Source organism: Planctomyces sp. SH-PL14 (genome assembly GCF_001610835.1).
Taxonomy (GTDB): domain Bacteria; phylum Planctomycetota; class Planctomycetia; order Planctomycetales; family Planctomycetaceae; genus Planctomyces_A.
In genome coordinates, this window is the sequence record NZ_CP011270.1 from 4,645,218 (window position 1) to 4,875,903 (window position 230,686).

Consider the following 230,686-nt stretch of genomic DNA (forward strand, 5'->3'; position numbering starts at 1 on the left):
TAAAGTGTTCTGTGCGACATTCCGATCGGGGCCAGGAAGCGGAGGGGAGCATGGCTGAGGCGAATCGGCGCGGATTCCTGCAGGTCACGGGAGCGGCCCTCGCCGCCGGAGCCTGGGCCGCTCCGGCAACAGCGAACGCGGCGGAAGACGGGCCGATCCCTATCGGGTTCATCGGGCCCGGCGGCATGGGGATGAACCACGTCCGGCTTCTGGCCCAGAACAAGGAAGTCCGGATCGCCTGGGTCTGCGACGTCGACGCCAACCGTCTCAAGGCCGCCGCCGATCACGTCGAGCAGGCCGCGGGAACCCGGCCGCAGACGACCGGCGACCTGCGCCGCATCCTCGATGACCGCGCCGTTCAGGCGGTCTGGATCGCCACCCCCGATCACTGGCACGCGCCGGCCACGATCCTGGCGTGCCAGGCCGGAAAGCATGTCTATGTCGAAAAACCCTGCTCGCACAACCTGCGGGAGGGGCGGCTCATGATCGAGGCGGGGAAACAGCACGGTCGGGTCATCCAGGTCGGGACCCAGAGCCGGAGCACGGAGGGGATCCGCAAGGGGATCGCCCGGCTCCGCGAAGGGGTGATCGGCGAGGTGCTGGTCGCGAAGGCCTGGAACAGCCAGCGCCGCGGGACGATCGGAAAACAGCAGCCGTCGTCCCCTCCAGAGTTCCTCGACTTCGACACCTGGCTCGGCCCCGCTCCAGCGGTTCCGTACCGCTCGAACCTGTTGCCGGGTGTGTGGCGGTGGTGGCACGAATTTGGTGCGGGGGACATGGGGAATGATGGCGTTCATGACATCGACATCGCCCGCTGGGGGCTGGGGGTCGAGGTCCATCCGACTCGGATCGCGGCGATGGGTGGGAAGTACGTCTTTGACGATGACCAGCAGTTCCCGGATACGCAGACGGTTCTGTTCGAGTACCAGAACCTGCCCGGTCCGCACTCGCGAAAGCAGCTCATCTTTGAGCAGCGGATCTGGTCGCCGTATGTGCAGGAAGGGTTTGAGAACGGGTGTGCGTTTTATGGGACGGACGGGCTGATGCTGCTGGGGAAGACGGGGCGGTATCAGATCTTTGGGCGCCGGAACAAGCTGATTGAGGAGGCGACTTGGGGCGGGCCGGATCTGGCTGCGCATCACCGGAACTTCCTCGGCGGGATTCGGACGGGCGAAGTGCAGAACGCGGATGTCTCGATCAATCATGTTTCGACGGCTCTGTGCCATCTCGGGAATATCGCGACGCGGGTGGGGCGTGCGTTGGAGTTTGATCCGGCGAAGGAGATGTTTGTCGGGGATGACGAGGCGGGCCGGATGTTGAAGCGGACGTACCGTGAGCATTGGGGCGCGCCGCGAGAAAGTGTTTGAAGCCCAATCACCGGGTCCAGGGGCACCCTGGTCAGGGGGTGCAGGGGGCAGAATGCCTCTTGCCCGCCGGAGGCCTGGCCGTCGAGAGATGTCTGAAGGAGGGCGTGTCCAAACGCGGACACCGTGCCGGATGCCCCCTCACCAACCCGCGGGGATTGCAAAGCGAGTGGTGTAGGTTGAAGGAGTCCTCAACGCTGGCACCACAAAGGGGACGTCCGTTGTGTACCACGGTTCCTCATGGAAGTGCCTCCGGCGGCAAGGGGTGACCCCCTTGACCCCGGCTGCCGTAGCACGTTGGGTTTGAGCTATATTGAGTCGTGCCGGCGAGGACGCGATTCAAGCACTCAACTTGGCTTGTACGGCTCGAACCGCAGCGGCGCATCCGAACGCGGATCGGCCACCCGCAACGTCAGCTTCCCATCCAGCACGTCCGAAAGCAGCGTCCCGCACACTTCGCCACGCCAACCCTGAAGCAGCTTCGGCAGATGCTTGGCCGACTGCCGGTGATGGATGTGCCAGTGGACCAGGTTCTCCACATCCGCCGCATTCCCGACGAGCGACATCGAGACACTCATCTCCGCACAGCGGTTGGAGAGCGCCAGACTCAACAGCCGCGACAGAGCATCGTCGGAAGCGGGATACGCCTTCGCCCGGTCCGGCTTCGGCAGATCCTCCTCCGGAAGATCGAGCGCCGCCTGAACCGAGTCCAGAAGGTCCGTTCCGAACCGCTGGTAATCCTTCCGCTGCATGCCGCGGGTCATATTGAGCTCATGCAGCGTCGCCGGCTGCCGCTTGGCGACCTCCATCAGCATGTCGTCGCGGAAGACGGTCCGCGGAGGCTTGTCGAGCTTCTGCGCCGTGTTGATCCGCCAGTGGTACAGCGCCCGGGCGACCGCCTGATCGCGCGGCCGCAGCCCCTGCACGCCGGGGAGCTTCCGCCATCCCTCGCGGTCCTGCTCGCGGGAGACATCCGCCACCATCCGGTCGAACTCCGCCTCCGCCCACGCCATCCGCCCCTGCTTCTTGAGGGACTTCTGCTGCCGGTTCCAGATCTCAAGGAGGAACGAGACGTCCTCGACCGCGTAGTCGACCTGTCGCTGCGTCAGCGGCCGGTGCTCCCAGTTCGTCCGGGTCTCGGAACTGTGCACCTTGACGTTCATCACCTTGGCGACCAGGTTCTTGTACGAGACCGGGAAACCACGGCTCAGCAGCCCCTCGGCCACCTGCACGTCGACGAACTTCCCCGGAGGCGCCCCGGCGTACCGCAGGCAGAACCGCAGTTCCTCCCGCCCGCCGTGGCAGACGATCGTCGTCGTCTGGTCGGCCATGATCGACCACCAGGCCGAGAGATCCTCGACCTCGAACGGGTCGACGAGGTGCGACTCGTCCGGCAGCGCGAACTGCAGCAGGCAGAGCTTGGGCTGGAAATAGAACTCGGAGACGAACTCCGTATCAAATCCGACGATGCCCGCTTCGCGGATGCGGGCGCAGAAGTCGTCGAATTCGTTTTGCTCGGTAATGAGCCGCGAGGGCATTTTCGGTCAGGTCCAGATGCGTTCGGAGAACTCCGCAACCGCTTCCGGGACTGTATCGGGCAGGGGGCGCTCCGCTCAAGCGGGTGTCTCACAAGGTTTTTGCCGGGACCGTCCGCCCCTCCGCGACCTCGCGGATGTGTTCCAGGACCCGCCGGTGAATGGCGTGGATCAAGGCGTCGGACCAGACGGTCCAGTAGGGAAGGGGCCGCATGTCGAGCGTGTACCACGTCCGGCCGATCAGCCGCGTGCCGGGACCACGCTCCCCGTCCGCGGGGAGGGGTTCCAGCCGGAACTCCCCGCGAGTGCTGCGGAAGGAGCTTTTCAGGTGCGGCGGATGGATGTGGCGGTACGGAGTCAGCTCGAACATCGGTTCCGGCTGCTCGGTGACGTCGAACGCCAGCCGCCGCGGGGGATCCCAGACGGTGATCGGCTCCACGAACGCGCCGGTCGTGAACTCGCAGTGCCGGATCGCGCCGATCCCCGTCCCCTCGATCCGGGCCCGCTCGGGACAGGCAATCCCCAGCCGGAAGAACCACGCCGGCTCCCGCGTGATCGGCGGAAAGCCGATGACCGTCTCCCAGACCCGCTCGGGGGGCGCGGCGATTTCGATGGCGGATTCCACCGTAAAGACAGGATTCGGCGCGACCGCCCCTTCGATTCCGGCGAGGAGCGGCAGCACCGCCAGCGAACAGAGGAGGCCCTGACGTTCGCGCTGCGGGCGACGGGTTTCGCGGGCGATCGTCCAGCCGACCAGTCCCCCCAGCCAGGCGACCGGGACCATGATCGGGAGGGCCATCAGGACGCAGATCATCCCCTCGAGCGCCAGGAGCAGGAGGGCCAGACAGCAGAACAGGACCATCAGGGAGGTATTGCCGAGCGTCGCCAGCAGGGACCGGGGACGCGGGCGGTTGAAGAGAAAGGCCCCGACGGCGCCCGAGACGAACGGGGTTCCGAAGAAGAGCGCCGAGCCGTAGTTGTCGAAGAGGTAGACAGAGCTGACGATCAGAAACAGGGCATACAGGACACCGGCAGCGATCCCGCTCAGAGCCGCGCGGACCGCCCCGGACGGCGGCTCCCGTTGGCCGGATGGCAACGGGGCGGGGAGTTCGCCCGGCTCCTGAGAGTCCTCCGCCAGGATCGCCGGCTCGGACGAGAGGACCGCCAGGCGGATCATCTCGATGAAGTTCACGATCGGGACGAAGATCCACTGGACCTCCCAGGGCGAAACCCCGGCATCCCGGCAGCGGCGGATGCTCATCGCGACCGCGATCCAGACGAACGGGATCGTCCAGAGGGTCAACGCCAGCCCCAGCCACTCGTTCCCCAGCCGGGAGAACCGCATTCGCCCGCTGAGTGTCGGGTTGAAGAAATCGAGCGGCGTATAGACCTCACCCGTCGCCACTCCGATCACGGCCGCTTCCACGGCGTACTTCAGCAGCATCAGCCCCACACCCCAAGCGAGATACCGCCCCCGGTCCAGGGTCCCTTGGGTGCCGAACAGAAACAGGATTGGATTGAACCGAGCAGACGCCATCAAACCAGCCCTCTCCCCTAACGTCCTGAATAGAAATTTGACGGCCGCGGCGACAAGCCCATGCCCACCTCGAACCGGCAATTGTGGTTGCCGTTAACCCGGTCGCAGAGTATTTCAACGAGTTGTCATAGGCGCACCTCGCCGTCACGTCTCTTCCGCCAGCCAACTCAAACCCATCACTCTCGGGGGCGACTCGATGCGATTTGGAGAGTTATGGCTGCTCGAAGCCATCATCGAGGCGAAGCCACCCGTACATGGCTGGATTCCGATCGCCCTATTGCCGGATAGCGATCCGAACGAGGAGAGCTGGGGGCGTGGCGAGGCCAGCAACCATCTCATCATGGACCTCCACCCGCACCATTTGACGGATGCGGCAGTCCGCCGGGAACTCCGGGAACTCCGGGAACTCTTCGACGGGGGGGATATCGTCGCGGCGGAATGGGGACCAGGATACAGCAAACCCGGGCCACTCTTTGTCCCTTCCGACGGCGAGATCCAAGCGGGGTTTCGCAACGATCCCAGGTGTCTGTGCTATACGTTCACCGACCGCGGGCTGGCCCGCTGGGAGGAGTATGCGAAACCCCATTGGGCCGTGTTTCAGCAGTTCTGCAGGCAAGGCCGGGATGACTCAGGGCAATCCGTGATCAGCATCGAGGCGGCGACACAGGAGGTCGGCGAGCAGTGGATTCGAGCGATGTGTGAGCTGAAGGTGTTTCGTGGTCAACTTCAGCTTGACCACATCCATGTCCGCGACGTTCGGCCGTGGCAGGTTTATCCCTTCAAGACTCTTACGGAGGGCGTCTGTGTCACGGTCCCCCTGCGGGAGTTGCCCCCGACCACGGCGGTTGACGGTGAGGAAGACGAAGAAGACTGGGACGAGAAACGAAGCCGACTCCTGGCCGGCCTCGATCCGTGGTATCAGAACAGTGTGTCGAACTGGACTGCCCCTGCGGATGACGCGACGGACGGATCGCAATCGACGCCGAATTCCTAGAGAATCCACGGCTGACAGAATGTCTCTGCTCTTGCGATAGCGAGGTTCGGAACATGGCTGGCGAACCGCTCTCTTCCGAACTCCTCGGCCGATTGTCGGATGCGATCTTCCAGGGCCGGAAGATCGACGCGATCAAGATTCACCGGGAGGCGACCGGGATGGGGCTCCGGGAGTCCAAAGAGGAGGTCGAGGCGATCGCGGTTCGCCTCCGGCAGTCGCATCCCGAGAAGTTCGCGCTCTCCCGCCCCGATGGCGGATCCGGATGCCTGGGTGCGGTCGTCCTGTTCATCAGCGCGGCTGCATGCGTCACCGTGACCGTGCACCTGCTGGCCGGATGAGAGAGGACGTCGAGGCGGGCGGATGGGGAGAAAAGGGGGCCTCGTGGTCCCCGCTCGTCCGCCGCCGTTGGGCCCCGCCATCTCTCCGGGCATGGGCCGGCAGAAGAATCAAGAGACTCGACGGATCCGCTCAAGTCCCACCAGCTTGTGCAAATTGACCGTGGGAGATCGTCGCGATACCTTCTCCCCACGCGCACGGTTGCGCCTGCGAACTGCCGGTCCGCAACTTCGTGGCAATGAGGCCGCCGAAGAGTCGTAAAGAGATTCATGGCCGAAATCACTGTCGCTTCCGCCGCCGCTCCCGTTCTCCGAAACGTGGTCGCGGAGGTTCACCAGCCTCTCTCCACTGATGCCGCGCCGGCGCGATACTTTCCGGCGCGACACGAGATGACGCGCGACTGGCTCCAGCGGGCCGAGGATCTCGTCTTCCGGTTCGGCGAGGCGTACGACTCCTACCTCATTCTCGAGCGCGACCGCGAGTTCTACTTCGGCTCCGAGGGCCGGGGGGTCGTCAGCTTCGAGCGGTGGCGGAACAACATCTACGTCGTCGGCGGGCTCGTGGCGGCCCCCGAGGAGCGGCGGGGACTCCTGGAGGAGTTCATCCAGTTCAGCCGCGAGCGGAAATGGAACATCCATTTCCTGAACATCATGGCGGGAGACGTCCCGCTGTTCCGCGAGTTCGGATTTGAAGTCAGCAAGACAGGCGAGGAGCCGCTCGTCGACCTGCGGACCGCCACCTGGGCGGGAAAAGACTTTGCCTGGGTCCGGCAGCAGGAGAATTCCTGCCTCCGCAGCGGCGTGACGTACCGGGAAGTCTGCGTCGATCTCCTGACACCGGATCAGCACGCCGGCATCGAGCGGGAACTGGCGGAGATTTCGACGGAACACCTGAACGACACCGTCTACGGCCGCGAGCTGGGGCTGATGGTCGGCAAGCTCGACCTGCGGGAGATGTTCCGCAAACGGCTGTTCATCGCCGAAAAGGAAGGCCGGATCGAGGGTTTCGTCGTCTCGACCCCCTCGCACAACGGCCGCGTCTGGAGCGTCGAGACCTACCGCCGCCGGAAGGACTCCGCCCGCGGCGTCGTGACGTTCCTGATCGTCCAGATGTCGCGTCAGATGCGGGCCGAGGGAGTCCAGTACCTCTCGCTCTGCCAGTGTCCGGCCCTGCGGTGCGGTGGGGAATCGGCCTCGGAGAGCGCCCTCGTCCGCAACAGCATGAACATCTGGTGGACGACCGCCAACTGGTTCTACGACTCCCGCCGGCTGTACCACTTCAAGAGCCGTTTCCGCCCGATGTACCGGGAGTGCTTCATCGCCGCCCTGCCGGGCTGCCGCTTCATCCCGATGTTCATGTTCGGGCTCAAGTGGGGAGTCATTCTGCCCGACTTCCTCCGCCTGCCGCGGCACATGTTCCGCCGCGGCCTCAAGTGGTTCCACCCCGAGAAGCTGGCCGATCCGAACACCGAGAAGTACGTCCGGATCGAATCGCTCTCGCTGACGGAAGCGGACGACGAGACGGAAATGACGTCTCGGCCTCATCGGCCCAAGTAGGCCTCTGGACTCGCTCGGCAGCAGTTCTGAGGAACGAGGGAGACTGACGCCGGGCGTCTTCGTCCCGTTCGTTCGGAGGGTCTCCGTCAATTCCGGATGAAGCCTTGGCTTTCCCGTTTGCAGCGAGGCGATCTCCTACCGAGACTCGTCACTTCTTCTGGACCGGCCATCTCTCCTCCAAAGGGTCTCGCGATGTCGCGCATCATCGGATTGGTCGTGTGGATTCTCTTGCTGGGGGCAGTTCCTGGCCGGACCGGCCGGGCGGATGAGCCAGCCGCCTACACGGACGCTCAGTCACTCCGGCAACTTTTTGAACCGGTGCAGGTCGGAACCGACGAGCGGTTCGACCTGTTCAAGAAGAACGCCGGCCTCCGCGCAGAGGTCGAGGTGCCGAATGATTTCCGGTCGATCCTCGTCAGTGCACCGATCCCGTTTCAGTCGTTGGTCCTGGCTCTGGAGCAGGACGGCAAGGAGGTGACCGCGCTGTGGACCGCTCAAGCGCCCTATGACGGTGAGCTGGCCGATGCCCGCAAGTGGATTGCGGAGTCCATCGAGCAACTTGGGTTCAAGTCCGTCCCGGGGGGTCAGCTGCCGTCGTCGGTTCTCCGGGAGGCTCCGTTGCTGGAACAGCGATCTCGCGAGATCCTTCACTATCAGCGAACCTCCGGAGAATTGCGGGAGGTGCTGATCGTCCCGCTCGTCGACAAGAACGCCAGACCTGGATCGACCGTCGAGGTCGGCCTGATGTGGTACGTCCATGCCCCGCTGCCCAAATCTCCCCTGACTTTGAACGGCGTTCTTGAGGCCTTTCCGGCGATGAAACCGCAGCACATCGATGAGCAGCTTCTCAAGGTGCTGAGCGCCGGAACGTTTGAACGGCTGGAAACACTGCAGCTCCCGACCGATTCGGCCGTCCCGCCACGCCGGCTGGTGCCGCTGACCCTCAATACCGGTTGGAACTATCGGACATCTTCCGATCTTCGAACCCAGGTTAAGGAGGTTCTCGAGAGCACAGGCTATGTGGTGTCGACCGAAGGACGGATGAAGGACATTGCCACGGAGAACGAAGCGTGGAGCCGGGACGACTTCCGAGACGTTGTCCAACTCTCCTTCTTCAGCCCACCGCCGCGACGCGGACGGAGCCCAAGAACGTCTTTCCGGGTCTCCGGCCGCTATCTAGCTACGGCCCCCGTGAAACGCTCGGAATAAATCCTCCGGCAAGGCCGACGACCGTGCCGCCGCGGGCTGTGTTCTGCGATCAGCCGGAAATGCGAACGAGCCGCGTCACCTTGGTGACGCGGCTCGCGTGTTTCCTGAACGGATGCGGTGCAGTGGACTACCGCAGGCTGTCCAGCCGGGCCTTCACCTGAGCCTGCGCCTTCTCCAGGACTTCTTTCACCGAGACCGGCTTGCCCCCCTGGCGCTTGCTCTCGTCGGCCGCTTCCATGAAGGCGTAGAGCTCGATCGTCTCCTCCGGGGCGACCGGCGGCTCGCCGGTGCGGAAGAACTTCACGATTTCGACGATCAGCGGCTCGTAGCCTTTGAAGTTCCCCAGCGGCACGGCCTGCTTCTCGCCGAACACCGTTCCGCCGTAGCCCCCCTTGCCACCGCGAATCCCCCGGAAGGTCCCGATCCGGCCTTCCTTCCAGACGCCGGTCACGAAGTCCGCGTCCTTGGTCGAGGCCCGCGTGACGGTCTCGCAGCCGGGGCCCATCACGGTGTAGAGGATCTCGCAGCCGTGGATGCCGTACCAGAAGAGGTCCGGGTGGGTCGCTTCGAGCGAGCAGGGGCTGAAGGCGTCGCAGCCGAAGACCTTTCCAAATTCGCCGGCCCGGGCCTTGAGCGATTCGGGGATGAACCGCAGCGACGAGGAGGAGAACATCGGGACGTTGTATTCCTTGGCCGCCTGGTAGATGGCGAGGCAGTCGACGAGCGAGCCCGCGACCGGCTTGTCGATGAACACCGGCTTTCCGGCCTTGAAGACCTTGAGGGCCTGCTCCAGGTGCGGACGGCCGTCGTTCGTTTCGAGGAGGACGCAGTCGACCATCGGCAGCAGATCGTCGATCGAGTCGACCACCTTGACCCCCAGTTCCTCCACCTTCTTGGTGTACTCGGGGATCCGGCTCTTCGACGACTCGATGTCGCGGCTTCCCCAGGGATAGGCGGCGACGATCCGGCATCCTTCAAAGCCGGGCTTCGTCTTTGCCGAGTTCAGGACCGTTGTGAAGGCGACGGAGTGAGACGTATCGAGGCCGATGAGTCCGATCTTGATCGGCTTCACCGGCTTGGGGGGCTCGGCCTTCTCTTCCGTTTCGGGCTTCTCCTGCGTTGCCGGCTTCGCCGCCTTGTCCTCCTGGGCCGCCGCGAAGGGGGAGACCGCGGCGTGAGCTAAGGAGCGGGGGAGTGTTTCAGCCGGTACGACCACCACGCCGCCGGAGCCGCTCTGTCCGCCATTTCTACCTTCGGCCTTCGGCCTGACGTCGTCCGCCTCGACCTCGTAGACGATCGCCTGCTTCGTATCGAGCGCGACCGCCAGCCGCTTGCCGTCGGCCGAGAGGGCCAGGTCGGTCACCTTGCCGGTCTCGAAGTCGACCCCGTCGACCACTTCCCCTTCGTCGCGGGTCCAGACCCGGATCCCCGCCCCCCCCTGGAACCGGCCGCCGCAGCCGCTGACGAGCCGCTGGCTGTCCGGGAAGAAGGCGACGCAGGTCGAGGGCCGCTGGTGCCCGCCGAAGAAGCCGAGCGCCTTGCCGGTTTCGACGTCGTAGACGTTGACCCGCTCGTCGAACGAGGTCGTCGCCAGGAATTTGCCGTCCGGGGAGAAGGTGACTTCCGTGGGGGGCTTCTGGTGCGGCGTGAGCGTCTGGACCGCTTCGCCGGTGGCGAGTTTCCAGACCTTGATCTCGCCGGGACGGGTCAGCCGGGTTTCATCGCCGGAGGTCGTCGCCACGAGCGTTCCATCGGGCGAGACGGCGACGCCGGTGACGGGATCGGTGAACTTGCCGAGCTTTGACCGCTCGGTGCCGTCGGCGACGTTCCAGACGCGGACCGTCATGTCTTCCGCACAGGAGACGAGCGACTGGCCGTCGGGCGTCAGGGCGAGGTCGGTGACGTAGCCGCGGTGGCCTTTCCACTTCGGCGAAATCGTGCCGTCGGCGACGGTGACCGGCGTGATCCCCTGGTAGCCGCCGACATAGAGGTGCGTACCGTCGTTCGAGTAGGTGAGGCTGCGGACGAAGCCGGATTTCGTCGGGACCTTGGCGATCCGCTTCTTTTCGGAGAGGTTCCAGAGCTCGACGACGTCGTAGCTGCCGACCGCCACGGTCTTGCCGGTCGGGTCGAGGGCCACGCTCGTGGCGGCGTCCGGAAGGTTCTTGACGGCGAACGCGGGGTGGATCCCTTTGCCTTCCGGGATCTCTTCGGCTTCCTCGGCCCGGGCGGCCGGACCCATGCCGAGGAGAACGAGCAGGAGCAACATCACGGCCAGCGGGCCGCGACGAAGAGGAGACATCGACAACAAGGCCATCCGCATACCACCCTCACAGGAAATGTGTCCGGTCGCGGCGAATCGGGTCGGGGCGCTCGATGTCAGAAATCACTCGACCGGTCCGGCGAGGATAGCACCCGGGGTCGGGCTGGAGAATGAACCTCGCGGGGGAACCGCCTGTCCTGGCGGATGCTCGCGGTCCGGGGGATTGACGGGACCGGTCCGCGCCGTTGTGATGCGGGTTGGTATCGCGGTATCCGAAGAGGGGCGACGACGTCCGGCATGATTCAGATTATCGATTACGGCATGGGGAACCTTCGCAGCGTGCAGAAGGCATTTGAGAAACTGGGCTTCCCGGCCGAGATCTGCAGCGACCCGCGGCATGTCGCGACGGCGGACCGGCTGGTCCTTCCGGGGGTGGGGGCTTTTCGGGATGCGATTCACGAGCTGAACCGGCTTGGGTTTCCGGATCCGATCCGTGAGTACGTGGCCTCCGGGCGTCCGTTTCTCGGCATCTGCCTGGGGCTGCAGTTGCTGTTCGACGTCAGCTTTGAGGATGGTGAATACGCGGGGCTGGGGATTGTGCCGGGGCAGGTGGTGCGGTTTGAGTCACAGCCGGGGTTGAAGATTCCGCACATGGGGTGGAACTCGTTGCGGATTGTTCAGCCGGCGCCGCTGCTGGCGAATCTTCCGCAGGATCCGCAGGTGTATTTCGTCCACAGTTATCACGTGGTTCCGAAGGACCCGTCGTTCATCGCTGCGACGTCGGATCATGGTGGTGAGTTTGTGGCGGCGATTCAGCGGGGGAATCTGTATGCCACGCAGTTCCATCCGGAGAAGAGCCAGCAGGTGGGTCTGCAGTTGTTGAGGAACTTCGCTACGGCCTGAGCAGCAGCCGGCCTCGTGAGAACCGGGTCCAGGGGCACCCTGGTGGGGAGTGCAGAGGGGCCTGTGTTGTTTTCTTGGCCCTTTGCCCGCCGGAGGCTTGGCCGTCGAGAGATGTCTGAAGGAACGCGTGTTCAAGTGCGGACACCGTGGCGGATGCCGCCTCACCAACCCGCTGCGAGTGCGGAGCGAGCGGTGAATCCTCAACGCCGGTCCCACAAAGGGGACGTCAGTCGTGTCCCACGGTTCCTCAACGAAAATGCCTCCGGCGGCAAGGGGGCGAGGCCCCCTTGACCCCAGTGGCCGTGGCACGTTGGGTTTGAGCGGGCATAGCTGCGTCGGCAACAACGTGAGTTTGAGCTTTCGAACTGACCTTGCTCAGATGGGTTCGGAAAACGAAACAGACTCTGTTTGTGTTTTTCGTTTTTCGAAAGCGGTTGGCCGAATTGCTGTTGACTTGCGAAACAAGTCCAGACATCCTGTTCCCGGAATCAAAACGCATGTCCGCCCCCCGCACCCCCGTCACCAACGAGTGTCCCTACTGCTCGGAGCCCATGGCGACCCGACGGATGGAATGCACCCGCTGCCGGATCGGCGTCGAGGCGGCCTTCCCCGAATCGCGGCTCGGAAACCTCCCGACCGAGCATCAACGGTTCATTGAGATGTTCGTCCTCGCCGGAGGCAACCTCAAGGAAATCGCCGAGCAGACCGGGGTCTCCTATCCCACGATCCGGTCGCGGCTGCTGAAAATCATCGATGTCCTGCGGGCGGAGATCGGCAAGACCTCCGTCACCCGCGGGTCCCTGCTGGATGCCGTCGACGACGAGCCGTCGGCGGCCGAGCTCATCAAGAGTATCTAGTCCGGAGTGCCCGCTTGGGGCTTCCGGTGCGCTGTCTCTCTTTCCGGTCCACCCCCGTTCGGGCCGACGTACGGCCCGGCTGCGCTTGCGAGGTCAACCCATGTCCCGTTCCGACCGTCGAGATGAAGGAGCCTGGCTCGACTCCGCGCTCCACGACCCCCTGCTGCTGAACTCCCTTCGCAGCGAAGACGCCCGCCGCAGCATCCGCCGGCGCCGGGCCGTCCTCCTCGGAGGCCTGTTGATCGCCATGCTGGTAGGCGGCTTCGCCATCCGGGCCACGATGGCCGGAAAGGCGGATTCGCTCGCCACCGAAGGCTGGTCGCTCTGGAAGGCCCAGAGCTACACCGAAGCGGAGGAGAAGTTCACCGAAGCGACCAAGGAAGACCCGAAGTCGGAGAACGCCTGGAGCGGCCTCGGCTGGTCCAGGTTCGGACAGGGGAAGTACCCGCAGGCGGTCGAGGCCTTCCGGAAGTGCCTCGAACTCGCCCCCAAGCATCCTGCCGCGCTGAACGGCGTCGGGCAGTGCCTCCTGGCCCAGCGAAAGTACGACGAAGCCGAGAAGGCGCTCCTGGAAGCGGCCCCCACGGCGGAGGCGGCGTGGCACGGTCTGGGGACCGTCTACCTGCTCAAGGGGGACTTCAAGAAGGCGGAGACCTGGTGGCAGAAGATCGCCAACCAGCAACCGAGGAACGACCTCGCCGCGCGGCTGCTGGCGGCATCCAAAGCGGGATCGCTCAGCGACGAACTGCGGGCCATGATCGAACCTCCCGGCCTGCCCGAACCGGGGGCGACCAACGGCTGGGCCCTGCTGAATCAGGGGAAGATGAAAGAGGCTCGCGAAGCCTTCGAAGCGGCTCTCAAGAAGTCGCCGGATGACCTGGGGGCGGCCAATGGTCTCGGCTTTACCCTTCTGAACCTGGGTGAGTGGGACAAGGCGAAGCCCTACTTCGAGCAGTGCCTGAAGGCAAACAAGAGCCACGCTGGTGCGATGAACGGTTTGGCGCGGTGTCTTCACGCTGAGGGGAAGACTGACGAAGCGATTGCCCTCTGGGAGAAGCTTGACCGGGATTTTCCGGGTCCGAACGCCGGCACGACGTTCCTGGCGCAGACGTGGGTCGAGCGGGGCGAGCATGCCAAGGCGATCCCCTACATCGAGAAGCTCCTTGCGGAAGAGCCTTCGAACGAGACGTATAAGGAGTGGCTCGACAACGCCAAGGCCGGAGTGGCGAAGAAGGATCAGTAGGAAAGGCGATGGAAGAACCGGGGTCCAGGGGTTCCCCCTGGTGGGGAGTGCAGAGGGGCAACGCCCCTTTGCCCGCCGGAGGCCTGGCCGTCGAGAGGTGTCTGAAGGAGTGAGTGTCCAAGCGCGGACACCGTGTCGTATGCCCTCTCACCAACCCGCGGGGATTGCAAGGCCAGCGGTCTGGTGTGAAGGAGTGCTCATGGCGGGTACCACAAAGGGGATATCCGTTGCTTACCACGGTTCCTCATGGAAGTGCCTCCGGCGGCAAGGGGGCACAGTGTTGTTTTTTGGCCCCTTGACCCCAGGCTGCCGTCGCACGTTGGGTCTGAGGGAGCACAGCCTTGCCGGCAAGGACGCGGTTTGAGTCCCGTCCGTTTCAGGGAACCGGCCGGGACTGTGGAGGGACGGCGAGGAGCCGGTGAATTTCCCGCGAAGGGGCGGCGGACGAATTCGATCCGCCGGAACCGGCTCCGTACGATCTTCCCCATGAGTGGATCGCTTCCTCGCCGGACTCTTCTCTGGGCCACCCTGCGACCGGCGGTTCCCCTGCTGCTTTGGCCGCTGTGGGGAACCGGCTGCCAGTCGCAGGCGAACTCCCCCGCCGCCGGTCCGCCGTCAGCTTCGTCCAGCATGGTCTTAACGGATGATGGGGCGGGAACGGCTGCACCCGATGTCGCAACGACCGCTGCCGACCGTTCCGAGCAAGCCTCGGTTTCCCCCCCCTCGAAGTCGCGTCCGGGCGACTGGGCTCAGCTCTTTGGCGCGAACTGCGACAGCCGATCGCCCGATCACAGCCTCGACTGGAGCTGGGAGCCGCAGGGCCCACCCGTCGTCTGGCGGAAGCCGATCGGCATCGGCTACAGCGCTCCGGTGCTCCGCGAAGGGCGGCTCATCCTCCAGGACCGCGTCGAAGCGGACGAGCGGCTGGTCTGCTTCGATGCCGAGACCGGGAAGGAGCGGTGGATCACCCGCTTTCCGAGCGACTATCAGTGCAAGTACGCCTACAGCAGCGGCTCCTACGCGACACCGACGCTCACCCCCGAAGCGATCTACGCCGTCACGGCCGACGGCGACGTCGCGGCGGTGACATTCGATTCCGGCGCGCCGATCTGGGAGCGGCCGCTCCTCAAGGAGACGAACGCCAAGATCGGAGCCTTCGGCGTCGGCATCAGCCCGCGGCTCTGGCAGGACCGGCTGATTCTCAACATCGGCGGCAAGGACGGGCAGGGGATCGTCGCTCTCTCGGCCGCAACGGGGGAAACGCTCTGGTCGGCAATCGACTACGGCCGCGGCTACGCAACGGCGATCGTCGCCCGGCAGCACGGACGGGATTTCGCCTACGTGCTGACAGAACAGGGGCTGGTGTCGCTCGATCCAAACGACGGTAAAGTCCACTGGATGTACCCCTTCGGGATCCAGGCCTCGGCGGAACGGGTCAACGCCGTCTCGCCGATCGTCGTCGGCAACCTCGTCATCATCTCCTCCGGCCCGGGCCCGGGGACCGCGGTCCTCGACATCCAGCCCGACGGATCGCACAAGCTCGTGTGGAAGAACCAGCGGGTCGTCGACGGACAGTACACGAACCTTCTTGAGCTGGACGGCTGTCTCTACGGCGTGACCGCCCGGCGGCTGGCGATGCTGCGATGCGCGGACCTGAAAACGGGCAAGCTCCTGTGGGAACACGAGTCCGACCTCTGCCGGGCGAACACGCTCTTCGTCGACGGCCACGTCCTCGTCCTCGGTGAGCACGGCCATCTGGGCGCGTTCGTCCCGGGGCGCGAGAAGCCCGCTCTCTTCCAGATGACCGCGGAACCGGTCCTCAGCACCCCCTGCTATTCAACGATGGCGCTGTGGGCCGGCCGGCTCTTCGTGCGGAACGAGAAGGAAGTGGTGTGCCTGGACCTGCGGACGTCGAGCCATCCGACGGTCGACGGGGAAACGTTGACGCGGAACGAACGGGACGCAGAGAGTCGGGCGGGCTCCGTGCGCGCCGCGGCCCAAGCCCGGAACTGAACCGGCGGATTTTCTATCCTCACTCGACCGCCGCCTCCGGCCGACGGTCTCCAGGCTCGCGACGCTGCGGGAGATCGGCCGCCCCGCCGTTAGGAGGTCAGCGGCCGGCGCTCACGATTCCGGTCCTGATGGCGTATCTTGGAAGGGGTATGACAGCGTGCCGGAGTTCTTCCGACTAAGGGCCGATCGATGCTCAGCCCCGTTTGGCAAGTGATGCTTTTGGATGCCGCGATCGGCCTCGGCCTGATCTCGCTGGCCTACTGGCCGCGGTTCCGCTGGGGCGTGCTCTGGGTGGCGATGCTGGCCTTCCCCGTGCTGATCTGCACGAAGGTCACGACCGGTCTCGTCATGTTCTCTCTCCTGGTCGGGATGTGGGCGACCGTGTGGCGGAGGGTGCCCGGTTGGGTTGCGGTCGGTCTCAATCTGCTGCTGCTCGCATTCGTGCTTCCGTGCAACTTTTCGGTTCTCGAATCGGGGGCTGTGCGGATGGAAGAGTGGCGAGCCCAACATCCGCGGATGTCGCTGGAGTCCCGGTTGGCCTACGAGGAGCCGCATCGGCCGGTCGAATCACAGGGCATTGAGGCCAGCCCACGGACCGACGAGCCCGAGATGACAATGGTCCTCAACCGCAGCAATCGGGCTAGGATTCTGAAGGAGCTGCATGCGGGGACCTATGACCACTTCGTGACCTCGCCGGGCTTCGGGGTCGAGCGAATGCGGCACGCCGTGCTTACGATGTCCGCGATACCGCTCCTCGACACGACCAAACTTCCGGAACCGCGTCCCGAACCCCCGGCCTATCCACAGGATCACGAGCCAGGAGGGGTGCCTCTCGCGCCGCGTTCCGAGTCGGCTCCGCGGTTCGAGCCGCCGCAGCTCCCGCCACCGGAGAACACCCTCGGCGATTCTCGGGGGATGCTGGACTTTCATCGGCAGGCCAAGTCGTCCTTCCTGGATCCGGAAGGCTGGGGTTACGTCCGCAATCAGCGTGAGGTCATTGGATTTGCGCCGCACGCCATGCGGCAGCACTCCAATTTTTCACTAGAGATGCATTCCGACGTCGACGGGGTGTGGCGGCTGTCGCGACTGGAGCTCATGAGTCTCCTCCGCCATGAGCGGCCGCGGGTCTACGTCTCGCGGAAGCTCCCGAACATGGAGCAACGGGAGGACGTTCCGACGCGGGAGCTGGACCGGTTCGAAGCGGCCGCGCTCCCGCGGTTGGAGGGGGGAGAACCGATCGTCATCCATTCCGACGTGAACACGACGCGGATGCTGGGGGCCATCGTGGCGGGGAAGGCCTGCTTGCAGTGCCACACCGTCCCGGAGGGCTTCCTGCTGGGCGCCTTCAGCTACCAGCTCGACCGCCGCGTCCCTCTTCCGGAACGTCCTCCGGAAGGACTGCCTGTGCAGTAGGAGCGCGACGGGTCGCCCGGATGGGAGCCTCGCTTCATCGGCCAGGCTCTTCCCGACGGATGGGAGCGATTCCGATCAGCCACTCCGATTTGCTGGTGGCTGATCGCGAGGGTAGCCTGCGGTGGAGTCGGTCTCTCTCCAGCCCCAGAGAATGAGCATGTCCCCGCTCCGCCGGCTTGCCATCGTCCTTGCCCTGACCGCATTCGGTCCGCGCGCCGGGCATGCGGAGCTGTTGTTTGAAGACCGCTTCGACAAGGAGCTGTCCGACCGCTGGGAGATTGTCGGACTGACCAAAGAGGACTACCGCCTCCGCAACGGCGGCCTGGAGGTCCGGATCCAGCCGCAGCAGGGGGGCGACAAGACCCCCATGCTGAAGATCATGCTCCCCTTCACGATCGAGGACACCGCCATCGCCTCCGTCGAGGTCACGGTCCTCGACGAGTTCACCCGCGAAGGGGAAGGGGCGGCCCTCTGCCTGCTCGACGAGACGGGAGTCGACTTCACCGTTCAGAAGCAGCGGATCGAGGGAGGGCTGTTCTTCGCTCCCGGTGAATACCGCTTTGCCGGGAAGGATGGCGAGGAAGGGAATCCCGCCAAGTATCACGTGCACTACACCCCGGCGACGAATGCCGCCGGTCCCCTGCGGATCGTGACCCGCGGCGACCACGCCTACTTCATGGTCGGCCCGTCCGAGGAAGGGAAATACCAGACGTTCTTTCACAGCGCCGTGAATCCCAAACCCAAGCGCCGCGGCTTCGCACTCCGGGCCGGCGGGGGCAAGCCGGGGGACAACCACTGGGTCCGCTACGACAACTTCCGCGTCACGAAGTAGTTCTTCGTTCGTTGCCGCTGTGCGTTCCCAAGGCGGCTCCGATCACGCGAGGCACGAGAGTTCGTTAAACCGGTCGCGCGACCGGACGCCGGCGCGATCCGCCTGTCCGGTCCCTGCCCGCTTGGCGGACCAACGAAAACACCCCGAAGCCGCGAGGCGTTCGGGGTGTCCGTGATTCCGTCGGTTTCGGAAAGGGCCGGCTGGGTTCAAGCCGGGGTCGCTTCCATCTCCCGCTCTTCCGTCACATTGAGGGCCTTGTAGCCACCCTGCGTCTGGAAGTAGACGATCAGCAGGAGGTACAGCACCGCCATCGTGGCGGGAACGTAAGCGGTGTACTTAAGAGCCATTCGGCCCCCATAGACACCGGCGTCCTGGACCGGCTTCTTGTCTTCGGCCACATGCGGCTTGGCGGATTCCCACCACGTCGCCAGGGCCGTGTAGTTGGCGTCGGACCGGCTTTCCTTGGCGAGGAGCTCGCCCGTCCGATCCAGTTCCGCTCCGTTGTCTTCGAGCACCGCCACCTTGGAGCCGTCGAGCCCCACGGTCTTGATGCCGAAGAAGCTGCTCTCGTTGCCCGCCTTGTACCGATCGTACGACTCAGGAGAGGTCGCCTTGAGGTTGCTCGAAGCGTTGTAGTCCTGCTTGAACCCGATCGCTGGTCCGCCGAGGAGGCCAGCGGAGAGCATCCCGACACCACCCAGCATCCCGATCGCGACCGCTCCCCCCTTCGGGAACCGCTCGGAGGCGACGGCCAGCATCGTCGGCCACAGGAAGGTCTTGCCCATCGCGTACACGGTCGCCGCGACAACGCAGGCCGTGACCGTCGCGGCATTCCCCAGCAGGGTCAGGCCGGTGGCGCCGAGCACGCCGCTGGCGAACAGGAGGCCCAGCGGCGAAGTCTTATGGACGATCGGGCCGGCCATGAACCGCAGCACAAACATCAGGGTCGAGGTGTAGACGAACAGGATCAGCCCCTTGGACGGGCTGGCCATGATCGATCCCGTGATCTTGGCGATCCACGAGTCCGTTCCGAGTTCGACGTAGCCGACCATCGCGTGAATGATCAGCAGGACCAGCATCAGCGGAGCGAACAGCGTCGCGAACATTTCGCCGAAGGTGACCCCGGCGGAGGCGGCCTCGGACTTCGGGAACCGCTGACCGAGGATCATCAGGCCGTACAGGACGACCGGAACGAGGAAGAGCGACATCTGGATCTTCCAGTCCACCGCCTTCGTCAGGACCTCACCCGCATCGCTGACGGTTCCCGCCATGAAGAACGAAGCCAGGCCTCCCAGGACAAGCCCGGCCGGCCAGCCGGCGTGCAGGATGTTGAGGTAGTGCGTCTTGTTCTTGGGGAACAGCGTGGCAGTCAGCGGATTGACGACCGCCTCGCACAGGCCGTTGCCGATCGCGAAGAGGAACATCCCCCAGAACAGGCAGTCATAGGCTGCGCTCTTTCCGCCGGAAGCGAAGGCGGCCGGGGCCGCGAGCGTCAGGACGGCCGACGTGAAATGGAGCACGAAGGCGAGGGCCATCAGCTTGCCGTAGCCGACTTTGTCGGCGATGAACGACGTCAGGATGATGATGATCCCGAAGCCCGTCAGTCCGCCGCCGGTGATTCCCCCCAGTTCGGTCATCGTGAAGCCGAACTGATCGGCCCACTGCTTGAGGATCCCTGAGCGGACCGAAAAACCGACCCCGGCGGCGAGGATCGCCATAAATCCGGCCCACAGCAGCCGGTGCGCATTGGGCGCAATCCCATTTGTCGTTTCTGCCTGGCTCATTGAACTGACTACCGTCTTGGTGAAGGGAGAGGTGCTGTCTTTCGTCGAGACGGCTGCGGGCGCGCAGACCTGCGCGCCGGATCCGGATGGGAAAGACTCAAGCCGGCCCGCAGTGCGACCTGGCGACCAGGCGGCTTGAATGGCCTCGCGATGCTACCCGCCCCCGCGTCCCTTTTCCACGATGAATCGGAATCGTTCCATGCGTGTCAAGTCCGGACGGTGACGATCATTCGGGCTCCGGGTTTCCTTACGGGCGCGGTCCGGGTAACGTCCCCGGGCGTCTGCTTGCCAAGGTCTGTCGCTTTCGGAGGTCCTACGGGACGGATTGCCGATGCGAAACGGCGGATCGAGTCGCTTGCGATCCCCATTTTGACCGGGTCCCCGCGCGCCGGGACTTGCGTCTTTCCCCGTTTGCGTTCTCTGGGATATAACCCGTCCCGTCGGGCTCAGGAACGCCAGGGAGGCAATGCATGCTGTTTCATGGAAGAACCGCCCGCGCGGCGGTCGTTGGATTGTGCTGCTCCGTTGTCATGGTCGGACCGCTGCTGGCGGATCCGGTGTCCCCCGCCGCCCCGGCGGCGCCGGGAGAACAGGCGCCCGGAGACCAGAATCCCGACGAGATCTTCGAACGGGCCGAGCGCCTCGAAGGCCAGTCGCACGAGCATCTCACGCAGGGCGAATTGCCGAAGGCGATCGCCGCCCTCAAGGCCGCCAACGCGTGCCGGATGCCGCTCCTGGGAGCCGACCACTGGGGCGTCCGGACGGCCGCCCTCCAGGTGAAGGCGCTGGAGGAGCTGCAGGCCCTCCCGGCTGCCAAGCGTGAAGCTGCGGTCTCCGCCCTGGCGAAGTGGGAGTCGGCCGCACGGGAGTTCGACCCGTCGCAGGGAATGGTCGGGCTGACCGATCTCGGCAAGTGCTGCGACGTCCTCTGCCGGACGCTGGGGGACGACTCGGTCCTGACCGCCCGGGCGCGGATCCACCTGGCGGAACTTCAGACCGGCGCCCGCCGCTCGGCCGAAGCCCGCCTGACCGCGGGGGCCGTCAACGCCCAGACCGTGAAGCTGCTGGGGAAGAACCATCCCTGGTACGCCTTCTCGCTCTCCCTGATGGCGACCGCGGATGGTCAGCTCGGACAGTGGGACGCGGCCAGGAAGGAAGCGGCGCTCGCGCTTCGGGCCAATGAGCATCTTTGGGGCGAAGACACCCCTCCCTGCGGGATGAACTACCTCACGCTGGCGTGGGTCGACATCAACCGGCGGGACTTCGACGCGGCCCGTCGCCACTCGGAAAACGCCCTCTACGCTCTGGCGGAATCGAAGGAGCAGGATCCGGCCAATTACGCGCTGGCCAAGGCCCATCTGGCCCACGCGCTGAGCGAACTCGGCAAGACCGAGGACGCCAAGAAAGAGTACATCTCGCTCGTCAGCTACTGCGATGAGCAGGAGGGCGTCCCGGGCGAGCTCGAGCGGGATATCTGCCGTCGCTACGTCGACCTGCTGAACCAGCTCGGAAACGAGCAGGACCGCAAGGCGATCGAGGAGCGGCTGGCCCGACTGCCGATGAGCGACGAAACCGTGGTTCGCTGAGTTGAGTCGGCGCGCAAAAAAATGCTGGCTGGGTGTGAATGATCACAACCCAGCCAGCATCCCCCTTCAGTGCTTCCATAACGGTGGAAGGTTGAGGCCGACGGAACTACCTCCCGCCGGTCCCAATCTCCACCGATCGTTTACTCCCACGCGAAGACGCCTCCCCGGCGATAGTGGAACGCGTGCAGGTGATTGCGACAGCACGCTCGCACGGCGTGTGCCATCGTTCGCAATTCATTCTCGCTCGCCCATTCGAGGGCGGCGCGGTTCTGATCCCGGAACATCACGCGGGACAACTGGATCATGTGCAGGAGGTCTTCCCGCGACATCAGCGTCAGGTCGCGATCGGACATCCGCGAAATGGATTCCCGGAGGGGGCCGGGATAGTTCTGCGCATCCTCGACTTCCAGGCAGGAGCCGCCATTCACCTTCGCTTCCATTCGGGCTGCGTGCGCATTCGAAACCATTAAAAACATCCTCACTCGTACTGACGCGGGGGGGGGAACCCGAGCCGGCCAGGTGAACAAGCACCTGACCATGCCCGGGCAAATCACTTTTAAAACGCGTGCGGCTCCGCCGGGAGCCGCACGCTGTGGCCACGGACGTCACTTGGGCACGTCCGTGGTTTTCTCCTTGGTGACTTCCTGTTCGGCGCGGGTCACCTCATCCCGTTGTTTGATGAGGTCCTTTTCCGCTGCCGCCAGTTCGTCCTGAGCGACCTTCAATTCCGCCTGGGCGTCATTGCGGGCCGTTGTTTCATCCGGCTTCAGGCCATCAAGGCGAGTCTGCGCCTGGGCCATTTTTGCCTTCGCCGCGTCGACTCTCTGCTGAGCCGCCGTGACGTCCTGCTTTTCCTTTGTCACGTTGGCCTGGGCATCGGAGATCCGGACCTGACGGTCGCGGGACTTCTCCGCTGCCTCTTCCGCGGCCTTCCGATCCGCCTCGCGGACCTCCTGCTCGGCCGCTTCGACCTTTTGCCCAGCCTTCCGCTGAGCGTCTTGCAGATTACGATCCGCTTCCCGAACGTCGTCGGTCACCTTGGCGGCTTCATGGCGGATCGCCGCGTCTCGGTCACGTCGAGCTTCGGCGACATCTTCTTTCGCTTCCTGTCGCGTCCGCTCCAAGTCTTTCCGGGCTTCCTGGGCCTGCCGCTCGGCTGAACATCCGGTCATCCCGGCAACCGCCGCCAGAACCCAAATCCCCGTTATTCTGCGAATCATGGTGTCCTCCTAAGTCCACACTGACAGGGAGGTTGTCTTTGTCATGCGTTTCCGACAGAGACAGAAAGCAACCGTTGTACCGCGTCCCAAGATGTTCCCCCGGACCGCGAGGGAGCTTCCCGAACTCCAGTCGATCTCCACCCCGAACGCCGATTCGGGCCGATCCGCGCGGGTCGTCGGGACCGCCATTCGAGGGAAGAGGTGGTCGCAGGGGTACCAGAGTGCGCGACTGGCGGTCGGTCGACTGTCAGCGACCCCTCAAGGCCCGATCCGCGTCCACGATAAGAGGTGACGTTTCGATCAGTGCTGACGTCTGCGCTGCGGCGATGGAATGGGTGAGAGCGACCGCTCAGTAGCGAGGTCAGGGCCAGCAGCGATGACGTTGTGCTGCGGCGACACCACACCACACCGGGCCGGGCGATCTCCCGAGACTGATAGAACAGGACGTCGGCAGAGAGTCAGCGGGGCTCGGCTTCCGGAAGGGATTGCCCCAGCTCCACCAATACGTCCCGCCCGTCCCGCGTCAGGACGACCTGGTCGCTCCCGATCCGGCTGACGACCAGTGTTTGTCCCTCATGCGTGAGGGACTCGCCCGCCTGGAAGGTCCGCAGCGTCTCGCCGTCCGGTTCCATAAACCAGGCGAGGGGCCGCGCGTCCTTGCTGCCGCAGGCGATCAGGAGATAGCCGCGGTCGACTCTGGCCGTCAGGGGAGCGGGCTGTTCGTCGGCCGCGTCGGTCGCGGGAGCGGTCCGGGCGACCGCTTCGGTCCGCGTGGGACGGCCGAACAGTGCCGGGCCGGCGGCGAGCTGCTTGAGCCGTTGCCGCTCTCCGCGGCCCTCGAGCGCCTTCAGCGGACTCAGGACGCTGGCCGCTCCTCCATCGCGGAGGGCGATGACTTCGAGCATGACCGAGATCGTCAGCTCGTCCCCCTTTGCTTCGGTTCCCCCCGCCGCCGCGACTTCGATGTGCGACAGCCGCATCAGACCAGGGAAACCCTGGGTCCGCTCCAGGAGTTGGACTAGGGAGAGAAACCGGCCGGTGGCGGAGAGCGTGAACGGGATCCGGTGGCCGACCCCCTCTTCGACGAGGGGCCGGCCGGGAACGATATGGACCGCCTGGAGCTGGGCCCGGCGGGCGGTGTCGAGGAGCCAGTTCTGGCAGTCGAGGGTCGCCGTCACCGGATCGGCCGCGAGCCCGGACTCCGCCTGCGCGGCGACATGACTCTGCGCGCGGCGGACGAGGGCCGACTGGAAGTCGAGGTCCTGAAGCTGCCGCTCCAGCCCCGAGAGCTCGAGCCTTCGCGCCGCGAGCGGAGCGAAGACGAACGCCTCGGCGAACTGGGCGAGGACGAACAGCGTCACGGTTCCGCCCAGCACGAGGGCGATTGTCCGCTCGCGAGCGGTTCGTAAGAGCGTCATGGGGCACCTCCAGCGGCGCGGTCGGGCGAAGGCTCTTCGGTGGCGGCAGCGGCAGGGGGGCGGACGGTCAGGTCGGTCTGGAACCGGACTTCGTACTCCGGATCGAGCGGGTTCGGTTCGATGGCGCGGGGCTGGAGTTCGTACCGGCTGTGGTCGCGGACGAGCCGCGTGTTCAGTCCCGCGATCTCGTCGGCGGAGCGGGCGAGTCCGGAGACCTGGATCGAGGGGGACTCCCCTTCGCGCTGTTCGAGCTGGAGCCGCGTGAGATAGCCGGTCTCGCCGCGGGGGAGCAGCGGAAGGAGCGTGCCGAGCTCCTGCCCCCAGTCGGGCCGCGCCGCTTCCCAATCGTCGACGAAGGTCGAGGCGGCGACGAGGTCCTGTCCCCGCTCGACGTACTGCCGCCGGTCGCGGACCTCTTCCCGCAGCCGGGCGAGGCGGGAATCGAGATCGGCTTGTTCCATTCCGAACCAGACTCCGAGCGGGGCCAGGCTGGCGGCGGCCCACAGGGCGCCGCGGCGGATCCGCTGCCGCCGGACCACGGCGGGATCGGCCGCCTGCCGGGGATGGAGGAAGTCGAGCAGGAGCGGGGCGGACCGCATTGACGTCAGGTAGGCGATGCTCCGGAGGTCGTTCTCGTGCGCCGTGGGGATCACGCTCACGCCGATCGTCGCGGTCGTCCGGAGACGTTCGGCCGCCTCGGCTCCTCGTGGGCCCCAGATGCGGACTTCGTCGATCGCCGCGGAAGCCATGCTCGCCGGAAGCGCCTGCCGTATCCGTTCCGCGGTCGCGAGCCAGGTCGGGGCGTCCCGCTCCAGGTTTTCGGACGAGAGGGACTGCGAGGCGAGCGGATAGCCGCGGCGGCTCAGGGTCAGTTCGACCTTGGCGGTGTTGGCCAGGATGTCGAGGACGAGACGCTCGTCGTTGTCCGCCAGGCAGGGCAGGGCCAGCTCGCCGATCCCCATCGCGAGCGGCGTGATCCCGGCCCCTTCGAGGACCGACCGGATCTGCTGGACGATGACGTTCGACAGGACAACCGCCAGGACCGGCCGCAGCGGGTTTTCGTCCACGGCCGTGGTGGCGGCGGTGGCGGAACCGTGGGCCGGCGGGGGCGGGAGGGGGAGGGGGAGGAAGTCGATCCGGACCGAGCCGACCTCGGCGCCGGACCGATGCTCGGCCTGACTGCGGACGAGGTCGGCGAGGAGTTCCGGAGCGGCGGGCGGAATTTCGAGGAGCTTGAGGAGCCCGCGGCGGCGCGGGGCGCAGACGACGGCGGGCAGGAGCGGCAACCCGTGGCGGCGGAGCTCGGTCTTGAGCCACGTCCCGGCTTGGGCGGCGTGCAGCGGCAACTTGAGTTCTTCCGGCCACGGCAGATGCAGCCGCGCGCCGAACTCCATCGGGCCGGCGGTCGACAGGACGTGCAGGAGCGAGACGGAGGTTTCGTTCCAGTCGATCGCCAGCAGCGGACCGGCCGGAAGCCGCGTCGGCGAGGGGAACGTGGCGGCCGCCGCGGCGGGAGCGGCGGGTGGGAAGAAGGGGAGCTTCATCGCGTCGGTCCTCCGGCGGGGGTGCTCCAGGCGGAGGAGAAGGGGATCATCGGGAGGTCGGTCTGCTGCAGGAGGTCGGTCGTCGGGCCGCGGCGGGCGACGACGAAGGCGGTCGGGGCGGCGGCGGTCCGGCCTTCGCGGAGGCCGAGCGCGACGCCGCTCCAGACGCTCCCCCGGACCGTGATGTAGGGGGCGAGGCGGCGAAGCTCTGCCGGTGTGACGAGCGATTCGCGGGCGAGCCAGGCGATCGTCTGTTGATCGCGGCTCTGCGGCCGGCGGCGGGCCAGGATGGCCCGAGCCAGGGACTCGCTCATCCCGGGGATCGTCCGCAACACCGGCAGCGGCGCGAACTGGATGTTGATCCGCCCTTCGTGCCGGTTCCCCGGTCCCGAGACCGCGGTGGCGATCGGTTCGAGCTGCGTCAGCAGCCGTTCGATCCCGCCCGCGTCGGCGGCCCACGGACTGCGGAGCAGGCGGTCTTCATCGGCGATCCGGATCTGGATCTTTCCTCCGGCGAGGCTGAGCAGCGATTCGAGACGGAACGGAGGATCGATCGGCAGTGGGAGACCGTCGCGAACGAGATCCCGCGCATTGACCTGCGCGGCCTCATCGTCCGTCGCCGGCCCGAGCTGCCGCCGGAGCCGCTCTGCCGCCGAATCGAGACGGGCCAGCCGCTCCGAATCGGCGTCGACCGGGCGAGGGGCCGCTTCGTTGTCGTAGTCCAGCGGGGCGCAGCGGCTCGCGACGACGAACAGGGCGATCTCCCGCGGCATCCGGGCCCGGAGCGTGTCGTAGAGCCCCGCCAGATCGCGGCGATTGAGGTCGATCTTCGCCTCGCCGGTCGGCGCGATCGTGCTCTCCCAGGCCGTGACGGTCATCAGCTCGGAGAGTCCGCGGTCAAGGCGCCCGTCGCGGCTCTCCAGCTCATCGGGGTCGCGAAGGCCATTGGCGTTGCGGTCCGCGCCGTACAGAAGGGCCGGCGTCAGGCCGGAGACTTCCAGGAGTTCATCGAGACGCCGGAACCGTCGCCGCGGCGGCTCGTCCGGATCGACGGTGGTCGCGGGGTTCGTCTTTGTGAGTTCGTCAGGCCGGGACATCCAGCCCAGGAGTCCGGAGGCGATGTCGGGAGTCAGGCCGGGGAGGGCGAGGAGCCGTTCCCGCGACTCCCGGAGCCGCGACGGCTTGAGCGAGAGCGCGTTCGGGTTGAAGCGGGCCGACTCGTCGAACAGCGCGGGAGCGTCCTTGTCGGCCGCCGCCTCCAGCGAGGCGACGATCGCGTACGAGACCGACTCTCCCGGCTCGCGGACGACGACGCCGGAGCGGGGGGGCATCGTGAGGTCGTCCGCCGCGAGGCGTGTCCGGACCGCCGCGATCCCCGAAGCGGCCGCCGCCCGGAGCTGGACCTGGTCGACCGAGCTTCGCATCGCCTCGTAGTCGTTGAGGGTCGTTTCGGAGAAGGAGAAGACGGAGAACGAGAGGGCCGCGATGATCGCCAGGACGAGCACGAGCACGTTCCCTCGCCGTCCGGCCCGCGGGATCGGGGCGGTTCGACGGAGTCCACGACGCGCGGCGGTCGAAGCGAAGGACCTCATTCGGTCAGCGGTCGAGGCTGGCGTGGCGCGTTCCAGGGCGCGCGGTTTCCCCGCCGGCAACGGACCGGCCCTGTGGCAAATGTACGACACACCGCAGGGGGAGCCCGTCCCCTTCCATCAACGTCAGGGTCACCTCGACCGCCCGCGGGAGCGCGCCGTCGTCACAACTGTTCCAGCCGGTACGCCACGCGGAACCGTCGAAATAGCGAAAACCGATGGAACGCACCGACGACTCCACCGGAATCGTCCCTCCTCCGTCGCCGGAGCCGATCCGAACTCCCGGCCGTGTCTCCGATGTCCCCACCGGCCACTCAGTCCGCAGAAGGCCGCTCGCGGGGGAGGTCATCGGCGGAGCGGGCGAGCGCATCCGCTTCTGCGTGCCGCTCATCGCGTAGGGAAGCCGCGGGGCGCCGGCCGCTCCGAACCACCACACGACCTGCTGGACGGGGGTTGAACGGGAGGCGGCCGGGAACCGCGGGCTGGGCGTTCCGCGGAGCACGAGGAGACTGGTCGGCGTGCCGACGAAATGGATCGGACGGAGCGGGATGTCGTCGGCAATCGTGAGCTGCTGTTCCGAGAAGTCGGCTCGCGACCAGCCGGCTGAGCGAGCGGGTCTCACGGCCCGGTCCAGCCCCTCTGCGTCAGGGGCGAGGGCCGCGCGAAGGTCAAAGGCCAGGTCCTCGACGAGACCGAGCCGCAACCGGCTCTCCAGTCGCGTCGCCTCGCCGGCGGTGCGGTACGTCCAGTTGAGGTGCACCGCCTCGAAGCTCGCCGCCACCAGGACCGCGCAGAGCGCCGCGGCCAGCAGAACTTCCAGCAGCGTGAAGCCGCTCCGGGTTCCGTGGCGGCGAAGCGAGAGGCGACGGCGGGGGAGAGGACGGGACAGCATCGGGTACGTGGGAGTGTCGGAGAGAGTCGGGAGGAGAGGGAGCGGGGACGCCGATGGTCAGCGGCCGGGGAGGTCCTCGGGGCGGACGAGTTGGGCCAGGGTCAGAGTCGGCACCCGCGGCGGGGCCGCTGGTTCGCGGACATGCACGCGGAGCGTCACGAGACCGGCGGTCTCCGACGGAGCGGTCTCGGACCACCACAACCATTCGCTCGTGTCGGACCAGCGGGTCTCGGTCGCGGCGGGACGGAGCGTGTGGGCCAGCAGGCCATCGAGCGCCGAACGGGCGATCAGGACCGCCTCCGCCTGCTGGCGGGACTTCTCCGCCGCCCGGATGGCGACAAACCCCCGCCGTCCGAGGGCCGTCAGCGCGATCGCCATGATGGCGGTCGCGAGCAGGACTTCGAGGAGCGTCATCCCCCGTCGTCGCGATTGGAACGCGGCTTGTGGCGGACGAGACCGCTCGAGGTGTCGATGTCGGAACATGGTGCTCTGCGGACGGGATCGGGAACGGAGGTCTCGGAAGGACTGCGTGTCGGGACGACCGTCAGGGATCGCTCTCAACCGTGACGGTGCCGGTCAGACGCCGGACTCGAAGGCGTGCGCGGCGCCGGTCTGCATCGACGAGCGGGATCTCGGTGTCGGCCGCGATGCCGTCGGCCGAGTACAGGATCGAGGTCGGCGTTCCCGAACGGGACGGGGTGTTTCCGAACAGGACTCCGGTGGGAAGCGTCCCCTCCTCGCGTGTCCAGCCGCCGGACGTTCCCTGGGCTCCGCTCGACTGCCGGATGAGGCGGTAGGCGGGGCTGCCCGGTGTCCATTCGAGGCCGGTGGAGCGGCCGGTCGAGACCGCCTGAGTGCGGAGGCGGATCAGGGTGTTCTGGAGATCGGTCGCCCCTTGCCGCAGTGCGGCGTCCGCCTGCCAGCGTCCGACCGCCGGGAGGACGACGCTCGACAGGGCGAGGACGAGTCCGAGGACAAGAAGAACTTCAAACAGCGTGAACCCCTGCCGCGTGGAGGCGCGGTTCGTCCGAACGGGGATGGGAGTTCGCAGTCGCATGAATATCGAAACGATGTCTGGAACCGCGTCCTTGCCGGCTGCGTCTCTTAGCTCAAACCCAACTTTCGACGGCCACTGGGGTCAAGGGGGTCTCACCCCCTTGCCGCCGGAGGCGCTTCGGTGAGGAACCGTGGGACACAACGGATGTCCCCTTTGTGTCACCCGCGTTGAGAACTCCCTCACACCTGATCGCTGGCTTTGCAATCGCCGCCGGTTGGTGAGGGGGCATACGACACGTTGTCCGCGTTCGGACAAGTGCTCCTTCAGAAACCTCTCGACGGCCAAAGCCTCCGGCGGGCAAGGGGGTGTGACCCCCTTGCATCCCTCACCAGGGTCCCCCTGGACCCGACTTGGTCGGCGGCTCATTCGATCTTGTGAGTGTCCGAACAGAACCTAGGCCCCTTCCGCCCAGTTGCCGATATCGTCCGGCGTGTTGAACTGCCGGTCGGGACCCGCCGACAAAATGTCGGGCGAGCCGGGAGTCTTGCTCCCGGGGAACGTGTACTGAAGCGGCTGGCCCCAGGCGTCGAGCGCTTCCCGCTCCAGATACGGACCCCGCCACCGCGTATCCTGTCCCTCCTTGGCGACGAGGACCTTCAGCCCCTGCTGCGTCGTCGGGTACTTCCCGGTGTGGTCCAGCGAGTAGAGCTTGATCGCCTGCTCGACCCCGCGGATGCTGATCCGGGTGGCGTCGATGTTGGCGTACTGCTGCCGTCCGACGAGCTTGGGGACGACCATCGACATGATGACCCCCATGATCGCCAGGACGAGAAGCACTTCCATCAGGGTAAATGCAGACCGGCGCTGGCCGGCTCGGGCCAGGCGTCGGGTTCGAGAGAGTCGAGTGCGGGTCATGGGGTTCTCCATTTTGGAATGTGTGCGAGGGTCGGAGGCTCAGCAGCCTCGAGAGGAGGGCTCGGTCAGCCGAGGCCGCCTCCGCCGGTGAAGACCGGCATCAACAGGGCAATGACAAGGAATCCGATCACGACCGCCATGACGAGCATCATGGCCGGTTCGAGGAGTTTGACGGCGAGGTCGAGCCGGGCCTGGGTCTTCTGCTCCAGCCGGTCGGCGATCGTCAGCAGGACCGATTCGAGGCGGTTCGAGGTCTCGGCGACCCGGACCATCTCGATCACCTCCGACGGGAACTGGCCGCTCGCGGCCAGCGGAGCCGACAGCGTCCGGCCCGACGAGACGTTCTCGGAGGCGCGGGCGATCGCCTCGCTCAGGACCGTGTTGCCGGTCGCGCCGCGGGCGATCTCCAGCGAGCGGAGCATCGGAACGCCGTTCGTCAGGAGCGTCCCCAGGACGCGGCAGAAACGGGAGATCGCCAGCCCGCGGAGGATGGTCCCCGCGGCGGGAATCTTCAGCAGCAGTCCGTCCCGAAGACTCTTGAGGTCGCTCGACCGCAGCGAGTTGCGGAGGGCGACCCCGAGCACCGCGGCCCCCAGAACGATCCACAGGCCGTAGCGCCCCAGAAGGGCGCTCGTTTCCAGCAGGGCCGACGTGACCCACGGCAGTTCCCCCTGGTCCCGCATCCGGGCAAACAGCGGTTCGAACCGCGGGACGAAGAACACGATCATTCCGGTCACGACGATCGCCCCGACGCCGGTCAGGAACGCCGGATAGGCGAGCGCTCCCATGACCCGGCCCTTCAGTTCCTCCTGCCGCTGGGTAAAGGTCGCCACCCGCTGGAGAGACTCTTCGAGGAAGCCCCCTTCTTCGCCCGCGCGGACCATGCTGACCGCGAGGTCGGAGAAGATCGCGGGAAACGTCCGGAGCGCGGCCGCGAGGGCCCGTCCGTCGGAGACCTGATGCCGGACTTCGGCGAGGACCGTCTTGAGGGCGGGATGCGTGGTCTGTTCGACGAGGACTTCCAGGGCCCGCAGCAGCGGCACCCCGGAGTCGAGCAGGTCGGCGAGCGACGAGAAGGCGGCGGTCAGGGGGGCGGCAGGAACGCGTCCCCCGGACCGGCGGGCTTCGCCGCTTTCTTCCACGCTCACGGGGAAGAGCCGTTCCCCCTGCAGCATGTCGAACGCCGCCTGGCGCGAGTCGGCGGTCAGCAGACCCGACTGGGGCTGACCGGTGGCGAGGACGGCGGTGTAGCGGAACTGAGGCACTGCGGGAGACGGAGGTGTTAGGTGTTAGGTTCCGTTTGGAGACTGCCACTAGCCCGAAGCGCCAGCGAGGGACTGGGTGCGAATTCCCTCGCAGGCGCTTCGGGCTGGTGTGTTGGGTCAGTCGTCGCCGGTGGAGCAGACGCGGAGGACTTCATCGAGACTGGTCTGGCCTTCCTGGACGCGGGCCAGGCCCGACTGTCGAAGGGTCTGCATGCCGGCGGATTCGGCGTGGGCCTTGAGTTCGTCGGTGCTCGCCTTCCGCGTGCAGAGCTGGCGGATCGTGCGGTCGGTCTGGAGCAGTTCGAAGATCGCGACCCGCCCCAGGTAGCCGGCGCCGAAGCAGTCCCGGCAGCCGACGGCGCGGTAAATCGTCCGGCCGCGGAGGACCTGCTGGTCCCCCGGCAGATCGTCGCTGTCGGGGATGTAGGGCTCGCGGCACTTGAGGCACAGCCGGCGGACGAGCCGCTGCGCCAGCACCCCTTCGACCGTGCTGGCGACGAGGTACGGCTCGACCCCCAGATCGACGAGCCGGCTGAGAGCGCTCACCGAGTCGTTCGTGTGGAGCGTGCTGAAGACGAGGTGCCCGGTCATCGAGGCCTGGATGGCGCTCGCCGCCGTCTCGCCGTCGCGGATTTCTCCGATCAGCACGACGTCCGGGTCGTGGCGGAGGATGCTGCGGAGCCCGGCCGCGAAGGTCAGGTCGATTTTCGACTGGACCTGGATCTGGTTGATCCCGGGGAGGTTGTATTCGACCGGGTCCTCGACGGTGATGATCTTCGTCGCGGGATTGCGGATCGACGTCAGGGAGCTGTAGAGGGTGGTCGTCTTACCGCTGCCGGTGGGGCCGGTCACCAGCAGGAGGCCGTGCGAGCGGCGGATGAGCTTGTTCCACCGTTCGCCGATCGCCGGAGAGAACTCGATCCGCGACAGGTCGACGAGGCTGCGGGACTTGTCGAGGAGCCGCATCACGATCCCCTCGCCGTCGAGCATCGGGATCACGGAGACGCGGACGTCGATCTCGCGGCCCTGGAGAACCAGCTTGATCCGGCCGTCCTGCGGGAGCCGCTTCTCGGCAATGTTGAGCCGGGCCATGATCTTGAGCCGGCTGACGATCGAGGCCCGGAAGCGGTGGATCTCGGCCGGGACGTTCTGCGGCCGGAGCAGGCCGTCGACGCGGAACCGGACCGAGAGCTGGTCCCCTTCCGGTTCGAGGTGGATGTCGCTCGCCCGCTGGTCCACGGCGTCGCCGAGGAGTTCGTTCACGAGCCGGATGACCGCCGAGGCCCCGGAGGCGTCGTCGCCGCTCCCCAGGTCGTCGAAGGTGTCGAGGCCGTCGGCCGATTGGGCCAGGAGATCGCCGACCGTTCCGCCGCCGACCCCCAGGACCGCGCGGAGGTGCCGCTGGATCTGCGGCTGAGGAGCGAGGACGACGTCGATGTAGTCGCCGGTGAGGGCGGTGAGCTGGTCGGGTGTTTCGAGGTCGTAGGGATCGCTGATCGCGAGCGTCACGCGATCGGCGGTCCGGGTGAGCGGGAGGACGTTCCGTTCAAAAAGGATCCGGCCGGGAAACCGCTCGATGAGGGTCCGGTCGACCGCGAAGCCTTCGAGGTCGCGATACGGAAGGGCGAACCGCCGGGCGAGGGCCGCGACCGCGGCGATCTCGTCGCTGGGGCTCGTCAGGAGCGCCGGCCCGGTCGGAGCGGCCGCGCCGTGGAGGGGAGCCGTGGCGGGCCGAACGGGGGCGTCAGAAGGCTGGACGGAGGACATAGTTTCCGCGGAAAGCGAAGGGATTCTGCTGGGAGGAGAAACGCGGACGGGCCGGCTGAAGAGGATCTCTCCAGCCGGCCGCCGCAAAGGTCTCGACCGGTCCGTCCGGGGGGCCGGACGGAGCCGGCGGCATCACTTGACGCGTTCTTCGAACGACTTGAAGGCCGCTCCCCCCGAGGCACCGACGGCGGGGAGCACGAAGTCGTCGTCGATGGCGACGCCTCCGGAGACACCCGTGTGGCCGTTCGGCAGGATCAGTTCGGGATGGTCGAACGGAGCCTTCTGGAACTTGACCCGGTCGTCCGTCAGGGCCTTCAGGAAGGCGACGAGGGCGTCGATCTTCTTGTTGTCACCGCGGATCTCGGGGATGCCGTCGACATCCGGATCGAGGTCCTTGATGTTCTCCTGGAAGAAGTCGCCGCGGCGGGCGTAGAACATCACGACTTCCTTCAGCGTCCGCTGTCCGCCGTTGTGGAAGTACGGGCCGGTCAGTTCGATGTTTCGCAGCGTTGGAGTTTTGAAGGCCCCGTCGACGGCGATGCGATCGTTCCGTCCGATGTTCGGCTTGTTGATCCCCTTGGGGCTCTGACCCTGCTGGACGCGGCGGCTGAGAGCCAGGGGTCCGAAGTCAGGGTTGATCGCCCCGACGCCGAGGTCCTCCGCCGTCGGCCGGACGCCGATGTTGTAGTATCCGTTGTCATAGAAGGCTTCGCCGACCTGCATCGGCATGAACTCGATCTCGTCGCCGCGGACTTCGCTGACCGTTCCGCCGGCGAACTCGGCTCCTCCGTGGCAGTTGATGCACTTCCCTTCGTTCAGGAAGATCGCCAGTCCTTCGAGTTCCGTCTTGTCGAGGGCCTTCTTGTCCCCCTTGGCGTACTTGTCGAACGGCGTCTGGTCGGAGACCAGGGTCGCTTCGTACTGCTGGATCGCCAGGCCGAAGAACAGCGTGAAGTTGGCTTCCATCACGGTGTAGCCATCCGGCGTCAGCTTGGAGCTGTTCCACCACTCGTCCCGGAACGCCGCCTTGATCAGGTCAGCGTAGGCGGACTTGATCCCCTTGCCGGAGGTGTGCCGGTCGGTGCCGAGGACGCTGTCCTTGGCATGGACCTGCTGCAGAGCCAGCGGTCGGAGCGAGAGCATCTTGCGGCCGACTTCCGGGAACGAGCGGCCGAGCCAGCTCATCTCCACGGAGTTCAGCGGCGGGCCGACCGCCTGGGACGCCAGCGAGGAATTGTCGATCAGGATCGACACCTGGCTGATCGTCTCGGTCGTGGTCGGCTTCTTGCCGAGCAGGAGGCCGAGGATCGAGGTGATGAGGCCGGGGCTCGTCGTGGAGGCCTTCCAGACGCGGGCGGTCGGGTCCATGTCGCCGGCGATGTTCACGCCGTTGAAGAACCGGTTGGCCCGGCCGTCCCAGAAGTTCCGGTCGTTGAAGACCGCGTTGATGTTGGTCGGGCTGTTGCGGCCTGTCGCCTGGCGGATGTTGGTCCCGCTCAGGTTGAAGATGTCGTCGGGAATGTTCTGCCCCTTGTCGACGGGGGACTTCTCGACAATGCTCGTGAACTGCTTCTTGACCACGCCCTGCGAGCCGGCGATCTCGCTCGTGTCGAACACGACGGGGTTCTTGTCGGAACGCGGCTCGTGCGGGTTCTTCAGGCGGTGGTACGGAAAGTCCTTCGCCTTGAACTCATAGTTCCGGCCAAAGAACCGCTGCTCCGCCCCGAACTCGTCGACACCGGGATTGATCTGATTGACCGTCCGCAGGTCGGCCCCGGCGTGCCAGTGGCACGTCGCGCAGGCGGTCTTGCCGTCGCTTCCCAGCTGCATGTCCCAGAACAGCGCCTTCCCGAGCCGGATGGCCGCGGCGTTGTCCTTGACGTACTTGTCGAGGTCGGGCGGCGTCGGGACCTTCACGTCTTCGAGAGGACCGGGAGCCACGTTCTCGACCTCGGGTCCTTCCGGAGCCGGGGCCCCCGGCTGGCCCAACAGGAGGCCCAACAGGCCTTTCTTCGCTGGAGCGGTCGCGGAGGCAACCGAAGCTCCCAGCGCGCTGCAGGCGAGGCCCATCAGGAGGGCCCGTCGCAGCCTGGAATAGTAAAGCCATTTCGTCATTCGCGATCTTCCTTTGCACTGAAGTCAGAACATCTCGGCGGGAACTCCCGGCTCCGGAGAACAAAGCGGCTTGCGGCGAGCGGGGAACCGGCGGGCGCGACGGTTCCGGACGTTGTCGAAGGGGCGCTTCGAATGCGGGGCAGGGAGCTCCCGCCGCGGGAACGCCGGCTCGGCGCCCACCCGCGGGAGGAGTCAAAGGGGGACGAGGCTGTCCGTCGGCCTGAGGACGACGGACGGGAACGCAGGGCGTTCAGCGGGACGAGAGCTGCTCGGGAGCGAGCAGGGTCCGCAGGTCATCCGGCCGCGGCAGACGGACCCGCAGGGCCGTGCCGTCGGTCGAGAGTTCGGTGTTGTTCAGCAGCCGCCGTCCGGTGTGGAGGGCCGGTGTGGCCCCCGTGCCCGAGGCGAGGTCGTCCAGGAGGGCGAGTGTCTGGGTCTTGAGGCTGTTGACCGCCTTTTCGATCCGCGTCGATTCCGCGGCGTCGGCGAAGCCAATCCGGGCATCGACCAGCGCCGGAGAGTCGAGTCCGGCCGCGATCGAGACCGAGCTGGCATTCTTCAGGAGGATCAGGACCGGCTGCAGGGCGAGGGCCGAGCGGTCTCCGCCGGTGCGGGCCAGGAGTGTCAGGATCGACGCTTCCCCGTCGGCGGTCACGAAACCGCAGGCCGCCTTCGGATCGAGAGCCGCGAGGCGCTCGGCCACCGCCGAAGGAGCGGGGGTGTCGAGGACCTCAGGCAGCCGCCGCTCCGGAACGATGAGGTAAGTCTGCGGATCGTGCTCGATGACCGCCATCGCTTCGTGTTCGAGAGTCGATTCGACCTCCCGGTAGTTCCCCTGATCGTCGGCCCGCTCGATGAGAACCGTCTCGGCGGCGGGCGCGACCCGGACGCCACTCCATTCGCCATGGACGAGATCGGTCAGCTCGCGGCCGGCGAACCGGTCGGCCGCAACGTCGATGGCGGTCGTCGGCTCGACGTGCTTCACGACGAAGGTCAGATTCTGCGTCAGCTCCAGTTCCTGCTCGGTCCGGCGGCCGTAGGCGACGATCCATTCGGTCCGCTCGGCGACATCCCGCGGCAGGAGTTCGCCGACGAGGCTCTCCAGGACTGTGAATCGCTCGGAGGCAGCGGTCGCCCGCGGCTGGAAGACAACGGCATAGGCGTCTCCGGCCGTCGCGTAGGGAGCCGCCGACCAGTGAACGGCGGAACGGACCACGGCGGGACGGGCGGGGGCCGTTGAGGCCGAGTGCGGGGACAGTCCCGTGGCCGGTGCGGTGTTGGAACTCGCGGCGCGGCCCGGGACCGACTCGCTCACCGGGGCGGTCCTGGCGACGAGGTTGGGCTCCGAACCGGGGAGGAGAACGCCAATGGCGGTCGCGGCCAGGGCGATGCCGCCCAGCGTCCAGAGGAGATCACGCTTCATGAGTGTGGATCAATCGGTGCGCAGACCGGCAGCGAACGACACGCGTCGCGTGCTGCCGAGGCCCTGCAGTCATGGGAAGGGAGATTGGACTCGTCCGCTCGTTGCGAGTCCGTTTTGCTTAACTGCACGGTAGTTTTCGAAAGCCAATCGCGTCGGCCAGAATTTGCCAGGTTGTCCCAAGTCCCCGATCTCCGACGAAGCATCGTGGCGATTCTACAGCCATGTTGCCGGTCGACTGCCGAGCACCCGGGCGGGTTACGCCGAAGGAAGGGGCTGGAGTTCGCTGAGGCGGCCGGGCTCAGGGCGAAAACCCCGCAAAATCGGCCGGTCCGTGTCCCCATTTGGAAACACGTTCCACCGCCAGGTGGTGGAAAATGCGGCAATCTTCATGAGGCGGGAGGTTCGTCGGCCTCAGCCGGTTGAGGTACCGAGCATCCCTCTTGACCAGTTTTGGCGGACCGGCGGATAACGGCGGTTCGAGTGGGCCCGATTCATGAGGAAGCGGGCTGCCGCTCCGCGAGGACCTCATGCCGTTTGCCGCCCCATCGATCGTCGTTCGCGCCGCATTGCGGCTCGGGATGACGCTCGGCGCGGCGGTGACCGTGGCGATCGGATTCGGCCTGCTGTCGGCGACGGTCGTTTCGGCCCAGGGGCATTCGATCGGCAACGGCGCTCCCTCTCGCCCCCGCTATGAATATTCGGGGAAGATCCAGCAGGCCCAGTACGAACAATGGGCCCAGCTTCCCACCCCGGTCCCCCCCCAGCCCGACCCCGCGGTCCCCTGGCCGGGACACTCGTACCCCGGGGGGCCGCCTCCCTCGGCTCCCCCCCGGCTTCTCCCCCCGGGACCGGCGACCGGTGGCGCCCCGCCTTATCCACCCCTGACTCCCGCCCCGCCGACACGCTCGGTTCCGAGCGACGCCACCAGCTGGACTCCCGTCCCCCAGGCCGATCCGCGGAATGGCTCCGTGCCGAACGGCTTTCCATCGGGGGGCCAGCGATACCCGGGGTACGTCGCTCCCCCGCCGCCGGCCTCCGTCGATTCCTCTCCCGCCGCACAGTCGTTCTCCGGCGTTCCGCCAGGCGGACCCGCGAATGTGGAAGTCACTCCGTTTCCCGGTACGGCCGTTCTCCCCGACACGTCGCCGCGGTACTCCTTCCGCTTCCAGAACGCCCCCTGGACCGTCGTCCTGCGGCAGTTCGCCCGCGACTTCGGCATGTCGCTCGACATGCGGCAGGCCCCTCCCGGGGAACTGAACTACTACGACGAGAACGCCTACTCCGAGTCGCAGGTGATCGACATCCTCAACGATCACCTGCTGCGGAGCGGCTTCGTCCTGACCCGCAACGGCCGCAAGCTCTCGCTCTTCTCATCCGCCGACCCGATCGACGACGGCGCCATCCCGTTCATCACCCTTCCCCAGCTCGACGGATTGGGACGGAACGAAGTCGCGAGTGTCGCCTTCCCCTACGAACTCCTCTCGGAGGGGACGATCACGGAGATGCGGCAGGTCATGAGTCCGCTCGGCCGCGTCCGGACCCTCACGAACTCCCGCCGCGTCATCCTCACCGACACGGGCGACTACCTCCGGCGCATCCGCGACCTCCTCTCCGGCACCGGCGTCGGCGCGGCGGACATCCACACCGTCGCCTTCCGTCTCCGGAACGCTCCCGCCGAGGAAGCCGCGGTGGCGATCAACAACGTCCTCCTGTCCGGGATGGCGGGACCGGTCGGTCCGGCCATCGTACAGGCGGGCGGCGCCCCTCCGCCCGCCATGGCTGGTCCGCAGATCGTGGTGCCGGAGAAAGTCACCAACCGGCTCTTCGCCCGCGGGACTTCGGAAGAGCTGGGGGTCATCCAGCGGCTCATCTGCGAGATCGACGCGCCGCCGCCGCAGGTGTTCATCCAGGCGCTGCTCGTCGAAGTCCAGCTCGGCAACACGGACGAGTTCGGCGTCGAGGTCGGTCTGCAGGATTCGGTCCTGTTCCAGCGAAGCGTGATCGACAACATCCTGACGGTCACCGAGACCGTCACCAGCCCCAACGGCACGCAGACGTCCAACCAGCGGATCGTTTCGCAGACGGCCAATCCCGGTTTCAATTTCAACAACCAGCCGCTCGGCAACAACATCACCGCCAGTCCCTCGACCGTCGGCACCCAGGGGCTGTCGAACCTGGGCGTCGGGCGGATCAACGGAGACCTCGGTTTCGGCGGCCTCGTCCTCTCGGCCGGTTCGGAGTCGATCAGCGTCCTGCTCCGCGCCCTCTCCGCAAAGCACCACATCGACGTCCTGAGCCGACCGCAGATCCGGACCCTCGACAACCACGAAGCAGTGATCCAGATCGGTCAGCAGGTCCCTGTCGTCGACGGTGTGGCGATCACGGGCGTCGGAAGCGCCAACCCGGTCATCCGCCAGGACCAGGCGGGAATCATCCTGCGAGTCATGCCCCGCATCGGTCCCGACGGTCTGGTCCTGATGGACGTCAATGCGGAGAAGAGCGCGTTCCAGCTCGCCCCCGGGACCGGCGTCCCGATCTTCACCGACGCGACGAACGGCAACGTCATCGAAGCCCCCGTGAAGGACGTCACGAGCGCCCAGACCGCGGTCGGGGCCCGGACCGGTCAGACGATCGTCCTCGGCGGAATGATCACCCGCGACAACGCAACGGTGGAGAACAAGGTCCCCTACCTCGGCGACATTCCGATCCTCGGCCACCTGTTCCGGTACGACCGCAAGCAGTCGGTCCGCAAGGAGCTCCTGATCTTCCTGACGCCGCACATTCTCGAAGGCCCGGATCACGAGGCGAAGCTCAAGCTGGATGAATCGAACAAGATCGCCATGCCCTGGCACGACGTGACCGAGATCCACGGTCCCATCTTCGACGACCCGCCGCTGTTCCCCGAGACCTCCGACGCCACCTCAATCCTGGGGCCGCGCGACCAGCAGGCCACGAGCCCGGACGTGACCCCCGCCGCCTCCGCCGATCGCAACGCCGCGGACGCGGCGGTCTCGCGACGCATGCAAAGACAGGGCCCCCCGGTGTCACCGACGGGAGTGGTGCAGGCCTCTCATACGCAGGACCCGGCCGCGACATCCGCATCAGGTCAGGGGACCACACCCGGAGCCAACACGGTGACTCCCCCCGCGACAGTGGTCGGCCCGAAGCAGAAGCCATGGTCAACCTGGGGACGCTGGCAGTCGACAAAGAAGACTCGCGCTCCTTGACGTCCCCCTGAGGCTTGTGGAAGGGGTTCGCATCAGCGCGACCTCGAAACCGCATGTACGTTTCGCCTAACGGCCTGTCACCGAGACGGAACCATCGCTCTCATCCGGCGGAACCTCAGAGCTGGAGAACGAGTGGCCACGGAGAGGTGCGGTGCGCGCAATCCCACCGGTGTCCTGTGGGTGGGTGACGTTCCTCACTGACGAGCAGTCAGTGACAAGTAGCTTTCAGCGTACCGGGCGTCGACGCAATATAAGTCATTGCCATGTATAGACACCCCGGTGGGCTCGAACCACTAACCTTCGGTTCCCTAGGCGACTTTTTTTTACCCGGTTTTGAATCGCGAACTGTCGAGATGCGAGCAGGCTACGATGACCCGCCGTGATCGCAAACTGTCGCAATGATGCTCAGGGAGTCGCGGTGTTCGGCACCCTCAAGGCGGTACTTACGGGTGCCGTAGTCCATCCGTCTTGGTGTTCATAGAGATCTGACGACCCGTCGTCTCATTACCCAGTAATTGGATCGTGTGCGACGGATGGCGATACCTCCCAGGCGGATCTTTGCATGCCTCCGTGGCGAGCACGGTGACCAGGGGAAGTTGGCGGCCGTTCGCAATTGCCGGATTGAGAACACCGGAGGAACGGCGACTCTGGTCGGTTCACCGGGTCGCGGAAAGGTCTTGAATGACGCGTCGCACGCGTTTCCGGAGTCTTCTGTAACTCTCCTGTTGCTCCGACTGACCGCTCCATGGATTCGCCGCCTGTGGCTTTCGGTCGATTTCTTCGAGTCGCTGGACTCCCCGAAGTGCGCGGCGTTCGATGTCGATGAGCAGCACGCGACAAACGTGGTGCAGCACCGGCACTTTGAATCGCATCGGCGGTTCCCCTTTCATCGTTTGCGACTGGGGGAGCTCGTAAACCACCTCGTCAAGGCTTGTGCTGTCGAAGGAAATGGCGATCAGGGTTTTCAGTTCACTCGGGGACAACGCAGCAGCATCGCCGAGCGCGTCGTTCAACTCCGCATCGAAATACAGTGAATCTTCCTGCGCATCGGTCTGTTCGAACTGAGGCCGTTTGGTGGTGACCACGAGAAAGGAGGGGAGAGCATCCCCGGAGGGGAGCGGCTGTTCCGGATGGTCATCGGAGGCGATTGACGTCAGAAGTTCGCGAAGATCGGGGAAGCGAGATTTGAACTCCGCTAGACGGCCGGCCAGGCGTGCGAAGTGCGGACGCGCGGTGATCGAATCTCGCAACTGTTCCGCCTCGCGTCGGACCGCTTCTTCGTCCGTTACCCGGAGCGTGTCATCCAACAGAGACTGCGCGTGGGAAAGCGAGACACTTGGAAGTTGATCGGCGAATACTCCGGCGCTCCACATCCGAACAATACTTCGCGCGTGACGAACGTGCTCGGGCGCCTGCTGGCGGGCTTGCAAAAGGGCGTGCCGCTCGGCGCGATAAGCCGAGAATCGCCTCAGGCCCCACCAGGCTCCGCCGACGAGAAGCAGGAGGACCGCGACACGGCGGATCGCCCGAAACAGCGACCAGTCTGATACGGGGCGATCCGCCTGTTCAGGATCGAGGATGCGACGCATGGCGTCGACGGCTGCCTCTCGAATGCGAGGATCATGCGTCTCGGAGGCCACTTGCGAAATTTCGGACACAGCTGCTCGGGCCATCGGGCCGAAAGTCGCCAGAGTCGCTAGTGAAGCGGCACGGGCTTGCGGATCTCCGGCTCGTAGCGTTTCGCAGAGAGTCGGAATCGTCTGGGGGCCGATCGAGAACAGGAGATGGGTCACGGCAAACACGGTGTGAGGATTGCGACTGCTGAGGAGTGGAGCCACGAGCGGGACCACCGTGTCACCGACTCCGAACAGCAGGAACGCGGCGGCTCTGGCGACCGGTTCATTCTTCGCTGATCGCAGCCGGGCGATCAGCGCCGGTAGCCGGTCGATCAAGATGGGACGGAGGGCGAAACAGTCACGAGCCGTGGACGAACTGATGTGGTTCATCGCGTCTTCCGAAGGGTCGTCGCGAGCGCCGAGGAAACGTTCGACCGCGGCGACGAGTTCCTCATTCCGCGGCGGTGATACCGGCGGTTCAGCCAAGAACACCTCCTTCTCGCCGTCATCTCTCAGTTCCCAGTCCAGCGTCCATTGAGTCACCGAGCCAAATTCGCCGACGAACAGAGACTCGCCGTTGGGACTGAACTGCACGGACCAGGGTTCCTGGTCCGTGTGCATCGACTGCTGACACTCTCCGGTTGCCAGGTCCCAGACGCGGATCTGCCGATCGACACCGACGGTGACGGCGAAGCGCGCATCCGCAGTCAGGTCCGCGGCGAGGACCAGCCCTGGATGGGCATCTATGGAACGGACCCGACAACTGCGACGAACGTTCCAAAGCTCCAATCGCGGGCCGATAGCCCGCAGGGCAAATTCGCCGGTGCGGTCGACGCAAATGGCCAGGACCCGTTGTGCGGCGAGACGGACCGGCCGGTGCATGTAATCCGCACGAGTTTTGAGGAGAGCAGCCACGCCCGCAGCGGACGGGGGCTCGGGCGCCGCCAATCGCATTTCGCGAGAGACTCGAGCCGGGACGAGCGGTCCACTCTCCTCATCGCCGAACGTCGAGAGGCACGCGCCATCGAGCAGGTTCCAGACCCGGATCGTCTGGTCTTCTCCCGCCGTCACCAAGCACAGATCGTCGGGTGTGACGGCCAGCGTCGTGACAGCGTCGGAGTGCCCCGACAGAAGGTGCAGGCGTTCGCCTGTTTCAAGCTTGTAGACCGAGACGGTTCCGTCCGCGCTTCCGGTAACGACGCGGCGGGCATCGCGCGTCATCCGCACCGCGCTCACCAGCGCCTCGCCGACGACGATCGTGCGCAAGAGCTTGCCGGTTGAGACGTCCCACAGCGAGATGTCGCCATCGCCGCCAGCCGCCACCAGTCGTCCGTCGGCCGACAGATCGGCCGACCACGTCATGAAGGCTTTCATCCGGTCCTTCCGGCTCGCGCTGCCAGGCGGTCTCGAAGCGTCCTGCGCTCCGCGATCAAGGGTGGGGGAGACCTCCAGCGTCTGCAGGGAGGCCCCGGTCACCAGATCCTGGATGATGAGCAGACCGTCCCGCCCCGCGGAGAGAACCCGGTCCCCCTGATCATTCGACCGGACCGACTGAACGTACGTCCGTTGCCCCTCCAGTCGGCGGGTTTGCCAAGCCCCGCCGAGCGATCGCTTCTCCAGCCGGCCGTACAGCTTCAACCACGCGGCGAGCAGCCGCGGGTGCCGGCGGCAACCGGGCTGGTCTCTCGCGCGGCGTATCGCTTCCTTGGCCGCGGTGAACTCGCCGGCCGCGAGTCCCTCGGCGGTTTGCCTTTCCGCCGCGCGGACGGTTTGGGCGATCTCCCGCATGCGGTCCGAGTCCAGCGGACGACTCAGCAGGTAGGGAGCGGTCCAGGACGATTCCGGCCACTTCCAGGCCAGCGCCAGGCCCGATTCGGTTCCGGCGAGGATTCGACCACCGTCCGCGCTGATCGCCAGAGCGGTGACATGCTCGGCTCCCATGTGGATCGTCCGCAGGCATCGCCCGGTCTGGACATCCCAGTGACGGACGGTCGCATCGCTTCCTGCTGAAACGAAGTGGTCGAGCTTGGGTGGGCTCGACAAGTGAAGTACGGCATCCTTGTGGCCGCGGAACGTCCGGACTACGCGCGCCATCGGGACGTCCATGAGGGCGATGTCGACATTGTCACACGGCGCCACGAAAAACTGACCGTCGTGATCGAACTCGATCGGACGCCGGGGAAGGAGGCATAACGGAACTCGGGCGACCACAGGGAACGGCTCACCGTCCGACGGCCGCCAAAAACGCATCGCGTCCGATTCGGTCGCCACGACCATATCGTGCTCGCCCAGAAAGCGGAATGTGTTGAACATGTGTTCTACAGGCCCCTTGAGCGTCGCCAGACGCTGCCCAGTTTCGACGCTCCGCAGGGAGCAGGGGGTGTTCTCCAGGAATGGGCCGCCTGCCAAACACATCTGTCCGCTTCTGCTGATCGAGACGAAGCCGATCATTCGGAAACCGGTCCCGACGGACCACCGGCGGATTCCGGATGCCAGATCCCAGCACTGGAGGTGTCCTTCGACATCGATCGAGACGGCGGCCGACCAGTCGGCAGTCACGTCCAGGCCATTGATCGGGGCGGCGTGCTCGCCGAGCGGCGCCGACGGGGCTCCCGTGTCGAGGTCCCACGATCGCAGAGTCCGATCGCTTGAGCCGGTGATCGCGCGGGTCCCGTCGCGGTTCAGACGGACAACATCGACCGAAGCAAGGTGCCCCTCCAGTCGCCGGTTGGATTGGCCGGCGGCCGTAGCCTGTTCCTGAGCTCGACTGCGAACCAGGTCGAACGCTTCCTGGCTGATGGCCTCCAGTTCATCGCAAGCCTTCACTTCCTCCCAGGCCGACGGTCCATCCCCGCACTCGAGGTGCACAAGCGCCTTGAGGTACTGGATGAGAGCGGGGTCAGGATGAGAGGCCGCGATGTCATCGAGCCGCTCCAGCAGGTCGGCATCGGTCAACTCGCCGCGGCGCCAGGCACGGACGCCGGTGTTGAAGACGATCGCCGCGTCGAGCGGATTCGCCTGCTGTCCCTGTTCCCACAGCCGCGTCGCCTCTTCATCCAACCCGAGGTCAAGCATGGACAACGCGTGATTGTTCAGCGAGTCCGCGAGCAGCTCCTGGGCCTCCGGAATCAGCGGCGGATCGTCGCGTCCCGTCACGGCTCGGAAGTGGGCTGACAGTTCCGACACCACGTCCGATATGGATGGCCGGGCGGCCGGATCCTTCGCGAGCAACCGCAGGCAGTATTGGCTGAGATCGACCGGGATGTCACTGCGGAGTTGGTGCGGCTCGGGAGGCGATTCGTACTGGTGAGCCCGCATCAATTCCAGGAGCGCGTGGCGGCCCTCCGGCATCAGTTGCGTGGGATCGCCCGGCCAGGTCCTGGTCCGCAGAGGATCATCCGATGGCGGGGCCTCGCTCGGGGCGGGCTCGGACGGGACGACGTCGGGAATCGGGGCAAACCGTCCACCGGCCCCCAGCGCGAACGGTCGGCGGCCGGTCAACATCTCGAAGAGCATGATCCCGAAGGAATACACGTCCGCCGCCGGTCCGACGGAATCGGAACGGACCCACACCTCGGGGGCTAGATAGGCGGGCGTGCCGGCCATGCTCCCCGTCGCGTTCGCCAGTCCGAAATCCGCCAGCTTGGCCGTCCCCCCGGCGGTCAGCAGCACGTTCGCTGGCTTGATATCGCGGTGAACGAAGCCCGGTCGCTTCTGGGCGGCGTAGTCCAACGCGCGGGCGACCTGAATGGCCACATCCAGTACGGAGTCGATCGCCTTCACGCGGCCCGCTGCCAGGGCCTCTTTCAGACTTCCCCCATCGACTTTCTCCATGACGATGACGGGCACGCCTCCGATCCGCCGGACGTAGTAGGCCGAGACGATATTGGGGTGCAGGCCGAGATCGACCCAGGTACTGGCCTCCGCCGTCAGACGGTCCCAGGCATTGGCTTGAGCGAAGACATCGGGCCGAGGAACCTTCAGCGCGAGCTCCAAATTCCATTTCTCATGCCATGCAAAGTACACGATCGACATGGCTCCGCCGGTGTTCATTGATCGAACGCGGTACGTTCGCTCAATCAGGTCCCCTGCCTGCCAGACCGGAGGCGCCGGCCCGCCGCCTCCGGTCGATTGGGCAGTGGCCAGTTCGAGCCGGGCCACTTCGTGCTCGACACAGGCAGCATTGAGTTCGACGCACTGTTCCAAGGCCGGCCGCGCAGCTTCGAATCCGGCGGCCGTCCGCTTCAGCGCCGCTGCATAGTACAACGACCGGCAGCGCTCCTTGTCGGTCTCGGCCATCTGGAGCACTTCGTCGAGCGACGACTCTCCCAAGATCAGGCTCAGCAGGGCTCGGTCGATCCGGAGCTCGTGAGTGTCCGGAAGCGATGCCAGCAGACGACGTCCCAGATCCGCAGCGGTCTGCGATTGGCCCAGCCTCTGCAGGACGACCAGTCGAATCCGCGCGACCTCCAGGATCACGTGCGTGCCGATGAATTCTTCTGTCTCACGAAGAGCTCCGGCGTAGTCGCCGGCCACATAGGCTTGGATCAATTCGCCAAACGGGAGGGAGTCGGTCGGTGTCGAGCTGGGCATATCGCATCTCCAACTGACGCCTTGGCACAGGCGCCGTGAGGTATCCTGTCGACATCCTCCGGACGACTCGCTGCCGCGAGCTCAATGGCGCCGCGTCTCTGGCTTGAGCTGGAAAATGGCGAGGGGGTGGTAAGACCCCTCAGCCCGGAATGGCTGGTTTTGGTGCCCAGACTCGCGGCACGTCGCGTCGCAAGACGCAGGAGCTTACCAGAAGACTCGGCGCAACGTGGACCATTCCACAACGGCTCGGATTCCGGACGCTTCTGCCCAACCGTTCTTCTTCGTTCCTGTGAGCATGGCCGCGCTCGGGGAGAGTGCGACCTGATGAACACCCGGCCAAGCCGGCGAGGGGAGCGACCGCGACAGTAGCCAAGGTGCGCCCACCAGCCGTTTTCGTCAGCTCAGTTTGGCGGAGGCACTACAGGAGGCGGACTCCATCACAGTTTGCGATCAGCCCATCGGCATCGTCGATCACGACGAGGTTCCCACTGTCGCGGTTGTTTCGAAGGTCGAGATCCGACTGAAAAGGGGTGACGGGCCCCTCGATCCAACGAGAGTGAGCGGAAAGACGTTTCCTTGAGTTTCCACGTGTGCTCGGTGTCGCGCCAAAACGCAGTGCAGGTTGCAGTGGCTGAGCCGGGCGAAGACGCTCGGGAACCCTGCGGTACCGTAGGCGGCTCTATTCGCCCTGCTTCGAAACGAGAAACGTCGAGCATGAATCAGGTTACGTCGGTCTGACAAAACCGCGAGTGATCGCGAACCGTCACAATGGATTGGAGGGAATCGCAGTGTTCCGAACTTCAATCCGGTAGTGGGTGGCTCGAATAAGACGTTTGCTGGCTTCGACGCCAACCAGTTGTGGTCGCGGCAGAGGGTGACGCGGCCGCGAATTCCTGGATTCTCAGGAACTTTCTCAAAACCGTCCGGAAAAACCTACTGATTCCGAGGGGACGTGACATCAACAGGGTAACGCCACCTTTCAATCATCACGCGAGTCAATTCGAAGAAGGTCCACCATGGGCTTGTTCCAGCGGATTTCCGACATCCTGAGCGCCAATTTCAATGAGATGATGGATCGATTTGAAGACCCGGAGAAGATGCTCCGACAGGCGATTCGGGAGATGGAGCAATCGATCGGCGAAGCGACGACGGAAACCGCCAAAGTCCTGGCCAGCGAAAAACTCCTGGCGCGACAGCTCGCGAAGAACCTGGAGGGGGTTCAGGAGTGGCAGCGGCGGGCAGAACTGGCCGTGTCGTCTGGTGACGATGACCTCGCACGCAAGGCGCTGGGACGGAAGCAGGAGCATCAGAAACTGGTCGCCGCCCTCGAGGAACAGCAGGCGTCGTCGGAACAGACCACGCGGACCCTTCGGTGCCAGCTCGAAGCGATGCAGGCCAAGCTGGCGGAAGCCAAGCGCAGCCTCGCCACGCTGGCCGCTCGAAAGCGGGCTGCCGACTTCAAAAAGAAAGTCGAGTCCTCCCACCGCGTGCTGAAAGGGGCGGAGACCTCCGCGGACGCATTCGCCAAGTTCGACCGTTTGAGGGAAAAGGTCGAGCAGGCGGAGGCCGAGGCGGACGCCCTGGCAGACCTGCGGCGCGAGCTGGAGGGGGACTGCGCGGAGCCAATGCGAAACCTCGGCGACCTCGAAATCGACGCCGAGCTGGCGAACCTCAAGAAGCAGGTCCAGGGAGAATGACGGACGGTAGAGGGACGCCGACGAGTGCCGCTCCCGGCGGCGCGGGCCAGCGTCGGCGACCCTCCTCCCGGACGGTGTTCTCGTCGCGGCGAACTGCGGGCGTTACGCTAGAGCGAGAACACCGTCGTGTCTTCGAGACCCTGATCGTCTTCGCGCGGCGCTGAAGCGAGAGCACCGCTGCCGGGTGTTCGGCGACGGCTCTCGGGCTCCCTCTCCCCCTCCGTGTCCCTCTCCAACACGACGGCCCCATCGGACGTCGACCAGAAGAGACAGCCGTGAACGATGAGGTCCTCGACCGCCTGAGCCGATTGGTCAAGGGGGTGCAGGACTGTCACGGCCTGGGGCGGTTGTCGCTCCCGGCTCTTGCCGCCGGGCCGAGCGGAGGATCGGCGAGCGGCAGCGAAGAATCGGACCCCGACGGGCCTGCGGGGGAGGCGGTTGCGGAAGTCGTTTGTTTCGGGGCCGCGATGACATGTCTCGTTCCCGCTCGGTTTCAGAAGCGGCTCCCCTTCGATCTACCGCGGGAGATCCGCTCCGCCCGCCTCGCTCTGGCGGCGCTGGGGGTCGACGACGATCCGAGGCAGATCGACCTGCACCAGATCGGAGTCCAGATCTGCGGGATCTTCGAAGTCTCCCCGGAGGACTACCGCCGCAGCGTGCGGGCGAAACGACGGGTTCCGCCGTCGGCACGAAAGATCATCGAACGCTGCTTCGGTCTCGACGGGCGATCCGGATATCGCGATGTCGCGGAGCTCCAGCAGGAGCTGTCCTCCCTCGATGCCGCGGCGGATTCGACGGTCGTTCGCGCTCCGGATCTCAGTCCGACTCCAAACCCAGGGGCGTCGTCGCCTCGAGACCTGGCGGCAGCCGAGTCGACCGCGACCGGGGGACCTTCCGGTTCAACTCGGCTTTCGCGTATCGGAACGTTTGAGCTGGAACAGCTCATCGGGCAAGGAGGGATGGGGGATGTCTACAGGGGCTATGACCGGGCTCTCCGGCGGCAGGTGGCGGTCAAGGTCCTTCCAGACGAGCTGGCTCGAAAGCCCGGCACTCTCGAGCGGTTCCAGGCTGAGGCTTCCGCGATTGCCCTCCTGAACCATCCGCACGTCATCCCGATCTATCACGTCGGCCAGGACGCGGGACGGCACTTCTTTGTGATGCCGTTCGTGGACGGGGAGTCGCTGGCGGAACGACTGAGCCGCTGCGGACGTGTTCCGATCGGGGAAGCGGTCAAGATTCTGCTGGATGTCCTCGCGGGACTCCAGGCTGCGCACGAACAGGGGCTCGTTCACCGCGACGTCAAGCCGGGAAACGTCCTCCTCCACCGTGAGACGGGCCGCGCGGTCGTGGCGGACTTCGGCCTCGTCAAATCGCTGACGGGGAGCGTCTCGCGGACCGCGACCGGCCTGGTGATCGGGACGGTCGACTATATGTCTCCCGAGCAGGGGCGGGGAGCGGGGGTCGACCTCCGCAGTGACCTCTATTCCGCGGGCGTGATGCTTTACCAGCTCCTCGCAGGACGGCTGCCGTTCAGCGCGGACAGCCCGACCGCGATGATCTTTCAGCATGTTTATGAACGGCCCGTTCCGCTCATCGGCGTCGTTTCAGACGTCCCCTACCCCCTCTGGATGATCGTTGCCCGGCTTCTTGCGAAGCGTCCCGCCGCCCGCTACCAGAGTGCTCGCGCCGTGAGCGACGATCTGGAGGCGTTTCTCGCCGGCCGCGGCCTCGCCGTGGGGGGAGACTGGCTGGATGTCGAATCCCTCTGGCGTCCCGCCACCGCCTCCGGACAGAACGCCGCCGAGACCCTCCTCATCCGCGCTCCCTCGGAGCTCGCCGCCGACCAGCTCCTCCTCCCTCCCGTCGAGGCGGCCGATCCGCCGGCGCCGGGGGGATGGCGAAAGATTCTCTCCTTCCGTCGCGGGAAGGGGCGGCGAACGCCCGGTCGCATGTCCGTGACCCAGCGGCAGGTCGAGGAGGCGGTGGCGGAGCATGAGGCCCGGCGGGATCAGGTGAGCTCGCTGGTCCGGGAGGCCGAGGAGGTCCTGGCCGAGCTCAGGATCCATGAGGGAGGACTCGAAGGGGGCTCGGGCGCTCGTCTGGTTGCCGAACAGGAAGAGCAGCTGGCGACGATGCGCCTGCAGCTGGCCCGGATCGAAGCCAATCTTCAGACGCTCGACCACCAGCGGCATCTCCTCAACGCCCGCCTGGCTGTCTCGCGGGCCCGCGCGGGGGAGGAGGGGCCGGCGGAGAGCTGGCGCCTCATCATGACGGCGGGCGGGATCGTGATCGCTGCGGCGCTCGTCATCCGCGTCGTGTTCCGTCCACCGCACCAGAGCCGCCCCACGCTCCTTGACGCCGCAACCGCCTCACGCCTCAGCCCGGACGGGGTCCCTTTGCCTCCGCGAGCCGTACCTCCAGTCTCCGGTCCCAGAACGCCGCCGAAGCTGAACGGTCCGCCTCCCCAGTTCGCGATGGACTCGCGGAAGGGAACAGCGGTTGTCGCCTCGGCTCAGCCGACCGCGTCCGGGCAGGCCGGAATTCGAGCTCCGCGGATCCTGGTCTCTGATCTGCGGCGCCGCCGGCCCGCCTTCGAGCTCCCCGGTCCTCACATCAGCCACAGTCTGACCCTCTCCCGGGGAGGGGATCTCGTCGCGTCGGCCGGCATGAATGCCGCGACGCGGCAATACGATCTGCGGGTCTGGTCTCTACTGTCGAGGGAGCTCGTCGGGCGCTATCCGATCGAGAGCCCCCGGCGGAGCTCCAGCCTGGCCTTCAGCCGGGACGGGAAGACGTTATTCGTTGTCGCCAGCGCGGTCGACAGCGTGGACCGGACGCAGACGCCGACGATCAAGGCCATCGATCTCGCGACGCAGGAGGTGAGCGAGCTCCCACGCGAGTTCTCGCTGTCTTCTCCGTATTCGGTGGCGGCTTCGCCGACTCGGGATTGGCTCCTCATCGGTGTCTCCGGGACCCGGTCGGCGGCCGATTTGTTCGATCTCCACAGCCGCACGTTTCGATGGAGCCTTCCCGTCCCCGCGGCCGAGCTGGTGATCTCCGACGATGGAACAACGGCCGCCGTGGCCTCGCTGGCGTTCTCGGTCAGCCTGTTCGACATGGCGACGCAGCGGCCGCTGGCCACGTTCGATCTGGACCGGACGGTGATCGACCGACTCCGTCTCTCGCCCGACGGAAAGAGGCTCGCCTGGGGGAGCGGCGGTCGAATCCACTATGGATCCTGGAAACGCGGAGGGGAGAACGCCGCGGCGGCAACCGCGACCGGCCCGGAGCCGCACGTTCCGGCCAAGGAGTTTGTCCCGGAGACAACCGCCGCGTTCGAGTTCGATCAGGAGTCAAATCTCTGGGCGGTCGGCCTGGATGGGGTACCGGTGCCGCTCGACGGGCTCGAATGGTGACGACGCCGGGGGGCGGGACGGGGGAGCGCGATTCGACGCCGGAGGGGAAACGCGAGATGGTGGCCGAAACATCGTGGGGGAGCGAATGACTCAGGAACCGGAAACACCGCCCGGAGGCGAAGCGTCGACGGATGACGGCCACCGTCGTCGGTCCCGTCGTCTCGTCGATCTGGCGAACGCCCCTACGGTTCCTCCGGAAGACAAGGGGGGCGAGTCTCCGTCCCGGGACGGAGGCGGGGCCAGGAGGTCCCCACCGGAGGCTGCCGAGCCGTCCGGTTCCGAACCGGTTGAGTTTCGCCCGGGAGACCGTCTGGGGGGCTACGAGATCGGGGAACTCGTCGGTCGCGGAGGAATGGGAGACGTCTACCGCGCCACCGACCTCGCCCTGCGGAGGAAAGTCGCCATCAAGATTCTTCCAGCCGAGCTGGCCCGCCAATCCGAGTTTGTCCATCGGTTCTACGCCGAGGCGTCCGCGGCGGCCCGTCTGTCGCATCCCCACATCATTCGGATCTATCAGATCGCCGAGGAACAAGGGCGGCATTTCTTCGTCATGCCGTTCGTCGAAGGGGGCTCGCTGGCGGGACGGCTGCGCCGGGAAACCCGACTTGCGATCCCCGAGGCGTCCCGCCTCGTCTCCGAAATCCTCGACGGACTGGGGGCCGCCCACGCCCAGGGAATGATCCACCGGGACATCAAGCCGGGAAACATTCTGCTTGATCGGCACAGCCGGGCGGTCGTCGCCGACTTCGGACTGGTCAAACTGCTCGCCGAAGGTGGGGGTGGCCGGGGAGGAGGAGGCGGAGGACAGCGGACGATCACCGGCGTGATCCTGGGGAGTGTCGACTACATGTCTCCCGAGCAGGGGCGGGGGCAGCCGGTCGACGGGCGGTCCGACCTCTATTCGGTCGGGGTCCTCCTCTATCAGATGCTGTCCGGGTCTCTCCCGTTCAGCGCCGACAGCCCGACGGGGATGATCTTCCAGCATGTTTACGAGAAGCCGGTGCCGCTCCCCAAGCGGGTCCCCGAGGTCTTGCCCGCGCTGTGGGCCGTCGTGGCTCGGCTCCTCGCCAAAAACCCTGCGAAGCGTTACTCCAGTTCCGCAGCCGTCCTCGATGACCTCGTCGCCTGCCGCGAAAACAGGCCGCTCCCATCCGGCACACATACGCAGGACTTCGACGAATTCTGGCGCCCGTTGCGGACAATCTCGCGGCAGGGGCAGAGCGGATTGCTCGTCTGCGAGCCGGAGTTCGCCGCCGACCCGGTCGTTCCGGACGGTCTGCAGCTTCGCTGGTGGCAAAAACTTCTCAAGCCCCTCGTCGACGCGTGGCGGGCACGGAGCCCCGCCTTCCTGGACCGCCTCTCGAAAACGCAGCGGCAAGTCGATTCCGCGGTCTCGGAGTACGCCGCGCGGGCCAAACAGCTCCGCGCCTATGTCCGGGAAGCGGAGAGCATCCTGGGCGATCTCCGCTCCCAGCAGCCCCACACGTCGGAAGTCGAGGCGATTGCCCAACTGGTTTCGAACCAGGAGGAGCAGCTCGCCGCGATGCAGCTCCGGCTGGCCCGGATCGAGACGACGCTGGAGACGCTCCGCAGCCAGCGGGATCTGCTCGACGCCCGGTTGGAGGCGGCGCACCGCCGTCTCGGGCGGACGGGCGCCCGCCGCAGCGTCCGTCGTATCGCGGGACTGGCGGGAATAATCCTTGCCGCGTCCGGGATCGGAGCCGTCGTCGTGAACGGGATCCTCTTCCGATTGGCGTTGCGGGAACACCCGCGGCCCGCCGTGGCGCCGGTCGTCCCGTCTTCGGGGCCGGCGGCGATCCCGTTCACCACGAAAGTCCTCGCGTCCCCGGCGGCTTCGCACCGGCTCTCTCCCGCTGTCATCGGCGAGATGGCCGGGCTGCATTTCGATTCGGGCAAAGCCTGGATCCTGAACCGCGGCGGACTGCACTCGCTTGCGGTCTTCGATGGGCCGGACCCCGCAATCGCCACCGACGCCGGTCTCTCCGCCGGGAGCTGGCGGCTCCCTCCCAACACGGGACTGGCGGTCCGCGATCCCGTGCCCGACCAGTCCCCCGCGGTGCCGGAGATCGAGCTCCGCGACCTCAGCCTGTCCCGGAACATCCGCATCGGCCTGGACGGCCTGACCGGCTTCCGAGCCGGTCGGATCGATGCCAATCCGATCGGGCTGGCGGGAGTCGGCCGTCGCGGCTCCGAATTCGCTCTCCTGGAGGCGAGCCCCACCGGATCTCCCCGCCTCCGGCCGCTCGCCGCTTCTCCTCAGCTCGACGGTCTGGCGGTCTCGGCCTCCGGGACTTGGATTGTTGGCCGCGATGAGGGCGGGTTCCTGACGGCCCTCCGGGCGGCCAATGTGTCCGAGCCTTCCGAGTCCAGGCGGTTTCCCGCGCCGACCGATCTGTTCGCGCTGGCCCCGGCGACGGACGTGGCGGCGGTCGCGGGGAAGGGCGCCTCGACCGTGGCGCTCTGGGACATGGCCCGGGGGCGAACCCGGGCGGAACTGGATTGTCAGGCCAAGGTGCAGCGCCTGGCCTTCGACGCAACGGCCCGCAAGCTCGCCGTCGCCTCGGCCGACCGCGTTCGAATCTGGGATCTCCAGCTCGGCTTCCTCCGGATCGTCCTCCCCGTCGCGGACTGCCGGGAGCTGGCGTTCGCCCTCGACGGCGAGTCGTTGGCGACGCTTCAGGCGGACGGGACGCTCCAGGTCTGGCCCACCCTCTTCCCCTCCTTCACACTGGACCGCCAGGGGGGGGCGACGGGGAGTCCAAACGCCTCTCCGACTTCCAAGTCGCCGAAAGTCTTGATTTCGAAGGAGGGATACCGGCTGACCCTCGACAAGGACCTGGGAGTCCGGCTGCTTCACGGCAGAACGGGTCAGGTGCTGGTCCGTTACGGCCATCTCTCGGGGCCGATTTCGGTCGCCCTGTCACCAGACAACCGCCGCGTGGCGATCGGCACCATGACGAGGGCTGCCGGCTCAGCGATCGAAGTGTTCGATTTCTTTTCCGGCCGGCGCCTCGTCCGGACCCGGGACTTCCCCGGCGGACCGAACGATCTCGATTTCTCTCCGGATGGGAAAACCCTGGTGTCGTGCGGCGAGGGGGTCGTCCAGATCTGGGACGCGGCTGCCCTCGTCGAGCGCGTTCGCGCTTCGAAGATGTTCGGAACGCGGTGTCGTTTCTCGCCCGACGGCGAATGGGTCGTCGCATTCGACACCGGCCAGCTCCAGCGTTCGAACGTCGTCCTGGCGCGGACCGGAGAGCAGCTCCTGCAGCTGACGCAGACCCCCGTCGACTGGGCGTTCGAAACGCCGGACGGCCGGGGTGATCCGACCTTCGGCCGGTGGCGAACGATTGCCTCCTCGCCTGCACCGCCTCCCTCGAAGGATCTCCCGTGACGAACCTCCGCGACTCCCGGCCGGGAATTCTTCTCCTTCTGCTGCTCCTTGGAGTGACCGGAGGATGCAGCCAGCCGGTCTCCGCTCCGGATGCGGCCTCGGCGGCGAAACGGGACGTATCCTCTTCCGCGACCGTGGCTCCGTCTTCCGCCAAGGCTCCGCGGCCCTCGCCTTCGGCGTCACCGTCCGGCCCTGCGCTCGCTTCATCTGCCTCCCCGCCTGCCCCTCCCCATCCGGGACTCGCCGAGTTGAAGGTGGTCCGGCAGCACTACGAGGCACAGGGCTCCCGCTCCGCCCCCTTTGCCGCCACGCTGCGCAAGGCGTCCCGTCATCTCGACGACATTCCTCCGGCATCGGGAGACGAGCCGCTCCAGTGGCGGAAAATCACGCTGCCGGAGGTTCCGGGGGCCGGCGAAGAGGCCGTGAGCCGTCCCTTCGGCGGATTCCGATTTCGCTCGCCGCTCTCTGAGCCCGCGGATCTCTACTGGGCGTTCAGCGGGACGGATTCGGATGTCCGCTGGTACATCCTTCCGGATCAGGGAACGATGGAGGGATTCAAGGACTTCGACCTCGACTGGCGTGTCCAGATCCCCGAAGTCCCTCTCATCCGGGATAACACGCTGTATCTGCAGGAGCTGAGCGGTGGAGCGATTCTGCCGGGACGGGAGTACATCATCTGGCTGGCGGGACCGCGGGGCCGGCCGGCGATTGACGTCCACTGCGCACTCCGGATCGTTCCTGCCGGCACGCATCGTCCCGACGCTGACGCCGTCGAGCTCGCGCGGCACCTCGACCTGACGTACGGCTACCAGACCTTTCCCGATACCCCCGAAGGGCTCCTGGCCGCGACCGCCTCGTTGAGCGAACTCTATGGGGAGGATGTCGCGCGGATCGACGTCACCCGTCGAATTCTGCAGCCGGTTCTCCACCGGCTTCCGCAAGCGGAGGTGACAGCCGATCGTCGCCCCCCCTGGACCCGGGTCGCCTCTCTCGCCCCGAAATTCGCGGCCCTCCGCTTCCGATCGAACCTCAAGGTTCCCGCCCGGCTCGTCCTCGCTTACGTGGTCGAACAGGAACCGCTTCGGTGGGGACTCCTGCCGCCCGATGGCTATCCAACCGGCTCCGTGACGACGCACCTGGAAGTGAACTGTCCGCTGCCGGAGACCGTCGCGCCCGCGGAGAACCTGGCAGTGTTCGCCACCCTGCCTCATGACGCCATCCTCCCCGGCCAGGAGTACGTCCTCTGGTTCAGTTCGCCGTGGGGCATCCTTCCCCCCTTTGACGTCTCGCTGGGGCTGATCGCGGAGACGGACGAGTCCCTCCCGGCCACGACAGCAGAAATCGCCCGGACGCTGGGCCTCTCCCTTCCGGAGAGCGTCTCTCCGGATCGCATTGCAGCCGCTCTGCGGCGCTGCCAGTCGCTCGTTCGGGAGGAGCGGACAGAGGGGCTCACGTTCCGCTGGCTGCTGGACTTCGTCCGGCCTTCCCTGCCGCCGCTTTTCGAATCCGAAAAGCCGTCGTCCTGGAGTGCTTTGAGGCCCGGGCCTGACGAACCGCAGTTTGCCGCCTTTCGCGTCGACGTCCCGGAGTCTTCGCAGCTGATCTGCGGGCTGGCGAGCGGCCTCAAGGATGACCTGCGGTGGGGCTTCGTCGAGGAGGCGGGCCACGTGTGGGGCAACGCGGCGTCGGCCGAAATGATCAGGCATGACGTTCGTCTTGAAGGGGTTGCCCTCCCGGAGACCAACACGCTGCTGCTCGAGAGCGGCGTGGCGGGAAGCGGGCCGCGGGGCCGTGTGTTCTTCGTCTCGGCCGCCCGGGACAATCGCCTCGAGGCCTGGCTCAAGGGGACCGCCTCTCCGGCCCCGGCGGGCGGTCCGCCGCGCGACTTTGCGGAGACGGCGAAGCACCTTGGCCTGCACCTCGAGCGCGCGGTCCCGTTCGGCAAGCGGGTGGCGACGCTCGAAACGTCCCTGCTGGAGATGTCGTTCCTCAACCCCCGGGAGCTCGCGGCATCCGGCGCCGACGGCGTGCTGCGCGTCCTCGACATTCAGACCGGCAAAGCAGTTCGGGAGTCCGCGGCCGCTCCCGGGGAGACGCGGATTACGGACATCGATCGGACCGGGGGCCGGATCGTGGTCCGCGACAGCGGCATGGTCGCCACGGTTTACGACGCGAGTCTCCAGCCGCTGTCGTCAATCCCGCTGTCCTCGACCTCCCGGCACACCGCCTTCGCCTTCTTTCACGGTGGAGAGCGTCTTGCCGGCTTCTTCTCCACGCCTCGAAGCGTTTACGGACAGGAGCTTTCGGTCTGGAACGCCGGCACCGGGGAACTGCTGGAGAGCCGCCGGTTCGGCTCGGAGGCCTATCTTGTGGACGTCTGTGGGACTTCGGCCCACGGGCCGCTGGTCGTCAGCCTGATGGACAGGAGTGCCTCGACGGTGGGCTCCCGGACGGATGACGAGAGACGATTCCTGGGGCGGATCAGCTTCCTCGACGCCCAGACGTTCGAGGAGACCCGGATCTTCGCCGAGCCGGGAGCGGTCTGGACGCATTGCCGGACCTCGGCGGATGGAACGCGACTCTTTGGCCTGGAGGACACGGGGCTGCTGCGCTGGTGGGCGATCCCTCCGGGAGATCTGACCGGCGGAGCGGGGCAACCCCTGGGGACGTTCATCAGCCTGGAGCAGCCGAAGGGAATGTCGGTCTCGGCGGACGGCCGTGTCGTCGCAACGTTGGCGCAGCGCGGAGCGATCCAGGTGTGGGATGTCGCCCGAGCGCGGCTGCTCGCCTGGTGGATGCCCGACGGAGCCCTGCCGACCAGTCTGGCCCTTTCGCCCGACGGTCGGACGCTGGCGATCGGCAGCGATGACCAGCAGCTCTGGACGGCCGAGATCCCTGTTCCCCTGGAGGAGGCGAATCCCGACGCCTGTTTCGGCGTCCTGACGGACTCGATCGGGGTCCAGCTCGTTCATCTTCCGGCGGGCCGGTTTCCCATGGGAAGTCTCGACTCGAAACGGTACCCGAACAACCGGACCATGACGCAACCCAATCAGAAGCCGCAGCGCGTCGTAACGATTTCAAAACCCTTCCGCATCGGCGCGCACGAAATCACGGTCGGCCAGTTCCGGAAGTTCGTCGAAGCGACCGGATACAAGACGTCGGCCGAGACCTCCGGGCGCGGGGGCTCTCACTTCTTTCCCGGGGAGAAGCATGAGAGGCAGGACGTCTCGCTGACGTGGAAGAATCCGGGCTTCGAACAGGCCGATGATCACCCCGTCGTCCAGGTGTCCCTTCGCGACGCGGAGGCGTTCTGCACGTGGCTCAGCGCGCGAGAGAAGGCGAAGTACCGTCTCCCGACCGAGGCCGAATGGGAGTACGCCAGCCGCGGCGGGACCGACACGCTCCTCCCCGGAGGCGATTTCGTCGGGCTTCTCGAGCGGACGGCGAACGTGGCCGACCGGAGCTACCTGGGAATCAATCCGGCGGCGGACTGGACGAAATCCTGGGAGGACGGGTTTGGCAACACCGCGCCCGTCGGAAGTCTGATTCCCAACGGTTTCGGCCTGTATGACATGATCGGCAACGTGTGGGAGTGGTGCTCGGACTACTACGATCCGGCCTATTACACCTACGGCCCGGCGGTCGATCCGCCCGGACCGCCCAGCGGAAAGAGCCACAGCCAGCGTGGGTGCGGATTCACGTTCCATGCCTCCATGGCCTACTCCGCCTTCCGCGATCACGGCAGGGCGGACAGTGCGCAAAGTGTTCTGGGATTTCGAGTCGTCCGCGAGATCCCCGCCCCCTGACGATCGGGGGTCAAGTTGACACCGGTTCATAAACAGAGCACAGTCAGACGCGGAGAAATCGTGGCTTTTACCGGCGTCCGCCGTTCTGTCTCATGGCCTTTCCCGACACACAGCTGACGCTCATTCAGCGGCTGGTGTCTTTCCGGAAAGAGGAGGACTGGAAGCAGTTTTTTGAAGACTACTGGGGAGCCGTGCTACGGTTCGCGAGACGGTCCGGGAGTCTCAGTCTGGCGGACGCCGAGGAGGTAGCTTCCGACACGATGCAGATTCTGGCCGACGGCGCGCTCCTGGCGCGGTGGACCGACAACCGGGCGGCGAAGCTCAGGACGCTTCTTTGCGCCGTCGTGCGAAACGTGCTGGCGAACCGTTCGAGAGCCGTTCGGAGTCGGGAGGCCGCTCTGGCGGAGTACCGGGACGAGCTGCTGCGGCAGGAGGTCATCCCGCCGGCGACCGATGGCGACCAGTTCTACGCCGCCTGGGCCGAACACCTCGTCCACGCGTCCGTCGAGTCGCTGATGCAGGACTACCATGCCACGGGCCGGGGCGACTATTTTCGAGCTCTCTACAGCCGAATCTGCGAGAACCTTACGATTGCGGAGATCGCCGAGGCGCTGGAACTCCCTCAATCGACTGTTGAGAACTATCTCCGCCACGGTCGGCAGCGGCTGATGGAACGGTTGGAGAACAAATTGCGCGAGCATGTCGAACGCTACTCGACGCCAACGAACGCGACCGACGAGTTTCAGGCCGAATGGCGTCATCTCGGCCGTCATCTTGGCGAGCGAGGTGGAATTGAAGGAGCGATCCAACGGGCTTATGCAGGTTTGATGAATTCGCGCTCGTCTTCGCTGAGTATGCCGGCTGGGTGACCTTGGCCCACGCCAGGAGACAAGTGGCCGCACAAGTCTCCAAATGCATTGTGCCACGACATCTGAAGAAAACGCGCGCGCCCGAGCGGAGACCGGAAGGGGATGACGGGGCCGTCGGTTCCGTAGGCGACTTGTTTCACCCGGCTTCGAATCTCGAAATGTTGAGCCGGAGAAGGTTACGATCACGAGCAAGAACCGCAAGTGATCGCAATCTACCGCATCGAATCTCAGGGAATACGGTATTCATCGATCTCGATCCGGTAGTTACCGGCGCGTACTCGACTCTTTCTGATGGGGGCGCAGGGAGCGTTTGACCACCAACGATCTCACTGCACGGTAATTGGAACAGAATGCCGGAGCGACGAACTCAAGGCTCTGCCATCGTTCGACGATGTGGCGCGCCTAAGACTCCGCGGCGCGCCAAAAACTGCAACGTGCAGACGGTCCGAATATCGGTAGCCAAAACGCACTCAGGCCTCAAAAAGCCAGCGTCGCCCTACGGCTAGAGCCGGTTGTGGATTTTTGTCATGGCCTGGCGCTAGTTTGCGTCGATGGATAAGCCACGGAAGGTCTATCCCAGCGATGTCAGCGACGAAGAGTGGGAGTTCGTCGTTCCCTATCTCACTCTCATGAGGGAGGACGCCCCTCAAAGGGAGCATTCCCTGCGGGACGTCTTCGACGCCCTCCGCTGGTTGGTCAAGACCGGCGGTCAGTGGCGATATCTCCCCGGAGACTTCCCTCCCTGGCAGGTCGTCTATCAGCAGGCCAGAAGATGGGTGACTGCCGGCGTTTTCGAGGCCATCGTCCATGATGTCCGGGAACTGCTGCGTCTGACGGGAGATCGGAAGGCGAGTCCCTCGGCGGTCATCCTCGACGCCCGAACGATCCAGTCGACGCCGGAGAGCGGATCGCGAGCGGGGTACGACGGACACAAGCGGCGGAACGGCTCCAAGGTCCACGCCGCTGTGGATACGCTCGGTCATCTCCTGGCTCTGACGGTGACACCCGCCAGCGAGCAGGAGCGGGCTCAGGTGGCCGAGCTGGCAGAACAGGTCCAGCAGGCAACGGGGCAAACCGTGACGCTGGCCTATGTCGACCAGGGATACACGGGGGAGGCCCCAGCCGAGGCGGCTCGCGCGAAGGGAATCGACCTGGAGGTGGTGAAGCACACCGAGGCCAAGAAGGGCTTCGTTCTACTGCCTCGGCGATGGGTGGTGGAACGAACCTTCGGGTGGCTGGCCCGCTTCCGACGTCTGGCCCGGGACTACGAACGTCTCGGCTCCACGCTGGCCAGCTGGCACTGGCTGGCCTTCGCTACTCTCATACTCCGCAGAATGATGAATCTCGTTGCCGATAGTGCATAACAGGCTCTAGGTCAACCGACCTTCGCACAGAGCACATGCATGCCGGACGGGATCACTGGTGAAGAACAAGGGCTCCGCGGTCACAAGGTTCATTGCAGTTTCCCTTCTCGAGTGAGAGTGATTGGAGCGATGGTCGCCGGGCAATTGTCGCCCTGGCGCCTGCTTGGTAAGGTTTGGCAGAGTTGTCGTCTGTGCTACGGGGCGCGTCGGGGCCGGGAGTTCCAGCGATGGAGAGACTCGACGGTTATCTGCGAATCAAGGACGCCGCCGCGTTTCTTGGCGTTTCCCCGAATACCCTCCGCAACTGGGGGCGAGACGGGAAGGTCCCGGAGCATCGCCACCCAGTGAATAACTACCGTCTCTACAAGGAGACCGAGTTATCACGACTGCTCCGACTGGCGGAACAGCGGCCGAAGTCCGCCCCCGTCCATCGGTCCCCTGTCGCTCACCGCCCGGGATGAACAGCCGAGTCACATTTCAAGATGGCAGCAACCACGAACTGGCAGGCGAATTCGGTGTCGAGGTACTCCTGGGAGCAGGAAGCCCTCGAGTTCGTCCGCGCCCAGTTTCCCCGCGATGAGCCCTATCGCGCCTGGTCGAACTTCGAATTCATTGCCGATGACGGCAGCATCAACGAGGTCGACCTGCTGGTCTTCACGCCGGCCGGCCTGTTCCTGATTGAGATCAAGAGCCACCTCGGGCGACTGACGGGTGACGCCGGAACCTGGACGTGGATCCACGAGGGCCGGCACAAGGTCGTCGACAACCCGCTGAACGCCACCAATCTCAAGGCCAAAAGGCTCCGGTCTCTGCTGGAGCGGCAGAAGGCGTTCAAGAAGGGACGAGTCCCGTTCATCGAGCCGCTTGTCTTCTGCTCCGGCCCGCAGCTTCAGATCGAACTGGAAGGGAACGCCCGTCTGCGCGTCTGCCCCCGGGACCGGCCAAAAACTGACACCAGTGATCCGCGGCCGGGCATCATGGCGGCGATCCTTCGCCGGGAGTGTCCCGGGCTCGAAGGACCGGCCAAAGGGACGCACGACAAGCCCACGGCGAAGCTCGTCGCCCAGGCCATGGATCAGGCCGGGATCCGCGTGACGCGCCGGCACCGCACGGTCTACGACTGCGAGCTGACGAAGACCATCGGCGACGGCCCGGGCTACCAGGACTGGGAAGCCCACCACACCCAGTCGAAGGACGTCATCCGCCGGGTGCGGCTCTACCTGGTCCGGGAGGGCGCCACGGCCGAAGAGCGGCAGATGCGCGAACGGGCCGCCCTCCGCGAGTTCCAGCTCCTCGAGACCCTGCAGCACCCCGGCGTCCTCCGGATTTACGGCTACACCGAGCACGAAGTCGGCTCCGCCCTGATCTTCGAGCACGACCCCGTCAGCATCCGTCTCGACCACTTCCTCCGCTTCCGGGCGGATTCCCTCAGCTTCGATGTGCGGCTCGATCTCGTCCGGCAGCTCGCCGAGGTGGTTCGGTTTGCGCACGACAAACGCGTTGTCCACCGCGCCCTCTGTCCGCAGAGCATTCTAGTCACCGCGGCAGCAAGCGAGCGCCCTCGGCTGAAGGTCTTCAACTGGCAGGTCGGATATCGGGAAAGCTCGTCCTTGGCGGGAGCCTCTCCGCCCGTCTCCGCGACGTCGCATATGGATCGGCTGGTCGATCGGGCCGGCACGCCTTACATGGCCCCCGAGGCCCTCAGCGGCGACGCCATTGGAGAGCACCTCGATATCTTCTCGCTCGGAGCCATCGCCTACCACATCTTCTCCGGCCAGCCGCCGGCGACGGACGCCATCGAGCTCGGCAACAGGCTGCGGGATACAACCGGCCTGCAGATCAGCTCGGTGCTCAACGGGGCGGGGGAGTGGCTGCAGTTGTTGATCCAGGAGGCGACGCATCCCGTCGTCCTCAACCGCACCGACTCGGTCGCCCAGTTCCTGGAGACTCTCGACGAGGTCGAAGAAGAGCTGACGGCTCCCGACCACGAATACGGCGACGATCCCACGCGAGCCACGGCCGGCGACATCCTCCCCAGTGGCTATCGCGTCGTCCGGCGGATCGGGCAGGGCTCCACCTGCGTCGCGCTGCTGGTCGAGAAGGAGGGACAGGATTACATCCTGAAGGTCGCCAACGCCCCGGAGCAGAATGCCCGGGTCAAGGACGAAGCGGATGTCCTCGGCAGACAACTCCGCCATCCGCACATCGTCGAGTGGATCCGGACGATCGAGCTCGGCGACCGGATGGGAATCCTGCTCCGGCCGGTGTTCGCCGACAGGGAAAAGAAGTCCATCGAGACCCTCGGCAAGCGGGTCCGGGACGAAGGTCCCCTGCAGATCGATCTGCTGCACCGCTTCGGCGAGGATCTGCTGGGCGTTGTGACCCACCTCGAAGAACAGGGGATCCCGCACCGGGACATCAAGCCCGAGAACATCGCCATCGGCATGGTCGGCCGGGGACACAAGCTGCACCTGGTCCTCTTCGATTTCTCGCTGTCGCGGACCCTGCCCGAGAACATCCGCGCCGGGACCGAGGCGTATCTCGATCCGTTTCTGCCGCTGCGAAAGCCCGCCCCACCCCGCTGGGACCTGCATGCCGAACGCTATTCCGCCGCGCTGACTCTCTACGAGCTGGCGACCGGGCAGCTTCCGCAGTGGGGGGACGGCAAGTCGGCCCCGTCGCAGCTCAGCCCGACGGTCGAGATCACGCTCGACCCCGAGAAGTTCGATCCCGGCCTCCGCGAGCCCCTGATCGGCTTCTTTCGCCAGGCGCTCCGCCGCAACATCGCCGAGCGGTTCGACAACGCCGAGGAAATGCTCCAGGCGTGGCGCGACTGCTTCCGCAAGGTTGACCAAGTGGGTGGATCCGACGACCCGGGGGGGAAGGCGGAGCTCGCGCAGCGGCTCGTGGAAGCGACGTTCAACACCCCCATCACCGAACTCGGCCTCGGGACGCGGGCCACCAACGCTCTCGACCGGGCGAACATCCTGACGGTCGCAAACCTGCTGACGATCTCTCCCGCCCGGCTGCAGCGGCTGAAGGGGGTCGGCCACAAGACCCGGCGCGAGATCCTCGCCGCGGTCCGGATCCTCCGGGAGAGACTCGGCCGGCCCGCGGTGGACGAAGAGGCCCCCGTCATCGAACCGGATCCGCCGGTCGATCCGCTCGCCACCGCGGCGATCAGCGTCGACCTGCTGGCCGATCGGCTGCTCAAGACCGCCTCGCGTGAAGGAGACACCGTCACGCAGGTGGTGCGGTCGCTGCTTGGCTTGGGCGAGTCCGGCACCTGGCCCGCCCAGGCCGACATCGCGCGGTCCGTCGGCGTCACGCGGGCGCGGGTCGGACAGGTTGTCAGCAAGCTGCAGGAGCGCTGGTCCAACGACCCCGCCCTGACACGGCTGCGGACCGATATCGAGGGGCTCCTTGCCAGCCAGGGAGGGGTCATGACGATTCCCGAACTGGCCGACGCGATTCTCGTGGCGCGGGGCTCGCTCGCCGAAGAGCCGCTCCGGACCACCCATGCACGTGGAGTTCTGCGGGCGGTCCTCGAAGTCGACCGAACGCTGGCCGAGCCGAAACTCGTCGTGCGCCGCAGTGGAGAGCAGGTCGTCGTGGCCCTCTCCGCCGAACTCCTGTCGTGGGCCGAAAAGCTCGGGACGCTCGCCGATGAGCTGGCTGCCGAAGATCCCCTGGCCGCATCGCCCCGGATCGTGCAGCGCCTGCGGGAAGCTCCGGCTCCGGCCGATATCGACATTGCGGACACCCGCCTGGTCCGGCTTGCCGCAGCCGTCTCGCAGACGGCGGCGGTCTCCAGCCGTCAGGAGCTCTATCCCTGCGGGATGCCGGCGCTCCGGGCGCTCAAGCTGTCGCAGGGGGCGATCTTCGGCGTGAACGTGCTGACAATCCCTCTGATCCGCGAACGGGTCGGCAGCCGTTACCCCGACGCGGCCCCGCTTCCCGATCGGCCGCAGCTCGACGAACTGCTGCGGGAAGCCGGCTTCGAGTTTGAGTGGGATCCCGTCCTCAAGGAGGGACAGGGGGCCTACACGTCGAAAGGTCCCGGGCCGGACTCCGGCTCGACCGGAAGCATCTCGACCAGTCGGCGTCCGACGTTACCGGGTCGGGGCGAACCGGGAGTCGTCACTCCGGAAGAAGCCGATGCCCGGCAGTTCGAGGAGAAGCTCCAGCGGGCACTCGCCGACGGGGCGTTCCTTTGCCTGCAGGTCCCTCTGAAGCACTTCGACTCGGCGCGGGAGAAGATCTGCGAGCGGTTCCCAAACGATGTCGAGGTAGTCGATCTCGAAGAGGTGTTGCTCGACGCCCTGCAGGAGGTTGTCGTGAAGGCCAGGGTCGACTGGGAACTCGTGCTGAAGACCGACGCTGCGCCGAACCAGGGAGACTGGGACAAGCTGCTGATGTTGGTCGGCCGGGCGATGCCGGCGGTGGAGGCGCGGCTGCTGCAGGCGAAACAGACGATGCTCGTGCTCTATGCGGGGCTGCTCGCGCGGTATGGGCAGATGGATTTCCTGAGCCGTTTGTCACAGAAGGTCGGCCGGCAGAACGGCATTCCGGGTCTGTGGCTCCTGCTCGCTGGGGAGCAGCCGCTCCTCGACGGCAAGTCGGTCCCCCTGATCGGCCCCGGCCAGCGGGCCAGGATCCCGCAGAGCTGGATCAGGGCCGGCCTTCGGGAGACCGAGCGGGGAGTGGCCGGGGCCGGACCAACCGGAAGCACCGGTGAATCGTGATTCAGCCACAGAGAACACAGAGAGCCGATATGCCGATGAACCCTACTGTGGACATCCTGTCTCTCGAATCACTCCGCATGGTGTCACTCTCTCTGTGCACTCTGTGGCAAAGAAAACTGTTCTGAGACGGGCTCCAAGCTCCAAGTCCCCTTCCGTACTGTTCTGCCGAAACACGTTGTCTCATGATTGACCGCTCCGCGCTCCTTGGCGATCTCCAGAAGCTTCTGACCCGGCTCGAAAAGGACCTGCTCGATCGGAGCGAGTCGGCCGAGGTTCCAGAGGTCGGGCGCACACTCCGCGCGGAGTACGCCCGCGCCCAGACGGCCGAGCGGACGGCGCAGAACTACGAGGACTGGCGGAGCGATGCGATCACGCAGCACGCCGCGGCGTGGGTGCTGTCGGCGGTGTTCGTGCGGTTTCTGGAAGACAATAGCCTGATCGATCCGCCGCGGATCTCGGGGCCGGGGGAGCGGCTGCAGCGGGCACGGGACGAGCATGAGCTCTATTTCCGTCAGCACCCGAAGGAGTCCGACCGGGACTACCTGCTGAAGATCTTCGATGAACTCGCCAGGCTCCCCGGCACGCGGGACGTCTTCGGAGGTCACAACCCCCTCCGCGAGCTGCCGAACTGGTTGTCGCCCGACGCCGCGGGGGAACTGCTGAAGTTCTTCCAGAAGATCGACGCGGGAACGGGGCAACTGCTGCACGACTTCACCGACCCGGCATGGGACACACGCTTCCTGGGGGATCTCTACCAGGATCTGTCGGAAGCCGCCCGCAAGAAGTACGCGCTGCTGCAGACCCCGGAGTTCGTGGAAGAGTTCATCCTCGACCGGACGCTCGACCCGGCGATTGAGGAGTTCGGCCTCGGCCCGGCGACAGAGCCTTCTTCCTCTTCGTCAGGCGATGAACCCTCAGGGTTCAACGCTCAACGCTTCCGGATGATCGATCCCGCCTGCGGCAGCGGGCACTTCCTGTTGGGCGCCTTCCGACGGCTCTTCGATCGCTGGCGGCGAGCGGAGCCGGGGACGAACGTGCGGGTGCTGGTGCAGCGGGCGCTCGAGAGCGTAAACGGGGTCGACGTGAACCCGTACGCGATCGCGATCGCCCGGTTCCGCCTTCTCCTGGCGGCGCTGCGGGAGTGCGGAATCACGCGACTGTCAAACGCCCCGGCCTTCCAGATCAACCTCGTCTGTGGCGACTCGCTGCTACATTCTCCCTATCGAGGAGGACGGCGGGTTTTTGACTTTGAACTCGAGAATAGCTCGCATGAGTGTGATCACGCTTACGCCACCGAGGACCTACCGCAGTTGAAGCAACTTTTACGCTCCAAGTCTTACCATGCGGTAGTGGCCAATCCGCCTTACATCGTTCCCAACGACTCGGAGTTGAGCGCTCGTTACCGGAAGCGATTCGACTCCTGCCACGGTCAATACTCGCTTGCTGCGCCATTCATGGAGCAAATTTACAGGCTTGCCGCCAAGGGTGCCTACACTGGCCAGATTACGGCAAACAGCTTCATGAACAATGAGTTTGGCACGAAATTGGTCGAAGTCTTCCTTCCCGGCGTTGACCTGCAGGCTGTGGTCGACACTCGTTACTTGCAACCACCGGGGCACGACACGCCGACTGTGATCTTGTTCGGACGTGCTCGTCCTCCAGTTAACAGCGCAGTGCGAGTGGTCATGGGAGTTAAAGGAGAGACTCCGGCGCCACTGGACCTTGCAAAAGGAAAAGTATGGTCGAGCATTCTCACTCTCGTCGACCTTCCCGATGGAGGTGACGACTATATCTCCGTATACAATGTCCCACGACACGCGCTTGCCAAGCACCCTTGGTCCCTTGGCGGGGGCGGTGTCGCCTTACTCAAAACAACGATCGAGGCGAACTCACATCATCGACTTCGCGCGCTGGCGGTCGCAATTGGTCGTACAACTCATACAGGAAAGGATCCTGCCTTCGTGCTCGAAGGCCGCTCTGATCGTACCCGCGGTTGGTCGAAGTTCGTCGTGCCGATTGTTACAGGTGAAGATGTTCGACATTTTCAAGTACATCCAAGTTCGGTTGTCATATTTCCGTACAACCGCCTGACGGGATCACCAATTGAAAACTTCCCCTCATCGCTGACACGCCACTTCTGGTGTAACCGAACGGTACTGATGTCTCGACGTGACTACGGTGAGACGATTCAAGAGCGGGGCCTGCGATGGATCGATCACTCGATGTTCTTTCCAGCGCGATATCTCGTTCGCCGTTGTCTAGTGTTTGCTTTCAAAGCAACGCATAATCACTTCGCGATGGCCGTCGGTGGAAGTGTCTTCAATCGGCCGGCCCCCGCAGTAATCCTGCGAGACGACGAGCCAGATGATACTTACGAGGGCCTTCTCGGGATATTTAGCTCATCTATTACTGCTCTCTGGGAGCGGGAGGTTCACCGGCAGGTAGCCGGCGCTGGCCAAGAACGATGGGAGGTTCGTCTCGAGAGAAACGCGACGAAACTTAAAGATTTTCCGCTGCCTCAGACGTATCCCGTTGCGAAAGGACGCCTGCTGCAAGCAACCATTCAATCGCTGCGAGAAACATTGCCGCACGCGCTTGTACAGGGCGGTGTTCGAGGGAGTGATATGTTTGCGACCGCACGTCAATCGAGTGAAAACCTTCTACGGAGGTTGATAGCCACTCAAGAGGAACTCGACTGGGAGTGTTATCGGCTTTATGGGTTGTTGGATCAGGACATGACGTTCTTGGAACCCCCGCCTTTGGAGCTCGGCCAGCGGGCGTTCGAGGTAGTCTTGGCCCGAAAGATGGCCGCAGGAGAAGTGCAAACCACGTGGTTCGAGCGCCACGGTTCGACACCGATCACCGAGCTTCCTCCCGAATGGCCGGACGACTACCGCAAAATCGTTGAACGCCGGATCAACCTGATCGAGGCTGATCCAGGCATCCGCCTCGTCGAACAACCTGAATTCAAGCGCCGGTGGAACACCGAGTCATGGGAATCGCAGCTGGAGCAGGCTCTTCGCGAATGGCTTCTGGACCGACTCGAACGGTACTTCGACTTCGACGGCCGAATGAATGACACCGGTACGCCTACCGCCCAGATCGAGATCCGAATGATCTCACTGGCCAGCCTCGCTGATATCGCACGAAACGACCCCCAGTTTCATGAGGCCGGAGCCGTTTACCGTAACGACAACGCTTTCGACATTCAAAAGCTCGTCGAGGAGCTCGTCTCTGCGGAGAGTGTGCCACTGCTGCCGGTCCTCAGGTTCAAGGACTCCGGCCTTCGCAAACGGACCGAGTGGGAGAAGACCTGGGAGCTCCAGCGCCGCGAAGATGCCGGCGAGTCGGTTGGGACAATCTCCGTCCCCCCTGACTACACGAGCGCCGATTCGCGGAATGGCAACTTCTGGCGGCTTCGCGGAGACTTGGATGTCCCCAAGGAACGCTGGGTCAGCTTTCCCCACTGCGACGGACCCGACGGCACACCCATGATCGCCTGGGCGGGCTACGACCACCTGCAGCTTGCTCAAGCCGTCAGCGCGTACTTCGTCGACGTGCAGGAACGCCACGGCGGCCGCGACGACTCCCGCCTCCCACCCCTCCTCGCCGGACTGGCCGAGCTGGTCCCCTGGCTGAAACAATGGCACAACGCCCCCGACCCCGCCTTTAGCGGCCAGCAGATGGGGGACTACTTCGAAGGCTTCATCCAGGACGAAGCCCGCCAGCTGGGCAAGACGCTGGCGGAAGTGAAGGCGTGGACGCCGCCGGCGAAAACAGGCCGCGGCAAGAGGAAGACCACGTGAATGAAATGAGTGCGTCGTCGTTCGGGCGGTGTGCCGACAGACGCTCGTACACGGACGCTGGCACGGCCCATTCAGAAACCACGGATCACGCGGATGTCACGGAAGAGAGGAGACGTCGAACGTCTGAGTGAGAAGCCGTGCCTGTCGATCTCCTACAAGGCCCCTTATCCTCAGAACTTCAATCCCAACATGGCCATCCGTGAAATCCGTGTGATCCGTGGTCAACAATCTGGCCTAGCGCGTGCCGGCTGATCGGTCCAACCGAAGAAGAAGGCGCAATGGACGGGAACGATGGAGTCGCCCGGCCACGAAGGAAACTGCGAAATGTCAGAACGATCTCTCGAAGATATTTCGATCAACGGGTTTCGCGGACTGCGACACCTGAAGCTCGAAGGACTCGGACGACTCAATCTCCTCGTGGGTGCGAACAACTCAGGCAAGACCAGCGTCATCGAGGCTCTGTCGATCCTGTGTCGACCGTTTGACCCCTACGAATGGACGGCAATGGTTCGCCGCCGGGACTTCGGCGGACTAGACGAGACGCGAATCCAGTCTCTGCGGTGGTGCTTTCACCAATCGGGCGAATTGAGCGATCCCGACCTTCTTTTCGAGGGCCAGGCTCGATTGAGCCGCTTGGGTCGGGGTGGGTCGATCCTTCTACGGGTCGACTACGAAGACTTGGTCGGCGAGCCCGCACCCCGAGAGCTCGAAAGGCTGACTCGGCGGCGTGATCGAACTGGTGATTTGCCCGCCGCCGGGGATTGGCGGGGAGCGCGAATCACTCACTTCGTCAAAGTCGAACCTGGATCGAAAGCCCTCTTGCCACCTGCATCGGATGCTGAAACGGCGATCGAACCGGTATCCATTCAGCTTTGGGAAGAGGATCCCATATTCGGTCGGCGGAGCTACGTCAGACGACGGGAGCAAATTCCGACCGAGACCCTGACCCCGTATTCGTATCAGCTCAACAGAGGTCAGGTGAGATCGCAGTCGCAGCAGATGTTTACCCGAAGAAAAAGGAAGACTTCGGCAGAGCCGGACTACCTGCTGGAGATCATCCACGAGTTCGACCCGGAGGTCACCGAGATCGGCGTTGCCTCATTCCGCGGGGACCGGCCAGCAATTTACCTCAATCACAAGCGGCTTGGGCCATCACCGTTGTCAGTTTATGGCGACGCCGTGCGACGGGTGGTCCTGCTCGCCAACACGCTGCAACAACTGAAAGGAGGAGGCGTCCTGCTGATCGATGAAATTGAAACCGGTATTCATGTCAGCGCCCTGGAGCGTGTCTTCACCTGGCTCTCGAAGGTCGCGGAAAAGCTCGACGTGCAGGTCTTCGCGACAACGCACAGCCTCGAGGTGGTTGATGCGATCGCCGAATCGATGGCGGGCGCCGGCGCCGAGCTCATCACGTATCACCTCGATCAGACTCCGGAGGGGACGAACGTCAAACGAATCCCCGGCGAACTGCTGCTGCGTCTCCGCCGCGAGCGCGGACTGGACGTGAGGTAAGCCGTGCCGAAGTATGGATATCTGGTCGTCGAGGGGCCACATGACGTCGAGTTCGTCTATCGGTTGCTCAGGCCGTTCGGACTGCAGCGCGTGAAACAACTTGACGACCTTGATGAGAAGTTTCACGGACTCGTCCCCAGGAGCTTTCCTCACGATGGCGATCTTCAAAAGCGCATGCCGGTTCCGCTGTTCCTGCAGAGCAACTCCCATGCGATTGCCCTCCACAGCGCCGTTGGAGATTCCCGGCTGGTTGAGACCGTCCAGGAGAATGCTGTCTTCCTCCCGCCCGACGAACTGACGGGAATGGGCATTCTGCTCGATTCGGATCGAGGGGTTCCTGCTGCCGATCGCTACCAGGGGATTCAGGCCGCAATGGCTGGCATCGGGCACGCCCTGCCGGGCCAGCCAGGGGATGTCGGTGCCGGTCCTCCACGGCTAGGTGCGTATGTCTTGCCCGACAACAGAGAAGTCGGCAACCTGGAAGATCTTCTCCTTGAGTGTGCCGCGCAGGCATATCCCGTCTTGCTCGCATCGGCCCGAACGCACGTCGATAATGCAGTCGCGGCAGTGACCGCCGGCTACGATGGGGAAGACCTGTCCAGGATCCCGATGCGGAATAAGGCCATTGTCGGGGCCGTGGCCAGTGCCCTAAGACCTGGGAAAGCAGTTCAGGTCTCCATTCAGGACAACAAGTGGTTCAAGGGGGCCAACCTGCAATTGCCGCGGATCAAGGCGGTGCAGGACTTCCTGATCCGTCTGTTTGAACTCGTCTAATTCCGGCGGCGGTGAATTCAGGGCGAAGCCCGCCAGAGGCGGTGAGACAGTGGCGCAAGCGACATCATGAACGCCACAGGCTAAAACGGGCCGCGGGCAACAAATATGAGGGGGCCATGTCGAATACGGGAATGCACGTCGAATACAGCAGCAAGACGATTCTGGAACTGCGGAATCTGCAGGAGCAGGGGCATCTGAATCTCGAGCCCGGTTTCCAGCGGAAGAGCGTCTGGAGGATCACCGACCGGCGGAAGCTGATCCAGTCGGTGCTGGAGGGTTATCCCGTCCCGTCGATCTTCCTCTATCGACGCGATGAAGGGGGTATCCCGAAATATGACGTCCTGGACGGGAAGCAGCGCCTCGAAACGATCTTCATGTTCTCGCGGCAGCACCCATTTCACCGGGACGGATTCGAGGTGAAGCACGAGTTCGCCGAAGATGGATGTCCACACGAGTGGGAATGGAAATCGCTCGAGCGCTGGGAGCGAACTGCCAATTTCCTGACATACAAGATCCAGGTGGCGGAGGTCGGCGGATCCCTGGCGGACATTGTCGACCTGTTCGTCCGGATCAACTCGACCGGCAAGGCACTGACGACCAGCGAGAAACGACACGCCAGGTTCTACAACAGCCCGTTCCTGAAGGAAGCCGAACGGCTCGCCAGGCGACACCGCGACTTCCTCACGTCCGAGAGGATCATGTCCACTACGGACATCGACCGCATGAGGGACGTCGAACTGGTCAGTGAGCTCCTCGCATCGATTTCGTCCGGTGGCCCGATTCACAAGAAGCAGGCGGTCGACAAAGCGATTGGGAATGAGGCCGCTCCCACGCGCGAGCTGAACAAGGCGATTGACGAGTTCTCCGCGACACTGCGAGCCGTCCGGCAGGTGTGCCCCAATCTGAAGTCGACGCGGTTCCGAAACTCTGCGGAGTTCTACACGCTGTTCCTGGTGCTCTGGCAGATGCACCAGCAGAAGCTGATTCTGAACGACCGTGAGCGGAATGACGTCGCCGCGGACTTGTTGCAGCAGTTCTCCGACGGTGTGGATGCGGTCCGCGAGCAGCAGCGCAAGGCCCGCGGCCCGACTCCCGAGCAGCAGGTCTACGTCGACTATCTCATGCTGACGCAGCAATCGACCGACAGTCTTGCCCAACGGAAGCGACGGGGGCAGATGATCGAACAGCTTCTCAGCGGGCTGTTTGAAGCCAAGGACGAGCGGAGGATCTTCAGTCCCGAGCAACGCCGGCTCCTCTGGAACAGCGATGAAAAGAAATGCTGCTCGCTGTGTGAGGAACCTCTCGACTGGAACAACTTCCAGGTCGACCACGTTGCGCCCTACAGCCGGGGCGGTCGAACGGACCTGTCCAATGCCGCCCTGGCCTGTTCGTCGTGCAACGCATCCAAAGGCGCAGGCCGCAACAGCCGCTGGTAGGATCAGCCGCACCAACTGAGAAGATTGCCTGATATGACGCTCATCAAAGACCTGATCGACATCCCCGAGCGCGTCGAGAAAGACCGGTTCGTTCTCAAGCTGACCGAGGGGGTCACCGACCCGCAGGAGACGCTACGGGAGTATGTCGTCACGCCCGAGCTCGAAAAATGCTTCGATGCGGCTCTCGGCTTTATCCGCGGCGGCCTTCAGGGTCGGACCAGCAAGGCGACCTTCCTGCATGGCAGCTTCGGCAGCGGGAAAAGCCACTTCATGGCGGTGCTGCACCTGATCCTGCAGGGGAACCCCGCCGCCCGGGGCATCCCCGAGCTGTCAACCGTCATCCGCAAACACAACGAGTGGCTCGCCGGGAAGAAGTTTTTACTTGTCCCTTTCCACATGCTGACCGCCCACGACACGGAGTCGGGGATTCTCGGCAACTATGTCGAGTTCATGCGGCAGAGGCATCCGGAGGCCCCTGTTCCGCCGGTGTATGCCTCCGCAGCGATCATCGAGCAGGCCCGGCAGGAGCGGGAGAGCTACGGGGATGAACCGTTCTTCCGTCGGCTGAACACGGGCCTTGCCGGCAGCAGCGGCGGCGGCTGGGGAGACCTGACCGAGGCCTGGGATGCCGACCGGTTCGAGAAAGCGGCCGCTGCCCCCCCCGATTCGGAGAAGCATCTGCTGCTCGTCAGTACGCTGCTGAAGACCGTGGCCACGTCGCATGCCGAAGTCATCACGCACCGGGGCGGAAACTTCATCCGCTTCGACAAGGGGCTGTCGGTCATCAGTCGGCACGCCTCGGACCTGGGCTATCACGCGCTAATCCTCTTTCTAGACGAACTGATCCTTTGGCTGGCAACGCACGCCACCGACCTCGGCTTCGTGAATCGCGAGGCGGCAAAGCTGACGAACCTCGTCGAGGCCCAGTCGGCCGACCGGCCCATTCCGCTCGTCAGCTTCGTCGCCCGTCAGCGGGACCTGCGGGAGCTGGTAGGGAACCACGTGCCAGGGGCCCAGCAGCTCAGCTTCGGGGACTCGCTCGACTTTCAGCAGGGGCGGTTCGACACGATCACCCTGGAGGACCGCAACCTGCCGGCGATCGCCGAGAAGCGAGTGCTGAAGGTGAAGAGCGCCGCGGCCCGGCAGGAGCTGGACGCCGCGTTCGACGTGACGGCACGGATGAAGGACAACGTGATGAACATCCTGCTGACCCAGACCGGGGACAAGCAAATGTTCCGCAAGGTGTACCCCTTCAGCCCGGCACTCGTGCAGACGCTGATTGCGGTCTCGAGCATGCTGCAGCGGGAGCGGACCGCTCTCAAGGTGATGATGCAGCTGATGGTCGACCAGCGGGAGACGCTGCAGGTCGGGGAGATCATCCCCGTCGGCGACCTGTTCGACGTAGTCGCCCATGGGGACGAGGCCTTCAGCCCGGCGATGGCGATCCACTTCGACAATGCCACGCGGCTGTACCATCAGAAGCTGTTGCCCCTGCTGGAGCGGTCGCACGGAGCCCGCCGGGACGAGCTGGAGACGCTCGATTTCAGCGACCCGAAGCGGGCCGCCTTCCGCAACGACGACCGGCTGGTGAAGACGCTTCTGCTGTCGGCCCTGGTCCCCAATGTGGAAGCCCTGCGAGGGCTCAATGCCGAGAAGCTGGCGGCCTTGAACCACGGGACGATCAAGACGCCGATCCCCGGCCGCGAAGCGCAGGAAGTGCTCCGGCGCTGCCGGAACTGGGCGGGAGACGCGGGGGAGATCCGCATCGGGGAGGAAGCGAACCCCACGATCAGCGTGCAGCTCTCGGGAGTCGACGTCGAGGGGATCATCGCGCAGGCCCGGCGCGAGGACAACCAGGGAAACCGCATCCGGCGGGTGCGGCAGATGCTGTTCGAGCAGCTCGGCGTCACGGGCGAGGGGGAGTTCGAGCAATACCACGAGTTCCTGTGGCGAAACACGCCGCGGCGGGCGGAGATCCTGTTCAGGAACATCCGCGAGCTTCCCCCGGGCTCGCTCGAGAATTCCTCGGGCGACTGGAAGCTCGTCATCGACTTCCCCTTCGACGAATCAGGAAAGACTCCGCGCCATGACCTGATCGTGTTGAAGAACTTTTCGGAGACGCATCCGGCGGGATCGAAGACTCTGTGCTGGGTGCCGTCCTTCTTCAGCGCCGAGGCCCAGAAGGACTTGGGGATGCTCGTGCTGTTGGACCATGTGCTGACCGGGGAGCGGTTCGGTACTTACTCGGCGCATCTCTCGCCCGGGGACCGGCTGGTCGCCAAGTCGACACTCGAGAGTCAGCGGGGCGTTCTCAAGCAGAGGGTTCAGAATCATCTCGATGCCGCCTATGGCCTGACCGAAGTGACGCCCGGATCGCTCGATACGACGCATGATCTGGAGCTGAGCGAGCACTATGTGTCGCTCGATCCGGCGTTCGCGCCGCAACCCCCTGTGGCAGTGAACCTGCGCGATGCGGCGGATCACCTGCTGAGCCAGGCCCTGACGCACGAGTTCCCCGGCGCGCCGCATTTCGACGCCGAGATCAAGCCGAGCGTCCTGAAGAAGGTTTACGAACTGGTCCTGCCGGCCACGCAGGTCCCCGATGGCCGGTTGCCGATCGACAAGCCACAGCGGGCCCTGTTGCGCCAGGTGGCCAATCCGCTGCTGCTCGGAGAGATGGGGGTCGACGCCACACACTTGATCCTGGGGCAGCACTGGAAGTCACATTTCGGCCGCACCCAGCTCGACCCGGGTACCCCCTGGATCACCGTCGGACAGCTCCGACGCCGGATCGACGAACCGAAGCCGATGGGGCTGTCGAAGGAGGCGCAGAACCTGTTGATCCTGCTCTACGCCGCGCAGACTGACAAGTCGCTCTACCGGCATGGCGGGCCGTACGACGGTGCGACACTGCAGTCGCTTCCCGATGAGTGCGAGCTGCGAAGTGTCGACCTGCCGGAAGAAGCTAGCTGGGAGGGCGCCCTCGCGCGGGCAGGCAATCTCTTCGGCTCCGGGGTCTCGCGCCTGCGGAACGCGGCCAATGTTGGTCGCCTGAATGGCGAACTGCAGCAGCAGGCCCGAGGGGGACGGCCCTCCTGCGTGAAGTACCTGCAACAGTTGCGGGAGCGGCTGCCGAAGTTCGGCCTGACTCTCCAGGAGACGGACCGTGGTCGGACTGCGACCGCCACGCTCGCCCTGATCGAGCAACTAATCGCCGCTGAGGACGGCCATGTCGTCGATGTGCTGGCCATGGCGACTATCGATACGAGTGAGTCCGCCATGGCTGAGTGTTTCAAGCGGGCCGGCGAGCTGGAAGGGAACCTGGACACGTTTGGCTGGGCGCTGATTGAAGCGGTTCGCGGGCTGACCGGCGAGCGGCAGGCCGCCGCTCAGACTCTTGTGGAATCGGTGCGACAGGCCCTCCGCAGTGACGAGCACGCCGTCCCCCTGGCGCCGGCTCTGAAGGGGGCCAACGCCAGGGCGCTACAGCTGCTGACTGATCGTCCGCCTCCCCTCGATCCGAAGCCTTTGGATGAGGAGACGATCAAGCCGAAACCCGGAAAGCGAACTGTTCGCCAGGAATCGCGTCGAGATCTGTCGCCCGAAGCCGCGCAGAAGTTGTTGTCGGAGGCGAAGGCGGCCCTCCAGCCAAAGCAGACGCTCCGTATCAACCTGGACTGGTTCATTGAGGAAGGAGGGACGCCATGAGCGTCGCCAATCCGACCTTCAGCCAGATCCGTGCCCAGGTGGCCGCGATCCGCAGGAGCAAGAAGCCGAATCAGGCACGGACGATCGGCATTCACTCGACCGGTCGTTGGACTGGTGAGAGCCTGAACCACCACGGAGGGGAGACCTACCTGATCCGGCAATGCGATTCGCCCCTGGCCCTGCGGCTGGCTCTCCGCACCCCGGCGGACACCAATACGATCACGGTCCTGCTGACGCCGCTGGAAGACAGTGAACTGAGCGACGATATCCGGGTTCGACTGGCGAAGCAGAGGCTCGTTCAGATCGAGGCGTGGCAGATTGTGCGGACACTGTTTCAGGCTCAGGCGGTCGATCCACGGCTCGCGCGGCATCGGTGGATGGCGGACCTCCTCCTCGAATCGATTCCGAGTGAGGGATACCCCGCCGCACGGGGTGCCTTTCTCGACGCCGAAACGGTCTGGCCGCTGCTGTTGAGGCAGAAGCTGGCGCTCGTGGCGGACATCCCCGACCTGACCGCCCTGCTGCGGTGGTCCCTGACGCCGGCCGCCGTCGGGCAATGGAAGCACCTGTCGGAGGAGTTCCGTAAGGCTGCGACCGAGTGGCTGATCGACAGCGCCGGACCGGTGGTTGGCGTGTTGCTGCCCTCCATGGCGGGCTGGGACCATCCGGATGCCGTGCCGATCGGATTGGCCGCTGTCGTCCTGTTTCATCCCTCATCGACCGGATTGCTCGACAAGGCGATCGGAAAGCTCGAGGGACTCTACCTGGGCAACCGGAGTCTTCCCGCTGACCTCATGCGAAGCTGGGGGGCGGCGGCGACCGAGGTGGTGCGTGCCATCCGCCACACCGACGCAGACCGTGCACGGCAACTGCTGGCCCGGGCCGATGAACTTCTGCAGGAACTCGGCGCCATCGATTCTGCCCGCCTGAGCAAGACGTCTCCTGCGGGGTATGACCAGCGACTGGCCGCGTACGGACAGCACCTGGCCGAGGTCCTGCGCAAGGGATCCCCGGGCTCGCTCGAGAAGCTCACTGCTGCGCGCGACGAGATTCGGGACCACGACTACGCCGCACGGGAAAGCCGCCGGCTGGGCCGGGTCGAGATGGCGCTCCGTCTTGTCCGATGGCTCTCCGCTCAACGAACGGCCGGGCCCGGCCCGCGCTCGCTACGCGAGGCTGCGGAGGACCACCTGACAGAAGGGGGATTCGTGGACTGGGCCCGCCTCACCCTCGTGACCGGCGATTCCTCCGCCCCGCTCTCCACGGCCTATGCCCGGTTGTTTGCCGCGGTGACCGAGGTTCGGGAACGGCAGGCGAAGCAGTTCGCTGGATTGCTCGTCGACTGGACGGCGACCGGTTCGCAGGGGGACGAGGTTCTGCCGGTCGAACGGATTCTCAACGAGGTTGTGGCTCCGCTAGCGGCCGAGCGCCCGGTGCTCGTGCTGGTTGTCGACGGGATGAGTATGGCCGTCGGACGGGAGCTGGTGACAGACCTCCTGCAGAACGGCTGGCTGCCGCTCGCCGAGCCCGGACGATCTCACAACCGGGCCGGGCTCGCAGCCCTTCCGTCGATCACGGAGTTCTCGCGGACGAGTCTGCTCTGCGGAAACCTGCAGAAGGGTACGGCCGAAATCGAGAAGCCCGGTTTTGCCGAGCTTCCGTCGCTGGTCAGGCACTGCCGTGCCGGGAACCCGCCAATCCTCTTTCACAAGGCGTCGCTCAAGCAGGCCGATGACGCCGGCCTGGCCAAGGAGGTCCGGGACGCGATCCAGTCTTCCCACCGCAGGGTCGTGGGCGTCGTGGTCAACGCCATTGATGACTATCTGGCGAAGGGGGACCAGCTCGATATCAACTGGACGCAGGACAGGCTCCACATTCTTCCGGCCCTGCTCGATGAGGCCCGCACCTCAGGGCGGCTGGTCGTTCTGCTGAGCGATCACGGTCACATTCTCGATTTCCAGACCGTGCAGCGGACTCCTGACGGGGTTTCCGAGGCCCGGGGCGCCCGCTGGAAGTCGACCGTCGAGCGGCCTCAGGCGGATGAGTTTGCGATCAGCGGCTCGCGGGTCCTCGTCGACGGGCAGAGGCTGACGGCACCGTGGAGCGAGCGGGTCCGTTACGGCGGCAAGCAGCACGGATATCACGGGGGGCTTTCGCCCCAGGAAATGGTCGTGCCAGTCATCGTGCTCTCCAGCTCCGACAAGCTCCCGGGCGCGTGGCAGCTCCAGCCGGTCGATCTGCCGTGCTGGTGGGATGAGTCGCTCGCCGAGACCCCGACCCCCACGCAGAAGACGCCTCCCCTAAAGCCTCAAAAACAGTCCGCAACAGGCACCCTGTTTGACATGGAAGCCGAGGCTCGACCCGTCCCCGCCGGACCGGTCATGCCGAACTCGCCGGATTGGATTTCTCGACTCGTGAAGTCCCCGGTTTACGAACAGCAGCAGGCCCTCGCGACGCGCGGCCTGCGGGATCCCGTTCTGGTGGAGCGGATTCTCCAGGCGCTCGATGGACGCGGAGGGAGGATGACCTCGCTCGCACTCGCCCGCGCGTTGTCACTGCCCGAACTGCGGGTGTCGGGGCTGCTGGCACAGATGAGCCGGCTGCTCAACGTGGACGGCTATCAGGTGTTGAGTTATGACCCTGCGTCCTTCACGATCGAGCTGAACCATGATCTGCTCCTCAAGCAGTTTGACCTGGTGTAGGAGTAGCCGATGGCGCTGAGCGTCAAACGCCGGGAAGAGATCATCGACGCGCTCCGTCGCGGGACCGTGCCGCAGAGCAGCCTCGACACGTTCGCTGTCGGCCTCGAGCGATTCGCGGACGTCGCCGAAGAAGATCTAAACAAGGTCGCCCAGGGGGGGGCGGTCTTCAAGGCGATCCGGGGTGAGTACGGGTGCGGCAAGACGTTCTTCGTCCGGTGGCTGGCGGACCGAGCCCGCCAGCTCGGGTTTGCGACTGCCGAAGTGCAGGTCTCCGAGACGGAGACGCCGCTGCATCGTCTGGAGACGGTTTACCGCCGGTTGATCGAGCGCCTGGCGACTTCAGGGACACCGCAGGGAGCTCTCCGCACGATCATCGACGGCTGGTTCTTCACGCTGGAGGAGGACATCCTCGCCGAAGGAACGGTCTCGGCCGACGACGCCACGGCCCTGATGGCCCGGACGAACGACCTCCTCGAGCAACGGCTGGCCAACGTCACCCGGGCGGCGCCAATGTTCAGTGCCGCCCTCCGGGGCTACCGCGAAGCCCGGGCCGCTGGGGATCACGCGGCGGCGGAGGGACTGCTGGGATGGCTGTCGGGCCAGCCGAATGTCGCGGCGGCTGCCAAGCGGCTGGGGAGAGTGAAAGGGGACATCGACCACTTTGGCGCGCTCAGCTTTCTACAGGGAGTGCTGCTTGTCCTCCGCGATTCCGGTCACCCGGGCCTGCTGGTTGTCCTGGATGAGGTCGAGACAGTACAGCGGGTCCGGAGCGATGTTCGGGACAAGAGCCTCAACGCCCTCCGCCAGATGATCGACGAGGTAGATTCGGGCCGCTTTCCGGGCCTCTATCTGGCGATTACCGGCACCCCGACATTCTATGAGGGTCCCCAGGGGATTCAGCGACTGGAACCGCTCGCCCAGCGACTGCATGTCGATTTCAAGACCGAGGCCCGGTTCGACAATCCCCGGGCGATTCAGGTCCGCCTGCCGGCGTTCAGCCTCGACCGCTTGGTGCTGGTCGGATGCAAGGTCCGGGACACTTACCAGCAGCATGCCGGGGCTCCGCAGCGGATCGCGTCCCTCTGCGACGACAGCTACGTGCGGGATCTCGCACAGGGGGTCGCCGGAAAGCTCGGAGGCAAAGTGGGAGTAGCGCCGCGGATCTTCCTGAAGAAGCTCGTGGCGGATGTGCTGGACCGGATCGACCAGTTTTCCGACTTCGACCCGCGGGAGCATTACGCCCTGACGATTTCGGACACCGAGATGACATCTGTCGAACGCCAGGCCATGGGAGCTGGAAGCGTCGACGAAATCGAGTTGGACCTGTGAGCGGCTTTGATCAACTGCATCCCGCGGTTCAACACCACATCGTCAACAGCCTCGGCTGGCGAGAACTGCGGCCGTTCCAGGATGCCGTGATCCGGCCGATGCTCGATGGTCAGCACCTCGTCGTGCTGGCACCGACCGCGAGGGGGAAGACCGAGGCCGCGCTCTTTCCGGTATTGTCCCGGATGTTGACCGAGGGGTGGACGGGCCTGAGCGTCCTGTATCTTTGTCCCATCAAGGCCCTGCTGAACAACATCGACGGACGCCTGCGGAGGTACTGCGATCTGCTCGGACGCCGGTCGGGCCTGTGGCACGGCGACATCAAGCAGACGACCCGAAAGTGGATCCAGCGGGAACCGCCCGACTGCCTGCTGACGACGCCCGAGTCGCTGGAAGTCATGCTCGTCTCGAGGAATGTCGACGCCCGGACGCTTTTCGGCCAGGTTCGCGTTGTCATCATCGACGAGATCCACGCCTTCGCTGGAGATGACCGGGGCTGGCACCTGCTTTCAGTCCTCGAGCGCATCTCGCGGCTCGCCGGCCGTGAGATTCAGCGGGTCGGACTTTCTGCGACGGTGGGCAATCCCGAGACGCTGGTTGACTGGCTGGCCGGATCGTGCGGTGGAACCCGGTCGGTGTTCCTGCCGCCGAAGGGAAGCGACAGCCCGGCCGAGGTGGCGCTCGACTACGTCGGTTCTCTGCAGAATGCGGCCGTCGTGATCTCGCGCCTGCATCGTGGCGAGAAGCGACTGGTCTTCGTCGACAGTCGCTCACAGGCCGAGCAGCTCGGGGCAGCACTTCGAGGACTGGATGTGGCGACGTTTGTCACACACAGTTCGCTGAGTCCCGAACAACGTCACCAGTCCGAGGAGGCGTTCACGTCACGCGATGACTGTGTCATCGTCGCCACCAGCGTCCTGGAACTCGGAATCGACGTCGGGAATCTCGATCGAGTCATTCAGATCGATTCGCCCGGGACAGTCTCGAGCTCCCTTCAGCGGATGGGGCGGACCGGACGCCGTGCGGGCACCACTCGCAACTGCCTGTTCCTGGCAACCAAAGAGGAGTCGTTAATTCGGGGGGCGGGCCTGATCGATCTCTGGTCACACGGCTATATCGAGCCGATCGTCCCCCCGCCTCTTCCTTACCACATTCTGTCGCAGCAGCTCATGGCCCTGGCGCTGCAGGAATCGGGCATCGGACGATTTGACTGGTTCCGCTGGATCGAGGGTGTCCCGGGCTTTGGGCAGATCCCTGCGACGAGTCGTGAGAAACTCGTCGAATGGATGCTGGCCAAGGAGATCCTGTTTGATGACGAGGGCATCCTGTCGCTCGGGCGAGAGGGTGAAGAGTCTTACGGTCGCCGGAACTTCCTGGAGCTATTCTCGGTCTTCATGTCGCCGCCATTGTTCTCGGTGCTCCACGGACGCCAGGAGCTTGGCTACGTCGATGAGACAACCTTCCTCGGGAAGCAGGAGGGGCCGCGCGTTCTGCTGCTCGCCGGCCGCAGCTGGCTGGTGAATCACATCGACTGGCAGCGGCGAATCGCGTACGTCGAAGTGACAGATCAGAAGGGGCGCAGCCGCTGGAAGGGGGAGGGAGGAGGGCTCGGATATCAACTGACCCAGGCGATCAAGCGTGTCCTCGCGAGCGACACAAGTGCGGAGTACTGGTCACGTCGCGCCCAAGACCAGGTCAATGCCACGCGGTCCCGGTTTCCGTGGCTTGAAGTCGACAGTACGGCGGCAGTTGCCGAGGCCGACGGAACAATGACCTGGTGGAACTTCGCGGGAAGCCGCGCCAACGCGTCATTGGCCAACTCGTTAGCCCAGATGACGACCAGCCACGTCGAACACGACAGCTTTTCGCTGGTCTTTGAGCCATCGGTTCAGTTCACCGACTTGCAGAAAGCGTTTAGCGAGCTTCAAGAAAGAGATGTTGACGAGCTCCGTCCAGCGGTTGACGACCGAGCCATTGAAGGCCTGAAGTTCTCCGAGTGCCTGCCGCTCGATCTTGCATGCCAGATGCTCGAAGTCAGACTTCGGGACGCATCGGCCGTTCGGGAGACACTCGCTCAGAGTCTTCGGTCGGTTGTGTCGTCCTCCTGACCCCCGCCGGGCTTTCTCTTTGACGTCCCACCGACCCTTCGGTTCCGTAGTGCCATGATGGGCTTCGGGTGGCCGCGGGATACCCCGAAAACCCCAGAAAAAACACGGCTTTTCTGAACGGTCGATTTCCAGCCAAAACCGGCCAGACTCAAAAAGTGGGTACACTTTTGTGACCTGTAACCACCTTTCATCTAGGCAGCTGCGATGGCTGCTTCACTCAACCGCCGTGACGGTACAGTGACGGGAACGGTAAGTCGAGCGACACGAATGGCGTCACTGCATAAGCCATTTCCCCGTATGAGCTTACGGATAGGTTGCGCTGGTGACGCTCTATGCGGCGAACTTCTCTCACATCGCCTCAGACACACTCTGTGGGCTTCGGGCCACATGCCGCGTAACTACGTGTATCGCCGACGACGCACGGGCTCCCCTCTGGCGAATCTGTCTGTCATCCGCAACGACAACATCGGCGAAGCGAGATGACACGTCGGATTATTCACATTCAGTCGAAATGAGGCTCTGAATAAACAACGGATTTCGGAAGCCCCCTGAACGCCTGAAAGAGCAGGGAGTTTCTCCACAGCAGTCCTTCGGCCAAAAGAACTGTGAATACGCGGCCCTATGTGTGAGGAACACGGGTGCCGCGAACCATGACGAGTGAGCAGGAGTTCCGAGAGGCTTACGATAAGCTCTCGGCCATCGACAAGTGCGACCACCCGGTTGGTCGCGAGTACCAGCGGGTCCTCAAGGAGTGGCTGTCACTTGGAGGACCTAGGCCAATTGAGCAGTTCATCGTTACCAGGGTCAACGCGGACTCCAGCGGTCGAGGCCGGAAAGTCCTGAACTGAGCGAGTCCCAGTCTGCAGGGGCGAGAGTCCAAACAGGATACAGCCGTCGAAATGTACCTAGGTACATCCAACGCCAAATGAAAAGAGCCGCTCGACCTAAGTCGTTGCGGCTCTATATACACCCCGGTGGGCTCGAACCACCAACCTTCGGTTCCGTAGACCGATGCTCTATCCAATTGAGCTAGGGGTGCAGGACGCGTCCCGGCGAGGCCGGGTTGTGTCGGGTGGGTCAGGATACCGCAAATCTCTCGCGACACAAGCACGGTCGGGACACGTCACGAAACCCGGATGTTCCGCGTCCGTGGTGCCGGCGACCTTCGGGGCGGGCCTCGGTGGCCTCCCTAAGAGGCTCTGGCTGCGACGCTTGTGAGGAATTCGCTCGATGCGCTACGCTGGCGGAGCGCCGTGTTCTTCGTTTCCCCCTGCTTCTCCTCTCTTGAAGGCGGTGGCCATGCTGCGGCGAGTTGTGCTGGTTGTGGGTTTCGTGATCGCTGGCGTCTTGTCCGGAGACGCGCAAGAGACGCCGCATCCGTTCCTGGCGTTCATCCGGGAGCAGGCGCGGGCTCTGCGGCAAGAGGAGCCGCGGCCGAAGACTTTGGAGGAGTGGCGGACGGCCAACAAGGTGCTGAGGGATCATCTTTCTGGTGCTTGGGGCGGGTTTCCGTTCGAGCGGGGGAAGGTCCAGGTTCAGACCCTGGGAACGATCGATCGCGAGGGGTATCGGCTGGAGCGGCTGCTTCTGGAGACGATGCCGGGGGTGTGGATGACGGCGCATGCTTATGTGCCGAAGCGCGAGGGACGTCTCCCGGCGATCCTGCAGGTGCATGGGCACTGGGCGGGGGCGAAGCAGGACCCACATGTTCAGGCGCGGTGCATCGGGGCTGCGAAGCATGGCTTCTTTGTCCTGGCCGTCGATGCCTTCGGCGCGGGGGAGCGGGGGTTGAAACCGGCTCTCGGGGAGTACCACGGCGAGATGGTGGCGGCGACGCTCTTCCCAACGGGAGTTCCCCTCTCCGGGATTCAGGTCTTCGAGAACACGCGGGCGGTGGACTATCTCCAGGCGCGGCCCGAGGTCGATCCGGCCAAGATCGGCATCACCGGGGCGAGCGGTGGCGGCAACCAGACGATGTATGCCGCCGCGTGGGATGAACGGTTCGGATCGGCGGTGCCGGTCTGTTCGGTCGGGAACTATCAGGCGTACCTTGGGCAGGCGTGCTGCATGTGCGAGGTGGTGCCGGGGGCGCTGCGGTTCACGGAGGAATGGGGGGTGCTGGGGCTCACGGCGCCGCGGGGGCTGATGGTCGTGAACGCGACGCGCGATGCGATCCAGTTCTCGGTCGGGGAGGCGAAGAGGTCGCTCGCCGTGACCGAGACGATCTATGCCCTCGAAGGGGAGCCGGGGCGGTTGAAGCACGCGGTCTTTGAATCGCCGCACGACTACAACAAAGAGATGCGGGAGGCGATGTATGGCTGGATGAAGCTCAACCTCGCGGGCGAAGGGGATGGCTCGCCGCTTCCCGATCCGGAGATGACGCTCGAGGATCCGGAGGCGATCCGGTGCTTTCCCGGGGAGACGCGGCCGAAGGACTGGTTGACGCTGCCGCAGTTCGCCGCGCGGGAGGGGGAGCGGGTGCTCACGGCGCTTCGCGCAAAGCAGGACAAGGGGGCGCTGCAGGAGCGGGCGCGGATCTTCCGCGAGAAGTATCTGGCCGCTCCCGAGGGAGGGCCGATGAGCGTCCAGAAAGAGGACTCCGGGCGCGTGACGACGCTGACGTTTTCACCGGAGCCGGGGCTGACGCTTTCGGCCCGCATCACCCGGAGCGAGGCGGCCGAGGCTCCGACTGTGATCCTGCTGGACCTACAGGGAGTCAAGAAGACGCAGGACTCTGAGTGGGACAAGGAGCTTCAGAAGGGCGGATTCCATGTGGTGACGTGCGATCTGCGGGCGACGGGGGCATTGGCGGTGCCGCGGGACGGTGTGGGGCGGGCGCCGGATCACAATTCGGCGGAGTGGTCCATGTGGATCGGGCGGCCGCTGCTGGGGCAATGGGTTCATGATGTCCGGCAGCTGGTGCGGGCGATGGAGTCGGTCGATCCGGGATTGGTCCGGTCCGTGAGCGTCGTGGGGGTTGGCCCGGCAGGGATCGTGGCGATCTCGTCGGCGACGGCGCATCCCGCGATCAAGACGGTAGCCGCCTGCCGGACGATGGCCTCGTGGATTCACTCGGAGCCTTATGAGCGGCAGTACCTCGGGACGATCCCGCCGGGGATCCTCCGGGACGTGGGAAACATTGCGGACCTGGTCGGACTGGCGGAAGGGAAAAAGGTGATCCTCGGCGACCTGGCAGATGGGAACGGGCGAGTGATTCCGGCGGGGTTGGAGCCGTTCCGGGACGTGGCGGTCGGGATTCGCAAGGGGCTTGGCGAAGCGACGCCCCCGATCGTTCTGGTGCTGACCGGAGGGGTGCCGACACGGCTGGTGCCGAGTGTGGTCGAGCAGTTGCGCTGAAACTGGACCGCGTCCTCGCCGGACGGACGTCCATTGCTCAAACCCAACGTGCGACGGCAGCTGGGGTCAAGGGGGTCTCACCCCCTTGCCGCCGGAGGCACTTCCATGGGGAACCGTGGTCAGCAACGGACAACCGCTTTGTGGAACCGGCGTTGAGAACTCACCGCTCGCTCTGCAATCCGCGCGGGTTGATGTGGGGGCATCCGACACGGTGTCCGCGCTTGGACACGCACGCCTTCCGACAGTGTCCGACGAGACGGGCCTCCGGCGGGCAAGGGGGCGTTGCCCCCTTGCATCCCCCACCAGGGTGCCCCTGGACCCGGTGCAGGATGTCGGTGGGAGACTCCGCGCCCTTCCCCCAGCCTTGGTCCAGCCCCTACGATGATTCGGTTTGCTCTCAAATGTTGCCATTTGCGGTGAGATACGGCGTATGTCGGACGTGACCTCGGAGTCGATCGCAAAACTCAACCAGTCCTACCTCGCCATCCGCGAACAGATGAGCCAGGTGATCGTCGGCCAGACCGAGGTCATCGACCAACTCCTCATCGCCCTCTTCAGCCGCGGCCACTGCCTCCTCGAAGGGGTCCCCGGCCTCGCCAAGACCCTCATGATCAGCACCCTCGCCCGGTGCCTCTCCCTCAGCTTCAGCCGCATCCAGTTCACCCCCGACCTGATGCCCGCCGACATCACCGGGACCGACGTCCTCCAGACCAACCGCGAGACCGGTCAGCGCGAGTTCGTCTTCATCCAGGGCCCGCTCATGCACAACATGGTGCTGGCGGACGAGATCAACCGCACCCCGCCCAAAACTCAGGCCGCCCTCCTCGAAGCGATGCAGGAGCGGCAGGTCACCGTCGGCCAGATCCGCCACAAGCTCGCCGACCCGTTCTTCGTCCTCGCCACCCAGAACCCGATCGAACAGGAAGGGACTTACCAGCTGCCTGAAGCGCAGCAGGACCGGTTCATGTTCAAGGTCTTCGTGGGCTACCCCAGCTTCCACGAAGAGAAGCAGATCGCCCTCCAGACGACCGGAATCCAGTCGGACAACATCACGCCGATCCTCGGCGTCGAAGAGATCCTCGAACTCCAGAAGATCGTCCGCCAGGTCCCGGTCTCGGACCATGTCGTGAACTACGCCCTCGCCCTCGTCCGCCAGACCCGGATCGACGAGGCCGAAGCGCCGGAGTTCGTCAAGCAGTGGCTGAGCTGGGGCGCCGGGCCGCGGGCAGTCCAGTTCCTGCTCCTGGGGGGAAAGACGCGAGCTCTCCTCAACGGCCGGGCCCACGTGTCGACCGAGGACATCCAGGCCCTCGCCGCCCCCGTTCTCCGGCACCGCATCGTCACGAGCTTCGCCGCCGAGAGCGAAGGGATCACGCCGGACAAGGTCATCGCCCGCCTGATCGCCGAGACCCCGGCCAAAGAAGGCGAACTGACGAGCGACCCGCGGCTCAAGAAAATCTTCGCCGCTTGAGAGGAAGGATTAAACACCAAGGCACCAAGGAGGCACCAAGGTCACCAAGAATAAGAAGACGGAGAGGGATTCCTCGGAGCGGCCGGCGCCCTCAACACTCTCGCTCACGATCGACCACTTCCCGTCCCCCTCCTCTTTTCTCCCTTTGTGTTCTTGGTGCCTCCTTGGTGCCTTGGTGTTTAACCTCCCCGTCTTATGACCCCAGACTACGCCCACATCCTGCCGCCCGAGGCCCTTGCCCGGATCCATCGCCTGGAGATCGCGGCCCGGCAGGTCGTGGAAGGGTTCCTCTCGGGACAACACCGCTCGCCGTACTTCGGACAGTCGATCGAGTTCGTCCAGCACCGCGAGTATGTGCCGGGGGACGACGTCCGCCGTATCGACTGGAAGGTCTGGTCCAAGACCGACAAGTACTACGTCAAGCTCTACGAGGAGGAGACGAACCTCCGGACCACGCTCGTGGTCGATACGAGCGAGTCGATGCACTTCGGCTCCGGCAAGACCACGAAGTACGACTACGCCTGCTCGATCTCCGCTGCGGTCGCGTACCTGCTCCTGCGCCAGCAGGATGCCGTGAGCCTGCTGGCCTTCGACGAGAAGGTCCGCGTCCAGGCCCCCTCGCGAAGCCGGACGACGCACCTCGGTTCGATCCTGCAGGTCCTCGTGAACGAGAAGCCGTCGCGGAAGACGGACTTGGAAGGGATCCTCAAGCAGGTCGCCAACGAGAAGTCGCAGCGGGGAATGGTCGTGCTGATCTCCGACCTGCTCGCGCCGCGGGAAGGTCTGTTCCGCGGCCTGCGGATGCTCCGCAAGCGGGGCCACGATGTCCTCGTGTTCCACGTCCTCGACGACGCAGAGCTCGACTTCAACTACGCCGGGACGACGAAGTTCGAGGGGATGGAACAGTCCGGGGAGCTGGTCTGCGACCCGCGCTCGCTCCGCGAAGGCTACCTGCAGGCGATGAACGCCTTCCTCGACGAAGTCCGCCGAACCTGCGCGGCGAACATGATCGACTACCAGACCATCCGCACCAGCGAGCACCTGGACGCGATGCTGCGGCACTACATCAATGCGCGGGTGGGGATGCAGAGGAAGTGAGGAGAGATACCGGGTCGGCGAAGCCGCCGAGACCTGCACCGCATCCGAACCTGTCCATCCCCAAGACCTGACACCTAACACCGTCCTCTCTCGATGTCTGACGACGAACTTCCCTCTGAGAATCTCACCTTGATCGGCCGGGCGGTTTCGCTCGCGGCCGTCCGGAAGATTCTGGAAGAGCAGCCGGTCGACGCGGAGGTGAGCCTGCGGGAGGCGGGGGAGGCGTGGGAACAGCTTGCGCTGCGGTCCGGTAAGGGATCGATCGAGCTCTCGGCCCTCCGCGACGCCGGCGAGAAGAGCCCGCTGGCCCGGCTCAGGACCGCGATGACGGCGGTCGCCAAGATCGTCCGCGGGAAGGATCCCAAGGTGCAGAAGAAGGTGATCGAACAGATCCAGAAGGCGGAATGCCTGGTGGCGGTCGTCGGCACGCCGCGGCTCAAAGTCGTTCGCGGGGGACTCGACGTCATCGGCAACCTCGCCCATGCGATGAAAGCCATCGTCTTCACCGGTGAGGAGTTCCAGGACGCCCGAGGCCGCCCCCTTTTGACCCTCCCGGGAGACGACGATGAATGAAAACGGAGTTTCTCCTGCGATGAAGGCCCCTCGTGAATCGCGACTCGGCAGGAGCCTCGCCCTCCCGGTATTTCCCTAGTCTCTCGTCACCCGACCCTAGTCCTTCCCCACCCCGTGACCTGGCTCGCCCCCTACTTCCTGAATCCCGCCATCGCCCTGCCGGCCCTCCTGCTGGTCTCGGTGCCGATCGTGATTCATCTCATCAACCGGCTGCGGTACAAGACGGTCCGCTTCGCCGCGATGGAGTTCCTGCTGACGAGCGAGAAGCGGAACCGGCGGCGGGTGTTCCTGGAGCAGCTTCTGCTCCTGGCCAGCCGCATCCTGCTCGTGCTGCTCATCGGGGCCCTGATCGCCCGGCTGATCGTCGATCCCTCGCAGCTCTCGCTCTTCCAGGGGGCGCAGGCCCACCACGTCGTGATTCTCGACGACAGCGGCTCGATGCGGGACCGCGTCGGCGAGTCGACGGCGTTCGATGAGGCGAAAGGCGTCATCCGCAAGCTGCTGGCCGAAGGGGCCCAGCGTCCGGGGACGCAGCGGTTCACGCTCATCCGTCTCTCCCGCCCGGCGGAGACGATCAGCGGCCTCAGCGAACGGGACATCGACGACGCCTTCGTGAAGGACGCCGCGGGCAAGCTGGAGAACATTGACTGCACCTTCGGGGCTTTCCCCCTCACGCCCGCCCTGACCGCCGCCCGCCAGCGGCTCGGCGAGGACCGGGCGACCACGAAACACCTCCACATCCTCTCCGACTTCCGCCGGCACGACTGGGCGGAGGACAAGGCCCTCAGCACCGAGCTCAAGGACCTGGGAGGGGCGGACGTCTCGCTCAACCTCGTGCGGGTCGTCGGCGAGTCGAACGAGAACCTCGCAGTCTCGGATCTGGCCGGTTTCGTCGAAGTCGCGGCGGCCAAGGTCCCGGTGACATTCGGAGCGAAGGTCTCGAACTTCGGGACGCGGGAAGCGAGCGACGTGGCGGTCGGGATCCTGGTCGACGGCAACCGGCTCCCGGCGACGAAGGTGATTCCCAAGATCGCGGCGGGCGAGACGGTCGACCTGCCCTTCGAAACGATCTTCAATACCGCCGGGACGCATCGCCTGCAGCTGACCCTCGAGGCCGATCCGCTGGAGCAGGACAACATCCGCTACCTGGCGGTCCGGGTCCCGGACGAGAACCCGGTCCTGATCATCGACGGCACGCCGGGGGCGGAGCAGGGGCTGTATCTGGCTGACGCAATCGCGGCGAACCGGGCGGTGACCGGCTACGCCCCGACGATCGACGGGCCGGACGGTCTGCGGAAGCTGTCGCTCGACAAGTACCACTTCCTGTACCTCGTCAACGTCCCCTCGCTCCAGCCGGACGCCCTGGCCGCCCTCGAAGACTACGTCCGCGGCGGCGGCGGGCTGGCGTGGTTCCTGGGGGATCTCGTTCAGCCGGACTTCTACAACAAGACCCTCTATGCCGGCGGGGCGGGGCTGTTTCCGGTGCCGATCGCGAACTCCCCCGCCCGGATGGTTCGGGACGCGAGCGTCGTCCGGCCGGACATCACGGTCTCGCGGCATCCGATTACAAATGTTCTCTCGGGCCAGGATAACCCGTTCATCGACGTCGTCCGGGTGAACCTCTTCTATCCGCCGGCCGAGGACGTTCCGGCCGACCTGTGGAACCACGTCAAGCCGATCGCCACGCTCCAGGGGGGGCCTCCCCTCATCATGGAGCATGCCTTCGGCGAGGGCCGGATCGTGACCTGCCTGACGACCGCCGGACCGCTCCGCGATCCGCAGGGGATGATGTGGAACAACTGGGCCAGCGGCGAAGGGGCGGTCAGCTTCTCCGTCCTCCAGCTCGAACTGGCGAAGTACATCGCCCGGCAGGACCTGACCCTCCCGCGGCGGACGGTCGGCGAGCCGATCGCCGCGACCTTCTCGCTCGGGCAATACAAGGAGGAAGTCGAAGTCCTCACGCCTGACGATCAGGCGATCAAGATCAAGGCCCAGGTCGAAGAGGGGGCCGGCGCGACGACCTCCTCGACGCCCACCGCCTCGGTCACCTTCCGCGACACGGAGCGGCCCGGAATCTATGCCCTGCGGCTCGCCGGATCGGGCCAGCCGGGCGAAGAGCGGCTGGCGGCCTACAACGTCCCACCACAGGAAGGCCAGCTCGAACTGGCCTCGGAAGAGATCCTCCGCCGGCAGCTCGGCGACGTCGAAGCGACGATCCAGGCGGCCGGCTCGTTCGAATGGATCCGCAGCGACTCCCCCGGCAGCGAAATTCGCCGCTGGCTCCTGTGGCTCCTCGTCCTGATCGGCATGGCGGAACAGGCCCTGGCGTACCGGTTGAGTTACCATGCGTGAGATTTGACGGACCGCCAGCACATCGAGTCCCAGCCCCGATCCCCCTGACCCCTTCTCCGCCTTCCATGCTCCTTGCCCAAACGTCCGCCGCCTCCTCTGCCGCCTCGGTGACGAGCGTGCGGGAGTTCGACTGGCCGTATGCGGCGAGCGAGTGGCTCCTCTTCGCGGGGCTCCTGGCGGCGGCGGTCTTTACGGTCTGGATGTGCTACCGCGATACGCGGCGGCTCCATCCCGGCTGGGCCGCGTGGCTGATTCTCCTGCGGCTGGGTGTCCTGGCGGGGCTGACGGTCATCGCCCTCAATCCTCATACCCGGACGCAGACCGAGGCCTTCCGTCCGTCGCAGGTGGCGGTCCTCGTCGACACGTCGCTCTCGATGCAGCAGCCGGTCGCCCTTCCGGACCGCGCCTCCCCGGCGCCCCCCGTGTCGCGGGCCGAGGCTGTCCGCAAGCTCCTCGCCGACTCGCCCCTGATCGCGGACCTGCGGAAGCAGCACACCGTCGATCTCTACGGCTTCGACTCCGACCTCTCCCCGAGCCTCCACCGCTTCCCCTCGGAAACGGAAGCCGAGGGCAAGCCGGTCTCACCGGCCGGCGCCGCGGCTCCGGCAGCGGCCGCTGCGCCGGACTACGCGGCGGTCCTGGCCCCCAAGGGCTCCTCGACCGCCCTCGGCGACGCGATCGACAAAGCGCTCTCCGAACTCAAAGGGAACACGCTCGCCGGGGTACTCGTCGTCACCGACGGCGCCGGGAACGCCGGACGCGATGTCCGGACGGCGAACGACCGGGCCAAGAAGAACGGGGCGCGGCTTGTGGCGGTTGGCGTCGGGGCTACGGTCCCGCCGATGAACGTCGAGCTCGCCAAGATCATCGCTCCCACCGACGTCCAGAAGGGGGACTCGTTCGAGATCACCGCGTTCGTCCAGGCCCAGGGGATGTCGGGGCAGTCCGCGCTGCTCGAGCTCGTCCAGAAGGGGGCGGAGGACTCCGAAGCGAGCGTCGTCGACTCGAAGACGATCACGCTCGCCGGCGACGGGGAGCCTGTGGAAGTGAAGTTCGACCGGGCCCCGCCGGGGGCGGGAAACTACGAATACACCGTCCGTGTGAAGCCGCAGGGGACGGTCATCGAGAGCCGGGAGGACGACAACCTCCAGACCCGGACGATCAACATCTTCGACCGGCCGATGAAGGTTCTGATCGTCGCCGGCGGCCCGATGCGGGACTACCGCTTCGTCCGCAACCTGCTGCACCGCCACCCCTCGATGGATGTCGACGTCTGGCTCCAGACGGGCGAGGTCGGGATCAGCCAGGACTCGGACCACCTCCTGTTCAAGTTCCCCGAGACCCGCGAGGCGCTCTTCGCCTACGACGTGATGCTCGCCTTCGACCCGGACTGGAAGCTCGTGACTCCCGACCAGCAGAAGCTGATTGAGGAATGGGTCGGCCAGGAAGGGGGGGGCCTCGTCTTCGTGGCGGGGGACGTCTACACGGAGCAGCTCTCGGCCGACTCCCCGGCGGTCGCCACGATGCGGCGGCTCTGCCCGGTCGTCGTCGATCAGCCCGGCCCCGCGCTCAAAGGGGACGCGGCCTCGCAGGCGTGGCAGGTCGGCCTCACGCAGGAAGGGCAGGCGGCCGAGTTCCTCCGGCTGTCCGACGACCCGGCCGCGGCGGGAAAACTCTGGCAGCAGTTCCCGGGGTTCTACAAGTGTTTCCCGACCAAGGCCCGCAAAGGGGGGACGACGGTCTACGCCGAGTTCTCCGATCCGCTGTCCCGCGGTGCGGACGGCCAGCCGGTCCTGATCGCGGCCCAGCGGTACAGCCAGGGGCAGTCGCTCTACATCGGGAGCGCGGAGTTCTGGCGGCTGCGGAACTATGGGGATGAACTCTACGACCGGTTCTGGATCAAGCTGACCCGCAAGGCGGCCGAAGGGCGGAGCAAGCGGGGCGTCCAGCGGGGGATGCTGATCCTCGAAGGCCGCGAGTTCGATCTCGGTCAGGTCGTCCCCGTGCGGGCCCGCGTCGTCACGCCGCAGTTCCAGCCGCTCGACGTCGGGACGATCAACCTCGACGTTTTCGATCCGCAGGGCCGGCCCCTCACTCCGCCGCCGCAGCTGACGAAGGATCCCAACCGGCCGCAGGAGTTCGCCGGGGATTTTCGAGTGCTGCTGCCCGGCAAGTACCGCATCGCGGTGGCGGTCCCGGACGAGAAGGAGCCGGTGACGGCGGAGCTTCAGGTCCGGCTGCCGCAGCTCGAATTCGCCAAGCTGACCCAGGACGTCCCGACGCTCGAATCGCTCGTCGCCGGGACCGGGGGCAAATACCTGACGCTTGCCGAGGCGGCCGAGGCCGCGCCTGCTCTGTTCCCCAACAAGGGGGAGCGGATCATCATCGACCAGCGGATCAAGGAGTTGTGGGACCGGAGCTGGGTCCTGTATCTGCTGGTCACGCTCTTCGGCCTTGAGTGGCTGACGCGAAAGCTCCTCCGGCTTGCCTGAGCAGCCGCGACCGATACGCGACTACGGCTTGGCGGTGGTCGGGACCGGCGTGAGTTGCAGCGACTCCAGGTCCATCAGGTGCCCGTCGAATCGCTGGTCCGCCATGATCCGCACTTCGGACCGGCCCGCCGGAAGCCGCAACGTCCCGAGGGGCGCCCGCTGATAACGGTCCCAGGCCCCGGTCGCGGTCGTCCGGGCGATGATCCGCTCGCCGCCGCATTCGATCCGGAACTCCTTGCCCGCCTCATTGTCGGGGCAGGCGAACCGCAGCACGACCTCGTACCCGCGGGAGCTCGGGAGATCGACGGTCCAGATCGCCATGTCGTCGCCGCTCCCCCAGTAGCCGAGGTTCTGGAACGGCGTCTCGAAGACAAGCGTCGTCCCGTAGACGGCGGCGGACTTCGCGGTCAGGCGGAGGATTCCCTTCTCATCCGGCGTGACGACCCCCGGCGTGTTGCCGGCGAAGCTCTTGGGAGCCTGGGCCGGAAGCTGCGAGCGGAGGAACGCCAGCAGGTCCCGCATCTGGTCGACCGTGACGTCCTTTTCGAGCCCTTCCGGCATGACCGAACGGCCGCTGGAGGTCAGCGATTCGAGCTCCGTCCGGAGGATCGCGACCGGCTTGCCGTCCGATCCCTGGAGCGTCACCGACGTGGCCGATTCCGAAGTCAGGAGGCCGGTATGCGTGAGCCCGGCGTCGGTGATGGCGATGTACGAGAGATATCGGGCTTCGACCGCGCGATTGGGGTCGAGGATGTTTTCGAGGAGGTACTCCGGCCGCTTCCCCGAGAGCGAGGCGAGGCTCGGACCGAGGTCGCGGCCGATGTCTCCCAACCGGTGGCAGGCGGCGCAGACCCGGACGAACGTCTCGCGTCCCCGCGAAGCCTCTCCCGGTGTCTCTACCGCCGCAGCGTAAGTGGCGATGACCTTTCCCCGATCCGCGGAGGCCCGGGAGGCAAAGAGGGACTCGCTCCGCCGCCGAAGGGTGTCGTCCTTGAGCGAGAGAAGCCGCTGCCGCGCCGCCGCGTCGACTTCGACGGGACGGACAGCCTCGCTCTCCAGGGCGCCCAGGAGCGGCGAGATCCACTCCTGTCGGGAGAGGAGCAGGTTCAGAAGGTGCGCCCGCAGATCGGGCGAGGCCGACTTCCAGGCGGCCAGGAACCGGACCGGCACCGCGGAGTCCCCCGTCCGGGCGAGGGCCGAGGCGGCAGACCGCTGCATCTCCAGTTCCGTCCGGGGACTGAGGAGCGACTCGAAGAGCTCGACATCGGCTTCCCGCGCCGCGGCGGTTCGGCCGAGGACTTCGATCGCGGCCTGCCGCGCGGCGAGGTCGCCCGCGGCGTCGCGAACGGCCTCGGTCGCCCGGCGGCTCAAGTCCTCCAGGCGGCGAGCGAGTTCAGGGGACTCCCGGCGGACTGCCTCGCCAAGCTTGGCCGCCCGCTCCAGCGTCGCGAAGACGACCGCCGCCTGCCGGAAAGTAGACGCCGGATCGTGCTCTTCCTGAGCCGAGAGAACGTTGCCCAGGACACGGCCGAGCAGGGAGCTATCGCCGGCGGCCCCCGCCATCCGGATCAGGTCCCCCAGGAACGCGTCGGACTCGTGGTCCGCTGAGACAGCCCCGAGATACGCCGTCACGACCCGTTCCAGATTGTCGCGCGAGACCGAGCTGAGGACCGCCGACAGAATCTCCGGCCGACCACCAGACGCGGCGGCGAGGGCCCCGAGGGCGTCACCGGCGCGGAGATCGTGCCACTCGCCGAGCGAGAACGCTCCTTGCAGCGCACAGCCCGGCGTCTTGAGCAGCCGGACGATCGCTTCTCCCAGTCTCGGCTCGGTCGCGAGATGCGGCTCGGAGAGACGCGCGAGATGACAGAGGACCTGCGGATCGGTCTCGGCAGCGAGTCGTTCCAGAAGCCACGCCGGAGTGAGGGACTTCACGCCGTCGAGAACACACAGCGCCTGGCAACGGACGGCGGCGTCGCCTGCCGTCCGGCTCAGGGCCTCCAGAGCCTTTGCCGCAGAGGCGTCGGCCCGCCAGACCAGTTCCTGATGAACGAGATCGCGGACGGTTCCATTCGATGAGTCGAGCGCGGCGACGAGGTCCGCCGCCGAACGGTCACGGATCGCGAGCGGCCGGGACGGGGGAGCGCCAACGCGGGTCACGCGGTAGATTCGGCCCCGGTCGTGTCCTTCGCGCAGGTCGAGCGTCTTCTGCGTCTCGGCGGGGATCCACTCCGGATGCTCGATCACCGCCCGATACATGTCGGCGACCCACAGCGCCCCGTCCGGTCCCGTGCGGGCCATGACCGGGCGGAAGGCGTTGTCGACGGACGACAGGAACTCGGACGCCTCGTCACCGGGGCCGCGGCCGGCGTCGAGGAGGAACGGCGATTCGGAGTCGGGTGTGAGCCGCCAGCGGCTGACGAGGTTATGGACCGGCTCGCAGATGAAGAGCGATGTCTCCTCCGGGCTGAGGGCGGGGTCGCGGCCGATGCCGATGCCGCAGGCCGAGGTGAACCGGTTGGCGGTGTGGAGGTCGTTGAAGCGGGCGATGGTGCGGCTTGTCGGATAGACCCGGGCTGCGGGCTCGATGAGCTGCCGGACGATCGAGCCCGCCGCGACCGCCGGGTTGCGGCGGAGGTAGTGATCGGGGAGCACAACCTGCCGCGCGGCGATCGTGTTGTTTCCCCCGAACCAGTGGTCCCAGTCGTCGCGGCACTTGCTGAACTGCGACTGCCCCGAGGTCAGCTCCAGCTCGCCGGTGTCGGGACGGAACCGGAAGTCGCGGCCCCGCAGGTCGAACTCCTGCCCGGTCAGGACGGAGCGGATCGTTCCGCCGCTGTCGCCGTTGGCGCAGTGGACCCAGTTGTCGAGTCCCCACACGAGTCCGTTGAACCGGTGCTGCTGGTTCCCGGGGGTGAACCCGGTGACGAGCGTCTTTTGAACGTCCGCCTTCCCGTCTCCATCGGTGTCCTCGGCGTAGATCAGGTCCGGCGCCGCGGTGACGAGCACTCCCTTCCGCCACGGCAGGACACCGGTCGGGAAGGGGAGATTTTCGAGGAAGAGGCTCGCCTCCTCGTAGCGGCCATCGCGGTCGCGATCGATCAACAGTCGGACGCAGCCCCCCGGCTTCCCCTGGCCGTCGAGGCCGTTCGGGTAGTCCCCCATCTCGACGACCCACAGGGCGCCATCCGTCCCCCAGGCGAACGAGACCGGGTCCTCGACGAGCGGTTCCGCCGCCGCGAGCTCGACTCGGTATCCCGAAGCGACCCGCAGCAGCGGCAGCGACTGCTCGGGGGTCGTCTGGCTGAGGTTGGCGAAGGTCAGCAGCACATTGAAGGTCCGCGTCTCGACGAGGGCGGTCTTTGTATCGGTGGTCTCGTTCTGCCAGTAGCAGGTCCGCCCGCGCGTGAACCACCCGTTGTTCTGCCCCTTCACGGCGATCGGCGGAACGGCCGGTCGATCGGCGTCCTGCGGCGTCGGGCGGACTTTCCAGCCGGCTTCCATCGAGCCGAAGAGCGCGATGAGCGACACGGTGTCATTGGCTACCAGCAGATCGAGCGACCCGTTGGCGTCGAGGTCGATCAGCCGGGCACCGGTGTCTTGGCCCGCCTCGGTGCTGAGTCGGGCGTCCGCGGGGATCGACCACGGCATCGCCTTCCAGCTTGCCGCGGCTTCGTCCCAGCGGCAGATCGTCTTCCCGCCATCGAGGAGCAGCTCGTCGACGCCGTTGCCGTCGAGGTCGTGGAACAGGGTTCGGGTCTTCGCCGTCAGTTCGGTGGGAAACGCTCCCTCAGCGATCGCCCAAGCTCCGTTCCGGAGTTCCCAGGCGCGGGCTCCGTCGTCGGTCATGGCGAGCAGGTAGGGAACGCCGGGATGGATCGTTCCAAGCTTTGCGGCCGCTTCCTTCCCGCCGGCGATCCGGACCGGGAGAGGAGTCTCCTGCCAGCTCTTCGTCCCGGGGTTCCAGAGCCGGGTCACCTGGAGAGACTCGTTGCCGACCGCGACGTCGAGATGCCCGTCCCCGTTGAGGTCGGCGAGCCGCACACCGTTGTCGCCTCCCCCTTTCGGCTCGCGGACCGGCTGGCCCTTGAGGAGGTGCGTGTTGAGGCGGTCGACACACTCGCGGAACGAGAGAAACTTCACCCGCTTTCCGTAGGTTGCCTCGGCGTAGTCGATGAACTGCACGACCTGCTCGCTGGAGATCCAGCCGTGCGGGTGGAACACGAGGTCGAACACCCCCTGCTTGCGGACCGTGCAGTCGAGAGCCCGTTTCCAGTCCTCGACCGTCACGGGGTTGTTCGGCTTGTGGAGGTGCTGGGCCGACCAGTCGCTGGGGGCGATGCAGGGGAACTGCCACACGCCTCCCGCCATGACGTAGGGATAGGGATAGTTCTCGATGTAGTTCACGAATCCGCGGTCGCGGGGGATGTATTTCGTGAACCGCCCGCTGCCGCCGCTCCCTTCGGTCACCCAGGCGGGATCGAGCTCGGGATCGTCGGCCGTATAGACCACGAACACGGAGCTGTCGGCCTGGAGGAAGTTCCCGGCTGGGGTCGTCCGGCCGAGGATCTCGGCCATCAGCTTCGGGCTGAAGGTGTTGAGCGAATCGCAGCAGGGGGTCCGGAAGGCGACCGGCCGGCTGCCGGGGATCTCCGAGAGAAGATCGATGCCGCGGTCTACGGTCCCTTTGGCCGCCGCAAAGTTCCCCTTTGCCAGGAGCGGGCAGGGGTGGTCGTAGGTGTGGACTTCGAGGCTCACTCCTTCCTTGAGCCACGTCTGGAGGTGCGGCTCCTGGGGATCGATGCGGCAGGTCATGATGCTGACCCCCGCCCGGCCGTCGATCTGCTTGAGCCGGTTCAGGATCGGCCGCAGGTAGGTCTCGTACTTGGGGTGCTCCCGCATGTCGTCGATCGCGAGGACGACCACCGCCTCGACTCCTTCGTCCCCGACCCACTGGGGCGTCGTGAGCTTGGGGAACGCGATGTCGGGGTAGTACGGATCGGCGCTCGTCAGGTGATCGAACCGGACCGCTGTCGGTTCCGCTGCGATGGCCGGAGTGAACCGGAGCAGGGCTGCCACGGACAGGGACAGCAGCGTGAGAGCAGAGCGAAGCGCAGGCGGAACGCGGAGACCCATGTCGGCGGAACCTCATCGGGACGAAGCGAACGCCCCGGCATCATAGGTCCGGCGGTTCGATGATGCATCGCGCGCCGGCTCGAACCGCGTCCTCGCCGGCACGGCGCTGCTACCTCAAACCCAACGTGCCCCGGCAGCCTGGGGTCAAGGGGGTCTCACCCCCTTGCCGCCGGAGGCACTTCCATGAGGAACCGTGGTACACAACGGACGTCCGCTTTGTGGGAGTGGCGTTGAGGAATCCACCCTCGCTCCACACTCCCAGCGGGTTGGTGAGGGGGCATACGACACGGCGTCCGCGCTTGGACACGGGCTCCTTCAGACATCTCTCGACGAGAGGGCCTCCGGCGGGCAAAGGGCCAGAAAAACAACACAGGCCCCCTTGCATCCCCCACCAGGGTGCCCCTGGACCCGGTGAAGTTACTCAGAGGAGCCGCTCCGAGACGCCAGCGCGCGCAGTCGGTCATGAGCCCGGCCACAATGCGGATCCCGCGCGATCGCCCTCCCATACGCCTTCTCGGCCGTCGACCACTCCCTTTGCGACAAGGCAATCTCTCCCCGGTAAAACTCCGGGAGCGGATCCTGCGGCCGACGTCGCGCCGCCTCCTGCAGATGACCCTCCGCCGCCTCAAAGCTGCCGATCCGATAGGCATCCACCCCCTCCAGCCAGAAGACCTCGCTGCGGTACTCCGCCCGCCGCTCCGCACTCCCCTTGTCCTCCGACAACTCTGCCAGCCGCGAAGCGACCTCGGACTTCGGCTGCATCTTCTGCGAGGCGGCCAGCCATTCCCGCGCCCGCTGCCGCGAGCCGCCATTCCACTCCATCTCCCCCAGGATGTGGCGGGCCAGCGGCGAAATCGCCAGCCGGGGCTCGAACGACGCCACCCAGCGTGAGGCGGTCGACAGATCCTGGGCCAGATAGGTCATCTGCAGGCCGTTCGTCAGAAGCACCTCCGTGACTTCGGGCGGATTCGTCTGGAGGACGGTCTCAAAGCGGTTCACTGCCTGCGCTGCCCGTCGGGCCTCGAGCTCCGCGGAGCACTCGGCGAGCTCGGCCATCAGTCCATACCGGGAGCGGATCAGCTCAAGGTCCTTCCACTCCCGCTGCTGCTCCATCTCACCGGTCCCCCGCTCCGCCCGCTCCTCCGCGACCGCCATGCGGAACAGGTCCCCCTGGAGGCGGGCCCCTTCGACCGCGACCGTCTCGAGAAAGATGTCGAGCGGTTGAGTGCGCCGAAGCTGTTCGATGTGCTTCATCCCCTCGTCGACTCGCCCGGTCCGCAGCAGGACCCGCGCGAGCTCGAACTCCGCCAGCGAAGAGGGGAGGGCCTTCTCGAACGCGGCGATCGCCTTCTCGGGCTGCTCCGCGCGGAGCCGGCACTTTCCGATCCGCTGCCAGCAGTCCGGATCCCGTCCCGCGTCCGATCCACTCGCGACCCGTTCGAACTCCGCGATCGCCTCGTCGAGCCGGCCAAGCCGTTCGAGGCATCGGGCGTGCATCCACCGCACCGCCTCGTTCGTCTCGTCGAGCGCGACCGCCCGGGCCAGGACCACCTCTCCTTCGGGCAGGTAGCCGTAAGCCAGATACGCCTCTCCGAGTTCCCGCCAGGCGGCTGGCCGGTCGGAGTCGGCTTGCGACTCAAGGTGCCGGATCGCGGCGGCGGTCGCGGGCGGGAGCCGGCGGACATCGACCTGCGGAACGGGGGGCCGGCCGAGACGGGTCACGACGAGGTAGCCCCCGACGGCCAGTTCCACGACCAGGAGTCCAATCAGCAGGGGGCGGGCGCGGGAACTCATGGCGCGGCCTTTCCGGAAGCGGTGGTCCAGAGCGTCGCCGGAGGGCTGTTCCGGAACGGCGGGTGGAGGTGCAGCGGTCCGGTCACGACCTCCGCGCGGCCGTCCCCATCGAGGTCCGCACAGTCGACCGTGACGAGATGCGTCTGGTCGGTCTCGACCTGCCACGGCCGGAAGGTCTGCTTTCCGTCGTTCTCCAGCCACACGAGGCTCGCGTGGCCGGGGCGGTCCCAGTCGTTGAACATGCTGACGAGGACCACATCCTTGTCACCGTCTCCATCGAGGTCCCCGGCCGATGCCGCGTAGGTCCCCCCCAGGTTCGAGATCCGATGGCTCGTGAAGGTCCACGGCGTCGGCTTGGCGCCGACGGCGTTGTTCTCCAGCCAGAAGCAGCCGTGATAGGGCTGGGGGTAACTGTGGGAGTCTTCCAGGTTGTCTCCGGCCGGGAGCAGGAGATCCACGTCGCCGTCGCCATCGAGGTCCGTCTTCACGAGGCCGGCGCTCCCGAGGTCGTAGTTCAGCGACTCGAACAGAAGCCGCGGCGTGAACGTTCCTTTGCCATCGTTGTCGAAGCCCCACACCTGCTCCCGGTCCTGCGAGACGACGGCCGCGATATCGAGATCGCCGTCGCCGTCGAAGTCCGCCACCGGGACATGGATCGCCCCCGCCGCCGGAAAGAGCTGATGCGACGTGAACGCCTGCTGGCCGTCGTTCTCCAGCCACAGGATCTCCCCGCGGGCGTAGCCGAAGACCGCCACCGCCAGGTCGATGTCCCCGTCGCCGTCGAAATCCCCCGGCTGGGCGTCCGCGACCCGTCGAACGTCGGTCAGCAGCTCGACGGGCTCATAGGCCTCCCCCGTGTTCCGGAGCCAGATCAGCTTGCCGACCCGCAGGTCGTCGGGCCAGATGTTCCCGAGGGACGAGACTACGAGGTCGAGACGGCCGTCCCGGTCGAGGTCGACGAGCGTGGCATGGGCGGGGGCCGGAATCTCGGTCGCCAGGACGGAGCGGGTCCAGCCGCCGTCGGCCGTCTGGTCGTAGCTCACGACCTGATTGAAGCGGGCGTCGCACACGATGGCGTCGCGGCGGCCGTCGCCGTTGCGATCGGCCAGTTGGACGTGCGTCGTCCACGACGGGACGGCCGCCGGGCTCTCCATCTCCCGCGGGGTCCACGGGATCGGCGAGGCGGGGTAGGAGGTTCCGTTCGAGACCGGCTCCGGGAGCGTTCCCCGCGGGGGAATGCGGTTCCACAGGAGAACCAGCAGAAGCGGAAGGCCGAGGAGGAGCAGCAGCCATCCAAGGCGGCCGCGCTGTGATCCCGGATCGGAGGCGGAAGGGGTGTCGGGCGAAGGCAAGGAGGGCACGGCGGGGAAGTGGGAGACAAGAGGCCCCGCCGCGAAACAGGTGTTCTGCTTGGCGGGGAGGGCTCGGAAAACGACAGTGGTCGGGAACGAACGATCACTGAGTCCAACCAGTATTGCGCATCCCGGACGTTTCGAACATCCGGCGGGCGGCGGAACGGACGAAGGATCCGATGACCGTGAGGAGACGCTCCATGACGACACTGACCCGTATCGCCCTCCTGCTGTCGATCGCCGGCCCCTGGGGACTTTCCGTCCACGGGGCCGAGCCTTCGCTTCAGGAACGGATCAACCACTCCGGGAAGAAGGGAGAGGCACGGACCGTCCTCATTCCGGCCGGACGCTATGAGCTGACGGAACCGCTCCATCTGGGACCGGAGGCGAGCGGCCTGACCCTGGCCGCGGAGCCGGGAGCCCAGGTCGAGATCGTCGGCTCGTCACGGCTGACCGGCTGGAAGCGGATCGATGAAGCCCGCAACGTCTGGGAGTGCCGCCTGCCGGACGGATTCCCGACGGCCCCTCCCCGGCAGTTGTTCCTGGCCGGAAGCCGGCTCGTCCGGGCCCGGACGCCGAACACCGGTTGGCTGGAGACGAAGGAGACCCTGGCGACGAAGCCGCCGCTGACGCTCGGCCTTCCCGACGGGATGGCCCGGGCCGAATGGGTCCGCCAGGGAGTCGTCATCCGCGGCCTCCAGAAGTGGGCCGGCTTCCAGCTCGCCGTGACCGAGGTCGACGTTGCGGCCCAGCGGGTCACGCTGCCGGGGGCGGCCATTGCGCATCGCCAGGAGAAGACGAACCGCTTCTGGATCGAGAACGCTCCCGAGGCGCTCGACCAGCCGGGGGAGTGGTGCTGCGATCCGTCGGCCCGGACGATCCGCCTCATCCCGCCCGCCGGCATCGATCCACTGACGGCGAACATCACGGTCCCGCGGCTCAGGACGCTCGTCCTCATCGACGGAGCGGCGGACGTCCGGCTCCAGCGGCTGCAGTTCTCGGAGTGTGACGTCGAGACGCCGCCGCAGGGAGACATCGACATGCAGGCCGCGGCTCCCCGGCGAGGCGCGATCGTGCTGCGGTCCGTCCGGAACGGCCTCGTCGAACAGTGCACGGTCCGCAGCGTCGCGGGCTATGCGGTCGACATCGCCCGCGGTTCTCGCGACTGCATCGTCCGTCGGTGCGAACTGTCGCAGCTCGGCGCGGGGGGTGTGCGGATCGGGGAGACGAAGATCGAGGAGGTCCCCGAAGCCCAGGTCTCGGGCCACGTTGTCGAGGACTGCCGGATTCACGACTACGGGCAGATCGACTTCGGGGCGTGCGGAGCCATCGTGTTCCAGGCGGCCCGGAACACGATCCGCCACAACGAGATTCACCACGCCCCCTACACCGGCGTCTCGGTCGGCTGGACCTGGGGCTATCGCGACTCCCCCTGCCGCGAGAACCTCGTCGAGAAGAACCACATCCATGATCTCGGGGGCAAGCTCCTCAGCGACCTGGGGGCGGTCTATCTCCTCGGCCCGCAGCCGGGGACGGTCGTGCGGGGGAACCTGATCCACGACCTCGCCTGCTTCGACTACGGCGGCTGGGGCCTCTACACCGACGAGGGCTCGTCCGGCATGTTGCTCGAAGGGAATGTCGTCTACCGCTGCCAGACGGCCGGGTTCCACCAGCACTACGGGAAGGAGAACACGATCCGCGGCAACGTCTTTGTGAACTGCGGCGAAGGGGGGATCCGGCGTTCGCGGGACGAGGACCACCAGTCGTTCACGCTGGAGAAGAACGTCGTCGTCAGCCCGTCGCCGGCGTTCCTGACCGGGAACTGGAAGAAGGGGACCTATCCCTGCAACCACAACCTCTACTTCACGCCGGCCGAGGGTCCGAGGACGTGGACCGGGAAGAGCTGGGAGGAGTGGCAGGGGTCCGGTCACGACCAGCACTCGGCGATCGGTGATCCGCGGTGGCTCGACCCCGATCATCCGGAGCGCGGTGTCCGCGCCGATTCCCCCGCGCGGATGCTGGGCATCGATGTTCCGGTCCTTGAGGACGCCGGCCCTCGGGCCGCGGCTCCGAAGTAGAGCCTCACGCCGCCGGGTAATGTGGTCCTTTACAAAACGAAGAAACCCCGCCGGCGGCCGTTTCCGGCTGCGGGCGGGGTTATCGATTCTCGACGGCAGAGCCGGCGACCGGCGGGACTACTTCACGTCGATCAGCTCGACGAGGAAGTGGAGCGTGGCGTTCGGCGGAACGTCGCGTCCGGCGCCGCGGGCGCCGTAGCCCAGGCTGGCGGGAATCTCGAGTTCGATCATTCCCCCTTCACCGACGAGCTGCATCCCTTCCGTCCACCCCTTGATGACCTGATTGAGGCCGAAGGAGATCGACTCACCCCGCTTGTAGGAGCTGTCGAAGACCTTGCCGTTGTCGAGCCAGCCGTGGTAGTTGACCTCGACGGTCTGGGTCGCCTTCGGCTTGGCTCCCTTTCCTTCGCGGAGGACCCGGTACTTGAGTCCGGACGGGGTGGTGGTGAGCGCCTTGGGGGCGGCGGCGTCCATCTTGCCGGCGCCGGCGGGGAGTTCGGGGAACTTCACTTCTTTGTCATCGGCCATGGAAACTCCTGCGATCACGAGGGCCAGTCCGACCAAGGCTACGCGAGTCAATCCCTTCAACAGCATAAAGCACCTGATCCATTGGAGCGGTGTGAAACTCGATCGACGCACCGGGCGTCCGGCGGACGTGGTCATCGATGCGGACAGTGAAAAACGGAGCCGACTTCCCGTCGGCTCCGGTGGTGGCGATTACTTGACGTCGATCAGTTCGACGATGAAGTGCAGTGTGGCGTTCGGGGGAACGTCGCGGCCGGCGCCTTGCGCCCCGTAGCCGAGTTCGGGCGGAATCTCGAGCTCGATCATTCCGCCTTCGCCGACGAGCTGCATCCCTTCGGTCCAGCCCGGAATGACACCTCCCAGCGGGAACGAAATCGATTCTTTCCGGGCGTAGGAGCTGTCGAAGACGTTGCCGTTATCGAGCCAGCCGTGGTAGTTGACTTCGACCGTATCGGACGCGGTCGGCTTGGCACCTTTCCCCTCGCGGAGAATGCGGTACTTGAGGCCGGACGGCTGTGCCGTGAGGGTCTTGGGGGCGTTCTCGTCCGCCTTGCCCGCGCCTTCGGGGAGTTTCACTTCGCGCGGTCCGGAGTCCGTGGCGGCGGCAGCGGGAGGGGCCGGCGGTGCGCTGGCGGGTGGTGCGGGAGGCTCGGCGCACCCCTGACAGAGGGCGAGCGACAGACAGGCCGCCCAGGACAGACGCATCACCATGATGAAAACTTCTCTCGGTATTGGAGGACGATAAGGGGGTAAGCGTAACTTGCGGGGCGTGTGGGGAAAAGCCGCGGCCAGGCAGGCTTGAACCGCGTCCTTGCCGCCGGCGGCACTTCCATGAGGAACCGTGGTAAGTAACGGACGCCCACTTTGTGGGACCGGCGTTGAGGACTCACCGCTCGCTTTGAAATCCCCGCGGGTTGGTGAGGGGGCATACGGCACCGTGTCCGCATTTGGAGACGCCCTCCTTCAGATATCTCTCGACGGTCAGCCTCCGGCGGGCAAAGGGGCGTTGCCCCTCTGCACTCCCCACCAGGGTGCCCCTGGACCCGGATGAGACGTACTCAACCGATAATCACGCGCGGTTGCAGAGCCGGGTTCTTCTCCGCTTTCATCAGCAGCTCACGCACCAGCCACGGGACGTTCCCTTCACCGAACAACAGGAATCCCACGTTCGCCCGCATCGGACTCTCGTTCGACCAGCCAAAGTGAATCTCCGGCGGCCGACCACTCTTCGACATCTCCAGCGCCACCGCCGCCAGCACATGCGGGATCGACGAACAGTTCGTAATCCGCAGCACGATCCGCCCCTCCTGCTGCGTCACGTCGATCGTCGGGTGCTGGTAGAACTCGCTCACATCCCCCCGCGAGACCTCCACAAACACGATCGGCTCATGCGGCTGCAGATGGTGCTCCGCCCGGATGCTCTGCTCCTTCTCGATCAGGTCCCGCCCGCCGGGACGGTGCGGCACCAGGATCGCAATCTCCAGATGCCGGAGACTGTCCCACAGGAACTTGTCGTTATCGTCCTTGAAGTCGAAGCCGGTAAACCGCAGCTCCGTCGACCGCCACGTCCGGGAAATGATCGAGGTCACGATGATCGCCACAATGAAGAAGCTGGCGATCTGCATCCCCTGCGGCTTCTCGATGATGATCGCCACCATCGTGTAGAAGAACAGCAGGCCGATCAGCGAATACCCCCACGGCACGCGCCAGATCCAGTGGCCCGTGCGGGAGCGGTACGTCTCGATGATCGTCGCTGTCGCGGCGCTCGACATCAGCACGATGACCCCCGTCGCATACGCCGCCCCCTGGGCGTCGACGCTGGCGCTGAAGATCCAGGTCACGAAGAGATTGATCCCCGTGAACAGCAGGACGAGCGGCCGGGTGGCCCGCGCCCAGTCAGGGGCCATCCCGTACCGCGGCAGGTACTGCGGCACGAGGTTGAGCAGTCCCGCCATCGCGCTCGCCCCGGCGAACCACAGGATGACGACGGTGCTGATGTCGTAGAGCGTGCCGAAGACGTTCCCGAACAGCGGGCTGACCGGCAGCGGGCTCTCGCCGTGTGCCAGATAGGCCAGCGCGCGATCGGCCGCCGGGCCTTTCTCCGGAGGGCGGCCGGGCTCGAGGGTCGCCGCGCTCTCCTCTTCGGCGATGGCGGGGGCCTTCCGCAGCGCATCCGCTGGAATCAGCGTTGCGGTGACGAGCGACGAACAGAGCAGGTACGACGACATGATGAGGGCCGCCACCAGCAGGAGCTTCCGCGCGCCGTCGATCCGGCTTTCCAGCCGCTCCTGGGGCGTCTCTCCTTCTTCAGCGATCAGCGGCATGACCGCCACGCCGGTCTCGAATCCGCTCAGCCCCAGGGCCAGTTTGGGGAACAGAAGGAAGCACAGGATCAGGATCGAGCCCCAGCCGGTCCCCGACACCGGCAAATGGCTTCCGATGGCCCATTCCCCGTTGACGACGTGCTGGAACCACTCGGACAGCAGGCTCGGATGGGTCAGCAGATACCGCAGGCACTCGACGAGCAGCAGGAAGTTGATGCTGAGGTAGACCGCGACGATCGCGACCGCCAGCCAGACGACCTCGGCGAAGCCCCGCATGAACCAGCCCCCCAGCAGGGTGAGGAGCATCATCGTCAGGGTGACCTGGTTCTGCAGCAGGCGGGGAGCGTGGTGCTCCCAGAACGGGTTCTCGAGGAGGTGGACCGCGGCGTCGGCGGCCGAGAGTGTTTTCGTGATGACGAAGTCGGTCGCCGCGAATCCCAGCAGGATCAGGACGAGGATTTTTCCGCCCCAGCCGCTGACGAGCCGTTCCAGCATGGCGATCGACCCCTGGCCGTGGGGCGAGGAGGAGGCGACGTGCCGGTAGATCGGAACCGCTCCGAAGAGCGTGACGAGGACCAGGAACAGCGTGGCGATCGGGGAGAGCCGGCCCGCGTTATCGAAGGCGATGGACGGCTGGTAGCCCAGTGTGGAGAAGTAGTCGACCCCGGTCAGGCACATGACCCAGAGCCAGAAGCTCTTGAAGTGGTGCCCGTGTTCTCCTGAAGCGTGCGTAGGCGACGCCGACATGGATGATCCAAAGACCGGGGGCGGAGGTCCGCTGCAGAAATCGTCTGACCCGGCGGGAAGAGCTCTCGCGCCGGATGGGCGGGCTCGAAATTGGGGGACAGAAGTTCACTTCTTCCCGGCAGCGCAGCAGAAAAACCCGGGCGGACGTAGTCCGACCGGGTTTTCAATCACTTCAGTGGGTCTAGGCCAGGTCCTTGATCAGCGGGCTGATCCGCTGGGCCTTGGCGACGATGGCCTGCTTTTCGGCGTCGGTCTTGGCGTTGGCCAGTCGGTCGCGGAGTTTCTTCAACTTAACGCGGCGTGTCCGCCGGCGTGCCAACTCGCGGGATCGCTCAATCCGCCCCATGGTGTCTTACGCTATCTCGACAGGAAATTTGTGTGCGGGGAAAGGGGCAGAGGTTAGACGGTCGGATTGCGCAAGTCAACCAGTGTCTATTGAACCGGGTCCAGGGGGACCCTGGTGGGGGGATGCAAGGGGGGCAACGCCCCCTTGCCCGCCGGAGGCTGACCGTCGAGAGATCTCTGAAGGAGGGCGTGTCCAAACGCGGACAACGTGCCGTATGCCTCCTCACCAACTCGCGGGGATCCAGAACGAGCGCTACTGTTTGAGGGAGTCCTCAACGCCGGTACCACAAAGGGGACATCCGTTGTGTACTACGGTTCCTCACCGGAATGCCTCCGGCGGCAAGGGGTTGCCCCCTTGACCCCAGGCTGCCGTCGCACGTTGGGTTTGAGCTATGGACGCCGCGCCGGCAAGAACGGGTCCGCTCTATTTCACGTCCTCAGGCGGCGGCTCGTCCGACAACAACCACTCCGGCGGCCCGGACGGCGGCGACTCGGGGATCTCACCCGTCTCCAAGAACCGGTCCAGCGCCTTCTGATCCACCGGACGCTCCGGAATCGTCACCGCCATCGGCCGGCTGTACCACCACTGCGTCCCAAAGATGATCAGGATCACCGCAATCACCCCGCCAATGATCCAACCGGACGCACTCGCCTGCCGCTTGTAGTGGGCGCTGACTGGGTTCTCCGTCCAGCGGATACGGCCCAGGAACAGCGGAGCAAAGTGCGTCTGCCCGTCCGGCGTCTTGTACAGCATCAGCTTGTGGAAAAAGCCGGTGAACACCGCCTGCTCGACCAGGTTCACGCCGATCGGCAGCTGCGGCGGCAGGTCCGGAAACACGACGACATACGGATACGACTGCGAGTCGCTCGTCGTCCCCCAGGCCTCGTAAACCTGCTTCACATCCGCCGAATTCTGCTTCAAATCGGAATTGGGAAGGACGCGGGCCACGTTGAGCTTCAGCCGGACCAACTCCCCGCGATACGTCGCCGGAGCCTGGGCAAAGTGCGTAAAGAAAAGATCCCGCCGCGCCCGGTTTTCGAGCTCCACGGACGGCTCCGCCCGGGCCCACCGGAACAGCCGCCAGTAGCTCGCCATCTCTTCGGCCGTCAGGACCTCGCGGTCCTGTATGACCTGCGCTTCTTCTTTGAAGGCGTCGATCTGCTCCGGATCGCGGGCCCCGCCGTCTTCCCCCTCGCTCCCGGGAATCGGGACGATGATCTCCGTCCACCGCGCCGCCTCTTCGGGGGAAACGGCCGCCCGGACGCTGTCGTCGCTCGGGGCCGTGTCGTCCCGGGCGATCCCGGTCCAGGTCTTGGGATTGACCGCCTGAAAGTAGTAGAGCCCGATGATCCCCAGCAACAGCGTCGCGGCGATGAGGCGGGTCAGCTCGTAACCGCGAAACAGCCCGGTCGGTCGCGGATCGAGTCGGCGCATGTCAGCCACCTTCGGGAAGTTCGACGAAGCTGAGCTTCGTCAGCTTGGAACCGTCCGGGAGCGTCTGGCGGATGCAGGTGTCGACCACCCGCATCAGTTCGGAATACCGCAGCTTCGATCCCACCTGCAGGATCACCTGCTTGAAGGGGAAATCGCCGCCGTCCATCTGTCCCTTGAACCAGCCGTCGAGGCCGTTGGGTCCACCCACATTATTCCCGTCCGCCACGCTTCCGATGAGAATTCCGTCGATATTTCCTCCGTTGGAGGGGATCGAAATCACCAGCGTCTCGATCCCGGCGACCGGGTTCGAGTTGTTCGTGTCCGAACCCGCCTGCTGCCCGTCCTTGGCCATCGCCACCGGTTCGGGCTTCGGAAGACGCAGGTTGAGCTGCCCTTCGCGGGGATCGGGCTTGAAGCTGAAGATGAAGAATGTCAGCAGCTGGAACGCCATGTCGAGCATGGCGGCCAGGTTGAGCTCGACCTTCTCCTGCTTCTTCTTGTGTTTTCTGCGGCTCACTTGTCCGCCTCCCGGTCCATCGCCCGGAGGGCGAACTGCACGAAGCCCTGGTCCTGGCAGAGCTTGATGACTTCAAACAGCGAGGCGAACGTCGTCGCGCGGTCGCAACGGATCACGACGCGGGTCGGCAACTCATCCCCCGCCTCCAGCTTGCCCCCCGCCTTGTTGGCGGTCATGCGGCTCACCTGGGCTTCGCTGGCGATGTAGGGGCCAGGATCCTTCACGATGCCGTACTGGTTGATCTTCCCGTCGCTCGTGACGTTCAGGATCAGCAGTTCCTCGACCCCCTTGGTGTCGACCGGCCGGGCCGATCCCACCACGGGGAGCTTGAGGTTCAGGTCCAGCGCAGCCGCCTTCATGTTCGTGACGAGCATGAAGAACGTGATGAGCTGGAACACCATGTCGAGCATGGGAGTCAGGTCGGGCTCTGCCCCGTCTCCACCGCCGCCGCTCATGGGAGTCGCCTATACGTAAGGATGGCTGAGCAGGAGAGGATTACTGGGCAGGAGAGGCCGGAGCCGCAGCGGGAGCCCCGCCGCCAGCGGGACGCTGCCGGACCGCATTCGCCAGCTTGCCGATCAGTTCGTCGGCGGCGAGCAGGGCATTGGCTCCCAGGACGGTGATCCGGTTGCGGAACACGGCGAAGAAGTAAATCGCGGGGATCGAGAGCATAACCCCTTCGAAGGTCAGCAGGAGGGCCTTCGAGATTTCGCCGGCGACTTCGCTCGCCTTGATCTGCGTGTCGGACCGGGCGATGACGGAGAAGGCCCCGATCATCCCCTGGAGCGTTCCGAGCAGCCCGATCATGGGGCCCAGGCTTCCCAGGACCGCCAGCATACTGATCCGCTTTTCGTTTTCGGCGGTGATCACTTCCGCGGTCCGCTCCATCGCTCCGCGGGCTTCGCTGACGCCCGCGCCCATTTCATGCAGGCCGGCGGTCACGATCTTGCTGTAGGCCGAGTTGTCGGCCTTCACGAGGTTGTAGACCCCCTTGAAGTCCCGCTTCTCGACGAGCGCCTTCGACTCCTCGACGATCTCGGGGGGCATCACCTTCTCGGGCCGCATGTCGACGAACAGCTTGCTGACGGTCGACACGAAGTAGATCGAGAGGATCAGGAGGAACAGGCCGATCGAGCCGGAGGTCTTGATGACCCACCAGATGAACGATTCGTCGGACGGCGGGGCCTCGTGTCCCCCGGCGGCAGGAGCAGGGGCCGCCGGAGCCGCGGCGGGGGCGGCGGCCGGCGCCGCTTCTTGAGCGTACACCTTGGGAGCCGTCGTCAGCGCGGCGAGACCGAGCACCAGAAGCGCCGCAGCGAGCGCGATGCGGCGCAAACGTTCAACAGAAAACGACATCTCGGAATCCGTCAGAATGAAACTGGAGAGACCGCAGCGCGGAAGAGGGTGCAGAGGTGCAGACGTCTAGAATACGAATGTCCCTACCACAATCAAGCGCGGGCTGATTCGTCACCGGGACTGGTGAAATCTTCTCCGCGCGGTCGCTTCCCGCTACCGGACCGTGCCCATGACCGCATCGCCGGGGCGAATGTTCGACAGAAAATTCTCCATTGCGCCGAAACGATGGCGCAGATCGTAGGGGCTGGCCGAAATGTCACGCAGGTTCAGTCCGACCCCGAGAGTCTGCGCCGATCCCGTCGTCGCCCCGAACCCCTGCAATCCATCAGCCGGCACTGGTGTGTTCAGTTGACATGCAGTGAAGGGGCGGCCATAAGATTGGCCGGAATCCCAAGACGGTGTCGTACAGGGACTGTGCCGCCATCTTATCGATCCCGCCTGTTGGGTGACGGCGCGGGGGATAACACCGTCGATTGACTACTTGACTTGTGGAGTTTGGCAATGCGTAAAGTGGGTGTGTTGTTGTGCGCCGCCGCCGCGATCGCCATCGTTTCGAATGGCACGCCGGCCCAGGCCCGTCCGCAGTACAACAAGGCCTTCAAGGAGACCTACGGCAAGAAGGTCGGCGACGAGAAGGTCAACTGCGGCGTCTGCCACGGTGAAGGGGGCAAGAACAAGAAGGTCGTCAGCGACTACGCCAAGGAGTTCGCTGAAGCTCTCGGCGGCAAGAACGTGAAGGACGACGCGAAGATCGTCGAAGCCCTGAACGCCGCCGCCAAGAAGGAATACGAACCGGGCAAGACCTACGGCGCGCTCCTCGAAAAGGGTGAGCTCCCGCCGCCGGCCAAGTAAGCCGGATGTGACTGCGAATTCAGGAAGACCACCGGCGACGGTGGTCTTCTTTTTTTTAGGGCTGCGGGCGGTAGGCTGTGGCGTGTAGGAAAAGGCCGTCTGCCGCCGCGCGCCATCGCGTCGCTTCCTTGCCGCACTGATCGATCGGGAGCTCTGTCATCTCCTCCGCCGCATCGCCGACAGCCGAGAGCTCAGCCTCCCGCAAGTGGCCCCTCTATGTCCGGATCCTGATCGGCGTCGTGATCGGCGCCGCGATCGGGTTCCTGTTCCGCGACCAGCCGATCCTCGGCAGATGGACGAACGCCGACAACGGGACGCTGGCCGGTTTCTACATCGTGACGCTCACGACGCTGGCGACTCCCCTGATTTTCTTTGCGATCATTGAGGCGTTCGTCCACACGCAGTTCACCCGGCGGCAGGGGATCAAGATGTTCGCCATCTGCGCGGTGAACATCGCGGCGGCGTTCGCGATCGGGCTGACGATCCTCAACGTCTTTCAACCGGGGACGAAGTGGCGCGAGACGTTTGAGAAGCATGCTCAGCAGGCCGCCAAGGCGGACGGGGCCGGTTCGCTGAAGCAGGGGCGGGAGATGGCGAGCCATGCCACCGGTTCGTCCCTCTCGCCGCTCGTGATTCTGAAAGGCTACGTCCCGCAGAGCATTCTTCAGCCTTTCGCCGAGAACAAGGTCCTGACGATCGCCGTCATGGCGATCCTGATCGGGACGGCGATGCGGTCGCTGAAACGCGGCCGCAGCACGACGGCGGCCGGTGGAGCGTCCGATGCGGATAGCGGTGAGGCCGGGGAGCCGGCGGTCGATCTTGGCGCGGCGATGAGGACGTTCGAGGCGTTCGTCGTTGCCGGTTATCAGATCACGTTGTGGATTCTGCGATGGCTGATCGATCTGGCTCCGTATGCGATCTGCCTGGCGGTGGCGAACACGATCGGGATGATGGGGCTGGAGGCGATCCGGGCGCTGGGCGTTTTCATCATTACGGTTGTGGCGGCCCTGCTGATTCACTCTCTCGTGTACTACACGCTCTCGGCCTGGATCGTGGGCGGGAAGTCTCCCCGCGTGTACTTGGGCGAGGGGTTGCCGGCGATCCTGACCGGGCTGTCGATCAACAGCAGCCTCGCGACCGCGCCGCTGACGCTCGATGCGCTGCGGCGGATGAAGGTCAGTGACGCGTCAGCCCGGCTTTCGGCGTGTGTGGGGACGAACTTCAACAACGACGGGGTCACGCTGTACGAGGCGATTACGGCGCTGTTCGTCGCTCAGGCGATTGGTGCGGACTTTGGCGTATGGCAGCAGATCGGGATTCTGCTGGCGGCGCTGGTGGGGAGCATGGGGATTGCGGGGATCCCGAACTCGGGGCTGATCATTCTGGCGCTCGTTCTCAAGGCGGCGCAGTTCTCTGACGAGACGATTCAGTTGGTGCTGCCGCTCTTTTATGGGGTCGATGTGTTGTTGGGGCGGTTGCGGTCGGCGGTGAATGTGATGGGGGATTTGCAGGTGGCGATCCTGTTGGATGTGGGTGAGGAGAATGGGCCGGTCGTCGCGGCCGCGTCCTCGCCGTAGTGTTGAGAGCTCAATACCGGGTCCAGGGGGTACCCCTGGTGGGGGATGCAAGGGGGCAACGCCCTCTTGCCCGCCGGAGGCCTGGCCGTCGGAAGATGTCTGAAGGAGTGCGTGTCCAAGCGCGGACAACGTGTCGGATGTCCCTATATCAACCCGCAGGGATTCCAGGACGAGTGGTGAGTCCTCAACGCCGGTCCCACAAAGGGGACGCCCGTTGTGTCCCACGGTTCCTCATGGAAGAGGCCTCCGGCGGCAAGGGGGCGTGGCCCCCTTGACCCCTGGCTGCCGTGGCATGATGGGTTTGAGCTATGGACGCTGCGCCGGCCTGGACGGGGTTCGAGTCAACGGAATGAGCGCCTCTCGAGATCATTCCGGCCGCTCGATCTCGACGGAGTGGATCCCACTCCCCTCCGGAATCCCTCGCTCCCGAAGGCCGACACAGAAGTAGACGCCGTCCTCCACCACAGCCCCGCCCGCGTCAGCTTCCGGCACCGACAGGTGCTCGAAGAGGAGCAGCGCCATGACGCCATCAATCCTGGCATCCTGAGATCGCACCAGTCCGCACACCGTCAACGGCAGCGAGTCCTCCTCGATCCCCGGACACCCCGGTCGGAACGTCAACAACGAAACAACAAACCATCCCGTCGACATGAGGACACCACGAGAAGCGACCGCCCACATCCCCCTGTGAAGGCAACTTGTCTGCCAAACGGCGACCGATCGTCGTCCGGCGGTTTCTGCAAGCGAATCCGACCCGGACAGGCGACCGCGCGTGTCGAATCCGCGAAATGTGCCGTCATCCCGATGTCAGTCGCGCCGGCCGGGAATTGACGGAGCGGGAGCCGGGGATCAGAGTGCCGCCATGAATCGAGTCGCTGTCATCACGGGGGGCGCGCGCGGAATCGGCCTGGGGATCGCCCGGAGCCTCGCCGCGGAAGGTCTGGACCTGGTCCTCAACGGCGTCCGTCCCGAATCGGACGTCGCCGACGTCGTGGCCGACCTGGCGCGGACGGGGCGGAGGGTCGCCTACATCTCCGGTGACATCGGCGTGCCGGCGGACCGGGAGCGGCTCATCGCCGAGGCGATCTCGCGGATGGGCCGGATCGACGTCCTGGTCAACAACGCCGGGATCACGTCCCCCGGACGGAAGGACATCTTGGAGGCGACCGAAGAGGCCTTCGACCGCGTCATGGCGGTGAACCTCAAGGGGGCGTTCTTCCTGACGCAACTGGCGGCCCGGCAGATGATTCGGCAGCGGGAGCAGGTGCCGGGGCTGCGGGGCTATGTGATCAACGTCAGCTCGATCTCGGCGGACTTCGTCTCGGTGAACCGCGGCGACTACTGCCTCAGCAAGTCGGCCCTGGCGATGTCGACCCGGCTCTGGGCGGCCCGACTCGCGGAGTACGACATCGACGTCTTCGAGATCCGCCCGGGAGTCATCCGCAGCGACATGACCGCGGGAGTCGTCGAGAAGTACGACAAGCTCCTGTCCGAAGGGCTGACGCTGGACCGCCGCTGGGGCGAGGCGGAGGACGTGGGCCGCGCGGCGGCCATGCTGGTCCGCGGCGACCTGCCGTACGCGACCGGCCAGGTGCTCCGGATTGACGGCGGAATGACGATCAACCGGCTCTGAGCCCGGGCATCGTTCCTGCTGACCTCGGAGTGGCCGCCGAGCCTCGCCCGGATCACCCGCGAGGGCGGTGTTCGACGTGCCGAACTGTTCGTTTGTGCGCGAATATCTGTCGCAAGTCATTTCCTGTAAATGACATTGTGCGGATTCGTCAATTGACTTTGCAGCAAACGCACCCAATTAATTAGCATGCTAAAGTTATTCGCCGCCCATCGTTGCTCGTGAGTCCGAACCATGCCGTTTCGCCTGTTGCTGGGCCTCCTTCTCGTGCTGCCGCTCTGCGGCTGCGGCAAGCGCAACCAGCCGGTCCAGCTCACCCCGCCCCAGGTCGACTGGGCCTACCCCCTCGAAAAGCCGATCGTCGAGACGATCGAGTTCACCGGAACCACCCGGGCGACCGCCCGAGTGGAGCTCCGGGCCCAAGTCGGCGGGATCTTGGAGAAGATCGCGTTCGAGGACGGGGCAACGGTGAAGGAGGGGGACCTCCTGTTCGTCATCGAACAGCCCCCCTATCAGGCCAAACTGCAGCTGGCCCAGGCGACCGTCCAGAAGGCGGAAGCGGCCCTCAAGAAAGCAGACCTGGCGATCCAGCGGGTCCGCAAGCTCTTCAGTCAGAACGCCGCCCCGGAGACCGACGTCGAAAACGCCGAGGCGGCCCGCGACACCGCCCTGGCCGATGTCTCGGCCGCCAAAGCCGAGCTCAAGAACGCTGAACTCCAGGTCGGCTACACCGAGATTCGGGCTCCGATCACCGGGCGGATCAGCCGGCACCTCGTCGACCGCGGAAACCTGATCCAGGCTCAGATGACCGCGCTGGCGACGATCGAAAGCATCGCTCCGATCCACGCGTTCTTCTACGTCAGCGAGCGCGAACTCCTCCGCGTCATGGAGCTGCTGCGGTCCAAGTCGATCCCCGACCCGAGCAAGATCCGCCCCGAACTGTTCCTGGGGCTGATCAACGAGAAAGGTTTCCCGCGCAAAGGTTACCTCGACTACCGCGAGTTCGGCGTCGACACCGGGACCGGAACCGTCCTCCGCCGCGGTGTCTTCGACAACGAGGACCACGCGCTCATCCCGGGCCTCTTCGTTCGCATCCAGGCTCCGCTCGGCGATCCGGCTCCACGACTGCTCGTCGAAGAGCGGGCGGTCGGAACGAACCAGCAGGGGGAATTCGTCCTTGTGATCGGCCCCGAGAACAAGGTTGAGTTGCGGCTCGTGCAGCTCGGCCCCTCTTACGACGGCCTGCGAGTCGTGAAGTCCGGACTCGGCGCCCAGGACAAGGTGATCATCAATGGCTTGCAGCTCGCCGCTCCGTCCCGGCCAGTGACCCCCAGTGACGAGAAGCGGATGCGGACCACCGCGGAACTCGAGTCCGCTTCCAAGGGTTCCCCCGCCGCGCCGGCCGCCGCGAAGACCGACGACAAGACGCCAACCAAGGTGCCGGCGGAAGAGCAATCGAAAACCCCCGCGGCTCCCCCTTCGCCCGATTCGCTCGACGGCCCGAAGACCGAAGGGGCTGCCGCCCCGATGGAACCCGCGGCCGAGGGGGAGCGATCCAATGCGCCGCAGACGAAGGAGGCCACTTCCCCGGCGACCTCAACCCCGCCGGAAGGAGAGGGGAAGACCTAGGAACGAACCTGCTGTGAGCCCCGTCCCCCGGGCTCCTGACTTCGTTCCTTCCGCCCTTTCGTCCCACCCCGGTCCAGCACCATGTTCTCCAAGTTCTTCATCGAGCGGCCGATCTTCGCGAACGTCATCGCCATCGTGACGATGCTGATTGGCGGCGTCGCGCTCTGGGCGCTGCCGATCGAGCAGTACCCCGAGATCACGCCGCCCACCGTCGTTGTGAACGCGACCTATCCCGGGGCGGACGCCTCCGTTGTTGCGTCGACCGTCGCCGCTCCCATCGAGCAGCAGGTCAACGGCGTCGAGAACATGCTCTACATGTCCTCGACCTCGTCGGGGAACGGCTCCTATTCGCTGACGATCACGTTCGATATCGGGACGAACCTCGACGACGCGCAGGTCCTCGTCCAGAACCGCGTCGCCGCCGCCACGCCGCTCCTGCCGGAAGACGTGCAGCGGCAGGGGGTGACGGTCCGCAAGCAGTCCTCCAACTTCATCCTGATCCTCTCGATCAACGCCGAGGAGCAGTACCAGGACCAGTACGACAGCCTGTTCCTCGCGAACTACGCCACGCTCCGGGTCCGCGATGAGCTGAGCCGGATCTACGGCGTCGGCGACGTCACGGTGTTCGGGACCGGCAACTACAGCATGCGGATCTGGGTCGACCCGGAGCAGCTCAAGGCCCGCAACCTGACCATGCAGGACGTCGTCGCCTCGGTCCGCGAGCAGAACGTGCAGGTCGCCGCCGGCCAGATCGGCCAGCCCCCTTCGCCTGCGACGCAGCAGTTCCAGTTCGCCGTCACGACGCTGGGTCGACTGACTGACCAGAAGGAGTTCGAGAACATCATCGTGAAGACCGGAGAGTCCGGTCAGCTCACGTACCTCAAGGACGTGGCCCGGATCGAGTTGGGGGCCCAGTCGTACGACCAGTTCAACCTCCAGCAGGGGAAGCCGACCGCCAACATCGGCGTCTATCAACTCCCGGGAGCGAACGCCCTCACGGTGGCCGAGCAGGTCAAATCGGCGATGGACCGGCTCTCGAAGAACTTCCCCGAGGGGCTCCGCTACAAGGTCACGCTCGACACGACGAAGTTCGTCAACGCCTCGATTCACGAGGTTTACAGCACGCTGATCGAAGCGGGCGTCCTGGTGCTCGTCGTGATCCTGGTGTTCCTCCAGGACTGGCGAGCGGTGCTGATCCCCGCCACGACGGTCCCGGTCACGATCATCGGGGCCTTCGCGGCGATGGCCGCCCTCGGCTTCTCGGTCAACATGCTGACGTTGTTCGGCCTCGTCCTGGCGATCGGGATCGTGGTCGACGACGCGATCGTGATCGTGGAGAACGCCGCGCACCATATCGAGCAGGGACAGGCACCGAAACCGGCGACGATTCAGGCGATGAGCGAGGTGCTCGGTCCGATCATCGGGATCACGCTCGTCCTGATGGCGGTGTTCCTTCCCAGTGCGTTCCTGGGCGGGATCACGGGTCAGCTCTATCGGCAGTTCGCCCTCACGATCGCCGCCACGGCGATCATCAGCGCCATCAACGCCGTGACGCTGAAGCCCGCCCAGTGCGCCCAGTGGCTCCGGCCCCCGAAGGCGGGACCGAAGAACCTGTTCTACCGTGGCTTCAACCGCGTGTACGACTTCTTCGAACGGATCTATGTCGCGATCGTGCGGGTCCTCGTTCGCCAGCTTGTCCTGGTCATGCTGTTCTTCACCGGACTCGTGGCCCTCACCGGCTGGTGGTACCTGCAGGTCCCCTCGGGGTTCCTCCCCAATGAGGACCAGGGCTACATCTTCGTCGCGATCCAGCTTCCGGACGCCTCCTCGCAGCAGCGGTCGCGGGAGGTGATGAAGCGCGTCGACGAGATCATCAAGAAGACCGACGGCATCGAGGACTGGGTCACAATCGGCGGCCTTTCGCTTCTTGACGGCAGCAGTGCCCCGAACGCCGGGACGCTATTCATTACCTTGCAGGACTGGGAGCAGCGGCTGCCCAAGGGGATCACGGTCGAAAAGATCCTCGGCAGTCTCGGGGCGCAGTTCTCGCAGATCCGGGAGGCGGTCATCTTTGCCTTCCCGCCGCCGTCGATCCGGGGCCTCGGGGTCCGGGCCGGGTTCCAGCTCCAGATCGAAGACCGAGGGGATGTTGGGGGCGAGCAGCTCGCCCAAGCGGCGAACCGGATCATCGCCGACGCCCGCACACAATCGGGAATCGCTCCCAATCTCAACACGACCTTCCGCGCCGGCGTTCCGCAGCTCTATGTCGACATCGACCGCGAGAAGGTCAAGAGCCTTAACCTGCCGCTCGGCACCGTCTTCTCGACTCTGCAGACGGCGCTCGGCTCGGCGTACGTCAACGACTTCAACAAGTTCGGGCGGACCTATCAGGTCCGGATGCAGGCGGAGCCGCAGTTCCGGGCGGAGCCGGAGGACATCGAGCGGCTTGAGGTCCGGAACAACAGCGGACAGATGCTCCCCTTGAGCACGGTCGCCACGGTCCGGAAGTCGTTCGGGCCGCAGATCATTAACCGCTACAACACCTATCGCACTGCCTCGATCACCGGCGAGCCGGCGGCCGGGTACAGTTCGGGTGAGGCGCTGCGGATCATGGAGCAGGTCGCCGAGGCGAACCTGCCGAACACGATGGACTACGACTGGACCGGCACGGCCTACCAGGAGCGGAAGGTCGGGAGCGAGGTGTACCTGATCTTCTCGATGGCGGTGCTGCTCGTGTACCTGGTGCTGGCGGCCCAGTATGAAAGCTGGCTGATTCCGGCGGCGGTCATTCTGGTCGTGCCACTTGGCCTGCTGGGAGCAGTCGCGGCGGTGGCGATCCGGGGGATGGACATCAACGTCTATACGCAGATCGGGATCGTGCTGATCATTGCGCTCGCCAGCAAGAATGCGATCCTGATTGTCGAGTTTGCCCGTGAGATCCGGGCCAAGGGGACGCCGATTCTGGAGGCCGCGATTGAAGCCTCGCGGTTGCGGTTCCGGCCGATTCTGATGACGTCGTTCGCATTCATCCTGGGGGTGGTCCCGCTGGTGATTGCGACCGGTGCCGGGGCGGCGGGGCGTCGCGCTCTCGGGACGGCGGTGTTTGGCGGGATGGTGGCGTCGACGATTCTGGCGGTGTTCTTTGTGCCGGTGTTCTTCGTGATCTTCCAGCGGCTTTCGGAGTGGTGGACCGGTCATCAGGAGCCGGATCATGAGACGCTGGTGCATCAGATCAGCGAGACGGTGAAGCACTGAGAGTTGTCGGCCTTCACTCGAATGCTGCTGCCGTGTCCTTGCCGGCACAGCGCGGTTAGCTCAAACCCAACGTGCGACGGCACCTGGGGTCAAGGGGGCCTCGCCCCCTTGCCGCCGGAGGCACTTCTATGCGGAGCCGTGGTAAGCAACGGACGTCCCCTTTGTGCTACCGGCGCCGAGGATTCGACGCTCGCCCTGGAATCCCAGCGGCTTGATGTGGGGGCATCCGACACGTCGTCCGCGCTTGGACACTCACTCCTTCAGACATCTCTCGACGAGAGGGCCTCCGGCGGGCAAAGGGGCGTTGCCCCTCTGCACTCCCCACCAGGGTGCCCCTGGACCCGATTAAGTCACGGTGAAATCAATACCTAGTTCATGGATGTTTTAATTTGCGGGCGGTATAACCTCGCGTTCGAACCACCAGTTCACTCTCGTTCGATAGAGGTTTCCATGAGATTTCGCTGGCTGGCCGCGATGGCCATCCTCCTGTCGTGGTCCGCGGCCACGGCCGTCACTACCCAAGCGGCCGACAAGCCGGCCCGCAAACCCAACATCCTCATCTTCCTTGCCGATGACCTCGGCTACGGCGAACTCGGCTGCCAGGGGAACCCCCAGATCCCCACCCCCCACATCGACGCCATCGCCAAAGCGGGAACCCGCTTCACCCAGGGCTACGTCAGCGGACCCTACTGCAGCCCCACCCGCGCCGGCCTGATGACCGGCCGCTACCAGACCCGCTTCGGCCATGAGTTCAACAGCGTCGCCCAGAAGTCCGGCCTCGCCCTGACCGAAACGACCATCGCCACCCGCCTCAAGTCGCTCGGCTACCAGACCTCCGCGGTCGGCAAGTGGCACCTCGGCGGCGGAGGAATGGGCGGCCCGGAATACCGCCCGATGAACCGCGGCTTCGACGAGTTCTTCGGAACCCTCGCCAACACCCCGTTCTACCACCCGACCCAGTTCATCGACTCCCGCGTCTCCCCCGAAGTCCAAAAGATCACGGACGAGGAGTTCTACACCACCGACAAGTACGCCGAACGGGCCGTTGACTGGCTGGAGAAGCACAAGGCGGACCCCTGGTTCCTCTACGTGCCGTTCAACGCCCAGCACGCCCCGCTCCAGGCCCCCAAGAAGTATCTCGACCGCTTCCCCGAGATCTCCGATGAGAAGCGGAAGATCTTCGCCGCCATGCTTTCCAGCATGGACGACGCCGTCGGCTCCGTCATGAAGAAGGTCCGCGATCTCGGCCAGGAAGAAGAGACCCTCGTCTTTTACCTCGCCGACAACGGCGGTCCGACTGCCAGCACGACGTCCCAGAACGGCCCGCTGCACGGCTTCAAGGCGACCACCTGGGAAGGGGGCGTGCGGGTCCCGTTCATGGTCCAGTGGAAGGGAAAGATCCCCGCTGGTAAGACCTACGACTCTCCGGTGATCCAGCTCGACATCCTCCCGACGGCGATCCGCGCCGCCGGGGGCGAAGTGGCCGCAGACTGGAAGCTCGACGGCGTCGACCTCCTTCCGTACCTGACCGGGACCGCCACCGGCAAGCCGCACGAGACCCTCTACTGGCGGTTCGGTGACCAGTGGGCGATCCGCCACGGCGACCACAAGCTGCTCGTGGCCCGCGGTGGGACGAAGTCGGCCGAGCTCTACAACCTCGCCGCCGACATCGGCGAGTCGAAGGACCTCGCCGCCGCCGAGCCGGAGAAGGTCAAGGAGCTCCAGGGGCTGTGGGACCGCTGGAACGCGGAACAGGCCGAGCCGAGCGCTCCCAAGGAGCCGCCGCAACAGCAGCAGAACCGAAAACAGCAGCGGCAACAGAAGAAGAAGGCCGCCGCCGACGCCGCTTCGTAGTCTAGGACTCATCGCCGTGACATCTGCCGGCAACGCCTGGAAACGGGCGTTGCCGGTTTTGTTTTGGAGCCTTGTGGCGTTTTGCCACAACTCGCAGGGACCGCTGCGGTCATTCTGTGAATGATCCAAGAATCCGCAAATCTCAAGAATGAATCGGAACTTGCGATGCGGTAGTCTCGCGGCAGGGGGTTGCGAGTCGTCCCCACAGCTTGAGTTTACGGGTCTTCACATTCGCGCCGTGCCGGCGGAGATGAGGTGGAGAAGATGTCGAACCCAGCGGGGGAGCCGTCTGCGGAGTCGTTGCAGGACACGCTGATCACCAAGCAGAACGTTGGCCCCATGCAGCAGACCGTGGTGGCCGCCGAAGGGACGATCGGCCAGGACACCTCGCCGACCGCGCCTGGTTCGGTCATCGGTGACTTCAAGATCGCGCGCAAGCTCGGGCAAGGGGGGATGGGGGCGGTGTTCCTCGCCCACCAGATGAGCCTGGACCGGGAATGCGCGCTGAAGGTCATGGCCCGCGAACTGGCGGACAAGCCGGGCTTCGTGGAGCGGTTCGTCCGCGAAGCCCGCTCGATGGCCAAGATGCAGCACCCCAACGTCGTCTCGTGCTACGCCGTCGGGACGCAGGCGGGGACGCACTTCGTCGCGATGGAGTTCATCGACGGCAAGAGCATGCAGGGGTGGCTCAACGAGCTCAAGCAGCTTTCGGTGGCGGACGCCCTGCTCGTCACGATCGTCGTCGCCGAGGCGCTCCAGCACGCGCACGACCTCAAGATGATCCACCGGGACATCAAGCCGGACAACATCCTCGTCACGAAGAGCGGCGTCGTGAAGGTGGCCGACCTCGGTTTGGCCAAGGCGACCGACGAGGACATGTCGATGACCCAGAGCGGCATGGGCCTGGGGACGCCGCACTACATGCCCCCCGAGCAGGCCCGCAACGCCAAGCACGTCGACCACCGCTGCGACGTCTACGCCCTCGGCGTCACGCTCTACCACTTCCTGACCGGCCAGGTCCCGTTCAGCGGCGACTCCGTGATCGAGCTGATCGCCAATAAGGAAAAGGGGACGTTCACGGCGGCCCATAAGGTGAACCGCGACATCCCCGAGCGGCTGAGCCTGATGATCGACCGGTCGATGGCCAAGAACTCCAAGGCCCGCTACCAGTCGATGACGGAGTTCGTCCGGGACCTCCGGTCGCTCGGGCTGGCGGGGTCGGCCCTCTCGTTCGCCCAGGGCCCCCGGTCGAATGCCTCGGGGGTCTCGTCCGCCTCGGCGATCCGCGCGGCTCCGCGGCTGCCGGGAACGCCCAAGAACCGTTCGTCCGCGTCCGGCGCCGGCATGTCGGGGGTCTCTCCCGCTCCCGCCGCGGCTGCCGGGCCGGAAACGACCTCCTGGTATGTGAAGGTCGTGCGGGATGGCAAGCCGGCGACGCTCCGGATGACGAGCGGGCAGATCCTGGCGGCGATCAAGACGGACAAGATCGAAACCGCCGCCCAGGTCGCGGCCAGTCCCAATGGGCCGTTCCTCCCTCTGCCGCAGGTCCCGGCCTTTGCCGATGCCGCGCGGAAGATGATTCATCGCCAGCAGTCGCGCGGCCGGAGTCTGGCGGGGGAGATTGCCAAGCTCGAGAAGCAGTACGACCGCCGCAAGTGGTGGCAGATGCTGGCCCGTTTCCGCGACGGGACGCTGGGCCTTGTCGGCCTGGTCCTGTACCTCGCGGTGGCGGCGGCCCTGATCGGCGGTCTGGCTTATTACGCGCCGGCGATCTGGAAGTTCATGGACGCGCAGTTCCGCAACATCCGCTGAGCGGCGTCGCGCTGGCCGTCGGGTCCAGGGGCACCCTGGTGGGGAGTGCAGAGGGGCAACGCCCCTTTGCCCGCCGGAGGCCTTCTCGTCGAGAGATGTCTGAAGGAGCACGTGTCCAGCGCGGACACCGTGCCGTATGCCCCCTCACCAACCCGCCGGGAGTGCGGAGCGAGCGGTGAGTCCTCACCGCCGGTACCACAAAACGGACGCCCGTTGTGTCCCACGGTTCCTCAACGAAAATGCCTCCGGCGGCAAGGGGGCGTGGCCCCCTTGACCCTGGGCTGCCGTGGCACGTTGGGTTTGAGCAAGCATAGCCGCGCCGGCAAGGACGTTGTTCGAGCAAACAGCGAAGCTCAGGCGCGCTTCAATCCCAGCCGGACCTCGTGGACCCCGACGAGGACGACCTTCTCGGCTCCCTCGGCCTGAGTCACGACTGCTGTTGCCCGCGTCTCCGCCAGGATCGTCTCCCGCCACTCGTCGAGTGCCGCCTGGACCTCTTCCGGGTACCGATCGGAATCGACCGCTGCCCACAGGATCTCGATCCGCTCGTTCTCTTCGAGGTCGTGGTCCTTGCGGAGCTGCTGCACCTGACGGATCACGTCGCGGGCCATCCCCTCCCGCTCCAGTTCCGGCGTCAGCGCCGTCGAGAGGGCGATCTGGATCCCGGCATCATCGGCCGCCGCCCAGTCGCTCGCCTGCTCCGTACTGACGAGGACGTCTTCCGGCGCGAGCGTGACCTCCTGCCCGCCGATCGGCAGCGTCACCGACTCCCCCTTCCGCAGGGGAGCCAGCAGCTTGCCATCGATCGTCGGCAGCGCGGTCTTGATCGCGTTCAGCAGCTTGCCGAACTTGGGACCGACCGTCTTGAGGTTCGGCTTGTAGGAATAGTGGACGAGCGAATCGAGATTCGCCGCCGCGGTGATCTTCTTGACGTTCAGCTCGTCGGCGATGACGTCCGCCAGAGCCGCGATGTTGGCCGCGTCCTGCGGATTGCCACAGGCGTACTGCAGCTCCGCCAGCGGCTGCCGGACCCGCTGGTTCGCCTCTTCGCGGAGCCGGTGCCCCATCCGGACAACCCGCTGGGCGGTCGCCGTCCGGTGATTCAGCGACTCGTCTAGCACGGCACTGACGGGCTCCGGATAGCCGCAGAGGTGAACCGACGACGGCGCGTCCTTCTGGCCGGCGGTCAGGTTGCGGTACATCCGCTCGGTCATGAACGGGATGCAGGGGGCCAGGACCTTCGTCAGCGTCACGAGAACTTCGTAGAGCGTCTGGTAGGCCGCCAGCTTGTCGGTGTCCCACTGGCCGGTAGCGCTCTCGGACGCTCCCTCGCTCCGCGACTTCCAGAACCGCCGCCGGTTCCGGCGGATGTACCAGTTCGAAAGGTCATCAATAAATGCGGCTGCGGCCGACGTGACGCCGGGGGAGTTGAAGTTCTCAAATTCGGTCCGCGCCGTCGCGATCAGGGCCTGCAGGTTCGACAGGATCCAGCGGTCGATCTCCGGACGGTCCTTCACCGGGACTGGCGGCAGCGACGGATCGAAGCTGTCGAGCCGGGCGTAGTTCACGAAGAAGGCGTAGCTGTTCCACAGCGGGATCAGGACCTGCCGGCGGACGTCGTCGGCCGGCTTGCTCGTCACCTTGCAGGTCGGCAGCCCTTCCTTTGTCTGCGAGATCGGTCCGTCGACCGTCTCCAGGGTCACGCCGTCCTGCGAATGCCGGGTGCCGAAGCGAAGGTCCTGCGCCGGGTTCTGCGCGAGGTACAGCCACCGCAGCGTATCGACACCGAGCTGTTCCGCCGCCTCTTCGAACCAGATCGCCGTCCCGTCCGACTTGTGCATCGGCTTCCCCTCCTCGTTCATCACCAGCCGGTGACCGAGCAGGGTCTTGAAGGGGCGCTTCTCCAGCGGATCCTGGGCCTCGTCGTGGCGCATCATCGTCGCCAGCGAGAGGAGGGAATAGAACCAGTTCCGGAACTGCCCCGGGAAGCATTCCGTGACGAGGTCCGCCGGGAACCAGTCCTTCCACTTCAGGACGTCGGCCGGATAGTTCTCGTTGTAGTTCAGGGTCGAGAACGGAACGATTCCGGCGTCGAGCCACGGGTTGCCGACGTCCTCGATGCGGCGCATCAGGTTCCCGGTCTTCGGGTTCTTCAGCAGGACGGCGTCGATCCAGGGGCGGTGGGGCGTGTGGCCTTCGAACTTCTCCCAGCCTTCGCCGCCATGCTCGTCGTACCAGGCCTTCAGCTCGGCGAGCGAGCCGAAGACCTGGAACTGGTCGTCCTCGACTTCGTCGACCCAGATCGGGAGCGCCAGTCCCCAGAACCGCTTCTTGGAGATCATCCAGTCGCGCATGATCGTCAGCCATTCGACCTCCCGCTCCTGACCCTGGATGGAGTCGGGGAGCCAGGTGATCGAGCGGGTGACGTCCTTGATTTCATCGCGCCAGTCCATGTCGATGAACCACTCGTCGACGAGCCGGAACACCAGCTCGTCCCCGGTCCGCCAGCAGAACGGGTAGATGTGCGGATAGGTCTCGACGTAGACGAGGGCCCCGTTGGCCTTGAGCTGCTCGATCACGAGATCGACCGTCTTGGGGTCGGTCGCGTTGCGGCCGGTGAACGGACCGAAGCCATCGCCGAACGTCCCGTCGTCCCCCAGCGGCGCAATGCCGACGAGGCCGAGTTGCTTGCCGAGCGTATGGTCGACGTCCCCGCAGCCGGGGGCGATGTGGACGATCCCCGTCCCCTCGCCGGCGGTGACCATCGGGTTCCCTTTGAAGTCCCGTCCGCCGTCGACGACGCGGTGGCACTGGACCGCCGAAAGCTCAGGCGACGCGCCTGCCTCACCGATCTCCCGGTCGACGATCTCAGCGCCGCTCATCTGCTGAGCCGGCAGATCATCGAACGGACCGCGGTACCGCAGGCCGACGAGCTCCGCTCCCTTGACGGTCCCATCGATCTCGTAGCCCCCCTGCTCCTTGAAGAGCTGGGCGATCGTTTTGAGCTTCGGAACTCCTTCGGGCCAGCTCCACTCGGGTCGGCCGAAGCCTTCCTTGAACTCCTTCTCGAGCCGCTTGAACTCCAGGTTGTCCTTGGCGAAGTAGTAGACCGCGCCATCCTTCTTGGCCTTGAGGCGGACGTAATCGAGCTCCGGGTTGACCGCCGCCGCGACGTTCGAGGTCAGGGTCCAGGGGGTCGTGGTCCAGACGAGGAGCGATTCGGATTCGCGGTCGAGGAGCGGGAACCGGACGAAGAGCGAGCGGTGCGTCGTCAGCTTACGGCCGTCGGCGATCTCCATCTGGGAATACGCACTTCCCGCCCGTCCCGACCACGGCATGACGTCGTGGCCGCGGTACACCTTCCCGCGCTCGAAACACTTCTTGAGGAAGGTCCAGATCGTCTCGTTGTTTTCGGTCGAGAAGGTGAAGTAGCTACCGCCCCATTCCGGGTTGCCGAGCCGTTCGACGATCCGTTCGGACTGGTCGGTGACCGGCTTGCCGGTCGGTGTCGTGATTGTGACCTTCCTGTCGGTCCCGACCGCTTCGGCGAGGGCCCGGAGCTGGGTGGGGTTGTCCCAGTCCATCCAGTAGCCGAGGCGGACCGACTGCTCGGTCTGGCGGGCGGCAAACCGCAGGACGCGGCGCTTGCACTCCCAGACGAACTTGTCGATGCCGTAGTCGGCGATTCCGGTCTTGGTCCCGACCTTGAGTTCCTTCTCGACCTCGACTTCGACCCACAGCCCCTGGCAGTCGAAGCCGTTCTGGTACCGCAGTTCGCGGCCGGTCATTGCAAAGTAGCGCTGGAAGGCGTCTTTGTAGGTCCGACCCCAGGCGTGGTGGACCCCCATCGGGTTGTTGGCGGTGATCGGTCCGTCGAGGAACGACCATTTCGGCTTTCCGGCGTTCTGTTTCCGCAGCCGGTCGAAGATCCGCTCCTGCTCCCAGAAGCGCAGGACTTCGTGTTCGCCGGAGATGAACTGGGGATCGTCAACGCGCTGGAACATGGAACGCAATCGGGAACGTCGGGAGAGTCCCGCCGGTTGGTCCGGCGGTGGCCCATTCGCCACGAGGGCGGCGGGCCGGAAAACGGAAGGCGATAGAATCGTAGCCAGCCGTGCGGGGCGTCAAGCAGGACAAGGGTTTGCGAGAGCGAGTTCGCAGAGACGTCGTCAACGACGACACATCGACAGCCCGTCCAGAGAGCGAGGACCGAGGACGGTGCCGCCTTCTCTCCTATCTGTGTGCATCTGTGTTCATCCGTGGCTCAATTCATTTTTTAGCCACGGATGAACACAGATACACACAGATACAAGCGATGAGAACCGCATCGACAGAGCGGGGCGGAGTACGGCGGACCAGGTCTTACGCGGCGCGGCGGAGAATCTGCGGGGCGACCGCCGGGAGATCCACCAGCGAGTGAATGTTCCCCGTCACGTGCGACGCCTCGAACCGGCCATCGTTCTCTTCGATCAGCATCGGAACCGGATCGGTCGGGAAAAGCATCGTCGAAATCACCCGGCCGTTGATCTCCGAACCCGGAACGACCGTCACCTTCCGTGTCTTGAGGAAGGTCGGGAGGCTGATTTTCAGCTGCATCATCCCCAGCGCCGCCCCGATGCACATCCGCGGACCCGCGCCGAACGGCAGGTACGCGTACGGCGACGGCGAGATCGTTTCCCACCGCTCCGGCAGGAACTTCTCGGGCTGCGGAAACAGCTCCGGCATGTGGTGCGTAATGAACTGGCTGAAGACGATCACGGAGGTCGGCGAGACCTCGAACGGGCCGAGCTGGACCGGCTCGGCGGCGATCCGCTGCGAGTACGCCGAGGCGGGGAGAACCCGCATGCTCTCCTTCATGACACGGTCGAGGACCGGCAGCGCGTCGACCTGCTCGTGCGTCGGTGACGACCCGACGAGCGACGACTGCAGTTCGTCATTGAGCTGCCGCATGATCTCCGGGTGCTGGGCCAGAAGAAACAGCGTCCAGGTCAGGGTGTGGGCTGATGTCAGGTGCGCGGCGCCGAACAGCAGGACAATGTGACCGATGAGCTGGTCGTCGCTGACGTTCCCCATCTCGTCGTGGGCGCGAATCAGGAGCGAGAGGACGTCATGGCCGAGATGTCCCCCGCGGCGGAGGCGGATCATCTCCAGGACCGCCTTCTCGAGGTCTTCGGCCGACTGCAGGAGCAGGTCGTACTCGGCGACAAGGCCGGGGTCGGAGGTCAGGGCGGCGGGGCCGATCCGGTGATTAAGGGCGACCCACTTCTCGGTCAGCTCGCCGATGTTGTAGGCCAGCTCCGGCTGGTCGAGTCCGAACAGGATGCTGCTGGTGAGCCGCAGCATGTAGTGGGTCATGTCGGCCGCGACGTCCCGCGTCGTTCCCGGTTGCCAGGAGCGGACGAGGTCCTGCGAGTGCCCGGCGACGTGGTCGTGGTAGGCGGCGATGGCCCGCTTCTGGAACGGGCCCATCACGAAGCGCCGCTGCTCCTTGTGCTGGTCGCCGTTCATCGTCAGGAGGCCGCTCGTGACGCGGCGCTGGGCCGACTTCCGGGGACCGCGGATGGCGAAGAAGCTCGAATGGAACCGTTGCGAGTCGCTCAGGACCTGCCGCGTGTATTCGGGGCCGAAGACGAAGTAGATCCGCTGCGTCGCTTCCTGCAGGGCGGAGACTTCCCCGTGCCAAGCCCACATCCGCCGCATCCCGGCGATCGGGTCGGCGGCAAAATCCATGATGCGGCCGTGAGTGACGGGCAGATGGCCGTCATCGGCAATGCGGAGCGCGGGGGACGAAGGGAGGGGGGAGTGACTCATGACTGACATCCATGTCGTCGCGGGCCGTGGGGCCTGGGGACCTGGGTCCAGGGCCGGGACGAATCCATCTTGTTCTGGGTTCTAAACCGTTGTTCTGAAATGGGACAAGACCAGCTTTCCCGATTCCTCGCCCCACCTCAGATCCAACGGAGCCGCGAAGGACACCAGGGACTTCCGACGCCCGCCCGGACAAGGCCTTAAAACCCTTGGTGCTCTTGGTGCCTCCTTCGTGCCTTGGTGTTTAACTCCTCTCCTCCAGGCAAACGAAAAACCGCCCGGCAGTCGGAACTGCCGGGCGGTCCAGGTTCTTCACTCGGTGATCCGAACGATCAGTTCGGGATGCCGAGGAGTTCTTCTTCTTCCTCCTGGATGATGATTCGCGGGGTGACCATCATCATCAGGCTGGAGGTTTCGCGGCCGACGCCGGTGTTGCGGAAGAGGCGGCTGATGTAGGGGATCTTGTTGAGGATCGGGACACCGGCCATGTTCCGCTGTTCGCGGATCTGCTTCACACCACCGAGGAGGACCGTTCCGCCGTCCGGCACGCTCACCACGGTATCGACCGTGACGACGTCGACGACAGGCTGCTGGACGGTGACCGCGACGTTCGTCGATCCCTGGGTCCCGGTCGTTCCGGCCGTACCACCGGTACCGCCCGTCCCACCCGTGCCGCCCGTTCCACCACCGCCCAGGCCACCGCCGAGTCCGCCGCCCCCGGTGTTACCACCGAGGTTGGCCGACGAGCCGCCGATGAAGCTGAAGGTGAAGACCGCGGTGATGTTCTGGAAGGTCGGGAGCACGGCGAGCCGCACATACCGGCGGTCGGCGGAGATGACCGCCCGCACCGTCAGCGAGGAACCTTCCTGAATCGTCTGGATGATCGGCTGGAAGCCGATGCTGAAGGCACTGGCGACCGGGATCAGCGACACGACGAAGGGCCGCCGCGTACCGCTGGTCACGTTACCGAACATCCCGTTGAACAGCGTCACCTTGGGGGCGAACATGATGTTCGACCGGCTGTCACCCTGGACGGCCCGCACGAACAGGAACGCTTCCAGGTCGCTCAGGATCGCCAGACCGAAGGAGAGACCGGCGTTGAGGTCCGGCGTACCGAAGGTCGGCTGGGAGAAGCCGAACGATCCGTTGCGGAAGGGGAGGTCGAGGTCACCGCTGAAGGTATTCGGAGCACTCAGGCCGACCACCGTCCGGCTCGGCCAGCTGTCGCGGCCGACGAGGTTGATCCGCGGGCCAGGAGCGAACGGAGCCGTTCCCCCGCCGCCGGCACCAGCGGTCCCGGCCGTACCGGCCGTACCCGTTGTTCCGCCGCCCGTCGTACCGGCCGTCGCCGTTCCGGCACCGCCGGTCGAGCCGTTGACCGGGTCGACGAATCCGAACGGAGCGAGCGGCGTGAAGGTGTTGTCGACCCCCGGTCCGCCGACCGTGTCCTGCAGGTTGAAGTCGAAGTCGACCCCGATCTGCTCGAAGAAGTTGTCGCTGACCGTGATGTACCGGACTTCGATCGTGACCTGCAGGTCCTGGAGTCGGCGGAGCTGTTCGAGCAGGTCCGCGATTTCCTGGTGGACCCGCTGCGTCTGACGGATGACGAGGCTCAGCGTGCTTTCATGCTGCTGGACCGAGCCCTGTCCGTTGAATTCCGCCCAGCTGTCGGGAGCGACGGTGCTGGTGATCAGGCCCGTCAGGGCTTCGAACTGGTACTGACGCTGCCGGTCGGTCATGACCTGGTCGATCGGCGAGGTCGGCTGACCGGTGAGGGTCAGGTCGCCGTCGATCTGGGCCGGGATCTGCGGCAGGCCGCTGTTGGCCAGGCTGTTGATTCCCTTGGCGTTCTGCATCTCGACCGAGGGAGACCGCAGGTTGAGCGGCACGACGAGGTCCGCCACCTGGTAGACCTGGACGTTCATCCCGCCCTGCTGCTTGCTGCGGCTCGTGATCTTCAGCACTTCGTCCTCGATCATGTAGTCGAGGTTGAGCTGTCCGAGGATCAGGTTGAGGGCACTGCGGAGCTGGACGCCGTCAACGTTGATGCTGATCGGCGTGCTTCCGGTGACCTGCTCTTCCGCCAGACCGACGGAGTCGACCACGACGTTGATCGACTGCGTGTCGGCGATGTGCCGCATGATCTTTTCGAGCGGCTCGTTGTCGAAGTGCAGCGAGACCGGGCTCGTCAGGCACCCGTAGACCCGCTGCTCCTGCTCGGTCCGTTCCTTGGCCTGGGTCGATCCCGGCTTCCGGCGGGCCTTGAGCGTGTCCCAGTCCTTGCCGAAGGCGAGAGGATGGGCGTCGTCGGTCACCGGGTTGACGGCGGCCGTCTCAACAGACCACAGCTGGTCGTAGAAGCTCTTTTCCTTGTCGGACTTGAGCTGCTCGATGCTGTGAACCCGCAGAGCGAACATGCTCTTGAGTTCCATGTTCACGACGGCCGGGTTGTCGCCGTCGAGTTCCTTCGCCTTCTTGGCGACCGTGTGGGCCTCGGCGAACCGCTTCTGGTCCATCAGGTCGTTGAACTGGTCGACGAGGGCCGCGACCTCCTGCTCGACCCGGACGCGGGCGTCGATCTGACGCTGGACGACGTTGCGAGTCTCGGCGTTCCGCCGCTCGAGGGCGATGATCGGAGCGTGCTGGTGCAGGTACGCGTCGATCGAGTCCTTCTCGGCCCGGACCGCGGCGGCGAGCCGTTCGGTTTCCTTGGGGTCGATTCCGGAGTTCTCGATCGCGGCCAGCGTCTGGGCCAGGAGCTGCTGGGCCTGTTCCGGCTGCTTGTCCTGCATCCGCGAGGCGCGGTGGATGGCGTTGAGGGTCTCGGTCCGGAGCCGCTCGAGCTTGGCGGACTCGGTGTTGGCCGCCGAGTCGATGTGGCTCGGGGCGAGGGCCGGGAGGGTGTCCCCCTGGTCGCTGGCCGCCTGCTCGTTGCTGACGGTCCGGATGCCGCTGTTCTTGCGGGGAGCGAGCTCGCGGAGCTTGTCCTGGAGCTGCTGGCGGCGCTGGAGCGGGATCTGCTCGCCCGACTCATAGCAGGCCAGGAAGGACTCGTAGGCTCCGGTGCGGTCGCCCGAGCGGAGGCAGTCGAGACCCTGGCGCCAGAGTTCCTCGGCGTTCATTCCGGAAGTCGCGAGCGTCTTGACCGCCGGAGCCTGCCGGCCGGCGACCTGCATGGCCGGCATCGTTTCGATTTCCTGCGCGGGCTCGGCGACGGCCGGGGCCTGCAGCGGGGCGTTGCGGCGGGCGACGGCCCGTTCCATCCGCTCCGCGTCGGCGAGGAGCTGTTCCGGGGAGTCTTCGAAGATGTCGTAGGCGACATTGAAGCGGGCCGCTTCGCGGGCCTTGGCCTTGGCCCCTTCGACGTCTCCCTTGGCGAACAGGTCGCGGGCTTCGTCGATCAGGGTCTGGGCCTGGTGCTTCTCGGGAGCGACCGCGGGGGTGGCGGCGGGACGCTGAGCCTTGGCCTGCTGGGCCACGGCCCGATCGCGGCCGTCGACTTCCTGCAGGACGAGGTCCGGCCGGTCGTCGAAGATCCGGAACGAGGCGTCGAGCTTCTGGGCCTGGGCCGCCTTTTCGCGGGCCAGGGCCGAGTTGCCGGCCTGCATGGCAGCGCGGGCTTCGGCCATCAGACGCAGGGCGGTCTCACGGTCAGCCTCGTCGTTCGCCGCCGGGGCGGCCGGACGGGATTCCGACTTGGCGGTGAAGACCACCTTGCCGGACCGCTGCTGGATTTCGGAGAGGAGGACTTCCGGGCAGTCTTCGAAGACGTCGTACGTCAGGCCGAGCGCTTCCGCTTCCTGAGCGAACTGACGGGCGTCGTCGAACTGTCCCTTGTTGAGGCACTGGCGGGCTTCGGCGAGGAGCCGGGCTGCCTTGGCCTTGGCGTCTTCTTCCACGGCGACCGCGGGGGTCGCCTTGCGGGCGAAGGGCTTCGCCTCGGCGACTTCCTCGGCTCCGGCCGGCACGACGCGGAAGTTTTCCGACGGGCCTTCCGGGCTGGCCTTCTGGGTCCGGCCGAGCTGCGAGAGGAGCTGCTCCGGCTTGAGGTCCCCTTCGGCGTAGGAGACGTTGAGCTTGGAGGCTTCGCCGATCTTGGTCCGGGCGGCGGTCAGGTTGCCGGCCGCGATGTCCTCCTGGGCGGACTTCAGGAGGTCCTGAGCCAGGAGCTGTTCGGGCGAGGCGACCGCTTCTTCGGCGGCCGGAGCGGCGCCGCGGTTGGCGAAGCGGCTGCCGGGGGTCGGTCCCTCGATGACCGAGAGGAGCTGGGCCGGGGTCTGCTCGTTCGGGCGGAACGGGACCTTGAACTGGCGGGCCAGGCTGTCGGCGGTCTCGGCCAGGCGGAGGGCCTCGGCGGTGTCCCCCTGCCGCATGGCGACGCGGGCCTGCCGCATGTAGTCCTCCACCTTGCGGCGGTTGACGTCCACGCCGCTCACCTGTCCGGCGGCCGGACCGGCTCCCGTCGGGGAGTCGGCGTTGTACCGCTCGAACGGGTTGACCTTGGCGTCATCCTGCGCCTTGAGGCGCGTCGTGAGCCAGGCGCTGGTCGCGACCAGCCCGCCGCAGGTGAGCATGGTGAGGGTCTTGGACACATTCGGTCCCTTGGACGAGGTGTGACCCGTGTCACGCCGAGTTTTTCGATGTCGCGCCATGGTTCTTACCAGAGGGGGATCGGGGGATCTGGGCCGGAATGGGACTGGGAAGGGCCGTGAACGGACCGCGAGTCCGGGGGGGCGACGGCCGGTTAAGCCGAGCCGCACGTCCGAGGGTCGGGCGGGCGACTCATCCGGTCGCCGTCCATCCGTGCTCCCAGTCTCTGTTCAGCAAACAGGAGTGGGGAAACGGTGACGGGAAACGGTCCCTTCGAAGTCCTCCCGGCAGGACCGTCCGGCCGGGCATTCGTTCGAAGGTGTTCTCCGGTCTGGGGGGCAGGCCGGAGGGGGTTCGGGGGAAGGGATCGAAAGTCAGGGGGCTGTCTTCGGAATGACCCGATCCTCGAACGGAGCGAGTGAATACCGGAAGTTTTTTTCGAGGGTCAATATGGCTCGCGGAAGTTTCAGGAATTCAGGCATTTGCGAGCATTTGTCCGGCGGAAGCTGCCATTACCGGGCGGGTTGAGGGACTGGGGACGAGGGTCTAGGGAGCAGGCAGCCAAGCGAATGGAGAACGACTTGCGTAAGGGAAACGCTGGCGAGCGGGCCGACGTCGCGAGCCAACGGCCGGGAGCAGACAAACGATCTCAGGACCCTAGTCCCTGGACCCTCGTCTCTGGTCCCAACCGCTACGACGTGATCTCTTCGTCGAGGATGGTCTCGACGACGCCCGACTTCCGCAGCTCGTCGATGACCGTTTCGGTGCGGCGCTTGCGATCCTCTTCGATGAGGGTCGCCTTGAGTTCGTCCTGGATCTCCTCGAAGGGCTTCATCCGCCGCTCCCGCCGATTCGTCACGCGGACGATCTGGAGCGTCTTGCCGTCTTCGATGATCTCGCTGACTTCGTTGACCTTGAGGGTGTCCAGCTTCTGCGCCAGGTTCTTGCTGGCGAGGCTGTCGGTCTGGGTCCAGTCCCAGTGACCGCCTTCCTTGGCGCTCGGGGCCTCGGAGTATTTGCGGGCCACGTCGTCGAACGATTCACCGGCGACGAGGGCTTTCATCGCCTCGAGCAGGACCGCGCGGGCCTCATTCCGGTCGCCGCCGTGCTTGGCGGTGTTGACCTGGATCTGCTGCCACTTGACCTGCCCGACGACGGTGTAGTCCTTGAGCCGCTTCTCGTACGCGGCGATCAGATCCTCGCGGGAGAACTTGGGGTCATTCCCCGCCTTGGTCTTGATCCACTGCAGGGCGATCTGCTGGTCGCCCCAGCGCTTCCGCATCTGCGGCAGCGAGAGCCCGTACTTCTGGAGGAGCTGTTCGAGTTCGGCGACCGACTGGGACTTGGTCGACTTCATCAGCTCCGGAACCATGTTCTCTTCGAAGGCGGCATCGAGCTGCTTGTCGATCCCTTCGAGCTGTTCCGGCTTGAGCTTGACCCGGACGGCGTCGACCATGAGCTGCTGGTCGATGTAGTCCTGGAGCTTTTCCTTGAGGACCCCTTCCTGGACTTTGCGGATCTCCTCGGGGGGAGCTTTCCCCTTGGCCGCCTCGAACTGCATCATCTGCTCGCCGAGGATATCGCCGGCGAAGATCGTTTTGCCGTTCACGCGGGCGACCGGATCGATCGCCGTCAGAGCCCGCTTCTTGCCCTTGCCGGGCTGGCCGTCGCTGAAGGCGACCTTCTCGATCGCCTGGTTGTCGCCCGGGGATTCCGCCTCGGACTTCTGAGCGAGGGCTTCGGCGTCACGGACGCGGGGCGGCGCGGGGCCCACGACGGGATTGCTGACCTTGATCGACCGGTTGCAGCCGGTCGCGGCCAGCGTCACCGCCAGGAGGAGTCGCCACAGCTTCATTTCCGTGAGCATCCATGCCACGAGGGGAGGGGCGTCGAGCGTTGAGAGTGGAGCATTGAGCGTTCAGGGACGGGGCCCTTTTCAACGCTCAGCGCTCGACGCTCAACTCTGGACCTTCCTCAAGTCTTGAGTTCCGGGCAGGTTATACGCCCGGAACTTTCAGCCCGGCAACAGGGATTTCAGGTGGTCGACGATGTCGTGCGCCCCCAGATCCCGCTTCGGCAGCAGCAGGTACGCCTTCCGGGCGTCCACGATCCGGAGGTCGGAGCCGAGCTTTTTCTGTAGCTGTTTGATCGTTTTGTCGTCTTTGTACTCGAAGACGGCGAACCGCCCTTCCTCGGTATAGATCCGGCGGATGCTCCATCGCCAGGCATGGAGCTGGAGCTCGCGGACCAGCAGAAGTTGCTGCGCCTCGGCGGGGATCGGCCCGAAGCGGTCCCGCATCTCGTTCGCCAGTTCGCCCAGTTCCTCCAGTGTCGCAACGGCGGAAATCTTCCGATACAGGTCGATCTTCGGGCGTCCGGCGGGGACGTAGGAGTTGGGGAGGAATGCGGTGACCGCGAGTTCCACGTCGACGTGGGGATGCTCCCGCGCCGGCATCCCTTTGAGCGACCGGACGGCGTTTTCGAGGAGCTGGCAGTAGAGCTCGTACCCGACGGTCGAGATGTGGCCGCTCTGCTCGGTCCCGAGGATGTTCCCCGCGCCGCGGATCTCCAAATCCCGCATCGAGATCTTGAACCCCGCCCCCAGCTCGCTGAATTCCTCGATCGCCTTCAGCCGCCGGGCGGCGATGCTGGTGAGCGACTTGTTCTCGTCGAGCAGCAGGTAGCAGTAGGCCCGGTGCTTGTAGCGGCCGACGCGGCCGCGGAGCTGGTGCAGGTCGGCCAGGCCGTAGTTCTCCGCCTGGTCGATGAACATCGTGTTCGCGTTGGGGATGTCGACCCCGCTCTCGATGATCGTCGTCGCCAGAAGGATGTCGGCCCGGTGGCGGACGAAGTCGAGCATGTTCCGCTCAAGCTCGTTTTCGTTCATCTGGCCGTGGACGATCGCAATCCGGGCATCCGGGACGATCGCCTGCAGCCGCTCGGCGACGAACTTGATATCCCACACCTTGTTGTGGACAAAGAACACCTGTCCGCCGCGGTTCATCTCGCGGACGATCGCCTGCTTGATGAGATCCGCATCCCACCGCACGATCCGGGTCTCGATCGCCATCCGGTCCTGCGGCGGCGTCGTCAGGTTCGAGATGTCGCGGATTCCCAGGAGCGACATGTGGAGCGTCCGGGGAATGGGCGTTGCGGAGAGTGTCAGGACGTCGACCGAGAGCCGGACTCGCTTCAGCATCTCCTTGGCGTCGACACCGAACCGCTGCTCTTCGTCGATGACGAGCAGCCCCAGGTCCTTGAATTTGACGTCCTTCTGCACCATCCGGTGGGTCCCGATCACGACGTCGACCTGCCCCTCCTCCATCTTGAGGAGCAGCTCCTTGGTCTCCTTGGTGGATCGGAACCGGGAGAGGACGTCGACCCGAACCGGGAACTCCGCCATCCGGTCGGAGAACGAGCGGTAGTGCTGCTCCGCCAGGACCGTCGTGGGGACGAGGACCGCCACCTGTTTCCCGGCGTCGACCATCTTGAAGACCGCCCGCATGGCGACCTCGGTCTTGCCGAATCCGACGTCTCCGCAGATGAGCCGGTCCATCGGCCGGTCCCGCATCAGGTCGATCTTGCTGTCGTCGATCGCCCGGACCTGGTCGTCGGTCGGGACATAAGGAAATGCCGCGTCAAACTCCTGCTGGAGATGGCTGTCCGGGGGACAGGCGTAGCCGGGCTTGTGGGCCCGCTGGGCCTGGAGCTTGAGCATGTCCGAGGCCATGTCCTGCACGGCCTGCGCGACGCGGCTCTTGTTCCCCGCCCACGCCGTCCCGCCGATTTTCGAGAGCGGCGGCGAGCCCTTCGAGGCCCCGACGTACTTCTGGACGAGGTGGATCAGCGAGACCGGGACATAGATCATGACCCCGTCGCGGAACTCCAGCGACAGGTGCTCCTCCTTGGCTCCTTCCTTCTCAAGCAGTTCCATTCCCCGGAACCGCCCGATCCCGTGGGCGAGGTGGACGATCAGGTCCCCGACCTTGAGGTCGAGGAAGCTGTCGATCGCCCGCCCTTCGGCCCGTTTGCGGGTCCGGGTCGTGCGGCGGACCTCGACGCGGTTGAACAGCTCGTTGTCGCTGAGAACGAGAATCCGGTCGCGGACGAGCCGGAACCCGCGGGTCACGGTCCCCAGGCAAAGCGTCACGCGGGGGGCCAGCTCCGGGACTGACTCCTTGAGCAGTTCCCCCAGGCGGTCCCGTTCCCCCTGGTTGTGACAGGCGATGAGGACCGTCTCGTCCCGACCGACGATCGTCGCCAGCTCGTTGAGGACCTCGGCCCGCGGTCCGGTAAACCGCTCGATCGACTCCACCTTGAGGTGGCAGGTCGTCTCGGCGCTGTCCCCGGCGAGGGCCGAAACGGTCACGGTCGGCCGTTCGGTCGTCCGGGCCAGCGTCGCCTGGACGGAGAACAGCCCCTGCGGGTTCTCCAGCCGCTCCAGGTAGTGTTTTCCCTCGTCGACGAGGTCCTGCAGTTCCGAAAGGACGAGCCAGCTTCCCTTCGGGAGGGAATCGAAGAAGTAGGCCGACGGAACAGGGGCCGGGTCCTGGGCCTTGGGGGCTTTCTTTGTCGAGGCCGGTTCGCCCTTGGTCTCCTCCGACTTTGGCCCGATCGCCGTCAGGGCGACCTGCTTCAAGTCCTCGACCTTGCGCTGGGTCTCGACGTCGAAGCGGCGGATCGAGTCGATCTCGTCGCCGAAGAGTTCGACCCGCAGCGGATCGGTCGCGTCGGGCGGGAAGATGTCGATGATTCCGCCGTGGACCGCGAATTCGCCGGGAGCTTCAATCGACGGGACCCGCTCGAATCCCTGCTGGACGAGCCAGAGGAGGAACTCATCCACCTCCAGATCCTTGCCGACCTGGAGCGTTCGAGTGCCCGCCTGCCGTGACTCACGGGACGGAACCGGCTGCATCAGGGCCGGGAAGCAGGTGACCACAACCTTGGGCGGCGTGGGGGACTCGAGTTCCTGCAGGACGCGGAGCCGGGCGCCGAAGACCTGGTCGGAGACCGAGCGTTCTTTGGGGAGCGTTTCCCAGGCGGGGAAGACGCGGGGGGGCTCCGGGAGGTAGGGGGCGAGGTCGGCTGCGAAGTCGTCGACTTCGCTGAGTCGTGGCAGGACGACGACGAGTGTGCCGGGGACTTCGGAGGCGAGAGTGGCCGAGGTCAGCGCGGACGATGAGCCCCACGCGCCGTCGATGGTCCCGCTCTCGCCGTGCTGGAGGGCCCCGAGCACGTGGCGGAATTCGTCGAAGTGACGGATGCGTGCGATCAGATCCGGGAGAGCCCGGATCGTCTGTCCCCCGCCGCGATCGTTCATAACTGGTCGGCAGAGGTTATCGGGGGGGAGCTGGGGACGTCAAAGTCGCGGCAAGTCGTGCTTGCCGGCGCGACTCCCATAGCTCAAACCCAATGTGCCACGGCAGTCAGGGGTCAAGGGGGCCACGCCCCCTTGCCGCCGGAGGCCGTCCGGTGAGGAACCGTGGTAAGCAACGGATGTTACCTTTGTGGTACCAGCGTTGAGGACTCCCTCACATCACACCGCTCGCTCTGCAATCCCCGCGGGTTAGTGAGGGGGCATCCGGCACGTTGTCCGCGGTTGGACACACTCTCCTTCAGACATCTCTCGACGGCCAGGCCTCCGGCGGGCAGGGGGTGGCCCCTGCACGCCACCAGGGTGCCCCTGGACCCGGTTCTTGGGCATCGATGACGCTTGATTGTCGGCGATGAACTGGGGCTTCATCATGCAGGGCTGTCCCACTCACGGAGACCACTTGCCCGACCGACCCACCGACTCCGACGACCCCCTCCTCCAACCCGTCCAGTTCCTGCCCGGTGTCGGACCCGCACGCGCCCAACTCCTCGAAAAACTCGAAATCCGCACCGTCCAGGACCTCCTCTGGCACCTCCCCCGAGACATCCTCGACCTCACCGAAGTCCGACAACCCCGCGACCTCGTCGAAGGAGTCGTCCAATCCGTCCGCGGACTCCTCGTCGACCTCGACGCCAAACACACGTCGAGCGGCAAACACATGACGGCCTGCCTCCTCGACTGCAACGGCGAATACGTCCGCGGCACCTGGTTCAACCAACCTTGGATGCTCACCCGCCTCCGCGGCGCCACCAAACTCCTCTTCTCCGGCAAACCCAAGAAACACCAGGCCCGCTGGGAATTCTCCCACCCCCGCCTCCAACTTCTCAACGAGGACGACGACCTCACCACCGGCGGCCTCGTCCCCCGCTACGGCCTCACCGAAGGCCTGCGGATGCACGAAATGCACCGCCTCATCCGCGGCGCCGTCGACACCTTCGCCCCCTCCATCCCGGAACACCTCCCCGAAAGCTTTCTGTCGGAGCGCTCCCTCCCCCCGCTCGCCCAGGCGGTCCGCTCCATGCACCTCCCGGCGACCGCCGCGGAGTACGACGCCGGCCGACACCGCGTCCTGTTCGACGACCTGTTCGAGTTCCAGGTCGGCCTCGCCCTCCGCCGCCGCGCCTGGCACCGCGGCCAGCAGTCCCCCGTCATTCCCGTCACCGCCAAGATCGACGCCCGCATCCGCCGCCTCTTCCCGTTCCGCTTCACCGGCGGCCAGGACACCGCGATCCGCGAGATCGCCGAAGACCTCGCCCGCGGCCGGGCCATGCACCGCCTCGTCCAGGCCGACGTCGGGGCCGGGAAGACCGTCATCGCCCTCTACGCCATGCTCGCGGCCGTGGCGGCGGGGTGGCAGTGCGTCCTGATGGCCCCCACGGAACTGCTCGCGACCCAGCACTGGGAAACACTCGACCGGATCCTCGCCAAGAGCCGCGTCGAACGGGCGGTCCTCACCGGCCGCCTGGGGGCCGCGGAACGCCGGGACGTTCTGGAAGGAATCCGCTCCGGACGCCTACAGATCGTCGTCGGGACCCAGGCGGTGATTCAGGATGCGGTGGAGTTCGCCAACCTCGGGCTGGCGGTGATCGACGAACAGCACAAGTTCGGGGTCGCCCAGCGCTCCCGGTTCAGCAACGAGGCGGAAAACCTCGCGCCGCACGTCCTCGTCATGACCGCCACCCCGATCCCCCGCAGCCTCTGCATGACGCAGTTCGGGGACCTCGACCTGACCGTCGTGAACGAACTCCCCCCGGGCCGGCAGCGGGTCGTGACGAGCCGCCTCCCCGGTCCGGCCGCCCGCACCAAGGCCTGGACCTTCATCCGGCAGCAGATCGAAGGGGGGCGGCAACTCTACGTCGTCTGTCCCAAGGTGGGCGACGAGGGGCGAGCCGCGACCCCCAACGGCGACGGCCCGGAAGATGACGGAAGCGCCGAGCAGACGTTCGTCGACCTGCAAGAGGGAGAACTCCGCGGACTCCGCCTGGGACTCGTCCACGGCCGGATGGACCGCACCCGCCGGCAGGAGACGATGGACGCCTTCCGCCACGGCGACCTCGACGCCCTTGTTTCGACGACCGTCATCGAAGTCGGGGTCGACGTCCCCAACGCCACGCTGATGATGATCCTGCAGGCGGAGCGGTTCGGCCTCTCGCAGCTCCACCAGTTGCGGGGCCGCGTCGCTCGCGGCAAGTACCAGGGGTACTGCTTCCTCTCCTCCGAGGCGGACTCGCCCGAGGCGACCGCCCGCCTGTCCGCCCTGGAACAGACCTCCGACGGCTTCAAGATAGCGGAAGCGGACTTCGAGCTCCGCGGTCCCGGGGACGTCCTCGGCACCCGGCAGCACGGCGACCTGCCGCTCCGCGTCGCCGACCTCGTCCGGGACAAGGAGATCCTCGTCGAAGCCCGGAAAGCCGCCTTTGAACTCGTCGACGCCGGCCGGATCGACTCCGCCGAATTCGCCCCCCTCAAGCTCCGCGTCCTCGACCGCTTCGGAAAGCTCATGGATCTGCCGCGGAGCGGTTAGCGGCCGTTTCAACATTCCAACTGGGCCACCCACGGATTGCCCTCTGATCTGTGTTTATCTGTGGCCAATTCCGGTTTTGCCACGGATGAACACAGATCAACACAGATTCTGAACGGGCGTGCTGTCGCTTCGACACCGCTCTGCTTTTTGTAACCATATCTGTGGGAGCGGTTTGTGGAATGTCGCCGCCCCAGGGCGACTGCCCCGGATTCCGTTCGCTTGCCCCCGCAGAATCTGGCAAAATGTGTTCGCACTTTCCGCGTCCGCGTCGTAAGTAGGCTGACCTTCCGAGGAACCGACGATGACCAGCCTGCGGAAACCTGTCGACGTGGATGCCCCCAACGGAGCCGATCTCGAACAAGGGGGGAGCGAAGCGCGACTGGTCGAGGAGGCCCGGCAAGGGCGTCAGGCGGCGTTCGGGCAGCTCGTGCGGCTGTACGAACGGCGTCTCATCCGCGTCCTGCTGCGCTTCGTGCGGGATGTCGACCTGGCCGAAGACCTCGCCCAGGAGACATTCCTCCGCGCCTACGAGCGTCTCGAACAGTTCGATCCCTCCCGCCGGTTCGGCCCCTGGCTGTTCCGGATCGGGGTGAATCTGGCCCTGGACCACCACCGCGCCCGTCGGCGGCGGATCTGGGGCTTCCTGTTTTCCGAGTCGGGACGCGAGTCTCCTCCCGATCCGGCGACCCCCGATCCACGGGGGGAACAGGATCTGCAACAGGAAGTGCAGCGCGTTATCGAACAACTGCCGGAGCAGTTCCGGATCGTCCTGGTCCTCCGCGACCTCGAGAACTTTTCGACGTCGGAAATCGCCGCCATCCTGGAGCGGACCGAGGCGACGATCCGCTGGCGGCTCGGCGAAGCCCGCACGCGGTTTGCGGAAATCTGGGAGAAACGCCAGAAACGCGGTTCCTCCTGACGAACAATATGGATCGAAGTGCGATCCACCCCCGAACCACCCCCTGATTGCCCCTGATTTGTGATCCTTGCGAAGTTGCCCGGCTTCAAGGATGACCGCCCTCCCCCAACGGAACCCCGCCTTCCGACCTTTTGACCGGCCTGCCGGACCGAAAGTGCCTGCCATGAACTGCGAACAGATTCAGAACGACATCGCCCTGTGGGTCGGAAATGATCTTCCGCCCGACGAGGCGGAATCGATTCGCCGGCACGTCGCCGCCTGTCCGGAATGCCGGGCGCAGGCCCGCCGGGTCAAGTCCGCTCTGGAAGTGGTGGGCCGGTCGATCCCGGAACCGACGTACGACACCGCCGACAGCCTGTGGCCCGCGATTTCCCAGCGGCTGCCGCAGCGTCCGCGGAAGCGGCCCGATGCGGCCTGGAAGCGATGGGCTCCTTCGCTGGTGGCAACGGTCGCGGCCGCGGGCGTGATGGTGGCGGTGATGGTCATTCCCCCCGGCCCGGCCCCGACGCCGAACGAAGTGATTCCGCGCGGCATGGGGATCGGCGGGGCCACGACGCTCGATGCTCTCCAGAACCAGACGAAGCCGGATCAGAAGAACGGTCGCAGGGTTCCGAACCCGATTACGACTCCCGCCCACCAGCGGTAGCCCGGGAGCTCGTGGGCGTGCGGCTCTGATCTTGTCCTAATTTGAGGGCCGTGAGACACTTCCGCCCGAAGGGGCACAGCGGACTGGACCCCGAATCGACCAGGTGGCCGTCAGGGACGACGATCGCTCCGTGGACTCTCCGTCAAAGGATCTGCTTGCGCAACTCGAGACGCTCGGCCTCGCTTCGCCGCGCGACCTCCGGCAGTGCCAGCGCCACGTCCGCTGGCTGGCCCGCGACCTTCCGCTCTTCGACAGCGTCTGGCTCGACGCCCTCGTCCGCGGCAACGTCCTGACCCCGTTTCAGTCCCGGCACCTCCAGGACCGGACCGGCGACCGCCTCCGCATCGACCGCTTCACCCTCGCCGACGAACTCGTCTCCGACGACCTCCCCCGGATGTTCCGCGTCCGCGGCCCGCAGGGAGGGCAGCCCCTCCTGCTCTCGACGATCACGGTCCCGACCGACATCGAAGCCGCCCTCTCGCGTCTTGACGAAGTCGGCCGTCAGCTCCGCGAGTGCCGCTCCGCCGACCTCTCGATCCCGATCCAGTGGGGCCGTGACGCCGACCGGCTCTTCGTCGCCTCCGCGGCCGAAGGGGATTCGCGAAACGGTGAAGGGACGCACTCACTCCATGACCTCCTCGTCCGTCGCGGCCGCCTGGCGGATGCCGATGTCGAGGCGATCGCGCGGCGGCTCCTCCGCGTTCTGGCCGAGATGCACGCGCAGGGCGTGGTGCACGGAGACATTCGCCTCCGGAACGTCTGGCTCGACCCGGTGGCCCGCGGCCGCGGCCGGCTGCAGCTGATGAACGCCGGGTTCGTCGCTGCGGTCCGTCCCGTCGTCTCGCATCACGAAGTCTGGCCGATCGAAGCCCTCGACGGCGTTCCCCCCGAGAGCATCGGCCCGCGCGGCCGCCGCACTCCGCAGAGCGATCTCTATTCGCTCGGCGTCCTGCTCTGGCACCTCCTCTCCGGCCGCTCGCCGCACGCGACTGTCGATCCCCTCTCACGGCTCGCCGCACACCAGGCGCGGGACATCGCCAACGTCCGGGTCTGGGCTCCCGACACCTCGGCCACGCTGGCCTCCCTGATCGAGGCTCTTGTCCAGCGCGACCCGCAGCGCCGGCCCGCCTCCGCGGAGGAGGCCTTGGCCATTCTGGGAAGGCGATCACGCACGACATCGAAACGGGCGAACCCGGTCGAAGCCCTCCCCACGATCCGGGGCGGTCGTGAAGCCTCGTCTATGGGCCGAGTTGCCGGGCTTGCGGCCTGCGCGGTCCTGGGACTGGCGGGGACGCTCGCGTGGATTCATCGCTCGGGGGGGATCGCGGATCCCCTGAGCGTCCCGGGACCGCTTGCGGCTCCGGACCGGCTCCCGGCGCCGGCGTCTCCCCCTCGCACTGCGAACGCCGTCGATACCGCGCCGGCTCCACCGCGGCTCCGCCCGCTTCCGCCGCTGAAGAACGGCGAGATCGTTCTCGATCACCCGGGACCGTGGAAAGCGGGACGCCTGGCGATGATCGGTCCGGTCCGGATCCTCGCCGCCGCCGGTGTCCGGCCGGTGATCGAGATCGAGCAGGAGCCCCTTCACATCGCGGCGGAGCAGGTGATCCTCGCCGGGATCGAGTTCCGCAGCGCACCGGCCGCCCTAGCGAAGAATCCTTTGCCGGTCCTGCTCGCCCTCGACGCCCAGCGGGTCCAGATCGAACAGTGCCGGTTCGTCGTTCCGGACGCCTCGTCGCCGAAGGTTCTTCCGGCGGCCATCCGGTGGACCCTCATCGACGAGGCGGCGGCCAACGGACGGCTGCTCCTCAAGAAGACTCACTTCGCGGGAGACGTCCGCGGCATCGAGCCGCACTCTCGCGCCGGGGTCGTGGCCGCAGATGAGATCCTCAAATCCGGCCGCGGCGAGCTCATTTCGTTTCCCGACGCCGACACCTCCCGCCAGCAGGACATTCATCTCCGCCGGTCCACGCTGCGAGGCGCCTGTCCTCTGGTCTCAGCGGCGCGGTTCCGGTCGTCCGACCGGATCGCGGTCCACGCCGACCACTGCGTCTTCGCCGTCGAAGCAGCCGCGCTGTTCGAGACCACGACCGCGGAGCCGGGGAGCGACCTCCGCCGCATCCTCACGATCGACCCGCAGGCGAGCCTCCTCGCCTTCGGCACTCCGCTCCAGGGCCAGCGGCTCGGTCCGACCCGGCTGGAAGCTCCGCAGGACGACTCCCCGCCGCCAGCTGGCCTGGCGGTCGACGAACTCCAGTTCGCGGGCGACGTCACAGGCGCGTGGGACGCCAACCGCCTGACCGGAACGACGATTCCGCTCCAGGAAGAAGTCCCGCCGGGCATCGGAGCGTCTCCGTTCTAAAGCAGCGGTATCGAAAGCGGCACAGAGTTCACCAGCCGCCTCTCCGATCCGCGTGCATCTGTGTTCATCTGTGGCCCCATTCCTCCCTGCCATGGCTGGCAAGCCGCCTCCTCATCAGGTCCGGCGGTACTCGACGATCAGGACCCGCCCGTCGAAGTCGATCGTCCGCAGTTCGTCCTCCATCCATTGGCGGACCCGCTCGGATCGTCGGCCGCCGGAGCCCGAACCGATGAGCGGTAAAGCGACCGACCGGTAGCCCCGCTGCGAAGCAAGCGCCAGGGCATTCCGCACGGACTGCCGGACCGACCACTCCGAAGACTGCCACAGCAGGTTGATCCCGGCGACATGGATGATCGCCCGGAAGGGGAGCGTTCCGGGTCCGGTCTCGACGGCGCCGCCGAGCGGGATCATCGGCATCCGGGCTAGCTCTCGGAACGGCCCGGTCCCGCCCCGCCGCTTGATCGCTCCCGAAACCCCCTGGGGCAGCAGCAGCCACCACGGAAAGATGTTCCGGTTCCACGCGTTGACGATCACCTCGACCTCCTGATCGAGGAGATCCCCGTAGGCCGTCGCAATCTCCATCACGCTCTCACGGCTGAGTTCGAAAACACGCCCGCCCGCTGCGGAGCCTCCGCGCGAGGGGCCGATTGCCCGTGTTTACGACCGGCTTCTCAAGAATGCGAAACGAAAACCCGCACGGGTGATCCGAAGCCGGAACGGCCGCTTCAGCGGGGCGCCTTCAGTTCCAGGATCGTGTCGTCGTTGTACGGCTTGCCGGCGTCGTCCACGCGGTTGGTCCCCAGCGTGGCGATCACGACATGGTCCTTCGAGAAGACCTTGTACTGGAACGGACCGTCCACGGGAGCGTCGATCGGAATCTCCTTGAGGTACTTGGGAGCGAGTGCTCCCAGCGTCGCCGGAAACTCCTTGTGGTCTCCGCTGTAAGCGATCAGGGCCAGGCCGACCCGCAGGAGATCGCGCCGCGCGTCCGCCCGGTCGTCGGTCGCCCGCCGCTGCCAGTAGAGGGGACGGAGCGACATTGCCATCGTCTCGCCGACCCAGCGGCTTGCCCCGTCGAGGTCCTTGTCGATCGTCTCGGCGATCGCCTTGAGGCGAGTGTCCTGCGTCTCCTCCCAGAGCTTGTAGTTGACGTCCATCTGCTTGAAGAGTTCGTACTGCTCCTGGCGATCGCGGATCCGGAGCGCCTTGACGATGCCGTCCTGCAGCTCGTCTGCCCGCTTCCGGGCGACATCCCACTTGAGGGACGACAGGTTGGCCTTCTCCAGATGCTTGAGGTCCTTTTCGCCGGGGATCTCGAAGAACTCCTTGAGCTGGACATCGTCCGAACGGAGGGTCTCCAGTTCCTGCCGCAGGATCGCCCGCTCGCCGATGTCGGCCGCGACGTCGGAGTGCGGCAGGCGCGGCATCGCGTCGAGGGCCTGGCCGTATTCGGCCGCCTGCTCGGGGGAGAGCATCCCGCCGCTCAACAGCGTGGAGGCCGCGCGGCAGGCGAAGGCGTCCATCGTGAGGGCCTTGGCGACCGACACGTCAAAGGGGGATCCGCTCGCCAGCAGGTACGACAGCCGATGTCCCGCCAGGAGGTCGCCGGTTGCGGCCGGGATGTCCCCCGCGGCCGCCCGCAGGAGGGCCCGGGCGCAGAGGAGCCGCACGAGGAACGGGAGCCGCCGCTCCACCGACAGTGAGGCGGACATCAGTTTCTGCGGCGAGTCCTCCGAGAGCATCGGAAAGTAGTAGCCGGGGAGGCGGGAGGCCGCGACGAGCAGGTCCAGGGCCGCGTCGTTCGCCTTCAGATACTCGGCGACTCGGGGAAATTCGTCGCTCTTCCAGGGACGCTCCGACGCGACGAAGATCTGGTCCTGCAGCTCGAGCGCCGAGCGGCGGCGGTCGGCCGGGGCGATGTCCCGCTGGTCTTCCACATAGGGCTCGACCGCCACGAGCTCGGGAAGGGTCGTCGACATCGTCTCGATTCCCAGCATCGCGAGCGACGCGTCGGCGAGGTCGGGGACGAAGGCGGACTCGCCCAGCAGGTGCACGATCAGGATGGCGGCGTTCTGCTGCGGCTTGACCCGTCCGGCGAGGGTCTCGTTGATCCGGCGGAGCTCGCCACCGACCTCTTCGGGAATGTCGGGGGCCGTGAGAACGAGGTCCTTGGGAAGAGCGACCTCCTGACCGTCCAGCCGCTGCGCCAGCCCCGACAGGCACGGCAACAGGACCAGGAGCTGGGCAACTCGCTTCAACGGGAAGTGGGGCATCGGGATCTCTCGGGGGCCGCCGACTCCGACCGGGAGCAGAAACCCGACGGGCCGAGGGCTCCTGGAAGTCTATCCGGCCGTCAGTCAAATTTCGCCGTCCGCCCGCGGCGTCCGACGACAATGCTCAGCTCGACTGTTGCCCGCTCCGTTACTGCATTGCCTGTCGCTCGGCTTCGGTGAAGCTGTTGTCGGGCGGGGCCTGAGCGAGGACCTGCTGCCGCATCCGCGAGACCTTGTTCGACGTCGCCTTAAGCGAGGCCGCGACCTTGTCCGGCGAGAACTTCACGCTGGCCGTCGGATCGACGCCGAGCAGGCCCGCCTCGGCGAAGGCGTCCTGGTTCGCACCCAGGAACGTGAACTGCCAGCGGTAGTGCTGCTGCTGGTGCGCAATCATTTCACGCACGCGCTCCCGCGTGAACTCGCGGCTGGCGTTCTCCTGGCCGTCGGTCATGATCACAAGGATCACGAGTCCCGGCCGTTCCGCTTCCGTCATCAGATTGAGTCGGATGCCGGTCTCGGTGATGGCCCTCCCCAGCGTGTCGAGCAGGGCGGTCGAACCGCGCGGGACGAGCTTGTACTCCGGGCAGTCGCGGATGGGGACGCCGCGGTGGACGAACTCATACTCGTGGTCGAAGTGGATCAGTGTCGCGTAGGCCTCCCCCGGCTCGGAGGCCTGCTGGCGGATAAACGCGTTGACTCCTCCTTCGGCGTCGCTCCGGATGCTTTGCATTGAGCCGCTGCGGTCCACGACGAGCGTGATATCAGTCAGATCGGATCGCACGGGATGCTCCTCAGGTGACAAGTGCCCATCACGGCCGCAGAAAGCCCGATGTCTCTCGCGTGACGGCGGCCAAAGCAATGAGGGAGGGTATCCGCATTCTTCTCGGACTGTTCAGGCAATTCAATAGGTCTCGTGCCTTGCGGTGCCGCGAATCTGACAGTTGGTGGACGGGTCGTCCCTGCCGACCGGACGTCTTTCAACTATCGGGGTCCAGGGGCTGGCCCCTGGTGGGGGATGCAAGGGGGCAACGCCCTCTTGCCCGCCGGAGGCCTGACCGTCGAGAGATGTCTGAAGGAACACGTATCCAAGCGCGGACAACGTGCCGTATGCCCCCTCACCAACACGCAGGGATTGCAAAGCCAGCGGTGTGATGTGAGTGAGTCCTCAACGGCAACTCCACAAAGGGGACGTCCGTTGTGCACCACGGTTCCTCATGGAAACGCCTCCGGCGGCAAGAGAGGCTGTGTTGTTTCTTTGGCCGCTTGACCCCAGGCTGCCGTGGCACATTGGGCTTGAGCTATGGACGCTGTGCCGGCCAGGACGCGGTTCGAGCCAGTCGCCACGAAAGCGAACCTTCCCGGCAGACACAGGCACGACCCGGATGCTCTAATTCGTCCCCCCCCATCAGCATCCTCCCCCGGCCCTCCCTCCTCCCGCGGAGACAACCCGCCCGATGCCCAGTCCGCTCACACTCGCCAGCCTCGTCGTCGGCTATCTTGTCACCCTCGTGCTGGTGCGGTGGGTCGTTCTGAACAAGAAGGAACACCCCGTCTCCACCGTCGCCTGGATCCTGGCGATCGTCCTCCTGCCGTACTTCGGCGGGGTCCTGTACCTCTTCTTCGGGATCAACCGCGTCGAGCGGCGGAAGCGGCAGCGCCGCAAAGCGGTCCGCGAACGCCTCGCGAAAGACCGGCCGCGGATCGCGAAGTACGAGATCCCCGTCCCGGAGGAGTTCTCCGAGCCCGAACGGCAGATCGTTCACCTGCTGAAGAACTGCGAGTCGCCGGGGCTCACCCGTGGCAATGCCATCGAGATCCTGGACGACACCAACATCATCACGCGGCGGATCGAAGAAGCGATCATGTCCGCGCAGAAGAGCATTCATATTCAGTTCTACATCTGGCAGCCGGACGAGACGGGGCAGAGGCTGCGGGACCGTCTGATCGAGCGGGCCCAGGCGGGGGTGAAGATCCGCTTCCTCTACGACCAGATCGGCTCGATGCGGCTGAACAGGACGTACCTCCAGCCGATGCTCGACGCCGGGATCCAGGTCGCGTCGTTCCTCCCGGGGCTCAAGTTCTTCGAGCGGTGGTCGTTCAATCTCCGCAATCACCGCAAGCTCGTCGTCGTCGATGGCCGGATCGGGCTGACGGGGGGGATGAACATCGGCGATGAGCACCTGGGGCGGGACAAGTCGTTCGGCCGCTGGCGGGACACGCATCTCGAAGTGCGGGGGCCGGCCGTTCTGCAGATGGAGCAGGTCTTCGCGGAGGACTGGTACTACGCCACCCAGGAAGACCTGACGTCGATGGATTACTTCCCGGAGCCGGACGCGTCGGGGGACCGGGTCGCGCAGGTCGTGAGCGGCGGTCCGGACAGCGACGATCCGACGTTTCACATGCTGTTCTTTGCGGCGATCAATCTGGCGCAGCGGCGTTTGCGGTTGATGACGTCTTACTTCGTGCCGACGCCTGCCCTTGTGACCGCGCTTTCGGCGGCGGCCCTTCGCGGGGTCGATGTGCAGATCATCTGTCCTGGAAAGTCGGCCAGCCTGGTGACGATCTATGCCGGCCGGTCGTATTACGACACGCTTCTGCAGGCAGGCTGCCGGATCTACGAGTACCGGCGGGGGATGATGCACGCCAAGACGATCACGGTGGATGACGACTGGTCGTTTGTGGGGTCGCCGAACTTCGATGCCCGGAGTTTGCTGTTGAACTTCGAGATGGGGGTGGCGATGTATGGCTCGGAGGAGGTTGCGGAGCTGAATCGGCAGTTCGATCGTGATGTGGGCCATTGTCACGAGATCACTTTGCCGGAGCGGTTGCGGCATCCCAAGCGGAGGGTGTTTCTGGAGAACATTGCGAGGTTGTTCTCGCCGGTCCTGTGAGTTCGATCGCTCCGATAAGAACCGGGTCCAGGGGCACCCTGGTGGGGGATGCAAGGGGGCAACGCCCCCTTGCCCGCCGGAGGCCCTCTCGTCGAGAGATGTCTGAAGGAGTGAATGTCCAAACGCGGACGACGTGCCGGATGCCCCCCTCACCAACCCGCTGCCTTCACAAAGCGGGCGTCCGTTGCTCACCACGGTTCCTCATGGAAGTGCCTCCGGCGGCAAGGGGGCGTGGCCCCCTTGACCCCAGGCTGCCGGGGCACGTTGGGTTTGAGCTTATGGGAGTCGTGCCGGCAAGGACGTGGCCCGCAGCCTCACACAGCGCTTTCCGCCCGCGTCTCCTGCAACGACTCGTCCTGCGGGTGGTACAGCAGCAACACCGGCAAGATCACGATCGCCGCACCCAGATACAGAAGGTTCAGCGGCGCGCGGAAGATGCCAACAAAGATCCACTGAAACAACTGATACAGAAACCCCGCCGAAGCAATCCCGAGCCAGTTGCACAGGTTCATCACGCCAATGACCCGCCCCTTCTGATCGTGCGGAGCCCGCGCCTGCAGGAACACCTGCAACGGAACCGTAAAGACCCCGGCAAAGAACCCGACCGCCACAAGCGCGATCGCCGTCCCGGCCAGCCCCAGGAACGGCTGCCGGTGAACGACCGGAAGCGGCGGGTCCGCCAGCTCCGCCGGAGGGACGACGCCAACGGCCGCGGGAGGCTGGACCGGCTCAGCACCGGCCGCCTCTACGACAGGCCGGACATCCGACCCGGGAATCGCCAGCAGCGCGAGCGAGACCACGATCCCCCAGCCGCCGATTCGAACGAGCTTCGCATTGAACCGGCTGTGCGAGAGCCACCCCGCCAGAACGCACCCGACCAGAATCCCCAGCCCCGTGCAGGCGGCCAGGAGCCCGGTCCGCTCGTCGTTGAGACCCATCTGGATCTTGCCGACGGCGTTCGTCACGTTCGGATAGACGATCCCGCCGGTCATCCAGAAGACCGAGAGGACAATGACCACCGCCAGGAGTCCCCGCTGACGAACCAGCGCCCGCCAGGTCGTGGGGTGGACGAACAGGCTCGCCGGTTCGAATTGGAGCCCGGGATGAGCCACCGGCGTCCGCCGGACCATCAGCGACGTCACCACCCCCAGCGAAGCGACGACGAGGCAGGTAGTCGAAGCCATCCAGACCCGCCCTTCGAACATCATCTTCAGCGACCCCGCCAGCGGCAGGGCGAGAATGATCGCCAGGAAGGTCGTCATCAGGATCACGCCGTTGACCCGCGGCAGGTCGCGGTCGTCAAACAGCTCGGGAAGAATCCCGAACTTCGCTGGACCGAAGACCGTACTGTGCGCCCCCATGAGGGCCAGCACGGCGATCGGCAGCCAGATTCCGCTGTCGGGGATCCGCTCCATCCCGGCGAAGGCGGCCATCCCCAGCGCGGCGATCATGACTTCGGCGATCTTGCAGCCGACGACGATACTCCGCTTGCTCCACTTGTCGGCGAGGAATCCCGAGAACCCCGATCCGAGGATGAAGGGAAGGGCGAAGAGGATCGTGGCGATCCCCTGCCGGTCGGTTCTTCCCTGCCGGGCGAGATCGACGCACAGAAGCAGAACGAGCTGCTTGAAGATGTTGTCGTTGAGGGCCCCCAGGAACTGCGTGACCGTCATCCCCCAGAAGGCCCGGTCTTTCCAGATCGAAAGCCGGGGAGGGGAAGAGGCGGCGTCGGGCGCGGCGGAATCCTGAGACATCGTGCATCCTGCAACGTCGAGAGCGGGCTCCGTTCGTCAGGGAAGCGGAGTCCGGACCATCCATGCGGGCCGATCGGCACCGTTTGGGCGGCTCACGGACAATAGCCCGCCCCGGGAGAAGCGCGTAGCCGAACCTGTTCACGAAACGGGAACGTCAACGGGCGGCGTTCACGCCTTGCCGGCGTCGCACTCCGTGCAGTGCCCCTTGATCAGGATCTCGGTGATCCGGCCGATCGACTTCGAGCGCTTCTTGGAGGCAGCCAGGATGTCGATGTCTCCCAGGCACTGCACCGTCCCGCATTCGACGCACACGAAGTGCGGATGCTGCTCGCCGCCAGGGTGGTTGGGATCGCGAAGCTCGAACCGCCAGACGTGGTCGCCAAGCTCGGTCCGGGAGACCAGCTCCGCCTCGACGAGATCGGAGAGATTGCGGAACACGGTCGCTTTGTCGAACCCCCAGCCGGCGAGCTTGTCGGTCACCTCGGCGTGGGTCATCGGCCGGCGGCTCTGCTTCAGCTCGCGGTAGACGGCGATCCGGGCGGGGGTGCTGCGGAGTCCGGCGTCGCGGAGAAGGGTCCGGACTTCATCGAGCGTCTTCGTCTCTGCCGCCGAGGGGTGGCCTGCCATATCGTCTCTTTCGCGTCCCGTGCCGTTCGACGTCGCTTCCAGACGAATCACAGGATCGAGACGCTCACCAGCGTTCCGACGCGAGTCGCGTCTCCTCGATCCGTCGCCAGCGCGTCTGGGCCTGGCTCGTCAACCCCCCATTTCACTCGAACCCATCCGGGGAGTCAAACTGTTTCGTTCGATCTCGGGGGGCCGGGGCCTGGCGGAATCCGATGTCTCCCGCGTCACGGGAGGCAGGAACGAGTCGTCGAACAGTTGGGGCGGCCGTACGATTCCCGCGGAGGCTCGGAAGCCTTCGCAGGAGCCAAGCGATGCAAGATCGAGAGTCCGAACTGCTGGGATGCGCCAAGGCGTGGTCCCAACGTTTCAACGTCCCGCTGGCGCCGCTGATGGAGCGGCTCCACGATGCGCCCGCGGTCCACGTGCAGCTCCCCGGCCACGGTCAGCCGCAGCGGGCCTATCTGGAATCGGACGTCCGGCAGCGCTGCGCGGACCTGATTGCCGCGGCGGACGACGTCGCCACATACGGTGCCGACCGCCGCTGGAGGGGGATGCCGAGTTCGCGGGCCGGCTGAGAGCGGTTTCCGGTTGCGGGCGGTTCAGCAGTGGGCCGACGGGCGGCTTCGCATCGGGATCTGATCCGACGGGCGTGTGTCGGCCTTGAGAATGGTCCGCATCTGGGCGAGGGCGTAGTCGTTGTCTTCCGCCGTGTTCGAGGCGACGCAGTCCGCCGGCACGACGAGCTCGAGATCCCGCATATAGACGTCATTCGCCGTGAACAGAACGCAGATGTTTCCCGCGACCCCAGTCAGGAGAATCCGCCGCGTTCCCAGGTAGTCGAGGAGGGTGTCGAGAGCGGTCGAGTAGAAGCCGGAGTGTTTGGGCTTGAGGATAAAGTAGTCGTCGTCGTCCGGCAGGAGCCGCTCGACGATCTCGCGGCCCCGGCTCTCGGGGCGCCGGCAGTGGGTCACGAGGGCGCGGAAATCGGAACGCCAGCGGCCGAAGTTGTCGTTCACATAGATGACGGGAACCCCCTCTGCCTGAGCCCGCCGCTTCAGCGCGGCGATCCGGTCCGCCATCGGCACCGCGAAGGGGAGCAGCTGGTCCGCCTCCGGAAAGTCGAGGGCGTTGATGACGTCGATCAGCAGGAGAGCGGTGTCGCACTTGTCCGGCGCGCTGCCGTGAAGATCCGGATTGGTGTGCGGCATGTCCTGATTCTCCCGCGAACCCCGAACGCACGGGGCGTCACTCGCGGACTTCAATGGCGATCCACGACTCGAACGAAGCCCCCGGGGCCAAGACGCTGAAGCCGGCGTTCACCCCCTGCTGCTCCAGGTTGATGGCGTTCGTCGTGCAGGTGTAGGGCTCCAGGCAGACGACGTTGGGCCGCTCGGGGGGGGTGAAGACGACCAGTTCCCGGAACTCGATCCCGAAGGTCTGAACCAGTGTCAGGCCGCCGTCGGTGATCGAGGTCTCGTGCTGATTCCGCTCCGGGATGAGGTGCGTGTAGACGTCGTCCAGCGCGACGCTCCCGTGACGGAGCCCGTTGCGGAGGTCCGCCTCCGGCGGGACGTCGACCGGCTGGCCGGAGGGGAGATTCTGTTCGAGCGGCCAGCGGCGGCTCGCCTGAGCCCGGATGACGCACCGTGTGGGATCGCTCGTCGGGGCGAGGGGCAGCTTGAAATAGGGATGGGTTCCAAAGCCCCAGGGAAGCGGAACTGTCGTCGGGTTCGTCACCCGGAGCGTGCTGTGGAGCTTGGCGCCGATCACCTCATAGCTGACATCGAGGATGAAGTCGGCCGGCCAGAGTGGAAGCAGGTCCGGCGCGTGGACGCTGAGCTGGAACCGGCCGGTGGCGGACCGCTCATCGTTGTGCTCGACGCGCCATGGGCGGTCGAAGCAGAACCCGTGAATTGCATCGGGCCGGCCCGGCGGCAGCGGGAGCTGGTATTCCTTCCCCTCCCACAGGAAGTGCCCCTTGGCGATCCGGTTGGGGAACGGAAAGAGGATCGGGATGCCGCTCTTGGTGGGACGGCTTCCGCCGGTCAGGAAGTCCGGCAGCGAGTCGAGGACGTCGACGGTGTGTTCGCCGACGCGGCTCACGAAGCGGAAGCAGTTGAATCCGATCTCGGGGGCGATCAGGGCCTGGGAGCCGGTCGAGGGATCCTGGATCGTCAACACGGCGGCCATGGCAGTTTCCGTTTCAGCAGGGACAGGGTGCGAGCACTCGAAGCCAGTGGAGAATATGAGGTTCCGCCCGGAATCGGTATGACAGCACATCGCGCGCCGCCGGAAAGGCCGGGGGCTCTGGAGGGCGCGACAGGCGTATCTGCTGAATGGGGCAATGTGGGAAACTAGAACACCGTCCTTGCCGGCACGACTCCGATAGCTCAAACCCAACGTACGACGGCAGTCGGGGTCAAGGGGGCAACCCCTTGCCGCCGAAGGCACTCCTGTGAGGAACCGTGGTACACAACGGATGTCCGCTTTGTGGTACCGGCGTTGAGGACTCCTTCACAACACACCGCTGGCTTTGCAATCCCCGCGGGTTGGCGAGGGGGCATACGGCACGGTGTCCGCGTTTGGACACGGGCTCCTTCAGACATCTCTCGACGGCCAGGCCTCCGGCGGGCAAAGGGGCGTTGCCCCCTTGCATCCCCCACCAGGGTGCCCCTGGACCCGGTGAGCGACGACCCTTTCGCGAATGCACCCGGGCGCGACCCTCCCACAGGAAGTCGATTGACGCTCATCGAGAATCCCCTGAGAATCGCCCATGGCTCTGTTGAACGGGGCGGAGCCTTGCGCAGAGTCGCAAGGAACGCGCCGCGCGGGCCGGACTTGTTTGACGCAGCGCACGACCGAGACCAGGCGAGACGATTTCCATGACGACTCCGGAGCGCTCCGCTCGACCGAACTCCCGCGCCGGCGGCGTCCTCCCTGCCGAATCTCCCCCGTCGGCCTCGCGTCGCCCGCCCGCTCGGGCCTATCGCCGTCCGCAGTGGCTGAGTCTCGGACTGCTCGGCCTGTGTGCCGCCCTCTCGGGGTGCGGGCAGGAGATCTACGAGAACCGCGTCCGCGCGGCCAACGCCTACTACGCCTACCAGGAAGACCTGAACGCCAACCTCGACCGCAAGTGGACGGGCCCCCACGGCGTCGCGCTGCGGACCCCGACCGGCTTCCGCGAGATCCCGCGGCCCAAGGGGGAAGATCCCGACGAGCGGGTCAACTCCCGGTTCACCCGCGTCTCGAACCTCCCCGGCCTCCTCGGGAAGTGGGAGATGCCAGTGCAGCTCGACGACGGCACGCGGCACGTTGCCGAACTGTTCCTCCTCGGAAACCACCAGCGGTTCCTCGAGTATGATCCGACCGCGGAAGACAGCCGCAGCCCCGCGCAGTTCTACGCCGACGTCGACGCGGCGCTCCTTGATGGCCTGCAGGTCACGCTCGGCCCGGGGCCGGCCGGCGGAGTCGCCGACAACGCCTGGCTGATGGCCCGGGTCCCGGTGGCCGGGACCATTCCCTACACGCCGACCAAGACCTACGACTGGGCCCGGCTCGTTCCGCCGGAGTCGCCGGAGGTCATGCCCCCCCGCGTCGGCTATGCCGCCCGCTACGAAGTCCCGGTCGGGCGGAGCAACAAGGCCCAGGTCGTGATCCTGTGCCTCTATCCCGCGCGGATGCGGGATGCCAACAAGTTGATTGAGCGGCTGACCAAAACGATGGAGCAGCTCGTCCTCCCGGCGACCGCCCCGACCAAGCCGAAGGCCGGACAGCAGCCCGGCGCGCCCGCCAAGCCGTCGGGGAGCTTCTGATCGCGGGACCGACCGGCGCAGCGCGTCGCAAGGGGGAGTCGTTCCCCACCTCGGGCCGGAAGGTCGTCCGGGGAGGGGAGCCGGCCGACCTGCGGCGGACCTCGAGACCGATGGGATGATCGCAGTGGAAACGTCTCTCACCAGCCAGCTCGAAGCGATCGTGGGGGCCGACGGCCTGATCGTCGGCCAGGACGAGCTCCTGGTCTATGAGTGCGACGGCTACGTTGTCGAGAAGAAGGCTCCGGATGTCGTCGTCTTCCCGACTTCGACGGAGCAGGTGGTCCAGGTGGTCCGGGCCTGCAATGCCGCGGGGGTGCCGTTCGTTCCCCGCGGGGCCGGAACGAGCCTCGCCGGTGGGACGCTGCCGGTCGGCGGCGGGGTCATGATCTGCCTGACCCGGATGAAGAAGATCCTGGAGGTGAACGTCCGGGACCGCTACGCCATCGTCGAGCCGGGGCTTGTCAACGTTCATCTCACGAACCGGCTCAAGGGGACCGGTTACCACTACGCTCCGGACCCCTCCAGCCAGGGGGCCTGCACGATCGGCGGGAACGTCGCCACCAACTCCGGCGGACCGCATACGCTCAAGTACGGTGTGACGGTCAACCATATTCTCGGTGTCGAGGTCGTGCTGCCGGATGGCGAAGTGGTCCAGTTCGGCGGACCGACCGAGGAGGCGCCGGGCTACGACCTGACGGGCCTCTATGTCGGGAGCGAGGGGACTTTCGGCATCTGCACCAAGGCGTGGGTCCGGCTGACCCGCGATCCGGCTGCCTATCGGACGATGCTCGGCGTGTTTGAGAGTGTCCGGGCCGCGACCGAGGCGATCAGCGCCATCATCGGGGCGGGGATCGTGCCGGCGGCGCTGGAGATGATGGACCAGGGGATCATCGAGGCGCTCGAGGCGGCGTTTCACTTCGGGTTCCCGCTCGATGCCGGCGCGGTGCTGCTGATCGAGGTCGACGGCCTGGAGGTCGGCGTTGATGAAGAGGCCCGGAAGATCATTGACCTCTGCAAGACCAGCGGAGCCCGCGAGGTCCGGACCGCCAATACGCCGCAGGAGCGGCTGCTGTTGTGGAAGTGCCGCAAGCAGGCGTTCGGGGCGATTGGCCGGTTGAGTCCGAGTTACTGCACGCAGGACGGGGTGGTTCCGCGGACCAAGCTGCCGGAGATTCTGGAGTTCATCACTGCGACCAGTGAGAAGTATGGGTTGCGGATTGTGAACGTGTTTCATGCGGGGGATGGGAACATTCATCCGATCCTGCTGTTTGATGAACGGGATGCGGAGCAGACGCGGCGGGTGATTGAGGCGGGGGATGCGATCCTGTCGAAGTGTATTGAGCTGGGCGGGAGCGTGACGGGCGAGCATGGGATCGGGGTGGAGAAGATCAGCTTCATGTGTCCGCCCGAAGGAGGGTGTGCGGAGACGGAGCACCGGCACTTCCTGTTCTCTCGGGCCGATATCGCCGTGATGGAGGAGTTGCGGAAGGCGTTTAATCCGGAGGGGCGGTGCAGTCCGCACAAGATGTTGCCGACGGCGGGTGGATGTGGGATGGAGCATATTGAGCGGGACAGTCCCGCGCGACGGGCCGCAGTCTGACAACTCGAAACGCGTCCTGGCCGGACAGGCTCTCATAGCTCAAACCCAACGTGCCCCGGCAGCCTGGGGTCAAGGGGGCCACGCCCCCTTGCCGCCGGAGGCATTTCCATGAGGAACCGTGGTAAGCGACGGACGTCCCCTTTGTGGAACCGGCGTTGAGAACTCACCCCTCGCCTTGCAATCCCCGCGGGTTGGTGAGGGGGCATCCGGCACGGTGTCCGCGTTTGGACACACACTCCTTCAGACATCTCTCGACGGCCAAGCCTCCGGCGGGCAAAGGGCCAGAAAAACAACACAGGCCCCTCTGCACTCCCCACCAGGGGTAGCCCCCTGGACCCCAATCGGCGCGTCTTCGAATGACGCCGCCATGACCTCTTGTGTTGGGTGTGTTCGTCTGTACACTTTGGCCGATCCACCTTACTTCTCCGAGGTCCGCCCATGAGCTATGCCGACACCATCCTCCCCGAATTCGACCAGGAAATGGCCAGCACCCGCAAAGTCCTGGAACGCGTCCCCGAAGACAAATGGGACTGGAAGTGCCACCCCAAGTCGAACACCATCGGCTGGAACGCCAACCACGTCGCCGAGATCCCCGGCTGGGTCGAAGGCTCGCTCTTTCAGGACACCTGGGACTTCGCCCCCGTCGACGGCCCCAAATACGAGTTCCCCACCTTCCGCACCCGCCAGGAAGTCCTCGACTTCTTCGACAAGAACGTCGCCACCGCCCGCAAGGCGATCCAGGAAGTGAAGGACGAAGAGCTCGGCAAGATGTGGTCCCTCCTCCAGGCGGGCGAGGTCATCGTCACCCTGCCCAAGGGAGCGGTCGTCCGCAGCTTCGTGCTGAACCACCTCATCCACCACCGCGCCCACCTCTGCGTCTACCTCCGGCTCAACGACATCCCGGTCCCGGGCATGTACGGCCCCTCCGGCGACGAAGGCTGACGGCAACCGCATGAGGCGACATCGTGTCCTTCGATGTCGCCTCGGCTCCGGCCCGGTTCGGCGGACGAAGGCCGATTGCCTTTGCATCCCGGATGAGTTCCGCGTACGAGAGAGACTCGTCCCGAGACGCGCCTCCTCGATCCCATGCCCAGCCCCCGCATCGCTCCCGGAGTCTCGCAGTGGCTGCCGCTCCCCTGGGGGGAGTTCGGCGGCATGCTCCGCGATCCGCTCGCCTACTTCTCCTCCGCCCGCGACCGGTTCGGCGACCTCATCCGCATCCGGATCGGCCCGACCCTACTGCACGTCGCCGTCCATCCGGAGTTCGTCCGCCGGATCCTGATCGACGACGCCAAGCTCTTCGTCCGCGGCTGGCACTACGGTCTCCTCCGCCGGCTCATGGGAGCGAACCTCGTCGTCACCGACGGCCCCGAGTGGCTGCGGCACCGCCGCCTCTCGCAGCCGGCCTTCGCCCGCGGCCGCCTCGCGAACTACGCCCGTGTCATGGAGACCGCAACGCGGGAAATGGAGCGACGCTGGGATGAGGCCTGTGCCGCGGGACAGGCGCTGGACGTCCATCACGAGATGGCGCGGCTCACGCTCTCCATCGCCACCCGCACGCTGTTCGGCCAGGAGATCGGGAAGGAAGAGCAGGCGATCGCCCCGGCGTTCGAGATCGCCCAGTCCTATCTCGAGTACCGCTTCAACCACATCGCCACCTCTCCACCGACGTGGGTGCCGACCCGGCGTAACCGCGAGTTCCGGCGAACGCTCGCCGAACTGAACGCCATCGTGGCCGGGATCATCACTCGCCGCCGCAGTGAACAGCACCGCGGAAGTGGAACGGCCGAGCACGATGATCTCCTCTCGCGCCTGCTCATCGCGCAGGACGCCGAGAGCAAGACATCTCTCTCCGACGACGAGGTCCGCAGCACCGTCCTCGCGTTCCTGCTCGCAGGGCACGAGACGACCGCGATGGCGCTGACCTGGATTCTCCTCGTCCTCGCAGACGATCCGGAGTTGCGTGAGCGTCTGCGGGCCGAGAGTTCATCCGAAGACGACGCATCCGTTTCGGCTCTGGACCTCGACCGGTTCGATCTCGTCCGGCGGGTGATCGAGGAGAGCCTGCGTCTCTATCCCCCAGTCTGGGGCGTGATCCGCGAAGCGACGCAGGAGGTCGAGCTCGGCGGTTTCACGGTCCCGGCCCGCACACCGATCCTCGTTTCCCCTTACCTGACGCAGCGGCACCCGGAAGTCTGGCCCGACCCCGGCCGCTTCGATCCGGAACGGTTCGCCGATGGACGTCGAGATCAGATCCCGCGCGGCGCCCTGTTCCCGTTCCTGGCGGGACCGCACGTCTGCATCGGACAGGAGTTCGCGCTCGTGGAGATGCGGACGGTCCTGGCCCGGCTCATCCGCCGGTTCGACTGGTCCCCCGTCGACGGCCCCCGGCCCGAGCCCAAAGCGACGATTGTGCTCCGGCCCGCGGGCATTCATCGCATCCGCCTGACGCGAGCCGACTGACGCCGCCAGAAAAGACAAAGAGCCGAAGCGGATTGACCGCTTCGGCTCTCAAGATTCAGACGTCACTCTCAACAACAAGCGGACAGCGCGGCCCTGCGGCCGGACGAGTCACCGGATCGCACATCCCACGGCCACGAGCACCGTGGCGAACGCGAGGGCCAGAGCGGTCAATCGGATCCGGAACTGGCTGCGGCGACGGACGATCGTCTGCACGGCTTCCTGACGGGCGAGGCGTTCGAGGAGATCGTCTTCCAGGCGGCGGTGGGTGGAGACCCAGGCGGGACGGATTTTGGAAACTTGGGACATTACGGACTTCACTGAAAAGGTCGCGGTCGGTGCCAGGCAGGAGGGAGGGCACCATGGGGGGACGCGCCGGGCGGCGCGTGAACCGATCGTCAAAAGGATCTGCCTGACCGGATCGGTCTGGTCCACTCGTGCGTCAGCTCGTCTTGCGGAAGCTCGCGTGAGAAGGACCGGCTCATCGACATCGCGGTCTCGTTGGAGAACACGATGGAAGACCCAAGCGCGTTGGCGAAGGTTCACCGGAGATTATCGCAACATGCCTCGATTTGACTGAGGCGACTTCATTCGTTTTCCCGAGATTGATAGCTCGATAACGGCTGATATCAGCGGCAGCTCACGCATCCGTCATCTGGAGGACGGAGATTCATTCCGACCTCAGGTTTGACCGCTGCAATCCAAAGAGTTTGTTAGGTCGAAGCGACCTTCAACAGGACGACTCCTGAACGGCTGTGCCGGTTCTCAAGAGGCCGTGAGGCTGGACAGTTGGCGAACGGAACTGGGCAAGCTTGCCGGTCTGTCACGATTGGCCGTATTGCGCTCCTCGTGCGGGGCGCGCCAAGAAGTCTTGACACGATCCACCGGCCGCTTGTGCCGGACAACTTCTCATGAGCTCTTCATGACAATCATTCTTCTTTGTCGGCCCGCTTCACGATCAGGCCGTTCGACTCCGCCGCAATCACGATGACCCGCGTCCCCTTCGCGAGAGTCTCTCCGTTCGTCTCCGCGCGCCGCCGGACACCGCCGATGCGGATCATCCCCCGCGGCGCCAGAGCCGTGATGCACTTCCCCTTGCGGCCGATGAACGGCTCTTCGGGATCGTCCGCCGTTTTCGTCGAAGAGGAGGAACTTAGGTCATCGCAGAACGCGCATCCGCATCCCGTCGACGTTCCGCAGTCACAGCCATGCGAGCGGGAAGGGGCACAGCAGGTCATGCAGTCGGCGAATCCGACGCAGCACTCCAGGCACTCAAACACCGCGCACACATTCATGTGGGCATAGACCGACCGCCGATCGCGGCGAAGTTGGCACTGCTCCGCGATCGCACCACGGTTCGAAGTGGAGGGCAGGGAACGACGCAGCAACGTCTCGATCCGCCGCTCCAGCAGCGTGGCGATCTCCGAGCGTGAACCGACATGCATCCGCCACGCCGTCCCGGCGTCATGCAGGTCCTCGAGCGCCGCATCGTACGAGTCTTCCCCCTCCTCGGCTGAACGGAGCGGATTGAACTCACCGCGACGCGCATCCCGTTCCCGATCGACTGCGCAGTCGAAGCGGATGATCGCCGAGCCGAGTCGCTCACCCAGTCGGCGAAGCGCCGCACGGTCCTCATCGGTGGGCGAGGGACAACATCCCGCGACCCCTTCAAACAGCAGTCCGAAGGCTCGCGAGGTCGGCGCCACGATGGCATCGAGCGTCACGAGTTCCCGACTCGCTTCCATCGCGATATGCCGCGTGACCTCACCCCGCAGCCGCTCGACCAGCCCCGGCGAGATCGCGTTGAGTTCCGCCTCCGCCCGTCGGACGGAGCCGCGGAGCATCCGCGCCCGCATCCGCGCTGCCAGGGTCGGATCATCGCGGAGGTCATCCTCCATCTTGATCCCCGCCAGCAGGACTCCCGCCGCGGAACAGTACCGCACGACCGCCCGATCCGGTGCCGCCGCTCTTCGTGGAATCGAACGGAGTCGACAGCACGTCGGCCACGCCTCCCCCGGCGGCGGGACCGCTCGCACATCCATCGCGGCCAGGTACAGGGCGACCGCCTCGTAACTGAGCCACGGGACGACCCGCAATCCGTAGTCGCGCCGGAGCCCCTGGCAGCATCGGGCATACGCCTGCCGCCAAACCCGATGATCGCGGGACGATCGAAGGAATCCGAACATCGTGCTCAGAGAAAGGGAGTATCGGTCGAGCGCCGAGCTCATGTGCAGCGGACAACGGACGTTCCGGACAAACGGTTCATCGAAGTTCCGTCGAGTCGGATGGATCTCCCGCGTCAGGGAGCCGAGGGGCGCTTGGACCGTTCCCCAGGGAAGTGTCTCCGGCGGGCAGGGCCAAGAAAACAACACTGGCCCCTGCACGCCACCAGGGGATCCGCCCGGGACCCGGTGGGCCAGCGACGTTGGGTTGCGATGGGGACCCCGTCGGCCCGGCACGCGGTCCGACCGTCGCCACCAACTCTCTGCCTTCCGCCTTCCCTCAACGCCACCGGTATGGATTGTCACCGATGGGTGCGGTTACACTTCCATTTCGCTCGCGTGACGTCTCCCACCTGGACCGAAGTGTTATGTCCGTCCCTGCGACTGCTCCCGCCGCTCCCTCCACCGCCCCCGCTCCTGTCTCCGCGCCCGCCCGCAAGCCTGTCGAGCCGATCTCGTTCGCCAATGAGCCGAAGTCGAATGCGCACCGCTCGGTCCTGACGCACAAGGAGCCGGTCGCCCAGCGGACACTGACCCCCAGCCAGCTCGTCATCGCCCGCTCAGCCGGCACGTTCCATTGGACGCCGGAAGGACGGCGGCTGTACGACTTCACGTCGGGCGTGCTCGTCTCCAACCTCGGACACAACCCCCGCCGCTGGATGCAGCGGTTTGCCGCCTACATGGGCTGGAAGCCGGAACACATCTCCGGCCCCACCGCGGCCGAAGGGGAGTATTTCTCTGCCGTCCCGCTGACCGCCTACAACGCGATGACGGAGGTCGAATCGCAGTCGGTCGAACGGCTCATCCGCAACATGCAGGGTGAGAAGGGCGGAAAGCGGATGGAGACCGTCCTGTGGGCCGCCAGCGGCTCCGAGGCGGTCCAGAAGGCGCTGTGGGCCTGCCTCCACCGCGACAAGTCCCGCGACCTGATCGTCGCCACCCGCTACGGGTTCCACGGCAAAAAAGGCCTCGCCGGAGCCGTCACGGGATCGGAGTCGGATACGGACCGCGACCCGCGGGTCAAGTTCGTGGGCTTCCCGCGCGAGGAGATCGACGACGTCAGCCGTTACGGCCAGCCGGTCGACCTGGCCCCCTATCGCCGGGAACTGGACGCCCTCTGGAAAGAATTCGGAAACCGGCTGAATGTTTTGATCACCGAGCCGTATCTGGGCGGGGGAGGGAGCTTCCATCCGCCGAAGGAGTATCACCTGATGCTTCAGGAGTGGTGCCGGCAGCACGACATCATCCTGATCTTCGACGAGATCCAGGCCAACTTCGGCCGGACCGGCGAGGTGTACGCCTACACGAAGTACGGCATTGAGCCCGATATCGTCTGCCTCGGCAAGGGTCTCGGGAACGGGATGCCGGTCGCCGCGGCGGTCGGCCGGGCGGACATCATGGCCAGCCTGACCTACGGCGAAGGCTCCGACACCTGGAGCTGTAACCCGGTCGCCTGCGCCTCGGTCCTGGCGACGCTCGACGAATTCGAGTCGACCGACGTCATGGCCCATTCCCGCAAGCTGTCGAAGCTGATCCTCGACACCCTGGTCGGCCTGAAGTCGACCGGCGTCGTGGCGAAGGTCCGCGGCGAGGGGATGGTGTTCGGCATTGAATGTGCCGCCTACAAGGGGATGACGCCCCACCAGACGGCGATGGAAGTGGTCCGCCGCTGTTACCTCGGCGAGGTGGGGGGCGATGGGATCCATCTCCTTGGCCCTCTGTCCCAGAAGGTCCTGCGGGTCAGCCCGCCGATGACGATGACGGTCGAGGAGGCTCAGGCCTCGCTCGCCCTTTTGACCAGGATCGTCGGATCGATGTAGCGGCCAGGAAAACGAACTCCGGCGCCGACGTCGAATCCGACCGTTTCGAGCCCGGAGTTCGTTCCATGTTCCGCCAGACTGCTTTCGCGGCGCTCGCCCTGTGGGGTTTGAGCGCAGCCGCTTCGTTTGCCTTCGCGCAGCAGAATCCCCCCAACAACAATCCCGGGGGGATTCTGATCGATCCGTCGGGAGTGATCCGCCCCGCCGAGGCGAAGCGGGAGTCGGCGACCGTCTCGAAGAAGCGCCGCGAGGCGTTCGCCAAGGAGCGGATCCCGGCCGGGATCGTCGAGGCGAGCGAGCTGCGGGTCGTATCGCTCGTCGAAGTCGAGGAGAAGATTGCCGCACTCCATGCCGCCGGCAAGCCGGTGTCGCCGGCCCTCGAGTATCTCTCGGGACTGACACGGATCGACTACGTCTTCGTCGACGAAGAGAACAAGGACGTCTGCCTGGCGGGGCCGGCCGAAGGGTTCGGGCCTGATGCGTCCGGGACAATGGTGGGACTCGAGTCCGGCCGGCCGGTCATTATGTGGTCGGACCTCGTCGTCGCCTTCCGGGCCGTGAAGTCGGGAGAGCGGACGATGGGTTGCTCCATCGACCCGGTCCCGGACAACATGGCGAAGCTGCAGGACTTCCTGCGTCAGAACAACACGCCGGCCCTCGCCAACGAGGCCCATCGGCGGTTCGAAGAGATGGCTCGCCTGCTGGGCATGCAGGATGTCCGCGTTTGGGGCGTGCCACCGGAGACGCACTTCGGGCAGGTGATGGTGGCGGCGGACTTTCGAATGAAGCGGCTGGCGCTCGGTTTCGAGGCGGCCGGCGTCAAGGGGTTCAAGTCGAACCTCGCCCTGACGGCGCCAGGGGCCAACGCGATCCAGCGGTGGTGGTTCTCGCCGCTCTACGAGCCGATCGAGATGTCGCCGGACAAGCTGGCATTCCATATCCAGGGGCAGCGGCTCCAGGTCCTCTCGCAGGACCAGATCTCCGACGTCGAAGGGAACCGCCGCGACGCGCCGTTCAAGCGGAAGTCGACCGAGGCGTTCTCGAAGCAGTTCACCGACCTGATCCCCGAACTGGCCCGCGAGCACCTTGTGTTCGCCGAGCTCCAGAACCTGTTCGACCTCGCGGTCGTGGCGACGCTGTGCCAGGAGTACCGGCTGTCGGCGCGGGCCGGCTGGTCGATGGAGACTCTCCTCGATCCGGCGAAGATGCCGGTGGCGACCGGCCATGCTCCGAAGTCGATGCCCTCGGCCTACAGCTCCCGGAAGGCGGGGCGGGCGATCGTGGCGCTCATTGGCGGCGTGACGATGCTCCCGGACGGCGTCGCCCAGAGCGCCCGGCCGGCGGAAGAGATGTCGGCCAAGCTGACGCAGCTCCGCAGTGAGCGGGCGAAGCGGCCCCGTCCCGAGTAGTTCCCGTTCGCCGCCGACGGACTTGTGGCGGCGGGGGGCAGGGCCGGGCGGCGGACGTCCGTCAGAGCGCTCCGAGGCCCTGGACGATCGTGATCGAGCGGTCGACCGGATGGACTTCGACCGTTTCCGGCGATCCTCCGGGCCAGCGGACTTCGAGCCGGCTCGGAGCGGACGTGTCCGCTGTTCCGAGGCCGAAGTGCAGGCAGGGGTCGACGGTCGAGGCGTAGCTCCCCCCTCCTTTCACCTGCCGCGTGAGCCGCGTTCCGTCGCTCAGGGTGAGGGAGACCAGGGCTCCGACCGCTTCCCGGTTTGTCTCTCTCCCTACGAGCCGGATCTTCAGCCAATGGCGGCCGGCGGAGTCCGAGGTGTTCTCGAGCAGTGCCAGCGGGTCGTTGATGTGGGAGATCGCCAGGTCGACGTCGCCGTCGTCGTCCAGGTCGCCGGCGGTCACGCCTCGGCCCATGTGGGGGCTGCGGCCGTAGTCACCCGTCTGCTCGGCGACGTTCAGGAACCGTGTTCCCGAGAAATCGAAGATGAGCGGAAGCTGGTGCGTCGGCGAGTTGACCGGGTAGCGGAGGACGTGGCCGTTCGAGACGAAGACGTCTTCGTCGCCGTCGAGGTCGAAGTCGCTGAAGATCGTTCCCCATCCGACGTAGAGGCTGGGGACGGCCGCGAGCCCCGTGGAGCGGCTGGCGTGTTCGAAGAAGCAGCCCCCCGTGTTCCGATAGAGGCCGAACGTCTCCCGCTCGTAGTTGGAGACCCAGAGGTCGGGCTTTCCATCCCGATTGAAGTCGGCGACGTCGATCCCCATGCTGCCGTTGGCAGTCCCTTCGGCGCTGAGGCTGGTGCCGCTGAGGAGGGAAAGATCTTCGAGCGTTCCGTCGCCCCGGTTGCGGTAGAAGAAGCTCGGGACGGTGTCGTTGGAGACGTAGACGTCCTGGTCGCCGTCGAGGTCGAAGTCGGCCGTGATGCAGCCGAGCCCCTTGCCGTCTTTCCGCAGCCCCACTTTCTCCGTGACGTTCTCAAAGGTTCCGTCCCCTTTCCCGAAGAACACGGCGTCCTGCAGGCCGTCGTAGCGCCGCGGGGGGCAGACTTCTCGGGCTCCTTTGGGGCCGGGGCAGAACGGGTCGTTGTCGAATGACCAGTCCACGTAGTGGGCCACATAGAGATCGAGGATCGCGTCGTTGTTGAGGTCGGTCCAGGCGGCGCTGCTGCTCCAGAACGGATCGTCGAGGCCGCTCTCCTCCGTGACGTCGAGGAACGTTCCGTCGCCGAGGTTCCGCAGCGCCTGCACTCCTCCGTAGCCCGTGATCAGGACGTCGGTGAATCCGTCCTCGTCGGTGTCGGCCGCGGCGATGCCGTGCGAGTAGTACCGCGATGTGGGGAGCTGCGCCGCCTCGGTGGCAGGGGTGTAGTGCCAGGCCGAGCGGGCGCGGAAGTAGCCGAGGGGGCGTCCTTCCAGTTCCCGCGGGCCGGTGTAGCGTCCTCCGCCGGTCGCCAGGAGGTCGAGCTGGCCGTCGCGGTCGAAGTCGCGGAGGGCGAGTCCGCCGCCGAGCATTTCCAGGATGGCGAACCGGCCCGCTTCCTGGTCGTCGTGGTAGACGAAGGAGACGCCGGCGTCCTGGGTCCTGTCCCGGAAGGCGAGGCGTGTGGTCGGACTCGAGGTGGCCGCGGGGGACGGGGACGGTCGGGCGGCTTCGGAACCGGGAGGCAGGGAGGTCGAGGGCCCTGGCGGAGGGGCAGGTGAGGGCGCGGGGGCGGGTTGTTCGCGGCATCCATGGCTTGTGGCGATCGCGGCCAGCAGGAGTGCCAGGGGGATGAGGGGGCGACACAACTTCAGCATGGGGGAGCGCCGTTGGTGAAGTTTCGAGGAAGGATCTATCGTCAGTTCCGGCGGGTGAAAACGCCAGCCAGTATCGGGGTCCAGGGGCACCCTGGTGGGGGATGCAAGGGGGCCTGTGTCATTCTTTTGGCCCCTAGGCCCAGGCTGCCGTCGCACGTTGGGTTTGAACGAGCAAAGCCGTGCCGGCCAGAACAGTGTTCGGGACGAGGGCACTTCCCAGATGGAGTGATCCGCGCCCACCCCACTCCCGTTCCTTCCCCATACCTGACCCGTGCCGCCAAGGAGCCTCCTGGTCCCCCGGAGTTCCCCAAATTGCAATTCAATGGGTCACCCTTACAATCGCAACGTTGAAAAACCGCGAGTCGTCTCGGGGCGGCTGACCCCGCTGTTCCTTCGCAAGGAGTCAGGGCTTTGCTGACCGGCATCCTCCACAACCCGCTCCTCGCACAGGCACCCGGACGCAACATGAGTCCGTGGTACATCTTCGTGTTTGCCGGACTGGTGTTCCTGGTCCTGCTGCTGATCATCTTCACGATCATCTTCGCGAAGTACTTCAAGCTGTGGCTGCGGGCCTTCGTGACACGAGCCCGGATCAACCCGGCTTCCCTCGTCTTCATGTCCCTGCGGAAGGTGAATCCGAACACGATCGTTGACGCCAAGATCAGTGCCGTGCAGGCCGGCCTGCAGGACATTTCCACAGGGGCTCTGGAAGCCCACTATCTGGCCGGCGGCAACGTGCAGCGCGTGGTCCGGGCGTTGATCGCCGCCCACCGGGCCCGGATCGATCTCGACTGGGACACCGCCTCGGCGATCGACCTCGCGGGACGCGACGTCCTGGACGCCGTGCGGACCAGCGTCGATCCCCGCGTCATCGACTGCCCGGACTCCAAGCAGGGAAAGTCGACCCTGGACGGAGTGGCCAAGGATGGAATTCAGCTCAAAGCCCGCGCCCGCGTGACGGTCCGGACGAACCTCAGCCAGCTCATCGGCGGGGCGACCGAAGAGACGGTCATCGCCCGCGTCGGCGAAGGGATCGTCTCGGCGATCGGCTCGTGCGCGTCGCACAAGGACGTTCTCGCCAACCCGATGCTGATTGCCCAGGCGGTGTTGCGGAAGAGCCTCGACAGCCAGACCGCGTACGAGATCGTCTCGATCGACATTGCGGATATTGACGTTGGCGACAATGTGGGAGCCCGGCTTCAGGCCGATCAGGCCGAGGCGGACGTCCGGGTCGCGCGGGCGAAGGCGGAGCAGCGGCGGGCAGAAGCCGTTGCCCGGGAACAGGAAATGCAGGCCCTGACGCAGGAGAACCGAGCGGCGGTCGTGTTGGCCGAAGCGGACGTTCCCAAGGCGATGGCGGACGCGTTTCTGAAGGGGCAGATGCGAGCCAAGGCGGGAGCCAACGGTTCGGCGGTCTGACTCGCTGGTTTTCCGTGAATCCCCTTGATTTTTTCGGAGCGCGGCAAGAATTGCCGGTGGCACCGTCTTGGTGGATCGCAACCGGCGTGCGACGCGTCGCAAGGTCTTCAAAGAAAACGGTTCGCGGCATTCGATGAAGTGATGTCGGCCTGTTGTGCGGTCAGATTTTGACCGCAGGTCGGGCTTGACGAGTTTGAGTTGGACCGCCTCATGAGACGGGGCGGGAGATTGAGAATCCCGATTCGCTGCAGTACGATTGGACGCCGTCAGGGAAGGACGCGAGGTCGCTGCACTGATCTTCCCTTTCCGATATCGGTGAGTCTGATGAGTGAAATGACCCTGGAGATGACGGCCGCGCAGCACGAGATCCTTTTGCGGGGACTTCGTTATGTTCGCAGCTCGGTCGCTCTCGATGCGATGGATTGGGATGAAGCGGTCGATGCGGAGCGTAAGCAGCAGTACGCGGCGATTGCGGAAGTCGAATCGCTGGTGAAGCAGATCAAGGTTCGTAAGGAAGCGGCCGTTTGATTGGTTGCGATGATTGATAATGCTCAACGCCCGCCTTACGGCGGGCGTTTTTGTTTTTGCGGCGGCTTGAACGGCGTCCTTGCAGGCGCGGCTATGCCAGCTCAAACCTAACGCGCGGCGGCTGCTGGGGTCAGGGGGCCAAAAGAATGACACAGGTCCCCTTGCCGCCGGAGGCGCTTGCGTGAGGAACCGTGGTAAGCAACGGACGTCCGCTTTGGGCAGCCGGCGTCGAGAACTCACCACTCGCTTTGCAATCCCCGCGGGTTGGTGAGGGGCATACGGCACGTTGTCCGCGCTTGGACACGATCTCCTTCAGGCATCTCTCGACGGCCAGGCCTCCGGCGGGCAAAGGGGCGTTGCCCCCTTGCATCCCCCACCAGGGTGCCCCTGGACCCGGTTAGCCAACAGCCTCGCCCTTACTCCAGCAGCTTGATCGTCTTCTTCTTCTCCGCACTCTTCACCGCCGTGTCCACAATCTGCTGACCAACCCGCGAGATCTTCGGACTGAGCGGACCCTCGAACGGCACCTTGTTCCGGACCGCATGCACGAAATACTCGATCGGATTCCGGAACGGCGCCTCCAGAACATCGACCGGAACGTCCCGCCCCTCCGGACACTCCGCCGTCTGCACCCGCAACGTCTCGGAATAATCAAAGCTGCTGATCGTCCCCGCCGTCCCCTTCAGGATGAATCCACACTTCGGCTGCGGCTGGTGCGTCCAGGGATCCGTGAACGTCCCCCACCGGGTCTCCAGCTTCGAGAGCCCCACCTTGTACCGACAGACAACGATCGAGTGCTCGTCCACCTCCAGCCCGGCCGAGCCATGCGTCACCGCCGTCACCTCCAGCGGCTTCTTCCCGCCGTGATACCACGTCGCGAACGTCGCCCCGTATCCCAGGTAATCGAGCAGCGAACCGCCCCCCTCGCCCTTTTTGTAGAACCAGCTCTTCCGCTTCATCGCGTCGGTCGGCGTCAGCTCCACCTTGTCCGCCGAATGCCACAGCGGACCGCGATTGCCACCATAGTGGTGGACCTCTTCGAGCTGGCCGATCAACCCCTCGCTCACCAGCCGGTGGGCCGTGACATGACACGGGGACCAGCGGATCGGCCAGTTGATCGCCATCCGGACCTTGTTCGCCTTGGCCGCCGCGATCATCCGGTCCGCATGCTTGAGCGACGCTGCGAACGGCTTTTCCACAAGCAGATGAACCTTGTGCGGCGCGACCAGCTCTACGTACTCGGCATGCCGCCCCGTCGCCGGGCAGAGGATTGCGGCGTCCGGCTTCACCGCCTTGAGACAGGTCTTGACGTCCGTGAACACCCGCTCGGGCGGGATCTGGAAGTTCTCGATGACCTTCTGCATCCGGGCCGGGTCGGCATCGCAGATCCCGGCGATCTCCGCCCCGGGATGCTCGTGGACCTTCCGGAGCAGGTCCCCCATGTGCATGTGGTCGAAGTTGATCCCGACGAATCGGAACGGGGCCGGGGCAGCGGCGGGGGCGGGGGCGGCAGAGTCGGAGGACATGATGAGCGCCTGCGGGCTGGAGGCTGAGAGCCGGGAAGGGAGCGTCCGACAGGATAGGCCGGCCGGATCGCAAGATCGATCCAGCCTCATTCCGACGAACATCCTAATTTTCGGCCCGATCAGGGGAACGGGCGATTGAAGCCCTTTCGGCTTGGGGTAACCTGACAACGTTGGTCCGGGGTCCGGTGTTTCGCCGCGGTGGAGGCGGCGGGGATTGGTTCCCCTCCCGTTTCCCCGTCCGCGGTCTTATGAAGATCCTGGTCGCCGAAGACAGTCCGGTGATGCGCAAGATCCTCACCGCCTCTCTGCAGAGGTGGGGGTACGACGTCACCGAAGCGGAGGACGGCACCGCCGCCTGGGAACGGTTTCAGGAGGGGGAGTATCAGCTCGTCCTGACCGACTGGGTCATGCCGGGGCTCGACGGCTACGAACTCGTCCGGCGGATCCGCGCGGCGGGCCGGCCGAACTACGTCTACCTGATCCTCCTGACCGCCAAGTCGGAGAAGGAAAACCTCGTCCAGGCCATGGAGGCGGGGGCGGACGACTTCCTCGCAAAACCGTTCGCCTCGGATGAACTGCGGGTCCGCGTCGCCCAGGGGGAACGGGTCATCCGGCTGCAGACGGCCCTCACCGAGCAGAACCAGAAGCTGCGGGAGGCGCAGGCGGCCCTCATGCAGAGCGAGAAACTCACCAGCCTGGCCCAGCTCGCCGCCGGGATGGCGCATGAGATCAACAATCCCATCGCCTACGTAAGCAACAACCTCACGGTGCTCCGCCGGAACGCGCAGGACCTGGACGAGATCCTGGCGAAATACCAGGAAGGACGGGAGGAACTGGCCCGCGTCAATCCGGGGCTGGCCGATGAGGCGGCGCATCTGGAGCAGGACCTGGACCTGGCCTGGATCCGCGAGGAGCTGCCCCGGACGTTCGAGGCCTCCGTCGATGGACTGAAGCGGGTCCGCGACATCGTCAAGAACCTGCGGGACTTCGCCCGGCTGGACGAAGCGGACTTCGAGTCGGTCGATCTCCGCAAGTCGGTCGAGTGCGCTCTCAACATGGTCCGGCCCGAGCTCGACAAGCGGAAGATCCACGTCCTGGTGGAGTCCGAGGAGGTGCCGCGCGTGTTCTGCCGGCCGCTGAAAGTCAACCAAGTCTTCTACAATCTTTTGCTCAATGCCGTTCAGGCGAGCGACGACGAGAGTACGATTGAAATTCGGACCTGCACCGACGGGGAAGGAGTCCGGGTGGAGATCGAAGACGACGGCACCGGCATCGACCGGAACAACATGCCGCGGATCTTCGAGCCGTTCTTCACCACTCGTCCTGTCGGGCAGGGAAAGGGATTGGGCCTCGCTCTTTCCTACGGAACGATCCGCGACCACGGTGGCCGGATCGACGTGGAGAGCGAGGTGGGGTACGGCTCGACCTTCCGGGTCTGGCTCCCCTTCAAGCCCGCGCCGGTTGCATGACGTGACCGTTGGCCTCCGTCCTCTCCGCGCTTGGGCGCTCGGAAGGGGGACGGTGACGCCGCCTCAAGAGAGTTGGAATGAACAAGCCCGATCGTCCGCCGATCCTGCTCATCGATGACGAGCCGGAGATCCTGCAGTCGCTGAAGGGACTGCTCCGCCGCGAGTTCACCCTGCACACAGCCGACAGCGGCCAGCAGGCGCTCGAGATCCTCGAGCGGGAGCCGGTCCATGTCGTGATGACCGATCAGCGGATGCCGGAGATGACCGGCACGCAGCTGATGGCGAAGGTCAAGAAGAAGTTCCCCGACGCCGTGCGGATCATCTTCACGGGGTACGCGGACATCAAAGCGGTGGTCGACGCGATCAACACCGGCGGCCTGTACCGATATCTGACGAAGCCCTGGGATCCGGATGAGCTGGTCCAGGTGTTGCACCAGGCGGCGAGCGAGTATGTTCGCGTGATGGAGCAGCGGCGCCTCAACCAGGAGTTGCACGAGTTTGTGTGCGACAGTTGCCGGTTCGCCGACGAGATGAAGAGCAGCGGGGCGTTGCCGCCGGCCTTCGAGACCTTCGCCTCGCGCGGACAGGCGATGCGGGAGCGGCTCGCGCCGTTCCTGGACTCGTGACCGTTTGCGTTCGATCCGGTGCCTCTCGGCACGTCGACCGTTTGTCCCCCGACTGTCCCCGATGCCTTTTCGTTTCCGTTCCTCGATCGTCACGAACCATCCTCGGACGAGGGAGATTTGCGAGTGAGTTCCAAACAGCCGGTTCTGCTGTTGGTCCTGATCGAGACGGACACCCTGCGGTGGTTCGTCGCCGGAATCGATCTGGAGGGGGGAAGCTATCCGCTGATCGTCTCCGAGCCGGGGAACCTTCGGCCGTATCTCGGCGTCCCTGTCGATGAGCAGGTGAGTTTTCTCCGGCATCGGCTGGCCGGTGCCCTGCAGCGCGGTTGCGACCGCCTGTGGGGGCGGCAGATGAAGCCGTGCCAGATCGTGCTGCTGACCGATGGTCCGTATCGCGACGCCGATCCTGAACTCGCGCGGCTGGTGGGGCAGCACTTCTGCGACTGGATGACGAACCCGCCCGTGGTCTGCGGGATGTCGCGCGGTCTGTTTGAAGGCTCCGCTCCGCTGGAGTGGGAGGTGCTGGCGGGGAGTCTTGAGCCGGAGCGGCTGAAGGCCCTGGCGGCCGGGGTGGATCATCTGCGGGAGGCTCTGCGGAGCGATGAGGCGTGGGAGCTGATTCCGAACAAGCCTCATACGGCGGCGAAGGCGAGCGTCGCGGCCGACGCTTAACGGGGATGCCGGGGCCTGTCTTGTTTTTTGGCCCCTTTGCCCGCCGGAAGCACGTCCGTCGTGAACGGTCCAGGTGAGGCGGCGATGTCGAGTCCCGTTCCACTCCCCGCGACGGCCCGGCTCGGGATGATCACCGACTGGGCGATCGAACCGGACCAGCTCGCCCTGATTCGTCACCTCTTCACCAGCGGCGTGACCGAAGCGGATCTCGTCTACAGTCCCGAACGCCGCTCGTGCACCTGGCCCTGCCCGGCCTGTTCGCCGGCCCATGCACACTGGGTCGATTTGGTGATCCACGACTGCGTTCTGTTCCTCTGGCGGCGGAAGGAGATCGTTGAGCGGCTCCGCCAGACCGGCAGCAACATCCAGCTCATGATCTCGGTTCCCGAGACATGGCATTCCTTCAGCCTCGGTGGTTCGTCGCTACGGCACCTTCTGGAGATGAATGTCCTGCTGATCCTGGAGCCGGTTCGTGACGAAGAGAGTTCGTGAGCGAACCGAGTCGGGGGAGAGAGGGTTCACGCGGAGACTCGGAGGCCGCGGAGAAGAGAGGACGTGCTGGTGTTTCCTCCGCGTGAGACTCATCCCGAAAGATCGGCGACGCCCTTTCAGAGTTTTGCCCACGGAGACATGCGGTTCCTGCGGCGTTGAATGAGGCGTGAATTTCCTCGCTGGCGCTTCGGGCTAGTGTTGGCGGCCCTTCTCCAGATCGAGAAGAAACTGCTTTCGCCGCAGGCCGCCGCCGTAGCCTCCCAGTTGCCCATCCTTGTTCACGACCCGGTGACACGGGATCACGATCGAGATCCGGTTCATCCCGTTCGCCGTTCCGACCGCCCGGACCGCCGTCGGGTGTCCGATCGCTTTGGCGAGAGCCTCATACGAACAGGTCTCGCCGTGGGGAATCCGCAGGAGCTGGTCCCACACCTTTCGTTGGAACGGCGTTCCGGGATAGACGAGCGGGACCGTGAAGGCCTTGAGCTCCCCTTCGAAGTACCGCTCGAGCTCCGCCTGAAGCCGCTTGAGGTGCGCGTTCGTTCCCGGAACGACGGGGGACCGGAACAGCCGCTGCACGGTGCGGAACTGGGCTTCGAGCATTCGGCGGTCGGAGAACTCGAGAAGGCAGATTCCGTCGCTCGTCGCGCCGGCGACGAGCGGACCGAGCGGGCTCTGGATCCAGGCCACCTGCACGCACTCCCCCTGCGGGGCCCTGGCGGGGGTGTCGCCGAAGACGCGGGTGAACGCCTCACGGAAGCCGCTGTGCGACTCGTAGCCGCCGGCGAAGACCGCCTCGTCGATCGTTCCCCCTCCGCGGATGTGCTGGAACGTTCCGGACAGCCGCCGCATGCGGGTGAAGGCCTGGAAGGTCATGCCGTACTGCCTCTGGAAGTAGCGCCGGACGGTGGCGGGGTCGATCCCCCGCGTTCGAAGGTCGCCGTCGGTGATTCGGGACTGCGGGTCGCGCTCCACGTCTGCCAGCAGGTCGGCGGCCCAGGGGGGCTGGTCATCGGTCTGCAGCGGCCGGCACCTTTTGCAGGGGCGGAAACCCGCGACCAGGGCCTCCCGCGGCGTCGCGAAATACTCGACGTTCCTGGGGAGCGGCTTGCGGGCGGGGCAGGTCGGCCGGCAGAAGATCCCCGTCGTCCGGACCCCCAGGACGAAGAGGCCGTTGTAGGACGCATCCCGTTCGAGATACGCCCGCTCCATTTCCGCGGCGGGTGGCAGCGTGCTCATGGGGGAAGTCTATCGGTGGCCGAGATCCGGTCCGCCGGTTTTCAGGCGCGGATGTCGGAATCCAGCCACGGTCGACAGTTGCCCAAAGTGCGCCGCGACTTTCATAGTCAGTCCGACCGTCCAGGACTTTCTCGACATCACCGGCGCCCGCGGGGCGGAACTGCAGCTGGCCGAGGTCCACGTGACGGACGGCAGTTCGCTCGTCGGAGAACTCCTTATCGGAGGCCGACCGGCGGGCGATGGGGGGTGATGGTGATCGGGATCCGCCGCGCCAACGGCGAGGATTTCCTTCCGCCCCCCGGGGCCACGCGGATCCTTGCCGGCGACATCCTGTTCGCCTTCGGCAAGTCCGCCGCGGTCAATGAGGGGATCGGGGAACGGCACTGAGTGGGCCGATATCGCGGCGCTCGGGCCCTATCTTCTGATGCGGCTCACTGCTTCTCAGGATCGTCCGCCTCGTCTCTCGGCAGGATTCGGATGGACCGGACGTTGGGGACCGCTCCGGGCTTGATCGGGATGGTCGTCCGCAGCAGGTAAAGTCCCGGTTCGAGGTGTCTTTTCAAAGGGACCTCAATCTCGTAATTGCACGTCCGCTCGTCGCGGGGAAACGACGCCATGATCCAGGACTCGCAGATGATTCCATCCAGGTTCTTCTCGGTGGGCTGTCGAAACTCGACCAGGACCGGTGGTCCAAGCGTTCCCTCCGCCTGAGAGTTATGCGGAAAGCTCCCCTTCAAGAGATAGGTCCGTTCACTGACGAGCGGTGGCAGATCCTCCGTCTGTCCGAGGTCGACGTCACGGTCCGCCTTGAGCAGGGGAACGACAGCGTCCGGAAAATCTGCCGACTGTGCGGGAGGTCCGACCGCTGTCCATGTCTCCCCATCGGTAACGCGGCGGAGGTTCTGGATGCACACGACGGTCCTGTTCTGTCCAGGGAGCCAGCCGCCGCGGGGAGGGTCGAAGCCAACGACGAACTGTCCGTCGGCGTCGGCCTGGACGGTGACCTTGAGCTGCTGAAGCGTCTTGCCATCTTCGAATTGATGTTCGACCAGCACCTCCACGGGAACTCTCATCGGAGGGACGATCTGGCCGGAGACGCCAAGTCCGGCTGACGGACTGACGACAACTTGAGCCCCAAGCGGGGGAGGAGCGCGTTTCCTCATCTCGATCGTGGGCCGATCGAAGCCCCTGGCTTCCGAGATCAGGCACGTCAGCAGCAACAGGGGAAGCAGGCGCACAGAAGAGACGAGTCGCATGCGAGGGCCCTCGAGTGGAATGCGATGTTCCAGGACGATTGTGCATCTCTCGTTTCGACATTGCCACAACAATCCTGAGGTGCCTCAACGGTCCGGGGCTCGAACCGCGTCCTCGCCGGCACAGCTCCCATAGCTCCAACCCAACGTGCGACGGCAGCCTGGGGTCAAGGGGGTCTCACCCCCTTGCCGCCGGTGGCCTCGTCCTCACTGAACCATGGGACACAACGGACGTTCCCTTTGTGGAACCGGCGTCGAGGACTCGATGCTCGCTCTGCCATCCCCGCGGGTTGATGAAGGGGCATACGGCACGGTGTCCACGCTTGGACACGTGCTCCTTCAGACATCTCTCGACGAGAGGGCCTCCGGCGGGCAAAGGGACCAAGAAAACAACACAGGCCCCTCTGCACTCCCCACCAGGGTGCCCCTGGACCCGGGATACGCATTCACGTGAGGTGCGATCTGGAGAGTCGCATTTTCCTTGTCCTTGGTCGCTAGCGGCGAGTGAGGTCGAGGCGGACCTCCGTCGGACGGTTCCGTCCGCACGATCTCATTGTTCCGCGCCGCAGTCTCGTCACTCCCCCTTCGCGGCGGACGGTCCCGATGGCGGCCTTCGCTTGGGGACGGCGGACTTCGTCTGAAACAGGCACTCGGGAGGAATGCAGAGTTCCTTGTCTCCCTTGGGAGGGACCCAGTGCAGCAGATAGCTTCCGCCGTACACGGTATCGACGAATTCGATCCGGAGCGGGTAGGGGACGTTCGCCTCCAGATCCAGGAAGGCGGTCTCGTGCTTCCGCCGGTCAAAGTCGGCGTCGAGGAGCGGTTTGCCGTCGATCCAGACCCGCATCCGGTTGTCGGCCCAGCCGATGAACTTGTAGTTCCCGGTCACCGGCGGCACGAGGACCCCCGTGTACCGGGCTCCCGCGTTGGGAGGGAGTCCCCACTCCGGCGCGCCCTCCCCCCAGATCGCTTCCGCTCGCGGCACCGTTGAGGCCCGGAGCCTGCGGCTGAAGGACTTGTCGAAGTACTCCGCGATCAGCCCCGACTTGGACTCATCCCCGCGGTCGGGCTTCGCGTTCGCCCGCGCCTCATCCGGAAACAGTGCCGCCGGCGGAACGGGGCAGGGGACGGGGACGCCGACCGGCTGCCAGAGCAGGACGATCCAGGACGCGCCGCCGACGTCGAAGTGCTCGACCGTGATCGACTGCGGGGTATCGGTCAGTTCGACCGACGTCTCCAGATTGAAGGCTCCTGTTCCCCCCTCGTTCAGCAGCTGCCGCCCCCCGACCCACAGGCGGACTCCGTCGTCGCAGGAGACGAGCAGCTTGTAGCGTCCGGCTTTCGGAGCCCGGATCCACCCGCTCCACCGGACGGAAAAGTCGTCGACTGGCGCCTCGTCAGCCGGAGCGCCGTGGTCCCAGAAGCACTCGATACTCGGATCGATCCGCTCGCGAACCAGCCGCTGAAAGTTCCGGCCGGCATAGATTTGCGCCTTGAGTCCGTTCAGCGGAGCGACCGGATCCTGGCCACGCGACACCTGGCCGCCCGCCTGCAGGATCCCCAGGACCACCCAGATGGCGACCAGTCTGCGAGCGTGACGGTTCATGGATGCCCGTTTGGTGAGAGGAGCCCCGGTTTGCGGCAGAAGAAATCAACATACGCCCCGTTTTCCGCCGATTCCAGTGGTGCCGGATCCACGGGCCGCGAAAAGGACCCCGGATGAAGATGCCGAAAGATCCTGTGGAACTGGCCGGCCCCCTTGCGTAACATCAAGGGATGCAACGTCATTCTCAACCGCGTCCGTCGGGGAATCGCCGGGCGGGGTTTGGGACGATGGATTACATCCTGGCGGTCGGTGTCGTGTTTCCGATCGTGGCCGTCGGGATCCCGGCTACGAGGCGGATGTTGCGGCTGATGTACGAGATGACGTGTACGCTGATCGCGTGGCCGTTCATGTAGATTTGGTTGGCGGTCGTTCCGTTCCCTGTTGATTTGTTTCTGGAGGCCGCCGCGGGGCGGCAGGAGTCGATCGTGGCTATTCGCAAGTGGATTCGTCGTCTGGCCCGGACCATCCGCCGCGATGAACAGGGGGCTCTGAGCCTTGAGGCTGTCCTCCTGATCGGCGCGATCGCGATTCCGGTTCTGATCGGCTTCATGAAGTGGGGTTATCCCAAGGTCAAGACGTACTTCATGGACGGCATCAACGATCTGGAAGTCCAGACGGAGAACGTCCAGAACGACGAGGCGACCCGCTGAGCGCGGCGGCTCCGTTTCCTCCTCGGTCTTTCCTCTCTCTCCCCCTCTCCGTTGCCCGAGCAGGCTTCTGTCGGGCGCGGCGCAGTTTCGTCCGGGGCCGGCGGGCGGTTCGGAATTGGACTCGGAATGGATGATCCATTCGTCTGGTCGCTGCCCGTCCTCGCGGCGACTGCGGTTGCGGCGTGGACGGACCTTCGCCAGGGACGGATCTCCAACCTCCTGACTCTGCCGGGGATGCTGGTCGGCTTCCTGTTGAGCGGCGTGCGGAACGGGACCGAGGGATTGGCGGATTCGCTGCTCGGCTGGGTGGTGCTGGGGGGGATGATGGCGGTTTCGCTGGCCCTGTGCCCGGGCGTGGGGGGCGGGGACGTCAAGCTGCTGGCGATGATGGGGGCTTTCCTGGGGCTGGAAGGGGGGATGGAGGTCCTGCTCTGGACGTGCGTTTTGGCGGTCGTGCAGGTGATTGTCCGGCTGTGCTGGAAGGCGGGGCCGCGGAATGCCTTGCGGGCGGTGCGTGCGGCTCTCTTTGGACGGAGCGCGGCACTCAGCGAGGCGGATCGGGAGGCGGTGGATCGGTTGCTGGTCGACCGGTTGCGGCTGGGGCCGGCTGCATTGGGGGCGCTGCTGATCCTGCTTGTCGAGCGGCAGGCAGGCTGGCTGGAGTAGCGTCGGAATCGATGTCCTTGCCGGCACGACGTGGTAGCTCAAACCCAACGTGCCATGGCAGCCTGGGGTCAAGGGGGCCACGCCCCCTTGCCGCCGGAGGCGCTTCCATGAGGAACCATGGGACACAACGGATGTCCGCTTTGTGGAACCAGCGTTGAGGACTCCCTTATCCACACCGCTGGCTTTGCAATCTCCGCGGGTTAGGTGAAGGGGCATCCGGCACGGTGTCCGCGATTGGACACTCGCTCCTTCAGATTGATCGAGACGAGACGGGCCTCCGGCGGGCAAAGGGCCAATAAAACGACACAGGCCCCTCGGCACTCCCCACCAGGGGCCCCTGGACCCGTGCTGTGGAGACCCATCGGGGGGGCGATGTCCGGGCCGTTCGTGCGGCAGAAAGACCCCCGGCAGCAGAAACCGGCGATCCGGCACGATTTCCGCACCCGGCAGAACGCACCTTGGTCCGCTCTCTTCATCGACGCGTTGTCGTCATGACGTACGATGACGGGCAGCGAGAACGACAGCCCCATCCCCCATCGGTCCGCCCTGGCTGAAGACTGATATCGAAAGACCGCCTCAACGAGGCTCCCCCGGGATCACCATGAAACTCAAAACCCAATGGGCCCTGCTGGCGGCGTTCTCGATGGTCCCCTATCTCTTCCTGGGAATCGCCGGGGCGCTGTGGCTCTATCACTCGGGATGGTGGCTGTGGTGGTTCATCGTCACCGCCCTCGTCACGCTGGCGGGCTGGCCCGTCATGCGGCGGCTGCAGAAGTCCGGCTCCCGCCCCTCCGCCGGCGCAGTCCCCGCCTCGAACGAATGGTCCCCCCTGGCCCGCTCCGCCTGGGACGACGTCCAGACGATCGCCGACCGCTACCAGTCGCGGGACATTCCGCTCGATCAACCGGAAGTGCTGACGGGCCTCGCCCGGGAGATCCTGGAGACCGTCGCCCGGCGGTTTCACACCACATCGAAGCAGCCGGTCTACGAGATCCCCGTTCCCCACCTGCTCCAGATCGTGGAACTCGTCGCCCGCGACCTGCGGGAGACGTTCACGGCCAACATCCCCGGCTCCCACATCCTCACGATCCACGACCTGATCCGGCTCCAGCGGCTGGCCAGGATGTTTCCGTCGATGCACCGGCTGTACCGGCTTGTGAGCCTGATCATCAACCCGGCCACGGGGCTCGCTCGCGAGTTCAATACGATGATGCAGGAGGAGATGCTCAACGCCTCCGCCGAGGAGACGAAGCGGTGGGCGGTGCAGTACGTCGTCCGGAAGGTCGGCTTCTACGCCATCGAGCTCTACAGCGGGAACCTGGTGCTCCGGGGGGTCGAGTTCAACCCGTACATGAGCGAGCGGTCGAAGCGTTCGCTCGCCGTCGAAGAGAAGCGGACGAGCGCCCTGGCGAGCGAGCCGCTCCGGATCCTCGTGATCGGCCAGGTCAAGGCGGGGAAGTCGAGCCTCATCAACTCGCTGTTCGGCGAGGTGCGGGCGGCGGTCGACGTGGTTCCCCGGACGAAGAGCGTCGACCCGTACCTGCTGGAGCGGGACGGTCTCCAGCGGGCGATTATCCTCGACACCGCCGGCTATGAAGACCCCTCGAAGGCGAACGCCGCGATCGACCAGGCCCGCGAAGAAGTCCTGCAGTCGGACCTGATCCTGCTGGTCTGCACGTCCCTGACGGCGGCCCGGGACGCCGATCGAAAACTGCTCGATCACCTGCGGGCTCTGTTCCAGAAGACGCCGGACCGGGAGTTCCCGCCGCTCGTGGTGGCCCTCACGCACATTGACCAGCTCCGGCCGATCCGGGAGTGGAGTCCCCCCTACAACCTTGCCGATCCGCAGAGTCCCAAGGCGCGGCAGATCCGCGAGGCGGTCGAGGTCACGGCGTCGGACCTGGCGGTGGAGGTCGATCAGGTCATTCCGGTGAACCTCGCCCCCGGTCAGATCTACAACGTCGACGAGGGGCTTGTTCCGGCGATCTTGAACGTTCTGGGGGCTGCCGACCGGGCGAAGTACCTGCGGTGTCTCAAGGAGTTCCGGGACGAACAGTACTGGTCGCAGCTCCGGACCCAGGCCAAGAACACGGGCCGGATCCTGCTGCAGGCGGGGATGAGGCTGCTGACGGGAGCGCGAGGCGGCCCGCCGAACTGATGGACGTCCTTGCCGGCGTAGCGTTGTTCGCTCAAACCCGTCGTGCGACGGCCGCCGGGGTCAAGGGGGTCTCACCCCCTTGCCGCCGGAGGCACTTCCATGAGGAACCGTGGGACAGTACGGGCATCCCCTTTGTGGAGCCAGAGTTGCGGACTCACCGCTCGCTCCGGGATCCCCGCGGGTTGGTGAGGGGGCATACGACACTGTGTCCGCGCTTGGACACTCGCTCCTTCAGATTGATCGAGACGAGACGGGCCTCCGGCGGGCAAGGGGGCGTGGCCCCCTTGCATCCCTCACCAGGGGTACCCCCTGGACCCCGGTTCTTAGGCATGTCTGTAGCCCGTTTCTGCGAAGACATCGTCCCAACACGAATCACCATCCATCCGAGCCAATCTCACCCATCGCGACGGTTGTAACAGCAAGGAAAACCCGACCAACGGCTCCGAAGAACCGGCGCAGAGTCGTTGGGATTTTTCCTTCCCGAGCCGGAGCGAGAATTCCTCTCGCGGCTGCGGCAGGTTTGGCCGAAGAGATGAAGGGCGGGTAGTCTACCGTCAGCGTTTGATGGCGCGGCGTTCGTCGGGGACGGGCCGGGAAGGGGCGATATGCGTTATTCCCATTCTGTCAGGGGCGTGGATCTTGCCCGTTGGGTCGGCGGCCTGGCCATCGGTCTCGCCTGCGCCACGGCGTCCGTTCGCGCGGAGGAGCTGGCGGTCGCTCCGGAATCCCTCCCGGCTCCGCCGCGGGAAGGACAGACGCTGATCCTCCCGGAGAGCGAAACTCCGCCGCCGGTCGCGCTGAACCGGTTCCTCGGCTCGCAGTCCTGCGGCGCCTCGAACTGCCACGGCAACCCGAACCGCGAAAACCTCGTCCTCTCCTCCTACCACTTCGTGATGGACCGAGACCCGCACCAGAAGGCGGGACTGGTCCTCTACAACGAACGCTCCCGAAACATGGTCGAGCGGCTGAAGCTCGGCGTTCCGGCCTGGAAGGCCAAGGAATGCCTGGTCTGCCACTCCCCGGGTGCGGTCAACGCGTTTGATCCGTCGCTCGTCTCGGCCCTCGTCCGGGACGGAATCGGCTGCGAGTCGTGCCACGGGGGCGCGGAGGGCTGGCTGGCCGCCCACCGCAGCGCCGAGTGGAAGTTCCCGGATATCTGGTCGGAAGAGCGGAAGACCGCGGCCGGCTTCAAGACGAACAAGAACCTCGCCACCCGGGCCCACATGTGCGCCGATTGCCACGTCGGCAGCCCGGGGCAGCAGGTGGATCACGACCTGATTGCCGCCGGACACCCGCGGCTCAACTTCGAATTCGCCGCCTATCAGGCCCTCTACCCCAAGCACTGGCGGGTCTCCGACGACCGGGCCCGCACACCGGTCGCGGGGGGCGAGGCGTCGGTCCGGGGCTCGACCTTCGAATCGACGAGCTGGCTCGTCGGACAGCTCGTCACGGCCGATCATGAGCTCGCCCTGCTGCTGAACCGCGCGGAACGCTCCGGCAAGTCCGGACCGGAACTGGCGCAGTTCGACTGCTACGCCTGCCACCACGAGCTCCAGGACCAGAGCTGGCGGCAGGTGCGAACGAATTCCAAACTCAAGCCGGGCGAGATCGGCTGGGGAACGTGGGGACTGGGGCTCGTCGAATCGCTTCCGCCCGCCTACTCGCTCCTCAATGCCGAGCAGTTCCAGAAGGACGCCGCCCTCCTTCGCGGCCACCTCCAGACGCTGCAGGCCCGGCCGGACGTGATCCACTCTCCGGCGACCCGGATGCGGGCGGAGCTGCAGGCGGCCCTCGCGAAGATTCCGCAGCAGCGGTACGACGCGGGTTCGGTCCAGACCGTCCAGGACGGGCTCCTCAAGGACCGGAACGAACTGGTCCAGGGGGGCTGGGACCGGACGACGCAGCTCTATCTGGCGACCGCGGCCTTGCAGAATGCCGGCCGAGAGGCCCGGGGCCTGATCGGCGGGACGCCGGGAGCGGAGGACGCCTCCCTCCTCAAGGTCCGCCAGCTCCTTTCGTTCGATCCGGTGAGCGGGGCGCCGCGGACCTTTGAGATCACGGACAGCCCCCGATATCGTAAGGGGACCCCGGACGAGATCCTGCGGGCTTTTGAAGAGTACCTCCAGACCCGGCCACGAGTTGAAGCGGCCGTGCCTGCGGACGCGCTTCCGCCGGTGGCCGACCAGAGTCCTCTCCTTCTTCCACGGCAGTAAAAGGGACATGATGCGCGGCCAGATGCAGTTCGCGGCGTTCGCGGCGTGGAGCTGTCTTGCGGTCCTGACGGCGTCCGGAACGGCGCGCGGTCAGGAGAAGGGACAGTCCGGCGGCAAGATGCCGTGCTACTTCGGCACGCCCGAATCGGGCGCCCGCCGCGTCGACGGCATCCGTTCCTGCACCCTCTGCCACGGGCGGACCGGGGCGAGCTCCGAGCTGGCGCTGCCCGATTTCCAGTTCGAGGACGACGGCTTCGTCCTCCTCAATGAACTGGTGACGTGGGCCAAGGACGACAAGCACTACCAGGCCTACGCGGTCCTGCACAACGACCGCTCGAAGGAGATGGCCCGCCGGTTAGGGATCGTCGAAGATCCAAAGGATCCGAACTCCAAGTCGTTGATCCATCTCGACGCGCGGTGCCTGGGCTGCCACAGCTCGGTCCCGCTGAAGCAGATTCCCCGCCGCGACGGCGCGCCGAACCTGGCGAGCGTCGATACGCTGGCCGATCCGCGCTACAACCTGGGCGTCTCCTGCGAAGGGTGCCACGGTCCGTCTTCGAAGCTCGAAGGGGACAAGGCGGCCGGCGGCTGGGCGGCGGCCCACTGGCAGGACCCGAAGTGGCGGACGATGCCCGCCGGCGAGAAGTACAACGACTACGGTTTCTGGGACGTCCGGTCGGCCCGATCCCGCGCCAAGATCTGCCTCTCCTGCCACGTCGGCAATGTGGACGAGGGGAAGGTGGTGACGCACGAGATGTATGCCGCGGGGCATCCTCCGCTCCCGAGCTTTGAGCTGGTCGGGTTTGTCGCTCAGGAGCCGCGGCACTGGCGGAACCTGGAAGACAAGGCCCCGAAGATTCGCGACGCCTTCCTGAAGGCCCGCGGCGAGAAGATGGAAGCGGACGAGCTCCGCCAGACGCGGGCCCTGATGGTTTCCGCCCTGATGTCCGTCAGCGAGTCGATGCGGCTCAGCGCGGACCTGATTGAAGTCCCGGCGGGTGCGAGCGTTTCGGGCTCGACCTGGCCGGAGCTGGCGAACTTCTCCTGCTACGCCTGTCACCACGATCTCAAGCGGGACGGATGGCGGCAGTCGCGGCCCCGGACGAGCGTTCCTGGCCGGCCGACGCTGCACGAGTGGCCGACCGCGATGGCGATGATTGCCGCGGGCGTGCTGGGTGAGCAGGACGAGCTGAAGAAGCAGATGGACGAAGTGCAGACCGCCCTCAATGCGGCTCCTTTCGGCGAGAACAAGCAGCTTCTGGCGGCAACGCGGAAGCTGGCCGACACGGCGGACACGATGGCGGTCCAGTTGGAGGCGAAGGTCCTTCGCGAGGCGGATGGGAAGGAGATCCTGAAGAAGATCGCCACCTACGGATCTGAAGACCTGTACGACTACGACACTGCCCGGCAGCTGGTCTGGGCGTATGAGCGGGTCTATGCGGAGCTGCTGAAGAAGGCGGACAAGAGTGCCCCGGCCGCCGCGACGGAAGGGGAAGTCGATCAGGCCAAGGAGTCGGAGAACACCTCGAAGGCGTTGGCCTGGAAGGGGTGGATGGTTCAGGAGAAGCCGCTGACGGAGTCGCAGCAGATTTTGAAGTCGCTGGAGTCGTCGCTGGTTCTGGATCTGCGGACCGGTTCGACGACGACGACGAAGTTCCCAGGTGAGCGGCAGGCGCGTCCGCAGACGGATGTCGATTTGTCGAAGACGTTGCCGGTCCTCGGTTCTTATGATCCGGCAACGGTTCAGGGGGCGTTCAAGCGGCTGCTGGTTCAGCCCGCGCCGTAGTCTCGATTCACCGGGTCCAGGGGCACCCTGGTCAGGGGGTGCAGGGGGGAGAATCCCCCTTGCCCGCCGGAGGCTTGGCCGTCGAGAGATGTCTGAAGGAGTGAGTGTCCAGACGTGGACCGCGTGCCGGATGCCCCCTCACCAACCCGCGGGGATTTCAAAGCGAGCGGGGCAGGGTGAGCGCGTTCTCAGCGATAGCGTCTTCTTGTGGCGCTCAGCTGTCAGGTTGCCCGCTACATGATCTTCGAACCGATCGCGTCCAGCGGGGCACGCTGAAGCGTGGACTCCAACGCCGGCTCCACAAAGCGCACGCCCGTTACGTCCCACGGTTCCTCGTGGAAGCGCCTCCGGCGGCAAGGGGGTTCCCCCCCTTGACCCCCAGCGGCCATGGCACGTTGGGTTTGAGCTATCAGCGCCGTGCCGGCCAGGACGGTCTACTGCCGCAGGAACGTTGGGTGCAGGCTCTCCCCGTAATACTGCTCCAGCTTCCGGTGCAGATCGATCTCGCGGGGACGACGACCGTTGATCCCATAGTCGCGGACCCCATCCAGCACCTTGTACAAAGTGCGGCCGTCCGGTCCGAGATAAAGCCGCCGCTGCTCTTCCAGATTCAGCGGACGAGCCCCGACACGGCCGAACACCGAGATCTGATTCCCGCACTCGTCGACCGCACGGTCGCGGTCCACACCCTTCGACACCGCAAGCGCCTCCCCGCCCTTCGGGATCACATACGTCCCGATCAGCTTGGGAACCGGCCGCGGCAGGAAACCGTCATAACCCGGAGTCTCCGGCGACGTGAGCTGGATCACCCGCAGACCGTTCTTGCCGTCCGCCACGAAGGCGAACTGGCTGGCGTAGTACACGCCGAGCTTCACGTCGTGAGCATCGTTCAGGCATCCGCCCGCATTGAACTGCAGGTACGGCTGCGGGTTCTCCGGGTTCGTCACGTCGAGGATCACGAGACCATCACACCCGGCCGCCACGTAGGCATAGTTACGGGCGACGTAGATGTTCTTCGCTTCCCGCATCGGGACCGCACAGACCGGCTTCGGCTGGGCCAGCTCGGTGACGTCCAGAACCTTCACCCCATCCTCGTCGCAGACGAAGGCGTAGCGGAACTGGACCTGGACCGCCCGCGGCTTGCGGAGCGTCTCTTCGCCCACGACCGAGACGACACACGGCTTCTTGGGATCGTTGATGTCGACGACCACCAGTCCCTTCGGACAGCAGACATACGCGTAGGTCCCGACGATCGTCACCGACTGGGCCCCGTTGAGGAGGCCGTTCGGATTGAACTGGACATCCGCCTTCACAAAGTTGTTCAGCGGATTGCCGTCGAGCAGCGATCCGGCCCCGATCATCACGAGCCCCAGTTCGAGGTCCGTGCCGTAGATGTAGGCGTACACCGGGTGGACGTCCTGCTCGCAGTTCTCCGGCTTTTGCTTGCGAGTCGGGTCCGGAGCCACGGTCGTCGGCGCGGTGACCGACGTCGCGAACGGAGTCCGGACGTAGAACTTCTGCCCGACCGGTGAGACCGGGGCGGTCGTGACGCGTTCGGAGAAGCCTTTGTTCTCGATGAACGAGACGTCGAAGATCCGGAAGCCGGCGTCGCCGCAGGCGGCATACAGGAACTCGCCGCGGAGCTGGAGGCTCAGGATCTCCGGCGTCAAACGCGGGTGCAGCACGCCGTCGCTGATGTCCTTGCCGGGATGCTCGTCCGCTTCCAGCTCGTAGTCCTTCTCGACGTGCTCCTCGTACTTCTCCGGATAGACGATCTCGTGCATCGTGCTGCCGATGACCGTCTGCGGCTCGTCCCGCTCGCTGACGATGACGGCGTGGAGACCCTCCTCGCCGGCGCCGACCCAGCAGAACCGCCCGATGAAGTTCATGAAGTTGGTCCCATGCATCATCAGCTGGGCCATCTGGGCGTTGTTGTCGTTCTGGATCGACAGGTGGCAGTCGCTGCAGTTCTTGGTCTCACCCTTGCCGCGGACGGTGTGCGGGACGTTTGTGCTGAAGGCGATCCCGCTCAGGCCGTCGGCTGAGATCGTCTGCTGCTGCTGGTAGATCGCTTCGCGGTTGGCGTTGTACGACGTCACGTGGATGGCGCACGAGGACCGCGAGGGGCCGATCCGGTTGTTGGTGACGTTGCCGTCCTTGGCCAGCATGTAGATGTCTTCCCGCAGCGTCTGGAAGTTGTACGAGACGTAGTTGCGGGTGACGTCCCCTTCGTTATGCAGGGCGGGCAGCTTCTTGTTGGCCTTCTGCGGCAGGTGGCAGCCGTAGCAGCTCGGGTTCCACGACGAGTGGCACGCGATGCAGCTCATGTGCTCGTTGCTGTGGGCGCACTGCGTCTCCTGCTCGGGGACGCTGCCCCAGATCGTCTGGCCGTTCTCGTCGCGGCGGATCGTCTTCGCCAGGGCCGAGAGGGCGTTGTAGTGCCGGTGCTTGGGGTCGACCGTGTCGACAACCTGCTTCACTTCCCAGCTCAGGTCCGCCTCGACCATCGAGTTCTGGACGATTTTGTCGTCCCGGACTTCGAACCGCCGCTTGCCGAACGGCGTCTTCATGTTCGTCAGGTCGCGGCCGTTCGGATACGGGTCGGGACGCTCCTTGGCGGCGGGGCCGGAGGTCAGGAGCTTCGGGATCCCGTTGAAGAACCGGACCGCGTGCTTGTCCGTCGTGCCGTGGCAGTCCTCGCAGGCGATTTCGATCGCCGCCCGGACTTCGCCGTACAGCTTGCCGTTGCCGTGGACGTCCTGGATGAAGTGGCAGTCGACGCAGTGCATCCCCTTCTCGAGGTGGATGTCGAGCATGTGGACGGGCGAGCCCTGCTGAAGACGCAGGAGGTCCTCCTCCATCTTCTCCACCTGAGCCATCGTCTTCTCGTCGATGTTCCGGTGCAGCTTGCGGGCCTGCATCGGGAAGTTGACCGCCCGCTGCCGGTCCTCGGCGGTCGGCTCGGGGATCATGTTCCCCTGGTGGTCGAGGTGGTTGCCGAAGCGGTCCTTCTTGAAGACCGCCTTGAACGCCCAGCCGTGGCCGTGGAAGTCCGAGAAGTGGGTTTTGCGGGCTTCGGGGTTCAGCGAGACGAGGTTGTCGAGGAACTCGGGGTTCGTCAGGTTCGTGCGGGCCGCGATCTCGTTCGGGTCCTGCATCTGGGCCTGCGTGAATTCTTCGGAGGTCGGGTCCTTCTCTTCCTTCGGATAGATCAGGTCGCCGTCGGTCTCCATGTCCCACCACATGTAACCCAGGTAGCTGTTCATGACAGTCGTTCCGGGATGGATGTGGCAGACGATGCACTGGCTGGTCGGGACGCCGGTGACGAAGCGGTGGCCGACCGGGTGGCCCGGCTCGTCCTTGGGGATCGTCGGATCGATTGCCTCGATCAGGTCATCCGGAGCCGAGGCCGCCTTCCCCTTGTTGCCGTACTTGGCCCACGGGCCGGAGTGCACCGGCGAGCGGTCGTTGGCGTAGATCATGTGGCACGACGTGCAGCCGCTCGAGCGGTAGTCGCCGGGGTGGTCGTTCGTGCCGAGGAAGTTCAGGGTCGGGTCGAAGAGGCGGGTCTTTTCGAGACCGACGAACACGGGGTCGGTCCGGTTGAGCGTGCCCAAACCGCGGTTACTGGACCGCTGCCGGGGACGGCCCGGTTCTTCGGTCCGTTCGGGAATCCCGACTTCGGGAGCGAACCGGCCCCCGCGTTCGAAGATGCGGAGGACGTTGCTGGGCTGCGTGACGTTGAACCGCGGCAGCGGATCGAGGTACGGCAGGACTCCCTTGGTGGCGGTCTCTTCCGGGGTCGGCGGGGGAACGGTCTGGATCCGCTGCGCGGTCCCGTTCATGCTGTAGCTTTCGCCGTACTTGGGCCACTTGTTCGGCACGGCCCCGTTGTTGTAGAGGGCCGCTCCCCACAGCATGCAGCCGTGGGTCATCATGCTCTTGTGAACTTCCAGGTTCTCCTTGGCATGGCAGCCCGATGCTCCGCAACTGATGTGGGCAATGCGGAGGTCGCCCGGGTTCACGAAGCGGATGAACTCCGGATTCTCGTGGTTGAGGGCCGTGTAGGAGCGGACCGGGTTGGCCGACGAGTAGAAGACGTTCGGGAAGCGGGGATGGATGTGAGCCAGGTTCTTGTCGACGCAGTCGGCGTTGCCGCCGTGGCAGTCGGTGCAGCCGAGGTGGAACGAGAGCGGCCGGCCCGGCTGCTTGTGGGGGTCGTGCGAGTTCTGGTGGCACTGGAGGCAGCCGTGGCTCTTGGCCATCGCCTCCGATTCCGACTGCTTCGTGAAGTCGACCCCCATCAGCTCCGGCGGGACCGGATACGGGGTCGTCTCGGCCTTCGCGTCGGCCGGCTTCGGATCCGCCGGTGCGGCCGAGGCCTGCCGGGTGTCGGCCGGGCGCGTCTCCGCCGGGAGCGGGTCTTCCTGAGCCTCGACCCGCGGCGCGAGCGCTTCGGAGTCATGCTCGGGGCCGGTCAGAATCGAGAGGACCACCCAGGCGGCAAGAAAGCCGGCGCCCGTCAGCCACTTGATAAGAGACTTGGTGTGCATTGGAGGCATCCCTGCCGCTGTCGACCACGATAAGTGGGTGAGCCCGCACTGTGCCGGACAGAATCCCTGGTCCGCTCAATGAGCCTGATCGCTCGGAACTGCAAGACTTTAGAAGATTTGGCGATTTCGCATCCAGACCAGTCTTGACCGGAATGCGGGCCCGCTCGCCCTCTGGCCCGCTCCCGCCGCGGACCCCGCCCGCGGGGCGTGGGTGGTCTCGTCTATCTCAGTATGTCAGAACGAGTTGCGCGAACGCCTGGTGGAGCGTGTCGGCGTCGACGTTGGCCGCGTTGGCGGTCGCGATCGGGTCGGTCGTGCCGTACAGCTCCTCGAATCCGCGGCCGGGAAGGAGGCAGGCGTAGCCGACCTGGAGGATCACGTTGTCGTTGTGGTACGGCCGGTATTCGATCCCCGCGCTGAGGTCGACCCCAATCGTCTTGTCGAGGTCGTCCTGGAACGTGAACCGCTCCAGCACCGACGTCTCGTCGAACTCCAGGTAGTTGGCGTTCGTGACCAGCCGCAGCTTGGGGGTGATCTCGAAGTCCATCCCCAGGTTGAACAGGAGCAGACCGGGGTTCACGAAGTTCGACTGCCCCTGGAACTTGTTCGACACCAGGTCCGGGAACAGGCTGTTGCGGCCCGTCAGACCGACGTTGAACAGCTGGATCTGCTGCCGCTGCCAGAAGCTGAACTCGCCCCCGGCGAAGTTCGGGTTGTCGAGGATGCCGTCGAAGCCGTTCGCGTTGCCGTCCTTCGGATCGTCGTCCCCCGAGGCCCACAGAAACGAGGCCCGGAACCGGATCCAGTCCCGGTCGTAGGAGAGCTCGATGGCGGCGAGCTGGGCGTTGATGTCCTGCTGCTGGCCGGCGATCGGGTTCGAACTGTCCTTGCCGACGACCCAGTAGAAGGAGTTCGAGACGTTGACCCGTCCCATGTGCCCTTCGCCCGTGAAGCCGAGGTAGGTCGCTTCGACCTTGTGCGGGGCCGCGTTCCCCGCCGCGTCCGGGCGGACGAGGAAGCCGTTCTTGTCGAACCGCTTGCTCGGCCCGTCGATGTTGTGGTGGATGCTGGCCTGCGCCGTGTAGCCGGGGAAGACGAAGTCCTGCCGGTAGTAGTTGGCAATGAACACGTCCTGGTTGCGGTCGCTGAACGTGTTGAGCTGGCTGTTGGTGTCCTTCTCCGCCTGATTGAAGTAGACGAGGTTGAACTGGTCGCGGTTGGCGAACCGCGTACCGAACAGCCGCACGCCGCGGTTGATGTCCGAGAAGATGAAGCCGCGGAAGTCGCTGGTGAACGGCTGCGACCCGATGCGGGCCGACAGGAAGTCGTAGTCCGGGCTGAGGTCCGCGAGCTTGGCTTCGAGGAAGTATTCTTCGATGGCCAGGAAGTTGTCCTGGCGGGTCGTGCCGCGGCGGACGTCGGGATTGACGACGCCGAGCTCGTTCACGTCGAGGTAGTTGAAGTTGAAGATCGGGGTGACACGGACCGCCCAGTCGATCGGCTTGAACGCGCTGTTGCCGTGGAACAGCTCGACGCTCAGCCTGAAGAAGTTCGTCGTGAAGTACTGGTTCGGGTCGCCGAAGAACTCCTGCTGGCCCGGGTTGACCGTACTTTCGAACGGCGTCGTGGCGGTCGGGACCTGGCGGTACTCGTTGATGAGCAGCGCCTGGCCGGTCAGCTTGAGGAAGGTGTGCTGGCCGATGACCGGGAAGTCCCCCTTGAGGACGTTCTCGTTGTACGGGTCCCACCAGTGCCCTTCCTGGTACGGGTAGTCGTCGACCGGGGGGTGCCCCTTGCCGTACCGGTCCCAGGCGGGGGAGCCGGAGCGCCACCGGTCGGCGAGCGGGACGAAGTGGCTGTCGAGCTGGTAGTCCTCGGCGGCGACGCTGGAGCGGCCGGTGTAGCCTAGCGGGGCGTCGACGGGATGCGTGAAGAAGCCGGCGTCCGGATCCTCGAAGGAGGGATCGGTAAAGACGTCGTCGGAGGGGAACAGCGGACGATCGAGGACCTCCGGGCGGACCCGGCCCATGCCGTCGAGGCTGGCGAGGCCGTCTCCCATCAGGCTCCGCGATTCGCCCGGCGCGTACTCGGCGGGGAAGAAGGGGTCGCCCGGGAAGGGCGTCGTCTCGTCACCGGTGCTCGCGAGCTGCGCGAAGGGGAGGCCGAGCGTCGCGCTGCCGATGGCGGCGGTGCCGACATCTCCCTCGCTCTCCAGGCCGGACCGGTTCCCGGCCCGCCGCAGTGCGGGAGGAGCCGAGGGGGCCGGCGATTCCGAGGGTTCCCACCAGTCCGTATTGACGGAGATCCGGACCGCCTCCGGCTCCTCGGTCGCCGGATTGGCGGCGGGAGGGGACGGGAACTGCGGCTCGGCCGGGCGGAGAGACGTCCGCGGCCGCGAAGGAGACGGGGCGGCGTCGCCGATCGACTTGCGGGCGGGAATCGGGCTGGTCGTGGCGGGGACGTTGCCGAAGTCGGCGAGCGCCAGGCGGGCCTTGGCCTGGACGATCGCGTTGCGGTCGTCCAGCGTCAGCGCCCGGATCTGCTCCATGGCGGCTGAGTTGAGTTCGTATCGGCCGGAGACTTCGACCGCCTGACCCCGGACATGACTGTCGGAGTCGGACAGGAGGGCCAGCAGCGCCTCCTCGGCCGAGATGTCCTGGTCCAGGTCGCGGATCGAGCTCTGGGCCTCCGCGTCGAAGGCCTGCAGGAACTCCTCGAGCGGGACCTCGGAGAGCGGCCGCCGCCCGCCGGCCGGGGCGATCGCCGCGCGGCTCGAACGGAAGGGGCGGGCCGCTCCCTCCTCCGCCGCGGGGATGTCGTCAGCCCAGACGACGGAGGTGGCCGGCGCGAGGCCGACCGAGAGCGAGAGGAACAGTCCGGCAAGCGGTCTTCGCAGGCGGCGACGAGGCCAGCTGACGCGAAGACCGTGACTGGTCCGCTTGCACGACGCAGGGAGGATTGGCATGGCGTTCACATCGATTCTCAAGAGACGCACATGGACATCTGGCCGGACCCTGGTGAGATACAGCCCGCTCGCGCGTCCTGCCCGACCGTGTGCCTATGGCTCGTGTCCCCGCGGGGGTCGAGTTCGTCTCCCGGGGGGAGGGCGACAAAGTCCCGCGAGGCCATCCACCGCACACTTGATGGGGGCAACTCCAACGACGCGACTGGCCGTTTTGGGCGATTGGTTTCGCCTTGACAAGCAGAGTTTTCGAAATCCTCCGAAATCGCATGCCAAGGGGTCTCAAAACTGGCAGAAGCTGCCGCCGACAAGCAAATTCACAGGGTGCGAATGATTTGAGCGCGAAGGGAACCGGTTGATTCCGCTGGTCCTCGCAGCCCTCTTCAAGGCCGTCCGAGCTCTCTGCGAGCCGATGCGAATTCAGGAGACGTTGAAGGTCCGGGGAGAGCGCCGGCGACCGCGATCCCGGTCAACGGCAGCGGCTGCCGGACTGAGAGACTTTTCCGTCTATTCCGATTGTGCCGTCTTTGTCGACTGGATATCTGACCAGCCTCGGTCCGATCGACTGACTGGGGCGCTGCCTAAGTGCGGCGCCCATTGTGTCGACAGATCCGCCATGCAGTTCACGGAACGATTGCCGGACGGGACTCCTCCTCTTCGAGTTGCCGCTCAATAGATGTCCGGGCCGGGCGGCCAGTGATTCACAGTCGGAGCAAGCCATGGATTGGCTCAACAGCGTACGCCGGCACTTGACCAACAGCGATCGCCGGGTCCGGTCGACAGGACGCGAGATCTCCGTGGCCCAGGTCGAAGTCCTCGAAGAACGGGCGGTCCTCGGCGCACTCGCGCCGCTGCCGACCTCCGAGACCCCGACCACACTCTCGAGCGGATCGTCGAGCGAGACCGTCGCGTCCTCCTCCACGCCTCCAGCCGCTCCCACGACTCCCCCGACGACCGCAGAGACCACTCCGCCGGCTCCGACGACAACGACGACGACCACCGAAACGTCGCTCGTTGACGCTTCGGCCGAAGATCAGCAGATGACCTTCGATGAGCCGGAGGCGAGCCCGCACTCCTCCGCCCCGGCGACCGAGAGCTCCAGCGGCGAGAGCCTCGATCCCTCCGTGACGATGGCCTCCGAATCGGGCCCCGCCGCGGACTCCGGGACGAACTCGTCGACCACCACGGCCGCCGACTCCGCGCCGCCGCAGGAACTGGACGCCACCACCGATCAGCCGCCCGGCAACGTCTTCGTCGACAACGAGACGATGGCGGACTACGAGTTCTCCAAGACCAATATCCCGTGGTGGGACAGCGAGTCCCAGCCGGTCGTCATCAAGTACGACTTCCGCACGGAAGCGGGCTACGAGAACGAGATCACCGAGGAACAGATCGCCGCCGCCGAGCAGGCCCTCCAGGCGTGGTCGGACGCGAGCGGCGGACGGATCACCTGGGTCCGCGACACGGAAGCGGCGGCCGAGGACATCCTCAACATCGGCGTCGGCGACCTGGGGGCCCTGGGCTACAACAGCTCGGCCGAAGGGACGCTGGGGATCAGCAAGAGCAAGCTCGACAACGCCGAAGGGGGCGGGCGGACCGTCATCGGGACGATCTGGCTCGACAACGCCGAGACCTGGGACAACACGATCGGAAACGGCAACCCGGCCGGCACCAAGGACTTCTTCACGGTCTTTGCCCATGAAGCGGGCCACGCGATGGGCCTCGAGGACGACCTCGGGAGCAGCATCGGCGCGGTGATGAACCCGCAGTACCTGATCGAGCGCGGGGTCGCGGGGATCGCGGAAGCCTACAAGACCGCGATCTTCTTCCCGCGGCCCGAGCCCGGGTCGCCGCTCGACGGCTATGCCGTCCATAACCTCGGCGCCGGGTTCCCGCAGCTGACGCAGGTGGAAGTCGGCCAGCTCCTCGACCGGGCCTCGGCCGCCTCCGCTTCGCAGGACGCGATCATCGCCATCGTCGACCGCAACGGGATCATTCTCGGCGTCCGCGTGGAGCAGGACGTCCTCAACACGATCGTCGATCCCGCCGTCCTGGCGTTCGCGATCGACGGCGCGGTGGCCAAGGCCCGCTCGGCCTGCTTCTTCTCGAGCAACGCCGGTCCGATTACCTCGCGGACCGTCCGCAACCTCAGCCAGACGACGATCACCCAGCGGGAAGTCCAGGGGAATCCGAACATCACGGATCCGAACTCGACGATCCGCGGTCCGGGGTTCGTCGCCCCGATCGGCCTGGGGGCTCACTTCCCGGCCGACGTCACCTACACCCCGCCCGTCGACCTGTTCGCGATCGAGCACACGAACCGCGACAGCTTCTCGAACCCCGGTGCCGACAACATCAAGGGGACGGCGGACGACATCGACTACCTGTATCGCCTGAACATCAATCCGGCCTTCGTCCCGGCCGGGCAGACGATCGTCCCGCCGCTGGCCTACGGTGAGCAGCGGTACGGCTCCGCCGATCTGGCCCAGGCGAACAACAGCTCGTTCCAGGGCCGCGGCATCGCCACGCTCCCCGGCGGTCTGGGAATCTACCGCGACACGGACGGGAACGGGCTCGGCGATACGCTGATCGCCGGCATCGGGGTCTTCTTCCCCGGCGCGGACGGTTATGCGACCTTTGAACAGGGCTTCGTCAACGGCGTGGGGCAGACGTCCCTTGAGCGAACGAATGCTCCGAAAGTGCTTGAAGCCGAGTACATCGCGTTTGCCGCCCTGGGCGGCAGCCGTGGAGCGGCGGTCGCCGGAGCGGCTGGAGCGGTGGTCGGCGACATCGCGGGGATTCCGCCGGTGGCGGGTCTCGACCTGCTGTTCGGTCATATCGCGCTCGTCGGCATCAACCTGGAGATCTACGGTCCGCGGCCGGGGGTCAACGGGGTCCGCGACCTGCTGAACCTGGGAATCCAGGAAGGGGTCTCGAGCGGAGCCAACCAGGAAGTCCTGGCGGCCGGCGTCACCGTGCAAGGGGGTGGCGTGGTCGGAGCCGCGACCCTCCTTGACGGACAGGCGGTCGCGTCGGGAACGCTCGTGACTCCGCACAACTCCGCCGTGCCGGGCGGCCTGACGGCGGCCGACGTCCAACAGATTATCAACCAGGGGATTGCCGGGGCCGATGTGACCCGCTCGGCGATCCGCCTCGATGCCGACTTTACCCCCGGAGCGCGGAGCAAGATGGTCATCGCCATCACCGACACGACCGGGGAAGTCCTCGGTTTGTTCCGGATGGACGACTCCCTGGTGGACGCCCTGGAGGTGACGGTGGCCAAGGCCCGCAACGCGGCCTACTACGCCGACGCCGCCAAGCTGGCGCTCCATCCGGAAGACCAGGTGGCGGGGCTCCCCCCCGGCACGGCGGTCACGGGCCGGACATTCCGCTTCCTGGCAGGCCCGCGGTATCCGGACGGCGTGGACCTTTCCCCTCCGGGACCCTGGTCGATCCTTCAGGACGCCGGTCCGGCGGGGATCGATCCCCTGACGGGCGAGAACATCGGTGCGGCGGCGCCAGCCTCGCTCTTTGACAGCGTCCTCGGGTTCGACTCGTTCAACCCGCAGACGAACTTCCGGGACGACAGCAACCTCGCCAACCGCAGCGGCGTGGCGTTCTTCCCCGGCAGCATCCCGCTCTACAAGAACGGCGTGTTGGTCGGCGGCCTGGGGGTCTCCGGTGACGGGGTCGACCAGAACGACGTCGTGACCTTCCTGGCGGCTCAGGGCTTCCTGCCTGACGGCGTCACGACTCAGCGGGCCGACCAGACGGCGGTCAACGGAGTCCGGTTGCCGTTCCTCAAGTTCAACCGCAACCCGTTCGGCTGATAGCGCAGGCGGTTCCGGGCGGCCGATCAATCGGCAGCCCGGAATCGGCTTACCCAGTTTCACAGACCCGCAAAACCGGCTCTTCGTGACTGTTCCGGGCAACTGCTACCCGGAACCGTTGCTGCAGCGTCCTGTTCCCAGGCCGATAGGCTTAGGGACGGGGTCACGCAGTCAACAGGTCAGGAGGGCCGGGCAGATGCGGTGCGCGTTCTCATTTCTTGTGCTGGCGGCCGGAGCGCTGTTGTCGATCCAGGCTGAAGCGGGCGATTGGTTCCATCGGGGCTGCTGTGAAGACCGGATGGCGCGGGCGGGCTACGCCAACGAGTGGTCTCGGTGGGCGAGCTGCACTTACGACGACGGGTACCTCGGTTACTACGTCGGTGGTGGAGCGAAGCGGCGGTCCCGGGGTGGCGAGCCGCGTTACTGCCATGAGGGGACGTTCGGGATCGACTATTCGCCGATCGTTCCGGGCTTCCGGGAGTCGGTGGCGCTGAACTGGTGGCATGGCAAGCGGTACCAGGGTGGACCGGGCCAGTACGAGTCGGACCTCAAGAACAAGCCGTTCTACAACTTCCGCCGGACGCGGAAGGGGTCGGAAGAAGAAGAGGAAGTGCTGGAAGAGCCGGAAGAGTTTGGAGAGCACGGCGAGGGAGCCGGGCATGGTGAAGGGGCTGGTCACGGGGGTGCTGCGGGGCATGGACCGATGGGTCATGGTCCGGCCGCTCCGCCGGCGGGCCACTGACAGATCGTCGCAACTGAAGAATCCACCGACCGCGGCGTCTCAGGGCGCCGCGGTTTTGTTTTTTGAGCAGTGCGCCAGACAGCCGGGTCCAGGGTCCCCCTGGTGGGGAGTGCAGAAGGGCAACGCCCCTTTGCCCGCCGGAGGCCTGGCTCGTCGGACACTGTCGGAAGGAGTACGTGCCCAAGCGCGGACAACGTGCCGCGTGCCCCCTCAACAACCCGCGGGGATTGCAAAGCGAGCGGTGTGCTGTGAGGGAGTCCTCAACGCTGGTACCACAAAGCGTTCGCCCGTTGTTTACAACGGTTCCTCACAGGAGTGCCTCCGGCGGCAAGGGGTTCCCCCCTTGACCCCTGTTGCCGTGGCACATCGGGTTTGAGCGAGCAGAGTCGTGCCGGCAAGCGCGCCCTCACGATGGCGACGGAACCTCGGGCGTCCCACCACTGATCCCCCGCGGCGCTTCAGGCTTCAACAACGGGAAGAAGATCACGTCCCGAATGCTGCGACAGTTCAGCAGCAGCATGATCAGACGATCGATCCCGATCCCCAACCCACCGGCCGGCGGCATCCCGGTCTTGAGCGCCGTCACAAACTCGGTGTCCATCTTGGCCATCGAGTCCTCTTCAGACATCCCGGCCAGCTGCGTCCGGAACAACTCCTCCTGCAACAGCGGATCGTTGAGCTCCGTGTAAGCGTTCGCCAGCTCCATCCCATGCACGAACAGCTCAAACCGCTCGGCGATATCCGGGTTGCCCCGCTTCCGCTTCGTCAGCGGACAGAGCGACGACGGGTAATCGGTCACGAATACCGGACCGACAAGACTGTCCTCGACATACGCCTCGAACAGCTCGCTGATAATGACGTCCGGATGAACCCCCTGGGTCTCGATCCCCCGCTTCTTCGCCACTTCCGTCACCGCCGCCGAGTCCGCCATGTCGACCCCGACATGCTCGCGGAACAGGTCACCATACGTCCGCCGCTGCCACGGCGGCGTGAAGTCGACTTCCTTGTCCCCCCAGGGCATGACGAGCCGCTCGGGGGCTTCCGTCCCGGCCAGCTTCGCCCGCTCGGTGACGACGACCCGGGCGGCGTTCGTGATGATCGCCTCCGTGAGGTCCATCATCGACTCGTAGTTGCCGTAGGCCTGATAGATCTCGATCATCGTGAACTCAGGATTGTGCGTGGCATCAATCCCTTCGTTCCGGAAGACGCGGCTCATTTCGTAGACCCGCTCGATCCCGCCCACCATCAGCCGCTTGAGATGCAGCTCGAGGGCAATCCGGAGATAGAGAGGAATATCGAGCGTGTTGTGGTGCGTGATGAACGGCCGAGCCGCCGCCCCGCCGGCAACGGCGTGCAGCACCGGGGTCTCGACCTCCAGGAACCGCCGCTCGTTCAGCGTGTTGCGGACCGACTGCAGGATCTTGGTGCGGAGCTGCATCCGCTCCACGACCCCCTCAGTGTAGATCAGGTCGAGGTGGCGGTGCCGCAGGAGAATTTCGATGTCCTCGACGCCGTGGAACTTCTCCGGCGGCTGGGCCAGCGACTTGCAGAGGATCTGCAGCGCCTTGATGCCGATCGTGATCTCGCCGGTCCGGGTCCGCTTGACCGGGCCGTCGACGCCGATGATGTCCCCCAGGTCGAGCTCTTCGATGAGCGCCCAGGCGTTCTCGTCGATATCCGCCTTGCTCACCATGAGCTGGATCTGGCCGGACATGTCGAGGATGTGGAAGAACTTGAGCTTGCCGCGGTCGTTGCGGCGGAGAATCCGGCCCGCGACGCGGACGGTCTCGCCGTCAATGCCGTTCTCAGCCGGGGCTTTGGCGCGGACTTCGCGGATCGGCAGATGGTCGTCGAACCGCTGGCCCCACGGGTCGTGGCCAAGGGCTTCGATCTTCTGGAGCTTTTCGATGCGGACCGCTTCGAGGCGGTCGGGAGCGGTGGACATGACGGACTTCGGGAAGGCTGATGAACGGGTCGGACGCCGGCACGTTTTCGCGGCACAACCGCACCGCGGAACGCACTGGCGGAACCGCGAAGTATGTGGAACCGGCCGCGGCAGGTAAACCGTGCGATTTCCGTGAGGAGAAGACCCGCGGCGTTTCCGCAGGTTCGACCTCCTCTCCCGACGGGTGTAGGCTGTGAGGGCCCCGTTTCCGCGTTCGCTCCGCCGCCTCGCCCGACACGTGCGTAATCCCTTGCTGCTCGCCGATCGCCGCGTGCTCCTGTGCGGGCTGGTGGGAATCGCCATCTGGGGCTGCTCACCGGCCCCTTCCTCCGGCCCCATGCCCCCTTCCTCGCCGTCGGCATCGGACCGACTGCCGGAGGCGCGGGCGGCCATGAAGGGGGGAAAGCTCGAAGACGCGTTTGCGATTGCCGATGCGATGGCGGCCGGAACGGGACCGCAGCGGAACGCGGCACTGCTGATTGCCGGCGAAGTTCGTCAGCGGCAGAAGCGGTTCGACGAGGCGGTCGACCTGTTCCTGCGGATCGACGAAGTGGCGGACGAGTTCGTGATCGCCCGGCAGACGGCGGGCGACCTCCGGCTGCACCAGGGGCGGCTCAGCGACGCGGAATCGATCTGGCGGTCGACCCTGAGCCGCGCACCGACGGACGAGTTCACACTCAATCGCCTCGCACTCGTCCTGGGATTGCAGGGGCGGCGGTGGGAGGCTCGTCTTTTTCTGGAGACCGTTGTCCGACAGGGGACCTGCACGGCGCAGAACCTCCTGCTGCTAGGGGATCTCGACCGGACCTTGAACGTCGAGACCGAGGCGGAGCAGTATCGAGCCGCGGCGCCCGAGGACGTGGCGGCCCTCATCGGCTTGGCCAAGGTTCGCCGTGAGCAGGGGCGGTTCGACGATGCGGTGGCACTCCTGGAGAAGGTCGTCGCCACGCGGGAGGATCTGGACGAGGCGTGGGTCGAACTGGGACTGCTGGCGAGCGACCGCGGTGAGGCCGCCTTTGACGCCTGGGTCCGCCGGATCGCGGCGCGGCCGACGCTTCGGGAGCATCCGACGTTCTGGCTCGCCCTGGGACGGCATGAGCAGGCGGCGGGGCGGCGCGAGACGGCGGCCCGCTGCTTCTATCAGGCGGCGCGGCTGAACCCGAACTCGATCCCCGCGCACTATCAGCTCGGGCAGCTCCTGACCGCGCTCAAGCGGACCGCCGACAGCGAACCGTTTCTCCTCCGGGCCGCGCGGCTGGAGCAACTGGCGGGCGTGCTGAACCGGCTTCATTCCGACCCGACGGCGGAACTCATGCTGGAGACGGCAGATCACCTCGACGCACTCGGGCGGCCCTGGGAGGCACGGCTGTGGATCCGCTTCGTCTGGCAGGCGGAACCGGCCCGGCAGCCGCAGATCCGCGAACGGCTCGCCCGCCGCGAGTCGGCTCTGGCGGACGACACCGTGCCGTTTGTCCTTCCGGAAACGTGCCCCGCTTTCCAGGTCGATCTCTCCGCTCTCCCGCTGCCGAAGCTGGCTCCTGCGGCACCCGGCTCCTCCGTCCCGGAGTCGACGTCCTCAGGGGCGTTCGCCTTCCGGTTCGAAGACGACGCTCCGGCGGCGGGGATCGAGATGACGTACTTCAACAGCGCCGACCCCGCGACCGAGGGGATGCGGATGTTCGAGTTCACCGGCGGCGGAGTCGGTGCGGCGGACTTCGATCGTGATGGCTGGCCCGACCTCTATTTGACACAGGGCTGCGTCCTTCCCCCGAGGCCCCAGACCTCGGCTGATCTGTCCCGGCTGGATCAGCTCTACCGCAACCGCGGCAACGGGACGTTTGCGAACGCGACCGCCGGGAGCACGATCATCGAGCCCCGCTTCGGCCAGGGGCTGGCCTGGGGAGACGTCAATCACGACGGGTTCCCGGACCTCTATGTCGGGAACCTCGGGCCGAACGCTCTGTTCCTGAACAACGGCGACGGGACATTTTCAGAGGTGACCGCCGACCTCTCGGACGGCGGCGGGGACGCCTGGACCACGAGTGTCGGGATGGCGGACCTCGACGGGGACGGGGCGGTCGACCTGTATGCCGCCAACTACCTCGCTGGTGACGAGATCTATACGAAGATGTGCGTGACCGATGGCCGTCCGCGGGCCTGCCTTCCGATCGTGTTCCCCGCCGCGCCCGATGCGTTCCACCAGGGGACGGGCGACGGACGATTCGTCGAACGGACGAAGGCGGCCGGGTTCGATGTCCCGCTCGGCAATGGCCTGGGACTGCTGGTCGCGGACTTCGACGGCAGCCGGACGCTCGACGTGTTCGTCGCCAACGACGCGGTTCCGAACTTCTTCTTCAGCCGCGACTCCGCTGATCCGGGAGCCCCCTTCACCGATGTCGCCTTTGCGAACGGCACTGCAGTCGATGCGGAGGGGCGGCCACAGGCCTGCATGGGGGTCGCGGCGGACGATCTCGATGGCGATGGGGATCTCGATCTGTTCGTGACGAACTTCTATCTGGAGTCGAACACCTTCTACGAGAACCACGGAGAGGGGCTGTTCCGGGATGCGACGCGCGACGCGGGGCTGAAGGAGCCGGGCTACAAGCTCCTCGGGTTCGGGACCCAGGCGATCGATGGCGACAACGACGGGCGGCCGGAGCTCGTTATTGCCAACGGCCACATTGACGACTTTTCCTTTAAGGACATTCCGTTCCGGATGCCGCCGCTGTTTCTCTCGCGATCCGCACAGGGCCGCTTTGTCGAAGCGGCTCCGAAGGCGATGGGGCCGTACTTTGAGAAGGAGTGGTTGGGGCGGGGGCTGGCGATGCTCGACTGGAACCGCGATGGGCGTGAGGACTTCGTTGTGACACATCTCGAAGACCCCGCGGCTCTGCTGACGAACCGGACGGCGACGGGTGGCCGGTGGCTGAGTGTTGAACTGGTGGGTCGCGAGTCTCCTCGGCACCCCGTCGGTGCGCAGGTCACTGTCTCATCGGGCGAGACCAGGCGGACGCGGTTCCTCACGGCCGGTTGCGGTTATCAGGCGAGCAACTCGCCGCTGCTGCACTTTGGGCTTGGGTCGGCGGGGGAAGTGGCGACGGTCGAGGTTCGCTGGCCGAGTGGTCGGATGCAGCGGTTTGAGGTGGTCCCGCTCGACCGGGAAGTCGTGTGTGTGGAAGGGGAGCCAAACATCGTTCCCAAAGTAGTCATCCGATAAAGGCCTCACCGGGTCCAGGGGCACCCTGGTCAGGGGATGCAAGGGGGAGAATCCCCCTTGCCCGCCGGAGGCCTGGCCGTCGAGAGATGTCTGAAGGAGATCGTGTCCAAGCGCGGACACCGTACCGTATGCCCCCTCACCAACCCGCAGGGATTCCAGGGCGAGCGTGGAGTCCTCAACGCCGGTCCCACAAAGGGGACGTCCGTTGTGTACCACGGTTCCTCACAGGAGTGCCTCCGGCGGCAAGGGGGTGAGACCCCCTTGACCCCGGCTGCCGTGGAACGTTGGGTTTGAGCTATGGACGCCGCGCCGGCAAGGACGCGGGTCAGCTACCGAGACAGGCTGTGCGCCATCTGCTCCAGACCAAGCCGGAGATTGGCCTGCGTCCACAGCAGCGGCGTGATGTCATTGGGAACCCACTTCCCCTTCTCGCAGTAATACGACTCGGGCAGTTTCCACGGACCGAACTTCGACTCCGCCGGCGTCAACTGCTTCAGCGCCCGCTCGAGGAAGAACCGCTGTCGAGCCAGATCCGCCTCGCTGCGAGACGTCTCATACCGCCGCCCATAGATCACGGAGATGATCGAATCGAAGATGCACCACTGCGCCTCCATCCCCTCCCGCAGAAGAGCGTTGCGGGCTTCCAGATCGTCGCTGAAATCGGCGGTCCGCAGCTCGGTCGAGAGGAGCGTCTTGTAATCCGCACACCAGTAAGAGTCGCCGATGTACCGGCGGATCCCGATCGGCCCCATCAGGTGCTTCTCGACGTTGGCGATGATCGCGTCCGCCATCGCGCCGTCCACAACCTCCATCGGATAGATCAGGAACAGGAGCGCGGCGTCGTACTTACGGTTCTTCAGCGGATCGGCCTGCACGCACTCGGCCGGCAGGATCCCATCCAGAGCCTTCTTTCCCTGGCTCTCCAGCCGCGACAGCAGCGCCTGCAGCACCGGAGCCCGCCCCGCTTCGCCGAGGAACGCGTCGAGTTCCTTGAGCGCAGCGAGAGCGACCCCGACGCTCGAGGCCGCGATCTTCCGGACCTCTTCCCAGTGACCGCTGTCCTCATCCTCCCAGTACTTCACCTTGTCCCAGAAGCGGACGATGTCGAGCACGACCTCCCGCTGATCGGCGGTCAGGGTCAGGTGCCCCTGCCGGGCCAGCCGGGCCGTCAGCCACACGAAGTAGCCGAGGGCGTCGTTCTGGGCGTGGGCCCACTTTTCTTCCAGCTCGCTCAGCGTCCGGCCGTCGAAGCGGATGTGCGGCCGGTTCATCGGGTTCGAGTAGTCGATGTCCTCCGCCTCGATCGTCGTCATCCGGTGACGATGCTTGGTGAAGTAGTCGAGGAGCGTGTTCACGCACTGCACTGCGACATCGACCTGCCCGATCGCCAGATGGGCGTGGGCGATGTGCATGTTGTCCCGCACCCAGATGTGCTGGTAGCCCGTCGTTTCGAAGTCCTCCGCCGTCCCCGCCGCCGCGGAGAAGAGCCCGTTCTGGAGCCGGGGGAAGTGGAATGTCCCCTGCTCCTCCAGAAACGCGATCAGCGAGCGGACATCGGACTCGGTCTTGAGAGCGGGGGCCCAATCGGCCACAGCGGTCGTCTTCCAGTTCGTCACTTCGATTCCTCCTTGGGAACCTGCGATGTTAAGGGGCCGGAAATCCAACGCAACTCGATGCGTCTGAGCGGATTGTGCCGGGCGCTTGCATCCGAAGTGCCGATTCGCTGGTCCGGTGGGCCGGCAGCCGCTGGACCGGGACTCCGCGGCGCGGATAGGATCGCCGATTCGTCAGAACAGTCCCCCGCGACGTCCTCCTTCGGCCCGGTCTCCATGCCCCGCGTCATCGACACCCCGCTCCTGGCTCAGAATTCCGATCGGTTCGCGATCGTCGTGTCGCGGTTCAACGACCTCATCACCGGACGGCTGATGGAAGGGGCGGTCTCGACGCTGACCCGTCACGGGGCGGACGAGGGGAAGATCACCGTCGCCTGGGTGCCGGGGTCGTATGAGCTGCCGCTCGCGAGCGAGAAGCTGGCCGCTTCCGGAGAGTATGAGGCGGTCATCGCCCTGGGGGCCGTGATCCAGGGGGAGACGACGCACCACGACTACATCAACCACGCCATGGCGCAGGGGCTGATGCAGGCGAGCCAGCGGACCGGCGTACCGATCCTCTTCGGCGTCCTGACCTGCGAGAACCTCGACCAGGCGCTGAACCGCGCCGGCGGCAAGGTTGGCAACAAGGGGACCGAGGCGGCGCTGGCGGCGATCGAGATGGTGAACCTGCTCCGCAAGCTCGGCTGAAAGAGCCTTCCACGGCCGACGGAGTGCTACGCGACGGTCGGCTTGGAAACCTTGGCCGCGATCGGGAGTCCGAACCAGTTCCGTGTCTCCGGGCGGCCGAGGGACCGGAAGGCGGCCGTCAGGATCGCGACGAAGGCGAGCGTGACCGCCATCACGTAGACCCGGCCATACCATGGGATCGGGATACCGTCGCTCTGAAGCCGGGCGAACGGCACCAGGACCGCGAATCCGACGAACCAGAGGACGCTGAGCGCCGAGACGAGCCGCCACGTCCACCAGGCCCACCGGCGGCCGGCCACGAGTCCGCCGAAGAGCGCGAGGGTCGGCAGGTGGAGATAGGTCGACCAGTAGCCGATCCGCCCCTCCTGTCGGACGATCCGATCGCTCAGCTCGAGGGCGAAGAACGCCAGAAAGACGATGTTCGCGGCCAGGGCGATCCGGACTCCTGCGGGCAAGGGCGGGCTGCTTTGCCGTGATCCTGTCCAGACCAGCGTGACACCGACCGCGAGCAGACTCCCCGCCACCCCCAGCACGGCCCCGCGGGCGAAGGTCCACAGTCCGTCCTCCAGCCGCCCCATGACGACCGGAACGATGAGCGCCAGGGCCGAGAAGAAGACGGCCCAGCCGATCGGAACGAAAGCCTGCCGCATGTGACTCTCCCGCCAGCGAGGGATGAGAAACTCCCGGCCAACTACGAATCGCCTGCACGTCCCGTGGGCGCCTTCTGGTGAAAACTCCCGCTTCGTCGGGCGGAACCGCGGCGGCGTCGGACGACGATTCCGACCCGTTGTTCAATCGAATGCGCGGGCGACTTCGTCGTAGTAACGGCGGGCCTTGTCGTAGGCGGCCTGCGCAGCGGGGCGTTCCGGCTCGCGGATCTGGTTCTTCTTCTTCTCCCAGCAGACGTCGACCGCCTTGCGGCACCATTCGGCGCTCTTGCGATGGGCACGGATCGGCTGGGCGGCGACTTCCACAAAGATCGGATTCGTGTGGACGCTGGGAAGGATCCGCACCGCCACCCAGCTCGACTTCTCGATCGGCACTTCGATCTGGAGCGGGCGCGTCGTCCCGTCCGCTTCGATCTCCTGGCGGGCGGCAACCTCGCCGTTGACGATGACTTCCACCGGGACCTTGCGCGTCCCTTCGATCCGGCACCGCTCGACATGCCAGTAGGGCTTGGCGTCGAGACGGGTCTGACGGATCCGCTCGGTCTCGCCGGTCGGGGTTTCTGCCAGAAGGGCCGCGACGTCGAAGGCGACCTCGACCTTGCCGGGCTCCTTCAGGTCGATCTGGCTCAGCTTTCCCTCCGGTCCCGGCTCGCCGAGATGGACCAACTGCTGATTCCCCGGTGCCGCTGACGGGGCCCGGAGCCGGAAGTCGAGGATGTGGCTCAGGCCGTCGGTGCAGTAGCTGCGGCCGTTCTTGAGCCCTTCGCACCACTGGTCGAACGTGAGCGAGCCGGTCTCCGGGCCTGCGGACGATGCCGACTCCCCTTTCGCCGCTTCCTTTGCGGCCGGCATCTTCACATAGATCCGGCCGAGGCCGACCTTGTCGCCGTAGATGCAGGGGAAGTCGGTCTCGCCGCTGATCCGCGGGCGGAGGCCGCAGTTGAGCGTGTGGTACCAGATGTTGAGCTCCCAGATCGCCGGCGTGTCGACGGCCGAGAGGAAGTCGCACGCCCCCGTCGCCGCCGTGACGATGTACTCGTTCGCCCCGATCCCGTCGAAGGGGGGCATGGCGTAGTCCGGGAGCTTGTCCGCGGCGTGCCCCTGCCATCCGGCGGGCGCTCCGCCCCAGGGCTGCTTCGGGAACTGCCGCTGGCCATCGGGCATGTAGTCCGGCAGGGCCAGTCCCCAGCCGCTGTGGCTGTAGCCGACGACGCCCCCCTGCTGCTGGCCCCACGTCAGGACCGGCTCCGTCCAGCTCGGCCACTGGCCGATCTCGGTCGTCCCCGGATAGTCGTCCTCCTTGAGCCGCAGGAGGCAGAGGTGTCCGGCGTGCGACGACGGAAAACCGCTCACCTCGACGTCGTACCGCATCAGGTAGTCGGGGCGCGAGAGGGCGTTCGTCTTTCCTTCGAAGAACTGCTTCTGCGTGTACCAGCACGGTCCCCATGACAGGACGCAGCCGACGTTGAGGTCTTCCCCCAGGATGTGCCGCATCATGTCGGCGGGCCCGACCCCTTCGGTCGGGCTGTCGTAGTGAGCGCAGCCGGCGGCGTGGACGTGGTGGTCTCCGGAGTACCAACCCCGCGTGATCGGATGGATCCACCGCGTGAGGCTGAACGCCTGGCGATGGCTGACGACCCCCGCGGGGACAGTGAACTTGTGCGTCTCGACACGGTACTCCGGGCCGCGGGAGACCGTGGCGGTGTACTGGCCCGGAGGGAGGTGGACCGATTCGCCGTCCGCGCGGTAGATCTGGTCGTGGAAGAAGAAGTCGGGAGCGAGGCGGCGGGCGGGGTTGGGGTAGACCCGGTTCTGCGTGTCGCGGATCACGAAGGCGGCGGTGGTCGGCTTGCCGTCGTGATCCCGGACGCCGAGGGCGACCTCGACCGAGGGGACGCACTCGAACAGGATCGGGATCTCGCTCCGGAAGCCGAGATCCTGCGTCCCCTGTCCGACGTGGAACGAAAGGGTCGCTTCGCGGCGGCCGAAGTCGCGGCTGTAGAGCTGGACGATGCGGTACTCGCACTCGAGGCCCGAGAGGGCGGGCTTGAGGGGCTGCTTGCCATAGATGTCGATGTCGAGGAAGCGGTTCGGGACGTCGGCGGGGGAGACGAGCTTGTCGACCGTCAGGGGACGTTCGCGGGACCCTTTGCCGCGCATGTAAAGCGGCGCGGCGTTCGGGCTCTCGACCTTGAGCTCCGGCGTGATCCGGGCCTCGTTGTGGATCTTGACGAGGAAGGTCCGCCAGCCCTGCTGGATCAGCTCCTTGCGGGCGGGCCCTTCGGCGGCGGAGACGCGGCTCTCGGGATTGATCCGGACGAATGCGAGGCAGTGGCGGTCGAGCACCTTCTGAATGTCCGCGACCGAGGCCTTGGCGTCGGCGTTTTGCATCGCCTGGTTGAGCCGCAGCGCATCGTCCCCCGGAAGAGGTGAGCCGATGAAGACGAGCGCCTGCAGGAGACGTTCAGTCGCGGCAACGAACGGCTGCCGTTCGACGTCGACCGGGCCGGGAGCCGGTTCGTCAGCGGGGAGTCGTCCCGCTCCCCCGAGCAGGATCAGGACCGCCAGCCCGAGGAGGCTGGCACCGCGGCGCCGAACGGGAACGGGTCGGACGGGGCAATGGATCGAGCACATCGATAGCCTCGAACTCGGGAACCGAACGGGGAGAGACGCAGGACGGAAGGAGGCGCGGGGCGCTCCGACCGGTCATTTGGCGGGAGCCATCACGGGGTCGCGGCGATACGGCTTCTTCTGCTTGTAGGAATCGAGCCACCGCTCCAGGCGGGCCTTGTCGGGATACTTTCCTTTGGAGATTGCCGCGGTGATGAGCTTGACCGCCTTGTCGAATTCCCCCGCTTCCGCGTGGGCCGCGGCGAGGACCACATCCGAGATCCCGTTCCGGTCCGGGCCGAAGGCGTACGCCAGCCGGACGTGTTCGAGCGCCTTCCGGCCGTCGCGGAACTGGGCATCGGCCGACGCGGCGCGAACCCAGGCGAGGTTGTTGTGCGCCTGCGGGAAGCGGGGGGCGGTCGTCAGGGCCGCCTCGTAGTCGCGGATCGCCTCCGGCAGCCGGCCGGAAATCTCATAGAGCTTGCCCCGGCCGACCAGGCCCGTCGGGTTGCCGGGGACCCGTTTGAGGAACTCGCCGTAGCGGTCGATCGCCTCGGAGACGTTCCCGGCGTCGGCACTGAGCCGGGCCGCCGTCAGCCAGATCGGGCTCCAGTCCGGCTTGAGCTCGACCGCCTTCCGGATCGCTTCCAGGGCCTGGGCGATCTCCTGCGGCTTCCAGTGGCTCACTGCCTCTTTCTGGAGGGCCAGCACCGGGGCCATCTCGTCGTCAACCTCGCTGTCGCGGCGGGAAGGGAGCTCGACTCCGAGACGGGTCAGCTCGGCGGAGGCCAGGACGCAGGTCCATTTGTTTGTGGCGGGCGAGGCGGCGGCCCGCTTGAGCCACGGGAGCGCTTCGTCCCGGCGGTTCCGGTTCAGCAGCAGCTTGCCGATGAACCAGGCGGCGTTGGTCATCTGGCCGTTGTCGAACTCCCAGACGTGGCACAGCTGCATCTCCGGCTCGGAGAAGGCCGGAGGGGCGTCGCCCGAGGGGGCGGGGCGCAGCAGGTGCTCGCACAAGAGCGACGCCATCGTCTCGTCGCCGGGGGCCAGGATCCTGGCGATCAGCCGATCCCGCTCCTCCGTTCGCCCCAGTTCGTCCGTGAGAAGGATCGCGGACATCGTCGAATAGACCCCTTCGTTCTCCGAGTCCTTGAAGCGGAGGTGATGCTCCAGGGCTTTCTCCTGCTCCCCCTGGAGCTGATAGAAGACGGCGATCTCCTGGATCTGGTTCCGCTGCTGGTCGGTCAGTCCGGCGAGGTGCTGCTGGGCGTAGGCCGCGGCGGCGTCGGAATCGCCGTGCCCCGTCCGCTGGCACCAGAAGTACCAGTCCTCCCAGGCCCCGTCGTAGCGCTGCGTGTTCGCCTGCCGGTACTGTTCGGCCTGCTCCCAGTTCTCCAGCCCTTCATAGCACCGCGCGGCCGACAGGAGGCCGTACGAGGAGTACGAGTCCGCGGCCCGCAGGGCATAGGGGAGCGCGTCGGTCCACTTCTTCTGGTCCATGTACCAGTCGGCGATCCGATCGGCGATCGACGCATGCTCGAGGCCGTAGCTCGGCAGCTCCAGCGCGCGGTCGAGGGCCGCCTTCCAGGCCTCATCGTCGCCACGCTCCTTGTAGAGCGAGGCCAGATCCAGTTGAGCCTGAACCGACGGGAACCTTTCGGCGAGCGTCTTGAGGCACCGCTCGGCCGCCGCCAGGTGCATGGGGTTGTCGGCCGCGTGCTCGCGGTAGGCGCTGGCCAGGGCCTTGAGAACGATCGCCGCCGGATAGCGTTCCTCCCAGGCGGCCGCCTGGGGCGCCGACCCAGGCCAGTCGCAGCGGATCAGGGTGGCGATGACGGCGGGGCAGTCGGGGCTGATCTCCCGCAGCAGCCGGCTGAGCCGCACGACGCCGCCGGGGGGGAGCGGCTCCTGGAGTTTGAGCAGCAGGTCCGGCAGCACCTCGTCCCGCTGCGTTCGGAAGCTGTCCAGTTGCCGGGGGTTGTCGCGGCTTCGCAGCCAGGCCAGCCAGGAGATGTGCTGTTCGGCCGCCTCGGACAGCGGGATCTCGGTCAGCGCCGGAGCGATCTCGTTGTAGGCGGCCTGCGCCTGGAAGGAGTCCTGCTGGAAGACGCGGAGGAACCGCCGGGCGGGATGCGGTTCGAGGAGCGGTTCCAGTTCCAGGATCGTCTCTCCCGGATCGACGCCGAGCCACTTCCGCTCCGTGCTGGCGATCTGGACGGCGTGGACGAAGTTCAGGTTCTCCACGAGCGTCGCCAGGACCGCGAGCGACGGCTCTTCGCGGTCCTGCCGCGCGGCCTCGCTCCGCAGGGTCTTGACCAGGGCCACATGCTGCGCGATCGCTTGCGGGAGGTTCTCCGGCTCGACCGCGTCCGCCAGCGCCTTCTCGGTCTCGGGCGGGAGGCCCGACACGCTCGCGAGCTGCTGCGGAAAGACCCTCAGGAACTGGCGGAGCTGGGCCGCCCCGAGGCTGCGCCGCAGCCCGATCGCCCCCTCTTCCGCCAGCGACGCGACCGCACGCAGACATTCGGGAGACTCTTCGAAGCAGCGGTGCGCCGCCTGACGGCGCTCCTCGTCGGAGCCGGCAATCTCGCCCTGCCGCATACCGAGATAGGCGGCCAGCGGCGTCTTGTTCTCGATCTCCTTCTGAAGCGTCGCGGCATCCCAGCGGGCGTAGGCGTCGACCGCCGGAGACCAGGGCGGCGCATCCGCCCCTTTGAGCCCGCGGGCGCGGTCGACGTCCTGGACCGCCTGCGCATCGAGACCGCAGAGCGCGCGAACCAGGGCCCGCGACCACGCCGCGGCGGCCTCGTCCGGCCCCTTCTGAACCGCCCGTTCGGCGTACAGAAGCGCCCGGGCCTTGAAGATCTTGTGCTCGGCGCCCCAGTGGACTTCGCACAGGCTGCCGAGGAGCGCGTACTCCCGCGCGGCGCGGGCCAGCAGCGGGGCGGAGTCGGGCTGGGTCCGCAGGGCCGCGTGGACTTTCCGAAGCGACCCGAGGAGCGACACGAAATCGAGCGGGACCGGCTCGTCCGCCAGCTCGAACGGCTTGTCGTCGGCTGCCGCGGGGGCTTGAGGAGTGGGAGCGTAGCCCGCCTCTTTGAGGAGATCCGGGAAGCGGCTGCGCGACCACTCGACGGACCGGGCAAGGACGCCGTCGAGCATCGCGGGGGACGTGGGAGGGATTGTGTCGGTCCAGGGAGCGCCGGCCCTGTTCTGAAGGCGGGTCGTGACGTTCACTTGGCCGCTCGATTCGACGACGGGGGTGATCTCGAAGGTCTGGACCTCCGCACCGGGTGTCTGGAGCGGCTCTCTCAGCCAGGCGTCCCGCGTGGCGAGTCCGAAGTCGTCCCGGGCGGTGATGAGGAACGCCTGCCGCACGATCTCGCGGAGCAGCCCTTTCTGCGGGAGAGGTCGAGTCGGTGCGGGGGGCTGGAGGGCCACGATGCGTCGTTCATCGCCGCGGCCAGCGGACGGGGCCAGAACGAGGGCGGCCACGGCCAGAGTCGGCAGCAGGCGGGCGAAGAGAGCGGAGCGACGATTCTCGCGCGGCCCGGCGGTCGAGACCTGAGTCATGTGACCCCTCAAACGAGATAACGGACATCCCTGTCTGATTGATCCGGCCAACGAAGCGGTCGTTCGAGGATAGCGAGCCCCGGTGAGAATGTCCCCGGCACCGGGGGCAGGGCACCCTGTTGTGGTGCAGGGGCCGGTGTTGTTTTCGTGGGCCCTTGCCCGCCGGAGGCACGGCTCGGCTGGAGCTCGCCCTCCCGAATGTGATGGATGCGGCGGGGCTTGCCGTGCATCAGTCGCCCCTGATGTGTTGGCCCGCTATCCTCGCGACGCGGTCGCGTTGAGAAAGGGATAGGACATGAGCCTGCGCTGCCTGGTCGGTCTCCTGCTCGTGAGTCTGGGGAGTTCAACGCCGCTCCTGGCCGATTGCGGGCCGGTGCCGCAATGGATCTGGTCGAGCGAGCTGCCGCTGGCGGGCGAGCAGGTGGAACTGCATCGGACGTTCGCCGTGCGGCGGGGGCTGGCCCGGGCGGAGCTGAGCGGGCTGGCGGATGACCAGCTTGTCGTTCTGATCGATGACAGGTCCGTGCTGACGGCGACGCAGTGGAGCCGCTGGACGACGGTCGATGTCGAGGGACTGACCGAGGGGGAGCATCGGATGGTCTGCCGGGCGAGCAACCTCAACGGGTACGCCGGCTGCGCGGTCCGTCTGCGGCTGAAGTATGAGGACGGCTCCGTCGAGGTGGTGACGACCGACCCGACGTGGAACGCCGCGACGGGGCCGGCGGTCTCGCATGGTCTGGTGGGGTCGTCCCCGTGGGGCGATCCGGTCGGCGAGGCGGGGGATTACTACCAGTGGAAGGATGCCCTGGAGAGCAAGCCGGCCGAGCCGGCCGCTTCGATCCGCGTGTTGCCCGGCTTCGAGGTGGAACTGGTCCGCTCGGCCCAGCCGGGCGAGAGTTCGTGGATCAGCCTGACGTTCGATCCGCAGGGGCGGATCCTGCTTGGCTGCGAAGGGCGGGACAAACGCCATGGGCTGCTGCGGCTGACGTTGCCCAAGTCGCCCCAGGAGGCGGTCCGCGTCGAGCCTGTCGAGGAGACGCTGCGGGAGCCTCGGGGGCTGGCGTTCGGTCCGGACGGCTCGCTCTATGTCAACGCGAACAACGCCCACACGCTGGTAAGGGCGGAGGATGCGGCCAGCCAGGGGCGGTTTGACCGGGTCACGCCGCTCCGCAAGAGTCCCGGCGGTGTGGGGCATGGCCGGAACAATCTCACGTTCGGTCCGGACGGGGCGCTCTACTCGATCCACGGAAACGACGTTCGCCTGCCGGAGGATTTTCGTGCCGCCGAGAGCCGGGTGATCCATCAGGAGAACGATCGTCTGCTCGCCTGCCGGTGGGACCGGTTCCTGTTCGACTACGCGGCGAAGCTTCCCGCCGGGCACCTCATCCGGACGACCGATCCGGCGACATCGTGGGAGCTGATGGCGGGCGGGTTCCGCAATCCGTACGGCATCGACTTCAACCCCGACGGCGAGCTGTTCACGTTCGACGCCGACAACGAGGGAGATCTGGGGACGCCGTGGTATCGGCCGACGCGGGTCAACCACGTCGTTTCGGGGGGCGACTACGGCTGGCGGCAGGGGACCGCGATGCGGCCGACGTGGTATCCGGACGTCCTTCCGGCGACGCTCGAGATCGGCAAGACGTCCCCCACGGACATCAAGTTCGGCACGCGGAGCGGCTTTCCACAGCGGCTGAAGGAGTCGCTGTTCATCCTCGACTGGTCCTACGGGAAGATCCATGCGATCCGGTTCGAGCCGCGCGGGGCGAGCTACGTTGCGACCGCCGAGACGTTCCTGGAGGGGCGTCCGCTCAACGTGACCGACCTGGAGTTCGGGCCCGACGGCGCCCTTTACTTCACGACCGGCGGACGGGCGACGCAGTCCGGGCTGTACCGGGTCCGGTACACCGGTTCGCTGACTGTCGACAAGACGGACCGTGTTTCGGCGGACCCGACGGCCACGGAGGCTCGTCGTGTTCGCCGGCAGCTGGAGGCGTTTCATGCCCGCGTCGATGCGGGTGCGATTCCGGCTGCATGGCCGCATCTGGCGTCGCGCGACCGGTGGCTGCGGCACGCCGCGCGGATCGCCATTGAGTTCCAGCCGGTCGAGACGTGGCGCGAGAGGGCGCTCGCCGAGACCGATCCGATGGGCTCGGCCACGGCACTGCTGGCCCTCAGTCGGTCCGAGGCTCCCGAGGGGCTTCCGCGAGTCCTGGAGCGGTGGACCGAGCTTCCCCTGGTGACTTGGCCGATCGAGGAGCAGGTCATCGCGCTTCGCGCGGCGCAGGTGGCCCTGCACCGGACCGGCAAGCCGGGGGACGAGCTGCGGCGAACGCTGACTCGCGTCGTAGAGGATCTGTTCCCGTCCCGGAACTGGTCTGTGAATCAGCTCGCTGCGGAACTTTTGGTCGCGCTCGAGTCGCCGCGTCTCGTGCCGAAGGCGGTCACGCTCCTGAAAGAGTCGCGGCTTCAGGAGGAGACGATGCTGTGGTTCTTCCTGCTGCGGAACGTGCGGGTCGGATGGACGCTCGACGATCGGCGGACCTATCTGGCCGCGCTCCAGAGCTCGGACGCCTTTCAAGGCGGGCGGGAGTTGCCGGTCGGACTGTTCGGGATAACCGGGGAGTTCCGCGAATCGCTCACGGCCGAGGAGCGGACGGCGCTCGCCTCCGAGCTGGCGGCCACTTCCGTCGAGACCTCCCCCGCGGCGCTCCAGTCGACGCGGCCGTTTGTTCGGGAGTGGAAGCTGGCGGAGCTTGTCGATCAGGTCGCTCCGAGAGCGGAACAAGCCGACATCGAGCGGGGCCATACGCTCTACCGTGAGGCGCTCTGCGTTCGATGCCATCGCTACGGTGGCGAGGGGAAGCCGATCGGGCCGGACCTTCACGCCGTCAGCCGCCGGATGAGCCGTCGCGATCTTCTGGAGACGATCCTGGTCCCCTCCAAGGTGGTTGACGAGAAGTACCGTGACACGACCTTCGTTCTGACCACCGGCAAGGTCGTGGCGGGACGGATCGTGGGCGGGGATGACCGGTCGCTGCTGGTCGCTCCGAATGCGACTTCTCCCTTCGACACCGTGACCATCGCGCTCGACGAGATCGAGTCCCGTCAGCCTTCGCCGGTGTCGCCGATGCCGGTTGGGTTGCTCAACACGCTGACTGAAGAGGAGATCCGCTGTCTGCTCGCCTATCTGGAGTCTGATCAGGCGGAGTTCCGGCGGTGAATGTGGGAGGGCGGGTACTGTCGGCGACACAGGGGGTGTTCGCCGAATGGTGGTCGATCGAGGACGGAGGATGATTGCGATGTCTCGACCCTCGTCCTTGCCGGCACGACTCTGATAGCTCAAACCCAACGTGCCCCGGCAGCTGGGGTCAAGGGGGCCTCGCCCCCTTGCCGCCGGAGGCCTCTTCGATGAGGAACCGTGGTACACAACGAGGGTCCGCTTTGTGGTACCGGCGTTGAGGACTCACCGCCCGCTCTGTAAGCCCAGCGGGTTGATGAAGGGGCATACGGCATGTCGTCCGCGCTTGGACACTCACTCCTTCAGACATCTCTCGACGGCCAGGCCTCCGGCGGGCAAAGGGGCTTCGCCCCCTTGCATCCCCCACCAGGGGTGCCCCCTGGACCCCGGTTGGGCTGAGCAATGGATTGGCCGGCCACCAGTTCACCCAAACTCGCCCTGCGACACGCGCAGACTGAACACCTCTTCCCCCGACAATTCGCGCGGACCTACACTGCCCCCTTCCGTTCCCCTCCGTTCGAGTTGGACTCCATGCAAGACCCGCGGATCGACAAACTCGCCCGTCTCCTCATCGATCACAGCACCCAGCTCAAAGCGGGCGAGACCGTCCTGATCGAAGCCTTCGACCTGCCGGAACCGAACCTCGTCTGCCGCCTCGTCGAGCTGGCGGCCGAACGCGGAGCACATCCGCTGGTGAGCCTCAAGAACAACACCGTCCTGCGGTCGATCTATCGCAGCGGGACCGAGGCGGGGATCAAGCTCATCGGCGAACTCGAACGGGAACGGATGACGAAGTGCCAGGCCTACATCGGCATCCGCGGCTCGGCGAACACGAACGAGCTGTCCGATGTTTCTGGCGAGCAACTCGATCTCTCCCAGCGGCTGTGGTGGCAGCCGGTCCACATCCAGGTGCGGGTCCCGACGACGAAGTGGGTCGTCCTGCGGTACCCGACCCCCTCGATGGCCCAGCTCGCCAAGATGAGCACGGCCGCCTTCGAGCAGTTCTACTTTGACGTCTGCACGGCGGATTACGCCGAGATGGCCCGCCGGCAGGAGCCGCTGAAGGAGCTGATGCTCGCCACCGATCAGGTCCGGATCGTGGGACCGGGGACGGACCTTTCGTTCTCGATCAAGGACATTCCCGTCATCCCCTGCAACGGCCGCCGCAACATTCCCGACGGCGAAGTCTTCACGGCGCCGGTCCGGACGAGCGTCAACGGGACGATCGCGTACAACACCGGCTCGCAGTACCAGGGAACGGTCTTCGAGGGGATCACGTTTGAGTTCAAGGACGGGAAGATCGTTCGGGCCGAGTGCCGCAACGACACGCCGCGGCTGAACCAGATTCTCGATTCCGACGACGGGGCCCGGTACATCGGCGAGTGGTCGCTGGGGTGCAACAACTATGTCCGCAAACCGATGCTCGACACGCTCTTCGACGAAAAGATCGGCGGTTCGATGCACCTGACGCCGGGGAACGCCTACGAGACGGCGGACAACGGCAATCGCAGCCGGGTCCACTGGGACCTGGTGCTGATTCAGACGCCCGAGTACGGAGGCGGCGAGGTCTGGTTCGACGGGAAGCTCATCCGCAAGGACGGCAAGTTCCTTCCGGAGAAGCTCCTGCCGCTGAACGAAGGGCTGTAGAGCGCCAGGCCGACGGGTGTCCTTGGCTCAGGCCCGCGGAGCTGGCCCACCGGGGCCAGCATGGGCGAGGGGCGGGCGACCGGATGCGACTCCCGGCTCCGATTCGCTTCAATAGAGTGGATCGTCCGTCACTGCCCGCACGAAACGGATCGCCATGACCGTCACCCGCATCCTCGAGACCGCCCTCTACGTCGACGACCTCCCCCGGTCCGTCCGCTTCTACCGCGACCTGTTCGGCTTCCCCGTTCTATTCGAGGACGGAAAGCTCACCGCCCTCGACGTCGGCGGACAAAGCGTCCTGCTCCTGTTTCTCCGCGGCGGAAGCCTTCAACCGAGCGACGTCCCCGGCGGACGGATCCCCGCCCACAATGGCGAAGGTCCGCTCCACATGGCGTTCGCGATCGCCGCCGCGGACCTGCCGGAATGGGAAGCCAAACTCGCCGCCCGAGGCCTCCTGGTCGAATCGACCGTCGACTGGCCCCGAGGCGGACGAAGCCTCTACTTCCGCGACCCGGACAACAACGCCATCGAGCTCGCCACGCCGGGAATCTGGGCCACCTATTGAGGCCCGCGGTCCAACGCGGCAGCGACGGGCTGTCTCGGTCTGACCTGTGTTCATCCGTGTTGATCTGTGGCTGATCCTCGTCAGAGGAAGTCAGGCCACAAATGCACACAGAGCAACACAGCTGGGAAGAACCTCGGAATGCGGCTTGAGAAGATCCGCCGCTGCTCAGCCTGCCTGGATCCGCCGCGTGAGATTCTCGACGAGATCCTGCATCGACCACATTTCGTGTCCGATCCGGATCGACTCGCTCCCGGCGATCTGGGTACCGACCTTCTTCTCCGCAGCGATCGCCGTTGTATGCCGGCGGCCGCCGAAGTAGGAGCCGATCTCGCTGTACGCGGAGCGGGTCAGCTGCCGGCCGAGGTACATCGCCAGCATCCGCGGCTGCACGAGCGACCGCGCCTTGTTGTCCGACCGCAGGTCGTCCGCGGCAATCCGAAACAGCTCGCACACCGCCTGCTCGACATCCGCCAGCCGCACCACCCGCAGGCAGTCCCGCTCCAGCCGCGCCAGGACTTCCCGCGCCGCCGTCTGCGTCACCCGCCGCTGCGTCATCCGGTGCCACGTCTGGAGGCAGTTCATCGCCCCTTCGACCTCGCGGATGTTCCGCAGGAACCGGGCCGCGACATACTCGATCGCCTCGTCCGCCACGGGGTATCCCATCGTCGCGGCATGCCGCCGGGCGATGAGCCGCCGGGTCTCGAGGTCCGGCGCTTCGAGCCGCGCCACGTTCCCCGCCTGGAACCGCGTGACAAGTTCGTCCGAGGTCTTCGTCAGCAGCCGGGGATGCCGGTCGCCGGTCAGGATCAGGAGCTTTCCCTGCTCCTCGAGCTTCTTGACGGTGTGCAGAAACTCCTCCTGAAGGCCGGAGCGGCCATCCAGGAAATCGACATCGTCGATCAGGAGGACGTCGACGCTGCGGAACTTCGAGCGGAAGCTCGGAAGGCTGCGGGTCTCGATCGCCTGAGTGTAGTGATTGACGAACGCTTCCGCGGTCAGCGAGACGATCCGCAGGTGCGGAGCCTGCTGCCGCAGCGCGTGGCCGATCGCTTCCAGCAGATGCGTCTTGCCGGTGCCGACGTTGCCGTACAGGTAGAGCGACTGGTTCCGCGGTCCGGCCGATTCGATCACCTGCCGCGCAGCGGTCACGGCCATCGCGTTCCCGGCGCCGACGACAAACGTCTCCAGATCGTAGACGCGGCGCGTCGGTCCCGCGGCCGCCGGACGCACGTCGGCCGGTGCAGCCGGCGCGGAGGCGGTCGGGGGAGCGGGGGACATCGCAACGGTCTCGGGCGCCGCCGTCTTTCCCGTCACGACAGCACGCGTCGCCAGCGAGGCATCGACCGCCCACTCGACGCGGACGCCGGTGCCGATCGCCTGCTCTGCGGCGCTGCGGACTGCGCTCCGGAAGTGTGTCTGGAGCCAGGTCGCGAGATAGGGGCTGGCGGCGTAGATCGTGAGGTCGTCGCCGACGAGGGTCAGGCGAGTCTTACCACGGAACCAGTGCTGGTAGCGGCGGTCTCCAACGGTCTCCTGCAGGCGTTTTTCGAAGAGCGGGATCGGCGCATGAAGACTTCCATTCAGCTCGGGCTGCATCTTGCGACCCTGTTGGCGCACACCTCCGTGAACGAAATCATTTTGACTTCGTTTCGTCGAGGGGACGACGAGCACTCCATTCCCGTTCCAGGCGGAACGGTGCGGGGTGATCTCGGTGTGCAGGGAGATCGAGGGAGAGAACAGGACGCGAGGCCCCACAGCCTCAGTCCGGGCGTTGCGCCGCTCCCGCAAGACCTCCCCGACGTGCCATCCGGACCTCGTTATCAGCCGAGTTCCAGATTGCCCTTCCTTGTCTCGACCACTCCAGCCGACCTTCGCTGAACCGCAGCGTAAGCTGTTATTCAGCAATCGGTTGGGTGAGACATGGCACGTGTTGGGAGGCCATCCCTGCCTGCTGCGAGCGACTCACTCAAGGACGAGGATGCTACCCGGCCGGTGCCGTGAGTCAAACGTGAATCGGCTGTTAATGAATCTTCTTTTTTGGCACGCCAAAACCTGCGTCAAAACTGGAGATTGCGCCGCGACCCACCGCCTCGCGGTGAAATCCCCCAGGTGGAAAAACTGTCATTCCGTGCTTCGCGGAAAGGCTCCATGGCGTGACGTCAAAGTGATGAATGCTCCGGTCAAATCGCCGTCGGCCAGAATCCCGATCCACCAGCCATCGCGGCCCCCGGGCCATCGCGGTACGATGGCTCGTGGCGCAACCTGACGCGGCTTCTCTGACTGGCTCCATCGTCCGCTTCCTGGTCCTCTTCGATGGCTCGCTCACCCGAGAACTCCGAACAGCCGCCCCCGCCATCGCCGCCCCAGCAGCCGTTGGATAAGACGTCGCACGATCGGCCGCACTTCGACAGCGTGCACTGGTCGACGGAAGAGATCGCGGCCCTCCGTCACGAGGTCATGCAGGAGGGGACGATCGAGCAGTCGCTCCTCCCCGGAGACGATGCTCCTCTCTCACCGTATCAGGTCGAGAGACTCTGCGCTGGCGAGGGAACCGGGCTGGTTCTGGGTAACTATGTCATTGTGAGCAAGCTGGGTCAGGGGGGCATGGGGGTCGTCTTCAAGGCCCGCCATCAGCGAATGGACCGGCTGGTCGCCATCAAGATCCTCTCTCCGCAGCTCGTCCGCTCGCCCGAGCAGCTCGCCCGCTTTCATCGCGAGGTCCAGGCAGCGGCCCGCCTTGAGCATCCCCACATCGTCACGGCCCACGACGCCGACGAAGCCCGCGGGATGCACTTCCTGGTCATGCAGCTCGTCGACGGCGCGGACCTCTCGTCGATCGTCGAGACGAATGGCCCGCTCACGGTCGACCAGGCGATCGACTGTCTGATCCAGGCCGCGCAGGGGCTGGAGTATGCCCACCGGCAGAAAGTCATCCACCGCGACATCAAGCCGGCGAATCTCCTCCTCGACAAGGAAGGGACGGTCAAGATCCTCGACATGGGGCTCGCTCGGATCGGCGGGAGCTCGGGGCCGGGGGGCGCGGTTGCGTCGCTGACCGATGTCGGCGCCGTCATGGGAACGGTCGACTACATGTCCCCCGAGCAGGCGGCGGACATGCGGACCGCCGACGCGCGGAGCGACATCTACTCCCTCGGCGCGACGCTGTGGTATCTCCTGGTGGGGCGTCCGATCTATAGCGGAACCTCCGTGATGGCCCGGCTGGTGGCTCACCGGCAGAGTCCGATCCCTTCGCTCAAGGGGACGCGGGGCGATGTCCCAACGGCGGTCGACGCGCTGTTTCAAAAGATGGTCGCCAAGAAGGCGGATGACCGTTATCAGTCGATGGGGGACGTTCTGCGGGCCCTCAAGGATACGGCGGCGACGCGGGAGCAGGGTTCCCAGCACCCTCTGATCGAGCTGACCCGCTCGATGGACACGGTCCGCCTCGCCAATCTTAACAGGCCGGACACGCGCATCGAGGGGGATTCGGGGCGGCGGACGCCGCTCCAGTTGACCTCGGCGGCCCGCGCGGCGCGGATCCAGGCCCGCCGTTCGACGGCGCGGAGACGCTCGCTGGTTCAGGTGCTGCTGATTCTCGTGGCGTGCGTCGCAGCCGCCATCAAGATCTGGGGGCTCCCTGCGGCCCTGCGGCCGGGCGGTGCCAATCCAGGCGGGACGAGTCCGGCCAGCGCTCCCGCCGCCGCGAGTCCGAAGGGCGGTTCGCGGGCTGAGAAATAGCAGGCTTGTCGCCACCGCACGGTGGGCCGAAGTCCGCATTCTCAAAATCGACGGGACCGGTTCCAATTCCCGCCGGTCCCTCCCGTCGGCCCCTGACGTCTCATGGTCCCCCCCCGCAGCTCCGCGCCGAATGCGCCTTATCGCGATCCGCCCATTCGAGGGCTGGGGGTCGTGCAGGCGACGCTCCGGATCTTCGTGGCGCTCGAGTGCTGGGGAGCGGCGGCCAGTCGGCTCGTCTCCGGCGAGGTCTCGGACCTCTGTCGCTACCTTGTCCGGGACCATGCGATCCCCGCCGCGATCGCCGGCGGCCTCGACAACAGTCTGGCCTGGTGCCTGATCCTGGCGGGCTTCGTGACGCTCGTCCGCCCGGCCTGGCCGCTCCTGATGGTCGTCGCGCTCGTCATGGTCCTTCAGCCGATCGCTCTCCTGCTGCTGGGGAACACCTTCGCCTCGCGGCTGGCGGCGGTCCGCGATGTCGTTCAGGTCGCCGCGCCGCTCTCGCTCCTCTTCGTCGACTTCTGGCCCCCGGCCCCGCCGTTCGTGTATTCCCGGTTCCAGGCCGCGATGGGGGTGCTGCGGTTTGGCGCCGCGGCGACGTTCGTCGGTTGGGGGCTGCAGCTCCTGTGGTCCGCCGTCCAGCACACCGGGCCTTACGCCCAGTCCCTCGCTTCGGGGCTCGCGCGGCTGGGGCTCGGGACGCTTTCGCCGGAGCAGAAGCTGTTCGCCCTCGGGGTCCTGGGGGCGGTGTACTTCGGTCTCGGGATGGGACTGGCGCTCGGCCGTTCGCGCGCGTACGCCTTCTTCGCGGCGCTTGTCGGTCTTGGAGGCGCTGCCCTGCCGACCATTGCCGAAGGAACCCGCGGCTACCCCGACACGCTGCTGCACCTTGTCGACGGCGGGGCTCCGCTGGCGCTCCTCGTCTGCTGGACGCTCGGCTATCGAGAGACGCCGCCGCGACCCGTTTCCGGGCACGAGCCGCGGGAGATGTCGCGGCCTCATCATTGAAGTGCGAGGGGCGCTGCCCACGATGGCTCGAACCACGTCCCTGCCGGCACGGCTCTGCCACCTCAAACCCATCGTGCGCCAGCCGCCTGGGTCAAGTGGGCACCCCCTTGCCGCCGGAGGCGCTTCCATGAGGAACCGTGGAACACAACGGGCGTCCGCACCCGGTGGGCAGCACTGGTGGCCTCCGTTAACGAAATCTTGTCTAATTCCGCCTTCTGAAAGAGAACGTCTCCACGGCCGAGGAACGAGAACGCCAACGTGCGATGCGTGATGCTGGGATCAGGCGGGTTTCACCCCACGGAAACGCGGCATACCGCCGGCGTCATCGTGCCAGAGTGCGGCGTCCTCTTTGACGCGGGCACCAGCATGTTCCGCCTTGCGGGCCAGATCACCCGTCCCGAGCTGCAGATCTTCCTCTCGCACGCCCACTGGGACCACATCATCGGCCTGACGTTCCTGCTCGTCCCGATGCTCGACCGCCGCCTGACGCGGGTCCGGCTCTATGCGGGGGACGACGTCCTGCACGCCGTCCGGCACAACCTGTTCGATCCTCAGACGTTCCCGCTGATGCCCGCCTTCGAGTTCTGCCCCCTCCAGGAAGGGGCCGAGGTCAAGGTCGAAGGGGGCGTGGTCCGGCACCAGAAGCTCCCGAGCCATCCCCGCGGTTCGCGGGCCTTCCGCCTGGAGGCGGGGGGCTCCTCGCTGGCTTATGTGACCGACACCGCGACGGACGGCACCTATACCGGGTTCCTGAAGGGGACCGACTGCCTGATCCACGAGAGCAACTTTGCGGACGGGAATGAGGCCCTGGCGAAGCAGACGGGCCACAGCTGCCTGACGCCGGTGGCCCGCATCGCCAAGGAAGCGAAGGTCGGCCGTCTGCTCATCAATCACATGGACCCGTCGTACACGGATCCTGTTCCGTTTGACCTGTCTCCGGCGACGAAAATCTTTCCGAAGTCGGAGTTCGCGTACGACATGATGTCGTTCGACGTGTGAGCCGCGGGCTGCAGTTGCATACTCCACTGGTGTAGAGCTCATACCGCCGCATGCCGCGGCACGTCGACACCGATCGCGCGAGACCCGGCCCGGCTGGGCATGCTGTTCCCCCCCCCCCGTCGGATCACTCGCCGGGCAAGACGCCCGGTCAGTCGCTATGATCCACGGCTGTTGATGTGTTCCGTCGGTCTCGGCGCGGACCGCGGTCGTTCCTCAGTCTGGATCTCAAGGTTTCCTTCGCATGAGTCATCGTGTTGCTCGTCGCCAGTTCCTCAAAACGTCCCTCGCGGCTGGTGTCGCCGGCCTGCCGCTCTTCCGCGGCTCGCGCGTTCTCGGTGCGAACGAGCGGCTGAGCGTCGCGGTGATCGGAGTCGGCGGACGGGGGGCGGCGAACGTCGCCGCCGTGGCGGGGGAGAACATCGTCGCCCTCTGCGATGTCGACGCGACCCGCCTCGACAAGGCCGCCTCGCAGCACAGCGGCGCCAAGAAATACTTTGACTACCGCGAACTGCTCGAACAGCAGAAGGGCCTCGACGCGGTCGTTATCGCCACTCCCGACCACCACCACGCCCCCGCCACCGTCCGGGCTCTCCGCCAGGGGCTCCACGTCTACTGCGAAAAGCCGCTGACCCACACGATCGAGGAAGCCCGCCTCATCACGAAGCTGGCGGCCGAGAAGAAGCTCGCGACCCAGATGGGAACGCAGAACCACGAGCATCCCGGCTACCTGCGGACCATCGAGTGGATCCGCGCCGGCCTGATCGGCGACGTCACGGAAGTCCATGTCATCACGGACCGCCCCGGCAAGTTCTGGCAGCAGGGGATGGAGAAGCCGACCGGTTCGGAGATGATCCCGGCGGACCTCAAGTGGAACCTGTGGCTTGGCCCGGCGGCGGAGCGGGACTATCACGCCGCCTATGTCCCGTTCAAATGGCGGGGCTGGTGGGACTTCGGCTGCGGCGCGGTGGGCGACATGGCGATCCACCTCATGGACGTCTCGTTCTGGGGCCTGGAGCTCAACAACCGCGGCCCGGTCAAGGTGGCGTCCGAAGGCCCCGCGCCGAATCCCGACAGCGCTCCGAAGTGGATGCACACCACATTCGAGTTCGGCCGCCGCGACCAGCTCCCGCCGGTGACGGTCCACTGGTACGAAGGAGAGACAAAGCCCAAGGCCGAGATCGCCGCCGAACTCCCGATGAACGGGTCGCTGTTCATCGGCAGCAAGGGCCGCATCGCCGTCGAGCACGGCCAGATGCCCAAGCTCCTGCCGACGGACAAGTTCGCCGACGCGAAACTTCCCGAGCCGAGCCTCCCCGCTTCGCCCGGCCACCACGCCCAGTGGATCGAAGCCTGCAAGACCGGCAGCCGGACGGGAAGCTCGTTCGCCTACGCCGGGCCGTTCACTGAGATCGTTCTTCTCGGCAACGTCGCCTACCGCGCCGGCGTCCCGATCGAGTTCGATCCGGCCCAGGGGAAGGTCACGAACCATCCGGCCGCGAACGCCTTGCTGAGCAAGAGCTATCGCAAAGGGTGGGAGCTGTGACATCGGTCGGCGCAGGGGGAACGGTCAGCTCACGCGAGCGGTGTTTCCAGGCGAGAGCGAGCGAACCGAACAGGCCCGGGTAGAACGACAGCGCCAGGGCCCAGTTGAATCCGACCTCGAACGCCGTCGGCATCGGACCGTTGGCCGGAAGACCAAGCAGCGAGTCTGAGAGCCCGCAGGCTTTGTGGATCGTCAGCAGCGCGATGAACGGAAGAATCGGCAGAACGAAGCTCCACCGCGAATCCAGCAGGTCCGCGGTGGAGCGATCGCGAAGCGGGTGCGGGATGCGCTGAGCCAAGTTTGAGCCTCTGGGAGCCTGGAGCGCGGAGGGGAGTTGACCGACACGGCTCGCTCCCCCCGCCGCCGCGCGTTGCCTATTCGTCTTCGTCGTCCTCTTCATCTTCGAAGTCGTCGTCGTCGAAGTCTTCGTCCTCGTCGTCATCGTCTTCGAAGGCGCTGGCGCAGGCGGCCACTTTTCCGCGGGCCTGCCGCTCCGGCTCCGTCATGAGCTTGCGGTTCCAGACGCCGCCGTTGTCCTCGAAGTCCATGTCCTCCCCGTCGGTCCCGAGACCGACGACCTGATCCTTCAGGAGAGTCATCGACAGACCGTGCTCCTCATCCCAGGCGACCTGCCAGGTGATCGAGACGAGCGACGTTCCCTCGCAGGCGTGCTTCATGAAGGTAACGCCGTCGACGGTGGCCAGCTTCGCCAGTTCGGCGACGGACTTCACCGCGGGGCAGTCGCTCTCGTCGAACCAGTCCTCGTCCTCGGCCCGCGCTGCGCGGTAGTACCGGAGGAGGGCGTCGCCGATGTTCCGGCTGATGGCGGCCTCGTTCGCCCGGAAGAACTCGAATGCGGCGACCTGCTCGGAGGACGGGCTGCCCGTGGGGGTTCCGCTGAACTGAACTTCGAAGACGCCGCGGGCGCGGAGAGCGTCGAAGATGTCGAAGTCGCGGCAGCGTTCGATCAGTTCCTTGCCGGGCTTGGGCCAGCTCTCGACGAGCTTGCGGTCCGGCGGGTCGAGACCTTTCAGGGTCTCCTTGGCCTCCTCGGGAATGAAGGCGGCCAGTCCGGGGATCTCCCGGAAGCACATGAGCGAGTCCCCCCACTGATCGGGTGCGAGGTCTCCGATGACGGGATGTGTCTGTGCCTTGAGCTTCATGAGCGAGCGTCCCTTGTGCGTTCGAAGGCCAGGAGTCGCGAACCGGCTCCGAGATCCGCCGTATTGTCCCGCGACCCGTTCTACCCGAAAGGCGTCTGGAGTCTGCCGGCTGGAGAGTTTGCCGGTCAAGCCAGCCCCTCGCCCTTGCCGACATGGCTCTGCTACGTCAAACCCAACGTGCGACGGCAGGCTGGGGTCAAGGGGGCCACGCCCCCTTGCCGCCGGAGGCATTTTCGTCGCGGAACCGTGGGACACGACGGAAGTCCCCTTTGTGCTACCGGCGCTGAGGACTCGACACTCGCTTTGAACTCCCCGCGGGTTGGTGAGGGGGCATACGGCACGTTGTCCGCGCTTGGACACGCCCTCCTTCAGACATCTCTCGACGGCCAGGCCTCCGGCGGGCAAGAGGGCGTTGCCCCCTTGCATCCCCCACCAGGGTGCCCCTGGACCCGGTGGGGCTGGTTGCGCTGAGCCGTCTCTCCTCAAGACTCAGACGAGAATGTCTTTCACCACATGCCCGAACACATCCGTCAGCCGCATGTCCCGCCCACCAAACCGCACGGTCAACCGCTCATGGTCGATCCCAAGCAGGTGCAGCATCGTCGCATGGAGATCATGCATCTCCAGCTTGTTCTCAATCGCGTGGTAGCCGTACTCATCGGTGGCGCCGTAAGTCATCCCCCCCTTGACCCCGCCCCCCGCCATCCAGACCGTGAACCCGAACGGATTGTGATCCCGCCCATCCGCCCCCTGAGCAAACGGCGTCCGCCCGAACTCACCCCCCCAGACCACGAGCGTCGAGTCCAGCAGCCCGCGGCTCTTCAGGTCCTTCAGCAGTGCCGCAATCGGCTGGTCGACCGAAACCGCATTCTTCTCATGCCCCTCCTTGAGGCTCGAGTGCTGGTCCCACCGGTCCCCGTTACCCCCGGGGCACGTGAGCTGAATAAACCGCACTCCCCGCTCGACCAGCCGCCGGGCCACGAGGCAGGACTGCGCAAACGCCTTCGTCCCCCCCCACGCCGCATCGAGCCCGTACATCTCCTGAGTCGCCTTCGTCTCCTGCGACAGGTTCATCAGGTCCGGGACGGCGGACTGCATCCGGAACGCCAGCTCATAGTTCTTAATCGCCGATTCGATCGCGTCCTGCGGTCCCGTCTGTGCCAGCACTTCCTGGTCGAGACGGGCGATGAGATCAAGCTTTCGGCGCTGGATCGCCTCCCCCGGCTCCAGCCGCTGGATGTTGGCGACCGGCATCGCCCCCCGCTTGAAGATCGACCCCTGGAACGCCGCCGGCAGGAACCCGCTCCCGAAGCACTCGAGCCCCCCCGGAGGGATCAACCCGCTGTTGAGGACCACAAACGCCGGGAGGTTCTGGCACTCGCTCCCCAGACCATAGGTGACCCACGCCCCCATGCTCGGCCGCCCCTGCAGGCCGTGGCCGGTGTGCAGGAAATAGTTGGCGTTCGTGTGCTCGGAGAACTCGGACGTCATGGAGCGGACAACGCACAGGTCGTCTGCGCACTCCCGCAGGTAGGGAAACAGGCCGCTGATCGGCAGCCCGCTCTCGCGGCAGTTCCGGAAGTCCCACGGGCAACCCAGCGTGTTGCCGACGTTGTCGAACTGCGTCGGCTGAATCTTCATCTTGAACGGCTGACCGTTCTCCGCCTGCAGCCGCGGCTTGGGATCGAAGGTGTCGACCTGCGACGGCCCGCCGTCCATATAGAGGAAAATGACCGACCGGGCTCGCGCGGGAAAATGAGGATCCTTCGGAGCGAGCGCATTGGCCGCCTGCGGCGCGGCCCCGAACGCGGGATCCGCCATCAGTCCCGAGAGCGCCGCCAGCCCGAACCCGCACGAGGCCCGGGACAACATCTGGCGACGGGTGACAAACTCCATTGGCATGTTGCATTCACCAGAGGGCAGGACGCGGCGCGGCACAGGGCGAGGTGAAACGGAGGACGCCTACGGAGCCGTCTTGTTCTCCACACGGTACAGCGCCGTCCGGGTCCGCAGGTACAGCGCCCCGTCGCTGGCGGCGGGAGAGGCCATGAAGCCGTCCGGCAGCTCATTCTCGGCAACGATCTCAAACTCCGTCCCCGGCTTGAAGACGGTCGTCTTCCCCTCTTCGCTGAAGTAGTAGATGTGTCCGCCGGCATAGATCGGGGCTGCGGAGTAGTTGCCTCCGATCCGCTTCATCCAGACCGTCTTGCCGGTCTTGGCATCGAGGCAGGTCGCCACCCCCTGATCGCCGATCGTGTAGACCAGATCGCCGATCAGCAGCGGCGAAGGCTTCGAGGGCATCTGCTTCTTTTCAACCCACGTGACGTGTGACGCCGTTACGTCGCCCTGACCGTCCGGCCGGACGGCGATCAGGTCCGCCTTGCCGAACCCCGAGCTGAGGTAGACGTGCCCATGTCCGAAGACCGGCCGACTGGACGTCGAAAAGCTCTCATAGAGGATCCGCCAGATCTCTTCGCCGGTGCGAGCGTCATAAGCAAATGCCCCTTTCGAGGCCGGACTGATCAGGACCGGACGTCCGGCGACGTCGACGACGATCGGCGTGGCGTACGCCTTCTTGACGTCACCATCGGTCGTTCGGAAGTCCTTGGGCCGCTCGGTCCGCCAGACCGTCTGCCCGGTCCGCTTGTCGAGGGCGATGACGTACTGGAAGTCGTGCCCGTCGTAGTGCTGGATCAGCAGATTCCCGAAGACGATGGGAGACGCTCCCGCACCGCGGAAGTGGTCGCACTCGAGATCGCGGCGGGTCCAGAGGGTCTCGGCCGTCTTCGTATCGAGACAGGCGATGCCGGAGCTTCCCCAGCTCAGGTAGACGCGTCCCTCTTCGATGAGCGGCGTCGGCGAGGCGTAGCTGTTGAACTTGTGGCAGAACTGGGGGACGG

Annotated in this window: 141 protein-coding genes and 1 tRNA gene (1 of these 142 running past the window's edge); 80 read left to right on the plus strand and 62 right to left on the minus strand. The window is 65.9% G+C overall.

All coding sequences use genetic code 11. The features are described from left to right. Positions 1-50: 50 nt before the first annotated feature. Positions 51-1,367 (plus strand): Gfo/Idh/MocA family protein, encoded by a 1,317-nt coding sequence (locus tag VT03_RS17890; RefSeq protein ID WP_075094241.1) that lies wholly within the window; start codon positions 51-53, stop codon positions 1,365-1,367. A 344-nt stretch (positions 1,368-1,711) separates the two neighbouring features. Here the strand turns inward: VT03_RS17890 and VT03_RS17895 are convergent, their stop codons facing one another. Both VT03_RS17895 and VT03_RS17900 read right to left on the minus strand, forming a co-directional pair. After that, on the minus strand, positions 1,712-2,902 hold the full coding sequence (locus VT03_RS17895) for a ribonuclease D (protein WP_075094242.1): 1,191 nt from the start codon (positions 2,900-2,902) through the stop codon (positions 1,712-1,714). 88 nt (positions 2,903-2,990) lie between these two features. Continuing rightward, positions 2,991-4,436 carry an SRPBCC family protein gene (locus tag VT03_RS17900; RefSeq protein WP_075094243.1) on the minus strand — a complete coding sequence of 482 codons (1,446 nt, stop codon included), beginning with the start codon at positions 4,434-4,436 and terminating at the stop codon, positions 2,991-2,993. A gap of 196 nt (positions 4,437-4,632) precedes the next feature. Between VT03_RS17900 and VT03_RS17905 the strand changes: the two genes are divergently transcribed. From VT03_RS17905 to VT03_RS17920, 4 genes are all read left to right on the plus strand, one after another. Continuing rightward, positions 4,633-5,430 (plus strand): hypothetical protein, encoded by a 798-nt coding sequence (locus VT03_RS17905; RefSeq protein ID WP_075094244.1) that lies wholly within the window; start codon positions 4,633-4,635, stop codon positions 5,428-5,430. A gap of 53 nt (positions 5,431-5,483) precedes the next feature. Next, complete coding sequence (locus tag VT03_RS17910; protein ID WP_075094245.1) at positions 5,484-5,768, plus strand: ribosomal protein L7/L12; 285 nt, start codon at positions 5,484-5,486, stop codon at positions 5,766-5,768. Positions 5,769-6,035: 267 nt separating this feature from the next. Then, positions 6,036-7,322: a DUF2156 domain-containing protein gene (locus tag VT03_RS17915; RefSeq protein ID WP_075094246.1), complete on the plus strand. Its 1,287-nt coding sequence runs from the start codon at positions 6,036-6,038 to the stop codon at positions 7,320-7,322. A 216-nt stretch (positions 7,323-7,538) separates the two neighbouring features. Next, the gene (locus VT03_RS17920) at positions 7,539-8,531 is read left to right on the plus strand and encodes a hypothetical protein (protein WP_156514579.1); all 993 of its coding nucleotides are present in this window, start codon (positions 7,539-7,541) and stop codon (positions 8,529-8,531) included. 127 nt (positions 8,532-8,658) lie between these two features. On the opposite strand, the gene VT03_RS32795 is transcribed toward VT03_RS17920, so the two are convergent. Beyond that, positions 8,659-10,833, minus strand: coding sequence for a Gfo/Idh/MocA family oxidoreductase (locus tag VT03_RS32795; protein ID WP_197488988.1), 2,175 nt, complete (start codon positions 10,831-10,833; stop codon positions 8,659-8,661). 258 nt (positions 10,834-11,091) lie between these two features. Here VT03_RS32795 and hisH point away from each other — a divergent pair, with 258 nt between their 5' ends. The 6 genes from hisH to VT03_RS17965 all read left to right on the plus strand — a co-directional run bounded on the left by hisH (position 11,092) and on the right by VT03_RS17965 (position 18,055). Further along, positions 11,092-11,697, plus strand: a complete 606-nt coding sequence (hisH, locus tag VT03_RS17940; protein ID WP_075094248.1) for an imidazole glycerol phosphate synthase subunit HisH — start codon at positions 11,092-11,094, stop codon at positions 11,695-11,697. Between the two features lie 497 nt (positions 11,698-12,194). After that, the gene (locus VT03_RS17945) at positions 12,195-12,554 is read left to right on the plus strand and encodes a DUF2089 family protein (RefSeq protein WP_075094249.1); all 360 of its coding nucleotides are present in this window, start codon (positions 12,195-12,197) and stop codon (positions 12,552-12,554) included. A 100-nt stretch (positions 12,555-12,654) separates the two neighbouring features. Then, positions 12,655-13,797, plus strand: a complete 1,143-nt coding sequence (locus VT03_RS17950) for a tetratricopeptide repeat protein (RefSeq protein WP_075094250.1) — start codon at positions 12,655-12,657, stop codon at positions 13,795-13,797. Positions 13,798-14,283: 486 nt separating this feature from the next. After that, positions 14,284-15,810, plus strand: a complete 1,527-nt coding sequence (locus VT03_RS17955; protein WP_197488989.1) for a PQQ-binding-like beta-propeller repeat protein — start codon at positions 14,284-14,286, stop codon at positions 15,808-15,810. 189 nt (positions 15,811-15,999) lie between these two features. Further along, on the plus strand, positions 16,000-17,223 hold the full coding sequence (locus VT03_RS17960; protein WP_156514581.1) for a hypothetical protein: 1,224 nt from the start codon (positions 16,000-16,002) through the stop codon (positions 17,221-17,223). A gap of 157 nt (positions 17,224-17,380) precedes the next feature. After that, positions 17,381-18,055, plus strand: a complete 675-nt coding sequence (locus VT03_RS17965) for a hypothetical protein (protein ID WP_075094253.1) — start codon at positions 17,381-17,383, stop codon at positions 18,053-18,055. Between the two features lie 206 nt (positions 18,056-18,261). Here VT03_RS17965 and VT03_RS17970 read toward each other — a convergent pair whose 3' ends face one another. After that, positions 18,262-19,839: an MFS transporter gene (locus tag VT03_RS17970; protein WP_075094254.1), complete on the minus strand. Its 1,578-nt coding sequence runs from the start codon at positions 19,837-19,839 to the stop codon at positions 18,262-18,264. A 470-nt stretch (positions 19,840-20,309) separates the two neighbouring features. Here VT03_RS17970 and VT03_RS33615 point away from each other — a divergent pair, with 470 nt between their 5' ends. Next, a complete protein-coding gene (locus tag VT03_RS33615; RefSeq protein ID WP_156514582.1) occupies positions 20,310-21,425 on the plus strand; it encodes a hypothetical protein in 1,116 nt (371 codons plus the stop codon). A 140-nt stretch (positions 21,426-21,565) separates the two neighbouring features. Here VT03_RS33615 and VT03_RS17980 read toward each other — a convergent pair whose 3' ends face one another. The 13 genes from VT03_RS17980 to VT03_RS18040 all read right to left on the minus strand — a co-directional run bounded on the left by VT03_RS17980 (position 21,566) and on the right by VT03_RS18040 (position 36,570). After that, on the minus strand, positions 21,566-21,892 hold the full coding sequence (locus VT03_RS17980) for a hypothetical protein (protein WP_231870468.1): 327 nt from the start codon (positions 21,890-21,892) through the stop codon (positions 21,566-21,568). A gap of 138 nt (positions 21,893-22,030) precedes the next feature. After that, a complete protein-coding gene (locus tag VT03_RS17985) occupies positions 22,031-22,645 on the minus strand; it encodes a hypothetical protein (protein ID WP_156514583.1) in 615 nt (204 codons plus the stop codon). Between the two features lie 458 nt (positions 22,646-23,103). Further along, positions 23,104-24,063 carry a hypothetical protein gene (locus VT03_RS17990; RefSeq protein ID WP_075094258.1) on the minus strand — a complete coding sequence of 320 codons (960 nt, stop codon included), beginning with the start codon at positions 24,061-24,063 and terminating at the stop codon, positions 23,104-23,106. Next, a complete protein-coding gene (locus tag VT03_RS17995) occupies positions 24,060-25,607 on the minus strand; it encodes a hypothetical protein (RefSeq protein ID WP_075094259.1) in 1,548 nt (515 codons plus the stop codon). Before VT03_RS17995 ends, VT03_RS17990 begins: the two co-directional genes overlap by 4 nt. After that, positions 25,604-27,118 carry a type II secretion system protein GspK gene (locus VT03_RS18000; RefSeq protein ID WP_197488990.1) on the minus strand — a complete coding sequence of 505 codons (1,515 nt, stop codon included), beginning with the start codon at positions 27,116-27,118 and terminating at the stop codon, positions 25,604-25,606. Before VT03_RS18000 ends, VT03_RS17995 begins: the two co-directional genes overlap by 4 nt. Positions 27,119-27,203: 85 nt before the next feature. Then, positions 27,204-28,088, minus strand: coding sequence for a prepilin-type N-terminal cleavage/methylation domain-containing protein (locus VT03_RS18005; protein WP_075094261.1), 885 nt, complete (start codon positions 28,086-28,088; stop codon positions 27,204-27,206). A 57-nt stretch (positions 28,089-28,145) separates the two neighbouring features. Further along, complete coding sequence (locus VT03_RS18010; protein ID WP_082846322.1) at positions 28,146-28,571, minus strand: type II secretion system protein; 426 nt, start codon at positions 28,569-28,571, stop codon at positions 28,146-28,148. A gap of 61 nt (positions 28,572-28,632) precedes the next feature. Next, positions 28,633-29,145, minus strand: a complete 513-nt coding sequence (locus VT03_RS18015) for a GspH/FimT family pseudopilin (protein WP_075094263.1) — start codon at positions 29,143-29,145, stop codon at positions 28,633-28,635. A gap of 393 nt (positions 29,146-29,538) precedes the next feature. After that, positions 29,539-30,000 (minus strand): type II secretion system major pseudopilin GspG, encoded by a 462-nt coding sequence (gene gspG, locus VT03_RS18020; protein ID WP_075094264.1) that lies wholly within the window; start codon positions 29,998-30,000, stop codon positions 29,539-29,541. A 65-nt stretch (positions 30,001-30,065) separates the two neighbouring features. Further along, positions 30,066-31,265 carry a type II secretion system F family protein gene (locus VT03_RS18025; protein WP_075094265.1) on the minus strand — a complete coding sequence of 400 codons (1,200 nt, stop codon included), beginning with the start codon at positions 31,263-31,265 and terminating at the stop codon, positions 30,066-30,068. Positions 31,266-31,382: 117 nt separating this feature from the next. Next, positions 31,383-33,032 (minus strand): GspE/PulE family protein, encoded by a 1,650-nt coding sequence (locus VT03_RS18030; RefSeq protein WP_082846324.1) that lies wholly within the window; start codon positions 33,030-33,032, stop codon positions 31,383-31,385. Positions 33,033-33,164: 132 nt separating this feature from the next. Next, positions 33,165-35,147 carry a cytochrome-c peroxidase gene (locus VT03_RS35110; protein WP_075094266.1) on the minus strand — a complete coding sequence of 661 codons (1,983 nt, stop codon included), beginning with the start codon at positions 35,145-35,147 and terminating at the stop codon, positions 33,165-33,167. Positions 35,148-35,397: 250 nt separating this feature from the next. Continuing rightward, positions 35,398-36,570, minus strand: coding sequence for a hypothetical protein (locus VT03_RS18040; RefSeq protein WP_075094267.1), 1,173 nt, complete (start codon positions 36,568-36,570; stop codon positions 35,398-35,400). Positions 36,571-37,097: 527 nt separating this feature from the next. On the opposite strand from VT03_RS18040, the gene VT03_RS18045 reads away from it, so the two are divergent. Then, positions 37,098-39,797 (plus strand): type II secretion system protein GspD, encoded by a 2,700-nt coding sequence (locus VT03_RS18045; protein ID WP_075094268.1) that lies wholly within the window; start codon positions 37,098-37,100, stop codon positions 39,795-39,797. A gap of 656 nt (positions 39,798-40,453) precedes the next feature. On the opposite strand, the gene VT03_RS18050 is transcribed toward VT03_RS18045, so the two are convergent. Then, positions 40,454-46,006 (minus strand): protein kinase domain-containing protein, encoded by a 5,553-nt coding sequence (locus VT03_RS18050; protein ID WP_075094269.1) that lies wholly within the window; start codon positions 46,004-46,006, stop codon positions 40,454-40,456. A 1,016-nt stretch (positions 46,007-47,022) separates the two neighbouring features. On the opposite strand from VT03_RS18050, the gene VT03_RS18055 reads away from it, so the two are divergent. From VT03_RS18055 to VT03_RS18140, 17 genes are all read left to right on the plus strand, one after another. Further along, entirely contained in the window at positions 47,023-47,703 is a 681-nt protein-coding gene (locus tag VT03_RS18055) for a PspA/IM30 family protein (RefSeq protein ID WP_075094270.1), read from the plus strand. Between the two features lie 275 nt (positions 47,704-47,978). Beyond that, entirely contained in the window at positions 47,979-51,119 is a 3,141-nt protein-coding gene (locus tag VT03_RS18065; protein WP_156514585.1) for a protein kinase domain-containing protein, read from the plus strand. Between the two features lie 85 nt (positions 51,120-51,204). Continuing rightward, positions 51,205-54,531, plus strand: a complete 3,327-nt coding sequence (locus tag VT03_RS18070; RefSeq protein ID WP_075094273.1) for a protein kinase domain-containing protein — start codon at positions 51,205-51,207, stop codon at positions 54,529-54,531. Between the two features lie 254 nt (positions 54,532-54,785). Beyond that, on the plus strand, positions 54,786-58,337 hold the full coding sequence (locus VT03_RS32805) for an SUMF1/EgtB/PvdO family nonheme iron enzyme (protein ID WP_231870697.1): 3,552 nt from the start codon (positions 54,786-54,788) through the stop codon (positions 58,335-58,337). 92 nt (positions 58,338-58,429) lie between these two features. After that, a complete protein-coding gene (locus tag VT03_RS18080) occupies positions 58,430-59,206 on the plus strand; it encodes an RNA polymerase sigma factor (RefSeq protein ID WP_075094274.1) in 777 nt (258 codons plus the stop codon). A 551-nt stretch (positions 59,207-59,757) separates the two neighbouring features. After that, positions 59,758-60,570 carry an IS5 family transposase gene (locus VT03_RS18085; protein ID WP_075094275.1) on the plus strand — a complete coding sequence of 271 codons (813 nt, stop codon included), beginning with the start codon at positions 59,758-59,760 and terminating at the stop codon, positions 60,568-60,570. A 227-nt stretch (positions 60,571-60,797) separates the two neighbouring features. Continuing rightward, the gene (locus VT03_RS18090) at positions 60,798-61,031 is read left to right on the plus strand and encodes a MerR family DNA-binding transcriptional regulator (RefSeq protein WP_075094276.1); all 234 of its coding nucleotides are present in this window, start codon (positions 60,798-60,800) and stop codon (positions 61,029-61,031) included. A gap of 21 nt (positions 61,032-61,052) precedes the next feature. Next, a complete protein-coding gene (pglW, locus tag VT03_RS18095; RefSeq protein WP_075094277.1) occupies positions 61,053-65,315 on the plus strand; it encodes a BREX system serine/threonine kinase PglW in 4,263 nt (1,420 codons plus the stop codon). Between the two features lie 182 nt (positions 65,316-65,497). Then, positions 65,498-69,121: a BREX-2 system adenine-specific DNA-methyltransferase PglX gene (gene pglX, locus VT03_RS18100; RefSeq protein WP_075094278.1), complete on the plus strand. Its 3,624-nt coding sequence runs from the start codon at positions 65,498-65,500 to the stop codon at positions 69,119-69,121. A 324-nt stretch (positions 69,122-69,445) separates the two neighbouring features. Continuing rightward, the gene (locus VT03_RS18105; RefSeq protein WP_075094279.1) at positions 69,446-70,633 is read left to right on the plus strand and encodes an AAA family ATPase; all 1,188 of its coding nucleotides are present in this window, start codon (positions 69,446-69,448) and stop codon (positions 70,631-70,633) included. A 3-nt stretch (positions 70,634-70,636) separates the two neighbouring features. Continuing rightward, on the plus strand, positions 70,637-71,407 hold the full coding sequence (locus tag VT03_RS18110) for a DUF3226 domain-containing protein (RefSeq protein WP_075094280.1): 771 nt from the start codon (positions 70,637-70,639) through the stop codon (positions 71,405-71,407). A gap of 116 nt (positions 71,408-71,523) precedes the next feature. Then, positions 71,524-72,843, plus strand: a complete 1,320-nt coding sequence (locus VT03_RS18115) for a DUF262 domain-containing protein (RefSeq protein ID WP_082846328.1) — start codon at positions 71,524-71,526, stop codon at positions 72,841-72,843. A gap of 33 nt (positions 72,844-72,876) precedes the next feature. Beyond that, complete coding sequence (locus tag VT03_RS18120; protein ID WP_082846329.1) at positions 72,877-76,551, plus strand: phage resistance protein; 3,675 nt, start codon at positions 72,877-72,879, stop codon at positions 76,549-76,551. Continuing rightward, a complete protein-coding gene (gene pglZ, locus VT03_RS18125) occupies positions 76,548-79,253 on the plus strand; it encodes a BREX-2 system phosphatase PglZ (protein ID WP_075094283.1) in 2,706 nt (901 codons plus the stop codon). Before VT03_RS18120 ends, pglZ begins: the two co-directional genes overlap by 4 nt. 9 nt (positions 79,254-79,262) lie before the next feature. After that, positions 79,263-80,582 carry a BREX system ATP-binding protein BrxD gene (gene brxD / locus VT03_RS18130; RefSeq protein WP_075094284.1) on the plus strand — a complete coding sequence of 440 codons (1,320 nt, stop codon included), beginning with the start codon at positions 79,263-79,265 and terminating at the stop codon, positions 80,580-80,582. Then, positions 80,579-82,687, plus strand: a complete 2,109-nt coding sequence (locus VT03_RS18135; RefSeq protein WP_075094285.1) for a DEAD/DEAH box helicase — start codon at positions 80,579-80,581, stop codon at positions 82,685-82,687. Before brxD ends, VT03_RS18135 begins: the two co-directional genes overlap by 4 nt. Positions 82,688-83,337: 650 nt before the next feature. Next, on the plus strand, positions 83,338-83,535 hold the full coding sequence (locus tag VT03_RS18140) for a hypothetical protein (RefSeq protein WP_075094286.1): 198 nt from the start codon (positions 83,338-83,340) through the stop codon (positions 83,533-83,535). Positions 83,536-83,652: 117 nt separating this feature from the next. Here the strand turns inward: VT03_RS18140 and VT03_RS18145 are convergent. Beyond that, positions 83,653-83,726 (minus strand) — tRNA-Arg (locus tag VT03_RS18145). Positions 83,727-83,986: 260 nt separating this feature from the next. Between VT03_RS18145 and VT03_RS18150 the strand changes: the two genes are divergently transcribed. The 6 genes from VT03_RS18150 (at position 83,987) to VT03_RS18175 (ending at position 94,030) form a co-directional block, all read left to right on the plus strand. Next, on the plus strand, positions 83,987-86,044 hold the full coding sequence (locus VT03_RS18150) for an alpha/beta hydrolase family protein (RefSeq protein WP_075094287.1): 2,058 nt from the start codon (positions 83,987-83,989) through the stop codon (positions 86,042-86,044). A gap of 430 nt (positions 86,045-86,474) precedes the next feature. Further along, on the plus strand, positions 86,475-87,515 hold the full coding sequence (locus VT03_RS18155) for an AAA family ATPase (RefSeq protein WP_075094288.1): 1,041 nt from the start codon (positions 86,475-86,477) through the stop codon (positions 87,513-87,515). Between the two features lie 195 nt (positions 87,516-87,710). Beyond that, positions 87,711-88,613, plus strand: coding sequence for a DUF58 domain-containing protein (locus VT03_RS18160; RefSeq protein ID WP_197488991.1), 903 nt, complete (start codon positions 87,711-87,713; stop codon positions 88,611-88,613). A gap of 93 nt (positions 88,614-88,706) precedes the next feature. Next, positions 88,707-89,186 (plus strand): hypothetical protein, encoded by a 480-nt coding sequence (locus tag VT03_RS18165; protein WP_075094289.1) that lies wholly within the window; start codon positions 88,707-88,709, stop codon positions 89,184-89,186. A gap of 114 nt (positions 89,187-89,300) precedes the next feature. Further along, positions 89,301-91,538, plus strand: coding sequence for a BatA domain-containing protein (locus VT03_RS18170; RefSeq protein ID WP_075094290.1), 2,238 nt, complete (start codon positions 89,301-89,303; stop codon positions 91,536-91,538). 65 nt (positions 91,539-91,603) lie between these two features. After that, positions 91,604-94,030: a VWA domain-containing protein gene (locus VT03_RS18175; protein WP_075094291.1), complete on the plus strand. Its 2,427-nt coding sequence runs from the start codon at positions 91,604-91,606 to the stop codon at positions 94,028-94,030. Positions 94,031-94,051: 21 nt separating this feature from the next. Here the strand turns inward: VT03_RS18175 and VT03_RS18180 are convergent, their stop codons facing one another. The 3 genes from VT03_RS18180 to VT03_RS18190 all read right to left on the minus strand — a co-directional run bounded on the left by VT03_RS18180 (position 94,052) and on the right by VT03_RS18190 (position 102,312). Next, positions 94,052-99,166: a PVC-type heme-binding CxxCH protein gene (locus tag VT03_RS18180; protein ID WP_075094292.1), complete on the minus strand. Its 5,115-nt coding sequence runs from the start codon at positions 99,164-99,166 to the stop codon at positions 94,052-94,054. A 417-nt stretch (positions 99,167-99,583) separates the two neighbouring features. Continuing rightward, entirely contained in the window at positions 99,584-100,960 is a 1,377-nt protein-coding gene (locus VT03_RS18185) for a tetratricopeptide repeat protein (RefSeq protein WP_075094293.1), read from the minus strand. Further along, complete coding sequence (locus VT03_RS18190; RefSeq protein ID WP_075094294.1) at positions 100,957-102,312, minus strand: FG-GAP repeat domain-containing protein; 1,356 nt, start codon at positions 102,310-102,312, stop codon at positions 100,957-100,959. Before VT03_RS18190 ends, VT03_RS18185 begins: the two co-directional genes overlap by 4 nt. Before the next feature lie 200 nt (positions 102,313-102,512). Between VT03_RS18190 and VT03_RS18195 the strand changes: the two genes are divergently transcribed. Further along, entirely contained in the window at positions 102,513-104,390 is a 1,878-nt protein-coding gene (locus tag VT03_RS18195) for a right-handed parallel beta-helix repeat-containing protein (RefSeq protein WP_197488992.1), read from the plus strand. A 117-nt stretch (positions 104,391-104,507) separates the two neighbouring features. Here VT03_RS18195 and VT03_RS18200 read toward each other — a convergent pair whose 3' ends face one another. The 8 genes from VT03_RS18200 to VT03_RS18230 form a co-directional block, all read right to left on the minus strand. Then, positions 104,508-104,918, minus strand: coding sequence for an FKBP-type peptidyl-prolyl cis-trans isomerase (locus VT03_RS18200; RefSeq protein ID WP_231870469.1), 411 nt, complete (start codon positions 104,916-104,918; stop codon positions 104,508-104,510). 189 nt (positions 104,919-105,107) lie between these two features. Next, the gene (locus tag VT03_RS18205) at positions 105,108-105,626 is read right to left on the minus strand and encodes an FKBP-type peptidyl-prolyl cis-trans isomerase (RefSeq protein ID WP_082846331.1); all 519 of its coding nucleotides are present in this window, start codon (positions 105,624-105,626) and stop codon (positions 105,108-105,110) included. A 347-nt stretch (positions 105,627-105,973) separates the two neighbouring features. Continuing rightward, the gene (locus VT03_RS18210) at positions 105,974-107,986 is read right to left on the minus strand and encodes an amino acid transporter (protein WP_075094298.1); all 2,013 of its coding nucleotides are present in this window, start codon (positions 107,984-107,986) and stop codon (positions 105,974-105,976) included. Between the two features lie 181 nt (positions 107,987-108,167). Next, on the minus strand, positions 108,168-108,332 hold the full coding sequence (locus VT03_RS35115; protein ID WP_315850205.1) for a DUF6800 family protein: 165 nt from the start codon (positions 108,330-108,332) through the stop codon (positions 108,168-108,170). Between the two features lie 423 nt (positions 108,333-108,755). After that, positions 108,756-109,766: a hypothetical protein gene (locus VT03_RS18215; protein WP_075094299.1), complete on the minus strand. Its 1,011-nt coding sequence runs from the start codon at positions 109,764-109,766 to the stop codon at positions 108,756-108,758. Between the two features lies 1 nt (position 109,767). Continuing rightward, a complete protein-coding gene (locus VT03_RS18220) occupies positions 109,768-110,283 on the minus strand; it encodes an ExbD/TolR family protein (protein WP_075094300.1) in 516 nt (171 codons plus the stop codon). After that, on the minus strand, positions 110,280-110,738 hold the full coding sequence (locus tag VT03_RS18225; protein WP_075094301.1) for an ExbD/TolR family protein: 459 nt from the start codon (positions 110,736-110,738) through the stop codon (positions 110,280-110,282). The genes VT03_RS18220 and VT03_RS18225 overlap by 4 nt, the downstream gene beginning before the upstream one ends. Before the next feature lie 40 nt (positions 110,739-110,778). Further along, complete coding sequence (locus VT03_RS18230) at positions 110,779-111,639, minus strand: MotA/TolQ/ExbB proton channel family protein (protein ID WP_075094302.1); 861 nt, start codon at positions 111,637-111,639, stop codon at positions 110,779-110,781. Positions 111,640-112,140: 501 nt separating this feature from the next. On the opposite strand from VT03_RS18230, the gene VT03_RS18235 reads away from it, so the two are divergent. Both VT03_RS18235 and VT03_RS18240 read left to right on the plus strand, forming a co-directional pair. Beyond that, on the plus strand, positions 112,141-112,491 hold the full coding sequence (locus VT03_RS18235) for a hypothetical protein (RefSeq protein ID WP_156514588.1): 351 nt from the start codon (positions 112,141-112,143) through the stop codon (positions 112,489-112,491). Between the two features lie 224 nt (positions 112,492-112,715). Beyond that, a complete protein-coding gene (locus VT03_RS18240) occupies positions 112,716-114,068 on the plus strand; it encodes a dicarboxylate/amino acid:cation symporter (protein ID WP_255378625.1) in 1,353 nt (450 codons plus the stop codon). A 366-nt stretch (positions 114,069-114,434) separates the two neighbouring features. Here the strand turns inward: VT03_RS18240 and VT03_RS33620 are convergent, their stop codons facing one another. Further along, positions 114,435-114,590 carry a hypothetical protein gene (locus VT03_RS33620; protein ID WP_156514589.1) on the minus strand — a complete coding sequence of 52 codons (156 nt, stop codon included), beginning with the start codon at positions 114,588-114,590 and terminating at the stop codon, positions 114,435-114,437. 340 nt (positions 114,591-114,930) lie between these two features. Between VT03_RS33620 and VT03_RS18250 the strand changes: the two genes are divergently transcribed. The 5 genes from VT03_RS18250 (at position 114,931) to VT03_RS18270 (ending at position 124,248) form a co-directional block, all read left to right on the plus strand. Continuing rightward, the gene (locus VT03_RS18250) at positions 114,931-115,701 is read left to right on the plus strand and encodes a 3-ketoacyl-ACP reductase (protein ID WP_075094306.1); all 771 of its coding nucleotides are present in this window, start codon (positions 114,931-114,933) and stop codon (positions 115,699-115,701) included. A gap of 231 nt (positions 115,702-115,932) precedes the next feature. Continuing rightward, positions 115,933-117,327 carry an efflux RND transporter periplasmic adaptor subunit gene (locus tag VT03_RS18255; protein ID WP_075094307.1) on the plus strand — a complete coding sequence of 465 codons (1,395 nt, stop codon included), beginning with the start codon at positions 115,933-115,935 and terminating at the stop codon, positions 117,325-117,327. Positions 117,328-117,408: 81 nt separating this feature from the next. Continuing rightward, on the plus strand, positions 117,409-120,582 hold the full coding sequence (locus VT03_RS18260) for an efflux RND transporter permease subunit (RefSeq protein ID WP_075094308.1): 3,174 nt from the start codon (positions 117,409-117,411) through the stop codon (positions 120,580-120,582). A gap of 450 nt (positions 120,583-121,032) precedes the next feature. Next, positions 121,033-122,436, plus strand: a complete 1,404-nt coding sequence (locus VT03_RS18265) for a sulfatase (RefSeq protein ID WP_075094309.1) — start codon at positions 121,033-121,035, stop codon at positions 122,434-122,436. Positions 122,437-122,700: 264 nt separating this feature from the next. Beyond that, positions 122,701-124,248: a serine/threonine protein kinase gene (locus tag VT03_RS18270; protein ID WP_156514590.1), complete on the plus strand. Its 1,548-nt coding sequence runs from the start codon at positions 122,701-122,703 to the stop codon at positions 124,246-124,248. Positions 124,249-124,601: 353 nt separating this feature from the next. Here VT03_RS18270 and VT03_RS18275 read toward each other — a convergent pair whose 3' ends face one another. The 5 genes from VT03_RS18275 to mfd all read right to left on the minus strand — a co-directional run bounded on the left by VT03_RS18275 (position 124,602) and on the right by mfd (position 139,966). After that, the gene (locus tag VT03_RS18275) at positions 124,602-128,252 is read right to left on the minus strand and encodes a class I tRNA ligase family protein (RefSeq protein ID WP_075094311.1); all 3,651 of its coding nucleotides are present in this window, start codon (positions 128,250-128,252) and stop codon (positions 124,602-124,604) included. A 358-nt stretch (positions 128,253-128,610) separates the two neighbouring features. Next, the gene (locus VT03_RS18280; protein ID WP_075094312.1) at positions 128,611-130,059 is read right to left on the minus strand and encodes a cytochrome P450; all 1,449 of its coding nucleotides are present in this window, start codon (positions 130,057-130,059) and stop codon (positions 128,611-128,613) included. Positions 130,060-130,388: 329 nt separating this feature from the next. Further along, positions 130,389-134,648, minus strand: a complete 4,260-nt coding sequence (locus tag VT03_RS18285; RefSeq protein ID WP_156514591.1) for a hypothetical protein — start codon at positions 134,646-134,648, stop codon at positions 130,389-130,391. Between the two features lie 689 nt (positions 134,649-135,337). Then, positions 135,338-136,501 (minus strand): peptidylprolyl isomerase, encoded by a 1,164-nt coding sequence (locus tag VT03_RS18290; protein ID WP_075094314.1) that lies wholly within the window; start codon positions 136,499-136,501, stop codon positions 135,338-135,340. A 159-nt stretch (positions 136,502-136,660) separates the two neighbouring features. Next, the gene (gene mfd, locus VT03_RS18295) at positions 136,661-139,966 is read right to left on the minus strand and encodes a transcription-repair coupling factor (RefSeq protein WP_075094315.1); all 3,306 of its coding nucleotides are present in this window, start codon (positions 139,964-139,966) and stop codon (positions 136,661-136,663) included. A gap of 454 nt (positions 139,967-140,420) precedes the next feature. Here mfd and recG point away from each other — a divergent pair, with 454 nt between their 5' ends. The 4 genes from recG to VT03_RS18315 all read left to right on the plus strand — a co-directional run bounded on the left by recG (position 140,421) and on the right by VT03_RS18315 (position 146,471). Further along, positions 140,421-142,544 (plus strand): ATP-dependent DNA helicase RecG, encoded by a 2,124-nt coding sequence (gene recG, locus VT03_RS18300; protein WP_231870470.1) that lies wholly within the window; start codon positions 140,421-140,423, stop codon positions 142,542-142,544. A 301-nt stretch (positions 142,545-142,845) separates the two neighbouring features. Next, on the plus strand, positions 142,846-143,463 hold the full coding sequence (locus tag VT03_RS18305) for an RNA polymerase sigma factor (RefSeq protein WP_075094316.1): 618 nt from the start codon (positions 142,846-142,848) through the stop codon (positions 143,461-143,463). Between the two features lie 163 nt (positions 143,464-143,626). After that, positions 143,627-144,109, plus strand: a complete 483-nt coding sequence (locus VT03_RS18310) for an anti-sigma factor family protein (protein ID WP_075094317.1) — start codon at positions 143,627-143,629, stop codon at positions 144,107-144,109. Positions 144,110-144,239: 130 nt separating this feature from the next. After that, the gene (locus tag VT03_RS18315) at positions 144,240-146,471 is read left to right on the plus strand and encodes a serine/threonine protein kinase (RefSeq protein ID WP_156514592.1); all 2,232 of its coding nucleotides are present in this window, start codon (positions 144,240-144,242) and stop codon (positions 146,469-146,471) included. Positions 146,472-146,585: 114 nt separating this feature from the next. On the opposite strand, the gene VT03_RS18320 is transcribed toward VT03_RS18315, so the two are convergent. From VT03_RS18320 to VT03_RS18330, 3 genes are all read right to left on the minus strand, one after another. Next, the gene (locus tag VT03_RS18320; RefSeq protein ID WP_075094319.1) at positions 146,586-147,053 is read right to left on the minus strand and encodes a macro domain-containing protein; all 468 of its coding nucleotides are present in this window, start codon (positions 147,051-147,053) and stop codon (positions 146,586-146,588) included. Positions 147,054-147,196: 143 nt separating this feature from the next. Beyond that, positions 147,197-148,744, minus strand: coding sequence for a hypothetical protein (locus VT03_RS18325; RefSeq protein ID WP_075094320.1), 1,548 nt, complete (start codon positions 148,742-148,744; stop codon positions 147,197-147,199). Between the two features lie 148 nt (positions 148,745-148,892). After that, positions 148,893-149,525, minus strand: coding sequence for a vWA domain-containing protein (locus tag VT03_RS18330; RefSeq protein WP_156514593.1), 633 nt, complete (start codon positions 149,523-149,525; stop codon positions 148,893-148,895). A gap of 673 nt (positions 149,526-150,198) precedes the next feature. On the opposite strand from VT03_RS18330, the gene cls reads away from it, so the two are divergent. After that, entirely contained in the window at positions 150,199-151,635 is a 1,437-nt protein-coding gene (gene cls, locus VT03_RS18335; protein ID WP_075094322.1) for a cardiolipin synthase, read from the plus strand. A 314-nt stretch (positions 151,636-151,949) separates the two neighbouring features. Here cls and VT03_RS18340 read toward each other — a convergent pair whose 3' ends face one another. Together VT03_RS18340 and VT03_RS18345 are read right to left on the minus strand one after the other, a co-directional pair. Beyond that, positions 151,950-153,389, minus strand: coding sequence for an MFS transporter (locus tag VT03_RS18340; RefSeq protein WP_075094323.1), 1,440 nt, complete (start codon positions 153,387-153,389; stop codon positions 151,950-151,952). A 168-nt stretch (positions 153,390-153,557) separates the two neighbouring features. After that, a complete protein-coding gene (locus tag VT03_RS18345; protein ID WP_075094324.1) occupies positions 153,558-154,016 on the minus strand; it encodes a Fur family transcriptional regulator in 459 nt (152 codons plus the stop codon). A 311-nt stretch (positions 154,017-154,327) separates the two neighbouring features. Between VT03_RS18345 and VT03_RS18350 the strand changes: the two genes are divergently transcribed. Then, a complete protein-coding gene (locus VT03_RS18350; protein WP_075094325.1) occupies positions 154,328-154,591 on the plus strand; it encodes a hypothetical protein in 264 nt (87 codons plus the stop codon). A 24-nt stretch (positions 154,592-154,615) separates the two neighbouring features. On the opposite strand, the gene VT03_RS18355 is transcribed toward VT03_RS18350, so the two are convergent. Together VT03_RS18355 and VT03_RS18360 are read right to left on the minus strand one after the other, a co-directional pair. Next, entirely contained in the window at positions 154,616-155,224 is a 609-nt protein-coding gene (locus VT03_RS18355; RefSeq protein WP_075094326.1) for a cysteine hydrolase family protein, read from the minus strand. Positions 155,225-155,261: 37 nt separating this feature from the next. After that, the gene (locus tag VT03_RS18360) at positions 155,262-156,206 is read right to left on the minus strand and encodes an aldose 1-epimerase (RefSeq protein WP_075094327.1); all 945 of its coding nucleotides are present in this window, start codon (positions 156,204-156,206) and stop codon (positions 155,262-155,264) included. Positions 156,207-156,898: 692 nt separating this feature from the next. Here VT03_RS18360 and VT03_RS18365 point away from each other — a divergent pair. From VT03_RS18365 to VT03_RS18380, 4 genes are all read left to right on the plus strand, one after another. Next, a complete protein-coding gene (locus tag VT03_RS18365) occupies positions 156,899-157,828 on the plus strand; it encodes a hypothetical protein (protein WP_075094328.1) in 930 nt (309 codons plus the stop codon). A 115-nt stretch (positions 157,829-157,943) separates the two neighbouring features. Continuing rightward, the gene (locus tag VT03_RS18370; RefSeq protein WP_075094329.1) at positions 157,944-159,428 is read left to right on the plus strand and encodes an FAD-binding oxidoreductase; all 1,485 of its coding nucleotides are present in this window, start codon (positions 157,944-157,946) and stop codon (positions 159,426-159,428) included. Positions 159,429-159,866: 438 nt separating this feature from the next. Then, positions 159,867-160,370, plus strand: coding sequence for a DinB family protein (locus VT03_RS18375; protein WP_075094330.1), 504 nt, complete (start codon positions 159,867-159,869; stop codon positions 160,368-160,370). A gap of 144 nt (positions 160,371-160,514) precedes the next feature. Continuing rightward, positions 160,515-161,891, plus strand: coding sequence for a cytochrome P450 (locus VT03_RS18380; RefSeq protein ID WP_075094331.1), 1,377 nt, complete (start codon positions 160,515-160,517; stop codon positions 161,889-161,891). Between the two features lie 108 nt (positions 161,892-161,999). Here the strand turns inward: VT03_RS18380 and VT03_RS18385 are convergent, their stop codons facing one another. Continuing rightward, positions 162,000-162,197: a hypothetical protein gene (locus VT03_RS18385; protein WP_075094332.1), complete on the minus strand. Its 198-nt coding sequence runs from the start codon at positions 162,195-162,197 to the stop codon at positions 162,000-162,002. 620 nt (positions 162,198-162,817) lie between these two features. Then, entirely contained in the window at positions 162,818-164,074 is a 1,257-nt protein-coding gene (locus VT03_RS18390) for a DUF5685 family protein (protein ID WP_197488993.1), read from the minus strand. A 404-nt stretch (positions 164,075-164,478) separates the two neighbouring features. Here VT03_RS18390 and VT03_RS18395 point away from each other — a divergent pair, with 404 nt between their 5' ends. Then, the gene (locus VT03_RS18395; protein WP_082846335.1) at positions 164,479-165,930 is read left to right on the plus strand and encodes an aminotransferase class III-fold pyridoxal phosphate-dependent enzyme; all 1,452 of its coding nucleotides are present in this window, start codon (positions 164,479-164,481) and stop codon (positions 165,928-165,930) included. Positions 165,931-165,995: 65 nt separating this feature from the next. Next, positions 165,996-167,339, plus strand: coding sequence for a DUF1598 domain-containing protein (locus VT03_RS18400; protein WP_075094334.1), 1,344 nt, complete (start codon positions 165,996-165,998; stop codon positions 167,337-167,339). Between the two features lie 61 nt (positions 167,340-167,400). Here the strand turns inward: VT03_RS18400 and VT03_RS18405 are convergent, their stop codons facing one another. Continuing rightward, positions 167,401-169,182 carry a CRTAC1 family protein gene (locus VT03_RS18405; RefSeq protein ID WP_075094335.1) on the minus strand — a complete coding sequence of 594 codons (1,782 nt, stop codon included), beginning with the start codon at positions 169,180-169,182 and terminating at the stop codon, positions 167,401-167,403. Between the two features lie 465 nt (positions 169,183-169,647). Here VT03_RS18405 and floA point away from each other — a divergent pair, with 465 nt between their 5' ends. Next, a complete protein-coding gene (gene floA, locus VT03_RS18410) occupies positions 169,648-170,601 on the plus strand; it encodes a flotillin-like protein FloA (protein ID WP_075097181.1) in 954 nt (317 codons plus the stop codon). Between the two features lie 324 nt (positions 170,602-170,925). After that, the gene (locus VT03_RS18415) at positions 170,926-171,129 is read left to right on the plus strand and encodes a hypothetical protein (RefSeq protein WP_156514595.1); all 204 of its coding nucleotides are present in this window, start codon (positions 170,926-170,928) and stop codon (positions 171,127-171,129) included. 416 nt (positions 171,130-171,545) lie between these two features. On the opposite strand, the gene VT03_RS18420 is transcribed toward VT03_RS18415, so the two are convergent. Continuing rightward, positions 171,546-172,655, minus strand: a complete 1,110-nt coding sequence (locus VT03_RS18420) for a Gfo/Idh/MocA family protein (RefSeq protein WP_075097182.1) — start codon at positions 172,653-172,655, stop codon at positions 171,546-171,548. Positions 172,656-172,903: 248 nt separating this feature from the next. On the opposite strand from VT03_RS18420, the gene VT03_RS18425 reads away from it, so the two are divergent. The 4 genes from VT03_RS18425 (at position 172,904) to VT03_RS18440 (ending at position 175,914) form a co-directional block, all read left to right on the plus strand. Then, on the plus strand, positions 172,904-174,124 hold the full coding sequence (locus VT03_RS18425) for a response regulator (RefSeq protein WP_075094337.1): 1,221 nt from the start codon (positions 172,904-172,906) through the stop codon (positions 174,122-174,124). Positions 174,125-174,201: 77 nt separating this feature from the next. Next, on the plus strand, positions 174,202-174,750 hold the full coding sequence (locus VT03_RS18430; RefSeq protein WP_075094338.1) for a response regulator: 549 nt from the start codon (positions 174,202-174,204) through the stop codon (positions 174,748-174,750). 123 nt (positions 174,751-174,873) lie between these two features. After that, positions 174,874-175,422: a hypothetical protein gene (locus tag VT03_RS18435; RefSeq protein ID WP_075094339.1), complete on the plus strand. Its 549-nt coding sequence runs from the start codon at positions 174,874-174,876 to the stop codon at positions 175,420-175,422. Positions 175,423-175,506: 84 nt separating this feature from the next. After that, positions 175,507-175,914, plus strand: coding sequence for a hypothetical protein (locus tag VT03_RS18440; protein ID WP_075094340.1), 408 nt, complete (start codon positions 175,507-175,509; stop codon positions 175,912-175,914). 192 nt (positions 175,915-176,106) lie between these two features. Here the strand turns inward: VT03_RS18440 and VT03_RS18445 are convergent, their stop codons facing one another. After that, entirely contained in the window at positions 176,107-177,153 is a 1,047-nt protein-coding gene (locus VT03_RS18445; protein WP_075094341.1) for a bifunctional transcriptional activator/DNA repair enzyme AdaA, read from the minus strand. A 249-nt stretch (positions 177,154-177,402) separates the two neighbouring features. Here VT03_RS18445 and VT03_RS34265 point away from each other — a divergent pair, with 249 nt between their 5' ends. Then, positions 177,403-177,540: a TrkA C-terminal domain-containing protein gene (locus VT03_RS34265; protein WP_197488994.1), complete on the plus strand. Its 138-nt coding sequence runs from the start codon at positions 177,403-177,405 to the stop codon at positions 177,538-177,540. Positions 177,541-177,584: 44 nt separating this feature from the next. On the opposite strand, the gene VT03_RS18455 is transcribed toward VT03_RS34265, so the two are convergent. After that, positions 177,585-178,226: a hypothetical protein gene (locus VT03_RS18455; RefSeq protein WP_156514597.1), complete on the minus strand. Its 642-nt coding sequence runs from the start codon at positions 178,224-178,226 to the stop codon at positions 177,585-177,587. A 754-nt stretch (positions 178,227-178,980) separates the two neighbouring features. Next, the gene (locus VT03_RS18460; protein ID WP_075094343.1) at positions 178,981-180,012 is read right to left on the minus strand and encodes a PA14 domain-containing protein; all 1,032 of its coding nucleotides are present in this window, start codon (positions 180,010-180,012) and stop codon (positions 178,981-178,983) included. 227 nt (positions 180,013-180,239) lie between these two features. On the opposite strand from VT03_RS18460, the gene VT03_RS34990 reads away from it, so the two are divergent. The 6 genes from VT03_RS34990 (at position 180,240) to VT03_RS18485 (ending at position 187,485) form a co-directional block, all read left to right on the plus strand. Beyond that, positions 180,240-180,365 carry a hypothetical protein gene (locus VT03_RS34990; protein WP_255378398.1) on the plus strand — a complete coding sequence of 42 codons (126 nt, stop codon included), beginning with the start codon at positions 180,240-180,242 and terminating at the stop codon, positions 180,363-180,365. A 72-nt stretch (positions 180,366-180,437) separates the two neighbouring features. After that, a complete protein-coding gene (locus VT03_RS18465; RefSeq protein ID WP_156514598.1) occupies positions 180,438-180,662 on the plus strand; it encodes a hypothetical protein in 225 nt (74 codons plus the stop codon). 126 nt (positions 180,663-180,788) lie between these two features. After that, the gene (locus VT03_RS18470; RefSeq protein ID WP_075094345.1) at positions 180,789-181,328 is read left to right on the plus strand and encodes a prepilin peptidase; all 540 of its coding nucleotides are present in this window, start codon (positions 180,789-180,791) and stop codon (positions 181,326-181,328) included. A 601-nt stretch (positions 181,329-181,929) separates the two neighbouring features. After that, complete coding sequence (locus tag VT03_RS18475; RefSeq protein ID WP_075094346.1) at positions 181,930-183,486, plus strand: GTPase family protein; 1,557 nt, start codon at positions 181,930-181,932, stop codon at positions 183,484-183,486. 632 nt (positions 183,487-184,118) lie between these two features. Further along, the gene (locus VT03_RS18480) at positions 184,119-185,699 is read left to right on the plus strand and encodes a multiheme c-type cytochrome (RefSeq protein ID WP_075094347.1); all 1,581 of its coding nucleotides are present in this window, start codon (positions 184,119-184,121) and stop codon (positions 185,697-185,699) included. Between the two features lie 7 nt (positions 185,700-185,706). After that, positions 185,707-187,485, plus strand: coding sequence for a multiheme c-type cytochrome (locus tag VT03_RS18485; protein ID WP_075094348.1), 1,779 nt, complete (start codon positions 185,707-185,709; stop codon positions 187,483-187,485). Between the two features lie 434 nt (positions 187,486-187,919). On the opposite strand, the gene VT03_RS18490 is transcribed toward VT03_RS18485, so the two are convergent. Both VT03_RS18490 and VT03_RS18495 read right to left on the minus strand, forming a co-directional pair. Next, positions 187,920-192,038 (minus strand): hypothetical protein, encoded by a 4,119-nt coding sequence (locus VT03_RS18490; protein ID WP_075094349.1) that lies wholly within the window; start codon positions 192,036-192,038, stop codon positions 187,920-187,922. A 226-nt stretch (positions 192,039-192,264) separates the two neighbouring features. Then, positions 192,265-195,003 carry a HEAT repeat domain-containing protein gene (locus VT03_RS18495; RefSeq protein ID WP_075094350.1) on the minus strand — a complete coding sequence of 913 codons (2,739 nt, stop codon included), beginning with the start codon at positions 195,001-195,003 and terminating at the stop codon, positions 192,265-192,267. 716 nt (positions 195,004-195,719) lie between these two features. Between VT03_RS18495 and VT03_RS18500 the strand changes: the two genes are divergently transcribed. Both VT03_RS18500 and VT03_RS18505 read left to right on the plus strand, forming a co-directional pair. Beyond that, entirely contained in the window at positions 195,720-198,830 is a 3,111-nt protein-coding gene (locus VT03_RS18500) for a matrixin family metalloprotease (protein ID WP_075094351.1), read from the plus strand. A 196-nt stretch (positions 198,831-199,026) separates the two neighbouring features. Continuing rightward, positions 199,027-199,572: a hypothetical protein gene (locus tag VT03_RS18505; protein ID WP_075094352.1), complete on the plus strand. Its 546-nt coding sequence runs from the start codon at positions 199,027-199,029 to the stop codon at positions 199,570-199,572. Between the two features lie 406 nt (positions 199,573-199,978). Here the strand turns inward: VT03_RS18505 and lysS are convergent, their stop codons facing one another. Beyond that, a complete protein-coding gene (gene lysS, locus VT03_RS18510) occupies positions 199,979-201,517 on the minus strand; it encodes a lysine--tRNA ligase (RefSeq protein ID WP_075094353.1) in 1,539 nt (512 codons plus the stop codon). A gap of 238 nt (positions 201,518-201,755) precedes the next feature. Between lysS and VT03_RS18515 the strand changes: the two genes are divergently transcribed. Further along, positions 201,756-204,734 carry an FG-GAP-like repeat-containing protein gene (locus tag VT03_RS18515; protein WP_156514599.1) on the plus strand — a complete coding sequence of 993 codons (2,979 nt, stop codon included), beginning with the start codon at positions 201,756-201,758 and terminating at the stop codon, positions 204,732-204,734. A 329-nt stretch (positions 204,735-205,063) separates the two neighbouring features. Here VT03_RS18515 and VT03_RS18520 read toward each other — a convergent pair whose 3' ends face one another. Continuing rightward, the gene (locus tag VT03_RS18520; RefSeq protein ID WP_231870471.1) at positions 205,064-206,350 is read right to left on the minus strand and encodes a glycoside hydrolase family 15 protein; all 1,287 of its coding nucleotides are present in this window, start codon (positions 206,348-206,350) and stop codon (positions 205,064-205,066) included. Between the two features lie 213 nt (positions 206,351-206,563). Here VT03_RS18520 and ribH point away from each other — a divergent pair, with 213 nt between their 5' ends. Further along, entirely contained in the window at positions 206,564-207,034 is a 471-nt protein-coding gene (gene ribH, locus VT03_RS18525) for a 6,7-dimethyl-8-ribityllumazine synthase (protein ID WP_075094355.1), read from the plus strand. A 26-nt stretch (positions 207,035-207,060) separates the two neighbouring features. Here ribH and VT03_RS18530 read toward each other — a convergent pair whose 3' ends face one another. The 3 genes from VT03_RS18530 to VT03_RS18540 all read right to left on the minus strand — a co-directional run bounded on the left by VT03_RS18530 (position 207,061) and on the right by VT03_RS18540 (position 213,885). Beyond that, a complete protein-coding gene (locus VT03_RS18530; RefSeq protein WP_075094356.1) occupies positions 207,061-207,684 on the minus strand; it encodes a hypothetical protein in 624 nt (207 codons plus the stop codon). Between the two features lie 141 nt (positions 207,685-207,825). Then, complete coding sequence (locus tag VT03_RS18535; RefSeq protein WP_197488995.1) at positions 207,826-210,336, minus strand: CehA/McbA family metallohydrolase; 2,511 nt, start codon at positions 210,334-210,336, stop codon at positions 207,826-207,828. 72 nt (positions 210,337-210,408) lie between these two features. Continuing rightward, entirely contained in the window at positions 210,409-213,885 is a 3,477-nt protein-coding gene (locus VT03_RS18540) for a hypothetical protein (protein ID WP_075094357.1), read from the minus strand. A 295-nt stretch (positions 213,886-214,180) separates the two neighbouring features. Here VT03_RS18540 and VT03_RS18545 point away from each other — a divergent pair, with 295 nt between their 5' ends. From VT03_RS18545 to VT03_RS18555, 3 genes are all read left to right on the plus strand, one after another. Beyond that, on the plus strand, positions 214,181-217,108 hold the full coding sequence (locus tag VT03_RS18545; RefSeq protein WP_075094358.1) for a c-type cytochrome: 2,928 nt from the start codon (positions 214,181-214,183) through the stop codon (positions 217,106-217,108). A 549-nt stretch (positions 217,109-217,657) separates the two neighbouring features. Further along, complete coding sequence (locus VT03_RS18550; RefSeq protein WP_075094359.1) at positions 217,658-218,773, plus strand: aminopeptidase; 1,116 nt, start codon at positions 217,658-217,660, stop codon at positions 218,771-218,773. A 154-nt stretch (positions 218,774-218,927) separates the two neighbouring features. After that, complete coding sequence (locus tag VT03_RS18555; protein ID WP_075094360.1) at positions 218,928-219,338, plus strand: VOC family protein; 411 nt, start codon at positions 218,928-218,930, stop codon at positions 219,336-219,338. A 165-nt stretch (positions 219,339-219,503) separates the two neighbouring features. On the opposite strand, the gene dnaA is transcribed toward VT03_RS18555, so the two are convergent. Further along, a complete protein-coding gene (dnaA, locus tag VT03_RS18560; protein WP_156514600.1) occupies positions 219,504-220,934 on the minus strand; it encodes a chromosomal replication initiator protein DnaA in 1,431 nt (476 codons plus the stop codon). A gap of 717 nt (positions 220,935-221,651) precedes the next feature. Between dnaA and VT03_RS18565 the strand changes: the two genes are divergently transcribed. The 4 genes from VT03_RS18565 to VT03_RS18580 all read left to right on the plus strand — a co-directional run bounded on the left by VT03_RS18565 (position 221,652) and on the right by VT03_RS18580 (position 226,623). Then, positions 221,652-223,076 (plus strand): serine/threonine protein kinase, encoded by a 1,425-nt coding sequence (locus tag VT03_RS18565; protein WP_082846338.1) that lies wholly within the window; start codon positions 221,652-221,654, stop codon positions 223,074-223,076. A 102-nt stretch (positions 223,077-223,178) separates the two neighbouring features. Beyond that, entirely contained in the window at positions 223,179-224,081 is a 903-nt protein-coding gene (locus tag VT03_RS18570; RefSeq protein ID WP_156514601.1) for a hypothetical protein, read from the plus strand. Positions 224,082-224,351: 270 nt separating this feature from the next. Next, positions 224,352-225,080, plus strand: coding sequence for an MBL fold metallo-hydrolase (locus tag VT03_RS18575; RefSeq protein WP_082846339.1), 729 nt, complete (start codon positions 224,352-224,354; stop codon positions 225,078-225,080). 241 nt (positions 225,081-225,321) lie between these two features. Beyond that, on the plus strand, positions 225,322-226,623 hold the full coding sequence (locus tag VT03_RS18580) for a Gfo/Idh/MocA family protein (RefSeq protein ID WP_075094365.1): 1,302 nt from the start codon (positions 225,322-225,324) through the stop codon (positions 226,621-226,623). Here VT03_RS18580 and VT03_RS33630 read toward each other — a convergent pair. The 4 genes from VT03_RS33630 to VT03_RS18595 all read right to left on the minus strand — a co-directional run. Continuing rightward, entirely contained in the window at positions 226,559-226,921 is a 363-nt protein-coding gene (locus VT03_RS33630; protein WP_156514602.1) for a hypothetical protein, read from the minus strand. The genes VT03_RS18580 and VT03_RS33630 overlap by 65 nt on opposite strands. A 76-nt stretch (positions 226,922-226,997) precedes the next feature. Beyond that, positions 226,998-227,786: a DUF6985 domain-containing protein gene (locus tag VT03_RS18585; RefSeq protein WP_075094366.1), complete on the minus strand. Its 789-nt coding sequence runs from the start codon at positions 227,784-227,786 to the stop codon at positions 226,998-227,000. Positions 227,787-228,275: 489 nt separating this feature from the next. Further along, on the minus strand, positions 228,276-229,688 hold the full coding sequence (locus VT03_RS18590) for a DUF1501 domain-containing protein (RefSeq protein ID WP_075094367.1): 1,413 nt from the start codon (positions 229,686-229,688) through the stop codon (positions 228,276-228,278). Positions 229,689-229,748: 60 nt separating this feature from the next. Next, positions 229,749-230,686 carry the 3' portion of a PQQ-binding-like beta-propeller repeat protein gene (locus VT03_RS18595; protein ID WP_075094368.1) on the minus strand. 322 nt of this gene lie beyond the right edge of the window, so the window shows 938 of its 1,260 coding nt (coding positions 323-1,260); its start codon lies beyond the right edge, outside the window — the gene reads right to left on this strand; the stop codon is at positions 229,749-229,751.

Bases quoted from the DNA above. Each gene is read 5' to 3' on its own strand.
- VT03_RS17895 (WP_075094242.1), bottom strand. From the start codon at position 2,902: ATGCCCTCGCGGCTCATTACCGAGCAAAACGAATTCGACGACTTCTGC.
- VT03_RS18400 (WP_075094334.1), top strand. From the start codon at position 165,996: ATGTTCCGCCAGACTGCTTTCGCGGCGCTCGCCCTGTGGGGTTTGAGC.
- VT03_RS18565 (WP_082846338.1), top strand. From the start codon at position 221,652: ATGGCTCGCTCACCCGAGAACTCCGAACAGCCGCCCCCGCCATCGCCG.
- VT03_RS18415 (WP_156514595.1), top strand. From the start codon at position 170,926: ATGAGTGAAATGACCCTGGAGATGACGGCCGCGCAGCACGAGATCCTT.
- hisH (WP_075094248.1), top strand. From the start codon at position 11,092: ATGATTCAGATTATCGATTACGGCATGGGGAACCTTCGCAGCGTGCAG.
- VT03_RS34265 (WP_197488994.1), top strand. From the start codon at position 177,403: ATGGTGATCGGGATCCGCCGCGCCAACGGCGAGGATTTCCTTCCGCCC.
- VT03_RS18575 (WP_082846339.1), top strand. From the start codon at position 224,352: ATGCTGGGATCAGGCGGGTTTCACCCCACGGAAACGCGGCATACCGCC.
- VT03_RS18250 (WP_075094306.1), top strand. From the start codon at position 114,931: ATGAATCGAGTCGCTGTCATCACGGGGGGCGCGCGCGGAATCGGCCTG.
- VT03_RS17900 (WP_075094243.1), bottom strand. From the start codon at position 4,436: ATGGCGTCTGCTCGGTTCAATCCAATCCTGTTTCTGTTCGGCACCCAA.
- VT03_RS18340 (WP_075094323.1), bottom strand. From the start codon at position 153,389: ATGTCTCAGGATTCCGCCGCGCCCGACGCCGCCTCTTCCCCTCCCCGG.
- pglW (WP_075094277.1), top strand. From the start codon at position 61,053: ATGGCAGCAACCACGAACTGGCAGGCGAATTCGGTGTCGAGGTACTCC.
- VT03_RS18550 (WP_075094359.1), top strand. From the start codon at position 217,658: ATGCAAGACCCGCGGATCGACAAACTCGCCCGTCTCCTCATCGATCAC.
- VT03_RS17980 (WP_231870468.1), bottom strand. From the start codon at position 21,892: ATGGTTTCGAATGCGCACGCAGCCCGAATGGAAGCGAAGGTGAATGGC.
- VT03_RS18440 (WP_075094340.1), top strand. From the start codon at position 175,507: ATGTCGAGTCCCGTTCCACTCCCCGCGACGGCCCGGCTCGGGATGATC.
- VT03_RS33620 (WP_156514589.1), bottom strand. From the start codon at position 114,590: ATGGCGCTGCTCCTCTTCGAGCACCTGTCGGTGCCGGAAGCTGACGCG.
- VT03_RS17985 (WP_156514583.1), bottom strand. From the start codon at position 22,645: ATGATTCGCAGAATAACGGGGATTTGGGTTCTGGCGGCGGTTGCCGGG.
- VT03_RS18225 (WP_075094301.1), bottom strand. From the start codon at position 110,738: ATGAGCGGCGGCGGTGGAGACGGGGCAGAGCCCGACCTGACTCCCATG.
- VT03_RS17995 (WP_075094259.1), bottom strand. From the start codon at position 25,607: ATGAAGCTCCCCTTCTTCCCACCCGCCGCTCCCGCCGCGGCGGCCGCC.
- VT03_RS18080 (WP_075094274.1), top strand. From the start codon at position 58,430: ATGGCCTTTCCCGACACACAGCTGACGCTCATTCAGCGGCTGGTGTCT.
- VT03_RS35110 (WP_075094266.1), bottom strand. From the start codon at position 35,147: ATGACGAAATGGCTTTACTATTCCAGGCTGCGACGGGCCCTCCTGATG.
- VT03_RS17890 (WP_075094241.1), top strand. From the start codon at position 51: ATGGCTGAGGCGAATCGGCGCGGATTCCTGCAGGTCACGGGAGCGGCC.
- lysS (WP_075094353.1), bottom strand. From the start codon at position 201,517: ATGTCCACCGCTCCCGACCGCCTCGAAGCGGTCCGCATCGAAAAGCTC.
- VT03_RS18275 (WP_075094311.1), bottom strand. From the start codon at position 128,252: ATGTTCCAGCGCGTTGACGATCCCCAGTTCATCTCCGGCGAACACGAA.
- VT03_RS18195 (WP_197488992.1), top strand. From the start codon at position 102,513: ATGACGACACTGACCCGTATCGCCCTCCTGCTGTCGATCGCCGGCCCC.
- VT03_RS32795 (WP_197488988.1), bottom strand. From the start codon at position 10,833: ATGTCTCCTCTTCGTCGCGGCCCGCTGGCCGTGATGTTGCTCCTGCTC.
- VT03_RS18555 (WP_075094360.1), top strand. From the start codon at position 218,928: ATGACCGTCACCCGCATCCTCGAGACCGCCCTCTACGTCGACGACCTC.
- VT03_RS18585 (WP_075094366.1), bottom strand. From the start codon at position 227,786: ATGAAGCTCAAGGCACAGACACATCCCGTCATCGGAGACCTCGCACCC.
- VT03_RS18430 (WP_075094338.1), top strand. From the start codon at position 174,202: ATGAACAAGCCCGATCGTCCGCCGATCCTGCTCATCGATGACGAGCCG.
- VT03_RS17905 (WP_075094244.1), top strand. From the start codon at position 4,633: ATGCGATTTGGAGAGTTATGGCTGCTCGAAGCCATCATCGAGGCGAAG.
- VT03_RS18310 (WP_075094317.1), top strand. From the start codon at position 143,627: ATGAACTGCGAACAGATTCAGAACGACATCGCCCTGTGGGTCGGAAAT.
- VT03_RS18490 (WP_075094349.1), bottom strand. From the start codon at position 192,038: ATGCACACCAAGTCTCTTATCAAGTGGCTGACGGGCGCCGGCTTTCTT.
- VT03_RS33615 (WP_156514582.1), top strand. From the start codon at position 20,310: ATGCTGTTTCATGGAAGAACCGCCCGCGCGGCGGTCGTTGGATTGTGC.
- VT03_RS18180 (WP_075094292.1), bottom strand. From the start codon at position 99,166: ATGGGTCTCCGCGTTCCGCCTGCGCTTCGCTCTGCTCTCACGCTGCTG.
- VT03_RS18470 (WP_075094345.1), top strand. From the start codon at position 180,789: ATGGATGATCCATTCGTCTGGTCGCTGCCCGTCCTCGCGGCGACTGCG.
- VT03_RS18350 (WP_075094325.1), top strand. From the start codon at position 154,328: ATGCAAGATCGAGAGTCCGAACTGCTGGGATGCGCCAAGGCGTGGTCC.
- VT03_RS18265 (WP_075094309.1), top strand. From the start codon at position 121,033: ATGAGATTTCGCTGGCTGGCCGCGATGGCCATCCTCCTGTCGTGGTCC.
- VT03_RS18365 (WP_075094328.1), top strand. From the start codon at position 156,899: ATGACGACTCCGGAGCGCTCCGCTCGACCGAACTCCCGCGCCGGCGGC.
- VT03_RS18530 (WP_075094356.1), bottom strand. From the start codon at position 207,684: ATGCGGCAGGCTTTCGTTCCGATCGGCTGGGCCGTCTTCTTCTCGGCC.
- VT03_RS18235 (WP_156514588.1), top strand. From the start codon at position 112,141: ATGCGTAAAGTGGGTGTGTTGTTGTGCGCCGCCGCCGCGATCGCCATC.
- VT03_RS18205 (WP_082846331.1), bottom strand. From the start codon at position 105,626: ATGGTGATGCGTCTGTCCTGGGCGGCCTGTCTGTCGCTCGCCCTCTGT.
- VT03_RS18010 (WP_082846322.1), bottom strand. From the start codon at position 28,571: ATGTTCCGACATCGACACCTCGAGCGGTCTCGTCCGCCACAAGCCGCG.
- VT03_RS17915 (WP_075094246.1), top strand. From the start codon at position 6,036: ATGGCCGAAATCACTGTCGCTTCCGCCGCCGCTCCCGTTCTCCGAAAC.
- VT03_RS18165 (WP_075094289.1), top strand. From the start codon at position 88,707: ATGTCTGACGACGAACTTCCCTCTGAGAATCTCACCTTGATCGGCCGG.
- pglX (WP_075094278.1), top strand. From the start codon at position 65,498: ATGATTGACCGCTCCGCGCTCCTTGGCGATCTCCAGAAGCTTCTGACC.
- VT03_RS18580 (WP_075094365.1), top strand. From the start codon at position 225,322: ATGAGTCATCGTGTTGCTCGTCGCCAGTTCCTCAAAACGTCCCTCGCG.
- VT03_RS18325 (WP_075094320.1), bottom strand. From the start codon at position 148,744: ATGCCCCACTTCCCGTTGAAGCGAGTTGCCCAGCTCCTGGTCCTGTTG.
- VT03_RS18290 (WP_075094314.1), bottom strand. From the start codon at position 136,501: ATGAAGCTGTGGCGACTCCTCCTGGCGGTGACGCTGGCCGCGACCGGC.
- VT03_RS18540 (WP_075094357.1), bottom strand. From the start codon at position 213,885: ATGACTCAGGTCTCGACCGCCGGGCCGCGCGAGAATCGTCGCTCCGCT.
- VT03_RS34990 (WP_255378398.1), top strand. From the start codon at position 180,240: ATGGATTACATCCTGGCGGTCGGTGTCGTGTTTCCGATCGTGGCCGTC.
- VT03_RS18260 (WP_075094308.1), top strand. From the start codon at position 117,409: ATGTTCTCCAAGTTCTTCATCGAGCGGCCGATCTTCGCGAACGTCATC.
- VT03_RS18535 (WP_197488995.1), bottom strand. From the start codon at position 210,336: ATGTGCTCGATCCATTGCCCCGTCCGACCCGTTCCCGTTCGGCGCCGC.
- VT03_RS18460 (WP_075094343.1), bottom strand. From the start codon at position 180,012: ATGAACCGTCACGCTCGCAGACTGGTCGCCATCTGGGTGGTCCTGGGG.
- VT03_RS18570 (WP_156514601.1), top strand. From the start codon at position 223,179: ATGGTCCCCCCCCGCAGCTCCGCGCCGAATGCGCCTTATCGCGATCCG.
- floA (WP_075097181.1), top strand. From the start codon at position 169,648: ATGAGTCCGTGGTACATCTTCGTGTTTGCCGGACTGGTGTTCCTGGTC.
- VT03_RS18405 (WP_075094335.1), bottom strand. From the start codon at position 169,182: ATGCTGAAGTTGTGTCGCCCCCTCATCCCCCTGGCACTCCTGCTGGCC.
- VT03_RS18105 (WP_075094279.1), top strand. From the start codon at position 69,446: ATGTCAGAACGATCTCTCGAAGATATTTCGATCAACGGGTTTCGCGGA.
- VT03_RS18115 (WP_082846328.1), top strand. From the start codon at position 71,524: ATGTCGAATACGGGAATGCACGTCGAATACAGCAGCAAGACGATTCTG.
- VT03_RS18425 (WP_075094337.1), top strand. From the start codon at position 172,904: ATGAAGATCCTGGTCGCCGAAGACAGTCCGGTGATGCGCAAGATCCTC.
- VT03_RS18120 (WP_082846329.1), top strand. From the start codon at position 72,877: ATGACGCTCATCAAAGACCTGATCGACATCCCCGAGCGCGTCGAGAAA.
- dnaA (WP_156514600.1), bottom strand. From the start codon at position 220,934: ATGCAGCCCGAGCTGAATGGAAGTCTTCATGCGCCGATCCCGCTCTTC.
- VT03_RS18215 (WP_075094299.1), bottom strand. From the start codon at position 109,766: ATGCGCCGACTCGATCCGCGACCGACCGGGCTGTTTCGCGGTTACGAG.
- VT03_RS18590 (WP_075094367.1), bottom strand. From the start codon at position 229,688: ATGCCAATGGAGTTTGTCACCCGTCGCCAGATGTTGTCCCGGGCCTCG.
- VT03_RS18085 (WP_075094275.1), top strand. From the start codon at position 59,758: ATGGATAAGCCACGGAAGGTCTATCCCAGCGATGTCAGCGACGAAGAG.
- VT03_RS18370 (WP_075094329.1), top strand. From the start codon at position 157,944: ATGATCGCAGTGGAAACGTCTCTCACCAGCCAGCTCGAAGCGATCGTG.
- VT03_RS18360 (WP_075094327.1), bottom strand. From the start codon at position 156,206: ATGGCCGCCGTGTTGACGATCCAGGATCCCTCGACCGGCTCCCAGGCC.
- VT03_RS18500 (WP_075094351.1), top strand. From the start codon at position 195,720: ATGGATTGGCTCAACAGCGTACGCCGGCACTTGACCAACAGCGATCGC.
- VT03_RS18385 (WP_075094332.1), bottom strand. From the start codon at position 162,197: ATGTCCCAAGTTTCCAAAATCCGTCCCGCCTGGGTCTCCACCCACCGC.
- VT03_RS17945 (WP_075094249.1), top strand. From the start codon at position 12,195: ATGTCCGCCCCCCGCACCCCCGTCACCAACGAGTGTCCCTACTGCTCG.
- VT03_RS17910 (WP_075094245.1), top strand. From the start codon at position 5,484: ATGGCTGGCGAACCGCTCTCTTCCGAACTCCTCGGCCGATTGTCGGAT.
- VT03_RS17950 (WP_075094250.1), top strand. From the start codon at position 12,655: ATGTCCCGTTCCGACCGTCGAGATGAAGGAGCCTGGCTCGACTCCGCG.
- VT03_RS18200 (WP_231870469.1), bottom strand. From the start codon at position 104,918: ATGGCCGATGACAAAGAAGTGAAGTTCCCCGAACTCCCCGCCGGCGCC.
- VT03_RS18015 (WP_075094263.1), bottom strand. From the start codon at position 29,145: ATGCGACTGCGAACTCCCATCCCCGTTCGGACGAACCGCGCCTCCACG.
- VT03_RS18380 (WP_075094331.1), top strand. From the start codon at position 160,515: ATGCCCAGCCCCCGCATCGCTCCCGGAGTCTCGCAGTGGCTGCCGCTC.
- VT03_RS18005 (WP_075094261.1), bottom strand. From the start codon at position 28,088: ATGCTGTCCCGTCCTCTCCCCCGCCGTCGCCTCTCGCTTCGCCGCCAC.
- VT03_RS18420 (WP_075097182.1), bottom strand. From the start codon at position 172,655: ATGTCCTCCGACTCTGCCGCCCCCGCCCCCGCCGCTGCCCCGGCCCCG.
- VT03_RS18445 (WP_075094341.1), bottom strand. From the start codon at position 177,153: ATGAGCACGCTGCCACCCGCCGCGGAAATGGAGCGGGCGTATCTCGAA.
- VT03_RS18210 (WP_075094298.1), bottom strand. From the start codon at position 107,986: ATGTCGGCGTCGCCTACGCACGCTTCAGGAGAACACGGGCACCACTTC.
- VT03_RS18175 (WP_075094291.1), top strand. From the start codon at position 91,604: ATGCTCCTTGCCCAAACGTCCGCCGCCTCCTCTGCCGCCTCGGTGACG.
- VT03_RS18045 (WP_075094268.1), top strand. From the start codon at position 37,098: ATGCCGTTTGCCGCCCCATCGATCGTCGTTCGCGCCGCATTGCGGCTC.
- cls (WP_075094322.1), top strand. From the start codon at position 150,199: ATGCCCAGTCCGCTCACACTCGCCAGCCTCGTCGTCGGCTATCTTGTC.
- VT03_RS17965 (WP_075094253.1), top strand. From the start codon at position 17,381: ATGTCCCCGCTCCGCCGGCTTGCCATCGTCCTTGCCCTGACCGCATTC.
- VT03_RS18545 (WP_075094358.1), top strand. From the start codon at position 214,181: ATGAGCCTGCGCTGCCTGGTCGGTCTCCTGCTCGTGAGTCTGGGGAGT.
- VT03_RS18270 (WP_156514590.1), top strand. From the start codon at position 122,701: ATGTCGAACCCAGCGGGGGAGCCGTCTGCGGAGTCGTTGCAGGACACG.
- VT03_RS18230 (WP_075094302.1), bottom strand. From the start codon at position 111,639: ATGTCGTTTTCTGTTGAACGTTTGCGCCGCATCGCGCTCGCTGCGGCG.
- VT03_RS18395 (WP_082846335.1), top strand. From the start codon at position 164,479: ATGTCCGTCCCTGCGACTGCTCCCGCCGCTCCCTCCACCGCCCCCGCT.
- gspG (WP_075094264.1), bottom strand. From the start codon at position 30,000: ATGACCCGCACTCGACTCTCTCGAACCCGACGCCTGGCCCGAGCCGGC.
- VT03_RS18090 (WP_075094276.1), top strand. From the start codon at position 60,798: ATGGAGAGACTCGACGGTTATCTGCGAATCAAGGACGCCGCCGCGTTT.
- VT03_RS18050 (WP_075094269.1), bottom strand. From the start codon at position 46,006: ATGCCCAGCTCGACACCGACCGACTCCCTCCCGTTTGGCGAATTGATC.
- VT03_RS18055 (WP_075094270.1), top strand. From the start codon at position 47,023: ATGGGCTTGTTCCAGCGGATTTCCGACATCCTGAGCGCCAATTTCAAT.
- VT03_RS18320 (WP_075094319.1), bottom strand. From the start codon at position 147,053: ATGGAGATTGCGACGGCCTACGGGGATCTCCTCGATCAGGAGGTCGAG.
- VT03_RS18375 (WP_075094330.1), top strand. From the start codon at position 159,867: ATGAGCTATGCCGACACCATCCTCCCCGAATTCGACCAGGAAATGGCC.
- VT03_RS18150 (WP_075094287.1), top strand. From the start codon at position 83,987: ATGCTGCGGCGAGTTGTGCTGGTTGTGGGTTTCGTGATCGCTGGCGTC.
- VT03_RS18255 (WP_075094307.1), top strand. From the start codon at position 115,933: ATGCCGTTTCGCCTGTTGCTGGGCCTCCTTCTCGTGCTGCCGCTCTGC.
- VT03_RS17955 (WP_197488989.1), top strand. From the start codon at position 14,284: ATGAGTGGATCGCTTCCTCGCCGGACTCTTCTCTGGGCCACCCTGCGA.
- VT03_RS18040 (WP_075094267.1), bottom strand. From the start codon at position 36,570: ATGAAGCGTGATCTCCTCTGGACGCTGGGCGGCATCGCCCTGGCCGCG.
- VT03_RS18455 (WP_156514597.1), bottom strand. From the start codon at position 178,226: ATGAGAGTTCCCGTGGAGGTGCTGGTCGAACATCAATTCGAAGATGGC.
- VT03_RS18390 (WP_197488993.1), bottom strand. From the start codon at position 164,074: ATGTTCGGATTCCTTCGATCGTCCCGCGATCATCGGGTTTGGCGGCAG.
- VT03_RS18475 (WP_075094346.1), top strand. From the start codon at position 181,930: ATGAAACTCAAAACCCAATGGGCCCTGCTGGCGGCGTTCTCGATGGTC.
- VT03_RS18495 (WP_075094350.1), bottom strand. From the start codon at position 195,003: ATGCCAATCCTCCCTGCGTCGTGCAAGCGGACCAGTCACGGTCTTCGC.
- brxD (WP_075094284.1), top strand. From the start codon at position 79,263: ATGGCGCTGAGCGTCAAACGCCGGGAAGAGATCATCGACGCGCTCCGT.
- VT03_RS18485 (WP_075094348.1), top strand. From the start codon at position 185,707: ATGATGCGCGGCCAGATGCAGTTCGCGGCGTTCGCGGCGTGGAGCTGT.
- VT03_RS17970 (WP_075094254.1), bottom strand. From the start codon at position 19,839: ATGAGCCAGGCAGAAACGACAAATGGGATTGCGCCCAATGCGCACCGG.
- VT03_RS17990 (WP_075094258.1), bottom strand. From the start codon at position 24,063: ATGACGCTCTTACGAACCGCTCGCGAGCGGACAATCGCCCTCGTGCTG.
- VT03_RS18030 (WP_082846324.1), bottom strand. From the start codon at position 33,032: ATGTCCTCCGTCCAGCCTTCTGACGCCCCCGTTCGGCCCGCCACGGCT.
- VT03_RS18155 (WP_075094288.1), top strand. From the start codon at position 86,475: ATGTCGGACGTGACCTCGGAGTCGATCGCAAAACTCAACCAGTCCTAC.
- VT03_RS18140 (WP_075094286.1), top strand. From the start codon at position 83,338: ATGACGAGTGAGCAGGAGTTCCGAGAGGCTTACGATAAGCTCTCGGCC.
- VT03_RS18070 (WP_075094273.1), top strand. From the start codon at position 51,205: ATGACTCAGGAACCGGAAACACCGCCCGGAGGCGAAGCGTCGACGGAT.
- VT03_RS35115 (WP_315850205.1), bottom strand. From the start codon at position 108,332: ATGGGGCGGATTGAGCGATCCCGCGAGTTGGCACGCCGGCGGACACGC.
- VT03_RS18355 (WP_075094326.1), bottom strand. From the start codon at position 155,224: ATGCCGCACACCAATCCGGATCTTCACGGCAGCGCGCCGGACAAGTGC.
- ribH (WP_075094355.1), top strand. From the start codon at position 206,564: ATGCCCCGCGTCATCGACACCCCGCTCCTGGCTCAGAATTCCGATCGG.
- VT03_RS18185 (WP_075094293.1), bottom strand. From the start codon at position 100,960: ATGAGTTCCCGCGCCCGCCCCCTGCTGATTGGACTCCTGGTCGTGGAA.
- pglZ (WP_075094283.1), top strand. From the start codon at position 76,548: ATGAGCGTCGCCAATCCGACCTTCAGCCAGATCCGTGCCCAGGTGGCC.
- VT03_RS18505 (WP_075094352.1), top strand. From the start codon at position 199,027: ATGCGGTGCGCGTTCTCATTTCTTGTGCTGGCGGCCGGAGCGCTGTTG.
- VT03_RS18160 (WP_197488991.1), top strand. From the start codon at position 87,711: ATGACCCCAGACTACGCCCACATCCTGCCGCCCGAGGCCCTTGCCCGG.
- VT03_RS18305 (WP_075094316.1), top strand. From the start codon at position 142,846: ATGACCAGCCTGCGGAAACCTGTCGACGTGGATGCCCCCAACGGAGCC.
- VT03_RS17960 (WP_156514581.1), top strand. From the start codon at position 16,000: ATGCTCAGCCCCGTTTGGCAAGTGATGCTTTTGGATGCCGCGATCGGC.
- VT03_RS18280 (WP_075094312.1), bottom strand. From the start codon at position 130,059: ATGAGTCACTCCCCCCTCCCTTCGTCCCCCGCGCTCCGCATTGCCGAT.
- VT03_RS18345 (WP_075094324.1), bottom strand. From the start codon at position 154,016: ATGGCAGGCCACCCCTCGGCGGCAGAGACGAAGACGCTCGATGAAGTC.
- mfd (WP_075094315.1), bottom strand. From the start codon at position 139,966: ATGAACGATCGCGGCGGGGGACAGACGATCCGGGCTCTCCCGGATCTG.